Source organism: Streptomyces sp. 2-1, assembly GCF_048564895.1.
Classification (GTDB): domain Bacteria; phylum Actinomycetota; class Actinomycetes; order Streptomycetales; family Streptomycetaceae; genus Streptomyces; species Streptomyces phaeochromogenes.
Genome location: NZ_CP183383.1, coordinates 737714 through 968399 on the forward strand (window position 1 = coordinate 737714; position 230686 = coordinate 968399).

Genomic DNA, 230686 nt, shown 5'->3' on the forward strand with positions numbered 1-230686 from the left:
CCCCGACTGGGCCAATCTCAACGGCATCTGGGACTTCGCCGTCACGTCTCGCGACGCCGGTCAGCCGTCGTCGTTCGGCGAGCAGATCCGGGTGCCGTTCGCACCGGAGTCCGCGCTCTCGGGCATCCAGCGGAAGATCACCGAGAACGACAAGCTCTGGTACAAGCGCACCTTCACCGTCCCGTCCGGCTGGAGCGGCCGACGCGTCCAGCTCAACTTCGGTGCCTCCGACTGGGAGACCACGGTCTGGGTCAACGGGCAGCAGGCCGGGGCCGTCCACCGAGGGGGCTACGACTCCTTCTCGTACGACATCACACCGCTGCTGAACAGCGGTGCCACCAACACGATCGTCGTGTCCGCGTACGACGCCACGCAGACCGGCGGCCAGGCCGTCGGCAAGCAGCGCATCCAGGACGTCACCCCGCACGCCGGGCGCAGCATCTTCTACACCGCCACGTCCGGGATCTGGCAGACGGTCTGGCTGGAGCCGACCGCCGCCGCGCGCATCACCCGGCTCGACATGGTCCCGAACCTCCAGGACAACACCCTGCGGGTGACGGTGCGTGCGGCTGGGGCCGACGGCGCGAGTGCCAAGGTCACCGTCACTACCGGCGGCACGCAGGTCGGCAGTGTCACCGGCACGGTCGGCCAGCAGTTCTCCGTACCGGTGCCGAACGCCCGCCTGTGGACGCCGGAGGACCCGTTCCTCTACGACGTCACGGCCGAGCTCTCCGGCAGTGCGGGCGCCGACCGGGTCGGCTCGTACGCGGGCATGCGGTCGATCGCGGTGCGGAACGTGGACGGTGTCCAACGCCCCGTGCTGAACGGGTCGTTCGTCTTCCAGAGCGGCACCCTGGACCAGGGCTTCTGGCCGGACGGCCTCCACACCGCTCCCACCGACGCGGCGCTCAGGTACGACCTGCAGAAGCACAAGGACCTGGGCTTCAACATGGTCCGCAAGCACATCAAGGTCGAGCCGCAACGGTGGTTCTACTGGGCGGACCGTCTGGGGCTGTTGGTGTGGCAGGACATGCCGGCCATGGACAGCGGGAAGACCCCGTCCGCCGCGGCCCGCACCCAGTGGGAGAACGAGTACCGCGCCGTCATCGACGAGCACCGCAGCTCGCCCTCGCTGATCCTGTGGGTCAACCAGAACGAGGGCTGGGGCCAGTACGACCAGGCCCGCATCGCGGACATGGTCAAGTCGTACGACCCATCGCGCCCCGTCGACAACATGAGCGGCGTCAACTGCTGCGGCGCCCAGGACGGCGGCAACGGTGACGTGGTCGACAACCACAACTACGTCGGTCCCGGCAACACACCGACGGAGCCGGTCCGCGCCTCCGTGCTGGGCGAGTACGGCGGCCTCGGCATCCGGGTCACCGGCCACGAGTGGTATCCGGGCGGCGGGTTCAGCTACGAGGACCAGCCGAGCCTGTCCGCCCTCAACGACCGCCTGGTGGGGCTGCTCGACGGCATCCGGGAGAACTCGATGCCCGCGGGCGGCCTGTCGGCGGCCGTCTACACCCAGATCACGGACGTCGAGAACGAGGCCAACGGCCTGCTGACCTACGACCGTCAGATCGTCAAGGTCGACGAGGCCCGCGTCCGGGCGGCCAACCAGGCGCTCATCACGGCGTCCCGCACGGCCGGACCGACGGTCAAGCTGCCGGTGGAGCAGTACGTGTCGATCCGGGTCACCACGCCGGGCTACACCGACCGCTACGTCCGCCACCAGGACGGGCTCGGCTTCACCGAGGTGGTGAACTCGGGCAGCACGGCCCTGTTGAAGGAGGACGCCACCTGGAGGGTGAAGCCGGGTCTCGCCAACCGGCTCTGCTACTCCTTCGAGTCCCGCAACTACCCGGGCGAGTACCTGCGCCACCGCGAGTTCCGCGTCCGGCGCGACGCCAACGACAACTCCACGCTCTACAAGGAGGACGCGACCTGGTGCCCGGTGCAGGGCAGCGGCGGCGTCCGGATGACGGCTTCCGGCTTCCCCCGCCAGTACCTGCGGCACATCAACGCCGAGCTCTGGCTGGCCCAGCAGGGCGGCACGCACACCTGGGACAACCCGGCGAGCTTCGTCCCGGACACCACCTGGTCGATCTCGGCACCCTGGGCTCCCTGAGCACGACCGCTCACGAACAGCAGGCGTTTCAAGGTGGCCGCCCTCCACGGGCGGCCACCCCTCCCTTCCGCGCACAGCCCCCCACACGGATTGGCGGTACGTCATGTCGGCGCGGCCCCACCCGGTCCTCGGCGGACCCCTGACCCTGTTCCTGGCGCTGCTCCTGGCCCTGACCGGCCTCGTCGCCCTCCCCGCTCCAGCCGCCCATGCGGCGACGCCGGTGTGTGCCCTGGCGTGCGACACCCTGGACCCCTCGAAGGCCCAGCAGGACACCTTCCCGGTGCCGAGCAAGACCATCAACGGCCGGATCGTCCGGCTGCATGTCTCCGACCCGGACAACATGGCCTGGGCGAGCATCGACAACGGCACGACGGGCGAGTCGGTCTGGCTGGACCGCTCCTGGGACCGGGGCGCCACCTGGGAAGGCGTGCTCGGCAAGGCGAGCATCCCCGGCACCTGGACCGGTACCCGCACGCTGATGTACAACATCACCGACCCGGTGGGACACCGGCGCGGCTGGATCCGTGCCTGCGGTGACGCGGCCGGTGTCACCTGCACCGACTGGACGTACCCGAAGGTGTGCGACGGCTCGTTCTGCGACGGCGCCGACCCCGCCACCGCGTCCGGCGACGACACGCCCGTACCGTCGACCACCCTCTTCGGGCGCACCATCAGCCTGCATGTCGACCAGCGCAACGGCATGGCCTGGGGCGTCGTCGGAAGCGGCGGGGCGGGCGACGAGATCTGGCTCGACCGCTCCTGGGACGCCGGCGCGAGCTGGCCGGAGGGCGCTTCCCTCGGCCGTACGAGCGTGCCGTCGGGTGCGGCTTCGACCCGGACCGCCATGTTCGCCACCCGGGACCCGCGGGGCCTGCTGTATGGCGGGGCTGTCCGCGCCTGTGGCCGTGAGGCCTCCCACCAGGAGGGCAGTTGCACCGCCTGGGCCAGGCCGGCACCGACCCGGGCACGTGCGGGGGCGGACGCGCTGATGGCTTCGTACCAGACGAACGAGGGCTGGTGGCGCAGCAGTTGGTGGAACTCGGCCGTCGCGATCACCTCGATCGTCGACTTCGCCGAACGCACCGGGCGGCACGACTACGACTGGGCGATCTCCCGTACCTTCGAACAGAACCGGGGTGTCTTCCCCGCGGGCGTGCGCAGTTCGGACCCGATCGAGGGGCACTTCATCAGCCGTGCGATCGACGACGCGGGCTGGTGGGCCATCGCCTGGCTGACGGCGTACGACTACACGGGCGACCGGCGCTATCTGGACGAGGCCGTGACGATCGCCAACTACGTGCACCAGTACTGGGATCCGAACACCTGCGGCGGCGGTGTGTGGTGGGACCGGGAGCGCACGTACAAGAACGCCGTGACCAACGGGCAGTACCTGTGGCTGACCACCTCGCTGCACCAGCGGATCTCCGGTGACACCGTGTGGGGTTCGCGGGCGACCACGGCCGCGAACTGGTACCTGGGCAGCGGGCTGATCAACTCCTCCGGCTTGGTCAACGACGGGCTGAACGGGAGCTGCGGCAACAACGGCCAGACCGTGTGGAGTTACAACCAGGGCCTCGCCATCGGCGCCTTCACTCAGCTGTGGCGGTCAACCGGGACCAGCCGTTACCTGGACACGGCGAAGCGGCTGGCCGACTCCGCGATGTCCTCGTCGGTCCTCACCCGCGGCGGCGTGCTGACCGAGTCCTGCGATGTCGGCACGGGTTCCTGCGACGACAACCAGAAACAGTTCAAGGGCATCTTCATGCGGCACTTCGCCGACCTGGCGGACGCCACCGGGTCCACCACCTACCGGGCCTACGTGACGAAGCAGGCCGACTCGATCTGGAGCACCGACCGGGACCGCCTCAACCGCCTGGGCCAGCGCTGGGCCGGCACAACCCCCAACCCGTCGGACTGGCGCACCCAGGCCAGCGCGCTGGGTGCGCTGACGGCCGCGGAAGGTCTGCCGGCCAGGCGATGAACTCCTTTGCCATAGAAGGGATGTGAAGGGGTGTCAGCCGGTCCAGGTCCAGTCGGCGACCTCGGGCAGGTCCGTGCCGTGTTCGCGGATCCAGGCGTGGTGGCGGGTGCGGGCGTCCGCCATCCGCTGGCGTACGGCGGCGGCACGGACGCCGAGGCCGGGGACCCGGTCGATGACGTCCATGACGAGGCGGTAGCGGTCCATGTCGTTGCGGACGACCATGTCGAACGGGGTAGTGGTGGTGCCCATCTCCTTGTAGCCGCGGACATGGAGGTTGGCGTGGCCGGTGCGGCGGTAGGCGAGGCGGTGGATCAGCCAGGGATAGCCGTGGTACGCGAAGATCACCGGCTTGTCGGTGGTGAACAGGCCGTCGTACTCGAAGTCGCCCATCCCGTGCGGGTGTTCCTCCTGCGGCAGCAGCCGGGCCATGTCGACGACGTTGACGACCCGGACGGCCAGCTCGGGCAGATGGCGCCGGAGCAGATCGGAGGCGGCCAGGATCTCCTGGGTGGGGACGTCCCCCGCGCAGGCGAGGACGACGTCGGGTTCGCGGTCCCCGTTGGCCGAGCCCGCCCACTCCCAGATGCCCGCTCCGCGTGCGCAGTGGACGCGGGCCTGGTCCATGGAGAGCCAGTCGAAGCAGGGCTGCTTGCCCGCGACGATCACGTTCACATAGTCGCGGCTGCGCAGGGCGTGATCGGCCACGGAGAGCAGGGTGTTGGCGTCCGGCGGCAGATAGACCCGTACGACCTCGGGACTCTTGTTCAGGACGTGGTCGACGAAGCCGGGGTCCTGGTGCGAGAAGCCGTTGTGGTCCTGCCGCCACACGTGCGAGGTCAGGAGGTAGTTGAGCGAGGCGATCGGGGCCCGCCACGGCAACTCCCTCGATGTCTTGAGCCACTTGATGTGCTGGTTGACCATCGAGTCGACGATGTGCACGAACGCCTCGTAGCAGGAGAACAGACCGTGCCGTCCGGTGAGGAGATAGCCCTCCAGCCAGCCCTGGCAGAGGTGTTCGGAGAGGATCTCCATGACCCGGCCGTGCCGGTCCAGGTGTTCGTCCACCTGGAGCATCTGTGCCTGCCAGGCCTTGCCGCTGGCGTTGAAGACGGCGTCCAGCCGGTTGGAGGCGGTCTCATCAGGGCCGACCAGCCGGAAGTCACGACGGCCCGATGTGTCCGTCATGATCTGTTCGAGGAGGTCGCCCAGGACCCTGGTCGGCTCGTGCGAGGTGACGCCCGGCTTGTCCACGGGGACCGCGAAACGGTCGAGCGACGGAACGGGCAGGTCGCGTACGAGAAGACCGCCGTTGGCGTGCGGAGTGGCGCCCAGGCGGCGGGCCCCCGCGGGGATGCAGGCCAGGACGTCCGCGGTGGGCCGGCCGTCGATGTCGAACAGTTCCTCGGGCCGGTACGAGCGCAGCCACGACTCCAACTGCCGCAGGTGGTCGGGGTTTTCACGGACGCCCGACAGCGGGACCTGATGCGCACGCCAGGTTCCCTCGACCGGCTCCCCGTCGACCTCGCCGGGGCCTGTCCAGCCCTTCGGGGTGCGCAGCACGATCATGGGCCAGCGGACCCGCTCGGACACGCCGTCCTCACGTGCCGTGCTCTGCATCAGAGCGATGCGGTCGAGGGCGTGGTCGAAGGCGCCGGCCATGGCGCGGTGGATCTCGCGCGGGTCGTCGCTGGTGACGTGGATCGGCTCGTGTCCGTATCCCCGCAGCAGGTCGTCGAGTTCGTGCTCGGGGATCCGGGACAGCACGGTCGGGTTGGCGATCTTGTAGCCGTTGAGGTGCAGGATCGGCAGGACCGCGCCGTCGTGCACCGGGTCCAGGAACTTGTTGGAGTGCCAGGACGCAGCCAGTGGCCCGGTCTCCGCCTCGCCGTCACCGATCACGCAGGCGACCAGCAGATCGGGGTTGTCGAAGGCGGCCCCGTACGCGTGGGCGAGGGAGTAGCCCAGCTCGCCGCCCTCGTGGATCGAGCCCGGTGTCTCGGGGGCCACATGGCTGGGCACGCCGCCGGGGAAGGAGAACTGCCGGAACAGCCGGTCCATGCCGGCCGCGTCGCGCGAGACGTCCGGGTAGGTCTCGCTGTAGCTGCCCTCCAGCCAGGAATTGGCGAGGACGGCCGGACCGCCGTGGCCGGGACCCCAGACGCACAGGGCGTCGATACCGCGAGCCTTGATCACCCGGTTGAGGTGCGTGTGCACGAGGTTGAGGCCGGGCGAGGTACCCCAGTGGCCGAGCAGCCGGGGCTTGATGTGCTCGGGGGTCAGAGGTTCGGTCAGCAGCGGATTGGCCAGCAGGTAGATCTGGCCCACGGCAAGGTAGTTGGCGGCCCGCCAGTGGGCGTCCAGGGTGCGCAGTTCCTCGTCGGTCAGTACGGTGCTGTCCTGGTGTTCGACGTTGGTCATGGTGACTCCGTATGTGTCATCGAAGGACGTCATCGAGCGGAGGAGGCGGCATGGCCGACAAGAAGACGGCGAAGGTGCCGCGCGCGGCGTACGAGCAGGAGCTGCTGCGGCTGCAGACGGAGCTGGTCAAGCTCCAGGAGTGGGTACGGGCCGAGGGCACGCGGCTCGTGGTGGTCTTCGAGGGACGGGACGCGGCGGGCAAGGGCGGCACGATCAAACGGGTCTCGGAGCACCTCAACCCGCGCGTCGCGCGGACCGTGGCGCTGCCGAAGCCGACCGAGCGCGAGCGCACCCAGTGGTACTTCCAGCGGTACGTCGAGCATCTGCCCGCGGCCGGGGAGATCGTGCTGCTCGACCGCAGCTGGTACAACCGCGCCGGTGTCGAGCACGTAATGGGTTTCTGCACCAAGGAGGAGTACCAGCTCTTCCTCCGTCAATGCCCGATCTTCGAGCGGATGCTGGTGGAGGAAGGGATCCTGCTGCGCAAGTACTGGTTCTCGGTGAGCGACACGGAGCAGCAGAAGCGGTTCCGCCAGCGACTGAAGGACCCGACGCGGCGCTGGAAGCTCTCCCCGATGGACCTGGAGTCGATCACCCGCTGGGAGGCGTACTCCCGGGCGAAGGACGAGATGCTGGTGCACACGGACATCTCGGAGGCCCCGTGGTTCGTCGTGGAGAGCGACGACAAGCGCCGGGCCCGGCTGAACATGATCGCCCATCTGCTGAGTTCCGTGCCGTACCACGAGGTGCCGCCGCCGGTGCTGGAGCTGCCGCCCCGGCCGCCCTCGACCGGCTACCAGCGCCCGCCCCGCGATCTGCAGACATACGTTCCCGATCACGCGGCGAGCCTCTGAGCCGGTCATGCCTGTTGGGGGACGACGGCGACGGGGCAGGCGGCGTGGTGCAGGACCGCGTGGGCGACGCGGCCCAGCTGGAGCCCGAAGTGGCCGTGGCGCCGCCGGGCTCCGACGACGAGCAGATCGGCGTCGACCGAGGCGTCGAGCAGCACCTTGCGGGCCGGGCCCTCGATGATGCGCCGGTACAGTTCCACCCCGGCCGGGGCGTCGCGCAGTGCCGCTTCCAGGGTTTCCGTGGCCTGCTGCTCGTACAGGCGGGCCGGTTCGCCGGCCAGCAGCGGGTGGTCGGTGGTCTGGTGCGCGGGGCAGCGCCAGGCGCGTATCACCTCCAGCGGTACCCGGCGTTCCCGCGCCTCCTCGAACGCGAACCGTGCGGCGGCCGAGTTCTCGGGCTCCTCACCGACGCCGAGCACGACGCGCCGACGCATCCTGGACGTCACCTGAGGGTCGTGGCCGCCGCGCAGCACGATCACCGGGCAGTGGGCGCGGGCGGCCACGGCGAGGCTGACGCTGCCGAGCAGGAGCTCGGCGATTCCGCTGCGGCCGCGGGTGCCCAGGACCAGTGCGGAAGCGTTGCGCCCCTCCCGCAGCAGTGCGGGCACCGGCTCCTCGGGCAGTACCTCGGTGGAGATCTTCAGGTCCACCTCGCGGCGGTGCGCACGCTTGGCGGCGGCCTCGACGATGCTGTCGGCCAGCACCTGCTCCGAGGATCTGCCAAGACCCTCGGCCAGCGCGGCGCCCTCGTAGCGCTCCCACAGTGAGGCGTAGACCAGCCGCAGCGGTACGCCGCGCAGGGCGGCCTCGTCCGCCGCCCAGTCCACGGCGCGCATGCCGGGTTCGGAGCCGTCGACACCGACGACCAGGGGAAGCTCCATCGTCCTCACCTTCCTTCGCCGAGGTCGAAGACGATCCTTGCCTTGATCTCGCCGCGCAGCACCTCGTCGATCGACTCGTTGACGCTCGCGAGCGGCCGGGTCTCCTGGATCACCCTGGTCCGGCCCGCCGCGTGCAGTCGGAAGACCTCGGCCAGGTCCTGCCGGGTACCGACGATGGATCCGATCACGGAGGTGCCGCCCAGGACGGTGTCGAAGATCGGGACCTGGATCGTGCCGTGCGCCGGCAGTGCGACCATGACGAGCTTTCCACCGCGCCGGAGCCCTGAATAGGCCGCGGAGAAGGCGGCCTCGTTCACCGCGAGCGCGATGGCGGCGTGCGCGCCTCCGTGCCGCTTGAGCACCTCGCCGGGATCGTGCTCGCGGGCGTCGATCACGATGTCGGCGCCGAGTTCCGCGGCGAGTTCGAGCTTCTCGTCGGTGACGTCGATCGCCGCCACGGTCGCGCCGGCGATCTTCGCGTACTGCACCGCCAGATGGCCCAGTCCTCCGACACCGGAGATGGCGACGAGCTGGGTGGGCCGAACGCCTGCGACCTTGAGGGCCTTGTACGTGGTGACGCCTGCGCAGGTGAGCGGGGCGGCGTCGAGCGCGGAGATCCCCTCGGGCACCGGCTGCGCGAAGTCGGCCCAGGCCAGCATCTTCTCGGCGTACGCGCCATCGCATCCGTATCCGGTGTTGATCTGCTGCTCGCACAGCGTCTCCCAGCCGGACAGGCAGTGCTCGCACCGTCCGCAGGTCCTGCCGAGCCAGGGCACGGCGACCCGCTGCCCGAGGGCCAGATGGGTGACGCCGTCGCCGAGGGCCTCGACGAGACCGACGCCCTCGTGGCCGGGGACGAACGGCGGGTTCGGCTTGACGGGCCAGTCGCCGTGGGCGGCGTGGATGTCGGTGTGGCAGAGCCCGGAGGCCTCGACCCGGACGCGGACCTGGCCGGGGCCGGGCTCGGGATCGGGGCGCTCCTCGATGACCAGGGGCTCGCCGAACGCTCGTACGACCGCTGCCTTCATGGTTCTCGTTCTCCTCGGGAAGCGTCAGCCGTGCGCGACGACGGCGACGGGGGCGGTGGCGTGATGCAGCACGGCGTGGGTGACCGAGCCGATGTGGGCACCGAGCGGGCTGCGGCGGACGCGGCGGCCCACGACGACAAGGGAGGCCTCGTGGGAGGCGTCGACCAGCTGGTTGGCCGGGCTGCCCGAGCGGGACTCCTCGACCACCTCGACATCCGCGTACTTCTGTCGCCACGGGTGCAGGGTCTCGGTGAGCCGGGCGGTCTGCTGCCGGACGATCTCCTCGTGCAGGCCGAGGTCGGCGGACAGTCCGTAGGCGTAGTACGGCGGAAGGTTCCAGCCGTGTACGACCCTCAGGATGGTGGCGCGACGGGCCGCCTCCTCGAAGGCGAAGGCGAGCACCGAGTCGTCCGGGCTGTCGGGGTCCATGCCGAGCACGACGGGCCGGAAGGGCGTCGCGGATGACGGGATGCCGGACGGATCCATCACGTGCTCGTCGGCGGCCTGTTCCCCGGCACGGACCAGCACCACGGGCCGCTCGGCGTGCGCCACGACGGTGAGGCCGACCGAGCCCACCAGGAACCCGCCGATCCCGCTCATGCCGCGCGAGCCCAGGACGAGCAGCGCGGCGTCCTCGGCCAGATGCGTCAGGATCTCGCCCGGCCGGCCGTAGACCTGCTCGGCGGTGATCTCGACACCGGGGTGCCGCAGACGCAGGCCACCTGCGGCCTCGCGGGGAATCCTGCCGCTCCAGTGCTTCTGGGTCTCGGCGCCGTGGACCGGGTCCTGCGCCATGGGCGCCGGATCGGGCTCCCAGACGTTGACGAGCTTCAGCGGCAGGCCGCGCAGCCCGGCCTCCCGGGCCGCCCATTCGGCCGCGGCCTGGCTCTCGGGCGAGCCGTCGAGTCCCACGATGACAGTTCGGGGCATGGTCTCCACCTTCTGGTTCGGGATCGGATCGCACCGGATCGGGATCGCATCGCACAGTCCGGTCCGATCCCAGCGTCGTGTCGATCGAGTTCGTGGGGCAGGGGCCGCAGGTCCCTGGCTGGGGCCGATCGGCCCCAGTCGGGTCGGCGGGCGCGGCGGGCCCGTTTACAAGTCCCGCCGCATTCCTCGTGGTCAGCGCAGCCAGCGGTTGGCGCGGACGAACGGCAGCCTGGCCCAGAGCCGGCCGATGCCCCAGGTGTCACCGGCGGAGGCCAGGGCAAGGGCGATCAGGACGACGGCGTAGATGAGGTGGTAGTCGACGAACGGGTTGCTGGACATGCTCGGCGACCCGTCGGACAGGAGCTTGGCGGGCGGCCACTCGGCGACCCACATCAGCGCCATCATCGCGGTGCCCGCGACGGCCGCCAGCCGTAGCGCGAACCCGCCGACCAGAGCCAGTCCGATGCCGAGCAAACCGGCCATGAACAGCCAGTTCGCCCAGGTGGCACCGGCCCAGGAGTGGAAGGTGGACTCCATCGGCCCGGCGGCCACGCCGCTGAGGAAGCCCATGGTCGGCGAGCCGCCGTCGATCCAGCCCTTGCCGGACGGGGTGGCGTAGCCGAAGCCGAAGGTCTTGTCGAGGAACGCCCACAGGAAGACGAACCCGGTGAGCAGGCGCAGCGACACCAGGGTGTAGGCCCGCGCCGTGTGCGTGTCGGTACGGGCCGACACGGCGGACTCGGAGGTGGCGGCGGTCCGGTTCCTGCGCAACGCCGGCAGGTGGAACCCCGGGCTCCGCTGAGGCTGCTCGTGCACGGCCATGGTGATGGTCCCTTCGAGGATTCAGAGATTCGGGGACGGTCGGGTGGGTCGTTGTCCGTCACCGCTCACTCTGGTCGCGTCGGTCGAGCGTCGCCGGATGCCGAAGGTCCGCGGCGACGGGGCTGAACGGCCCTTTTCGCAGGGCCGGTTGGGCTGCCGGTAAGGGGACCGCGGTGCCTGTAGGTTTCCTTCGGCCGGCTCGGCGTATCGCGGCCGACCGCCCCTCGGTGGATCCTGAGGTCACGCGGCAGAAGGAGACTCATGGCAAGGAGCGCGGGCGGGCACGATCCGGGAGGCCGTCCGGCCCAGGGGCTCGGCCCTCTCCTCGGGCACCTCGCACCCGGAGTCGGCACGCTCCTCGGCTACCGGCGCTCGTGGCTGAAGGGCGACCTGCTGGCCGGGGTGACCGTGGCCGCGTACCTCGTCCCCCAGGTGATGGCCTACGCGGGCGTGGCCGGTCTGCCGCCGGTCGCCGGACTGTGGGCGATCCTGCCCGCACTCGCGCTGTACGCCGTGTTCGGCTCCTCACGCCTGCTGTCGGTCGGCCCCGAGTCGACGACCGCGCTGATGACGGCGACCGTGGTCGCCCCGCTGGCCGCCGGGGACCCGGACCGCTACGCCGCGCTGGCGGCCGCCCTCGCACTCACGGTGGGCCTGTTGTGCGTGGTGGCGTGGGCGGTGCGGCTTGGGTTCCTCGCGGACCTGCTCTCCCGGCCCGTTCTGATCGGCTACCTCGCGGGCGTGGCACTGATCATGATCGTGGACCAGCTGCCCAAGCTCACCGGAGTACGCACTACGGGTTCCGCGTTCTTCGCCCAGCTCTGGTCCTTCGTACGGCACCTGACGCAGGTCCATACGGCGACGCTGCTGTTCGGCGCCGTCACGCTCGTGTTCCTCTTCACGGTGGCGCGGTTCCGGACGGTCCCCGGCCCTCTGCTGGCCGTGGTGCTCGGCACGGCGGCCGTGGCGATGTTCGACCTCGACGACCGGTACGGCATCAAGGTGATCGGCGAGGTCCCGTCGGGGCTGCCCGGCCTCGCCGCACCCGACCTGACCGAACTGGCTCATCTGGTCCTGCCGGCCCTCGGCGTCCTCCTCGTCGGCTACACGGACTTCATCCTCACCGCGCGCGCCTTCACCGTCCCCTCCTCCGACGACGAGGGCCCGGGCCTCGACCCCAACCAGGAGTTCCTGGCCCTCGGCGCGGCCAACCTGGGTGCGAGCGCACTGCACGGTTTCCCGGTGAGCAGCAGCGCCAGCCGGACCGCGCTCGCCTCCTCGGCAGGCGCTCGCAGCCAGGCGTACTCGCTGGTCGCCGGTGCGGTGGTCCTCGCGGTGCTGCTCTTCCTGAGCCCGCTGCTGGCCCGTACGCCCTCGGCCGTCCTGGGCGCGCTCGTCGTGTACGCCGCCGTCCGCATGATCGACCTGGCGGGCTTCCACCGGCTGGCAGGCTTCCGCCGCCGGGAACTGCTGCTGGCCCTCGGCTGCCTGGCCGGGGTACTGGCCCTGGACATCCTGTACGGCGTGATCGTCGCCGTCGCCCTGTCGGTCGCGGAGCTGCTGGTCCGCGTGGCCCGTCCGCACGATGCCATCGAGGGAGTGGTCCCCGGTGTGGCCGGCATGCACGACATCGACGACTACCCGCAGGCCCGCACCATCCCCGGACTGCTGGTCTACCGCTACGACTCGCCCCTGTTCTTCGCCAACGCCGAGAACTTCCGCCGCCGGGCCCTGGCCGCCGTCGACGAACAGGAGGACCCGGTCCGCTGGTTCGTCCTCAACACCGAGGCCAACGTCGAGGTCGACATCACCGCCCTGGACGCCGTCGACGCGCTGCGGCTCGAACTGGCCCGGCGCGGCATCGTGTTCGCCCTCGCCCGCGTCAAACAGGACCTGATGGACGACCTCGACGCATACGGCCTGACCGAGTCGGTCGGCGCCGACCTGGTCTTCCCGACGCTGCCCACCGCCGTCGCGGCGTACCGGGAGTGGACTCGCGCCCGGGGCGACACTCAGTAGGCCGCCGGCCCGTACCCCCGGCGCACGACGCGGCGGACTACTTTCAACGGGCCGAGGGCGGAGCGCTCTCCGGCCCGGCGGGAACGACCAGCACCGGGCAGTGGGCCCGATGCAGCAACGTACGTGTCAGGGAACCGAGTTGGCGGCCGTGCCCGCTCCGCCTGGGGCGGCAGCTGGTCACGACGAGGTCCGCCGTACGTGTGGCCTCCAACAGCGTCTGCGTCGAGGCGGCGTCTTGGCTCCCCGTCCGGACGGGAGGATGCCGCTCGCCGAGCTCCGCCGACGGGTCACCGGCCGGGAGATATGACCCAGTCGACTCGCTCCGTCGGTGCGGCATCGGTACCGCGACCGGAACCGGGTGCCGATCCGCCGAGGACCGGAGGATCCGCAGTGCAGCCCCACGGAGTTCCGCCTCCTGGAAGGCGAACACCGCCGTGTCCGCGTCCTCCTCCTCGTCGAGGACGAGCAGCACCTCGTTGTGCAGGTGCGGCGGAGAGTCGCCGCGTACGACCAGCAGCGGGCCCGGCGCGTGCGCGGCCAGGCGCCGGCTCACCGAGCCGAACATCGTGCCCGCGAGCCCGCCGAGACTCCGGCAGCCGACGACGGTCAGCGCGGCCTCGCGTCCGTGTTCCGCCAGAACGGCAGCCGAGTGCCCCTCGACAGGGACGGTGACGACCGGCAGGCCGGGGTGGCGGTGGCCCACCCGTGAGGCGGCGGACGCCAGCACGGGGCCGGCTTCGTCGAGGTCGGGCACGGCGTACATGACCTCCAGCGTGGTGGCGCGCAGGGCTGCCTCGTCGGCGGCCAGGTCCAGTGCTCGTACGGCGATGACGGAGCCGTCCACCCCGACGACCACGTGACGTGCTGTCATGACTGTTCCCTCCCTGGGGCCGTTGGTGCCCGGAGCACCGTCACGGCGCCGGTTCAGTCGTGCGGGACGACGGCGACGGGGCAGCCGACGTGGTGCAGCACCGCGTGCGTGACGGCTCCGATGTGCGTGCCGAGATGGCTGTCCCGGGTCCGGCGCCCCACGACGACGAGGGAGGCACCGGACGACGCCCGCACCAGCGCGGTGGCGGGCCGCTCCTCGGAGACGGTCTCGACCACGGAGACCTCCGGGAACTTCTCGCACCACGGGCGCAGGGTCGCGACCATGGCGTGTTCCTGTGCCGCGATCAGCTCCGGCCCGGTCACGGGGTCCCACGGTCCGTCGGCCGGCTGGACCCGCGGCGTTCCGAAGGCGTGGATCACGTGCAGCGTGGCGCCGCAGCGGCGTGCGGACTCGAAGGCGAACCCGATCAGCTCGTCACTGGGGCGCCGGGTGTCCAGGCCGAGGACGACATCGCGATACGGGGTCCGGGGTATCTCCTCGGGCGAGACGCCGTCCGGGGCGGTGAAGTGTTCGTCGGCGGCACTCTCGCCCGCACGTACGAGCACCAGGGGACGAGGAGACCTGGCGACGACCCGCTGGGACACCGAGCCGACCATGAACCCCGCGACCCCGCTGAGGCCACGGGACCCGAGCACCAGCAACTCCTCGTCCTCGGCCGCCGCGAGAAGGGCGGCTACCGCGGAGTCGGCCACCAGCCGCTCGACGACCCGCAGCCCGGGGTGCGCGGCACGGACGCTGCCCGCAGCCCGGTCCAGGGTCTGTTCGGCCCAGTCGCGCTCGGTCCTGTCCGCGGGGACGGAGGGGGCGGGGCGTGGGTGCCACGTCCAGGCGTGCACGAGGTTCAGCGGGACACCGCAACGCAGTGCCTCCCTGGCCGCCCAGTGCGCGGCGGCGAGGCTCTCGGCGGATCCGTCGATTCCTGTGGTGATGTGCCGAACCATGGTGGGCACCTCCTGTGTCCTGTCCGGTCCTGCCCGATCTCATACAGAGCCTCGTACAGGAACGCCCGCGTGCGCAGGGGCCGCACAGACCCTCCCTGGGGCCGGATGGCCCATGGTTCGAGCCGATGCACGGGCACACGCTGGAAGTCGTAGGGTCCGAACGTCCGTCCTGGAGGCCGGTCATGAACGCTTCGCCCACGCCCAGCATGCTGCGGGCACTGCCCGCCGAGCACCGGCAGCGACTGATGCACATCGCCCGGGAGGTGTCGTTCCCGCAGGGAACGCGCCTCTTCGAGGAGGGCGGTCGCGCCGACCGGTTCTGGATCATCCGCACCGGCACGATCCAGCTCGACATGCATGTACCCGGCCGCCAGGCAGCGGTCATCGAGACCCTCGGCCACAACGAACTCGTCGGCTGGTCCTGGCTGTTCGCACCGCACTCCTGGCACCTGGGCTCCGAGACGACGAGCCCGGTCCGCGCCTACGAGTTCGACGCCAAAGCCGTACGGGCGATGTGCCAGGACGACCCCGCCCTCGGCCACACGGTCGCCCTGTGGGTGGGCGACATCCTCGCCCACCGCCTGCGCTCGGCCCGCACCCGGCTGCTGGATCTCTACGCCCCGTACGGCAGCGGCAGCCGCCTGTGACCGCACAGGGCGCATTGTGGGTTGGAGTGGGGCCGGTCGGCCCTAGTACATCCGGTCCCGGCGAGTGACGATCGTCGTCACGGACAGCCCGCAGTCCGTACAGTCGCCGGGGAACGAGGGGTCGCCATGGCCAAGACACGCACCTTTACGGAGCAGGACCCGATCCGCGTCTTCCTGCTGGACGACCACGAGGTCGTACGACGCGGACTGTCCGACCTCCTGGACTCCGAACCGGACATCTCGGTGGTCGGCGACGCCGAGAACGTCGAGCACGCGCTCGCCCGCGGCCCTGCCCTCCGCCCGGACGTCGCCGTACTCGACGTACGCCTGCCCGACGGCGACGGGATCACCGTCTGCCGTGAGCTGCGCAGCCAGATGCCGGAGCTGGCCGTTCTGATGCTGACCTCGTTCGACGACGAGGAGGCCCTGCTCGACGCGATCATGGCCGGGGCTTCGGGCTACGTACTCAAGCAGATCAAGGGCTCCGACCTCGTCTCGGCGGTACGCACCGTCGCCTCGGGCCAGTCCATGCTCGACCCCGCGACCACCGCCCGGCTGATGGCCTCGCTGCGGGCGGACCCCGCCGGCACCCCGGCCGTCGCCCCCGAACTGGCGAGCCTGTCCCCCCGCGAACGCGACATCCTCGCCCTCATCGGAGACGGACTCACCAACCGCGAGATCGGCAAGAACCTCTTCCTCTCGGAGAAGACCGTCAAGAACCACATCTCCCGGCTGCTGGCCAAGCTGGGCGTCCAGCGCCGAGTGCAGGCCGCGGTCCTCGCCTCCCACCTCGAACAGCCCGGCTCCGGCCCCGGTGAGCGTCCCGCGAGGTGAAGCGCATCCGGGCCGTCCGGCACAGCACAGGGCCGTACGGCCCCTGCCGCCGCGACACCCGCTGACCCCACGCTGAGAGCGGTCACCGAAGAGCCCGGCCCGCCAACCGGCCCAGGGCGGGGAGGAGTTCGCGATGAGGTCCATGACACTCGACGCTCCGACCCTGGAGAAGCTGATATCCGCGGCCGTGGCCGCCCCCTCTATCCACAACACCCAGCCCTGGCGCTTCCGTCTCGACCCGGACACCGTCACCCTGGAGATCCGCGCCGCCCCGGACCATGGCCTGCGCCACATCGACCCGACCGGGCGTGCCCTGCACCTCTCCGTCGGGTGCGCGCTCCTCAACCTGCGGGTGGCGGTGGCGCACTTCGGCTGGGAACCGGTGCCCCGTCTGCTGCCCCGGCCCGACGAGCCGGATCTGCTCGCCGCCGTCCGCTTCGGCGGCACCGCCGGAGCCTCCTCTTCGCAGCGCCTGTACGACGCGGTGTGGCGTCGGCACAGCAGCCGCTTCCCCTTCTCCGAGCGGCCGTTGCCCGCTGCCGTCCTCACCGAACTCGCCGAGGCCGCGCACAGTGAAGGCGCGCTGCTGAGCCGTCCCGTGCCGCGCGAGACCGACCGCCTGCTGCAGCTGACCGCGGAAGCGGAGCGCCGCAGCACGGCCGACGCCGACCGGGCCGGGGAGAGCCGCCTGTGGGTGCGCGATCCGAACCACTCGGACCTGGGAGTGCCGCCGGAGGCGCTGGGCCCGCACGATTCCCGGGAACAGGTCCCGATGCGGGACTTCGGCGCCCAGCGGCACCCGGCCGTGCCTGCCTCCCGCCCCTTCGAGAAACGGCCGTCGATCGCCGTACTGTCCACCCGGCACGACACCCGGGCCGACTGGCTGCGCGCCGGGCAGGCCCTCGAACGCGTCCTGCTGACGGCCACCGCTCATGGCCTCCGGGCATCGCTGCTGCACCAAGCGCTGGAGTGGCCCGACCTGCGCGAACAACTCGTGCCATGGCCGAGCGACCGGCGCGATCACGCCCAGATGGTGATCCGCCTGGGGTACGGCCCGCAGGGACCTTCCTCGCCCCGACGCGGAGCGTCCCGAACCTTGGCCGAAGGAGCGCGGTCAGTCCCGCGCTGAGCCTGTCGGTACGCGCCACACCAGACGTGTACCGCCGCCCTGCGGCCGTTCGCCGAGCGTGAGTGTTCCGCCGAGCGCGCGGGCCCGGTCCTCCAGGTTCTTGAGTCCGCTGCGCGCCACACCGGCGGGCACTCCGCACCCGTCGTCCGTCACCGTCAACGCCAACTCGCCCCGGGCGCACTGCAGATGGACGTCCACGGAGTGTGCCCCCGAGTGCCGGACCGCGTTGCTGAGCGCCTCGCCGAGGACCGCGAGAGCGTGGTCGGCCACCTCACCGGGGACGTCCGTGTCGACGAGCCCCTCCACCCGCAGCGCGGGAGCGAAGCCGAGGGAGGTGGCGCAGGCCTTCACGGCCTCGGACGCCCGGCCGCGCAGACCGCTGTCCTCCTTCGTCCCACCGCCATGGACACGCAGGCCGAAGATCGTCGACCGAATTATCTTGATGGTGTCGTCGAGATCGTCGACGGTCCGCGACAGCCGCTCCACGGCCTCGGGATGGTCCACGAAGCGCTGCGTGCTCTGCAGGGTCATACCGGCCGCGAAGAGCCGCTGGATCGCCAGGTCATGCAGATCGCGCGCGATCCGGTCCCGGTCCTGCAGCAGCGCGATCTTCTCCGCGTCCCGACGGCGTTCGTCGAGCTCCAGTGCCAGCGCCGCCTGCCCCGCGAAGCCGAGCAGAGGCCCGCTGTCGGATTCGGAGAAGGGCGTACGGCCCGCCAGCCGCCCCAGCAGCAGCACCCCGCGGGCCTTCCCGCCGGCGCCGAGCGGCACCGCGACCACGGGCCCGAGCCCGGCCCACTGCGACTCCCCCTCGCCGGTGCGCGCATCACGCTCGATATCGGCGCTGACCACCGGCTCCGCCGTGGTGAGCGCGGCCGCGACGAATCCGTCCTGCGCGGAGAGGACCAGCCCGCTGCGCCGCTCCGCGTTCGGCCCCACCGCGAGTACCGGCCTCAGTTCCTCCGCCCCGGTCACGTACTCCGCGATCATCCCCACGTCCGCGGAGGCGATCTCCCTGGCCTTTCCGACGATCAGCTCCAGCACCTCGGCGCCGGACGTTCCCGACAGCAGAGTGCTCGTGACCTCCGCACTCGCCCGCAGCCAGCGCTCGCTCAGCCGCGTCTCCTCGTACAACCGCGCGTTCTCGATGGCCACTCCGGCCGCCACGGCGAGGGTGGAGAGCACCGACTCGTCCTCGGCGTCGAACTCCGCCGCGCCCCGCTTCTCGGTGAGGTAGATGTTCCCGAACACCTTCTCCCGCACGCGGATCGGCACGCCCAGGAACGAATGCATCGGCGGGTGGTGGTCCGGGAAGCCGTACGAGGCCGGGTGCTCCGACAGCTCCGGCAGCCTCAGCGGCACCGGGTGCCGTATCAACTCGCCGAGAATGCCGTGACCGCTGGGCAGTTCACCGATCTCCTCGCGCCGTTCCTCGCCGATGCCCACCGTCAGGAACTCCGACAGCCTGCTGTCGTCGCCGATCACGCCCACTGCGCCGTACTCGGCGTTCACCAGCACCACGGCGGCTTCCACGATGCGCCGCAACACGTGCGGCAGATCTAGCTCCCGCCCGACCGACAGAACGGCCTCCAACAGGCTGTGCACCCGGTCCTGCGTCCCCCGGGCCGCGTCGATGCGTGCCTGGAGCTCGTCGAGCAGCTCGTCCAGCCTCAGCTTGGGCAGCTGTTGCCCGGAGCCCCCTTGACCTTCCCCGCTCATCGCTTCCTCCGACACACGCAGCCAGGGTGCCGTTCATCCGGTAGGCCTCATGCCCACCGTACTGGCTGAAGGACCAGGTCGAGGGTCTTACCTCTTTCGGACGCCTAGGCGGCTCCACGGACCGCGGCACGCGACGCGGCCGGGGTGATGCCCGAGAGGTCGCGGCTGGTGACGCTGTTGCGGTCGCAGACCGAGCGGCCGAGGGCGTGCTGGGGCCACAGGCCCGCGGCCACGCGTCGGCTGCGCTCGCTCCACTCCCGGGCCGGTCCGCTGCTGGTCTTGTAGTAGTTGAGGGCGTAGCCGCCCGTGTGGATCCGGAGCAGGCAGAAGCCGCCCGGGTACTCCTTCACGGCGCTGACCTCCTGCAGCGTGACGTGCCGCGCTTGTGGGAGGACGGTGCGCTTGTTGCGGTGGGTGTGACCGGCGTGGTGGAGGAAGACACCGGGAGCGACGGAGTAGGCGTCGAGGATCGCGCGGGCCTGGCGGCGGTTGAGGCGCTGCCCGCTCATCACGGGGAACAGTGAGTTGCGTACGGTCAGCGGGTGGTGTCCGAAGACCATGGTCGGCTGGTCCCTGTTCTCCCTCAACCGGTCCCGGAACCAGGCCAGTTGGTCGGGCGAGAGTCCGCCCGAGTCGCTGCCGTTGCCCCGCTTCTCGTAGGTGTCCAGTCCGACGATCCGTAGCCCGCCGAGATCGCGTGCGAAGTACGCGGGTCCGTCGCCACCGGGGAATTCGTCCAGGAAGCTGTCGCCGGACGAGGCGTGGCCGTTCTTCGGTCTGGGCCGGTCGTGGTTCCCGCGGACGACGAAGTAGTCCTGTCCGTGCGTGCCGAAGCCGTCCAGGATCTGCCTGGCCCCGGCCAGATCGCGTGGCGCGCCGCCGGCCGAGATGTCACCTGCGGCCAGCAGATGGTCGGCTCCACGCCGACGTGCTTCATCGACCAGCGCCCGGCCCATGATTTCCGGATACGGGGCGAGGCCGAGCCGCTGCGAGACGCCCCGCATCAACGGGACTCCGGCCACCAGACCGGCCGTCGTCTCCCCCAGGTGCAGGTCGTTGCAGAGAGCGATCGTCCTCAGATGACGGCCCGGCGGAGGCTGGGGCGTCGTGAAGGAGTACGGGCCGCCGCGCGAGCCGAACCCGTGCGGCGAGGTTCCGACGGCGTTGCCCTTCACGAGGTGCAGCGGTGTGGGTGTGGCCGCCGAACCCCGGGAGCGGGCCTGGTAGTAGTACGTCTGGCCGGGTTCCAGATCGGTCAGTTCCACGTAGTGGTGGGCGGTGCGGCGGCCTTCGGAGGCGGTGCGGTTCAGCCGGGCGGGGTGGGTGCCGTAGACGACTTCACCCTCGGTCACCGCGGGGAGCAGGTGGCCGAATCCGTCGTCGCTGCCGGTCACGCCGGTGTACCAGGTGATGACGGCCAGGTCCTCGGTGAGAGTGACCAGTTCCAGGTTGACGGCGGACACGGCATCCGGGTCGCGGGGGTGGCGTATCTGTGTCGTGCCGCGGCGGGCGGCGGCGTGGAGGGCTCGGAGCAGGGCGGGGGCGAGGAGTGCGGCGGATCGCAGGCCACCGTGGGGAGCGGAGAGGCAGCAATACATGTCTGATTCGTGCCCGCTGGTGGTGAACCGCAACAGTGCGGCGGGCGGCGGCCACTTGAAACGCCGGCGTGCGCGGCTCTCTCGACGACGGCGCGCGGGTCTCACAGCAAACCGAGGTCCCGGGCGCGCAGGGCCGCCTGGGTACGGTCGCGCAGGGCGAGGCGGGTGAGGATGCGGGACACGTGGTTCTTGACCGTGCCCTCGCTGAGGTAGAGCCGCGCGGCGATCTCCCGGTTGGTGTGGCCCTGGGCCACGAGCCGCAGGATGTCCGTCTCGCGCGGGCTCAGAACGGCGGCAGTGGTCTCGGCGGGCTTGGCGACAGGGGCGGGAGCAGGCAGGGAGGCGGTGAGGTGGCGGGCGACGGACGAGTCGAGCTGGGTGACGCCCGCGTGCGCCAGGCGTACCGCGTGGGCGAGTTCCTCGGCCGGCAGATCCTTCAGCAGGTAGCCGTGGGCGCCGGCCCGCAGCGCCTGCACGACGTACTCCTCGTCCTCGAACGTCGTCAGCATGACCACCCTGCACTCCGGGGCCCGGCCGCGCAGCACGGCGACCGCCTCGATCCCGTCCATCTCCGGCATCCGGACGTCCATGAGCACGACGTCCGGGCCCAGTTCGAGTGTCTTCGCCACGGCATCCCGCCCGTCCACGGCCGTACCGACGACCTCGATGCCCGGCCGGATGGCGAGCAGCGAGGCGATGCCGTCGCGGATGAGCCGCTGGTCGTCGACCACCAGCACCCGGACCGGCGGCGCCGGCTCCTGGTCGTCCATGGTCATCTCCGCCCACGTTCGTACATGCTCATCCCCGCGTGGTCTTCCCGCACGGCACGGTCACCGTAAGCCGGGTTCCGGCATCCGGGCCGCTGTCGATGTCCACGTTCCCCGCCACCAGGTGCACCCGTTCCCTCATCCCGAGGAGCCCGAACCCGCTGACGGCCGCGTCCGGTACGAAGCCACGGCCGTCGTCGGTCACCACCAGCCGCGCGGTGTCCTCGGCCAGCAGGACCGCCACCGTCACCCGCGTGGCCCGCGCATGGCGGCGCGCGTTGGTCACCGCCTCCTGTGCGGCCCGGTACAAGGCGGTCAGTTCGGCCGCGCCGAGGCCGTCCTCGTCGCCCGTCACCTCGACGGTGACCACCGGCCGGGCCTCACCGCCGTGGACCAGGCCGGCGAGCGCGGCCGAGAGCGTGGGGTACGCCGCCTCGCCGCGCAGCGCCCGGACCGACTGCCGTACGTCGCCGAGCGCGAGCTTCACCGAGCGCCTCGCCTCGTTCAGCGCCCGCTGGGCCGCGTCGGGGTCCAAAGCCCTGAAGTCGGAGGCCATCTCCAACTGCACGGACATCGCAGTGAGATGGTGACCGAGGCTGTCGTGGATGTCCCGGGCCAGCCGGTTGCGTTCGGTGGCGGCAGACAGTTCGGCAACCTGCGCCGCATAGTCCTCCAGTTCGCGCCGGGCACGCTGTTCGCCGACGGCCACGGCAGCCATCGAGAGCGCCAGCACCAGGCCGACGGTGAGCATCAGCAGGTCGGAGACGTGCTCCAGGTCGCGGTACCAGCCGGGAGCGGTCAGCACGTACAAGGTGAGCAGCCCGGCCAGGCAGAGCGCGCCCAGCGCAAGCGCGGTCGTACGGCCGAAGGCGAAGTAGGCGGTGAACGGCAGCAGCACGAACAACACTTGGGCCAGATCCGAGGCGTCGAGGACCACCGCAGCGACGATCAGGGCGCAGCGCGCGAGCAGCAGCGGCAACCGGGCCGTGGGACGGCGGTGCCCCGCGACTTCCAGGGCGAACAGCGCCCCGATCACGGCGACGAAGCCGACCGTCCGCCACACCGACGGGCCTGGGCCGTCGCCCAGTCCGGCCGCCGCGTAGTACAGACCGCCCACGAGCACGGCGCCGTACAGCAGCGGTGGCACCCACCGCACGGGCCCGTACGCCGCCACCATGAACACTCCCTCGCCGTCCTCACCCGATGCCGTCAGGCTAGGCCGGACTGGGCGGCCCAGCAGCGGCGCCGCGGAAACTCCGAACGGTTCGGGCCGAACGACACGTGCCGAACGGCTGGACGGCGCGCGGGAGATGGTGACTTCCGGCCGTCGATGTCCCCGTTCTGCACCTCCTGCCGCTGATCGGCGGCTCTCTACGGTTGCGGCCTGTCCCACTGTCAGAGCCGTCGGAGCAACTGGAGTTGGCCTCATGTCCTCGCCCCTCACTTCACCCGTCACCCCACCCACAACCTCATCGGCATCTCGCGTCGGCGCCCTGTGCGGAGCGCTGTCGGGTCTGCTGATCGCCCTGCCCGCGCTGGTCGAGGCGTTCACCGGGGAGACCACCGCGACCAGCGTCCCGCTCGCCGTCTCCCCCGCGCTCGCCCTTCCTCTGCTCACCGCACTGCAACTGCGACAGCGCCCGGCCACCGGCCGCTTCGCAGAGGTGGCGCACATCGTGAACCTCATCGGTCTCGGCCTGTTCGGCTCTGCCGCGTTCGCCTCGAACCTGGTGCTGTTCTACTTCGACGACGACGTCATCGACGAGGTCCTGACCGGCCCGACGATCCCCGCCCTCATCGGCAGTGCGGCCGTGTTCGCCGTGGGCTGTGCGCTGTTCGGGGCGGCGATGATCCGCGCCCGGGTGTTTCCGAGGATTCCGGCCTGGGGCTACGCGGTAGTGCTGCCGCTGTTCGCGTTCCTCACGGGCCTGTCCGACAGCCTGCTCACGAGCGGGCTGCACATCCTGGTCGGCGCCATTCTGATGTGGCTCTCGGCGGCGTTGTGGCGCATGACGCGGGACACCGAGCACGCCACGGCCTCGGCCCGGGTGTCGGTCTGAGCCTGTCTTTCAACCTCTGAAGCTGTCGCGCTCAATGACGCTCTCAGGGCGCCGGTCGTCCTTCGTAAGAGTGGTGAGCGGAAGGGCTGCGGCGTCTTTCGCGGGTCGTGAGAGGTGCAGTGCGGTGTGGAAGTAGCCGTCGGTCTCCTTGCCCCGGGGATCCTCGCCGGCGGCGGTCACCTCGGTGATCGCGTACCGCTGCTCGTGCTCGCTCGTGAAGCGGCGTTGCGGATAGGTCGGAATTGCCGCTTTCTCGGTGATGAGGCCGTACGGGGTCAGCCCGTCCTCGATGTGGCGGTAGGAGCCGGTACGCAGAACCAAGGACGCGATCCACACCGGTTCGTGAGCGGCGGCGAGGAGCGGTTGAAAGGTGCGCGGGGACAGGAAGCTCGCTCCGCCCGTGACGGTGACCAGGAGGGTTGGCTGCGCGGCACGCAGGAGAGCGGGGGTGGGCGGAGCCGCTTCGAGGTTCTCGGTGAAGCCTTCGTCCAGCAGACCGGCGGCGAGAGCGTAGGAGATGGCGTTCGCAGCGATGTCGAGTCCAATCACCCGGTGCGCGTCGGGACGTCGGTGGGATGCGTAGTAGGCGCGGTCCCACTCGATCAGCTCCGCCGTGGTCAGCGCAGCGGCCTGCGGGGACGTGTAGTGGGCGTACAGGTCTTCCAGGGTGAGGTTGTGGTTGAGAAGGGCCGCGTTGATGCCGTACGAGCAGCAGATGTCCAGCACGGTGACCGGGGCGGCGGCGCGGGCGGTTCGCGTGCGGGCGGCGGCCAAGCGCCGGAAAAGCCCCTGCGCGTGACGAGGCGTCTGATAGTCCCAGTGGCCCAGGACGCGGAAGAAGTGTCTGGGGTCCGGCTGGTCGTACACCTCGTCGAACGAGGTCATCTCCGCCTGGCCGTCGACGGCCGGATCGCCGGGGGCGGCATTTCTCAGGTCCTCTTGGACGTAGCGCCGCGCATGAGTCATCGCAGTGTCCCTTCCCTGCCTGGGGCCGCCCCGCATCTCGGCAAGGAGTACCGCTTGGCCTAGAGGCGGGGAAGAGGGCATCGGCGAATCCAGCCATAGGCCGGTGTGGCGGAGGGGGCGCGGGTTGGCTGGCCGGGCGGACTTCGTCCCGGCTCGGCTCGGCTCGGGTCAGGTCAGGTCAAGCGGCGCTCAGGACCGCCTTGCCGCGCAGGCGGCCGGCGGACATTTCTCGCAGCACCGGGTCGGCGCTGCTCCAGTCGCCGCGGTGGCCTAACTCGACCCGGAGCCTGCCCTGCGAGGCCAGGCCGAGCAGCGCCCCGATGTCGGCGGCGTCACGGCTTCCGTTGCCGTCGGCGTAGACGAAGTGGCGCAGGGTCAGCGAGGTGCCGTCCTGCAGCAGGCGGAAGAAATCCAGGGTCTGGTTCATCTACCAGACGATCGAGCCGACCTGGCTGACCACCCAACGGCCCGACCTCAAGTACGGCTTCACCGGTTGCAGCCTGGCCACGGCAGCCGGCAGCGTTCCGTGTGCCGGCACCGGACCCACCAACCTCGGTACCAACTACGGTGCCACCATCCCGCCCGGTCAGAGCCGGACCGTAACCCTCACCCTGCAGGTCGCCGCCGACTCCGGCTGCAACGGGAACATCGGCTTCTACTCGTACTTCTACGCGGAGTTCAGCGACAGTGCGAACACCAGCGGCGGTCCGGTCTACACGCCCGAGACCCGCGTCCTCTGCGCCTGATCGCGTAGCCGTCGCCACCTCGGGGGGAGACCACCCGGGGCTGCACCATGACACACCGCCGGCACCACATGACATCAATGGCGGCCGGCCCACATGGGCCGGCCGCCACAGCTGCTGCACGTCTTCCGACGCGGGTCACGGGCGCCGGTGGGAGAGCCGGCGCGCCACCACGGGAATGATCACAGCGGCCGCGACCAGATGGGACACCGCCAGGACGACCTGGGTGGAGGTCGCGGTGTGCGGGGCCACCGCCGGACCGGCCATGGACAACGCGGTGAGCACGACGGTCGTCACCACGAAGGTGCGAGCGGGCCGCTTCGCCCAGCGGGCCAGGGCCACCGCGAGGACGATGCCGACGACCGACCAGAACAGCACACCTCCGAAGAAGCCGCCCACTGGGATCTCCGCCGCTTCCGTGGCGCCGGGACTGGCCGCCTCCATCGGCACTCCGACGCCTCGGGCGATGAGCCCGAACGCCTCGGTCACGACGGCACCGGCGAGCGTGGCGAGTACGCCGACCAGCCACACGGGGCGCGTGTCGAGCAGCCGCGCGGACCGAGCGGACCCGGTGGACCGAGCGGACCGGGCGGAGGACAGGGACGAGGTGGCGGGACGGGTCTGGGGCGTGGTTGCGCTCATGGCACTGACTCCTGCTTCGTTGTTGGGTGTTGATGCCTTTCGCAGGGGTAGACCACGGCCCGCCCGACAACTCATCGGTCGCCAGGCAACTTCTTTCGGGGTGCGTACGAGGGGAGTTCACGAAAGGGCTCGTCGAGATCCACTGAGATGCTTCGGCAGGAACGGATTTCACGGTTGGATGGCTTCATGACTGAGGCTGCCGAGCGCTTCGATCCCGCGGTCCGGGAGATGATGCAGGCCAACCGGGCGAACTGGGACGCGCGCACTCCCGTACACCTGGCCAGCCGTTTCTACGACGTCGAGGAGCAACCCGATCCGTTCCGCTGGTTCGCTCCCTTCGAGTGGGAGGACCTCGGCGAGTTGGCGGGGCGGGAGGTCGCGCATCTGCAGTGCCATCTGGGCACGGAGACCCTCGCGTTCGCGAGGCGCGGAGCGCGCACGGTCGGGCTCGACATCTCCGGGGCGTCGGTGGCGGCGGCCCGGGACCTCGCGGCGAAGGCGAACTGCGCCGTCGACTACGTACGCGCCAATGTGTACGACGCGGTGGACGCGCTCGGCGACCGACGCTTCGACGTGGTCTACACCGGCAAGGGGGCGCTGTGCTACCTGCCGGATCTGGACCGCTGGGCGGAGGTAGTCGCCCGTCTCCTCAAGCCGGGTGGACGGCTGTACCTCGTCGAGTTCCACCCCCTGCTCAACGCCCTCGGTCCCAGGCCCGCCCCCGACGAGGGCCCTGACCTTCTGCTGCGCCACGACTATCTCCAGGGGCGCGGCGCCATCCGCGGCAACTCCACCCACACGTACACCGACGGCCCGGCCGTCGACGGCGCGACGGAGAGCTTCGAGTGGAGGCACGGCCTGGACGAGGTGATCAACGCACTGGCCGCAGCCGGTCTGCGTATCGTCCGGCTCCGCGAGAGCGAGGAACTCCCCTGGCCGCGCTTCCCGCAGATGATCCGCACTCCTTCCGGCTGGTGGCGGCTGCCGGACAGCGCACCGCGCATCCCGCTCCTCTACGGGCTGCTCGCTTCTCTCTAGGTGGGGTCGGCTCTGCGGAAGCGGTCAGTTCCCTGCCGATCTCCGCCGTGAGAGCCGATCTCCGCCGAGAGATACGTCAGGACCTCCCGCCGACGATCGGTCCGGTCCACCTACACTTCCGCCCATGATGCCTTTGGACGACCCGCGCTGGCCCGCCCTCGACCACCGGGGTTGGTCCAAGGGCCAGGGCAGTGCGCCCGACGCCCCTTTCGTTCCGGACGAGTTGCGCCATCTGATGGCCGACCCCATGAACGGCGGGCACTTCAACGACCTTTGGCCGTACCTGTGTTCCGAGGGCACCGCCTGGCCGGCCGCCTACGCGGCCGTGCCGTACATCGTCACGATCGCGCGCGGGCTTCCTCCGGCCAAGCGGGACGACTACCTGTACGTCGTCGGCCTCGTGGCGATGTGCTCCGGTGACCTCGGCGAGACTCCGGCCGACCTGCCCGACGACATCGCGGACGCCTACCGTCAGGCCCTCCCCGAGGCCATGACCCTGCTGGCCGACACGTTGGCCACGGCGGAGCACGACCAGATCACCACTCGCTATCTGCTCGCCGCCGCGGCCGCCCTCAAGGGTCACCCCGAGTACGCCGAGATACTCAACGATCTCGATGTCTTCGCCGAATGCCAGTCCTGCGGTGAACCCATGCTGGAGCTTCCGGAGTAGCCGCGTAGGGCGAGCGAGCCGTCCGGAGTCACTCCGTCAACTTGCCCTTGCGCAGGGTGAGTACGCGATCCGACTGGGATGCCAGGCGCTGGGAGTGGGTGACGACCACCACGCACTTGTCCTGTTCGTGGGCAAGTTCGCGGAAGGTGTCGATGATGCCCTGTGCGGTGTCCTCGTCGAGGTTTCCGGTGGGTTCGTCGGCGAAGAGGATGTCGACGTCGCAGGCCAGGGCGCGGGTGATGGCGACTCGCTGCTGCTGGCCGCCGGAGAGCCGCATGACGTTGCGCGTCGCCATGTGTTTGTCCAGGCCGACCCGCTCCAGGAGTTCCAGTGCGCGCGCCCTGCGGCCACCAATGCCCGGCTTCACACCGGTGATCTCCATGGCTGTGGTGACGTTCTGAAGGGCGGTCATGTAGGTGAGCAGGTTGTAGTGCTGGAAGATCGTGGCAGCGTGCTTGTTGCGGTAGCGGCCGAGGCCCAGCCGTGTCAGATCCTCGCCGTTGAAGCTGATGGTGCCCCGGGTGGGTGCGTCGAGGCCACTCGCGAGGCTGAGCAGGGTGGTCTTGCCGCTGCCCGAGGGGCCCAGGACCGTGTAGAAGGTGCCTCGCCGGAAGCTGTAGTCGATGTTCTTGAGCACGGTGGTCCGGCGGCGCTGGCCGATGTAGGTGTGGCTGACACCGTCGAGCCGGAGGACGGGCGGGGGTTCGGTGGCGGTGGTGGTAGCGATGGTCATGGTGGCTGTCACTTGCCCTTCGTGAGGATGGTCCGCGGGCTGAGCCGCACTACGGAGGCGGCCGGGACGGCGGTGGCGAGCAAGCCGAGGCCCAGGCCGACGGCGCCCACGGTGGCGAGGGCCGCGGGGTCGAGGCGTATGTCGATCCTGTCGATGGGGTCGGCGTTCTCCACCGGCTTGTCGTTCGGGTCGATGCCCTGGTCGATGCCGGTGGTGCCGGGAGCCGGGGGCTGCCAGGATTCGAGCTTGTGCCGGGCTTCGGCGGCCTCTTCGCCGAGCAGCGACCGGCTCGCGCTCTGGGTCAGGCCCTGGGTGAACAGGGAGCTCAGGCCGATGGCGAGGGCCGCGACCGCGACGATCTCCAGGGCCTGCTGCGCGATGAGCTTCCACTTCTTCTCGCCCATGGCCAGCAGTACGCCGTACTCCTTGCGGCGCTGCTTGACCGCTAGGTTGACGAGGAGGACGAGGACGGCGGCGCCCGCGATGCCGATCAGCCACATCGCGAGGGTGGCGCTGGAACCGATGCTGTCCAGAGGGCCCGTCATCTGCCGGATCGCCTTGTCGTTCGCGTCCAGTTTGAAGCCGTCGAGCTCGGACCCCGCTTTCCGCTCGGCCTCCTCCTTGAACCGCTCCAGGTCTCCGGCGTCCTTGAGGAGGAAGGTCGCGTTCCTGACCTGGAGGGACGCGTCCTTGGTGTCGTTGAGTCCGGCGAAACCGCCGATGGACGCGTAGAGCATGTTGGCCGGGTCGACGAAGTACTCGGGCTCGGGTTCGGAGCTGGGACGCGGGTCGCGGAAGATCCCGGCCACCGTGAACTCCGCTGTGGCAGAGCCTTCGTTGGCCCCCAGGGTGATCTTGTCGCCGGTCTTGAGGCCGTTCTTCCGGGCCAGCCTCTCCTCGATCAGCAGCAGGTGCTTGTCCTTGTCGGCGGCGGTGATGTGCGCTCCGGACAGGAGTTGGAATTTGCCGCTGCGGAAGTCGGGCAGGAGTGCGGTGTCGAGGACTCCGATGGTCGGGGTGCCGTCGGGCCCCATGCCGGACGCCTTGGTGTCCACTCCCCCGGTGACCAGCTCGGTGCCGCCCTTGACGACGCCCCGGTCGAACATGGAGTAGTTGTACTTCTGGACCAGCGTGGACGCGCCCAGCTTCTCCACCGTCGCGGCGCCGATCTGAGGGGCCACCAGACCACCGGCGGCGTTCTGGCCGCTCAGGTCCATCCCCAGGTTGACCTCCGCGCCCACGGAGCGCTTGGCCTCGTTCTTGGCCTGGGCCGTCGCGTCCGCGATCAGTACGCCGGCCAGCACCATCACGGAGATGACGAGGAAGGTGCAGAGGGTGAGCAGGGTCCTGCCCCTGCGGGACCACAGGCTCAGCCCCGCGCGTTTGACGAAGTTCATGTCGGTCGGCTCTCCAGGTCTGTGTGGGTGCGGTGCTTATTCGCTGTCGGTGAGGATGGAGCGGGGGTGGAGGCGGAGAATTCCGATGCCGGGGACGACGGTGGAGACCAGGGAGATCCCGAGACCGATACCGGCGACCTTGCCGACATCGGACGGCTGGACGCGCATCTCGGGCGAGTCGTCCGCTGCGTCCGGCGAACGGGGCCGAGGCAGGGAAGCGGACTCCTGGTGGCCCAGCAGTGCGTCGCCCGCCTGCTGGGCGGCGATCTGACCGGCCAGGGCGGCGACGGCCACCGCGGGCAGGGCGACCGCGGCGACTTCCACCGTGTGCTGGCCGATGAGCTTCCACTTCTTCTCGCCCAGCGACAGCAGCATGCCGAGTTCGTCACGGCGCTCCCGGATCTGCAGCATCACGATGAGCCCGAGAACGAGCGCCCCGGCCACGGCGATGAGCTGGACGATCAGCCTGGCGAAGGTACCGACCCGCTGGATCGGACGGACCTGGTCCTTGTACGCCTTGTCGTTGACGCGGAAGTCGAACGACCCCGTGCCGAGGAGCCGCCGGGCCTCGGCATGCAGCTGCTCGGCCTGTTCCGGGGAGCCGATCCTGAAGACCGCCTCGGCCAAGTCCGCGGCTCCGGAGCTCAGTTGCTGAGCTGCGCGGACCGGTACGTACAACGTGTTGCCCGGCAGCAGGTGCGGCGGCGTCCACCTCGTCGGGTCGGGCGTCGAGTCGCGGTAGATCCCGACGACCGTGAGCGGCACGGTGCTCTTGCCGCCGGCGGACAGGGCACGGATGGTGTCGCCCACCTTGAGCCCGTTCTTCGAGGCCAGCCGCTTCTCGACCATGGCGACCCGACGGCCGGCGTCCTCAGGGGTGATCCCACGCCCGGCTGTGATCTTGTTCGAGCCGTAGGAGAAGGGCAGCAGCAGGCCCGAGTCCCGGACGCCGTTCAGTGCCAGGGGACGCGGGATGTTCGTCCCGGCGCGCTTGCCGCGGGGCCTCGGGATGTCGGACTCCAGCGGCTCGATACCGCAGGCCCCGGCCTCGATCGGGAGCCGCGGGTTGTACCGGTGGACCTGCGGGGACGAGCCGAGCCGGTCCGCCAGCGCCGGGGTGAGGGCCTTGCCCTTCAGCGTCACGTCGACGCCGATCGTCCGCTGTGCGTCCGCCTCCTGACGGGCGGTGGCGCCCTGCAGCAGGAAGCCGCCCAGCAGCAGGGTGCAGATGACGACGAAGATCCCCAGCAGGACGGCGGTCCTGACTTTCCTGGCGCGCAGGCTCAGCCCGGCGCGCTTGACGAAGTTCATGGCCACGACAGAAGCAGGGCGCCCTGTACAGCGGGATAAGCGCGTGACAGGGACGTAAGAGCGCTGTACGTGCGATGCGGGGACGAGCCGCCGCGGCCACCGTCCTTACTCCGCTGCAATGCCACGCCGGGTTTCATGGGGCGCATGAGAGTTCTGGTAGCCGAGGACCATCGTGTTCTCGCCCGTACGATCGCCACCGGTCTGCGTCGGCAGGCGATGGCCGTCGATCTCGCCGTCTCCGGCGACGAGGCCGAGCGCATGTGCCTGCTCACCGAGTACGACGTGCTCATCCTCGACCGCGACCTGCCGGTCATGACGGGCGACGAGGTCTGCCGACGGCTGCGCGAACTCACCGACCCGCCAAGAATCCTGATGCTGACCGCGGCCGGCGAGGTCTCGGACAAGGTGTACGGGCTCACGACGCTCGGCGCCGACGACTACCTGGCCAAGCCCTTCGACTTCGCCGAACTGGTCGCCCGGATACGGACGCTCGGCCGCCGTGTGCCCAAGTCGCCACCGGTGGCGCTGCGGCACGAGGGCATCACCCTGGACCGGGCACGGCACGAGGTGTGTGTGGAGGGTCGGCTGCTGGAACTGACACCCAAGGAGTTCGCGGTCCTGCGGCTGCTGATGGAGGCACAGGGGGTGGCGGTGCCGCACGACGAACTCGTACGCACCCTCTGGGACGAGAACCTCGACCCGCGCACCGGCGTGGTACGGGCCGTCGTCAGCCGGCTGCGCCGCAAGCTGGGCGACCCCGGTCTCATCACCGCCGACAAGGGTCAGGGATACCGGCTGTGCGACTGAACCCGCGGGCGCTGCTGCGGGGCATGCCGTTCCGTGCCCGGCTGACCGCGGCCTTCTCCCTGCTCTTCCTGCTCGCGGGCGCGGCGCTGCTGGCCTTCGTGGTGCTGCTCGCACGCTACGGAACGGCCCAGCAGGTCAAGGGAATCGAGATCACGAAGGGCGAGGTGCCGAGCGGCGGCGGCTTCGCCACAGTGGGCGCGCAACCGACTGATCCCCAGGGGACCCTTCCGCCGCTGGTCGGGCCTCGCGACGACTTCGCCATGATCCGGCAGATGGACCAGACCGTACAGGCCGTGCAGGACACCGCCCTGCGGCAGATGGTCCTCTGGTCGGCCGTCGGGCTGCTCGTCATGGCAGTGCTGGCCGGACTGCTCGGCCGGTGGCTGGCCGGGCGGGCGCTCGGGCCGGTCGCCGCGATGACGGCGGCCACCCGTCGGATCAGCGAGCAGAACCTGCACCAGAGGCTGGCGCTCACCGGTCCCGACGACGAACTCCAGCGCCTGGCCGACACGTTCGACACCATGCTCGACCGGCTGGAGAAGTCGTTCGAGAGCCAGCGGCGCTTCGTCGCCAACGCCTCCCACGAGCTGAGGACTCCACTCGCGGTCCAGCGCACCAGCCTGGAGGTCGGCCTCGCCGATCCCCTCCCAGACGGTCTCGCCGACGTACGCGAGGACTTGCTCACCGCCAACCGTGAGGCCGAGCGGCTGATCACCGCGCTGCTGTTGCTCGCCCGCAGCGACCGCGGCCTGGACGAGACCGAGACCGTGGACCTGTCGGCCGCGGCCCGGCTGGTGGCGGCCGAGCTCGCCCCCCAGGCCGAGGGAGAGCAGGTGGACGTGGAGGTGTCGGCAGACCGGCCGTTGACCGTCCTCGGTGATCCTGTGCTGCTGCGCCACCTGCTGACCAACCTCGTCCGCAACGCCATTCAGTACAACCACCCCGGGGGCCGGGTCCGGGTGTTGATCGACGACCGGACGCTGACCGTGGCCAACACCGGGCCTCCGGTGCCCGCCGACCGGGTGCCGGACCTTTTCGAGCCGTTCCGCCGCCTCGGCCAGGACCGCGTCGGCACCACGGGGCACGGACTGGGCCTCGCCATCGTCCGCTCCATCGCCGAGGCCCACGGAACCGGGGCGACGGCGGAGCCCGGCCGGTCGGGCGGCCTCGTCGTGACCGTCCGTTTCCCGTGATTCGTGATTCTGGGTCGCCGCGTCGCCGTGCCAGCCTGCGGGGCAGTGGCGCAATGCCCTGGCTCCGCCCCATGAGCGGTGCGGCAAGCAGCCGCCAGCGCCGGGAGGCAGACGCCAATCCGGTGGGGTCGCGGTCCTTTCGCGATGAAGACGCCAAGGACGTCGCGCGTGCGCAGTGCCGACCGCGCTTGAAGGCGCCTGCGCCTGCGTCGGCGTGCGATGAGTCAGCCCGCGGGGGTGTTGTAGTTGACGATCTCCTCAACCATGAGAGCGACCGCTCCGGCCAACGGGTTGGTCGCTCCTGTGCCCACGACGTCGGGCAGCTTGTGCGCCTCGCTCTCGGTGACGGCCACCATGCCCCAGAACGCGTTGAAGCCCGAGGGATCCGTCGGCTTGTCGGTGGCCGCCCCCACGGTCAGAACGCCTTCCGCCTCAGCGACGGCCAACGCGCCCATCTGGCGGAGCGTGTCGTGATCCCCCTCCTCGGCGGCCACTACGCTCCAGCCCGCCACCTCCAACTGCCGTAAGGCGTCGAGGAGTTTGCCAGGCGTGTCCGCCCCTGAGACAACGATGTCGGGCAGCACGAGGGCCACCGGCCCCTGGGTCATCGGCAGAGCGGCCCGGATCGCCCCGTCGAGACCGGGTCCGAACGACTCGTCCTGGTGGACGAAGACCATCTGGAAGGTGTCGGCATAGCGAAGGAGATAACTCACGGTGTCCATCTTGTGTGTTCCGAACACGACGACCAGGCGCACCTTGAGTCCGCTCTTGGCGAGCTCGACGACGGCTTCCAGGCTTCGGTCCAGCACCGTGACCCCAGGAGCCAGACAGTGCAACTCCTTCGGGTAGGGCGCCCCGAAACGTGTTCCGTATCCGGCGCAGGGCAGGATGACCGAGACATCAGGTACGGGTGTGGACGGACTCTGCATCGCGTAACACTCCGGTTGTGTGGACGATGGGGGACCTTGCACACCTCGCCAAGCACAGACTGCCCAGAGCCGGCCGACGCCGAACCTCCGGCCTCACGCGCACCGTAGCCACCGAGATGGCCGCTCCAGCAACGCCCGAGGGCCGAAGTCTGTTGCGAGACGGCCGAGTTGACCGACGCGACCAAGCGCGATGATGCGCGGCGGCCCTCCCCTTCCCTGAGCGCATGGACGACCCGACGAAAGAGGACGCTGAATGCGGGTGCTGTTGTCTACATACGGGACACGTGGCGACGTCGAACCGCTGGTGGCACTCGCGGTGCGGCTGCGGGCGCTCGGCGCGGAGGTGCGGATGTGCGCCCCGCCGGACGAGGAGTTCGCCGAGCGGCTCGCGGGTATCGGAGTGCGGCTGGTGCCGGTCGGGCCGCCTGTCAGGGAGTTGATGCGCGGCAACACCCTGCCCTCGGCAGAGGACCTGGCCCGCTACAGGAACGAGTTGGTCGAGACACAGTTCGACGCCTTCCCTGCGGCGTTCGACGGATGTGACGTGGTGGTGGCGGCAGGTCTGGGGCAGGTCGCCGCGCGATCCGTGGCCGAGGCCGCGGGTGTCTCCTACGTGTACGTGAGTTATGCGGCGGTCCACCTGCCGTCGCCGCACCACGCGCCACCACCGCGGCCGGGCTGGCCGGAGCCCGAGGTCGCCGACAACCGGACGCTGTGGGAGTCGGACGCCCGGAACGTCAACGCGCAGTTCGGGGAGGCACTCAACAGCCACCGGGCAGTGATCGGTCTGCCACCGGTGGACAACGTGCGCGATCACATCCTCACCGACCGTCCGTGGTTGGCGGCGGACCCTGTCCTGGGACCGTGGCGGGAGACCCCCGGGCTCGACGTCGCACAGTCAGGCGCGTGGACCCTCGCGGACGAACGGCCCCTCCCGGCGGACCTGGCGAGGTTCCTGGACGCGGGCACCCCACCGGTCTACGTCGGCTTCGGCAGCATGTCCCCGGCCGAAGGCGTCGGAGTCATGGCCGTCGAGGCGATCCGCGCACAGGGGCACCGCGTGCTCGTGTCCCGCGGGTGGGCGGACCTGGATCTCGTCGACGACGGGGACGACTGCTTCGCCATCGGCGAGGCCAACCATCAGAACCTGTTCGGCAAGGTGGCCGCTGTGGTCCACCACGGCGGCGCGGGTACGACGCTGACGGCGGCCCGTGCGGGCACGCCCCAAGTGGTGATACCTCTCCAACTGTCGGACAACCCCTACTGGGCAGGCCAGGTGGCGGCCTTGGACCTCGGTGCGGCCCTCGACGCTCCGACCACGACCGTCGAATCCCTGGGCATCGCGCTCAAGACCGCTCTGTCGCCCGAGACCCGGGCGCGCGCGAAGTCCCTGAGTAGCCGACTCCGCACCGACGGAGCGGAGGTGGCCGCACGCCGGTTGGTCGACGAGTCTCAGTGAACGACGTCGGCCCGTAGTGCTCGGGAGCGCTCGGACCGGTCCGAGCGCAGGGGCCCCGGACGGGCTGAACCCGTCCGGGGCTAACCCGTCCGGGGCTTCAGCAAGTGAGGACCGTGAAGTGAGTACCTTGGCCTCGTGGTTGATCGTGCTGCGGCCGACACCGCACCCTCGGTTGCCGGCGTTCGGGCTCATGACCTTCTGCCTCCGGATACGCCGTCCCCGACGGGGAGAGCGCGGCACGACCGAAGTGAACCATTGACCCCGTGTGGTCCGCTATCTTCAGGCAATTTCCTTAATGTCGCACGCCGAGCGCAAACAGTATTCCATCACTCAACGGGTGTGGCATTGGTCACGGTTGACCACTCAATCGAAGCGCATTTAGCATCAGCGGAATTGAGCCACCGTGCGGGTGGTCGAATAGACAGAACCGTTCGCAATCGCCACTCCGTAAGTACTTCACTCAACTCCACAGAACAGCGTTGACCAGGCCGGACAGTCGCTCGCGCTTTACCCGATTTTCGCCGCGTTCTCTTCTCGTGAAGGGTAACCCGTGTTTTTACCCCGAATCGCAGTCAGTAATCATTCCGGCGAAGAGACAAAACCCGCGCCTTTGTCACTGGCACAGGAGCGTCTGTGGGTGATGGCACGCATGGACGGCGACGCCAGCGCCGCCTACAACGAGCCGATGCCCTTCGATATCCGGGGACCGCTGGACCGGGACCTGCTCATCAAGGCGCTGCATCTGCTCGCGGCCCGCCACGAGGCCCTGCGCACCCGGCTGGTCCCCTTCGAGGGTTCGGCTCTGCAAGTCGTCGATCCGCCGGACACGGGGTTCCCGGTGACCTTCGAGGATCTGACGGGACTGCCGGACGGGGCCGAACGATTCGCGCGCATACGGTCGGAGGTGGAGGGCACCCCGTTCCGGCTGGGCGAGGAGCCCATGGTGCGCGGCTGCCTGATAGCGCTCCAACCACACCATCACGTACTGATCCTGACGGCGCATCACATCATCTTCGACGGCTGGTCCCGCTCCCTGCTGCTGAAAGAGCTGGGCGTGATGTACTCCGCGCTTCAGCGGGGGCAGGACGTCCCACTGCCCGAACTCACCTGGCAGTACAGGGACTACACGCGCTGGCAGTGGGAGTGGATGTCGGGAGACGAGCCCGCCTCGCACGCCGACTACTGGACCACCGCACTGGCCGACATCCCGGCCGTGATCTCCCTTCCCACCGATCGACCCCGCCCGCCCGAGCAGGGCTTTCACGGCGACCGGTTGCCCGTGACCGTCGACGAGGAACTGACGCGAGCCCTGCGCGCGCTGGCCGCAGACAACGATGTCTCCCTCTACGCGACCGTACTCACCGGCTGGTCAGTGCTGCTGTCCCTGCTCTCCGGGCAGGACGACATCGTTGTCGGTGCCCCCACGTCGAACCGCCGACGCGGCGACGTCGAGGGCCTGATCGGCTTCTTCGTCAACACCCTCGCCCTACGCGCGGACCTCTCCGGCTCACCCAGCGTCAAGGACGCCCTGAAGCGGGTGAACCAGCGGATCCGTGACGCCCTCAAGCACGTCGATCTGCCCTTCGAGCGGGTCGTCGAACTGGTCAACCCACCGCGGAGCCCCTCCTACACAGCCCTGTTCCAGACCATGTTCGCCTGGGTTCCCTCCATGCGGCAGGAGCTCGAACTGCCGGGTCTGCAGGTCGAGTTACGGGAGGACGCCGCCCACGTACCCGCGAAGTTCGACATGGTCCTGGCCCTGGCCGACGAGGAGCGGCACCTCACCGGGGAGATCGACTACTCGGTGGCGCTCTTCGACCGGGCGACGATCGAACGGCTCATACGTCAATTCCTGCGCGTGCTGCGGCTGATGACCGAGCGGCCCGACGCCGAGATCGCCGACCTGACCCTGCTCGACGAGGATGAGCAGCGGGCGCTCCTCGCCGACTTCAGCACAGGGCCCGCCGTCTCCGACCCGGCGTCGGCGGACGTACTGGAGCGCTTCGCCGCGCAGGTCCGCGAACGACCCGGGCAGTGTGCGGTGGTGGCCGATGGCGTGGAGCTGGACTACGCGACACTCGACCGCCGGGCCAACCGTCTCGCCCATGCTCTGATCGCCCGTGGCGCCGGTCCCGACCGGGTGGTGGGCCTGCACGCCGGACGTACGGCCGAACTCGTCATCGGCGTGCTCGGGATCCTCAAGTCCGGTGCCGCCTACCTGCCCCTGGACCCCGGCCAGCCCTCGGAGCGGCTCGGCGCCATGGTGAGCGACGCCGCGCCGGTCCTCGTGCTGACCGACGAGAAGGACACCGCGGACGACCGCGGACGGCTGTGGGAGCACCTGGCGGAGGTGGAGGCAGAGGGGTCGCACGACGAGGCACCGGTCATCGACATGGACCGGACCCGGCTCGCCTACGTCATCTACACCTCGGGGTCGACCGGCCGCCCCAAGGGCGTGGCGGTGACGCACGCCAGCGTCGTCAATCTCTTCGACCACTGGCGCGAACTCATGGGGGATGCCCCCGGCGAGGCGTCCTCCGCCTGGTCGAGCATCGGCTTCGACGCGTCGGTGCATGAACTCCTCGTCCCGTTGGCCACCGGCGCCGTGCTCCACCTGGTTCCCGACGAACTCCGTGGAGACCCACGGGCGTTGCTGGACTGGATGCGCGAACGCAAGGTCACCCAGGCGTTCCTGCCTCCGTCCTACGTCCTGTGGATCGGCGAGGATCCGGCCGCACGCCTGGCCGGATCGAGCCTGCGCCAGCTCCTCACCGGAGTGGAATCCCTGCCTGAGAACACCCTGCACCGCATGCGTGAGCTGCTGCCCGGCCTGCGCATCTGCTTCGGCTACGGCCCGACCGAGGCCACGCTCTACTCCACCGCCTACACCGACCCACAGCCCTACGAGCGATCGTGTCCCATCGGGCGGCCACTGCGCGGCACCCGCCTGTACCTGCTCGACGACCGCATGCGTCCGGTGCCCGTGGGAGTCCCCGGAGAGGTCTACCTCGGCGGAGCGAGTCTGGCCCGTGGATATCTGAACCGCCCCGACCTCACCGACGAACTCTTCGTGCCGGACCCCTTCGTCCCCGGTGAACGCCTTTACCGCACAGGCGACTTGGCACGCTGGCTGCCGGACGGCAACGCCGAGTACGTCGGCCGCCGCGACGACCAGCTCAAGCTGCGCGGATTCCGTATCGAACCCGGCGAGGTCGAGGCGGCTCTGCTGGCGGTACCCGGAGTGCGGGAGGCCGTCGTCCTGGCCGACCGCGACGCCCCCGGCGGCTCCCGCCTGGTCGCCGGCGTGGGATGTGACACCGGGGCCACGCGGCTGCCGTACGAGTGGCGTGCGGCCCTCAAGGACCGACTGCCGGACTACATGATCCCCGCCGTGGTGGCCGAGTTCCCGCGACTGCCGTTGAACCGCAGCGGCAAGGTGGACCGGACCGAGGTGCTGCGGGCCACGGCGGGAACCCGCGCCGGGCAGGTCAACACGGCCGCGCCCCGCGACCATGTGGAGATGGCGCTGTACCGGGTCTGGCGCGGGGTGCTGCTGCACCCGGACATCGGTATCGGCGACAACTTCTTCGAGCTGGGCGGCACTTCGATATCGGCGATCAAGATGGCGTCCGCCGTCCAGGAGGAACTCGGCGTCGCCCTGCCCGTCCGGGACGTCATGCTGCACCCCACCATCGAGGCGCTCGCCGAGCGGGTGCGCGGCAACGGGAGCGATGCCGCGCGGTCCACGGAACCAGGCAACCTGGTCGAATTCCGTGCGGGCGGCGGGCGACAGCGCGTGGTGTGTGTGCACCCCGCCGGCGGCACCGCGTTCTGCTACCTGCCGCTGTCCGCCGAACTGGCCGACGACATCGGCGTGGTGGGACTTCAGGCACCCGGCATCAATCCCGGCGAGTCCACCCTGCCCGGTGTCGAGGCGATGGCCGAGGAGTACCTGCGGCTCGTCGCTCCCCGCAGCGACGAGGCACTGGTGCTGTGCGGGCTCTCCTACGGCGGCCTCATCGCGTACGAGATGGGCCGCCTCCTGGTGGCGTCCGGGCACGAGAAGGTGAGCGTGGTCCTCCTCGACACCCACGGCGCCCAGGACGACGAGCAGCGCGCCGCGATCACACCGGTCGGCATGGCGGAGTTCCGGGAGAAGCTGGTGCGCTTCAACGGCATGTACCCGGGTATCGACGACGACCAGGTGGCCCGGTACCTGAACGTCTACAACCACCACCGCGAGACGGGGCGCGACTACGCCGTACCCCGATCGCCCGCCCGTGTCGTGCTGATGCAGGCCACGGCCGTGGAGGACGAGGAAGCGGACGCCGAGAACGCCGCCGCTCGTCTACGCGCGTTCTGGCGGCATCGCGCCGACGGCGAGTTCGTGGTCGAGCCGGTTGCCTGCGGCCACTGGGACATGCTGGAGAGCGACGAACTGCCCCGCGTCGCCGCCGTCCTCACCGCCGAACTGCACCGGCTGACCTCCGACCCCGGCCAGGGCGAGACGGAGTGCACCACACCTTCAGGCACGTCGGAGGCGCGATGAAACCGCACGTCGAAACGTCCCCCACCGACGTGGCGCAAGAGTTGAGCGCCTCGGCCGGGATAGCCCTTGAGATTCACCACCGGGCTCTTCGCACACCACACGCCGAGGCAGTCGTCGACGGCGAAGTCGGCCTCGACTACACGACGTTGAACGCGGCAGCCGCCGACGTCGCCCAGGAACTGGAGCACCTGGGCGTCACCGCGGGGCAGGCCGTGGCGGTGGCGCTGCCGCGGTCATGGCGGCTGGTCTGCGTGATGCTGGGCATTCTGCGACTGGGGGCGCAGGTCGTGCCCCTGGACACGCAAAGCCCCGCGGAACGCCGTCACTTCATCCTCCGGGACTCCGCCGCGGTCGCCCTGGTGCACGACCTGGTGCACGAGACGGCCGAGAGTGTCACCGGGCTCCCCCAGCACGTGAAGGCGCTCGCCGCGGACACCCTTCTGCCCGAACTCCCGGACGCCGCAACTGCCGTGGCCGCCATGGCCACCGTCGAAGCACCGTCCGCCCAGGGCGAGGTGTCCTTCCTGTTCTACACCTCCGGAACGACAGGGCAACCCAAAGGAGTTGAGGTCCGTGACGCCGGGGTCCGGCGACTTGCACAGCCCGGCTACATCCGCGCCGAGCGCGGTCTGCGCTATGCCTGCATGGCCAACCCGGCCTTCGACGCGCTGAGTTTCGAAGTCTGGGTGCCCCTGCTGACCGGTGGCTGCTGCGTCATCCTGAACGACGGGGACGTACGAACTCCCGAACGGCTCGCCGCGACACTGCGGCACGAGAGGGTGGACACCCTCTTCGTCACCGCCGCGCTGTTCAACGCGGTGGTCACGGCCGTACCGGACTGCTTCGCCGCGGCCGGCGAGGTTCTGGTGGGCGGTGAGCAGCTCGACGCCCGGACGATACGCCGCTGGTACCGCGACAACCCCGACAGCGGCACCCGGCTGCTCAACGGCTACGGACCCACGGAGGCCAGCACCTTCGCCCTGTGCCATCCGATCCCCCGCGACTTCGACAGGGCCGTGGTGCCGATCGGCCGGCCCCTGCCGCAGACCGGTGCCGTCCTGGTCGTGCCGGGCCAGGAACGGGTCGCCGCACCCGGTGAGGTCGCCGAACTCCTGCTGAGTGGACCCGGACTCGCCGCCGGATACCGCAACCTCCCCGAGGAGACCGAGCGGCGCTTCGTGCGGCTGGCCTGGCTGGACGGCGGCACAGAACGGCACTACCGCACCGGTGACCTCGTACGGGTCGACGACGAGGGCCTGGTGGAGTACGTCGGCCGAACCGACCGCCAGGTCAAGGTCCGTGGCTTCAGGATCGAGCCCGGCGAGGTGGAACGGCGCGTTCTCACCCACCCGGCGGTCCAACGGGCTCATGTGTGCACGCGCCGCGCGGGCCAGGAGGGGCCCAACGAACTGCTGGCCTTCGTCGTCCTCCGTCAGGAACTGTCCTACGAGGAGTTCGACAGCCACCTGGCGGCCCACCTGCCCACCTACATGCGCCCCCACCACATTCATCTCGTGCCCGAGCTGCCGCTCAACGCCAACGGCAAGATCGACGAGGCCGCCCTGCTGCGGCAGTCCGACCGGCCCTGGCGGCCTGCCTCCCCCGGTCCCGAGGGGCCGGCCATGACGGAGACGGAGCACCAGGTCGTCGAACTGGCCGAGGAGATACTCGGCACCACCGGACTCGGGCTCGGCGACCGGTGGATCGCCAGCGGCGGTGACTCGTTGAAGGCGCTGCGGTTCTGCTTCGCCGTACGACAGCGATGGGGCTACGCGCTGTCCCAGGCGGCCGTCCTGCACGGCGACTTGGCCGCCGTCGCCCGGTCGGTCGCCACGGTCCGTCCCGGCGAGGAGCCTGCCTTGCCGACACCGGTGGTCTCGGGTGCCCGCTCGGCGCCCGCCACCAGCGAACAACAGCGGCTGTGGCTGCTGCAGCGCCGTACCCCGGAGTCCCGGGCCTACTCCGTCAACCAGGTCTTCCGCGTGGACGGACCCGTCGACACCGCAGGCCTTCGGCGAGCGCTGCGCGGCCTGGTGACACGCCACGAGGCGCTGCGGACGAGCTTCGGCCTCGGGCTCGACGGACTGGAACAGACCGTCGGAGAGCCGTACGACCCCTGGCACGAACCGGGTCCCCAGCCCGCCTGGGACGAGGAAGAAGCGCACGCCTTCGCCGACGAATTCTTCGCCGAGCCCTTCGACCTCGCCGTCCCCCGCATGCTCCGAGCCTGCTGGCTGCCGCGTGACGACGGCGGCACGCTCTTGCTCCATCTGCACCACATCGCCGTGGACGGCTGGTCGTTGAGCGTCCTGCTGGACGACCTGTCGGCTGCGTACTCCGAGAGCGGCCGGCCCGAGGCGCCCGCTCCGACGCCGCTGGACTTCGCCGTCTGGCAGAGCGACCGGTTCGCCGGCCCTGCCTACCACGCTCAACGCGATGAACTCCTCGCGTTCTACCGGGGTTTGGAGGAGCCCCTGGATCCACTGGATCCACTGCCTGCCCAGGACTCGGGTCCGGCACCGCGGGCACACCTGCTGCACACGTCGCTCGACGTCGTTCGGCGGGCCCAAGTGGACCAGCTGTGCGCCGAGTTCGGACTGACCCGGTTCCAGGTCCTGCTGAGCGTGTTCTCCTGGTGCCTGTACGGCGTGACCGGTCTGGTCCGCCCGCGCGTCGCCGCCCCGGTCGCGGGCCGCCCGGTGCGCGAGTTCGAGAACAGCACGGGCATGATGGCGAACACCGTGCTGCTGCCTCTGACGGTCGCGCCCGGTGAGGACCTGCGCTCGCATCTCGCCCGTACCGGGACCGACACGGGGCGGGTACTGGGATGCCAGGACGTGGCGCTCACGGATGTCCTGACCGGCTGGGAGGGCGTCGGCGACAGCACGCCGTTCGACTTTCTGTTCGTCCTGGAGAACACCGACTTCGGTGCGCTGCGGCTGCCCGGATGCGTCCAGCGCCCCCTGTGGTGGGCGGCGCCGGAGGCCAAGTGCCCGATGACAGTCTCCGTGGTCGAGCACGCGGACGGACTCGACGTGCTGTGGGAGTACGCCGAGGACCGGTTCACCGGCGAGGACGTCGAGGCGATGGCGGAACTGTTCCGGCGAGGCGTGGACGCGCTCGCGGCCGGTGGTCGCTCCACCGCCCGGGAGCTGGTCCTGCCGTACCGGCGGTCCCTTCCGAAGCACGGGCGAGGACCCGCCCCGGAACCCGGCTTCACCACGATCGCCGAGGGCTTCGGTCGGCAGGTCGCCCGCACTCCGGACGCCCCCGCCGTCGTCACGGCCGACGGCGTCACCCTGAGCTACGCGGCCCTCGACACCCGGGCCGCGGCACTCGCCACGGAACTGGCCGACCGCTACCCGATCCCGGCCGACGGCAGCCCCTGCCGGGCGGCCCTGTACCTGGATCCCTCTGTCGAGCACGTGGTGGCACTGCTGGCGCTGGCACGGCTGAACGTCACCGCCGTGCCCCTGGACCCCTCCTACCCGGCCGACGTGCTGCGCCGCGTCCTGGAACAGATCGACCCGCTGTGCGTCCTGACCACGCGGGACAGCTCGACGACGCTGGACACGCTGCTCCCGGACGGGGTGGTGCGCCACCTCGTCGTACCACCCGTCGAGAGCGACGGCACGAGCCCCTCGTACGACGGCGGGCACACGTACGACCGACACCCGGACCACGTGCCGACACACGACGGCGCCCGCCCCCTGTACACCCTGTTCACCTCCGGCTCCACCGGTGTCCCCAAGGGCGTGCAGATCCACGACCGCACGCTGTGCGACCTGATCAGGTGGCAGTCGGGGCCCGGCGGCCTGACCGTCCCCGCGGCCACCCAGCAGTTCTCGATGCTGGCATTCGACGTGTCCTTCCAGGAGATCTTCGGGACGCTGTGCACGGGTGGCAGCCTCCAGCTCGTTCGTCCCGAGTGGCGTCAGGACGTGCCCGCGCTCCTGGACCGGCTGGACTCCGCGGGCACCGAGCGGATCTTCATGCCCTATGTGGCCCTGCATCTGCTCGCCGAGTACGCCATCCGCCTCAACAGGTATCCCTCCCGGCTGCGCGAAGTGGTCACCGCGGGCGAGCAGTTGGTGTGTACGGACAGCATCCGGCGCTGGTTCTCCGGACTCCCCGGCGCGCGTCTGTTCAACCACTACGGACCGACCGAGACCCATGTGGTGAGCGCCCTGTATTTGGAGGGCGATCCCGGACAGTGGCCCGAGCGGCCCGCCATCGGACGCCCGGTGTCGGGCGCCGATCTGCGGGTGGTGGACGCCCAGGGCGACCCGGTCCCGGCCGGGCGCACCGGCGAGCTGCTCATCGGCGGCACCATGACCACCCGCTGCTACCTCGACGAACCCGCACCGGACGACACCCGCTTCGTCGAACTCCCCGGCGCGGGCCTGTTCTACCGCAGCGGCGACCGGGCGTTCTTCGACCGCGAGGGCCTGCTGCACTACGCCGGCCGCGACGACCAGCAGATCAAACTGAGCGGGCACCGGCTCGAACTCGGCTCCGTCGAGGCGGCCCTGCTGCGCCATCCGGCGGTGGTCAACGCCGTCGTCACACGTGACGGAGAGCAGCTGACGGCCGGTCTGGAGATCCGTGGCGAAACGCCGTCCGCCGACGAGCTGACCGCGCACCTGTCCGCCCTGCTGCCCTCCTACGTACGTGTGGACCGCTTCCGCAGGCTGGAGAAGCTCCCCCGCACACCCAGCGGCAAGCTGGACCGGCAGTCGGTCGTCCGGGCACCGGGAGAAGAGATACGTCGTTCCGCGATCACCCGCACGGGCCTGTCGGCCGAGGAGGAGCGTCTCACCGCTGCCTTCGAGGAGGTGACCGGGTCGGTGATCGCGCCGGACCAGACCTTCTTCGAGGCGGGAGCCTCCAGCCTCGCCCTGATGCGCTTCCACCTGCGCTGCACCACGACACTCGGTCTGCGCTTCAGCGTCGCGGACCTGTTCGAGCACGTCACCGTCCGCGCCCTGGCCCGCCACCTCACCGCCCCGCCGCCGCTCACCCCCTCGCTCACCGCTCCGCGAGCACTCACCCCCTCCGCCGTGGAGCACGACGGGCCCCCCGAACCCGGCGAGCCGATCGCGGTCGTCGGCATGGCGGTACGGGTGCCCGGCGCCCCGGACCTGGCCGCCTTCTGGGAGCTGGTGGTCTCCGGCGGCACCGGAATCCGCCGTATCGACGCGCCGGAAGGAGTCATCGGCGCGCACAGCACGCTCGACGGCATGCTCGAATTCGACCCGGGCCACTTCGGCATCAGCCCCCAAGAAGCACGTCTGATGGACCCCCAGCAGCGACAACTGCTGATGGCCGGCGTGCAGGCCCTGGCGCACGCCGGAGTGGCGGACACCTCGGCCACCCGGGTGGGCATGGTGGCCGGAGCGGGCGAGAACACCTACTTCCAGTCCCTGCTGCGCGAGGCCGACCCCGACCGGCTGCCCGACGGCTTCCAACTCGCCCTCCACCACGAGAAGGACTTCCTGGCCACCAAGGTGGCGTACCACCTCGGGCTGACCGGCCCCGTCTTCAGCGCCCAGACGGCCTGCTCCAGCTCCCTGGTCGCCGTGCACCTCGCCGCCGGTCTGCTCCGGCAGGGCGAGGCCGACGTGATGCTCGCCGGAGGAGTACTCATCGACCCCGGGCTGACCGGCGGCTACCGCTACCGCCCGCAGCACATCTTCTCCGCGGACGGCGACTGCCGGCCCTTCAGCGACGACGCCACCGGCACGGTCGGCGCGAGCGGCGTCGGCGTCGTGGTCCTCAAGACGCTGCGGCGGGCACGGCGCGACGGCGACACCGTCTACGCACTCGTCACCGGCTCCGCGATCAACAACGACGGTGCGGCGAAGATGAGTTACACCGCGCCGTCCCTCGCCGGACAGCGGGAGGTGATCCGGACCGCCCTGTCCCGCGCCGGACGCACGGGCGCCGACCTCGGCTATGTGGAGGCACACGGCACCGGCACCCGGCTGGGCGACCCGATCGAAGTGGGAGCGCTCCGGCAGGCGTTCGACGTGAGTGAGTCCGGCCGCTGCGCTCTCAGCTCCGTCAAGAGCCAGCTCGGCCACATGGGCGCCGCCGCCGGTGTGGTGGGCCTCGTACGCGCGGTCCTCGCCGTGCACCACGGGACGCTCCCGCCCAACCTCAACTTCCGTGCCTTCAACCCCGAGATCGGCCCCGACCCTGCTCCCTTCTATGTCCCGGCCGAGGCCACGCCCTGGCCCGAGGGACGCGAACGGGTGGCCGCGGTCAGCAGCTTCGGGATCGGCGGCACCAACGCCCACGTCATCGTGGAGCAGGACACCGCGCCCGGGCCGGTGGCGACCGGCGAGGTACCCGCGTGCCTGGTGCTGTCGGCCTCCATCGCGGACGCCCTCGCCGCCGACGCCGCGCGGATCGCCGACTACCTCCAACTCCAGCCGGAGCGTTACGAGTTCGTGCTGCGCCATCTCCAGGCCGGGCGGGTCGCCCGCCGCTTACGGGCCGCGGCACCCGTGGCGGACGCCGCCGCGGCCGGGCGCTGGCTGCGCGCGGTGGCCGCGGGAGCGGTGCCGCCCGGTACGGCGGACCCGGACGCCGTACCGGTCTCCGCGGCCGGTCGCACGGCCCACGACCTCGCCGAGGACTGGGCCGCCGGACGCCCGGTCGACTGGGAGGCGGGCCCCGCTCCGGCGCCCTGGGACTTCCCTCCCCCGTCCTTCTCCCTCACGGAACACGACTTCGACCGGCTGCCCGAGAAGCCGCGCGAGGCCCCAGCCACCACACCCCTGCGGCTTCCCCGGGAGAACTGGCTGCACCAGCCGCACTGGGTCCGGCTGCGCCGCGCCGCCGTCGCCGACACCGGCGTGCCGGCCGGCCGCGCGTCCACTGTGTTCGTCGTGGCCTCCGAGCACACTCCGCGGACAGCGCTCACGCCCTTCGAGGCGCTGGCATCGCAGGTGATACGGGTGCACCCGGCCGGCGCCTTCGCCCGCAGAGGACCGAATGCCTACACCGTGGACCCCGCCGACCCGGCGTCTGTGCGTCAGCTCCTCGACGCGTTGTCCGAGGACGGCGTCCCCGCCTCCGCCGACACCGAGTGGGTGCACGCCCTGCCCCTCGACGTGACGGGGCCGGTCGGTCCCGTCACCCTGGAACACGCCCGTCACACCTGCCTGGACAGCACGGCCGCCCTGGCCCAGGCCCTTGCCGGGCGAAACGGCTCCCCCCGTGTGTGGTGGCTCTCGTACGGCGCCCGGCCCGTGACCGGAACGGTGGACAGACCCGAACTGGCCCTCCTCGCCGGGCCCGTCGAGGTCGCCCCTCAGGAATCCGCCCTGAACGGACACTGGCTCGACCTCCCCGACGGCGACCTCACCCGCTGGGCCGGACACGTGGCCTCGGTCATCGCCGGTACACGTGAAAGCGGTCATCCCGACGGACCGGATCTGCCTCGCCAGCTCGCGCTGCGGCAGGGTTACTGGTGGCGGCCGGGCACCACACCCGTACCGGAACCGGAGGGGACGCGGTCCCTCGTACCGGCCGGAGCGGACACCGTCCACCTGGTGCTCGGCGGCACTGGCGGCATCGGCCGCGCCATCGCGGCCTGGCTGCTCGAACACACCCGCGGTCGCGTCCTGCTGCTGTCGAAAAACCCGCGGCTGCCCGAGGAGTTGAACGGATGGGCCCACCGCATCGGCCTCGTCCCGGCGGATCTCGCGACCATGACCGTCCACGAAGTGGCGGCGGCCGTCGCCGGCCACACGGCACGGCTGGACGGCGTCATCCACGCGGCCGGTCTCGGACACGGCGCACTGCTCGTACGACGTGACGCCACCGCCATGCGTGACGCCGCCGCGGTCCGCGAGCGGGGCGCACTCGTCGTCGAGCACCTGATCGGAGCCTTCCGCCCGGAGATCGCGGTCTACTGCTCCTCGATGTCCGCCCTGCTCGGCGGTGTCGGCCAGAGCGACTACGCGGCCGGCGCAAGCCTCCTCGACGGCTTCGCCCACCACCGGGCCACCGAGACGGAGACGACCGTCCGGATCGGCATCGACTGGGACATCTGGAGCGAGACCGGAATGGCGACCCGGGTCCTGAACCCGGACAGCCGCCATCAGGCCCACCTCACGGTCGGCCTGACCACCGAGGAGGGCAAGGCTGTCTTCGCACATGCCCTGGCCCTGCAACTGCCTCAACTCCTCGTGTCCACCACCGACATCGATGTCTCCCGGGCCTTCTACGCTCCGACCGGGATCGCGGCCCCGCCGTCGCGTTCCGGACCGGTGCACCCGACGGACGGAGAAGAGGAAGCCCTCGTCGTAGGCTCCGACGTCGGCGGTTCCGGAGAGCGGGCGGACACCATGGCTCGGGTGATCCGGGATCTGCTGGGCGTGGACGAACTGGACCCCGAGGACTCCCTCTACGACCTGGGTGCCGACTCGCTGACCCTGATCAGCCTGATCGCCCGGATCGAGGACGACTACGGCATCGAGTTCGACCTGGCCTCCTTCAGCCACCGCGTCAGCCTCACGGAGATCCTCAAACACATCGAGGCAGCCCTCACCTCCGCCGAGCCCACCACCGAAGCCACCACCGGGGCCACCGCCGAGGCGGCCGGGGGCACCTCCCGGGTCGTCCTCGACATCTGGCAGGAGGGAACCGGTCCGGCCGTCCTGTGCCTGGTGCACCCCGTGGGCGGAGACATCCAGGCCTACCGCTCCCTGGTGGCAGCGCTCGGCCCCGCGCCGACGGTGTGCCTCATCGCCGACCCGGCACTCCGCGACACCGGAATGCCCGCGTGGTCACTGACCGAGCAGGCCCGTCACTACGACGCGGAGCTACGTGAGCGCTTCGGCGGACCGGACCACCGGCTTCACCTGGCCGGATGGTCCTACGGCGCCCGTGTGGCGATGGAGATGGCGGGCCTCGCCGAGTCGGCCGGCCGACCACTGGAGTCGCTCCACCTGCTGGATCCGCCACCGCCCGAGGCGGAAGTACTGGTCGCCGCCTACGACGAGGCTCACCTGGACAGGGTGTTCGCCGCCGAACTCGGCGCCGGCGCCTCCTCGTTGCCGTCCGAGCACGCACAGGCGTACGCCGAGAGGCTGGCCCGCTGCTGCCGCGCGAACCTGCACAGCCTCGGGGAACACCGCGTACGGTCACTCGTCTCCGTCCCCACGTATCTGTGGCTGGCCAAACACCCCGCGCCGGACATGCCCACCCCCGCGGACCCTCAGGAGTCGGACCGGCAGTGGAACACCTGCCTGCCGCCGTCCGCCGTCCGCAGGTATCTGCCCACGGACCACTACGGCATCGTCGCGGCGCCCCACGTGGACACGGTGGCCGAGACCATCAGGACGACGCTGGCGTCCCCGGGTGCCGGTGACCGCGGCACCGCCGACCTGTAAACCCCGCCCCGCCTCTGGAGGTTGACATGGAGTCGTACGAACTCGAAGCGCTGGAAGCGGTGACCACTCGTCCCGCGTACCCCTACCGCACGCTCACCGTCGAGCGGATCACTCCCGTTCTGGGAGCGGAAGTCTCAGGCCTCGACCTGTCGCAGGAGATCCCGGCGGAGCAACTGGAAGAGATCCGGGCCGCCTTCCGCGACCACCACGTCCTCGTCTTCCGCGATCAGACGATCACCGCCGAGCATCACAGGCGCTTCGCCGCCGCCTTCGGTGAACTGCGCCTCGTCAACCCGCCGCCGCCCGAGGGCGATCCCTACATCCTGGAGATCCGCACGACGTCGGCCGCGGCGAACGTGGCGGGCAACGGCTGGCACGCGGACGGCACCGCCGACGCCGAACCGTCCCTGGGGTCGATGCTCTACATCACCGAGACCCCCGAGCCGGGATGCGGCGGGGACACCCTCTTCGCCAACATGCACCTCGCCTACGACATGCTCTCACCGGTGATGCGCGCCCTGCTGGACCCGCTGACCGCGATACACGACGGCGCACAGGCCCTGGCGGGATACGCGCTGCCCGCGGACTACGTCATCCCCAAGAGCGAACACCCCCTCGTCGCCCGGCATCCCGAGACCGACCGCAAACTGCTGTACGTCAACAAGGCCTACACCAGCCGCATCCCGCAGCTCTCCCCCGACGAGAGCCGGGCGGTGCTCGACGTGCTCTTCGACATCATCGCCCGCAGGCCGGTCCTGCACTGCCGCGTCCGCTGGACCCCGGGCACGCTCGTCTTCTGGGACAACCGGTGCGTCCAGCACCACGCGACGTACGACTACTACCCCTACGCCCGCTACGGCCAGCGCATAGCCATCAACGGCGGCCCCATCAAAGGCTGATGCCCTGAAGGAGTGCGGCGTGAGATCAGGAGCTGTTCCTTGACCCGCGGTGTGGGGCCGGAGCCGCCCGGCGAACGGACGTGAGCCGTTCGCCGGGTGGTCCGGTCAGGCGCAGCCGGCGGGAGTCGGCCGCGACACGTCGTTGATCAGTGCCTCGTGGGCCGCCTTGACCCGTGGCACATCGGGCTTGACGACCTTGCGGTCGTATGTGATCAGCCCGTTGAGCTCGCCCTCGACGTCCGCGATCTGGGTGTAGACCGCGCCGTTGCCGCCCTTGCAGGCCAGGGCGTGCACCTCGGCGAGCTTGGTGAGGTAGTCGTCGGTGTACGTGGCCGGGTCGACGTCGACGTAGGACTGCTGCACCGACCAGGCGTGTCCGGGTACGGCGAGGCCGAGGCCGCCGTACTCGCCCATGACCGTGGCCCGTTTACCGTCCGGGCGTGGTGGCAGCGCGGGGCTCGGGTAGCCGTGCTCGTCCATGATGTCGCCGGTGCCGCCGTCGGCGCCGAGGTTGAGGCCGGACTGGTTGTTGACCAGGCGGGTCGGGTCCCAGGCCTTGGCCTGTGTGGCGATGCGGCCCACGTCGTACTGGCCCCACCCTTCGTTGAAGGTGACCCACATGACGATGGACGGGCTGCTGATGTGCTCGTCGATCATCTGCTTCATCTCTAGTTCGTACTCGGCGCGGGCGGCGGTGGACGGGTTGACGCCCGCCGTCATGGCCGGCATGTCCTGCCACACCAGCAGGCCGAGCCGGTCGGCCCAGTAGAACCAGCGGTCGGGTTCGACCTTGATGTGCTTGCGGACCGAGTTGAAGCCCATCGCCTTGTGCATCTTCAGGTCGTAGGCCAGGGCCTTGTCGCTGGGGGCGGTGTGCAGACCGTCCGGCCAGAAGCCCTGATCGAGCGTGGCCATCATGAAGACGGGCTTGCCGTTGAGGACGGTTCGGGGGGTTCCGTTGACGTTCTCCACGGTGATGGACCGCAGACCGAAGTAGCTGTCGACGCGGTCGGCGCCGACGCTGACCTTCAGGTCGTACAGGAACGGGTCGTCGGGCGACCACAGCCGGGGGTTCTTGATCTTCAGGGTGAGCGGGCTTCCGGTGCGTCCGGTGACGGTCGCGACCTTCCGCTTGCCGTCGTACGCGGTCGCGGTGACGGCGAGTCCGGGGCGTACGCCCTGCGCCTCGACGGTGAGGGTGCCCGTACCGGCGTCCGGGGTGAGCTTCAGGGAGTCGACGTGGTCGGTGGCTACGGGCTCCATCCACACGGTCTGCCAGATACCGGAGGACGGGGTGTACCAGATGCCGCTGGGGTCGAGGCGCTGCTTGCCGATGGGCGGGTTCTCGCCGCTCGCGGCGTCGGTCGGGTCGTAGACGCCGACGATCAGCTCCTGGGTGCGGCCTGGCTTGAGGGCGTCGGTGACATCGGCGCTGAACTTGTCGTAGCCGCCCTTGTGTTCGGCGACCTTGGTGCCGTTGACGTAGACCTCGGAGCGCCAGTCGACCGCGCCGAAGTTGAGCTGCAGGCGCTTGGCGGAGCCGATCTTCCAGTCGGACGGGACGGTGAAGGTCCGCCGGTACCACATCCGGTCCTCGTGTCGCTCGATGCCCGACAGCTGGGACTCGACGGGGTACGGGACGAGGATCTTCTCGGCGAGTTTCCGGCCCACCGGGGGCTGTTCGCCCGCCTTCGCCGCGGCGAACTGCCAACTCCCGTTGAGGTTCTTCCAGTCGCTGCGGGTGAGCTGCGGCCTGGGGTACTCGCGGTGGGCGTTGGCCGGGGTGACTTTCTCGCCCCACGGGGTGGTCAGCTGGTAGGTGGACTTGTTGGCGCCGCTGCTCCAGAAGGCCTTGACAACGTTGCCGTCCTTGCCGGAGAGGCCGCCCGATCCGTCGTAGCGCACATCGGCGGCGCCGCGCGCGGTGCCGGTCTTGTTGCCGACCACGGGTTCCTTGAGCGTGACCAGCAGCGATCTCGGGTTGGCCGGATCCAGTCGCGTCCGGCCAAGCGGCCAGGTGGCTCCGCCGATCACGGCGTCCAGGTGGTCGGTGAGACCGGCCGGGGCTGCCGCGAGCGCCTGGACGAAGTCGAGCCGCAGGGTGCGGCCGTCCTTGAGGACCGTGGCGGCGATGGCCCCGTTGTAGTCGTAGTCCGCGGGCAGCAGGAACGCCGACTGCGGGACGGCGGTCTTGGTGCCGCCGGGCGGTGTCCACCGCACGTGGAGGTTGGAGCCTCCGTAGTGCTCGAAGTACTCGATCTTGATGTCGTAGGCCTTGCCGGCTGTCAACTCCACCGGCTGGCCGGTCTGTTCGCGGTCCCAGTCGTCGACCCAGTGGTCGATGACGGGTTTCCCGTCCACCCAGAGGCGGAAGCCGTTGTCGCCGATGATCGAGAAGGTGGTGGGGCCGGTCTTCTCCGGCACGATCCGGCCGGTCCAGCGGACGGAGACGTCGTCCGACCGTCCGGTCGCCGAACGGAGACGGGGTTCCAGGTTGTCGAAGTCGAGTTGCGGGTCGAATCCGGTGGCTTTGAGTTCGTGGAAGTCGAAGGCGCCGGGGGCGGACTGGGTGTAGTACTCACCCTTGAGGCCGTGGATCTCGGGATCCTCCGCGGCCGTCGCGGCAGGTGCTGCGGCCAGTCCCGCGGCACCCAGCACTGCTGCGACGAGCAGGGCGAGGCTGTGTGTGAATGGTCTGATGCGCACGAATCCTCCTTGGTTGAGGAAGGGTGGCGGCTCGGTGCTTCAGTCTGTACAACGTTGGAAGCAGAGGCAGTTGGCATGAGAGCACGGGCTCTCGGCCGCTGTCCAGGTCCATGACAAAGCTCCGGTCGCGGAGCCCCTGTCGATGCCGAGGAGATTCCTTGCGGGTCAGCCTGAAGGACGTGGCCGAGCGGGCCGGCGTCTCGATCAAGACCGTTTCCAACGTCGTGAACAACTATCCGCACGTCACACCGGCGATGCGCGCCAAGGTGCAGGAGGCGATCGACGAGCTCGGCTACCGCCCGAACCTCACCGCGCGCCATCTCCGCAAGGGTCGTACGGGGATCATCGCGCTCGCCGTTCCCGAGCTCGGAAATCCCTACTTCGCCGAACTCGCCGGCGCGGTGATCGACGCGGCGGCCCAGCACGAGTTCACGGTCCTGCTCGACCACACGCGCGGCGACCGTGAGCAGGAGCTGCTGGTCAGCCAGGGTTTCCGGGCCCGGGTGATCGACGGGCTGATCCTGAGCCCGCTGGAACTGGAGGCCGAGGACCTGCACGGCCGGGCCGACGACGTGCCACTGGTGCTGCTCGGCGAGCGCGAGTACGACCTGCCCTTCGACCACATCGCGATCGACAACGTGGCCGCCTCGCGCGAGGCGGTGCGTCATCTGATCGGCCGCGGCCGGACCCGGATCGCCTACCTCGGCGCCCGCACCGACTCCGCGAACCGTCCCGCCCATCTGCGACTCGACGGCTGGCGGGCGGAGTTGACGGCGGCGGGCCTGCCGACCACGGACGACATGGTCGTGCCCGTCGACGGCTGGGACCGGGACGACGGGGCCAGGGCCATGGCCCGGCTGCTGGACTCGGGCATCCGGCCCGACGCCGTCTTCGCGTACAACGACCTCATCGCGATCGGCGCCATGCGGGTGCTGCACGAGCGTGGGCTCAGGGTGCCGTGGGACGTCGCCGTGGTGGGTTTCGACGACATCGCCGAGAGCCGTTTCGGAGCCGTCTCGCTGACCACGATCGCGCCGGACAAGCAGGCCATCGCCCGCCTCGCGATGGGCTCACTGCTGCGCAGTCTGTCGGGCCGTCAGGATCCCGGAGGACGTGAACTGACCGCGGAATACCGGCTGGTGGAGCGGGAGAGCACCCTCGGGCGACGCTGACCACGGTCCGGACCAACTGGCCGAGATTTCGGACGGAAGGCTTTACAGCCTCCTTCCAACGATGTAAAAAACTCCCCTGAACGACGTGCACGCCATGTTGACCGCAAGTGCCGAACTCCCCGGGAGCGCTCTCAGCGCCGGGGCCGCGCCGTTTGGGGAACTCCCATGAAGCCCACCGCACTTCTCCGTCGTACCTCCGCTCGAACCCTCCTCGCCACCGGCCTCCTGACAAGCCTGGTCCTGACCACCGGATGCACCAAGTCCGAGGACTCCGACAGCGACAAGGCCGCACCCCAGCAGGGTGACTCCGGCCAGCAGGTCGCCTCGCCCAGCGCCGGATCCGGGCCCGCCTGCACCATCGACGCGTACGGGGGCGAGAAGCTCGACCTCAAGAGCGCCACCGTCGGTTTCTCCCAGTCCGAGAAGGAGGCCAATCCCTTCCGGATCGCGGAGACCGCCTCCATCGAGGCGGAAGCCAAGAAGCGGGGCGTCAAGCTCCTCACCGCCAACGCCCAGTCGCAGTTCTCCAAGCAGATCAGCGACGTCCAGGACCTCATCGCCAAGGGCGCCGACCTGCTCGTCATCGCGCCGCTCAACTCGGACGGCTGGGAACCCGTGCTGCGTACGGCGGCGGCCAAGCACATCCCGATCGTCACGGTGGACCGCAAGATCAACGCCACCGCCTGCAAGGACTATGTGAGCTTCATCGGCTCCGACTTCGTGGAGCAGGGCAAGCGGGCCGCCGACGAGATGATCGAAGCCACCGGGGGCAAGGGCGACATCGCCATCCTGCTCGGTTCGGCGGGCAACAACGTCACGACGGAACGCACCAAGGGCTTCGTCGACCAGATCAAGGCCAAGGCGCCCGGTCTCAAGGTGGTGTTCCAGCAGACCGGCGAATTCGCCCGCGAGAAGGGCCAGTCGGTCACCGAGAACCTCATCCAGTCCAAGCCCGGGATCAAGGGCATCTACGCCGAGAACGACGAGATGGGCCTCGGTGCCGTGAACGCCCTCAAGGGCGCGGGCAAGAAGGCGGGCGCGGTGAAGATCGTGACCATCGACGGCACGCGCAACGCCGTACAGGGCATCGTGGACGGCTGGATCCACGGCGTCATCGAGTCCAACCCGCGCTTCGGGCCGCTCGCCTTCCAGACCCTGGACACCTTCACCAAGGGCTCCGAGGTGGCTCAGGACATCGTTATCAAGGACAGCGCGTACACCGAGGCCAACGCCCAGTCGGACCTCGACAAGGCGTACTGAGATGCTCGCTGTCACCGGCGTGTCAAAGGTCTTCCCCGGCGTGAAGGCGTTGTCCGACGTGGACTTCACCGCCCGCGCCGGGGAGGTCCACGCCCTCGTCGGCGAGAACGGCGCGGGCAAGTCGACCCTGATCAAAGTACTCACCGGCGTCTACCGGCCGGACGCGGGCGAGGTCGTCCACGACGGCACGCCGGTCCGCTTCACCACACCCCTGCAGGCCCAGCAGGCCGGCATCTCGACCATCTACCAGGAGGTCAACCTCGTCCCGCTGATGAGCGTGGCCCGCAATCTCCTCCTCGGCCGCGAACCCCGCGGCCGGCTCGGCCTGATCGACTTCCGGCGCATGCACCGGGAGGCGGACGAGGCACTGCGCGGCCTGGGCATCCGCGTCGACGTGCGCCGCCCGCTGCGCGAACTCGGCGTCGGCGCCCAGCAGATGGTCGCCCTCGCCCGTGCCGTCGCCATCGACGCCCGTGTCGTCATCATGGACGAGCCCACCTCCTCGCTCGAACCGCGTGAGGTGCGCACCCTGTTCGACGTCATCCGCATGCTGCGCGAGCGCGGTATCGCCGTGGTCTACGTCAGCCACCGCATGGACGAGCTGTACGAGATCTGCGACACGGTCACCGTGCTGCGCGACGGCCGCGTGGTGCACACCGGCCGCCTCGCCGACCTCGACCGGCTGCGTCTGGTCTCGCTCATGCTGGGCCGGGAGATCGGTGAGGTCCGCAGCGAGGGTCTCACCAAGTTCACCGGATCCCACCACGCCTCGGCCGAACCCATGCTGCACGCCGAGGGATTGACGGTCCGTCACCAATTGCGGGACGTATCGCTGTCCATCCGCCCGGGCGAGGTCGTGGGCCTGGGCGGGCTGCTCGGCTCGGGCCGCAGCGAGACGGCCAGGGCCGTCGCCGGGGCGCTGCCGACGGACTCGGGCCGGGTCTCGGTGGGCGGCGCCGCCGTGCGCACCGGCTCGACACCGGCCGCGATCCGCGCCGGCATCAGCCTGCTGCCGGAGGACCGCAAGGCCGAGGGCATCGTCCCCGGTCTTTCGGTACGGGAGAACATCGCACTCGCCGCCCTGCCCTCGCTCTCACGGTTCGGCCTGGTGGACGACGCCCGCATCGACCGGATCGTCGACACCTTCGTGAAGCGGCTGCGCATCAAGTCGTCCGGCCCGCACCAGAAGGTGGGCGAACTCTCCGGCGGCAACCAGCAGAAGGTGCTGCTGGCCCGCTGGCTCGCCCTGCACCCGAAGGTGCTGCTGCTGGACGAGCCGACCCGCGGGATCGACGTCGGCGCCAAGGCGGAGGTACAGGCACTCATCGACGAACTCGCCGAAGACGGACTGGCCGTGCTCCTGATCTCCTCCGACACCGAGGAGTTGATCGAGGGCAGCGACCGGATCCTCGTACTCAAGGACGGGGCGGTGGTGGACGAGTTGACCGGCGACGCCGTCACCGAGGACGCGCTGATGCGGGCCATCGCGGCCGAACCCGCCGGGAGCCTCCATGACTGAACTCACCCTCGCGCAGGGCCGGGTGGACCGCGACCGGCTGCTGCGCCTGCTCCAGGAGTACGGCGTCTACGCGGGCGTCGCCGCACTCCTGGTCTTCAACTTCGCCTTCACCGATCACTTCGTCTCCGCGGAGAACTTCCGCACCCAGGCCGTCCAGGTCGCACCCGTGCTCATCGTCGCGCTGGGCATGGCGCTGGCGATCGGCACCGAGGGCGTCGACCTGTCGGTGGGGTCCGTGATGGCCCTGTCCACCTCCCTGCTGTCCCTCTACCTCGGCTACGGGGTGTGGGCCGCCGTTCTCGTGGCGGTGGCGGGCGGCATCCTGATCGGGCTCGCGAACGGAACACTGGTCGCCCACCTGGGAGTTCAGCCGATCGTCGCCACGCTCGCCCTGATGGTCGCCGCTCGCGGCCTCGCCCTGGTCCTGCTCCCCCAGCTCAAGGACGTACGCGATCCGGGCATGACGGCGCTGGGCTCCGGCGACGTGCTGGGCGTGCCGTATCTCGTCCTCATCGCCGTCGGCCTGGCCCTGTTGGTGGCCTTCGTGGTGCGCCGCACGACCTTCGGGCGGCAGCTGCTCGCCATCGGCGACAGCCGGCCCGCCGCCCGGCTCGCCGGCCTGCCCGTCCGCCGGGTCCTCATCGTGGTGTACGCCTGCTCCGGCGCGCTGGCCGCGGTGGCGGGCGTCCTCGCCACCGCCCGGCTGACGGCCAGCGACCCGACCTCGCTGGGCACTCTGATGGAGCTGTCGGCGATCACCGCCGTGGTCGTCGGCGGCACTCCCCTGTCCGGCGGCCGGGTCCGGATCGGCGGCACGGTCGCCGGTGCCGTCCTCATCCAGCTGCTGACCACCACGCTCGTCAAGCACGACCTGCCGCCGTCGTGGACGCAGATGGCCCAGGCCGTGGTGATCGTCGGTGCCGTCTACGCGGCCCGCGAACGGGGGAAGCGATGACCACCGAGACCACGGAAGCCGACATGCAGCCCGACGCCGTCCGGCAGATCACCGACGAGGACCGCGGACCGGGCCGCGCCGACCGCTTCAGCGCCCTCGCCCAGCAGCACGGGGCCCTGGTCACCCTCCTGGTGGCCATGGTCGTGGCGTCGCTGAGCTTCGACACCTTCCTGACCGGCGACAACCTGGAGAACATGGCGCTGTCCTCGGCCTTCCTCGCCGTGGTCGCGCTCGGCATGACGTTCGTCATCGTCACGGGCGGGATCGACCTGTCGGTCGGCTCGCTCTTCGCCCTCGGCGGAGTGGTGGCGGCCTGGGGCTCGCAGTACGGCTCGGCGGTGGCCCTGCTGCTCCCGCTCGCGGTGTGCGGGCTGATCGGCCTGGTCAACGGCCTCCTCATCGCCCGGTCGGGACTGGCCCCGTTCATCGTCACCCTCGCCGCCATGCTCGGCGCGCGCGGCATCCTGCTGGCGATCACCGACGAGGGCTCACGGACCTACCTCGTGGACAAGGACTCGTTCCTCGCGACACTCGGCCAGGGCTCACTGCTCGGCATCGGCGTGCCCGTGTGGATCACGGTGGCCCTGTTCGTACTGGGAGCCGTCGTACTGCGGCGCACCAGATTCGGCCAGTACGTGTACGCGGTCGGTGGCAACGAGGACGCGGCGGCCCTGATGGGTGCCCCCGTGGCACGGACGAAGATCGCGGTGTACGCCGTTTCGGGGCTGTGCGCCGGGCTCGCGGGCGCGCTCAACGCCGCCTGGCTGCTGTCCGGCGTGACGATCCTCGGCTCGGGCATGGAACTGGAGGCCATCGCGGCGGTCGTCATCGGCGGCACGCTGCTGTCCGGCGGTTTCGGCTTCGTCAGCGGTTCGCTGGTCGGTGTGCTCCTGCTGAAGGTGATCCAGAACGTCATCAACCAGATCGGCTCCCTCGACTCCGCCTACCAGCAGGTCGTCAGCGGCGCCTTCCTCGCCGTCGTGGTGGTGGCCCAGACCTGGCTCGGCCGTAGACGCCGCGTCCTGTGACCGCGAAGCCGCGGTCCTCTGCATGAGTTCCTGACCGACGACCTCGACGTGCGGCGCGGGCTGCCACCGGGCAGCCCGCGCCGACGTGTTCAGCTGTCCCGCGCAGCCGCGCCATCCGTGGTGAACCGGTGACTGCCGGAGCCTGCCCGGTACACCACGCAGCCCTCCTCCTCGCGCAGGAACGTCGCGCGGGTGTGGGTGACCGAGTCCGGACCGTCCGCGGGGATCCATACCTCGGCGGTCGTGTTGGCGGGCACGGTGCACGTCAGGACGAAGCCGCCGGACCGCAGTTGCCACCGCGTCGAGATCGGACCGTGGACCGAGGTGAACGTGGCGCGGGCGGAGGTGACTTCCCCGCCCGGACGGGGACGGATGACGATCTCCCGGTAGCCCGGCCGGCCCGCCGAGATGCCGGCGATGTTCGTGTACATCCACTCCCCCACCGAGCCGTACGCGTAGTGGTTGAAGGAGTTCATGTCCGGTGTCTGGAAGTCGCCGTCGGGCTCGATGGAGTCCCAGCGTTCCCACATCGTGGTGGCGCCCTTGTCGATCTGGTAGCCCCAGCTGGGGAAGGAGCGCTGCTGGAGCAGCCGGTAGGCGACATCGGTGTGCCCGGACTCGGTGAGCACGGGCAGCAGCCGGGGCGTACCGAGGAACCCGGTCGACAGATGCCAGTCCTTGGCCTCGATCAGCGCGACGAGCCGGTCGGCCGCCGCCTTCCGCAGGGCGTCAGGCAGCAGGTTCATCGACAGGGCGAGGACGTACGCCGTCTGCGTGTCGCCCTTCACCCTGCCGTCGGCGGTGACGTAGGCGTCCTGGAACGCCTTGCGGACGCGCTCGAAGAGGTCGCGGTAAGGGGCGGGGTCCTTGCCGATTTCCTCGGCCGTCCGGGCCGCGAGGTCGGCGCTGTGTGCGAAGTACGCGGTGGCGATGACGTCCTTCGGTGTCTCGTCGGAGATGTTGAGCCAGTCGCCGTACCCGCTCGCGGGCCGCAGCAGGCCGGTGCTGTTCTTCTCCAGGTACTTCAACCAGGCCTGGATGGACGTCCATGCGTCCTCCAGCACCTGCCGGTCGCCGTACGCCTGGTACAGGGACCAGGGGACCGTGACGCCCGCGTCGCCCCATCCGGCGACGCCGTTGCCGACCGTCCCGACCATGGGCGCCACATCCGTGAAGGAACCCTCGGCGGTCTGTGCGTCGCGCAGGTCCACGAGCCACTTGGTGAGGAAGCGGGCCGATTCCATGGTGTACGCGGCCGTGGGCGCGAAGACGTTGATGTCGCCCGTCCATCCCAGGCGTTCGTCGCGCGCGGGCGTGTCCGTCGGGATGGAGAGGAAGTTGCCGCGCTGCCCCCAAGTGATGTTGCTGTGCAGCTTGTTGAGCATCGGGACGTTCGTCTCGAACTCGAACGTGAAAGGCGCGGCCGTGTGCATGACGCGGCCGGTCATGGCCTTCGCCGAGGGAGTCCCCGGGAACCCCGTCACCTCCACATAGCGGAACCCGTGGAAGGTGAAGCGCGGCTCGTACGTCTCCTCGCCACGGCCTTTCAGGATGTACGTGTCCGTCGCCGCGGCGGTGCGCAGGTTCGCCGTGTAGAGGGTGCCGTCCGGGTTCAGGACCTCGGCGTGTCTCAGACGCACGGCCGTTCCCGCGGGGCCCGCGACCCGCAGCCGGACCGAGCCGACCATGTTCTGGCCCAGGTCGAAGACGAAGACCCCCGGCTTGGGCTCCGTCACCTTCTTGACCGGGAGTTCCCTGGCCACGCGGACCGCGCCGTCCACCTGGGCGACGATCAGATCGGGAGCGGCCTCGCCCGCGGCGCGCACGGCAAGCCACGTCCGGTCGTCGAAGCCGGGCGAGGTCCAGCCGGCGGTCTCCTTGCGGGCGTCGTACGTCTCGCCGCCCAGCAGGTCGGCGGAGACGATGGGTCCGGAGGCGGCCCGCCATTGGGTACCAGAGGTGATGCGCTCACTCGTGCCGTCGACATACTCGACCTCCAACTGCGCCAGCAGCGCCGGGCGTTCACCGTACTGGTGGGGTCCGAACATGCCGACGTTGCCCGCGTACCAGCCCGGTGCCACGTAGGCGCCGATGGCGTTTGCGCCCTGCCTCACGAGCTTGGTGACGTCGTACGTCTGGTACTGGACGCGTTCGCGGTAGTCGGTCCAGCCTGGGGCGAGCTCGTCGCGGCCCACGCGGCGGCCGTTGAGGTGCGCCTCGTACAGGCCGAGGGCCGTGGCGTACAGGCGTGCGCGTGACACCTTCTTGCGCGGCAGCCGGAACTCGTGCCGCAGTTGGTTGGCGGCGTACACGACCGGAACGACCCTGCCCCACGGGCCGGCGCCCCACGCGGCTGCCTTCTTCGCCGTCGGCCAGCCGCTGTCGTCGAAGTCTGCGTCGCGCCAGTCGTCGGCGGGTTCCTTGTCCGTCGACTTCCAGGCGGTGTCGGTGACGATCCTCTGCTCACCGGCGGGCGTCCGGACGGTCAGGACGGCGACCAGGCCGGCGGGCCCGACGGTCGCGTTGGTCACCGAGACCGCGAGGGTGTTGGTCCCGGAACGCACCTGGGCGAGTACGTCGACGACGGCCGGGCGGCGCCAGCCGTCGTGATCCGTCTCCAGGTCGGTGCGGGCCACCTCGGTGCCGTTCAAGGAGACGGTGTACACGTTGTCGGCGGTGATGGTCAGGGTCGCCGCCGTGACTCCGGCCGGGAGGTCGAGGGTGCGACGGAACCAACGGGTCGCCGCGGGCGCGCTGTTGGCCGGTTCGCCCTCGGGGAACCAGATCCAGTCAGCGCCTTCGAGGGACGGCGCGTCCGTGAGGGCCGCGGGAGCGGAGATCCAGTCCGCGGACCACTGCGCGGCGCCCATGAGTCCCGTTTCCCACCAGGAGGGCGCGCTCCAGCCGGACGCCTCGCCGTCGCCGTCCCACACCCGCACTGACCAGAAGTAGCGTGTCCGCGGCTTGAGTTGAGGGCCCGCGTACGGGACGAGTGACGAATCGCCGGAGACGACCTTCCCGCTGTCCCACACATCCGGGCGGGACAGGCGCGACTCACTGGAGGCGACGCGCACCTGATAGGCGCTCTGGCGCGAACCCGGCTTCTCCGAGGCCATCGGCCAACTCAGGCGCGGGCGTTGCGCGTCGAGGCCCAAGGGGTGCTGAACGTACTCGACGGTCGGCGCGGTGACGCGCAGGGCGCCGCGTTGCGCGGACGCCTGAGCGGATGCGGACACCGGCGCGGCGACGGCCGGCCCCGCTCCGGCGGCCACACCGGCAACCGTGGCCGCCGCGCTCGCCAGGATGTTCCTCCTACTGATCACTACAGGCCCCTAACGCAGAATGATGAATCGATTCACGGCGTTGGACTTAGGTGAACGTAGGGGCGCCCGAGACGAGGGTCAATGAGTGTGCAGGGATTTCTTGACGGACAGTCGGGTGAGGGGGTGTCTTCAGCCGGGTCTGCCGCAGCCACGACCGGAGTCGATTGAACGGTTTCAATCCCCAGCGAGTAGGCGCCACACCAGGCCTGGGACGATGATCCCGACACGTACGCGACGGAACGATCAGGGTCGGGGACGGCCCGCCGAAGGAGTTCAGCTTGAGCGACACGACGACGGGCACCGCAGGCAGGCGGGTCTTCATCGACAAGCAGAGCCCCAAGGCCTATCACGCGCTGGTCCAGGCCTCCGAAGCCGTCCGTGCGACCGCCGCCGACGCGGGTCTTGACCGCATCCTCGTGGAGCTGATCAACCTCCGCGTGTCCCAGATCAACGGCTGCGCCTTCTGCCTCGATGTGCACACCAAGGCCGCACTGCGCGCCGGCGAGACCACACAACGCCTGGGCGTACTGCCCGCCTGGCGTGACACCGAACTGTTCGCGCCACGAGAGCGGGCCGCACTCGCCCTGGCGGAAGCGACCACCGACATCGCGAACGCGACCGCCCAGGAGGACGCCTACGAGGACGCCCGTCAGGTCCTGACCGAGGACGAGATATCCGCCGTGATCTGGGTGGCCCTCACCATCAACGCCTTCAACCGGGTCTCGATCATGAGCAAGCATCCGGTGCGCCGACTCCCTCGGCAGTGACGGGTACGCGCTGGTCGGGGCCGCTGTCGTACCCGACCGAACCGGGCACAGGATGTCGGGTCCGGCAGGGTGGGTTCTTCCTAACGTTGGTGATCGAAAGGGAAGGAGACCGGGGTGCTGGAGCGGCTCAACCAGGCCATGGAGCACATCGAGTGCCACCTCGATCAGCGCATCGAGGTGTCCGAACTGGCGCGGATCGCGGTGACGTCGGAGTACCACTTCCGGCGGCTGTTCTCGGCGCTGGCGGGGATTCCGCTGTCGGAGTACATCCGGCGCAGACGCCTGACCATCGCGGGTGCCGAGGTGCTGGCCGGTGAACGGACGCTGCTGGAGATCGCGGTGCGCTACGGCTACACCTCGGGGGAGGCGTTCGCGCGTGCGTTCCGCACGATGCACGGCGTCGGTCCCGGCGAGGCCAGGCGGGTCGGTGCGAGTCTGCAGTCACAGCCCCGGATGTCCTTCCGACTCGTCGTCGAAGGGAGCAGCAGCATGCGATACAAGGTCGTGGAGAAGGAGGAATTCCGAGTGGTGGGCAGGAAGGCGCGTGTCCCCCTCGTGCATGAGGGGATGAACCCGGCGATCGCCGACTTCATCCGGGGCATCGGCAAGGAGACGATCCAGCGCATCGAGCAGCTGTCCGATCAGCAGCCGGAGGGCATCATCTCGGTGAGCGACAACCTGGACGAGAGCCGCGCCGAGGGAACCGAACTCGACTACTACCACGGCGTGGTGACCCACGCCGCCGTGCCCGAGGACATGGACGCGCTCACCGTCCAGGCCGGGACATGGGCCGTGTTCGAGAACTCCGGGCCGTTCCCGCAGGCGCTCCAGTACCTGTGGCGGGACGTGTTCACCCAGTGGTTCCCGTCCAATCCGTACCAGAGCCGGCCCGGGCCCGAGATCCTGCGGACCCGGCTGTCGGAGGATGCCACGCACGCCGACGCGGAGCTGTGGATCCCCGTGGAGCGGACCGCGGTCTGAGAGCCGGCGTGCGGCCCGGGCCGGGGGGTCGGGCCGCGCGTCGGCACGTCGGCTGTTTCCGCAGGCGACGCGTCCGACGCCGTCCGCACGTTCCGGCGGATGCCGGAACGGCGGCTTCAAGGGTCTATCGTGTCCGCATGTCCGTCCCTGAACTGATCCGTATCGTCTCGCGCGACTCGCCCATGGCGCTGGCCCAGGTGGCGCGCGTCCAAGGTGAACTCGCCGCGCTGTACCCGCACTTGCGCACCGAAGTGGTGCCCGTGAAGACGACCGGCGACAAGTGGATGGGCGATCTCGCCCAGGTCGAGGGCAAGGGGGCGTTCACCAAGGAGGTCGACGCCGCACTCCTGGCCGGCGAGGCGGACCTGGCGGTGCACTGCGTCAAGGACGTGCCCGCCGACCGGCCGCTCCCGGCGGGCACGATGTTCGCCGCGTTCCTCAAGCGGGACGACATCCGCGACGCCCTCATCCACCCCGACGGACTCACCCTCGACGAGCTGCCGGACGGAACCCGCATCGGCACCTCCTCGGTGCGCCGCATCGCCCAGTTGGCCGCATCCCACCCGCATCTTCAGTGCGTGCCCTTCCGCGGCAACGCCAACCGGCGCCTGGCCAAGCTCGCGGCCGGCGAGGCGGACGCGCTGCTGCTCGCGGTCTCCGGCCTGGAGCGCATCGACCGCACCGATGTGATCAGCGAGATCCTCTCCCCCGAGACGATGATGCCGCCGATCGGCGCGGGCATCCTCGCCCTGCAGTGCCGCGAGGGCGACACGACGGTCATCGACACCGTCAGCGCGCTCGGCGACCCGGACACCCACCGCGAGGCCACCGCGGAGCGCATGTTCCTCCACGTCCTCCAGGGCCACTGCAACTCCCCCATCGCCGGCTACGCCACTGCCGCACGGAACGGCGAACTCTCCCTGCGCGCCTGCGTGTTCACCCCGGACGGCAAGACCCAGCTCAACGCCCACGAGTGGGCCGGGCCCCTCGACCCCGCCACCCTCGGCACCTCCGTCGCGGTCGCCCTGCTGCGCCAGGGCGCCCGGGACCTGATCGACGGCATCGCCCACTGACGGCTCGGGCTCAGAGCGACTCGCCGGGCGCCAGATAGCGGTAGCCGCTGTCGGTCGACTCGGCGATCCAGACATTGACGCTGTTGAGGCCGCGATCGTTGATCTGGGCGTCGTGTATCGGGAACGCCCTCTGCGGCTTGATCGCGTTGGCGAAGTCGATCACCTCCGCCATCTTCAACCACGATCCCTGGGCCGGGACCAGGAGCGTCTCGACCGGCTGCTCGGGGACGTGGAGCGAGTCACCGGGATGGTAGACCGACTCGTCGACGATGTAGCCAAGGTTCGCGCAGTCCGGCTCGCCGTCGTAGATGAACGCGTGACGCCCGCCGACGGCCCGTACGCGGAAGCTGGCGGCGGTGAACTCGGTGCCGGAGGACACCCCGATCGTCTCCAGCCGTGGAATGTCCGCGTCGGCCGGGGCGTACACCGGCACGCCGAGCCCTGCTAGGCGAAGGACGTCGATGTGATCGGCGTGCTCGTGCGTCACCAGCACGGCGTCCGCGCCGTCCAGAGCCGCTGGCTCGCTCCACGTCCCGGGATCGATGACCAGCACCCGGCCTTCGTGTTCGAGCCGCACACATGCATGGGTGTACTTCGTGATCCGCATGGAGTCCCAACGTACGCCGTACGCCTGCTGGTTCCACGATCGCTACGCGGGCGGGTGCGCGGGGGTCGAGGGTGTGCGAACGGGAGTCGTAAGGCGGGGTGAGCCGTCACGGGGTGGCGTCCGTGCCGCCCGGGTCGTTGGGGTGGGACTGGAGTGCGGTGACCGTGAAGGTCATCCACGGCCGAAGCGGCAGCGTGCCGAGCACCTTCGCGTGGAGTTCCTCCTCGTCGGAGGCCCGCCAGATGCCGAGGCTGCGCAGTTCGCCGACCGGGCGCCACAGCCGCGCCAGATTGCCGGTGGCGGCCAGTTCCCGGGCGCGGACGGCTTCGGCCGCGCGTCGCCGGTCGACCTCGTCCTGGCTGGTTCCCTCGGGGACAGTGGTCGTGATCTCGACCAGGAACTCTCGCATGGTCCTGCTCCGCTCGATGGGATGTCCGGCGGCTACCGGATCGCCGCGCTGGTGATCGCATCCTGTGGTCGTCATCGTCCGCCTGCCACCAGGCCCGACGCCACGATCGGCTTCCTCGCTGCTGGTAGGTACAGCCTCCTACCGGACGTACGATGGCGAACGTGGAGTTGCGCCAACTGCGGTACTTCGTGGCGGTGGCCGAGGAGCTGAACTTCGGCCGGGCCGCCGAGCGGCTGCTCATCGCCGGCCCGTCCTTGTCCCAGCAGATCAAGGCGCTCGAACGCGATCTCGGGGTGCGTCTCTTCGACCGTGACCGCCGTTCGGTGTCGCTCACCCCGGCCGGTTCGGCCCTGCTCCCCCACACCCGCGTCCTGCTGGAACGGGCCGACGACCTCCAGCACCGCGCCCGCCGCCTGTCCGGATCGGATCCCGTGCGGCTCGGTTACGTCAACTGGCTGCCGGCGGACCTGACCGCCCGCACCTCGGCCGTGGCCCAGCTGCACATCGACGCGTGGATCGCGCCCTCCCACACCCAGGCCGCCCGGGTGGCCGACGGCAGCCTGGATCTCGCCGTGTGCTGGGTGCGGTCCGAGGATCTGGAGCGGCACGGCCTGGAGGCCCGGCTCATCGGCGCCGACCGGCTCTACGCCGTCGCGGTGGGCGACGACACCGGCGAGGTGGCCGCCGAGGACACGGTCGTCCTCCTCGACGACGACACCACCTCGTGGTCCTCCTGGAACACCTACGCCGAGCAGCTGGCGCACGACACCGGGGCCCACGCGGCACGTATCTTCGACGGCGGCATCACCGGCCCCGCCTTCTTCGACCACGTACGCCGCAGCGACCGCCCGGTCATCAACTCCCCCAAGGGCCAGACCACCCCACTGCCGCCCGACCTCGTCCAACGCCCGGTCGTCACGCCGGAGATCTACTGGACCTGGTCCCTCGTCCGGCGAGCCGGTGAGGTCCGCACCGCGGTTCTCGCCGTCACCGACGCGCTCTGCGACGAAGTCGGAGACCTCGGCATCCACGGCCCGGCCGCTTGGCTGCCCGAGGGCGACCCGCACAAGCTCTAGCCGATTCCGACGCCAGCCCCGGCCCCGACGCCGATGGCGGCTCCGACTCCAGGCGTCTTCCCGAACGGTGTCCCGCCGACCTGCGCTGGGAGCCCAGCCCTACCAGCTGGGAGGAAGCCGGTCCTGGCCGTCACCCCTCTGACCTTTGACTTCTCCTCCTGAGGGCGCCTAGTTTTCAAATAGTCGACCGGTTGACTAGTAGGAAATCGGTCGAGGAATTCGCACCCAGAACACCCACAACCGGAGAAGGTCATCATGAGCACCCAGCACCAGAAGGTCGCCGTCATCACCGGGGCATCGCAGGGCATCGGCGCCGGACTGGTCGAGGCCTACCGCAAGCTCGGCTACGCCGTCGTCGCCACCTCACGCACCATCGCCCCCTCCGACGACGCGGACATCCTGACCGTCCAGGGCGACATCGCCGACCCCGCGACCGCCGAGCGCGTCATCGCCGCCGGCGTGGAGAGGTTCGGCCGCATCGACACCCTGGTCAACAACGCGGGCGTCTTCGTCGCCAAGCCCTTCACGGACTACACCCTGGACGACTACGCCACCGCGACGGGCGTGAACGTCACCGGCTTCTTCCGCATCACCCAGCTGGCCGTGGAGCACATGCTCGCCCAGGGCGGCGGCCACATCGTCAACATCACCACCAGCCTGGTCGACAACGCCGACGCCAACGTGCCCTCCGTGCTGGCCTCGCTGACCAAGGGCGGCCTGCAGTCCGCCACCAAGTCCCTCGCCATCGAGTACGCCACCCGCGGCATCCGCACCAACGCCGTCGCCCCGGGCACCATCAAGACCCCCATGCACCCCGAGGAGACCCATGCGACCCTCGCCGGCCTGCACCCGGTCGGCCGGATGGGCGAGCAGAGCGACATCGTCGACGCTGTGATCTACCTGGAGAACGCGCCGTTCGTCACCGGCGAGATCCTTCACGTCGACGGCGGCATGAGCGCCGGTCACTGACGGACCCATCGCTCCTCTCGATCCCGTGAACCCCATCGGCAAGGAGAACCCGATGAACAGCACCACAGACACCACGTCGGTCCTGCGCGGCGTCCTCGACCGGTGGAAGGCAGCCGTCGACGGCCACGAGCCGCAGAAGGTCGCCTCCCTGTTCACCGAGGACGCGATCTTCCAGGGACTGCACCCCTACAGCGTCGGGCGCCAAGGCATCGCGGACTACTACGAATCCCAGCCCCTCGGTCTGACGGCCACGTACCGGATCGTCGAGACCAGACGCCTCGCCGACGACCTCGTACTGGGCTATCTGAGCGTGGACTTCTCGTTCTCCGACCGGCCCACACTCACCGTCAGCCTCGGCGTGGTGGTGAAGCGGGCGGAGGACGACTGGTACATCAGCCACTACCAGGTCTCTCACCTCGACTAGTTGCCGTTCGCCGAGGCGGTCGTGGGTGTTCCGGACGGCTGGGAACCGCCCGGAACACCCACGACGCCGGAGCCGGAGCCGGACCCGGAGCAGTGGCAGTGGCAGTGGCAGTGGCAGTGGCAGGCCTACCTGGAGAGTTCGGACCGCACATCCAGCCGTGTCAGCTTCTGCGGGTTTCTCACCAGGTAGATCCGGGTGACCCGCCCGCCGTCCACTACGAGGCTCACCGCGGCCGGCTCGCCGTCGACCTCGACCCGGCCCGCGGGGGCGCCGTTGAGCCACACGGTCGTCGTCTCGAACGTGGTCACCGCCCGATCCGCGCGTGCGAGCAGCTTCGCCACCAGTTCGACGCCGTGGATCGGCGCCTGAACGGCTGCCACTATCCCGCCGCCATCGGCGATCAGGACCACGTCCGGCGACATGACGGCCATCAGCTCCTGCAACTGACCGGTGCGCAACGCGAGCAGGAAGCGCTCCACCACGGCCTGCTGCTCCGACCGGCTTACCCGTACCCGCGGCTGTCGAGCCGCCACATGTTCGCGGGCCCGCCGACCGATCTGCCGTACCGTGGCCGCGGACTTCCCGACGACCTCGGCTATCTCGCCGTACGGCATCTCGAAGACCTCGCGGAGTACAAACACCGCCCGCTCCGTCGGCCCGAGCGTTTCGAGGACGGTCAGCATCGCGATCGAGACGCTCTCCGCGAGTTCGACGTCCTCGGCGACATCGGGGCTGGTCAGCAGCGGCTCGGGGAGCCACTCGCCGACGTATTCCTCGCGGCTGCGCGACAACGTCCGCAGCCGGTTGAGCGCTTGGCGTGTGACGATCCGGACGAGATACGCCCGTGGGTCACGCACCTGTGAAGGGTCCACGTCGGCCCACCGCAGCCAGGACTCCTGCAGTACGTCCTCCGCGTCGGCCGCCGAGCCGAGCATCTCGTAGGCGACCGTGAACAACAGGCTGCGATGGGCGAGGTAGGGATCCTCGGTCATATCGCCGTCGACACCACGCCGGGATTCTCCGAACGCGCTGCGAGCGGAATCCCGCATGCGTCGGAGAAGCCCTGCGAGGTGATCCCGTGCGCCGTGTTGTTCCTGGTCGACATGTTGGCGAAGCCGACGACCGCGGTGAGTTCCACCATCGCCGCCGGGCCGAGCCGGTCGAGCAGGCTCGCGTAGAGCTCGTCGGTGACGGTCGTCGGCGTGCTCGTCATCGCCTCGGCGTACTCCAGTACGTCCCGCTCCAGCGGCGTGAACACCTCCGACTCCCGCCAGCGCGGCACCTGGCTCGCCTTGGTCAGGTCCAGGTTCTTGTTGAGCGCCTGGAAGTAGTTGATGTCGAGGCACCAGCTGCAGCCGACCTTTGCCGCGACCGCCATGTGCGCGAACGTCTTGAGAGACTCGTCGGCCATGTCCCACTGGCTTATTTTGCCACCCATCTCCGTGGCGTCCTGGGCGACTTTGGGATTGTGCGCCGTCACTTCGAACGGTTCGGGCACGGCACCGAACTGCTCGATCGTGGTCTCCCTGAGCTCGGTGGGGAGCTCGGCCTTCGGGATGCGCAGTGTCACGATGTTCTCCTTGTCCGTCGGCCTGTTCGGCCTCGTTGGCCTGTCGGCCTGTTCGGCATGAAGACACCGGCGGGCGCGCGAATGTGACACCTTCATCGCTGCCGCGCTCAGTGGCCGTGACGGTTCAGGCGGGCGTGGAGCAGGTTGGGGTCGGTGGCGGTGAGGTAGGCGGCGCTCGGCACGTAGACGTCCTTGCCCCGGATCGCCACGGAGGTGGGGTTCTGCAGTCCGTCGGATGAGTCCAGGACAGTGGTGTGCGTGCCGTCGTCCGCGATGCGCACGACCGTGCCGGGCCCGTTGAGCGCGGCGAGGATCTCGTTGCCCCGGCCGGTGAAGGCGAAGTCGTCGATGCCCTCAAGTCCGGTCGCCCTGACGGTCGGTGTGCTCGCTCGGTGGCCGCCGCGAAGGGGAAGGCTCAGCACGGTGCCCTGGTCGAGGTTGGTCACCCACAGCGCGCCCTCGTGCACGCGGGCGCCATTGGCTCCGAGGAATCCCTGTGCGGCGAGCTCCGGTGCGGTCGACCATGCCGTCGCTCGTCCGCCGTTCGCGGGGACTCGCCATACGGTGCCGAGGACCGAGTCCGTGATGTAGAAGGCGCGCGAGCGGGGGTCGAAGGCAAGTCCGTTGGGCAGGCCGTCGGCGGGGAGGGCGGCGATCCGTTCCGGCGCCCTGTGCCCCGGCTTCAGCCGCCACAGCCCTGTCAGGTCCGCGGTGCCGGTGGCGTAGAGGACGTACAGGGTTCCGTCGTCGGTACGGACGAGCCCGGTCGTCAGGGGGAAGCCGAGCACCGGGGTCTGGACGCCGCCGTCGGAGGGAGCCGGCAGGGTGGCCAGGATCTGCGTCGCGCCGCCCCGGTCCATTCGCGCCACTTGGCGAGCGGCGGCGAAGGTGACGTCCACGGAGCCGTTCGGCTCGATGACGGCGTTCTCCGGCATCTGCCCCTGGGCCAGGTCGAAGTGGGTGACGATCCGGGCCTGGGACAGCGGCGCCGTGGCGGCGACCGCCTGCGTCGCCGTGGCGACCGTCATGAGGGAAAGACCGGCCGCGGCGGCGGCGAGAACAGCGCTCTTGAGGTTCTTCTTCATGATTCCTTCAGGTTTTCGGGCATGGCAAGGAAACGCAGCGACGCAAATGCTTCTGCGCGTAGGGCGATTGATGCGGGATCAGAACCGGATCAGACCCGGATCAGAAAAGGGTTCTCCGGCGTGAAGTCACCGTGGAGCCGGACCCGTTGCGGGAATCGGAGTGTGGGGTGCGGGCAAGGAATGTGCGGCGCGGGAGAGCAGGGCGAGTGCGTGGGCGGAGGCCGAGCCGGGTGCCGCGGTGACCATGACGATCCGCTGGTCCGATTCGGCCTGGAGGGTCTGCTGGGTCACCTCGATCGAACCCACCAACGGATGGCGCATGGTGTAGACCGCGACAGGGCAGGCACGGACCCGGTGGTCGGCCCACAGCGACTCGAACTCATGGCTTTTCAGCAGGAGATGCCCGACGAGTGAGGCCATTTTCGGGTCGTCCGGATGGCGGCCCGCCACGAGGCGCAGCGTTCCGACCACGTCGCGGGCCTTCTGCTGCCAGTCGGCGTACAGATCACGCGTATGGCCGTCGCAGAACACCAGCTCCGCCATGTTCGGCCGCTCCGCGGGCCGGTCCGGGCTTTCCGGGTCGAGGTGCCCCGCGAACAGCAGGTGCCCCGTCCGGTTCCAGGCCAGGACGTCGCAGCGCCGGCCGAGGACGACCACGGGCACATCGGTCAGGGCCGACACCAACTGGCGGACCGACGCCCCCACGTGCTCGGGCGGCACCCTGCGTGGTTTCGCCGGGCGGCGCTGCGCCACGGCGAGATCGTGCAGGTGGACGCGGTCGGCGTCGTCCAGGTCCAGGGCCCGGGCGATGGCGTCGAGGACCTCTGGTGAGGCGTTCGACGAGTGCCCCTGTTCGAGCCTGGTGTAGTACGAGGAGCTCACCCCGGCCAGGAGCGCCAGCTCCTCGCGGCGCAGACCGGGTACCCGCCGTCGTTCCCCGTACGTGGGGAGCCCCACATCGTCCGGCCGCACCTGGGACCGGCGTTTCTGCAGGAACTCCCCGAGGGGCCGCTTTCCGTTCATGGCTCATAGTCTGGGGCGCCGCTTCAGGACCAACCATCCCCTGCGGTGGATAGGCAGGGGATGGTGAGGCAGAGATGGTGAGGCGTGGAGGGTGAGGCGGGAGACGGTGGGCAGGGAACGGTGAAGCAGCCGCCTCGGCCGACGGACTCGCCTCCGCATGTCAGCCACCGAGGCGAAGCGCCACATTTCCTGAAATCCGGTGGCGGCCCCGTCCCGCTGCGGTGACCATCACGGCATGGGCATCTTCCTGGAGACCGACCGGCTCGTGCTGCGGCCGTTCACCGTCGCCGACGTCGACCATCTGCTCGCGCTGGACGGCGATCCCGACGTCATGCGCTTCATCAACGGTGGCCGTCCGGTGAGCCGCGAGGAGATCCGGGCGAAGACCCTGCCACGGCTCCTGCACGATCATCCGGGGCTCGGGACCCGCGGCTACTGGGCCGCAGAGGAGAAGGCCACCGGGCTGTTCCTGGGCTGGTTCGAGTTCCGGCCGCTGGACGACGACAGCCCGGCCGTCGTCGAACTCGGCTATCGGCTCAACAAGGCCGCCTGGGGCCATGGTTACGCCACCGAGGGGTCACGGGCCCTCATCGACAAGGGCTTCACCGACCTCGGAGTAGAGCGGGTCACCGCGAACACCATGACGGTCAACACGGGATCCCGGCGGGTGATGGCGAAGGCGGGCCTGTCCTTCGTCCGGACCTTCACCCAGGACTGGCCGGACGCGCTCGCGGGCTCCGAGCACGGCGAGGTCGAGTACGAACTCACCCGGACCGAGTGGCAGCGTCAGCAGTAGGCGCGTCGATGGGCCGTGGCGGCCCACCGGGCTCATCCCTCACTCCAGGCCGACACGGGCGGGCATCACCGCGGCGCCGGCCGCCCGACCGGCGTCCCACCACCCCGCTACGGCTTCACGCCCACCCCGGTCCACAGGCTGACCTCGGCGTCCGTCGGCTGCTGCTCCGTGGCAGCGTTGTCATCCTGTGCGTCGGGGCGCCAGCGGTGGCCGACGGTGATGCCGGGGTCGAGGAGGTCGAGGCCGTCGAAGAAGCGGGCGACGTCCTTCTGGGAGCGGAACTGCACGGGGGTGCCGGCGCCCGTGTAGATCGCGGTGACCTTCTCCCAGGTGGGCGGGTCGAAGTCGGGCGTGCAGTGGCTCAGGGCCAGGGCGCTGCCCGAGGGCAGGGCGTCCAGCAGGCGGCCGACGATCCCGTACGGGTCCTGGGCGTCGGTGACGAAGTGCATGAGGGCGTTCAGGGACAGCGCGACGGGTCGGCCCACGTCGAGCACCTCGGCCAACTCGGGTGCGTTCAGGAGCGATTCGGGGTCGTTGGCATCCGCCTCGATGTACGTGGTGCGGCCCTGGGGGGTGCTGCGCATCAGGCGCTCGGCGTACTTGAGGACGAGGGGGTCGTTGTCCGCGTAGACCACCCTGGCCTCGGGGACCACACTCTGGGCGACCTGGTGAAGGTTCGGCTCGGTGGGGATGCCGGTGCCGATGTCGAGCCACTGGCGGATGCCGTGCTCCCGTGCGAGGACCCGGGTGGCGCGGTGCATGAAGGCCCGGTTCTCGCGGGCGCACACGAAGATGCCGGGATAGGCCGCCGCGACCGACTCCGCCGCCTGCTTGTCGATGTCGAAGTGGTCCTTGCCGCCCAGGTAGTAGTCGTACATACGGGCGGAGTGCGGCCTGCTGGTGTCGATGTCCCGCGCGGCCTGGGAGTTGCTCATTCTTTCCCCTTCAGTGGTGTACGTCGGCATGCCGGGCAGGTCTCGGCCGGGGCCGGCCCGAGGTCTTCCCGTTCGTGGTGTGGTTCAGCCGGCCGCCAGATGATCGGCGAGGCCCTTCTTGACGCCGGCGACGAACGCGGCGATCTCCTGCGGTGTGTAGATCAGCGCGGGACCGGCGGGATCGTTCGACTGCCGCAACGCCACGCGACCGTCGGCGAGTTGCTTCGTCTCCACGCACTGCCCCCCGTTGGGGCCGCTCCACGGACGCTCCCAGCCCTGCTCGCCGAGTTCCGACGCGGGCATTCCGTTGTACACACTTCCGTCGGTGGTGGTCATGAGTACTCCTTGCGCATGCGGTTCAACAGGGCCTTGCTGTCCGCGGACGAGGTGAGCAAGGACATCCGGTTGTGCGCCTCCAGATGACCGGCGACGTCGGAGCGCTGGTCCAGGTACACGGAGGCGGAGAGGATCTCGCTGTAGACGATGTCCGGCAGTTCCCGCTCCTCGAACCGGAAGTAGGTGAAGGGGGCGCAGGCCCCGATGTGGGCCCCGGCGGTGAACGGCACGACGTCGACGCTCACATGGTCCAGCTCCGAGACCTCCAGGAGCCGCTCGATCTGCTCCCGCATCACCTCGGCACCGCCCACCATCCGGTGCAGTACGGTCTCCTCCATCACGACCCATAACGTGGGCGCGTCGGGTCTCTCCAGCAGTCCCTGCCGGCGCAGCCGCAGATCGACCCGCCGCCCCAGGTCCTCGTCGCTCTCGTTGGGGAAGCCCCCGCGCAGCACGGCACGCGCGTAGTTGTACGTCTGCAGCAGCCCGGTGACGTAGTGCGGTTCATAGGTGCGCAGTGTCTTGGCGCCGGTCTCCAGGCTCACGTACGCGCTGAACCAGTCGGGCACCACATCGCGGTACGCGTGCCACCAGCCGGGCTCGTTGGCCCGCTCGGCCAGGGTGACGAACTCGTCGACCTCCTGCTGCGCGGCCCCGTAGGTCTGCAGCAGCTTCTCCACGTAGAGCGTCTTGAGCGCGACCTCCGCCTTCTCCAGTCTGCGGATGGTCAGCGGCTTCACATGCAGGGCCTTCGCCGCGTCGTCCAGCGACACCCCCGCGCCCTGCCGCAGCTCCTGCAGCCGCTTGCCCAGGATCATGCGGAGAACGGTGGGTGCACTGGTGCCGACGCCCGAACGAGCTTCGCTCACGCCCTACCTCCTGAGGAACTGTCACCGGTACGAGTCTGACAGCGACTTGCTGATGGCACCAGGCAGATACCGCCTTGCTGAAATTATCAGGGAGACGGTTGCAGCGTGAACTGGGCTACGAGCATAGTTAGTTCTGTGAGCGATCCCACCGAACGCGCGCGCATCGCCGTCAACACCCGCCACGCCCCGTGGAGTTGGCGCACCTCAGCGTTCGGCCCGCAGGCCGCCGGAACACCCCGCCGGACGGAGCCGAAGGTCGTGATCCCCAACTCCCCCAGCGCTCCTCCTTGTTGGAAGGCAATCACCGTGTCCCCCCACACGACTCCCTCCCTTCGGCTCTTAGGCTCCACGAACACGGACACCGCACACTGGCTCGAGCTCCCGGCGCACCGGACCAGCGTCAAGGTCGCCCGCAACACGCTGGGCGAGCGGCTCACCGCGTGGCGCCTGCCCTGCGAGTTGCGCGACGACGCCGTACTGCTCGTGTCCGAGCTGGCCACGAACGCCGTACTGCACACGGCCAGTACGCGGATTCTGTGCGGCGCCGGGCTCACGGCGGACGGAAGCCTGCGCCTGGAGGTGCACGACGAGGACCGCACGGGCCGCCTCCTGCCGCGATGCGATCCGGGCCCCGACGACGAGAACGGTCGCGGGCTCCTCCTCGTACAGCACATAGCCGACACCTGGGGAGTCGACCGCTCCCCGCTCACCGGGGGTCACGCGGTCTGGGCGACCCTGACCGACGGCGTCTGAACCCACCAGGTTCGAGGTCCCCTCCCGGATGCCGGCGGGCAAGGCGCCCGTCGGCATCCGCCGCGCCCCCGCGGAAGCCGCCCCACCGGAAGCGGACCCATCCGAAGTGCCCCGAGGTCCGCACAGCCCGCGACCTCTCGGATGCGTTCAGTAACCACTGTGACACCTGAGGCCCCTGATCACGCTGTCGGAGTGGTGGCCCGCGCCGAGGCGCGATGCCCCGCGCCCGGATCTCCCCGCCAATTCCGTGACGTCTTCGCCGGACAACCACTGCTGTGTTGGGAGATGGTGAAGGCAGACGAGAACGGCACCGGAGGAAACGGTGGGCACGGTAGAACAGGGGACAGTCGGCACAGGGAACGGCGTGCCGCGTAAACGGGCGAAAGCGGTGCCTGCAATGAGCGCAGCCGGAATTCCCGTGTCCGACGACGACGAACGGGTCCGCGGGCCGTTACGGCCGAGCGCGCTGCTGGACGTGCTGGGCGTGGCCTCGGTGGTGCTGGACACCGAGGGCCGCGTCGTGCTGTGGAGCCCGCAGGCCGAGGAGCTGTTCGGCTACACGGCACGAGAGGCGCTGGGTGAGTACGCGGCCCGGCTGATGGTGCACGAGCAGCACGTCGACCTGGCCGTGAAGCTGTTCACCGACGTCATGGACACCGGTCGCGGCTGGGCCGGCGGCTTTCCGGTCCGGCACAAGGACGGCACCACGCGGCTCGTGGAGTTCCGGAACATGCGGCTCCTGGACGACCGCGGTGGCGTCTACGCCCTGGGTCTCGCGGCCGATCAGTCGACCGTGCACCGCCTCGAACGGGATGTCGCGCTCTCCGTGCAGATGGTCTCGCAGTCCCCGATCGGGCTGGCGGTCCTGGACAGGGACCTGCGGTACGTGTCGGTCAACCCGGCCCTGGAACGGATCAACGGCATCTCCGCCGCGGAACACGTCGGCCGGACGATCCGCGAGGCCCTGCCGTTCCTGGACGTCGAGGCCATAGAGTCCGCGGCGCGCCAGGTCCTGGATACTGGTGTCCCGCTTGTCGAACAGCCCACGATCGGCCGGACCCCGGCCGATCCGAACGAGGATCACGCCTGGTCGGCCTCGTACTACCGGCTGGAGGACTCCCTGCAGACCGTGCTGGGGGTCGCCGTCTCGGTCGTCGACGTGACCGAACGGCACCGCTCGGCGATCGAGGCGGAGACCGCGCGACGACGCCTCACGGTCATCGCCGACGCCTCCGCCCGTATCGGCACCACCCTGGAGCTGGACCGCACCGCCTGTGAACTCGCCGACGTCGCCGTGCCGGAGCTCGCCGACATCGCGTCCGTGGACCTGCTGGAGGCGGTGGTGGAAGGCCGCCGCAGCGACCTCGGTCCGACCGAGCACACGCTGATCCGCACGCTGGCCGTCCGGACCGATTCCGCCGCCACCGAGACCCCCGACGAGGCCGCCCCTCACGGACAGGTGGCCCGGTACGGCTCCGACCGTCTCGTCACCCAGTGCATACGTACAGGCAGCCCGGTCATGGTGTCGCAGGTGAAGGACGAGGACCTGCTGCGTATCGCCCAGGACCCGCAGGCGGCCGTGCTGCTGGGCCGGGCGGGTGTCCACTCGTACCTGGCGGTGCCGTTGGTCGCGCGCGGCGAGGTGCTCGGCGCCCTGGATCTCAAGCGGACCCGCAACCCGCGGCCCTTCAGCAACGACGACCTCGTACTGGCCCGGGAGCTGGCGGCCCGGGCGGCCGTGCAGATCGACAACGCCCGCTGGTACCAGAACGCCCGCAACACCGCCGTCGCCCTGCAGCGCAGTCTGCTGCCCAGCCACCCGCGCATGACCACCGGTCTGGAGGTCGCCTCCCGCTACCAGCCCGCGGGGGCGGCCGGTGAGGTGGGCGGCGACTGGTTCGACGTTCTCCCGCTGGACGGCGACAAGACCGCGCTCGTCGTGGGTGACGTGATGGGCAGCGGCATCAACGCGGCGGCGACCATGGGCCGGCTGCGCACCGCAACGAGCACCCTGGCCTCGCTCGACCTCGATCCCGCGCGGCTCCTCGAACACCTCGACAAGGCCACCGGGGGCCTGGACGAGTCCATCGCCACCTGCGTGTACGCCGTCTACGACCCCCACCGGCACCAGTGCAGGATCGCCAACGCCGGACACCTGCCGCCGGCCCGTATCCGCCCCGGCCACCCTCCCGAACTGCTCGACCTGCCCACCGGGGCACCGCTCGGCGTGGGCGGCGTCGCCTTCTCCACCACCACCGTGGACCTCGAACCCGGCGACCAGCTCGTGTTCTACACCGACGGGCTCGTCGAAACGCGCCAGCACGACCTCGACGACCGCCTCAACACGATGCTGGGCCTCCTCGACGACCCCACGCGCCCCCTGGAAGACGTCTGCGACCTCCTCCTGAGCACCCTGCACCACCCCGACAACCACGACGACGTGGCCCTGCTCATCGCCCGCGCCCGACCACAGGCGTAAGGATCCCTCGCTCATGACCAGCCTCGCCCAGCTGCGCAGGACGGCGCTCTCGCTCCCCGGGACGGCGGAACGAAGCACCGGCTCCGGCACGAAGTCGTTCACCGTGCGCGACAAGCGGTTCGCCTCGCTGGGCAAGGACGACTACGTGCAGCTGCACCTCCCCACCGCGGACGCGGACGAGGTCCTCGCCGCGCACCCGACCGCCGAGCCGCTGACCCGCGGCACGACACACATCGGCGTACGCCTCCCGATCGGGGACATCAACGGTCAGCAGCTCAACCACTGGGTACGTCGCGCCTGGCTCGCGCACGCGCCCGGGCGACTGGCGGCGCAGGCACAAACCGCGGACACGGCGGCTGCCGGTGAGGTCGGTGACCTGCCCAGGGCCATCGGAAATCCCGCCACTCGGGCGCTCGCCAACGTCGGCATCACCACGCTCGCCCAGGTCGCCGAGATGAGCGAGGCCGAGCTGCTGGCCATGCACGGAGTCGGCCCGAAGGCGGTTCGCCTGCTCGGCGAGGCGCTCGGCGCGGCGGGACACCGTCCCAAGGGCTGACGCGGCGGTTGCCTCCCGGCAGGGTCCGGCGCGCGGCGGGTCCGCGGTCTCAGGGTTCGATGACGAGGCGTTCGACGAGGCCGGCGCGGAGCGTGAACCGGTAGTGGAGATCGACGGTGCCGCCGGGGAAGTCGCCTTCGAGGTGCTGGGTGGCGATGTAGTGGTCCGCGTCGGTCTCGCGGGCGTCGGTGAGCTGGACGGTGTAGGTGAACTCGGTGGCGGCCCGGTCCAGCCATCCCTCGATCGCCGCGGTGCCCGCGTAGGTGTGGCCGTCGTCGACCACCGTGGCGTCGCCGGTGAACGCCGTGATCGCGATGGCGGTGTCGTGGTTGCGGTGGGCCGTCAGATAGCGGGTGATCACCTCGGGCAGGGCATCCAGGGCGATGGTCCGGGGCTGGTTGTCGTGCATGACGCTCCTCGTGGAGGGGGTGATGGGTGGTCGCGGGATCAGACGGTGGGGGTGGTGCCGCCGTCGATGACGTGCTCTGCGCCGACGATGGCCGAGGCACGGTCGGAGACGAGGAAGGCGACGAGTTCGGCGACTTCCTCGGGTCGGTTGGGGCGGCCGAGCGGGATGCCGCCGAGGGAGTCCATGAGCCGGCCCAGTGCCGCCTCCTCGGTGATGCCCGCCTCGTGGGCGATCCGGGCGACAAGGTCGTCGGCGGCCGACGTCTGGACGAAGCCGGGCGAGACGGCGTTGACACGGACGCCCTGCGGGGCGACCTCATTGGCCAGGCCCTTGCTGTACGTGGTCAGGGCGGCCTTGGCGGCGGCGTAGGCCAGGGTTCCGTTCCACAGCGGCATGCGGCGCTGGATCGAGGTGACGTGCACGATCGCGCCCTTGCCGCCGGCGATCATGTGCGGCAGGAGAGCTCGGTCCAGGCGGACGGCGGCCAGCAGGTTCGTGTTCAGTTCTCTGGTCCAGTCGTCCTCGCCGAGCGCCGCGAAGCCGCCGGCCGGTGCCTCGGATCCGCCGAGGGTGTTGACGAGGATGTCGACGCCTCCCAGGCGGGCGTCCACCTCCGCGACGACGTGGGCGGCGCCCTCGGCCGTGGACAGGTCGGCTCCGACGAAGGTCTTCTCCTCGACGTCGTCGGGGCGGCTGCGGGCGGTGACGAGCACGGTCGCACCGGCTTCGGCCAGGCGTCGGGCGATGGCGGCGCCGGTGCCTTTGGTGCCGCCGGTGACCAGGGCGCGCCGGTCTTCGAGGGATTCGCTGAGGGGTGTGGTCACGGTGTCCCTTTTCCGAGTGAGGGCATTCAGGGTCGGGGTGCGGGCATGGTGCGCCACCGCTCCCGACTAAACTGCTAAAATAGAAGCTACTAACTTCGACTTTAGCAGTAACTGAAGGGACGGTCGCCGTGGCAAGCCGGATCAGGCTGGAGGACCGGGAGTGCCCGCTGTCCACGACGGTGCAGCACGTCGGCGAGTGGTGGACTCTGCTGATCCTCCACGACGCCTTCGACGGCTACACCCGCTTCGACCAGTTCCAGGAGAGCCTCGGCATCTCCTCCAGCATGCTCACCACCCGGCTCAAGACCCTGGTCGAGGACGGGCTGCTGGAGCGCCGGCCGTACCAGACCAACCCCGTCCGCCACGAGTACGTACTGACCGAGCTCGGGCACTCCCTGCGACCGGTGATCGTCACCCTGGCCGCGTGGGGCAACTCCCGCCTCCCGGCGGCGGAGCGCAGCATGATCCTCGTCGACGCGCACAGCGGCCAGGAGGTCGAGCCCGTCGTCGTCGACGCCAGGACCGGCCGCCGGCTCGACGACAGCGACGACTACGTCTTCGCGGCAGGGCCCGCGGCGAGCGATGCCATGCGCGGCCGCTACGCCACGCGGCCGGGCAGCCCGGCACAGGAGGCATAGGGCGAGGGCGCCCAGCGGTGTTGCCGGGCGCGTCCTCACATGTCGACGCCTCAGCTCGTGAACATCGCGGTCCCGTTCACCCACGTTCCGGTGACCGCTCCGGCCCGCTCCGAGGCGAGGAACGCGGCCAGTTCCGCGACCTCCCGCAGCCGCGGCGACGCCGGGAGCATGCGCAGGCCGTCCAGCATGTCGAGGATGCCCCGCAGTGCCTCGGGGCTGGCCATCGCGGGGTTCACGGCTCCGAGCTTCTCCGGTGTCAGGGTCTCCGGCACTCCGGCCACCCACAGCCCCAGCGCCCGTACGCCCTTCGGGCCGAGCTCCTGTGCCAGGGCACGGATCAGCGTGTCGATCGCCGCGTCCGCGGGGCACGTACCGCCCATCATCGGACTGGCGTGCGCGGAGCCGCTGTTGAGGGCGAGGATCACTCCGGAGCCCTGCTCCGCCATGCGGCGGCCCGCCGCGCGGGCGGTGATGAAGTTGGTGGTGATGCCGGTGGTCACCGGGGCGATGTAGTCGGCCACCGACATGTCCACCACGGGTGTGCCCTGCACGTCGTTGCGGGTGATGAGGTTGAACGAGATGTCGACCGAGCCCGCCTCCGCCAGCACGGTGTCGGCGTGCTCCTCCACCGACCGCTCGTCGAGCGCGTCGACCACGGCCACGTGCGCCCGGCCGCCTGCCGCCTCGATCTTTTTGGCCACCGCCTCCAGCTTGGCGGCCGTCCGTCCGGCGAGGAAGACGCGGGCGCCCTCGCGGGCGAAGGTGCGGGCGACGGCACCGCCGATGCTCCCGCCGGCGCCGTAGATGATCGCGTTCTTGTCCTGCAGCAGCATGATGGCTCCTGGTCCGCTGTCGTGATCCGAAGATGTCGGCCATACAGACGCACGGCGAGCGCGTCAGTCATCGCTCCTGTTCGGAAATTTTCAGCGGCAGCCCGAAAGCCGGCAGCAGGTGCGGCTCGAAGGTGGTGATCTCCGCGATGCGGCCGTCCTCGATACGCAGAACGTCCAGGTTCTGGGCGCGGTAGACGGTCGTCCCCGGCCGTTGGACGTAACCGCCCACCGCCGGGAGCCCGTTCGCCCAGGTCGGCAGGTGCCGCCACCGGCCGAAGTACATCGGGGAGGCCGGGTCGAGACTCTGGCCGACGAAGGCGAGAATCGCCTCGCGTCCGACGAACCAGAGCGGGTTCGGCGGCATGGTGAGCTTGGCGTCGGCGGTCAGCAGTTCAGCCATCGCGGACAGATCGAGCCGCTCGGCAGCGTCCCGGTAGCGCTCGACCACCTCACGCTCCTCGCGGGTCGGTGCGGCTGACGGAGCCCATTCCGTACGGCGGCCCGCCGGGAGATGCTCGCGCAGTGCGGGCCGGGCGCGCTGCAGGGCGCTGTTGACGGAGGCGGTGGACAGCTCCAGCAGCCCGGCGGTCTCCGTGGCCGGCAGACCCACCACGTCCCGCAGGATCAGCACCGCCCGCTGCCTCGGCGGCAGATGCTGCAGCGCGGCGAGGAAGACCAGCTCGACCGTCTCCCGCGACAGCGCCTGCGACTCGGGGCCCGCCTCCTCGGCGGGGATGTCGGCGAGCAGCTCGTCGGGGTACGGCTGCAGCCACTCGATCCGTGTCGGCGGCTCGCCCTTGCCGTGTTCCATACCGGGCAGCCGCTCGTACGGGTGCGGAGTGCGCTGGTGGCGGCGCAGATGGTCCAGGCAGGTGTTGGTGGCGATGCGGTACAGCCAGGTGCGCATGCTCGCCCGGCCCTCGTACGCCTCCCGGCTCCGCCAGGCCTTCAGGAACGTCTCCTGGACCAGGTCCTCGGCCTCGTCGTACGAGCCGGTCATGCGGTAGCAGTGCACCTGCAGTTCGCGGCGGTACGGCTCCAGGAGCTCGGCGAAGCCTGCGTCGGTGTCGGTCTGCTGCGGCACGACGGAGCCTTTCGGGCGGCGACTCGGGTCTGATGCGCCGTCATTGTGCCAGCCCCGTGCCAGCCGGGAGGTTCCGCGAGGCGGGTCGGGCCGTGGTGCCGTGCGCCCGCCGCGAACCGCGGGCTCACCGAGGCGGCTCAATGCATGGACGGGTACGCCGCCACCGGGGCGTTGTCAGTGGTGGCAGGCATGATGACGGGCATGACGACACCAGTTGCAGTGATCGTGGATGCCGCCGCCTACGCGCAGGCGGTCGAGGACGCGGTGAAGGCTTCGGCCGCCTATTACGCGGGCGGCACCTCGGTGCTGGACGACGACTCCTACGACCGGTTGGTGCGCGGTATCGCGGCCTGGGAGGCCGACCACCCGGACGAGGTGCTGCCCGATTCCCCGACGGGGAAGGTCGCCGGCGGCGCGGTGGAGGGGGATGTGCCGCACACGGTGGCGATGCTGAGCCTGGACAACGTGTTCTCGGCCGAGGACTTCACCGCCTGGACGGCGTCGCTGGCCCGGCGCATCGGGCACGAGGCCGAGCGGTTCAGTGTCGAGCCGAAGCTGGACGGTCTGGCGATCGCGGCCCGCTACACGCGCGGGCGGCTGGACCGGTTGATCACTCGGGGCGACGGGACGGCCGGGGAGGACGTCTCGCACGCGATCGGCACCATCGAGGGCCTGCCCCAGGAGCTGGCCGAGCCGGTGACGGTGGAGGTGCGCGGTGAAGTCCTGATGACCACCGCCCAGTTCGAGCACGCCAACGAGGTGCGCACCGCGCACGGCGGGCAGCCGTTCGCGAACCCGCGCGGCGCTTCGGCGGGCACGCTGCGCGCCAAGGAGCGTGCCTACACGGTGCCGATGACGTTCTTCGGCTACGGATTGCTGCCTCTCGCCGACACCGAGGCGGAGCTGGCGGAGCGGCTGGGCGAGAGCGCGCACAGCGACCTCATGGTGCGGGCCGCCGGGCTCGGGGTGAACACCACCGCTACCACTGCCGTGCCCGGCATCGTCGCGGAGACGGCCGAGCAGGTACTGGACCGGGTGCGGGAGATCGCCGCGCTGCGCGCCGAGTTGCCGTTCGGGATCGACGGCATCGTCATCAAGGCGGACCTGGCCGCCGACCAGCAGGCCGCCGGTTCCGGTTCACGTGCTCCGCGCTGGGCGATCGCCTACAAGCTGCCCGCCGTGGAGAAGATCACCCGGCTGCTGGAGGTGGAGTGGAACGTCGGCCGCACCGGCATCATCGCCCCGCGCGCGGTGCTGGAGCCGGTGGAGATCGACGGCGCCACCATCACGTACGCCACCCTGCACAACCCGGCCGACATCACCCGCCGCGATCTGCGTCTGGGCGACCATGTCATGGTTCACCGGGCCGGTGACGTCATCCCGCGTATCGAGGCCCCCGTCGCCCATCTGCGCACCGGTGCCGAACAGCCCATCGTCTTCCCCGAGGTGTGTCCGCGCTGCGGGGCCGGCATCGACACCAGCGAGCAGCGCTGGCGCTGTGAGAACGGCCGCAACTGCCACCTGGTCGCCGCCCTCTCGTACGCCGCCGGCCGCGACCAGCTCGACATCGAAGGCCTGGGCCACACGCGGGTCGTCCAGCTCGTCGAGGCGGAACTGGTCAAGGACCTCGCCGACCTCTTCTCCCTCACCCGCGACCAGTTGCTGGGTCTGGAGCGGATGGGCGAGACCAGCACCGACAACCTCCTCGCCGCGCTCGACACGGCTAAGGGGAGACCGCTGTCCCGGGTGCTGTGCGCGCTCGGGGTCCGTGGCACCGGCCGGTCCATGTCTCGCCGTATCGCCCGGTACTTCGCCACGATGGACCTCATCCGCGCGGCCAACGCCGAAACGATGCAGCAGGTCGAGGGCATCGGCACCGAGAAGGCCCCGTCGATCGTCGCCGAGCTGGCCGAACTGGCCCCGCTGATCGACAAACTCGCCGCGGCCGGGGTGAACATGACCGAGCCCGGCGCCACACCGCCCCAGCCGGCCGCGGAGAGCGGCGAGGACAACGGCGAGGGAAGCGTCGAGGAGAAGGGCGAGGAGAGCGGTGCGGGCGAGGCGGCCGGTCCGCTCGCGGGGATGACGGTGGTGGTCACCGGTGCGATGACCGGGCCGCTGGAGAAGCTCAGCCGCAACCAGATGAACGAACTCATCGAACGCGCCGGGGGCCGTTCCTCCTCCAGCGTCTCCAAGAAGACCACTATGGTCGTCGCCGGTGAGGGCGCCGGATCCAAGCGTGCCAAGGCCGAGTCGCTCGGCGTCCGGCTGGCCACGCCCGACGAGTTCGCCGCCCTCGTCACCGACTTCGTCGACTGATCCCGCCCCGGGCGGTGGGACCGATGAGTTTCTGCCGCCGAGGTCGTCCTACATCCGATGGGCGTCGACGATCGACGGGCGATCGACGAGGAGGAGATGTTCACCATGGACGGATCGGCACGGCAGGAAGCCTTGGAGAGGCTGGACGTTCTGGCGGGCGAGTGGGTGGTGGAGGCCGACTTCCCCGGCCTGGACACGCCTGCCGCGCGCTGCGTGTTCGAGTGGACCCTGGACCGACGGTTCCTGGTCCAGCGCACCGAGATCTCGCTGGCCGAGGCGCCGGACAGCATGGCGATCATCGCGACCGACCTGGAGACGGACGCGTACACACAGCACTACTTCGACTCGCGGGGCGTCGCCCGGTTGTACGCGATGAGCTTTGCCGGCGGGGTGTGGCGACTGCTGCGCGAGACGCCGGACTTCTCGCCGCTGGACTTCCGGCAGCGGTTCACCGGACAGGTCAGCGAGGACGGCACCACCATTCGTGGCAGCTGGGAGACCTCGCACGACGACTCGACGACCTGGGAGCACGACTTCACGCTCACCTACCGCAGGAGCGGTTGAGATGACAGTCAGCGGATCATCGGGCGAGGTCGCACGGGACATCGTCGACGCGAACAGGTACATGGTGCTCGCCACCGCCGACCAAGCGGGGATGCCGTGGAGTTCCCCGGTGTACTTCGCCCATCGGGGGTACCGCGAGTTCTTCTGGGTCTCCTCGCCGCGGGCCACCCACTCGCGCAACATCGCGGTACGCACTCAGGTGGGAATCGTGGTCTTCGACTCCTCGGTAGCGATCGGTACCGGACAGGGGGTGTACATGTCCGCCGTCGCAGCGGCGGTGGACGCTGCGGATACGGAGGAGGCGCTGGCAGTCTTCTCCCGCCGGTCGGTCACGCACGGCGGCCGGGTGTGGACGGCCGACGACATCCAAGACGCTCAAGGCGTCTCAGGTCTGGCCCTGTACCGCGCGGTCGCCGATGAGCATTCGATGCTCGCCAAGGACGGACAGCCGGATCATCGCGTGCCCGTCCAGCTCGCTGACTGATCGTTTGCGCACATCAGATTCAGGGCTCGAACCTGATGCCGGCGGCGATCGGGAGGTGGTCGCTGCCGGTGGCGGGCAGGGTGCGGATGGCGGTGACCACCATCGAGCGGGTCATGACGTGGTCGATCCGGGAGACGGGGAAGGTCGCGGGCCAGCTGAAGGCGAAGTTGCGCCCTGCCGAGTCCATCCGCTCGGTGACCGGGTCCAGTCCGCGGTCGTCCACCGTGCTGTTCAGGTCGCCGAGCAGGATCACCTTGGCCAGCTTCTCGGCCGCGAGGGCCTCACCCAGCAGGCCGGCGCTCTCGTCCCGCCAACCGGAACTGAGTCCGTTCCATCGGATGCGAACCGAGGGCAAGTGGGCGACGTACACCGCGATATCGCCCTGCGGCGTGCGTGCCGTGGTCCGCAGGCCGCGGTTCCAGCCCTCCGGGATCCCCTCCGGTTTGATGTCCACCGGCCGGACGTCCGACAGCGGATACTTCGACCAGAGTCCGACGGTTCCTTCGACCGCGTGGTGGGGGTAGTCCGCCGCCAGGGCCGACTCGTAGGCGGGCAGCGCGGAGGGCGTCAGCTCTTCCAGAGCGATGACGTCCGGTGCGGCTTCAATCAGGTCGCTCGCGGTGCCGCCGGGGTCGCGGTTCTCGTCACTGACGTTGTGCTGGACCGCCACGATGTCGTGCGGGCCACTGTCCTCGTCGGCCAGCACCAGCCCGCCGAAGAGGTTCCCCCAGACGGCCACGGGCAACAGCAGGGCCACCAGCGCGAGGGCCGAGCGCCGCAGCAACGCCAGGACCAGCAACAACGGAACGGCCAGCCCGAGCCAGGGCAGAAACGTCTCCAGCAGGCTGCCGAGTCGCCCCACCGCATTGGGCACAACGGAGTGGAACGCCATCAGCCCAGCGGTCACCACGGCGAGCGAAGCGAGAACACGCCCACGAGCCCAGGCCGACCGGCTTCCCGTGCCCTTCCCCCACCGCCACCGTTCAACGGCCCTCAGCCACCGGCGGGCCACCACGGCCTTCTCCCCCGCCACCACCCGACCGCCCGCCTGCTCCCCCACGCCCCACCCATCTGCCCCGGCCCCGTCCCCGCGCCATATCCATGAGCACGAGGTGCCTTGTACGACGCACGGTCCGAAGATCAGGTTCCAGTTGGCGAAGGTGAGCACCTCGCAGCAGACGGCACCTTCCGCGCGGTGAGAATGTGGACGCCCTCCGCCGAACAGATCGCCGTGCACGAGACTGTCCTTCGTGAGCGCGCCTCGCTGCTCGTCGACGGTGTGTCGGCGGGCGTTGACCCGGGAGGAAACGACAGCATGATCATCTTTGGGACCAAGGGATATCTGTACCAGCTCGCGATACTGACGCTGGTGTGTGGGCATTGCGGCAATCCCTCCGCGCACACGCTCAGGAAGCGGGTCACGAAGTTCACGTTGTTCTTCGTGCCGCTGTTCCCGTTCTCGACGAAGTACCAGACGCAGTGCACCTTCTGTGGTGCGGAGCAGAAGGTGACGAAAGAGCAGGCGGAGCAGTTGCAGGCTCAGGGTGCGGGCGGCCAGGGTGGTCAGCCGTACGGGCAGCCGCAGCAGCAGCCGTACCAGTCCTGAACCGGGCCGGGAGCGAGGGCGGAGGCAGGTCGTCGGCCTGGGCGAATGGCGCCCAGGCCGGGTGTGGGTCTGGAGCTACGGCCCGATCGGGCGGTCGGACAGTTGGGCGAGCCTGGTGAAGTAGGCACGGTAGAGGGGCTCGTCGGTGGTCGGGATCTCGATGGTGACGAGTAGGCGTCCCGGGTCGGTCCTGGGTGCGTAGATCGGCTCGTCGAGCTGGGCGATGTTGCCGAAGTGGAGCCGGGTCACGCCACCCCTGCGGGCATCGGCGCGCACCTTGATCCAGTTCAGCGGGGCCCGGTACGAGCCGATGACGACATTGCGCCGGAACAGCTCGAAGATTCCGTGGTCGACCCGCATGTGCACATCTCCGTGTTCGAAGACCGCGGGTTCCATGTCGGACCACCCGCCGGCCCTCACAGCAGCACCGCTCCGACGACGACCGCCGCCACTCCGAGGAGCAGCGCCACGATGCTGCAGGTCATGTCGAGTGAGCGGGAGCGGGGTTCAGCCGCGAGGTCCGGGGTGAAGACGGCGGGGTCGTCGGGCCTGTAGTGGATCGTGACGTCCCGACCGTACGAGTTCGTCGGGTCCGGCAGTCCGTCGGGGCAGTAGGCGATGACGGACGTGCCTTCGTGGGTGGTGAACCTGATGACCGGCGTGTGGCTGGTCATCGTGTCCCCGTCGGCATCGGTGTCGGTGTCCGTGAGCACGGCGATGACACGGCCCTGAACAGGGGGTTGGGAAGTCAGCGCGTCCATACGGCGGTTCGCCACGCGTGCGTTCTGGGGCATGTAGAACACGCCGGAGAGGGTCCAGGGTCCGCCGAAGCCGACCAGGGCCCACGGCCAGCCCCAGTCGATCGCGGCATAGACCACCAGACCGGCGTAGATCAGGAAGACCGCGAAGTTCGGCCACCCGAGCCCGCGTCGGCCTGCCCAGAGGTCACCGACGAACCGGTAGGCGTGCGGTCTCCCGCGCGGAAAGCGGACGCCGACCTCCCTGCCCGTCCAGGCAGCCGCGATCCTCTCCCCGAGGTCGGCGTCGTTCGTCACGGTGAACTCCTGCCCGGTGGACGGGTCCTGGAAGGAGACGACCACGGGTATCCCGTCGCGCTGCGAGCTTCCGTGCCTGGGCTCGCGCACCCGCTCGATCCGTCCCATGACCCGGACCGCCCGCTGGGCCGGGGTCAGCCCGGCCAGCGACAGGCCGTACCCGACCAGCGCCACGGTCCCGAACGCCCCGCACCACAGCGCCAGATATCCCTGAAGGTCCATGTGTCTTCCTCTGCTTCTACGTCAGCGAGATGCGGCCGACGCGGCGTACGTCAGTGTGCGGGGGTGCGCCGCACCACCTTGCCCTGCCCGTTCGCCTCCAACGACGCCGTACCCTCGGCACCCGTCACCACGACCCTGATGGTGAGCGAGCCCGTGAGGCGTTCGACGGTGAGCTGCCAGGTCTTCGGGGAACTGACACCCAGGCCACTCCTCGCCTCCTCGACCAGGGCGGGGAAGCGGTCGTACGGCAGGGAATCCCGGTCGAACGTCGGGGCCTGCGAGCCGGTGGGCGCGTACACGATCGAGAGCAGCCGGTCCTGTACGACGACGGTGAGCGCCGTGCGCGCCTCCGTGCCCTTGGTGAGCAGGCCGACGGCCTTGCGCAGCTGCCCCCTGTCGAGGAACGACTGGTTCGGGCCGAGGGTGACCGTGCCGTAGGCCGACGACACCACCATGCTCGACGAAGACGAAGGGGCAGAGGTAGCGGTAGACGAGGAGGAGACCTGCGGCTTGTCGGAGGCGTCCCCGTCGAACAGGTCGGCGCGGAACAGCAGGACCACAGCAGCCGCGGCCAGCAGCAGGCCGAACAGCCTGACGAAACCGACGCCACACCCCTCGGAGGACTCACTCACCAGGACCGGCCCCGGCGCCGAGTCGAGGCGGGCGTCGGCCGCCCGTTCCTCCCATTCCGGGGTCGGCCGTTTCACGATCCTCACCCGCCACGGCCGGTCCGGCGGGTACTGGACCACCACGACGACGCCCTGCCGGTAGTCGGGCAGGTCCGCGAGGTGGATGTCCTGCGAGAACGCGACGCGGTACGCAGGTACGTCGTCCGGCGCGACCGTCAGGTCGAACCGCACCGTCACATCGCTCGTCGCGGCGCCCCCGACGGCCTCCCGACTCTCGACCACCGCGAGCGCGGTGCGCGGCACGACCGCCGCCTCCCGGGCACGCCTCGGCGCACCGGCGAGCAGAAAGAGCAGACCGTAGACCGCCGGCAGTCCCACACCCGCGACACACAACGGCACGCTCCCGATGACACAGCCGACGACGAAGGCGGCCGGCGACGCCCCGATCACACCACCCGTGAGGAAGCCCAGGGCGATGGCGACGGGGGTGCTGCGCGCGGGCGGCGCGCTCGTGGTGATCGTCATGCGGGCCTCACTTGAGGCCCGAGTGGGCGAGGCCCTCGACGAAGTGGCGCTGGGCGACGACGAAGACGATCAGGACCGGCAGGACGGTCATGGTGGCGGCCGCCAGTTGGGTGTTCCACATGTCGGCCCCGTAGGAGTCGGTGAACCGGGTGAGTGCCTGCGGCAGCGTGAACAGCTCCGGCGAGGTGAGGTAGACCGTGGGTTCCAGGTAGAGGTTCCACGAGGTGAGGAACGTAAGGATCGCGACCGCGGACAACGCCGGCTTGGCCAGCGGCAGGAAGATCCGCCACCAGAGCGCGGGGCGGCCCAGGCCGTCCAGCCGGCCCGCCTCCTCCAGTTCGGCCGGCAGGGCGATGAAGAACTGCCGCATGATGAAGGTGGCCAGGACACAGGGTCCGGCCAGCGCGGTGACCAGGATCAGCGGCCAGTGCGTGTTGATCATCCCGGCCCGCTTGAACATCTGGAACAAGGGCACGATCGTCACCTCGCTGGGCACCAGGAGGCCGGCCAGCACCACCAGGAAGAGGGCGTTCGCTCCGGGGAAGCGGATCCGGGCGAAGGCGTACCCGGCGAGGCTGGAGACCAGCAGGGTGATCAGGGTGACCAGGACGGCGATGTACACGCTGTTCACGTACTGCCGGGCGAAGGGCTGGAAGCTGAACGCCTCGGTGTACGCGGAGAGCGTGGGGTCCGGGGTCCACAGTGACGGCGGGGACTTGAAGATCTCGGGCAGCGGCTTCACCGAGGCCGCCACCATCCAGATGGTCGGCACCACGAACGGGATGGCCAGTACGCCGAGCGCCGTCACCAGGAGCACTCGCCGGAGGACGGATTTCGACTTACTGCTCATGGAACACCCATTTCCGGCGCAGCTGCCATTGCAGCAGGGTCAGCAGCATGACGAAGGACAGCAGCATCAGGGCCAGCGTCGAGCCGTAGCCGATGTCGTTGAACTCGAAGGCCTGCTGGAAGACGTAGTACACGAGCACCGTGGTGCTCAACTCCGGGCCGCCACTGGTCAGTACGGCGATCTGCGCGAACGACTGCAGTGCCCCGACGATGGTGATGATCGAGGTCAGCAGGACCGTGGGTGAGATGAGCGGCAGGGTGATCCGGGTGAAGATCACCCTGCTCCCCGCGCCGTCGATCCGGGCGGCCTCGTACAGGTTCGACGGCACGCCCTGCAGGGCGGCCAGGAAGAGCACCATGTTGACGCCGACGCTGCGGATCACCTGCGTGACGATCACCGACACCATCGCGGTGTCGCCGCGCTGCAGCCAGTTCGGCCCGGTGATGCCAATCGTGTCGAGAAGGCCGTTGACACCGCCGTTGTCCTGGAGCAGGAAGCCCCAGACCAGGGTCCACGCCACCACGGAGACGACGACCGGGGAGAAGAACAGGGTGCGGAAGAACGTCGCTCCGCGGAACCGCCGGTTCAGGAGTACGGCGAGAAGCAGGCCCAGGCCGATGTTCAGGATCACGACGCCGACGCAGAAGACGGCGGTGGCCCCCAGCACCGAGGGCAGTTGCGGATCGTTGGCCAGGGCTGCGTAGTTGTCGGTTCCGACGAAGGTCTGCTTGCCGGTGAAGACGTTCCAGTCGCTCAGGCTGTACCAGATCGCCAGTCCGACCGGGATCAGCACGAACAGCACGACCCCGACGAGCTGCGGAGCGATGAACAGGTAGCCGGCGAGCACGTCCCTGCGCCGACTCGTCCAGAACGGTGGTCCGGAGGTGCTCCGGGCTCCTGTCGGTGCCCGGGAGGCATCCGGTGTCGTCGTGGGGGTCTTCGTGAGGGCGGCCATGGTTACTTGGCCAGGATCGGTTCGATCGCGGAGCAGACCGATTTCAGTACGGCGGGGATGTTGGCGTCGGCCTTCCACATGGCGTCCAGTGCGGTCTTGCCCTTCTGGGCGATCTCGGCGGGACTGGTGTGGTTGGGCAGGGTGACGGCGTTCGGCAGCTGGTCCACCACGGCTTCCTGCAACTGCGCCGCGGTCAGCACCTTGTTGTCGGCGGCGAGCTTGGCGCCGGTGAGCAGCGACTTGCGCGGCGGCGGGAAGAACTGCGCCAGCTTCTCCGAGTTCGCCGGATTCGTCAGGTAGGCGAGGAAGTCCGTCGCCTGGTCCCGGTGCTTGCTGGTGGTCAGGACGCCCACCCCGGCCTGGCCGATGACGGCGTGCCGGCCGGCCGGGCCCGCGGGCAGGGGGTACAGCGCGTACTTGAACTTGTCGGTGAGCAGCGAGGAGCGGGAGACCTGGGCCACGGTGAAGGCGGCGTCACCTGCGAAGAAGTCGGCCGTCGTACCGGGCCCGGGCATGGCCTTGGTCTTGAACGCGGCGTCGTGCAGGAAGGTGAAGGCCTGCTCCATCTCGGGGCTGGTGAAGGTGCACTTCTTGCCGTCCGGGCTCCAGGCGGCGGCGCCGAAGCCGGTCCATACGGTGGCCAGCGTGTTCCACGACTTGTAGTCGAAGTCCCGGACGACGAAGCCGGCCTTTCCGGTGGCCGAGTGGACTGCCGCGCCGGCGGCGGCGACCTGGTCCCAGGTCAGGGACTTCGGGTCGATCTTCTGCTTGGCCTTCGCGAGGAGGTCGGTGTTCACGTACAGCGCGAAAGGCGAGGTCGAGAACGGGTAGGCGTACAGCGTGCCGTCCCGGCTGAACTCCTTGGTCGCGCTGCCCTCCAGGTCGTCGTACTGCCAGCCGTCGGTCGCCTTCAGCTTGTCGGTGAGGCCGACCAGCGCGTCGGAGGCGATCAGATCCCTCGACAGGTCACCCATCCACGCCATGTCGGGAGCGTTGCCGCCGGCGATCTGGGTGGTCAGGGTCGAGTTGTAGTCCTCGAAGGGCAGGCTCTCGAACGTGATCGAGGAGACCTCGGGGTGCTTGGCGCGGTACGCGGCGGCGATCGTGTCGAACAGCTTGAGCTGGTCCTGGTTCGAGGTCCAGACGGTCATCCGCAGCTTGACGTTCTTGGCGTTCGTCGCCCCGGACCCGTCGTCGGACGCACCGCAGGCGGCCGTCAACGCCAGTGCCGTCGTCAGCGCGACGGCGCCGAACAGCTTTCTTGCTCTGTTCATGGGAGTGGTTCCTTCGTGCTCTCGGCGCGCGCTGCGCCTCGGGTTGGCTAGTAGCCGGCTATGTGCGGCCAGTGGAGTTCGATCCCGGCCGCGGTCAACCTGCCCTGGAGTCGGTCGACGAGGTGCTCGTCGATGGCGACCTGCCGCGGGCTCAGGCCCAGATCGAGGCAGTACGCGACGAGCTCGCCGGCCGATTCACCGACGTTCCACTCGACCGGATGCAGCCGGTAGGCGCCGTTGGTGATGTGCGTGGTGCCGATGTTCTTGGCGGCCGGCACCAGGTTCTGGGTGGCCACCGGGATCAGCGCCCCGAGTGGTATCTCGAACGGCGCGCACTCGACGTCGATGTAGTTGTCGCCGCCGGTGGAGGGATGCAGATCGATGCGGTACATCCCCACCCCGACCGAGCCGTCGAACCGGGCCGGTCCGGCGTCCCCTCGGGCTTTGACGGAGATGTCCTGCTCACGCACGGTGGTGAGTGCCTTGATCCGCCGGGATTCACGGATGTACGGGGCCTGCGCGAACCCGTCGGCCGTGCCGACCAGGTCGCCTCGCAGGCGCAGCCCTGGCCAGCCGCGGCCACCGTCCGGGCGGGGCGCCTCGGTCTGCAGCCAGTACACGTAGGCGCGAGACTGTGCCTTCGCGGCGTTCAGGTGGTGCTGCCGGTCGTCGGTGTCGATGATCGAGCCGTTGACGTAGTCCAGTTGCGGCCAGTTGGCCAGCACGATGTCGCTTTCGTAGAAGCCGTCGGCGAAGTTCTGCCGGGCGGCGATCCGCCGGAACTGCCACAGGTCCTGGTCGCCGGCGTCGAACCGGGGGTCCCCGGTGGCGTCGCCGCCCGGGTTGACGTTCATCGTTCGTTCCTCCGGCACGAGGGTCCGGGGGTTCGGCGCGACGAAGGACAGCATCGGCGCGCCCCAGTAGGGCAGTTCGAACGAGCGCCAGTAGTCGTAGTCGTCCGGTCGGGCGATGGTGTGGTCGCCTGCGACATGGTCGAAGACGAAGCACCACGCGATCGACTGCACGTTGCCCGGATCGGCGACCTCGGGAGCGCTCGGCTCACCCGTGTCGGATTGCCCCTCGGCCCCGACGACGTACTCGGTTCCGGTCAGTGGCAGCAGGTCGCCGGTCTCGGTGCCGTCGAGGACGTACTCGGCGGTGATCACGGTCTCGGCTCCGGTCCGCGGGTCCGTGACGGTGACGGTACGGACGGTCGCGTCGCTCACCTCGGCTGTGATGGGCACCGCGGGCTGCAGGACGGTGAGCCGCCCGGTCGACCGGTACGGCGCGAGCAGGGCGGTGATCACCGCGTTCGCGACCCTCGGTTCGTGGCACAGCCTGCTCACCCGGCCGCGGCCCGGGTTGAGTTCCCGGTCGGCGCGAGCGGCCGCCGTCAGCGGGTAGTGGTCGCGGTAGTAGCGACGGATGTCCTCCCGCAACGCGCGGTAGCGCGCGGTGACGCCGAACTGTTCGACCCAGATGTGCTCGTCGGGCGGCACGGCCTGCGAGGTGAGCTGCCCGCCGAGCCAGGCGTACTCCTCGGTCATCACCACGCGGCGACCGCGTTGCAGCAACGCCAGGGCCGCGGCGACGGAGCCGAGTCCACCGCCGATGATCGCCACCTCGGCCGTGATCCGGTCGGTCATGACGACGCGTCCGTCCGCGCGACGATCGTGTCGCCCGGTTCGACCTCGGCGACCAGTAGCCGCTCCGTGTCCAGGCCGGCCCACTCCTGCGGGTCCGTGGTGATCAGGAGTTGCAGGAGATCGAGTGCCTCGGCCGCCAACTGCTGCCTGGGGATGTGGAATCCGGCCAGTCCCCGGCCCTCCACGCGATGGCCGCGCACCTCACCGAGGGCGGCGAGCGAGGTCTCGTCCGGTACGGCGACTCCGGCGCCGGACAGCGCGTGCGCGACGTCCTCGGCCAAAAACGCGTCCTCCGCGATGATCAAGGTGGCTCCGGTCGCCCGGGTCAACCGGGGCAGGTCGGCGATTCTCTCCTCACCGACCAGCAGGAATGCCAGCCTGCCTTCCGCCGAGGCGGCTTCGACGGCGCCGCGCCTGTCCCGCGCGGTCGGCGTGTCGCGGCCTCGGTGGACGTACAGCGCCTGCTGGTGCCCGTCGGCCGCGGCCTGGTCGATCAGTGCGGTGGTCGGGGTGACGTAGTCGATGGCCACGTACGGCACCGCGGCGGCGGTCTCGTCCCGGCGGCCGATCGCGACGAACGGGAACTGCTCGGCCACCAGCCGTTCCAGCTCGGACGCGACCATCTGCTGGCCGAGCAGGACGCAGCCGTCGGTCAGCCGCAGCCGCGTCTTGCGGTGGAAGAGGCTCCGCGTGCCGTTCTCGACCGGTGAGGAGGTGAAGAACAGCAGGTCCCAGCCGATGTGTTCGGCGGCCCGCTCGATCCCGTTCAGCAGTGGACCGTAGAAGTCCATGCTCTCGGGGGACAACGCCGCCTCGTAGGTGAAGACGCCGATGATCTGGTTGTCCAGACCGGCGAGGCGACGGGCCGCGGGGTCGGCGACATAGGTGAGTTGCTCGATGGCCGCCTTGACCCGCGCTCTGGTGGCCTCGGGCACCCGCACGTTCGAGCCGTCGCGGTCGTTCAGCACCACCGACACGGTGGTCTGACTGACGCCCGCCAGCTCGGCGATCTCGCGTTGGGTGACGCGGCGAGGTCTCGGCGACATCGATCCTCCATCTGATAATGCCTATCTTCACTTGCCGGAGATGACCGTATTACAGGGAGGCTCACCCCGGCAAGAACCTGTTGACACCAAAGTATCGGCCTGGAAACGTGTCGTTCACGGAGTTGAAGATACGCATTATCAGCCCGGTGCGCTTCCGAGCGCTGGACAGGAGCAGACGATGACCTCCGAAGCCTTCTCCAGACCCACCCTCAATCGCCGGGGCTTCCTCGGCGCGGTCCTCGCGGCCGGTGTCGTGCTCGTCGCCGAGTCGGCCCCGACCTCGGCGCACGCCGCGGCCGGCGACGTCACCCTGACCGCCGGTGGCATCAGCCTGCTGGCCAGTCCGGGCGGCAGGCTCGCCATCCGGGACGCCGGTGGCGTCACCCGGTCGGCCGGGTCGAAGTTCCAGGTCAAGGACAGCGTCACCGGCATCCACGTGTCCACCGGCGGCACCCCGGTCCTGAGCACGCTCCCGGACGGGACGCCGGCGATCCGGATGGACTACACGTTCGACGCCGCCGCCGGCCCGACCGGCGTCACCGGCTGGTTCAGCGTCGGCACCTCCCATGCCGTACTGGAGTGGCGAATCACCGGAGCGTCCACACTGGTCCCGGACGGCTTCCTGTTCAGCCGGGCGATCCAGGCACCGACCGCGCCCGACGACTACATCGCGATCACCGAATGGGTCCGCGACACGGGCGGCGGCATCCCGTACGAGGACACCCTCGGCGTCGCACACACCTCCACCTGGGGAAGCAGTCTGCACGGCCTGTTCCTCCTTGACCGCTCCCGCCAGGCCTGGACGAACGCGACCTGGGTGCACGCGCCGGGCGTGCCCGACCCGGCCGGCGGCTGGACCAGCCGGGCCGACTTCTTCTTCTCCGAGACCCGCCCGTCGGCCACCGCCACCATCGGCCGGGGCCGTGAACTCGGCCTCGAACTCACCACCGACCGCGACTTCAACCTGTACGAGTCGGCCGGTGAGCCGATGGAACTCACCGCCCTGGTGGCCAACGGCGACGCGGCCCGATCGGTCGACCTCGAACTGTGGGTGCGCGGCTTCGACGGCGCACTGCTGGCCTCCACGACCGCGACCGGCAGCGTCGCCGCGGCCGGCACCTGGCAGCACACCTTCACCCTGACCGCACCCGCCGGTGGGATCGCACTGGCCGAAGTGGTGGTCAGATCGGGCGACGACGAGGCGTTCGCCCGGACCAACCTCGCCGTCCTGCCGCCGTACGACTACCAGGCCGGCGCGGACAGCATGTTCGGCATCGCCAACTACCCCTGGCTGCAACGGCCGAGCGCCGACGCCCTGTTGGACCTGTGGCAGAAGGTCGGCATCGGCCTGGTCCGGATCGCCTACGACGGTGGCCCCGGGCTGCCGCCCGCCGCCTTCGACGCGCGCGGCATGCGGCACAACATCGAACTCCAGCCGTCGCTGGATGTCACCGACGCCGAGGCGGCCACCTGGGCCACGGACAAACTGGCGGTGGCGGTCGGTGCCGGTGCCGGCTACTTCGAGGTCGGCAACGAGCTGAACAGACCGTTCAACACCGGCGACGCCGCGCAGACGTACCTGGACAAGGCGCTAAGGCCGGTCTTCGACCGACGAGCGGCCACCGGCGACACCGTCAAGCTGATGAACAACGGGCTGGCAGGCATGGACAAGCCGTGGGTGGAGAACTTCATCGCGGCAGGCGGATGGGACCTGATCGACGCCTTCGCCTACCACCCGGGACGCGGCAACTTCACCCCGGACTACATACCGCCGGGCGACGACTGGAGCACCGGCGCCGACGGCACCTACTGGAACTTCCACGGCGGCCTGCGCCAGCTGAAGGCGCTGATGGCGGAGCACGGCGAGAAGGAGATCTGGCTGACCGAGGCCTACGCGCCGACCAAGCCCAACAGTTGGTGGCACGACACCTACCGGCATGCCGCGGAGAACGTGCTGCTCACCCTGGCGCTGGCCAAGGCCGAGGGGGTCCGGTGCGTGTGCTGGTACCAGTTCCACGACAGCGTGCTCGGCATGCCGCAGGTCGCCGACCCGGACAACGTCGAGTACCACTACGGCCTGACGAACCGCGACCTCAGCCCGAAGCCGTCGCTTCTGGCGTACGCGACAGCGGCCCGCACTCTCGACCAGGCCACCTTCCGGGGCCGGCTGACCTTCGCCGACCCGCAGACGTTCGGCCTGTGGTTCGACACACCCGCAGGACCCGCGGTCGTGCTGTGGAACCGGGCCGACGGCTACCTGCTCAACACCGCCGGTCAGCGCACCGACTGGCACTTCCCCGCCCCCGAGGTGTGGGTCGACCCCTGGCCGACCAAGACCTCGATCGTGGCAGCCGCCACGACCGCCGTACGGCAGGTGGACGCGGTCGGGCAGGTCCGGCAGATCCCGGCCGCGGGCGGCAAGGTGACGCTGAAGCTCGACGGGGCGCCACGGATCCACTACGGCCTCAAGCCGCGCACGGACAGCCAGGGCCGGCACACCCTGGCGCGTGCGCGACGCAGGAAGTGAGGCGGGCGAAGTGCCCCGCCCGCAGTGCCGTCATCTACCAGGTCTGTTGGATCCGGCCTCGGAGCAAGGAGGTGCCGCCCTGCCAAGCCATCCGTCCGGGGCAGACGGACCGCGCGTACCCCGATCGCCCGCTCGGGCAGGCGCTGTCCGGCGTAGGACGGGGCCTGCCCGAGCTGGTCGGCAGTTCGCTGACGGGGTGCGGGTGCCCACTGGCGGTCCATTTCTGCGGTGCCAGGGTCCGTAGGACGTCGAACTCGTTGCCCTCGAGGTCTGGCACGACCACCCATTTTCGGTCCGCGGCCCGGCTCACGCCGAACGGATCACCGACAACGTCAAGGCCATCCTCGCCCTCCACCTCAGCGTGAGGCTGAAAGGGCTGCCGGTGGCCATTCCACCTCTCATTGGCTACGGATTGCAGCTGACGCGGACCTCGCCGTCGCAGGAGTCGATGCCCGTACCGCCGTCCAGCCGATCGAAGCCCAGATCGCCGTTCAGCGAGTCCCGCCCAGTTCCCCCGAACAGCTGGTCGTTGCCGGAGCCTCCGCGCAGCGTGTCGTTCCCCGAGACCCCGTTGAGCCGGTCGTTGCCGGAGCCGCCGCTCAGCGTGTCGTCGCCCGCGCCCCCGTTGAGCGTGTCCTTGCCGGAGCCGCCATTGAGCTGGTCGATGCCCGCGTCGCCGTTCATCGTGTCGTCGCCGGAGCCGTCGCTCAGTGTGTCCCTGCCCGCGCCTCCGGACAGCCGGTCGTTGCCGGAGCCGCCGTTGAGCCGGTCGATGCCGTCGTGCGCCGCGAGTTCGTCGTTCCCCGCGCCTCCACGAAGCAGGTCGCGGCCCGAACCGCCGGTCAGGGTGTCGTTTCCGATGCCCCCGCTGAGGGTTGTCGGGATGTGGACGTTCGTGCTGACGACGACAAAGTCGTTCAGGTTCAGGGTGTTGACCTCAATCCGCTGGACACCCGCGCAGCGCACCTTCGTCACATCCGCGCCGACGCGCCGACAACCGGCCCCCGGCGTGATCCGACGACGGTCGTCGACCTCGTAGGACGCCACCCCGATACGGCTGACGGTGACCCGGTTGACCTGATTGACGCGTGCGTCGTACGTGAGTATCCCGTTGGAGACCGAGGCGGTGCCGGGCGCGGCGGGCAACGCCATGGCCGGCATCACCTGGGAGGCGGTGACCGCCCCCGCCGCGATCGCGGTGGCCAGCGCCATCTTGCATGTGTTGCGCATATCCGATTCCCCCTGTGGGTGGGTCCGCGGCGGCACCCCCCGTGGACGCCGCCGTCGGACCCCCACAGCCTCGCCTCCTCCCGTCGGCAACACATCGGGAGAATCCTTGGTTCCGCCCGTCCCTCTACCTCATATGTCCATTGACGGGCAGGGCCCCGAGTCCTAGCTTCGGCCTCGATGCCGAACCCCTTGTACTCCTCGCCGGTGATGGTGGGACGGTCGGTGGAACTGGCCGTTCTGGACGCCGCGCTGCACCGGGCCGACGGCGGCGAGGGTCGGCTGGTGGTGGTCGAGGGTGACGCCGGCATCGGCAAGACGAGGCTCGTGGACAGCTTCGCGCGGTCCGCCGCCGAACGTGGCGTACGGGTGCCGGTGGGGTACTGTCCGCCGCTGGTGGACGACGTACCGTACGCGCCGATCCTGGACATCCTGCGCGGCCTTGACGCCTCGCCGACATCCGCCCGGATCCGGGACCGCGGGCGCTTCTTCCGCAAGGTCGCGGATCTGCTCTCCGGACAGGGCACGACCACCGTGGCGGTCGTCGAGGACCTGCACTGGGCCGACGGGTCCACCCGCGACCTGCTGGCGTTCCTCTCCCGCGTACTGCGCAAGGACTCCGTCCTGCTGGTCGTCACCGTGCGAGGCGACGAGCTGGTCCCCGGCCATCCGGTCGGCGCGCTGCTCGCCGAACTGACCCGCGACCGGCAGGTGGACAGGCTGCGGCTGTTGCCGCTGACACGTGCCGAGGTGGAACGACAGGTGTGCGAACTCCTCAGGGAGCGCGTCTCCGCGTCTCTCGTGGACGATCTCTTCGGCAGGGCTGAGGGGAACCCCTTCTTCACGGAGGAACTGCTCGCCGCCGATGGCGGGACCGGCCGCCTTCCGGCGACCGTGAGCGATGCGCTGCACGCCCGCTTCGCCCGGCTGGGACCGGCCGCGGGACAGGTGCTGCGTGCGGCCTCGGTGATCGGCCGCTCCAGCGACCACCTGCTGCTCGCCGCCGTCGCCCATCTGCCGGACGACGTTCTGGAGGAGGCGCTGCGCGAGGCGGTGGACCACTTTCTGCTGGTGTCGACGTCCGACGGCTACCGTTTCCGCCACCAGCTGGCGCAGGAAGCGGTCCTCCGCACGGTACTGGCCGGCGAGCGCGCCCGGTTGCACGGCCGTGCCGCCCGGGCTCTCCAGGACCGAGGTCCCTCACCGGCGGACGTCGCGCCGGCGCATGCCACGGAGCTGGCCCGGCACTGGGAGGGCGCGGGTGAGTCCGCGCAGGCTCTGGCGGCCGCCCGCCGGGCGGCGGACCTCGCGGTCGGGGCCAGTTCCCCGGCGGCGGCCCACGTCCAGTTCGAACGGATGCTGCGGATGTGGCCGCACGTTCCCGGCGCGCCGGTGCCCGCCGGTATGACGCGTCATCAACTCCTGCTGAAAACAGCCGAGTCGGCCGCCGGAGCCGGTAACAACCCGCGAGCCCTCGCGTTGGTATCGGAGGCCCTGCTGGAGGTCGACAGAACCGCCGAGCCGGCACGTGCGGCAGTACTGCTGGAGCGCCAGGGGTGCTATGCGCTGACCTCCGCGGACCAGAAGACCTCCCGTACCGCGTACGAGGAAGCGGCCCGCCTGGTGGCGGGCGCGCCCGCCTCACCCGAACGCGCCCGGGTACTGGAGTCGATGGCCCAGGGCCTGATGCTGCGCTCCTACGACGAGGCGGCGATCGGCTACGCCAAGCAGGCCATATCGGACGCCCGGGAGACCGGTGCCACCCCGATCCTGTCGCTCGCACTGTGTTCCCTGGGATCGTCCCTGTTCAAGCTCGGACGGCTGGAGGAAAGCCTGGACCGGCTTGGCGAAGCCGTCACACTCGCCCTGGAGGCCAACGAGCCGTCGGCGGTCGCGCGGAGCTACTGGTCGCTGTGCGAGAACCTGGTGTCAGTCGGGCAGCCACAGCTGGCGCTGCGGCGGGCCGGCGAGGGCGCGCGGCTGACCAGGGACCTCGGCCTGACCGGAACGTTGGCGCCCGCCATCGAAGGCTGCGCGGTGCGTGCTCTGGTCCGGCTCGGGCGGCTGCGCGAGGCGTCGGACGTCGCGGAGCGGGCGCTGGGGGAGGTCGTGGAGCGCTTCTTCTGCCAGCAGATCGAAATCCAGCTGGCCGGGCTGGAGATCAGGCGCGGGCGACTGGTCGCGGCCAAGGAGTTGCTCGGCGGACTCGACGCCATCTTCACCACAGAGGAAATGCTGTGGAGCGTCGGCGTGCTGGGACACCGAGCCGAACTCGCCGTTGCCGGCGGAGACTGGGCGGACGCACTCGCACTGGCCGAACGTGGACTCGGTTCGCGTCATACGAGCGGACACGAGTCGCTCGGCCCGCGGCTGTGCGCCATCGCCGTACGCGCTGTCGCCGAGATGGTCGAGGAGGACCGCTGTCACGGCCGCCGCCCCGACCCGGCTGCGACGTCGGCCAAGGCCCGCCGGTTCGCCGACCTCGCGGATTCGCTGGTCGCGCAGGTCCGGGCCCGCGGTGGCCGGCCCTCGCCCGACCACCTCGGCTACGCGCTGCTGGCCCGCGCCGAGTGTTCCCGGCTGGACGTGTCCGGGCCGGATCCCGACCTCTGGGAGCGGTTTTCCGCGGACCGGGACCGGGAGTTGGACCCCTACCTCGCCGCATACGCACGTCGGCGCCTCGCCGAGGCGCTTCTCATGTCCCGCACCCCACGTGCCACCGCCGCGCCCCTGCTGTACGAGGCCCACCGCAGCGCCCGGGAGATCGGTGCCGAGCCGCTGGCCCGGGACATCGGCGACTTCGCCGGGCGCGCGGGTATCGCTCTCGACCGGCCGGTCCCCGCGGACCCTGGCCGGGCGTCGGTCGGCGCCGGGTTCGGCCTGACCGACCGCCAAAGCGAAGTCCTCCGACTGCTGGCACGCGGCCTGACCAACGGTGAGATCGCCCGCGAACTGTTCATCTCCGTCAAGACCGCGAGCGTGCATGTCTCGGCGATCCTGCGAAAACTGGGCGTCACCAGCCGCATCCAGGCGTCCACGATGGCCAACGGCATCCTTGGCGACGACCGGGACTGACACCAGCGCGGCGTCTCTGTACTGAAACCAGGGCGCCTCCTCGTGGCATGCGAGAGAACCGCCCCGGCACGCGGACACCGAGCTGCACCAGGGCTCCGAGCGCCCCGAACGGCGTCCTTTAGCCGTTGTCGGTCGTTCCTATCCCCCGAATCCCCAGGGCCTGTCCGGTCCCACTCCCCGCCGACCGGACAGGCCCTGGCAGTGCCACACGAGATGCGAACCTGGACCGGGACCGGCGGTTCTCGGTAGAACCCGTAAGGCTTCGGGGCGTGGTGGACATTGCTGGGCATGAACGCGGATGAGCGGAGTGAACGGCTGGAGCAGTTGTTCCGGCAGACCTTCCGCCGGGTGATGGCGTACTGCCTGCGCCGGGTGAGTGAGGCGGCGGCGCACGACGCGGTGGCCGAGGTGTACGCGGTGGCCTGGCGCAAGAGGCGGCAACTGCCCGCCGATGACGAGGAAGCGGTGCTGTGGCTGCTCGGCATCGCACGCCGGGTGCTGGCCAACCAGGCCCGCAGTCAGCGGCGTTGGGCACGGCTGTTGATGCGGGTGGCCGAACGGGCGGAGCCTGATCCGCCGCCCGCCGCCGACCCGTACGGCGCGGAGGACGCGGGGGACGCGGGCGATGGCCTCGCGGCGGCTCTCGCACAGGCCTCCGACGCCGACCGGGAGCTGTTGCGCCTCGCGTACTGGGACGACCTGTCCCGCGGCGACATCGCGACCGTGCTGGGCATCTCCGTCGGCGCCGTCGACACGCGCCTGTACCGGGCCAGACAGCGCCTGCGTCAACGCCTCGCCTCGGCCAACCCGCACCAGGATCCGGCAAAGGAGAAGGACCATGCTGAGCGATGACGTGCTCGATCGAATGCTCCGTAACAGCGATCCGGCTCCCGGCGACTCGGCCACGGACCCCAACTCGCCTGCTGCGGAACGGATTCTGGCCCAAGTGCGCCGACGCACCCGGCAGCGGCGCAGGCGCACCCTGATCCTGGCTCCGGTGGTGGCGCTGGTCGTGGCGGGCGCGACCGCGGGGACGTATGCCTGGGTGGCCGGCGACGGCAAGGGACACACCCTCGATTCGACGGGACTGGTCTGCGTAGGACCCGACCAGGGAGATGCCATCGTCGGCTTCGACCCCGGGGCGGACGATCCGGTCGCCGTATGCCGACGGCAGTGGCCTGAGATGTTCGGCCAACCGGTGCCCGACGCGCTCACCGCATGCGTGGACAGCTCACAGCAGGGTTCCATCAAGGTCTACCCCGGCGGCAAGGACCAGTGCGCTCGCCACCGTGCCGACCCCTACCTCGGGCCGACGCGGGAACAGCTCGGCCTCTCCCGCCTCCGTGCCGACCTCAGGGAACACTTCGCCGATCGCACCTGCATCCCTCACCCCGAGCTCCGGAAGGTGATCGGCGGGCTCTTCGCCCGGCACGGCCTCGACGGCTGGAAGGCAGCCCACTTCCAGACGGCCGACAAGGAACCGGAAGGCCCCTGCGCGGACATCGGCTTCATCGACGAACCGGAACGCGTCATCTGGCTCGGGGACCACCAGGACGGCGCCCCCATCAACTGGCCGTAGCCCGGCCCATGCCTGTCCGTCACGGCGTCCGGCCCGGAGGTCCCGGGCCGGACGCCGTGCGCCATGCAGACCACGCCCCGGTCCGGACCCACTCGATCGGCGGTTCAGCCCTGCACCGGCAGGAAGTAGCGGAACTTCTCCTTGGCGCGTGCGCCCAGGCGGTCGTAGAAGCGGATCGCGCCCTCGTTCCACGCGGGGGTCTGCCACTGGACCTCGGTCAGACCGAGGTCCCGCGCCTCGGCCACCACGGCGTCCATCAGCGCCGCGCCGAGGCCCAGGCCCCGGTTGCCGTCGCGTAGGAAGAGACAGTCCATGGTGAGGTACTCGCGGCCCTCCCAGGTGGAGAGTTCGGGCGCGCAGGTGGCGTAGCCGACGACCTCGCCGTCGGGCAGCTCCGCCACGAGGCACCTCAACCGCGGTGCCGGCGTGTCGAAGAGGAGGACCCCGAGCCGTTCGGCGAGGTCGGGGACGGGCGGTGCGGACTTCTCGTACGAGGCGTGCTCCGCGGCCAGTTCGGCGACACGTGGCAGGTCGTCGGGGCGTGCGTGCCGTACGCCCGGAGCGCCCGTCATCGGACGTCTCCCGCCGTCGTGTCCGCACCCCACGCGGTCAGCCGGTCGGCGACCGGGCCGTTGCCGTCGAGAACATGCCGTGCGAACGCGTCGCGCTCATGGGCCAGGACGGCGGCTTCCCAGACGCAGGGTGCGAGCCCCACCCGCCCGGGCCGCAGCAGTTCGGGCTGCCCGGCCGGGCCGGAGAAGACCGCCAGGTCGGACATGTATCCCTCGATCCAGTTGCAGACGAGGACATAGTCCCCGTCGCCTCCCGCGTGCACGAGCAGTACGGCGAGCCCCAGCGACCCCCGGGCGCGTCCGAGCGCCAGGTGTGCTCCGGCGATCCGCAGTGCCGCCGCCTCGTCCCGCTCCGTCACGACGCGCCCGGGCGCCTCGATCGCGTACACCTTCACCAGATGCCCACTGGCCTCGCGGGTGCCCAACGCCCGTGTCCCGCGCGCGTGGTACCCCTCGGCCAGCGCGAGCAGCGCCTCCGCGTCGACCGCCGTCGGCAGTTCCTCACGATCACTCATCCGGCCATGATGCAGGGGGCAGGCCTCGTCCGTCTCCATCACCCGGACACCAGGTCCGCCAACGCCCTCAGTGTCCGCTCCCCCGCCGGGTCGCCCGCCGTGGCGGGGACCACGGCGATCTCGTCGAGGCCCGCCTCGGCGTAGGCGTCGATGCGGGCGCGGACGGTGTGGGCGTCTCCCAGCAGGGCGAGCGTGTCGGCGGCCTCGGGTGGGAGTGCTGCGAGGAGGGTTTCCGGGGTGGCATCGGAGCGGGCGAGGTCGACCGCCTCGCCGAAGCCGGCCGCGGTGAACACGTCGCTGTATCCCGGGACGGTCAGGTAGCCGACGAGGCTCCGCAGGATCTGCCGGACGGACCCGGGCTCGGGGTCGACGGCTGCGGGAAGCCAGGCGGCCAGCCGCGGCGGTGTCCGGCCCGCGAGCTCGGCGGCGGCGGTCAACTTGGCGCGCAGGGCGCGGACTTGTTCCGGGGAGACGACGTCGAGGAGCATGCGGTCGGCGTGTGCGGCGGCGACAGCGATCGCGCGGTCTCCGAACGCCGCCACGGTGAGAGGGCCGCCGGGCGGCTTCTGACGTCGGCGGAAGGTGCTTCCGGGCACGATCGCCTCGCCGGTTTCGCCGTGCATGAGACCGCGTACCGCCTCGGCGGACTCCGCCAGTGCGGCGGCGGGCCTGCTGCGGGGCCGGCCGTGGACACCCTCGACCACCCGCTTGCTGGATGTCCCCAGCGCCACCCCGACCGGGCGGCCGATCACCGCGGCGGCCGACGCCGCGCCTCTGACGATCGTCAGCGGATCTCGTACGGAGACCGGGACGGGTCCGGCCGTGAGCGTGACGCGCTCGGTGGCGAGCCCGATCGCCGTGGCGAGTACGAACGCGTCCCAGGTGGGTCCCTCACCGGCCCACACCTCGCGGTACCCGAGCCGGTCGGCCACCGCGGCCACCCGCAACGGCTCGTCGACCGGGCTGTCGTCCTCTCGTGCCGCGGCAACCACGCTGATGTCCATAGGCATCACGGTAGTTGGTGCCCGCCCTCCCCCGACGGCCCCACTTGGATCACCGGACGAGGGCGTTGTTACCGTGCACCGATGTCACACTCTTCACGCGACACCGCCGAGGGCGCCGGCTGGGGCACCGCGGAACGCGGCGACTACAAGCAACTGATGCCGCACCGGGTCGAGAAGCTCTCCTGGCTCAACCCGAAGACGCTCTGGCCCGCCCGCAACGGCGTACTGGCCTCCTGGTTCGGCGACCCCACCGGCCGGACCCGCAGCCGCTGGGTGGAGCAGCGGACAGTCGCCGGGGCACCCACCGACAAAGTGGTCCGGCGCGACGACCCGGACCACTTCTCCTTCATGGTCATCGGGGACACGGGAGAGGGCGACGACCCCCAATACGCCGTTGTCCCGGGCTTTCTGAAGGTCAGTCAGGACACCCGGTTCGCGGTGCTCGCCAGTGATGTGGTCTATCCGGTCGGCACCGCCGACGACTACGGCACGAAGTTCCATCGCCCGTACAAGGACTACCAGGCACCCATCTACGCGATACCCGGCAACCACGACTGGTACGAGGACCTCCAGGGCTTCATGCGGGTCTTCTGCGAGGCCCCGCCTCTCGCGCCGGAAGCCGCGCACCGCCCCATGACGCCCGCCTGGCTGCGGTCACTGCTGTGGCACAAGCCGCGTACCACCGACGAGCAACGCCTCGCCGAGGCACGGAAGTTGCGCTCGGCACCCGCCCAACAGGCCGTCCAGCCCGGCCCGTACTGGGCCGTCGACGCCGGGCCGGTGCGCATCATAGGGATCGACACCGGTCTACTGGGGACCGTCGACGCCGAGCAGGGCCGCTGGCTCCGGGAGGTGTCCAAGGGTGACACCCCGAAGATCCTCATCACCGGCTCACCCTTGTACGTGGACGCCGAGCACCACCCCTGCCAGATCGACGGCGGCGGAACCGTCGACGACATCGTGCGCGACCCGGACCATCACTACGTGGCCGCGATAGGCGGTGACATCCACAACTACCAGCGCTATCCGGTAACGGTGGACGGCCGCACCATCCAGTACGTGGTCGCCGGTGGCGGCGGAGCCTTCATGCACGCCACGCACACCGTCCCGCGCGTCTCCGTCGCCGGTGTCTCCGAGGACGCCTTCCGCTGCTACCCGCTGCGCGGCGACTCGCTCGCCTTCTACAGCAGGCTCTACGGACGCCGGCTGCGCATGCGGCGCTTCTTCACGCTCACCGAGGCCGAGGCCACCGCCGTCATCGCGAAGCGGCTCGGTATCCGCCCGACCCGCGCTCAGGTCTCGCCCGCTCGCGTCACTCTGCGTACCCGCCTGGTCGCGAGCCTGCTGGGCGCCGGCGGTCGCCCGGACCGCACCTCCCGGTTCAGGCTCCCCGTGCGCAAGGCGTACACGCAGCTGCTGTCCCCGGGCTCGGCGACGTACAGCCCGCCGTTCTTCAAGTGTTTCCTGCGGCTGGACGTCACTCCTGACTCGGTCCGGTTGCGCTGCTTCTCGGCCACGGGCAATCGGCAGCAGGAACTCGACCCGCCGGTCGAGGACGAGGTGACCATCTCCCTGTAGGGGCGCCCGCGTCTCCCCGCTGCTGCCTCCCGCCGGGCTTCCGTCCCCCGAATGGCGGAGCGGGGCGGACGGGCAGACGATGGAGTGGAGGGGTTCGGCCGGGTCGTCGCGAGGCGGTGACCGACCGCCCGCCAATGCTGGGCAAGGCCAGATGGGAAGGAGCCGTCATGATCGAGGTCAAGGCGGTCGAAAAGCCGGACGAGCGGCGCGATTTCCCTCGTGGCCACCTCGAAGCGGTCCACCTCACCGGGCTCGACTTCGCCGTGGCGACGTTCGAACCGGGCTGGCGATGGTCCGAGTCCGTGGCTCCGATCGCGGGCACCGAGAGCTGCCAGGTCCACCACAACGGTTACGTCGTCGAGGGCCGGATGCGGATCCGGATGGACGACGGCGCGGAGTCCGAAGTCGGGCCCGGCGACGTCTTCGTCTGCCCTCCCGGTCACGACGCCTGGGTCGTGGGGGACGTACCCGCCGTGGTGTACGACTTCGCCGGAGGCATGGCGACGGACTATGCGAAGGCCAAGGAGGGCTGATCCGGCAGGCTGTGGGACGCCTCCTCGGGTCACTTCCGCACATCATCTTCGCCTCGGTCCGGGGCCATTCAGGGCCCCCGCGTCTATTCTGAGGACGCATGGACGGGGCTGCGGACAGAGGTGCGACCGGTGAACTCCCGGAATCCAGCGAGCCGTTCTTCATCGCGCCACAGCAACCGGTGATCCTGCGGGCCGCGCGCGTCGAGCTGCCCGAGGAGAGTCCAGATCCCGTCCTGCTGCCCTCGATCACGCTGCTGGAGCGCGCCGCCTCCCGTGGAAGCGACCCGGCGGGCCTGCCACTGCCACCGCCGCACATGCTCGCGGGGCAGTACCGGATGATCCGCCCCCTCGGCTACGGCGGTATGGGCGAGGTGTACCTCGCGCTCGACACCAAGGTCGACAACCGCGAGGTGGCGATCAAGGTGCTGCGCGGCGAGCAGGCGGCAGCCGCGGCGGAGGCCCTGGCACAGGAACGGCGGGCGCTGGTCGACCTCAGCCACGACGACATCATCCGTGTCTTCAACTATGGCCACCATCCCGAGATCGGGGACTTCCTCGTCCTCCAGTACGTGGACGGGCTCACCCTGGAGGAAGTGCGGGCGCGGGCTCAGGTGAACCCGGGGGAATTCGGCGGCGGCCGTTTCCACGAGTTCGTACTCGCCTACGGGATACGGCTGTTGGCCGCGCTCGGGTATCTGCACGGTGACTGGCCCGGCAAGGTCTACGGCGACCTCAAACCGGACAATGTCATGCACGACGGCACCACCACGAAGATCATCGATGTGGGAAGCGTCCGCATGGCCGGTCTGCCCGGCCACACCACAGAGGGGTACCGCGCGCCGAACGTCGGGCGCAGCGGTGAATCCACCGGCCAGGACGACCTGTTCAGCCTGGGCGAGACGCTGCGGCGGCTGAGCGGGCTCGGCGGATCGCCGGACGATCTGGCGGAACTCGGCCATCTGGACGTGATCGGCGGGCTCGGCGCACCGGGCGGCGAGACCGAGACCGCGCAGACGTATCCGATGACGGCACCCCCTCCCGTGGGGCTCGGGCTGGTGTCGCTCGCCCGGGTGCTGCACCGCGCGACCCGGAGCGAGCGGGCCGAGCGGTTCGCCACCGCACGGGAGATGGAGGAGCAACTGCGGGGAGTATTCCGGGAGTTACGGTCCCTGCGGACCGGCCTCGAGACCTTCGAACCGTCGCCGCTCTTCCTCCAGTCGTCGTACGCGCTGGACGCGGCCCTCGGATCCGCGCCTCCCCTCGCCCGGTGGGCCACGCCGAACGCCCCCGCCCCGTACGCGCCGCCGTCGCCCTCCGAGGCCGCGCAGCGGCTGCCCGTACCTCGGCCCGACCGGCACGACTACCACCACGCGCAGTTGAGCAGGCTGGCCGACGCCGCGCCGGAGGCGCTACTGCAGCACACCGGGGACTGGCGCGACTCGCCGGAAGTGCATCTGCTGCGCTGCCGACTGCGGTTGCGGGGCGCCGGGGGCGGGACGGCTGCCGCCGAGAGTGAACTGCGGTCCGCCGAGACGCTGATCGGCGCCGAGCGCGCACCTCATGACTGGCGGCTCGGCTGGCACCGTGGGCTGCTCGCACTCGGCCGGGACCAAGTGGCCGCGGCCCGGGGGCACTTCGACGAGGTGTTCGCGGCGATCCCTGGCGAGTACGCGCCGAAACTCGCGCTCGGCTACTGCGCCGAACGGCTCGGCCGGTGGCAGGAGGCGCTGACGTTCTACGAGGCCGTCCGACTGCGCAATCCGTCGCTGGGCAGTGCGGCGTTCGGCGCGGTACGGGCGCGCCTGGCACTGGGCGGCGAGCGGGCCTGGGACGACGCCGTGCGGGCCCTGGACGTGGTTCCGCAGCACTCACGGCACCGAACTGCCGCACGCACGGCCGCCGTTCGCGTCTGCGTCGAGCACGTGCGGACCGCCGAGCGCCCCGACGAGGTGACCGAGCGGCTCCGCGAGGTGCTGGAGCGGCTGGCCCGGCTCTTCCACGCACACGGGCTGACGGACGAGCAGGCCCGGGTCCGTATGACGGCGGAGGTGTGGGAGGCCGTGCAGGGCGCGCTCGCCCGGGGTGCCGTCGACGCGGCGGGCCTGGCCGCACTGGCCGCAGGCGCCGACGAACGGCTCGGCCTCCCGTCCGACGGGCCCGGTCTGCGCAAGGCCCTCTCCCGCCTCTATCTCACCCTCGCCCACCAGGCCGCCCGTTCCGCCTCGCCCGAGGACGCGGCCGTCGCCGAGACTCTGCTGGACCGCGCCTACGAGGTCCGTCCGCTCGCCTTCCGACACCACAGGGACAGCCCATGGCTCGGAAAGAGAGTCACGACCTGGCTCAGGACGATCGCCCGTACGCCGACACCACCACCGGAACCGCCCTCGACGCCGGCACCCGGGAAGAGCGCCCGGACGGACCGCGAGTGACTGAAGCCGCGCGCCCGCAGACCGCGGGGGACGATGCCGCACCGCCCGCACGCGTCCTGCGTGCCGCGCGGGCGGCACGTCTCGTCGCGGCCGAACTCGCCCGCCGGGTCTGGCTCTACATATGGCCGTCGGCGGCCGGCCGTCGCAACCGCGCCTATCTGCGGGAGCGGCTCGTCGCGCTGCCGCTGCTCGCCGTGGTGGCGTTCGGATCGCTCGGATGGGCGTACTCGGGTGTGCGGGACGACTCCGCGTACGTACGGGACCGGCTGGCGCCCGCGCTGGTCGGACTCGCGAACGCCAAGGCGTCACTGTTCATCGCGCAGGGCGAGGCCGAGGAGAACCTCGCCGAAGAACAGGCCGCCGAGCTGGGCGGGCTCAGCGAGCGGTACCGGACGCGGGTGGCGCGGGCCACGCAGAGCCTGAACCAGGTCACGCGCAGCGGAGCCCTGACCGTGGCCGAGGAACAGGAACTGCGCGTGGTGTCCGCGCTGGTGGTGGACTACACGGGCTGGATCGGCCGGGCCCAGAACCACGTGGCCGACCCCGTGCTGCGGGACGCGGAGCTGACGTACGCGCGCAGCATGCTCTGCTCGACGCCGGTCGCCGCAGCTGACCGGCAGGACCGCTATCCGCCGTGCAGCCCCACGGTCGGTTCCGCCGCGACCTCCATCGTGGACCGGGTCGCGGGGCTCGAACGGCAGTTGCGGGAGCGGCTCGTGGACCGGGCCGCCTGGAGCGCGCCCGTGCTCGTCGCCGCCGTGGTCTGCGGACTCGCCCTGGTGCTGCTCGCCGCCGGGCTCTGGCGCACGGTGTTGTTCCTGCGGCGTCGTTTCCGGATCCGGCTCAGTGTTCCGCTGGCGGTCGCCGCGCTGCCGTTGCTCGCCGTACCGCTCCTGACGACCGACGCGCTGCTCGCGCGGCACGCGCAGAAGGAGGCCGTCCCCGTGGCGGACGCGCTCGCGACTCGGACCTCGCCCCGGACGGAGACGATCGCGGAGGAGCGCCCGTTCGACGGCCCTGATCCGCAGGCCATCGAGGTGCTGCAGGCACGCATCGACGACGGGCTGTCCAGCGGGCGGCTCGCCTTCCTGGACGGCGTCGCGCCCTTCGTGTTCCCCGCGGGCCTGGTCGGCGCGGTCGTCTCCGGCGCCGCGCTGCACGCCTACCGGCGCGAGTATCTGGTCGTCGCCCGCCCGGGAGCCGTGTCGTGAACCGACCTGTGAACCGACCCGTGAACCGTGCCGTCGGCCGTGGCCTCCGCATCCTCCTCGCGGTCTGTCTGCTCACCCTCGTCCCCGGCTGTACGTCGGACACCCCCGACCCGCTCGTCGTGCTGGGCCCGTGGACCGGCAAGGAGGGCAACGCCTTCGAAGCGGCCCTGAACCGGCTCGACGACGGGACCGGCAGGACGTACACGTACGAGGGCACCCGCTCGCTGCGCGAGACGCTCGTCTCGCAGCTGGAGGCGGACGCCCCACCGGACGTGGCGATCCTCAACAGCATCGGCGAACTCACGGAGTACGCGCGCCGCGACAAGCTGAAGCCCCTCGTCGAGGAGGCCGCCGAGCGCGCGTACGCGCCCTGGGCACCGACACTCCTCGTGGACAACAAGCGCCGCACGTACTGGGTGCCGCTGAAGGTCGATCTGAAGAGCCTGGTGTGGAGCAAGGAGGGTACGTCCAGCGACGATCCGACCTGGTGCATCGGGCTCGCCTCGCAGGCCACCTCCGGCTGGCCCGGCACCGACTGGATCGAGGACATCCTGCTCCACCAGGCGGGCCCCGACGTCTACGAGAAGTGGGCCACCAGCCGGCTCAGCTGGCGCGATCCGGCCGTGCGACGCGCCTGGACGACCTGGGCGGGGCTGCTCGGTGACCGCTCCCCGAAGTCGATCGAGCGATCCCTGACCACGTCGTACGAGGGCACGCCCGGGCCCGACGAACCCCTCGGGCTGCTCGCCTCCCCCGGCTTCGACTGCACGCACGAGCACCAGAGTGCCTTCATCCGGTACGTGTACGCGGGCGACGACGTCCGGGTGGAACCGTCGGCCCGGTTCCTGGGCGGGTCGGCCGAGTACCGCGACGCGTACGAGGTCGCGGGCGACATGGCCGCCGTCTTCAGCGACGACCCGGCGGCCCAGGAACTGGTGGAACGGCTGTCGAGCCCGGCAGGCCGGGAGCGCTGGCAGGCGGAGGCGGACCCGGCGGTGCGCCCGCTGTTCCCGAACACCACCGGCCTGCCGGCCACGGAGTCCGCGAACCCGATCGAGCAGGAGATCGACGGCCTGCTCAACTCACGCGCCCGTACCCTCTGCTTCGACGCCTCGGACGTGATGCCGCCCGAGCTCCGGGACGCCTTCCACCGCGCGGTCCTGGAGTTCTTCCGGGACCCCGCGGAGAAGCATCTCGCCTCGCTGCTAAGGCAGTTGGAGACCGTGCGTGCCCAGGTGGACGAGGAGTCGGCGGACGACCGCTCGTTCCGGCCGCCCGAGGACATCTGCGCGTGACGCGGCGGACCCGAACCTCGCGCTTTCAGGCCCGGGCCGCTGCCGCGATGTCCAGTGCCGCGATGTAGCCGAAGGTCATCGCCGGTCCGATCGTCGAGCCCGCGCCGGCGTAACTGTGGCCCATGACCGCCGCACTGGCGTTCCCGGCGGCGTACAGGCCGGGGATGACGGATCCGTCCGGGCGCAGCACGCGGGCCCGGGCGTCGGTGCGCATACCGCCCTTGGTGCCCAGGTCACCCGGGACGATCTTGAAGGCGTAGTAGGGGGCCAACCACAGTGGTGCGAGGCAGGAGTTGGGGAGGATCGCGGGGTCGGTGTAGTAGTGGTCGTAGGCGCTGTCGCCGCGGTGGAAGTCGGTGTCCGTGCCGTTGCGGGCCAGGCCGTTGAAGCGGTTGACCGTGGCCCGCAGGGCGGCCGCGGGCACACCGATTCCCGCGGCGAGGGCGTCGAGGGTCCACGCCTTGTGGGCGGCACCTGACGTGTACCAGGCGTCGGGGAACGTGAACGTCGGTGCGATGTCCCTGAACAGGTAGCGGTTGCGGTAGTTCTGGTCGACGATCAGCCAGGCCGGGATGTCGGGGTCGGTCTCGTTGCGCTCGTACATGGTGTGTACGACATCGCTGTAGGGGGCCGCCTCGTTGACGAAGCGGGCTCCGGCGGCGTTGACGAGGAGCCCGCCGGGCAGGGTGCGTTCGGCCAGGCAGAAGTAGGGCTCGTCGGGCAGCGGGATCGCCGGGCCCCACCAGGCGTCGTCCATCAGGTCGAGCGCGGCACCGGCCCGGCGGCCCGCCTGGATTCCGTCGCCGGTGTTCTCCTTGGCTCCCACGGTCCACTCGGTGCCGATGGGCTGTTGCTGGTACTGGGCGCGCATGGCCGCGTTGTGCTCGAAGCCGCCGGAGCCGACGATCACTCCGTGCCGGGCCCTGATCAGGCCCGGGGTGCCGTTCTTCGTGACGACCGCTCCCGCGGTGGTTCCGTTCTCGGTGTACAGGTCGGTGAGCGGGGTGTTCAGCCAGACCGGCACCTGGGCGGCGAGCAGTCCCGCGCGCAGGCCGGCCGCCAGTGACTGGCCCATGGTGAGGGGCTTCTGGCCGAGGAGGGCCGCCCTGGTGCCGCGGGCGAGGCATTCGGTGGCGACGGCGGCGCCCTTCACGCTGACCGCGGAGAGCGCGAGCCACTTGTAGTCGGCGCTGAAGACGACCATGCCGCTGGGAACCGTCAGGTACGGCGGGTTCAGCCGGGCGAGTTCGGCGCCGAGGATGTTCCCGTCGAGCTGGGCGGGTTCGATGGAACGGCCGCCCGGCAGCCCGCCGGGCAGCTCCGGGTAGTAGTCGCTGTACCCCTCCATCCAACGGAAGCGCAGCGGGCTGTTCGCCAGTACGAAGGAGATCATGGCCGGGCCCTGGCCGAGGAAGGCCTGCCGTCGCGCCGCGGAGACGTCCGGGCCGACCACCGCGGCCAGGTAGGTGGCGGCCTTCGCCGGGGTGTCGGGAACGCCTGCGGCGAGGATCACCGGGTTGTTCGGGATCCAGATTCCCGCGCCGGAGCGGGCGGCCGAACCGCCGAAGGTGGCCGCCTTCTCCACGACGACGCAGCTCAGTCCTTGTTTCGCGGCCGTGAGCGCGGCGGTCATCCCCGCCGCTCCTGATCCGATCACGACGACGTCGTACGTGCCGAGCAGGGGCAGTGCGGCCGCGTCGGCGGCGCTCGGGAGGCCGGCCGCGAGGGCGAGCCCGCCCGCCGTCGCGGCGCCGAGCACCCGGCGCCGCGACGGGCCGGGAAGTGAAGGACCGGGCTGTGAAGGGCCGGGTCGTGAGGTGGCTTCGGTACGTCTCGCAGGATCCGCGGTTGTCGACATGGCAGCACTCCAACAGGGCGATGGAAGACGAGGACGTGCTGTGCCCCGGGAGGCAACTGGCCTGTGGGGTCCCGGTTCTGATGCGGAGTCAGGAATCTGGCGCGAGGGTCTTGTGAAGTCAAGAGGCACGCCGGTCCCGCGGCCGGGAGCGGGCGCGCGGGCGGGTCGCATCCTGACAGATGACAGGGACCGGCAGGCGGGTGGAGTCCGTACGTTCGCGGGAGGCCACCGAGACCAGGGGGAGTGCGTGCCGTGATCTACAGAGTTCGCGGAATCCGAAGAACCGGAAGAGCAGGATCCGGAAGAACAGGGGCCGGAAGAGCAGGGTCCGGAAGGACCGGCTCCGGGAGAACGGGATTTGGGGGAACGGGATTCGGCGTACCGGGGTGGGGCGCGCGCTCATGGGGTCGCCGGGTACGGCTCCTCGTGGCCGCGCTCGTGACGGTGGTGAGCCTCGGTCTGCCGGCCGTCTCGGCCACGCCGGCGACCGCCGCCGCGGGGTGCGCGCCGCTCCAGTCCGGTGCGAGCGCGGCGGCAGAGGCGGCCGTCGAGGTGGCGTGCCGGTACGTCGGTAAGCAGTACGCCTGGGGTGGCGGTCACGCACAGGGCCTGCCCGGTCCGAGCCAGGGCCAGATCGACCGCACGGACCCCGCGTCGTACGCGGACCCGGAGCTGTGGAGCTTCGACTGCATCGGTCTGGTGCGCTGGGCCTGGTACAAGGCCACCGGCCGGGACCTCATCACCGAGCGCACGACGCAGGCGACCTTCGCAGCACCCGGGTACGCGCACACGAAGTTCCTGAAGTCGCAGGGGTCGGGTGTCCTGCTGCCCGGCGACATCATGTACTTCGGCCCTACTGGCCTCGGCCCGACGCACGTCGCTATCTATCTCGGCAACGGCAAGATGGTCGAGGCGCCGCAGTCGGGCGCGCAGATCCAGGTCAACAACATCAGCGCGCGCTGGGAGCGCTACCAGGGCGCGTTCCGCCCGCACGCCGACGTCACTCCGATGGTCTGGTCCTGGGACGGCCGCGGCTCGTACCACAAGACCTGGGGTCAGCCCAACCTGCGGCAGGACTCGAACACGAGCAGCCGCATCAACTTCACCAACGGCAACGGCATCTCCGTACAGACTCGGGTGCTGTGCCAGCGGGTGGGCGAGCGGGCCACGGTCGACGGCATGGTGAACAACGTCTGGTCGTTCCTGCCGGACTACCACAGTTGGATCAGCAACCTGTTCGTCCAGGGTCCGGCCGTGCTCAAGGATGTGCCGTCGTGCGGTGACTTCCCGGAGATCGGCGGGACACTGGCCGGCGCGGAGGACAACACGTCCTGCGGCGACGGTACGGAGCCCAACTCCACGGGCGCCTGGACGGCCAAGTCGACCACCGTCTTCGGCCGCACGGTGGAGCTGCGCTACAACGGCACCACCGAGTGCGCCTGGGGTCGTATCACCGGCGGCGCGCCCGGTGACGAGATCTGGGTCGACCGCAGCGCCGACGGGGGCGCGACCTGGTCCCCGATGCTCGGCTTCACCACCATCACCTCGGGCAACGACGCGTACACCACCCAGTGGAACGACGCCGGCCTCGTCATGCGGGCCTGCGGCACCAACGGCCCGGGCGGCGCCATCGCGTGCACCGGTTGGTTCTGACCGACCCGCCGACAGCCAGGCCGGCCGGGTCCGGGAGTGGCCCCTTCCACCCCCGGATCCGGTCGGCCGCTCCGCGCGGGCTGCCGGCGATACGACGCGTACCACTCCCCGGGTGCTTCGGGTCGGCCATGCGCGATCATGATCCGAATGGACACTCGTTTCCTCGGCATCGCCGATCTGGTCGACACTCCGTCAGTGGCGGTCGTGGTCGACGTCATGCGGGCTTTCACCGTGGCCGCCTGGGCCTTTGCCCAGGGGGCGGAGAAGATCGTTCTCGCCGAGTCGCTGGACGAAGCCCTGGCGCTCAAGACCCGCCACCCGGAGTGGGTGGCGCTCAAGGACGGACCGCCCGCGCCCGGGTTCGACGCCGTCAACTCCCCCGGCCTGCTGCGGTCGATCGACCTCGGCGGACGGACCGTCGTGCAGAAGACCACGGCCGGAACGGTCGGCGCCCTGGCGGTCAAGGAGGCGCCGCTGGTGCTGTGCGCGAGCTTCGTGGTGGCGGAGGCGACGGCTCAGCTCTTGCGTGCCCGCGGGAGTGACAGTGTCACGTTCGTGGTTACCGGCGAGGACGGGCAGGCCGACGAAGATCTGGCGTGCGCTCAGTACATCGCCCGCAGGGTCACCGAGCCTGGGACGGATGCCGCTGAATTCCTCCGCCGCGGCGCCCAGTCACGCGCCGCCTCCGAACTGGCCAAGGGGGTGCGCCAAGGAGTCCATCCCGATGACGTCGAGCTCTGTCTTGAGCTCGACCGGTTCCCCTTCGCCATGGTGGCGACCTTGGAGGGCTCACTCATGGTCCTGCGTAGGCGGACGGTCCCGGCCGTCGGGTCGCACATCCGTCAGCCGTCGTAGTCATCCGCATCGACGGGACCCAGGAACTCCCCGGCGCCGTAGTTCAAGCTGCGCGCGGTTTTCACCAGCGGCGCCAACGGGTCTCTACGAGGAAGCCCGGAGCGAGAAGGCCCGAAACGGGGAAATCGGAAGCGTCGAAGGAGACTTCGACGGCAGGTTCGCGCCACCAGGGCCGGCGAGGCGAACGCGGCCATCGCGACGACGCTCCCACGCACACATAAGGATCGTACTCGCGTCCGAAGTTCGGGTGTTCTACGGACAAACGCCACGGCGCGCCACCCCTTCCACTGGATAGATATATCTACGAATATGACTCTGGGCATCGCCTCGGGAATTGCACACGGAGCCGCGCCCGCGGAGGGGGTATCACTGTCCGCTCACCACGGACCAGCGGTCGAAGAGGAGAGACATGAGAAGCGCTCCCCACCAGCAAGCCGTGGAGTGGCTGGCAGCAGCCGCGGTGGACCCCCGGGCCTGCAAGCGCGAATGGGAACACGGGGCGAGCGGCGCCGCTTTGCTGCCGGCCGGCCGGTTCTGGGACGTCCTCAGCGTTCCGGAGGAGATCGGCCTGTTCGCCCTGGACGCCCTGCTGCGCCTCCCGCTGCCGATGCCCGGCCCCACGCTGGCTGATTTCGGCTCCCACCGGGTCGGGTTCTTCCTTCCTCCGGACCCGGAGAGCTACTGGGTGGGGCAGGACATCCGCTACTCCGGGAAGGGATCCTGGATCGCCGTGCCGTCGCCCCGCCGGACAAGCGGCACGCTGCGCTGGCTGGTTCCGCCCGACGGCCAGGGCGCCCTGCATCTCCCGACCGCCCTGGAAGTGGCACTCCATCAGGCCGCCGAGATGCTCTCCGCCCTGGTGAACGGGGAACGGGCACGCCCTGTCGGCAACGCGGTGCCTCCCGGGGCGGGTCGCGACCGCCTCGGCTGAGCCGGCTTGACCGGACGACCGGCCGAGCCGGGTCCCGGGCCGAGCCTCTCAGGACCCGCTCGACCCCTGACCGTCGTCTCGACGGCGGCCGGGACCGGGGAGGCGAACGTCGGTGACGCGCAGGGAGGCGAAGCCGGGCCGACGCGCCTCGTGCCGCCGGGGGACCACGCGTCCGCGGGCCTGCCAGTCGGCGACCAGCGCCGCGTAGATGGGCGGGTCCGTCCAATGGGCACCGGCAAGTTCGACGGACGGCCGGTCCTGACCCTCGCGGCCCAGGAAGGGCCCCGTTGTGGCGAATGTGCTGTCCATGTCCGTGCAACGGGGCGCGTGCGCCGGTGGTACGCCCTCACCCACCAGGGGCACCGGATCGAGCGAGCAATCACCCCTCGTTCGGGGCCATGTTCTCATCGGACCAGACGATGTTTCCGCCGGACCGGGCGACGTATCCCTCGGCCGGACGACATATCCGGTCGGCGGCCACGAACGCCGATCGGGGCGTAGGCGCGCTGATGCCGCGCCTTGGCCGACTCCGGTGCGGTGGAGCCGGCCAAGGCGGTCAGGTCAGGAGCTGGGGCACTCCTTCCAGGCCAGGTGATAGATCGTGCTGATGTCACCGTCGGTCGAGTCCATGGTCATGAAGCTGGTGCTGCCGGGAGCGGATGTGCCCGCGTTCACACGGAGTTCGGTGTTGATGTTGAAGTTCCGCTGCACACCGCAGGGCGCCCAGACGAGCTGCGCCCACTCCGTCGTGTCCGTGGCCTGCCAGTTGTCGTCGTAGGGGCCTCTGAAGGGGTGCGTGATGGAGGCCGTGTTCGGCGAACCCTGGAAGTAGTACGAGGCCTTCTCGGTGCTGGTCGCCCCCGCCTTGAGCGAGGCGAAGCCGCGGTAGTCCGCGCTGGCGATGGCGTACGTGAAGCCCCCCGGCACGGCGACCGTCAGGTTGAGCTGGCAGTTCTTGCGGAACGCGGTGGGGTCCGAGTTGCCTCCCACCTGGGCGAGGTAGTCGCTGTAGGTCACCGTGAACGCGGTGTTGTCCGGGGACACGGCGATGGCGGCGGTGCCCTGGGGGCAGCCGGAGCCGTTCACCGTGGCGACCTTGATGACGATCTTGTCCGGGGGCGGGTCGACGATCCCGGTTGACGGGTCGTGCGCGGGGAGTGCGGTGGCGAAGAGAGCGGCAATGGCACCGCTCAGAAGCATCGCACCAGCCATGGTGCTCCAATCCGTTGCGTCGGTGTTCCGGCGGCGGGCGAACGTGTCCCGCCGCGAATTGGGGGGTGCGGCCTTCGCATGCGCGAAGAGCCGTCGCGGACCAGGTGCGTTGGATCAGACGTCGAGCACAGCCGTGTAGCAGTCATGCACATGCCAAACGCATGACCGTATGAACCCCGGCCCTGTGAAGGAGCTGTGAAGACCGGAGCGGTCGCATCGTATGTACGTCCGGTGGAAGCAGCCAGGGCGAACTCCGGCCATTCCTCGCTGTCTTCCAAGCCACAGTGGCCTCTTTCTCCAAGCCACGGGGCTTCTCGTCCAAGCCACGAGTCCCCGACATCGCGCCCTTCCGGCCGCGCGCCCCGGGCGTACCGGGTCGGCGTTCCGCGCGCCGCACCGGGCCGGTGGGCCCTCGGCGAGCCTCGGCCGTTACGCCGCCCGCGCTTCGCGAGGCCGCGCCTGCCGGGTTCATGATCTTTATCTGATTAGCATTCACAAGCCCCGCAGCGTCCGTTGCCGGGGCTGCCCTGCGCCATCACCGTGAGGGGATAGAGCCATGCCCCCGGGCCGCCAGAGTCCGTCGTCGCAGCACGCCCCCGAACTGCGTGCGGCAGCGCGCCATCTCGCTCGCCGCCGCTTCCTGACCGTCACCGCGGCAGCCGCCGCGCTCGCCTTCGGCACACAGCTGCCCGCCACAGGCGCCGCGAGCGCCGCCGAGCTCGACGCGGCGAGGATCGCCGACGACCCCTTCACGCTCGGTGTCGCCTCCGGCGACCCGTGGCCCGGCTCCGTCCTGCTGTGGACACGGCTCGCGCCCGAGCCGTACGAGGCCGACGGCGGCCTGGCCCAGCAGCGTGTCGTCGTCGAATGGGAGGTGGCCGACGACGAGCGGTTCGGCACGATCGTCCGGCGCGGCGCCGCCATCGCCCACCCCGAGGTGCACCACACCCTGCACGTCGAGGTGGACGGTCTCGCCTCCGGTCGCGTGTACTACTACCGCTTCCGGACGGGCACCTGGATCAGCCCGACGGGCCGTACTCGCACCGCTCCCGCCGCCCTCGGCCCCGCCTCCGCGCTCACCTTCGCCGCCGTGTCCTGTCAGGCGTACCACGAGGGGTACTTCACCGTTCACCGCCATCTCGCGGGCGACGACGTCGACGTGGTCTTCCACCTCGGCGACTACCTCTACGAGTACGCGGTCGACGCCGCCGGCGGCGCCCGTAAGTACACCGACCGTGTCCTGCCCGACCTCTTCAACCGGGAGACGGTGACGCTGGAGGACTACCGACTGCGCTACGCCCTCTACCACCGGGACCCTGACCTGCAGGCCGTGCACGCCATGCACCCGTTCGTCGTCACCTGGGACGACCACGAGACGGAGAACAACTACGCGGCCGACAGCGACGAGAACGGCACCCCGCCGGCCGCGTTCCTGCTGCGGCGCGCCGCAGCCTACCGGGCCCACTGGGAGAACCAGCCGCTGCGCGCCTCCCAGCTGCCCAACGGGCCCGACGCCCAGCTCTACCGCCGTCTGCACTGGGGCACGCTGGCGCAGTTCGACGTCCTCGACACCCGCCAGTACCGCTCCAACCAGGCCTACGACGACCGGCCGCACATCCCCGGCCCGGAGTCGGACGACCCGGCACGCACGATCACCGGTGCCGCCCAGGAACGCTGGCTGCTCGACGGATGGCGCACCTCCGACGCCGTGTGGAACGTGCTGCCGCAACAGGTCTGCTTCTCCCAGCGGAAGCTGGACCTCAGCCCTGTCGCCAAGGTGTCCATGGACGCCTGGGACGGCTACCGGGCCTCGCGCGACCGGGTCCTGGCCGGGGCGAGGGCGACGGGCATCGACAACCTGATGGTGCTCAGCGGGGACGTGCACGTCGGGTACGCCTTCGACATCAAGGACGACTTCGACAACCCCTCGTCCAGGACCCTCGGCACGGAGATCGTCACGCCCTCCATCGCCAGCGGCATGGACGGCATCGTTAAACCCACGAACTGGGCCACCTATCTGTCCGCCAACCCCCACCTGAAGTTCTACAACGGTCAACGCGGTTACGTGAGAGTGCAGTTGACACCCCAGGCGGCCCGGGCGGACTTCAAGACCGTGTCCGCCGTCACCACGCCCGGGGCTCCGATCACGACCGCCGCGTCCTTCGTCACCGAAGCGGGCGATCAGGGGCTCAAGCCCGCCTGAGCCCGTGCACGTGCCCAAGCTTGTGCGCGTGCTTGTGTGCGTGCCTGTGCCTGTGCCCGTGCTTGTGCCTGCGACCGGCGGCCCTCATGACTCGGCCCGGCGGCGGACCGCCGCGAGCAGGCGCCGCACACCCACCGCGTGCCCTCCTGTCCCGAGGACGAGCAACCGGTAGAGGCCGCCTGCCGGGCCGGGAAAGGTGGCCCGGGTCTCGGCGGTCAACCGTGACCGGCCCGGGCCCGCGGGCTCCAGGCGAAAGATCAGCGCGTACGACGAGAAGCGGTGGCGCCCGCCGAGGACCAGCTCCCGCCCCGGGACCGCGGCGGCCACCCGGAACCCGGGAAACGTCGAGCCCTCGGCGAGCGGCCTCGGACCCGACGCCGTGCGGTCGGCGCATCCGACCAGCCGTGCGTAGCGGTTCGCGCCGGGGCGGGAGAAGGACCGGTCCAGGGTTTCGCCCAGACTGCGCCACACGTCATCGACTCCCGCCTCGACGACGGTGGTGTGCTCATCGCGGTACGGGAGCGAAGGGATCTGCATCGTGGCCTCCATGGCGGTCCGGTGACGGTCGGCCGCCCGGTCGTTCGGTGCCCCGCCGAGGGGCTGGTCAGCCCTCGAACTCCGTCAGGTCGATCCCGTACATCCGCACGTCGTGCCCGTAGGCCGGGTCCACTGTCGCGCCTTCCGCCTGCATGCCGAGCTTGTCGAGCACGTTCGACGATGCGGTGTCGGCCGTTCGGCACACGGCGACGACCCGGTCGATGCCGCGGTCCTGCAGAGCGAATTCGAGTGTGGCGTGAGCCGCCTCCGAGGCGTAGCCCTGGCCCCAGAAGACCCGGGCCATTCGCCAGGTGATGGCCACCTGGCCCGCGACCTCGGGCGGGGAATCAGGAACGTACAGCCCGACCGCCCCGGCCAGCTCCCCCGATCCGAGAAGTTCGACGGCGAAGACCCCGAAGCCCTCCTCGTCCCACTCCTCCTCCCAGGCCTCGATGTCCTCGGCGGTCTGTTCCAGGGAGCGGGGCGTGCCGTCGCCGATCCAGCGCATCACCGTCGAGTCGGCGTGGATCTCGGAGAGGGGTACGAGGTCGTCGTCCTGCCAGCGGCGCAGCAGAAGACGGGGGGTATGGATGTCGGTCATGCCCCCATCATCGCGTGAGCCAGACGACAAGAACGACCACGACCACGGCGAGGACGATCGCCGCCGGAAGAGCGCGTTTGAGTACGGCACCGCGTGCGACGCTCATCAGGTCCAGGGGCTCCGGTGCGGGCGCGGCCTGCGTACGGGAAACGGCGGGCGCTTCCGCGGGGCGGACGCCGTTCGAGGCGGGGGTGGTCGGGGCGGTTGGAGAGCTTGGAGCGGTCTTCCTCGGGGCTTCGGCGGCGGGGGATTTGTCTGCTGCGGGCCCTCCGGCGGAAGCGGATTCCGGCGTGGCGCCCGATGCGATCCCGGCGCTGACCTCGGGCTCGGACTCAGCCCCAGCCACCGATTCCTGCGCCTGCCCCTGCCCGTGCCCCTGCTCCTTCTCCGTCGCGAGTTGCCCCTCCAGGTTGTCGACGAACTGGGCCAGCAGCTTGCCGCTGACCTCCTCGATCACCCCTCGGCCGAACTGCGCGATCCTGCCGGTGATGGTGAGGTGGGTGTCCACCGTCACCCGCGTCCCGTCGCCGTCGGGGACGAGCCGGGCGGTGACGCGGGCATCGGCGTTTCCCTGGCCGCGGGTGTCTCGGCCGCGCGCGTGGAGTACCGCCGTACGCGCTTCGTCGTCCTTCTCCTCGAAGGAGACGACTCCCTTGTACTGGACGGTCATGGGGCCGAGCTTCACCTTGACGACGCCGTTGTAGGTGTCGCCGTCCACGCCGGTGAGCTGGGCCCCGGGCATGCAGGGAGCGATCCGCTCCACGTCGGTCAGCAGGGACCAGGCCTGGTCGGGCGGCAGGTTCACTCGGAACTCGTTCGTGAAGTCCATGACGGACACACGATGGGCGCGGGCGGCCGGGCCGTCAATGAGCTCTTCAGAGTTTGCTTAAGACGCCGGGCCCGTGACGCCGGAACCCCTGATCCGCCATGCTCCCCCAGTCCCGTCCAGTTCCATCCGGTCCCCTCCACTCCCCTCCAGTCCCGTCAGCTCCAGATCGTGACGTGGACCGGTGGTCGGAACTCGTTCATCGGAACGCCCTTGGACCGGGTGAGCACCGCCTGTGTCGCGGCGGGTGTCGTGGCGAAACGGCACAGCGCGGCGGCGGTCGTCGAGCGCCGTTCGCCGGAGAGCGCGCTCGCGTACAGCATGCCGCCGAGCCGGGCGCCGGAGACGTCGAGGACGGCCAGTGACCCGCGGCGCAGTTCGTCGCGTACGACGTGGAGGAAGGCGATGGACAGCCCGGCCCCGCCTGCCACCGCGTTGAGAGAGGCCGTGACGCTGGGGAACGCCTTGGCCTTGGCGGCTTCGACTCCGACGTGGGCGAGAAAGGCGCCGGAGAGGGTGTCCGGGTCGAGTCCGGCCGGGCCCAACATCCATGGTTCGTGGGCGAGTTGGGCAGGTGCCAGCCGCTTCCGGTGTCCGAGCGGGTGGTCCGGCGCCGCGACGACGACCAGTTGGAAGCGCAGGAAAGGGATCGACTCGATGCCCGGTTCCGGGCGCGGCGCCGGGCCGATCGTCACATCGGCACGGCGGTCGCGCAGCAGGTCGCCGAAGACCGCCACCGGCACGGCGAGGGTGTCGACGTCCAAGTCGGGCTGTCGCCGCCCGAAGGCCGCGAGCAGGGCGGGGAGGACCTGTTCGGCGCCGGCCTCGGTGGACGCCACCCGCAGCTGGGCGGTGCCCGAGCCGGCCTGGCGGACCCGGTGGCGGGTCTCCTCGGCGAGGCCGACGATCTCGGCGGCTCCCGCGGCGAGGCGTCTGCCGCCCGGGGTGAGGCTGATCCCGCCGGCGGCCCGGATGAAGAGCAGGTCACCGAGTTCGCGGCGGAGCGCGGCGACCGCGCCGGAGACCGCGGCCTCGGTGACGCCGAGCGCCCCCGCGGCGGCCTTGACCGAGCCCAGACGGGCCACCGTGACGAATGCGCGGAGCTGAGTCAGCGTCATGTCCGCCATTACAACGGCTGTTCGACCGGTAGGACCCCTTCCGTGCCCAGGTCTCTTAAGCATTCGCTTGAGTCGCCGTTGACCGCCTCATCCCTTCGCGCAATTGTTCCCCCCGGACCGCCGGAAACCGGCCAGGTCCTCAATCGACGGACGGTTCCCCCGCGCGCTGCCTCGCCCGGGCGTGCCGGGAGGGCCCGTTCCGGGAGGGAGCGTGCCGTGCAGGTACCCGCTTCGTTCGACTACCAGCGCGCCGAGAGCGTGGACGAGGCGCTGGAACTGCTGCGGCGCTACGGCGAGGAGGCCCGGGTCGTGGCCGGAGGACACAGTCTGCTGCCGATGATGAAGCTGCGCCTGGCCGCCCCCGAGGTCCTCGTCGACATCAACGACCTGCACGAGCTCGACCACATCGTCCTGGTCGGCGACGAACTGCGCGTCGGCGCCCTCACCCGTCACCGCACACTCCTGGAGTCGGAGCTGGTCGGCCGGTACTTTCCCATCGTCCACGACGCGGAGAAGGTGATCGCCGACCCGCCGGTCCGCAACCGGGGCACGATCGGCGGCTCCCTGTGCCAGGCCGACCCTTCGGAGGACCTCTCCGCGGTGTGCGGCGCGCTTCACGCCCTTGCCGTCATCCGCGGGACGGACGGCGAACGGATCGTCTCCATGGCCGACTTCCACCAGGGCCCGTACGAAACGGCCGTGGGCGTCGGCGAGATGCTGACCGAGGTGCGGCTGCCGGTCCTGCCGGGTGCGGGCAGCGCGTACGAGAAGGTCGAGCGCAAGGCCGGGGACTGGGCCGTCGCCGCGGCCGGGGTCGCCCTGACTCTGCGCGAGGGGCGGATCGCCGAGGCGGGCGTCGGTCTGGCGGCGGTCGGCGCCGGTGCGCTGAACCTCCACGCGGTCCAGACGCTGCTGAACGGCAGCGAACCCTCCGAGGCACTGTACGAGGAGGCGGGCCGGGTGGCGTCCGACAGCTGTTCGCCGGTCACCGACGGCCGGGGCAGCGCCGAGTACAAGCGGCATCTGGCCGGCGAACTCACCCGGCGGGCGCTGCGACGGGCGGTCGCCCGGGCCGGGCGGCCCATCGGGTCCACGGCAAGGGAGGCGTGAGGCGCATGCGGATCACCGTCAACGTCAACGGCGACGACCACACCCGGGAGGTCGAACCGCGGCATCTGCTCGTGCGCTTCCTCCGCGACGACCTGGAACTGACAGGCACCCACTGGGGCTGCGACACCAGCAACTGCGGAACGTGCGTGGTGCTGATGGACGGTGAGCCCGTCAAGAGCTGCACTGTCCTGGCGGTCATGGCTGCCGGTCATGAGATCCGTACGGTCGAGGACCTGGCGGACGGAGACCAACTGGACCCCGTTCAGCAGGGGTTCATCGAGCAGCACGGTCTGCAGTGCGGGTTCTGCACCCCGGGGATGATGCTCACCGGCCGGGCGCTCCTGGACCGCAACCCGGATCCGTCCGAGCAGGAGATCCGCGAGGCCATCTCCGGCCAGCTGTGCCGGTGCACCGGCTATCTGAACATCGTCCGCTCCATCCAGTGGGCGGCGCGGCAACGGGCCGAGGCCGATGGAGTCGCGGAGACAGCAGGGGGCCGGACATGACCGCCGTCGACGAACCCCCGGTCGCCCCCGTCGCCCCCGCGCCGGACGAACGGCCCATCGGCTTCGGCCGGATGAAGCGCAAGGAGGACCCCCGCTTCGTACGCGGCAAGGGCCGCTACGTCGACGACATCCACCTGCCCGGCATGCTGCACGGAGCCGTGCTGCGCAGCCCGTTCGCGCACGCCCGCATCGTCTCCATCGACACCTCGGCCGCCGAGGCCCACCCCAAGGTCAAGGCGGTGATCACCGGCGAGACGCTCGCGGGGCTGGGCCTGGCCTGGATGCCGACGCTGTCGATGGACACGCAGGCCGTACTCGCCACCGACAAGGTGCGCTTCCAGGGGCAGGAGGTCGCGTTCGTGGTCGCCGAGGACCACTACGCGGCGCGCGACGCCATCGAGTTGATCGACGTCGAGTACGAACCGCTGGATCCGGTGGTCAACGCCCGGCATGCCCTCGACCCCGGCGCGCCCGTCATCCGGGACGATCTGGAAGGCCGTACGGACAACCACATCTTCGACTGGGAGGCGGGCGACAGCGCGGCCACCGACGAGGTGTTCGCGCGGGCCGACGTCGTGGTCGAGCAGACCATGCTCTACCCGCGCGTCCACCCGGCCCCGCTGGAGACGTGCGGCGCGGTCGCCTCAATGGACCCGGTCGACGGCAAGCTCACCCTCTACTCCACCACCCAGGCCCCGCACGCCCACCGCACCCTCTACGCGATGGTGGCCGGGATTCCCGAGCACAAGATCCGGGTCGTCTCCCCCGACATCGGCGGCGGTTTCGGCAACAAGGTCGGCATCTACCCGGGTTACGTCTGCGCGGTCGTCGGCTCGATCGTCACCGGGCGGCCGGTCAAGTGGATGGAGGACCGCTCCGAGAACCTGATGAGCACCTCCTTCGCCCGCGACTACCACATGACCGGCGAGATAGCCGCGACCCGGGACGGCAAGATCCTGGCCGTACGGGTCAAGGTCCTCGCCGACCACGGCGCGTTCAACTCCACGGCGCAGCCCACCAAATACCCGGCCGGCTTCTTCCACATCTTCACCGGCTCGTACGACATCGAGGCCGCGCACTGCTCGGTCACCGGCGTCTACACCAACAAGGCACCGGGCGGGGTCGCGTACGCCTGCTCGTTCCGGGTCACCGAGGCGGTCTATCTGATCGAGCGGATGGTGGACTGTCTGGCAGCCGAACTCGGCACCGATCCGGCCGAGTTGAGGATGCGCAACCTGCTGCGACCGGAACAGTTCCCCTACGAGAACAAGACGGGCTGGACGTACGACTCCGGCGACTACCCCGCTTGTCTGCGCAAGGCGCTGGACCTGGCCGGGTACGAGGAGCTGCGCAAGGAGCAGAGCGAGAAGCGGGCCCGGGGCGAACTCATGGGCATCGGGCTGTCGTTCTTCACCGAGACGGTCGGCGCCGGGCCGCGCAAGCACATGGACATCCTCGGCCTCGGCATGGCCGACGGCTGCGAGCTGCGCGTCCATCCGACCGGCAAGGCAGTGGTCCGGCTGAGCGTGCAGACGCAGGGACAGGGCCACGAGACGACGTTCGCGCAGATCGTCGCCGAGGAACTGGGCATCCCGCCCGAGGACATCGACGTCGTGCACGGCGACACCGACCAGACGCCGTTCGGGCTCGGTACGTACGGAAGTCGGTCAACTCCCGTGTCGGGAGCGGCTGCTGCCGTGGTCGCCCGCAAGGTGCGGGACAAGGCGCGGATCATCGCCGGGGCCATGCTGGAGGTCTCCCCCGACGACCTCGAATGGACCAAGGGCCGCTGGTCGGTCGCCGGCGACCCGGCGATGACGAAGACGATCCAGGAGATCGCGCTCGCCGCGCACGGCTCGCTGGAGCTGCCGGAGGGGGTGGAGGGTCATCTGGAGGCGACGACCGTTTACAACCCGCCCAATCTCACCTACCCGTTCGGTGCGTACGTCTGCGTGGTCGACGTCGATTCCGGCACGGGCACGGTGAAGGTGCGGCGGTTCATCGCGGTGGACGACTGCGGGACCCGTATCAACCCGATGATCATCGAGGGGCAGGTGCACGGCGGGCTGGCCGACGGGGTCGGTATGGCGCTGATGGAGTTGATCAGCTTCGACGAGGAAGGCAACTGTCTGTCCGGGTCCTTCATGGACTATCTGCTGCCGACCGCGCTGGAGGTCCCGTCCTGGGAGCTGGACCACACCGTCACGCCCTCCCCGCACCATCCGATCGGCGCGAAGGGCATCGGCGAGTCGGCGACGGTCGGTTCGCCGCCGGCCGTCGTCAACGCGGTCCTCGACGCGATCGGCGTCCGCCACGCCGACATGCCGCTGACGCCGAGCCGGGTGTGGCAGGCGCTGCACCGGGGCGAGGTGGAGGCACCGCAATGAGCCCCACCGCACCGCCACTTGAGGCACGCATGGCCGAACTGACGGGCCGCCACGTGCCGTTCGTCAAGGCCACCGTCGTTCGTGCCCGCCGTCCGGCGAGCGCGCGGCCGGGCGACACCGCGCTGGTCCTCGCGGACGGCCGGGTCGAGGGCTTCGTCGGGGGCGCCTGCGCGGAGGCCACCGTACGGGTGCAGGCGCTGCGGACGCTGCGCAGCGGGGAGTCGCTGCTGCTGCGGATCTCGCCGGAGGAGACGGCGGACGGCACCGGGGAACCCGTCGTCGAGGAGGGCGCGGTGAGCGTCGCCAATCCGTGCCTGTCCGGCGGCGAGTTGGAGATCTTCCTGGAGCCGTTGCGGCCCGTGCCACGCGTGGTGGTCCTGGGCGAGTCCCCCATCGCCCGCGCGTTGGCGGCCTTCGGGCCGGTGCTCGGTTACGAGATCACGGAGGCGGCAGGCGCCGACGGGATCACGCCGGAGGAGCTGGCCGGGAGTCAGGCGCTGGTGATCGCCTCCCACGGCCGGGGCGAGGAGCCGGTGCTCGTCTCGGCCGTGCGCGCCGGGGTGCCGTACATCGGGCTGGTGGCCAGCCCCAGGCGCGGGGCGGCGGTACTGGACGCACTGCCACTCGGTGCAGAGGACCGCGCGCGGATCCATACGCCCGCGGGGCTGTGGATCGGTGCCCGCACGCCGGGCGAGATCGCGGTGTCGATCCTCGCGGAGGTGATCCAGGCGGTGAGGGGGCGCTCCGTGGAAGTGGAGGTGGAGGTGGAGGCGCCTCCGGAGACTCCGGGGACCGGCTCGGTGACCGCCGTCGACCCCGTGTGCGGGATGACGGTCTCCGTCGTGGACAGCACCCCGTACTCCGACGAGGGCGGCGACGAGCGCCGCTGGTTCTGCTGTGCCGGTTGTCGTGCCGCGTACGAGAAGGACCCCGCCCGCTATGCGAAGGCCGACGCCTCGTGAGCGAGTACGTCGAGCGCTGTCTGCCGGGCGTGGAGAGTCTGCGCGCGGCGCTGGACTCGCTGGGCTATCTCGCCGACGACGGTCTGGCCACTGCGCTCTTCCTCGCCCTTCGCCTCCCCCAGCCGCTGCTCCTGGAGGGCGAGGCGGGCGTCGGCAAGACCGAGGCGGCCAAGGCGGTGGCCGCGATCCTGGGCAGCCCGCTGATCCGGCTGCAGTGCTACGACGGCCTGGACGCGGCCGAGGCGCTGTACGAGTGGAACTATCCGCGCCAGCTGCTCGGGATCCGCCTGGCCGAGTCGCGGTACGAGCAGCTCAGTGAGGCCGATCTGTTCAGCGAGGAGTACCTGCTGCGGCGGCCCGTGCTCGCGGCGCTCACCCACCCCGGCCCGGCCCCCGCCGTGCTGCTCATCGACGAGATCGACCGCGCCGACGACGACTTCGAGGCGTTCCTGCTCGAAGTGCTGGCCGAGGCGGCGGTGACCATCCCGGAGATCGGCACCATCCGGGCCGCCGTGCCGCCCGTCGTGCTGCTCACCTCCAACCGCACCCGTGATCTTCATGACGCGCTCAAGCGCCGGTGCCTCTACCACTGGATCGACTATCCGGACACGGAACGGATCGTCGAGATCGTGCGCCGCCGGGTACCCGGGACGTCCAGGGAACTGGCGGTCGCGGTGTCGGCGGCCGTACGGCGACTGCGTGCCCTGGACGTGCAGAAGGCACCGGGCGTCGCCGAGACCATCGACTGGATCTCCGCGCTGAACCTGCTCGGCGTGCCCCGTCTCGACGCCGAGATCGCCGGGCGCACGCTCGGCTCCCTGCTCAAGTACCGCGAGGACCAGGAGCTGGTGCGCGAGCGGGGTCTGGACTGGCTGGTCGCGGGCCGACAGCCGTGACCACGACGCCGGTTCCGCTCTTCGACCGGGCCGAGTTCGCGGGCCGGCTCGGCGCGGAGCTGCGGCGAGCCGGGGTGGCGGTGACTCCGGAGCGGTCGGTGCGGTTCCTTCAGACGCTGGTGCTGCTGCCGCCGGTGGACCGTACGGCTCTGTACTGGGCGGCGCGGCTGGCGTTCGTGACGGATCGCGAGCAGATCGAACCGTTCGAGAGGGTCTTCGACGCGGTCTTCGCGGGCGGGACGCGCTCGGTGGCAGTCCGCGGAGCCGGTGCCGAATCCGAGCCTGCGCCAGGCACCGCCACCGAACCCGGTCGGCCCCCACCGCTCTCCGGCCTCGGCCCGGATCCCACCCGCGCTCCCCTGTCGGGCGGCGCCTTCGGCGAGGCATCGGACCGCGACCGTGCACAGCCCCCGAACGAGGACCGGCGGACCGAGGAACTGCCGACGGCGGGCAGTACGGCCGAAGTCCTCGCCCACAAGGACTTCGCCGCCCTCGACGCTGCCGAGCTGGCCGAACTCAACCGGCTCCTCGCCCTGTTGACGCTGAAGGCACCGCTGCGCCGTGGCCGCCGCCAGGAGACCGACCGCCGGGGCCGCCGCATCGACCTGCGCCGAACCCTGCGCACCGGACAGCGCACCGGCGGCGAGGCGGTACTGCTCGCCCGCACCCGCCACCGCCAACGACGGCGACGACTGGTGCTGCTGTGCGACATCTCCCGCTCCATGGAGCCGTACACACGCGCCTACCTCCGCCTCTTCCCACGCGCGGCGGCCGGCGCGGCGGCCGAGGCGTTCGTCTTCGCCACCCGCCTCACCCGGCTGACCCCCGTCCTGCGACACACCGGTCCCTCCGGCGTGGACGCGGCGCTGCGCCGAGCGGGCGCCGCCGCGTCCGACTGGTCCGGCGGCACCCGCATCGGCCACGCACTGGCCGAGTTCAACAACCGCTTCGGCCGCCGGGGCATGGCACGCGGCGCCGTCGTGGTCATCTTCTCCGACGGCTGGGAGGGCGAGGACCCCGCCGCCGTCGGCCGCGAAATGACCCGCCTCGCCCGCCTCACCCACCGCATCATCTGGGTCAACCCCCGCAAGGCGGCCCCCGGCTACACCCCCCGCACCGCCGGAATGACCGCCGCACTCCCCCACTGCGACGCGTTCATCAGCGGCCACAGCCTGGCGGCTCTCATGGAGGTGGTGGAGGCGATCGCGGGCAACGAGAAGGCTCTCGGTGTGTAGGGCGAGCCGACTTCGGAGGCGGGATCTACGCTGGCGTTTCGTGGTGTCAGGTGTCCGGACCAAGTCCCGCGTTCGACCAGGAGGTACTCATGGAGTCATCCGGCGACAACCCGCAAGCCGTTCCGGTTCTCCGCCGTCCGACCCGTCGAGCCGACAGCCTCCTCTGGGAACCCAGCGAGCGCTGGGTTCGCGGCACGAAGGGTGATGTCACCGTCGTCGACAGTCGGCGGCCGGTCCTGGTGTGGGAGCCCGGTCGGCCGGTGCCGTTGTACGCGTTTCCGCGTGAGGACGTGCGTACGGATCTGTTGCGGGAGACGGAGAAGTCCGCGGGGCGGCCGCACGCCGGGACGACGCTCTTCTACGACCTCGACATCGGCGGCGAGACCATTGCCGGGGCGGCCTGGACGTATCCGGGCGAGGAGTTGGGCTCGTACATCTCCTTCGAGTGGTTCGGGCGGGAGGTGCTCGACCACTGGTACGAGGAGGACGAGGAGATCTTCGTCCATCCGCGTGACCCGCACAAACGCGTGGATGCGCTGCCCAGTTCGCGGCATGTCCAGGTCGAGATCGACGGCACGGTCGTCGCGGACACGCGCGCGGCGGTCCTCCTCTTCGAGACCGGGCTGCCCGTGCGGTACTACCTCCCGCGCGAGGACGTACGCCTCGATCTGTTCACGACCAGCGACCTCACGACCCGCTGCCCCTACAAGGGCGTGGCGACCGAATACTGGTCCTGGCCAGGCGAGGACGTACCGCCGAACATCGCGTGGAGCTATCCCGACCCTCTCTCGGCCGTGGGTGTCGTCAAGGACCGGGTGGCCTTCTTCAACGAGGCCGTCGACATCACGGTCGACGGGGAGCGGCTGGAGCGGCCTGTCACCGAATTCATCAAGCCTCGGAAGTGATCAAGCCCCGGCAGTGATGAGGGTGGTCGTCGCGGGCTGCGTCGTCCTCAGCCCGTGTCGGGTGTTGGGTCTCCTGGAGCGATCAGGCCGGTCTCGTAGGCGAGTACGACCGCCTGGACGCGGTCTCGGAGGTCCAGCTTCGACAGGATGCGGCCGATGTGGGTCTTGACGGTGGTGGGGCTGAGGAAGAGGCGGTCCGCGAGTTCGGCGTTGCTGAGGCCGGTCGCCAGCAGCCGAAGCACCTCCAGTTCGCGTGGAGTGAGGCCGGACAGGTCTCGGTGGAGGGTCGGCGGCCGGGGCTCCTCCCTGTGGGCGAAGCGTTCGATCAGCCGGCGGGTGATGGTGGGCGCGAGGAGCGCGTCGCCGGACCGCACCAGGCGGACGGCGGCCACCAGGTGCTCGGGGGTGACGTCCTTGAGCAGGAAGCCGCTGGCGCCGGCGGTGAGTGCCGCGTAGACGTAGTGGTCGAGGTCGTACGTGGTGAGGATGATGACCCGGGTGTCGCCCCGGCCCTCGTCTCCGAGGATGCGCCGGGTCGCCTCGATGCCGTCCATCCGCGGCATCCGGATGTCCATGAGGACGACGTCGGGGCGGGTCCGCCGGACGGCGGCGACCGCCTCGGCGCCGTCTGCCGCCTCCGCCGTCACCTCGATGCCGTCGGCGGCGAGGATCATCCCGAAGCCCGTACGGACCAGGGCCTGGTCGTCGGCGATGACGGCGCGCAGGGGCGGCCCGTTCACGCGGTCCGCCACGGGACTCGGGCTCTGATGCGGTAGCCACCGGCGAGGGTCGGTCCGGCCGTCAGTTCGCCGCCGTAGACCGTCAGCCGCTCGCGCAGTCCGATGAGTCCGCGGCCGTTGCCACCGCCGGTACCTGGGCCTGTGCCGTTGGTGCCCGTCCACGGGGCGTCGTAGGCGGCTCCGGTGTCCGTGACTTCGATCTCCAGGCAGTCGTCGGTGTGGCCGATCGTGACGGAGGCTTCGGCGCCGGGTGCGTGTTTGATCGTGTTGGTCAGTGCCTCCTGCACCACCCGGTACGCCGCGAGGTCCACCCCGGGCGGCAGCGGCTCAGGTGGCAGGGACACCGCGATGGCGACCGGTGTCCCGGCGGCGCGTACGCGTTCGATCAGGGCGTCGAGGTGTCCGAGACCGGGCTGCGGTTCGAGCCCGTCTGCGGGGCTGTCGGGGCGGCCGGTGTCCGGGGCGGCGAGCAGCCCCATCACATGCCGGAGTTCGGACATGGCGGCCCGGCCCCCGGCCTCGACCGCCAGCAGTGCCTCTTTGGACCGCTCGGGCGCCGTGTCCATCACTTTGCGGGCCGCACCCGCCTGGATCACCATCACGCTCACATTGTGGGTCACGACGTCGTGCAACTCAGCGGCTATACGGGCGCGTTCCTCCTCGACGGCCCGCCGCATGGCCTCCTCCTGGTCCCGCTGCAGCCGGGTGAACCGGTCCCGGCTGGCCGTCAGCCGCCGGCCGCCGACGCGGACGAGCCCGGCCAGCACCCCGGCGACCAGCAGGACGACCGCGGGGCTCGACCAGCCCGGGAGTACGGGATCCGTCTCCCGGAAGGCGAATCCGGCCAGCACGGCGGCCACCACCATTCCGGCCAGCGCCCGCACTTGGTAGCGGCTGTACATGACGGCGCTGTAGGCACCGATGACGCAGGTCAGCACGTTGATCCAGGAGGTGTCGTCGCCGATGGGGAGCGCCGCGCCCATCACGATCCCGAACGTGACCAGCGGATACCGCCGCCTGGCCGCGAGAGGCAGCGCCGACAGGACGACCAGCGGCCACGGCACGGTGCGGGGCTCCGGCATCACAACTCCCCCGCCGGGTACGGGCGGTCGTGGCGGGACCGGCGGGACGGGCGGGACGGGCGGCACCTCGGTCCGGCGGTCGGTCCGTTGCTCGGTCCGCTGCTCGCTCTTGGCCGAGACGCGGGCCGGCCCGTCGCCGGGAAACTGCGCCGCCACGATCAGCGCGACGACGGTCAGCACGATCGCCAGCACCACGTCGGCGCGTACCGCCCACCGCGACAGCGGGGCGGGCTTCTCCTCCGGCCGTAGCGCGTCACGCAGTTGCCGAAGCCTGTCGCGGCGGTCCTCCGTCTCCATCGGCTCATTGTGTGGCTCCCCGCCCCCGGTCCGCGTCCGTCTGCGCGACCAGAGTCCCGTCCCGCAGGTGTACGTCGCAGGGATGACCCCGCGGCCGGGTCCTTCGCGGGGAGGTCCTGATGTCGGTGCCGCGGCCGACGCGCCCCAACACCCCGCACTCCTAGGTTCGCTGGACCCGGCAAGGCGCCTCACGAACCGGCCCCGACCCGACCGGGCCAACCCGGCCCCACCAACTCGATCAGCCCAACCGACCAACCCACCCACCCACCCGATGCGAACCGATGCCATCCGAAGGACGGTCGACTCCCATGACTCAGGTGATCCAACTGGAGGGCGTGGCCAAGCGCTACGACAGCGTCGGCACGCCCGCGCTGGGCCCTCTCACGCTCTCCGTCGAGAAGGGCGAGGCCCTTGCCGTGACGGGCCCGTCCGGCAGCGGCAAGTCCACGCTGCTGAACCTCGTCGCGGGCCTGGACAAGCCGACCGAGGGCACCGTGTCCGTGGGCGGCCGGCGGCTGAACGATCTCAGCGAGCACGCACTGGCCCGGTTCCGCCGCGAGCAGATCGGCATGGTGTTCCAGTTCTTCAACCTGCTCGACGACCTCACCGTCGCCGACAACATCCAGCTGCCTGCCCAACTGACCGGCACCGCACGGCGCAAGACGGCGGCCCGTGCCGATGAGCTCATGGAGGTGCTCGGCATCCAGAAGCACGCCCGCGCCTACCCGGGCCGGCTCTCCGGCGGCGAACGCCAACGCGTCGCGGTCGCCCGGGCATTGGTCAACCGGCCCGCGCTGCTGCTCGCCGACGAGCCGACCGGCGCCCTCGACACCGCTTCGGGCCAGGACGTACGCGAGCTGCTGGTGGAGCTGCACCGCGGCGGGCAGACCATCGTGCTGGTGACGCACGACCTGGCGCTCGCCGAGGCGTGTGCAAGCCGGACGATTCACCTGGTCGACGGTCATCTCGCCCTCGACACACGGGCGGAGGCCGTCCGATGACCCGCTTCGGCGGCGGTGCGCTCGGCCGGGTCATACGTTCCGGTGTGGGGCGGCGCCGGGTGCAGACCGTGGTGATCGCCGTGGCCACGATGATGGCCGTTGCCTCGGCGGTGGTCGCCGGGTCGCTCATCGTCGCCGCGAACGCGCCCTTCGACCACGCCTTCGCGAAGCAGCAAGGCGCCCATCTGACGGCCCAGTTCGATCCGGCCAAGGTGACTGCGGCGCAGCTCGAGGCCACCCGAGAACAGACGGGCGTCACCGCGACCGCGGGGCCGTATCCCTCCACGACGATCCAGCCGGAGGACTCGGTGGGCCTGCGCATGCCGAAGCTGACGCTCGTCGGACGGTCCGGTCCGAAGGCCGACGTGGACGATCTGGATCTCAGGTCCGGCCGGTGGGCGACGAAGACGGGCGAGATCGTGCTCAGCGAGTCGTTCGCCGGCCCGGCCTTCAAACTCGGCTCCACTCTCAAGACCTCCGACGCGGAGGGCAGTTCGACCCTGACCGTCGTCGGTCTCGCCCTGTCGGTCAGCAAGACCGCCGACGCCTGGGCGACCCCCGCGCAGACCAGGGCTCTCGCGTCGGCGGACAACCCGCTCACCAGCCAGATGCTGTACCGCTTCGACTCGGCCGGAACGGACAAGCAGATCACCGACGGCCGGAAGAAGCTCGCCGCGGCCGTGTCGTCCGGCGCGCTGCTGGGCAGCCAGTCCTATCTGGAGACCAAGCGCGCCGCCGACCAGGGCGCCGCCCCGACCATCCCCTTCCTCATCGCCTTCGGCGTCCTCGGCATCGTGATGTCGGTGATCATCGTCGGCAGTGTGACCAGCGGCGCGGTCGGCTCCAGTCTGCGCAGGATCGGCATCCTCAAGGCCATCGGCTTCACCCCGCGTGAGGTCGTACGGGCCTATGTGGCCCAGGCGTTGATCCCGGCCGCAGTCGGTATCGCGCTGGGCGTCGTGCTGGGGAACCTGCTGGCCGTGCCGCTCCTCGACGACACGGAGCAGGCGTACGGCAGCGCCTCATTGACGGTGGCCTGGTGGGTGGACGTCGTGGTGCCGCTCGCCGCGCTGGTGGTCGTGGGGGTCGCCGCGCTGGTTCCCGCGCTGCGGGCCGGGCGGCTGCGCACGGTCGAGGCGATCGCGGTGGGCCGGGCCCCGCGCACGGGTCGCGGCCAGTGGGCGCACCGGGTGGCGGGGCGGCTGCCGTTGCCGAGGGCGGTGACGTACGGTCTCGCGAGCCCCTTCGCGCACCCGGTCCGCACGGTCGCGATGCTGCTCGCGGTGGCCTTCGGTACGGTCGCGGCGACTTTCGCGGTGGGGCTCACCTCGTCCCTCACCGCGGTCGGCGAGGCGCAGGATCCCGAGGACCGCGCCGCGGTCACCGTGTTCGCCGGCGGCCCCGGACCCCAGCCGGTCGAGGTCAAGCCCGAAGCCCCGGCCGAGGGCAACTCCGAGGCCCCGCCCGCCGATCCGACACGGATACGCGCCGCGGTCGAGGCTCAGGAAGGCACCGCCTCGTACTACGCCACGACCCAGGAGGACGCCACCGTGGCCGGGGTCACCGGCTCGGTCTCGCTCAGCCTCTACGAGGGGGATTCCCGGCCCGGCAGCTACGAGATGATCACCGGCCACTGGATCGACGGTGCGGGGCAGGTCGTGGTGGCCTCGGGCTTCCTGGAACGGACCGGCACCCAGCTCGGTGACAGCGTCCGGGTGACCCTCCAGGGAGACACCCGGACCCTGCGGATCGTCGGCGAGGCCTTCGACACGGAGGACGACGGCATGCAACTCCACGCGGGCATGGCCGACTTCCCCAAGGCCGAACCCCGGACGTTCCTCGTCGAGGTGAAGTCGGGCGTCTCTCCCGCCGCCTACGCCGAGAAGCTCGCCGAGGTGGTGCGGCCGCTGGGCGGCGACGCCATGGCCAACTCCCCTTCGCAGCAGGACAACTTCGTCCTCATCCTGCAGTCGATGGCGGCACTGCTCACCCTCATGCTGGTCTCCGTGGCCGGCCTCGGCGTGCTCAACTCCGTTGTCATCGACACCCGGGAGCGCGTCCACGATCTCGGCGTCTGCAAGGCGCTCGGCATGTCGCCGCGGCAGACCGTGGGCCTCGTACTCGCCTCGGTGGCCGGGATCGGTGTGCTCGGCGGTCTGATCGGCGTGCCCGCCGGCTTCGCGCTGCACGGCATCGTGCTGCCGGTGATGGGGCACGCCGCGGGCACCGATCTGCCGCCCTCGGTCCTCGATGTGTACGTGCCTTGGCAGTTGGTGCTGCTCGGACTGGCCGGAATCGCGATCGCCATGCTGGGCGCGCTGCTCCCGGCGGGCTGGGCGGCCAAGGCCCGTACGGCTGTGGCTCTGCGGACGGAGTAGCGGTCCTCGGCGGCCCGGGAGTGCAACCGGCAGCCGGAGGGGCGGCCCGGCGTCCTTGGCACGCCGGGCCGCCCCGGCCCTCCGGTGGTGAACTCCGAGTCAGCAGCAGCGGCTCTGCGGATGGTCCTCCCGGTGCCGGGCGCGCAGTGCCTCGTATTCGCGTGGTGTCGGTACCGGGGCGAGTGGGTGGTGGCGGAGATGGCGCTCGCAGTAGCGGTCGTACTCCGCCTCCCCCGTCAGCTCGCGCAGGTACCAGCGCACGGCCCGTGCCCATCGCCGGACGCTCATGTCCGGGCTCCCGCCAGGGGTTCGGCGGACTGCTCCGGGAGGTCGATGCGGGACTCGACGTACGGCGTTTCGGTCGTCGGCAGCGGGACGGGCGACCGTACGGCGCGTACGCACACCACGGCCGCGTTGACGATCACCACAGCGACCAGGAGCAGGAACAGGGCGATCAGGACGCCGTCGACCGTGGAGTTGGTGACCACGGTGTGCATGTCGTCGAGGGTCTTGGCGGGCGGCAGGACCTGACCGGCGTCGATGCCGTCGGCGTACCGCTCGCGCTGGGCGAAGAAGCCGACGCGCGGGTCGGCGGAGAAGATCTTCTGCCAGCCGGCAGTGAAGGTGATCGCGACCACCCAGGCCAGCGGGACCCCGGTGACCCAGGCATAGCGCAGCCGCCCGGACTTGACGAGGACGGTTGTACATACGGTGAGGGCGATGGCGGCGAGGAGCTGGTTGGCGATGCCGAAGAGCGGGAAGAGCTGGTTGATTCCGCCGAGGGGGTCGGTGGCGCCGGAGTGGAGGAAGTAGCCCCAGGCCGCCACGACGAGGGCGCTGCACAGCCAGATGCCCGGCTTCCAGTTGACCCGGCCGATCGGCTTCCAGACGTTGCCGAGCATGTCCTGGAGCATGAAGCGTCCGACGCGGGTGCCTGCGTCGACCGTCGTCAGGATGAACAGCGCCTCGAACATGATCGCGAAGTGGTACCAGAAGGCCTTCATCGCGCTGCCGCCGAAGACTCCGGAGAAGATCTCCGACATGCCGACCGCGAGGGTCGGTGCTCCGCCCGAGCGGGCGATGAGGGTCTGTTCCTCCACCGCCTTGGCCGCCTGCGTCAGTTGGTCGGGGGTGATGGTGAAGCCGAGGCCCGCCACCGCCTGGGAGGCGGACTCGGCCGTCGTGCCGAGCAGCCCGGCGGGCGCGTTCATCGCGTAGTACAGGCCGGGTTCCAAGGTGGCCGCGGCGATCAGCGCCATGATCGCGACGAACGACTCCATCAGCATGGCGCCGTAGCCGATCATGCGGACCTGGGATTCCTTCTGGATCAGTTTCGGGGTCGTCCCGGAGGCGACCAGCGCGTGGAAGCCGGAGAGCGCGCCGCAGGCGATGGTGATGAAGAGGAACGGGAAGAGGGATCCGGCGAAGACCGGGCCCGTGCCCGAGGAGGCGAAGTCGCTGACCGCGTCGGTCCGCAGCACGGGCGCTGCCACGATCACACCGACCGCGAGCAGTGCGATGGTGCCGATCTTCATGAAGGTGGAGAGGTAGTCGCGCGGCGCGAGAAGCATCCACACGGGCAGCACGGAGGCGACGAAGCCGTAGCCGACGAGACAGAAGACGAGGGTCGTCGGACTGAGCGTGAAGGTGTCGGCCAGCGAGGACTCCTGGACCCAGCTGCCGCCGACGATGGCGAGAAGCAGCAGCGCCACACCGATCAGGCTGGTCTCGACGACCCGGCCCGGCCGGATGCGGTGCAGCCAGAAGCCCATGAACAGGGCGATGGGGACGGTCATGGCGACCGAGAAGGTGCCCCACGGGGAGTGGGCGAGCGCGTTGACCACGACCAGGGCCAGCACCCCGAGCAGGATGATCATGATGGCGAAGACGGCGATCAGGGCGGCGGCTCCACCCGCCCTGCCGATCTCCTCCCGGGCCATCTGCCCGAGCGACTTGCCGTCCCGCCGCATGGACAGGAACAGCACGACCATGTCCTGTACCGCCCCGGCGAAGATGACTCCGGCGACGATCCACAGGGTGCCCGGCAGATACCCCATCTGGGCCGCGAGCACCGGCCCCACCAGCGGCCCGGCGCCGGCGATCGCCGCGAAGTGATGCCCGAGCAGTACCCGGCGGTCGGTCGGCTGGAAGTCGACTCCGTCCTCCAGGCGTTCGGCGGGGGTGGCCCGCCGGTCGTCGGGCTTCAGTACGCGCCGCGCGACGAAGCGGGAGTAGAAGCGGTAGGCGATGGCGTACGAGCCGAGGGCAGCCACCACCAGCCAGACCGCGGAGATCTCCTCGCCGCGGGCCAGCGCGAGGACGCCCCAGCCGATCGCGCCGATCAGGGCGACCGCGGCCCACAGGAGCATCGACCGCGGTGTCATCCGGGAGCGTGCGGGCGGCGGCTCTTCCGGCGCCGGGCGACCGGATTCGGGCATGACTGACGTGGGCATGGCGGCTCCTCACCTCTACGGTGATGTGTGGTGGTACGGATGCGTACGGGTCGGCGGTGCGGGTTGCGGAACGCGTACGAGCCAGGGGTCGTGGCGGTCGTACGTAGGCCTAGGGGTCGTGGCGGTCGTGCCTGGTCAGCGCGTACGCGGCGAGGAGGCACAGGCCGCAGCCCGGCACCCAGGCGAGCTGGTACCAGTAGAAGAACGGCGTCCCGGCGAGCCGTGGACTCTCACCGGCGTACCAGGGGACCCACAGCAGACCGGCGGCGGGCGCGAGGAGCAGTACGGCGATCGCGACGCGCCGTAGCCGGTGATGATCCGTGGGTGCCATGACCTGCGCTCCTCTCCCCCTGCTTTTCGGTCTGTGCAAGAGTTGCCCACCGGCCGGAACTGGTTGACAGCGAATTTCCAGAAGATTTCCCGCCGGTTCTCTGTCCTCCGAGTGGGGTGCCCGCGCAACTCTCCGGCAAGGGCACAGGCACACCAAGGACGGTGACCCATGGCGGATGTCGCCATGACCGCGACGTTTCTCGCCGTGATCGGCGGAGCGTCGCTGCTCGCCGTCACGGCACGCCGGCTGCGCCCCACCGACCGGCTGCCGTCCCTGGAGGGCTGGGCGCTGGCCGACCGGAGCCTGGGTCCGGTGTGGACCTGGCTGCTGCTGGGCGGCACGATCTTCACCGCGTACACCTTCACTGCCGTCCCCGGCCTGGCGTACGGCAACGGGGCGCCCGCCTTCTTCGCGGTCCCGTACACGGTGATCGTCTGTCCGCTGGCCTTCGTCCTGTTGACCCGCTTGTGGGCGGTGGCCCGCCGCCACGGCTATGTGACGGTCGGCGACTTCGTCCGGGGACGGTACGGTTCACCGCCGCTGGCCCTGGTCGTCGCGCTCACCGGGATCCTGGCGACGATGCCGTATCTGGCGCTCCAGTTGCTGGGGATACGAGCGGTGCTCACCGCCGGGGGCGTCTATCCGCGCGGCGCGGCGGGCGACCTGGTGATGGTGGCGCTCTTCGCGGGTCTCGCGGTGGCGACGTACCGGCACGGGCTGCGGGCACCCGCCGTCATCTCCGCGCTCAAGGCGGTGGCCGTCTTCGTCTCGCTCACCGCGGTCTGCTGGCTGGTCCTCGACCGGCTCGGCGGCCCCGGCCCGCTCTTCGACCGGGCCGCGCAACGGCTCGGCGGTACGGACACCGCGCACTCCCCTCTGCTCCTCTCCCCCGAGCAGCAGCCCGCCTACGCCACCCTCGCCCTCGGCTCGGCGCTGGCCCTGCTCATGTACCCGCACGTGCTCACCGCCGGATTCGCCGCCGACAGCCCGCGCACCCTGCGCAAGGTCGCCGTGGCCCTGCCCGCCTGGACGGGCCTGCTCGCGCTCTTCGGCTTCCTCGGCGTCGCGGCCCTCGCGGCGGGCGTTCAAGCGCCGGAGGGAGGCGCCGAGGCGGCCGTGCCGATGCTGGTCGACCGGTTGATGCCCGGGCCGCTGGCCGGGCTCGTCTTCGGCGCGATCGTCGTGGGGGCACTCGTCCCGGCCGCCGTGATGTCGATCGCCGCCGCGACCTGCTTCGTACGCAATGTGTACGTCGAGTACGTGCAGCCGACGGCCACGCCGAAACGCCAGGTGCGTATCGCCAAGGCGGTCTCGCTCACCGCGAAGGTGGGGGCGGTGGCCTTCGTGTTCGGGCTGCGCGACCAGGACGCGATCAACCTCCAACTGCTCGGCGGCGTATGGATTCTGCAGATCTTTCCCGCCGTGGCCGTCGGCCTGTTCACGGGCCGGTTGCATCCGCGGGCGCTGATCGCCGGGTGGGCCGTGGGCATGACGGCCGGCACGTTCCTGGTGGTCCGCGAGGGGTTCTCGTCGATCGTGGCCTTCGGTTCCGCCGACCGGCCGCTGGAGATCTACGCCGGACTCGCGGCCCTGGTCCTCAATCTGGCCGTCGCCCTGCTCGGCACCGCGGCCCTCGAACGGCTCGGCGTCCCGCGCGGCGCCGATGTCACCGACCTACCGTCGCGCCTGACCGTCAGGCGCCGCCCCGAGACGGGAGCCACCAACCCGTGAGACGCAGACAGCACACCCGCTCGACGGTGGCGCAGGCTGTTCCGGCCGCCGTCCCCGAGCCACGCGTTCCGCGCGCGGCGACGGCCCGGCCGCCGGGCGCGGACCGTCCCGGACTCGAAGAAGAGTCCCGCCCCGACGGCGTGCGCGAAGGGGCGCCCGAGGAGACGACGCCCCTGTCCCCCGCGGTCGGGGATCCCGTCGACCTGGAACGGGAAGCCGCCCTGGCCCGGCTCTTCGAGGTGCACTACTCCTCGATGCTGCGCCTGGCCGTGCTGCTCGGCGCCGACGATCCGGAGAACGTCGTGGCCGAGGCGTACTACCAGATCTACCGGAAGTGGCGCCGGCTGCGGGACTCCGAGGCGGCGGAGGCCTATCTGCGGTCCACGGTGTGCAATCTGACCCGGATGCGGATACGCCACCTCCAGGTCGCGCGCAAGCACGTCGAGAACCCTCCGAGCGATGTCGTGGCCTCCGCCGAGAGCACCGCGCTGCTCCACGACGACCAGCGCGTACTGATCGACGCGCTGCAGCAACTGCCCGCACGGCAGCGCGAAGCGCTCGTGCTGCGCCACTGGCTCGGCCTGAAGGAGAGCGAGATAGCCGCCGCGATGGGAATCTCCTGCGGATCGGTCAAGACACACACCGCACGCGGCATCGCCGCCCTGACCCAGGCGATGGAGGCCCGGCGATGAACGACACCTCTCCGGACCGTACGGAACACGAGCCGGACCGTACGGAACAAGAGCTGCGCGAGGCCCTGGAGGCGCTGGCCGGCGGGGTGCACCCGGCCCCCGACGCCTACCGCACGGCCCGCGGCGCCTGGCTGCGCCGTGAGCGGCGTCGCCGGCTCGTGCTCGCGGTCCTGATCGCGGTCGTCTTCACGCTCGCCACCCTGATCGGTCTGTGGGTCCTGAACCAGGCACCCTCCGAGCCCGGGGTCATCTTCTCCGGCGCGGGGAGCCAGGTCACTTCCAGCGGTGTGGCCGCCGTCCCGGGGTGATGGACGGCCGCGGGGTCGTGCCCTCCCGGCCGTCCCGCCGTCGAGAACTCGTACGGCACCTCTCGTAGCGGCCGATCGGGGGGATACTGGCCGTATGCGGTTTCGGAGCATGGCCTGTGGTGCCGCGGGGCTGGTACTGGTGGCCGCTGTCGGCTGCACCGGGGACGGCGACCCCGAGCCCACGAGCCCGCCGACCTCGGCCCGGGCCTCCGCCAAGACCCCCAGCGCGACGCCCACCCCCACGCCCACCCCGACTCCGGCCAACCCCGTGTCGATCCCGGGGCTGATCCAGCGCGAGCACCGGGGCTCCGACCTCAAGCTCGGGAACGTACGCGTGCGGACCGACGCCTACACCCAGTACGCGGTCACGTACGAGGCCAACGGGCTGACGATCTCGGGGATCATGAACATTCCCAGGGGCAAGGGGCCCTTCCCGGCTCTGGTACTGGCGCACGGGTACATCGACCCGGCCGTCTACACCAGCGGACGCGGACTGGCCCGGGAGCAGGAGCTGCTGGCCCGCAACGGCTATGTCGTCCTGCACACCGACTACCGCAACCACGCGGGCTCCGACGACGACCCGGACAATGACGTCAACCTGCGCCTCGGCTACACCGAGGACACCATCGGTGCCGTCAAGGCTCTGCGCTCGTCGGGGCGTCCGGAGATCGACGGCGAGCGGATCGGTCTGCTGGGGCGGTCGATGGGCGGCGGTGTCGTGTACAACACGCTGGTGGTCGCGCCCGGTCTGGTCGACGCCGCCGTGGTGTTCGCCCCGGTGAGCTCTCGTCCGGACGAGAACATCGACCACTTCCAGCGCGGCGACGGCGACGCGGTCGTCGCGGAGATCGACAAGACACACGGCACCCCGGAGGAGAACCCGAAGTTCTGGAGGGAAGCCTCCCCGATCACCTACGTCGACCGGGTGACCGAACCGCTGCTCATCCACCACGGCACGGCCGACGAGAGCTGCCCCATCGTCTGGTCGGAGCGGACCACCGCCGCGTTCGAGAAGGCGGGCAAGGACGTCGAGCTGGTGAAGTACAAGGGCGAGCACCACACGTTCGCCCCGCAGTGGCCGGCCTCGATGGACACAACGATGGACTTCTTCGAGAAGCATCTGCGCTGATCCGCCCCGGTCGGCTGTCGGCACTCACCGGATGCCGAGCGGCTACTGGAACCTTCCTCTACCGTTTGTACGGTCCCTCCCGAATCGGGAGCGATTGGCATGTCGAGCGACAGACCCAGACGGAAAGGCCGTGTCATGAAGTTCGCAGTGATCGGCGGTACCGGACTGATCGGTTCGCAGGTCGTCACGAAGCTCAACGAGGCCGGGCACGACGCGGTGCCCCACTCCCAGTCCACCGGAGTCGACGTCATCACGGGCAAGGGCCTGGAACAGGCCGTGGAGGGCGCCGACACCGTCATCAATCTGACGAACTCCCCGACCTTCGACGAGGCCTCTCCGGCGTTCTTCCAGACCTCGATGGACAACCTCCTCGGGGCCGCCCAGAAGAGCGGCGTCCAACACTTCGTCATCCTCTCGATCGTCGGCGTGGACCAGGTGCCCGAGCTGGACTACTACCGGGCCAAGGCCCTCCAGGAGGACGTCCTCAGGTCCGGGCCTGTCCCTTACTCGATCGTCCGGGCCACCCAGTTCATGGAGTTCGTCGACGCGGTCCTGTCCTGGACCTCCGACGGCGACACCGTCCGCCTGCCCAGCACACCGATCCAGCCGATCGCGGCCAAGGACGTCGCCGCCGCGGTCGCCGAGGTCGCCGCGGGCGCCCCGTTGCGGGGCATCCGCAATGTCGCGGGCCCCGACGTCTACCGGCTCGACGAGCTCGGCAGGATCACGCTGGACGCCCGTCCGGACGGCCGCACGGTCATGACCGACGAGAGCGCGGGCATGTTCGCGGCCGTGCGCGGTGCCGTCCTCATCGCCCCGAAGGACGCGCACATCGCGCCCACCCGCTACACCGACTGGCTCTCCTGAACCCATCGGCGGTCCCGACCGCAGGAATACCCACGGCGGGAATACCCACGGCTGCCCGGCAAGCCTGCGGTCACCGCCGGATGAACACCTGCGGTCACCGCCGAATGAACACTATGAACGCAAATGATCAAGCCATGGGTTTTCAGCCTGCCTCTCCTTAGCATCGGCCCCGCTGCGCAACGGTGCGCCGATGAGGAGAAGGAGTACGCCCATGGACCGGCCGAGACTCGGAACGTCGGGTATCCCTGACATCCACAACGGGGCCAAAGGACTTCGACGCCGCCGTGCCGCGTTGGCCGCGGGCCTCGCGGGAATTCTCGTCGGCGCACTCGCCGGACCGACGTCGGCCGTCTCCTCCGCCTCCGAGACCGCGGGCGGTCCGGCTTCCGTGGAGTGCCCAACCACCCTGACCGGAAAGGCCACTTGTTACACGGGGCAGGATTCCAACGGCGCCTATTACGCGATCGCCGTCCCGAAGGACTGGAACGGCTCGCTCGTGATGCACGCGCACGGAGGCCCCGATCTCGGCGCGGATTCCGACCCGGAGCGCAGCATCGGCGATCTGGAACGCTGGTCGGTGATGGTGGACGAAGGCTATGCGTGGGCCGGCTCGTCGTATCGCCGCGGTGGTTACGGGACGCGGATGGCCGCCGCCGACACGGAGAATCTGCGCCGCCTGTTCGTCGAGGAGTTCGACAAGCCGAAGCGGACCTTTGTGCACGGTCAGTCCTGGGGCGGCAACGTCGCCGCGAAGGTCGTGGAGACGTACGGCGCGAAGAAGCACGGCCCCTACGACGGCGCCCTGCTCACCAACGGCGTGCTCGGCGGCGGCTCCCGCGGCTACGACTACCGCGTGGACCTGCGGGTGGTCTATCAGTACTACTGCCAGAACCACCCTCGCCCCACCGAGCCCCAGTACCCGCTGTGGGAGGGGCTGCGTGCGACCTCGACCATGACGAGCGCGGGGCTGCGCGCCCGACTGGAGGAATGCACGGGATTCTCCTCCCCCGCCGAGGAGCGGACCGCTCTGCAGCAGCAGAACCTGGACGACATCCTCGCGGTCACGGGCATTCCGGAGCGCACCCTGGAATCGCATCTGCGGTTCGCGACGTTCACGTTCCGCGACATCGTGCACACCCGGCTCGGCGGGCGAAATCCGTTCAGCAACAAGGGTGTTCGCTATTCCGGGTCACATGACGACAAGGCGCTGAACGCGGGCGTCGAGCGGTTCTCCGCGGATCCGACCGCCGTTCGCGATCTGTCGTACGACAGTGATCTCACGGGCAAGGTCTCGATTCCCGTCCTCACGCTCCACGCCATCGACGATCCGACGGCGTTCATCGAGCACGAGGCGGCCTACCGCGACAGCCTTCGGGGTGCGCACCGGGACAAGAAGCTCGTGCAGTCCTTCACCCGGGAAAGCGAACACAGCGGGCTGAGCAATTCCGAGTACGCCAACTCGATCTCGGCTCTGAGCACTTGGGTGCGCACAGGAAAGAAGCCGACGCCGAAGTCGCTCGCGGCGTCCTGCGGCGCGTTCGACAAGAAGTACGGGACCGGCTGTTTCTACGACGCGGGTTTCTACCCCCGTTCGTACGCCACGCGGGTCAACCCCCGCCCGGGCGGGCTGCATTGGCCCGCGATGAGCGCCGCCCAGGAGAAGTCCTGGAGCCGGATCAACGGCGTGGGCATCGCCCCCTGACCTCCTGAGCGTGACGGGGCCCTCGGGCAACTGCTCCGCCTCCCGGCCGACACCGATGGTGCCGACCGGGAGGCGGAGCCTCAGGTGTGCGCTACGGCACGAGGACGATCCCGTGCGCGTCCGTCACGAGCGACGCGAGCGGGCCGCGAACACCGCACCGGCGCCCAGGGCGATCACCACGGCAGCGCCACCGGCGATCAGACCGACCGGCGCGCCGGCGCCGGTCTCCGCCAGCGGCGGCGTGCTGTCGCTGGACGACGGCTCCGGGGTGACGGGCGGCTTCGACGACAGCGGCGGCACGTCCGGCGTCGTGGGAGGCGTCGCGGAGGGCTTGGGGGTGGGCGGCGGAGTCGTCTCCTCCGCGGGCGGCGTGCTGCCCGCGGGAGTCGACGGGGTCGGCTCCGAAGGGGTCGGAGTCGGGCTGGGCGAGTCCGACGGCTTGTCGGCGCACTCCTTCTCGCCTCCGTTCCACGCCGCTATGAGGTGGTACGGAGTGTTGACGCCGTCGGGCTGGTAGGGAGCGGGGCCGTGCCCCTCGCCCGTCTTGCCGTCGTACGCGACGTCGTCGCCGTACAGGTCGATCTGGCCGTAGCAGTCGGGCAGCTTCACGGCCAGCTTCTGCCAGGTCCGCTTCGCGTCGTCGTCACCGGCCACGTCCGCGGCGGTGAGGTAGACGGTTGCCTTGTCCACCATGGTCTGGCGACCGGAAGTGGCCCAGTTCGGCCCCTCGGTGGTGTATTCGGCAAGGGAGACGGGGTACTTGCAGCCGTCCGCGACCTTCTGGCCGGGGGCCAGCCGGACCTCGACGGGGCCGGGGATGGTGTCCCAGGAGCGGAATCCGCCCTGCGAGGTCCAGTCCTCGCCCACGACACCTCCGTCGGCGCCGACGAGGCGGTACTGGACGGTGGCCGACTCGCAGGTCCCGCCGGGCGTGGCGTGTGCGACGCCGGCCCCGAACACGGGCACGGCGGCGACTGCGAGGAAAGCGGACGCTGCGAGGGCAGCCGGAATCCTGGGTTGTTGCGAACGCGACAAAATGGGCCTCTGTGGATCGAAATGTGTGGGAGGTGGCTGAGCGCATGTGACCGACGCGGGAGGACGCAACGAAGGCGTGCGCGACCGAGTCACTCGCGCCACTTCACTCGCTTGAGACACAGCGGAGTGGAGTGATCCGAATTCTTGTCACCTTTCACAACTCTCGTCAATCCTTCACGAGTTCACCATGTTTCGACTTGATCACGACCCGCCTTCCCCGGCCCGGAAGGGCGTGATCCGGAGGTGGACCGCGAGGCGGGAGCGGGCTCCGGGGCCTCGCGAGGCGGCACCGAAAGATGCGACGTGCGAACCGAATGATGCGAGGGGTATTGACGGTCCTGGTGAGGCTCCTATCATCCCAGGCGTCCAACTGGCCGGTCCATGTTCGACTGCACGAACAAAGACATGGCAGTAACGGTTCGTGCGGCGAGCCCCGACCTCCCCTGGGAGCCCCCATGCCCGCACTCGCACACGGTTTACGCCCGCACCATCACCACATCCGGCACATGCACCACGCCCATGGCGTCCATCGCGCCCGTCGCGCGGCCATGGTCTTCCTGCTGGGCCTGGCGATGTCGCTGCTCGCCGTTCCCACACGGTCGTACTCCGCTCCGCCTCCGAAGGAATCGGCGGTCGCGGCGCAACTTCCGAGCAGCTTCACGTGGTCGTCCAGCGGCCAGTTGATCTCGCCCAAGCCCGACGCGAGCCACCCCGTCGTCTCCGTCAAGGACCCGACGGTGGTCCAGGCGAACGGCAAGTGGCACGTCTTCATGACGACCGCGAACACGGCCGGGTCCTGGAGCCTGGCCTACACGAGCTTCACCGACTGGTCGGGGGCTTCGGCGGCCCCGCTCACCTACCTGGACACCAATCCCAACATCGGCACCGGTTACCGGGCCGCCCCGCAGGTCTTCTACTTCGCGCCGAAGAACCTGTGGTACCTCGTCTACCAGACCGGTCCGCCCTCGTACTCCACGAGCACGAACCCCGGCAACCCGCAGAGCTGGTCGGCGCCCAGGACGTTCCAGAACGCCGCCCCGTCGGGCACGCTCGACTACTGGAACATCTGCGACAGCGCCATGTGCTACCTGTTCTCCGCGGACGACAACGGCCATGTGTACCGCTCCGAGACCAGCGTCGGTGAGTTCCCCGGCGGCTTCCGCAACACCCAACTCGTGCTCCAGGACTCCAAGTTCGCCCTGTTCGAGGGCGGCGCCGTCTACCGCGTACAGGGCACCAACACCTATCTGCTGCTGTGGGAGGCCTTCGCCGGCGACGGCAGGCGGTACTACCGCTCCTTCACGGCCCAGGGACTCACCGGTCAGTGGCAGCCGCTGGCGGCCACCGAGGCCAACCCGTTCGCCCGCGCCACCAAGGTGACGTTCCCCTCCGGCGCGTGGACGAAGGACATCAGCCACGGCGAACTCATCCGCGCGGGCAACGACCAGACCATGACGATCAACCCCTGCCGTCTGCAGTTCCTCTACCAGGGCCTCAACCCGTCGGCCACCGGCGACTACTCCCAACACCCCTATCGCCTCGGCCTGTTGACCCAGACCAACTCGGCCTGCTGACCGACCGCGGGCCCCTGCGGAGGCGGGGGCCCGCACCTCCCGTACGGATCGCGACGACGCCCCGCCCGTTCAGCCGTGGTCGCCGTTCAGTCGTGGTCCCCCTCCGGATCCACGTGCGGCATGATCCGGTCCAGCCAGCGCGGCGTCCACCAGGCGTGGCGGCCGAGCAGGGTCATGACGGCCGGAACGAGGAGCAGGCGTACGACAGTTGCGTCGATCAGCACGCTCACGGCGAGGCCGAGCCCGAGCATCTTGACGACGATGTTGTCGCTCACGATGAACGCGGCGAAGACGCTCACCATGATCAGGGCGGCGCAGGTGATGACGCGGGCGGTGATCTCAAGGGCGTGCGCCACGCTGGCCTTCGCGTCCCCGGTGCGCAGCCAGGCCTCGTGGACACGCGACAGCAGGAAGATCTCGTAGTCCATGCTGAGGCCGAAGATGATGGCGAACATCATCATGGGTACGTAGCTCTCGATCGGCACCTTGCCCGACACGCCCAACGCCGGTCCGCCCCAGCCCCATTGGAAGACGGCGACGACCACGCCGTACGAGGCGGCGATGGACAGGACGTTGAGGACGGCCGCCTTGAGAGCGACGAGCAGGCCCCGGAAGACCATCAGGATGATGAGGAAGGCCAGGGCGACCACCACCGCGATGATCAGCGGGAGGCGCTCCGCGACGATGTCACGGAAGTCGACCTGGGCGGCCGTGGTGCCCGTGACATAGCCCTTGGCGTCGGTGCCGGAGACGGCCTGGGGCAGGGTCTCGTCGACCAGGCGGTTCGCCAGGTCGGTGGTGTCCGCGTTCTGCGGGGCCTCCTTGGAGTAGACCGTGCCCACCAGCACGTCACCGTCCTGGGTGGGCGTGAGCTGTGTGCTCGTGGCCGCGCCCTGCACATCGGTGAGGGACTTCTGCGCCTGGGTCGCCAGTGACGAACGCTGGTCGGACGGTACGGAGGTCTGGTCGATGACGACGGTCAACGGGCCGTTGGAACCGGGTCCGAAGGCGTCCGACATCAGGTCGTAGGCCCGTCGGTCGGTGAACGACTTGGGGTCCGCGCCGTCGCCGATGTGGCCGAGCTGGATCGAGAGCACCGGGATCGCCAGGACGAGGACCGTGACGACTCCGCCGACCAGGAACCACCAGGGGCGGCGCTGCACGCGCTGGGCGTAGCGGTGCCAGGTGCCCTCGACGGGCTCGCCCGGGGCGGCGTTCGTCTCCGCGACGGGGCGGCGTACGCGGTAGCGGTCGATACGGTGGCCGATGAGCCCGAGCAGGGCGGGGACGAGGGTCAGCGCGCCGATGACGGCCGAGACGACCGTCACGGCCGCGGCCACGCCCAGCAGGCCGATGAAGCTGACTCCGGAGACCGAGAGACCGGCCAGCGCGATGATCACCGTGCAGCCGGAGACGAGCACGGCCCGGCCGCTGGTGGCGGTGGCCCGGCCCGCCGCGCGGACCGGGTCGTCGCCGTTCATGAGGTTCTGCCGGTGGCGGGTGATGAGGAACAGCGCGTAGTCGATGCCGACGCCGAGGCCGATCATGGTGGCCAAGGTCGGGGACACCGTGGCGAAGGTGAAGGCCGAGGCGAGCAGCCCAAGGCAGGCCAGCCCTCCCACGGCGCTGATCAGGGCGGTCAGCAGCGGGATGCCGGCCGCGAGCACGCTGCCGAAACCGACGAGGAGCACGACGATCGCCACCGCGAATCCGATCAGCTCGCTGATCCGGTCGTCGGGGGCGGGCCTGGCGAGTTCACCGAGGGGGCCGCCGTACTCGACCTCCACGCCCGCCGACCTCAGGGGCTGGACCGAGCTGTCCACTCCGTCGAGGTACGAGTCGCCGAGCGTCGACGGCTGTACGTCGAAGCGGATGGTGATGTAGCCGGTCTTCCCGTCGCTGGACAGCGGGCCCACGTTCGGCTGCTGGGACTGGTCCGAGGACTGCGACGACTGCTGGGACGGGGCCGTCAACGGGTTCTGCGCCGAAAGCACATGGGGAAGTTTCTGCAGGTCGGTGATCGTCTGGCCCATCTGCGAGCTCACCGACGTCAGCGACTGCTTGTCGTCGCGCAGCACGATCTGGCTGCTGTAGCCGCCCGCCGCCGGGTCGTGCTCCTTCAGTACGTCCAGGCCCTTCTCCGACTGGACACCGGGGAGCTGGAAGTCGTCCGAGTAGTCTCCGCCGAACGAGCGGTCCAGCACCTGCAGGGCGGCCAGCACGACCAGCCAGGCCACGATGACGATCACGAAGTGCCGGGCACACCACTCCCCCAGCCTGCGCAGCCGCCCGGGTGCGTCCTGCCCGTCCCCTGTACTGGACCGCGTTGGCGACATGGGCTGCTCCCGCAGTGAATGATCACGATTTTCCCCATTAAACGACGCTTTGATCACACCGTCATACGGAGCGTCGCTTGGAGGCGGGAGGCCCGTCGAGTGCTCCAGGAGTCAGGAACCGTCGGCGGCTTCGGTGGCCAGCCACTCGCCGAGGGCGTCGAAGTCCGCGTCGGTGAGGCCGTGGCGCGGGTCGACCCGGTGCAGCAGGGCATGCCTGCGGTGGTGTGAGGCGACCCAGGCCCGATCGGTGTCGGTGATCTCGTCGTCGACCCAGACGAACGCCCGGCCGGCCGCCCGGTCGACCAGGGCGCGGGTCTTCCAGTGCAGTCCGCGCCGCGCGTCCCGCTCGGCCTCTTCGTCGTCCGGCTCCGGCCAGGTCACGACGGCCAGTTCGGGGAGACCGAGCAGTGGGGCGACGGTCTCGTTCGCCTCGGCCATCCAGGTGGTGGCCCAGACCAGCTCGCACGGCAGAGCCATCAAGCGGGGTCCGTGCGCGGGGTTGATCCTGGTCAGGAGCGGATTCTCGTCGGGCCCCACCGGGTCCGTCCCGTAGGCCGGATACCCGCCCGGGTACTGCCCCGAGGGCGCCCCGAAGGGAATGAGCGGACCGTCGACATCGAGGAAGAGCAACGGACGCTCGGCGGATCGGGTCATGGCCGCACAATAGCCGTCCTGCCAGGAAATCGTCGCACGACTATTCGCACAGTTTCCGTTTCATGGAGTCCACAAGGCGGATAGAGTCGACCCATGCCCAAGATTGAATCCACACCCCGCGTGGCCCTGAAGAAAATAACCCCCGACGTATCCGGAGCAATGGGCGCGCTGCACGGCGCGGCCGTTCTGGCGGCACAGGACGCCAAGGTCGAGCCGGAGATTCTTGAACTCATCCGGATTCGCGCCTCGCAGATCAACGGCTGCGCGTTCTGCATCGACATGCACACGAAGGACGCCCGCGCGCAGGGCGAGAGCGAGCAGCGTGTGTACGCGCTGAACGCCTGGCGGGAGACACCCTTCTTCAGCGAACGGGAGCGCGCCGCACTGGCGTTGACCGAGGCGGTGACGCTGGTGCACGACGGACACGTCCCGGACGAGGTCTACGCGGAGGCGGCCGAGGTCTTCGACGAGGCACAACTCGCGGCACTGATCTGGGCGGCCACCGTCATCAACGCGTACAACCGCATCGCTATCGCGACTCGGATGGTTCCGGGCGCCTATCAGCCGGCCCAGAAGAGGGCCTGAGCGATCCCAGTGACCCCATCGATCACATTGATTCCAGTGATTCAGTGATTCCAGTGATCTCTGAGAAGCGATCTCCGGAATTTACCGAATCCGGATATGGATAATCGCGCCGGGCCGAATACAGTCGGTCCGGCGCGAATCCTTCCCCGATTTATGGGATGAGTTATCCGATCAGGCGGCCGGCAGGGGCTCCATCAGGCCATCCAGCCAATCCCGCCATTCCTTGGCGTAGAGGTCCTGACCCGCTTCCATGGGGCGGCCTTCCCAGCCGATCACCGGCCGGATTCCGTGCAGGGCGTTCACCAGCCACACCTCCCGCCCGGCGAGCTGCTCCAGGGTCCGCTCGCGGTGGGCCATCCGGATCCCGGTGTGCACGGCCCGCTCCTGGATGAGGCCGGTGGTGACGCCGGCCAGGATCGGCAGTTGCTGAGGGGGCAGGCACAGGGTGTCGTCCTCCCACCACAGCACGCTGGAGGTCGCCCCCTCCAGCACCAGGCCCGAAGGGGCGATCAGTACCGCCTCCTCCGCGCCCTGTCCCCTCGCCCGCTGCCGGACCCGGGCCAGCACGTCCAGGTCGGGTCCCTTGCGTCGTGGCACGGTTCTCGGGTCCGGCTGGCCGGCCGCCCACACGCGTACCTCCGGGGAGATCGGCGGAGCGTACCGCAGGAGCAGCCGCAACTGCAGGGAGCCTGCGACGAGTTCGACGCGGGGAAACCACGATCCCGTACGGGGCAGCGCGGCCGTCATGTCCCGCCAGAACTCGTCGAGTTGATCCGGTGACGGACCTCCGCAGTCGCCGCAGGCTCGCAGGAACCGCTCACGGTGCCGGTCGAGTCCGCGCACCTGCCCGTCCCGGACGAGCCAGGAGTCCGCGACCAGCAGCTGTGTGTCGGCCGCCAGGCCGGCGATCAGACCACGGCCGGGCATCCACGCCAACAGCCCCTCTGCGGTTGCTGGTTGTGTCATCAAGATACTTTCCCCTCTCAGTACGTCCATCAGTACGTGCCGGTGCGTCAGGTGCTTCAGGTGCTCCGGTCAGTACTTCCGGCCGGCGCTCGCCGGTGATCCGTGCCTGGGACCGTACGGTGCGTGTTCCAACCAGGCTCCGCACCAGGGCAGTACGGGTGCCAGGGCCGCCGCGGCCCACTGTTTCGCCCGTACGCTCCGGCGGCTGGGCCGCAGATGGTCAAGGGCAGTACCGGCCGCCGCGCTGTTGAACAGGGCCGCCGTCCGCCGGGCCGCCGCGAACTCCGCGACCGCCTCCGTGGTGCCGGCGGCCACGGCCGTCGCTGCCGCCGCCGCGTCCGCGATGCCGCTGTTCATGCCGCGGGCGCCGAAGGGCGGGAAGAGATGGGCCGCCTCGCCGACGAGCAGCACGCGATGCTCCTCGTCGGTGAAGGAAGCCGCGACCTTGCGGAGGAAGTGGTACGTCGACACCCACAGGATCCGGTCGGTGTACCCCTCCCCCACGACCGCGGGCAGCCACTGCCGTACCGCCTCCTCGGTGCCGTAGGACTCCTGCGAGTCGTCGCCACGGCACTGCAGGTCGACCTGGAAGCCACCGGTGAACGGGACGCGCATGACGCTGCGTCCGCCGACGCCGGGGTGCTCGTAGTGGAAGACGCGCTCCAGCGGCAGGTCGGCGCCGGGGATGTCGGACACGTCCACCACTACGTGGAAGCCCTCCGAACGGGTGCCCTCCATGGGGATGTCGAGCTCCCGCCGGACCGCCGAGCGGGCGCCGTCGGCGGCGATGACGTGGGTGCCCGTCCAGCCGCGTCCGTCGTCGCTGCTCACCTCGACTCCGGAGTCGGTGACCTTGACGCCTGTCACGCGCGCGCCCCAGGCGATGTCCACCCCGGCCGCCTCGCAGGCCGCGAGCAGGAACCGCTCGGTGTCCACCTGGCGCAGGCTGGTGAACGGAGGCGGGAAGGAGGGCGGCGGGAACGTCCTGGCGTACACCTCGCGGCCCCGGTACAGGGTGCGGCTGGTCTGCCAGGTCCGTCCGTACGACGCGATGCGGGCGGCAAGACCCGGGCGCATCCCCTCAAGTAGTTGCAGGGTCTCCTTGTGGACGAACAGGGCGCGGCTGCCCGGCCGTTCGCGTCCCTGCGGGTCCGCTTCCACGAGGGTGACGGGGAGTCCGTGGGCGCGCAGGCCGAGTGCGGCCGACATGCCCACGGGCCCGGCGCCCACCACGATGACAGGGCTCACGTCAGGCGCCACCGGGATGCTCGGTGGTCGCGGTGGCGGTGGTAGTCGCGCTCTCGGTGAGCATGCGGGTGATCTCCACCCGCTTGACCTTCCAGGTGGAGGTCATCGGCAGCTCGTCGAACCGCCACTGCCGCGGGTAGGTCATCTTGGGGAGGTCGGCGGTCGCCTCGTGCCAGCGTTGCAGGTCGAGGGGCTGTTCGCCCCGCACGCACACCACCGGTACCGGCTCGCGGTCGACGCCGGGCACGATGACGACCTCGCGCAGTTCGTCGAGGCGGGACATCAGCGTGTCCTCGATCTCCAGGTTGCTGTGCACGGAGTCGATCTGGTCGATCTCACGGTCGATCAGATAGAGCGCGCCCCACCGGTTCCGGTAGCCCATGTCGCCCATCTGCCACCAGCCGCCGCCCAGTTGACGGTCGTACTGGTCCTGGGCGCCGAGGTAGGTGAGGATCCGGCCCCTGGTGCGGGCCTCGATACGGCCCGCTGTACCCGGCTGGGTCCGTCGTCCCTCGCTGTCGGCGATCCGGGTCCGGGTGAAGCCGGGGATGGCGATGCCGACGCGGCGGCCGTCCGCCCTGGCCGCGCTGCGTCGCGTGTACCACTGGAAGGCGACCGGGCCCGTCTCACTCTGCCCGTACAGCTGCATCAGCCAGGGCGAGCGCCGGTTCGACGCGCCGAGCAGCCGCTGCACGGTACGCGGGTGGATCGCGTCGAAGGTGCTGCCGTACGAGCGGACGCGGGCCAGCGGTGCGCCGGGCGCGTCGGCCAACTCCTCCCACAGCACGAAGGTGTTGGGGTGGGTCTCGACGATTCCGGGGCGGTGCCGGGCGAGCAGCGGGCCCGCCGCGGCGGGCTCGGGGTCGGTGATGAACAGCAGCGGGCTGCCGAAGTGCAGCAGTACGCCGAGCAGGTGGTAGAAGCGCGAGTGCACGAAGGACATGTGCAGCGCCGCCGTCTCGCCGCGGGTGGGCCAGCCCATCGCCTTCTGGGGTACGAGCCGGTTCCACATGGTGTTCGGGCAGTGCACGGCGAGCTTGGGGGTGCCCGTCGTGCCCGAGCTGTGGGTGATCAGCGCGGGTTCGCGCGGGTGCAGCCGGACGGGCCCGTGGGGCGGGGCGCCCGCGTACTTGTCCAGCGGGACCGCTCCGGGCGCGTCGTCCACGCTGAGGGTCCCCCGGACGAGCCGGCCGACGCCGATGTCCTTGAGCAGCCCGGTGAGCTTCGCCCGGTCGGTGACCAGCCACGGCTCGTGGAGCCGCTTCAGGAGCTGGCCGACGACGGGACCCTGCAGACCCGGCGAGAGCAGCACGGGGACGGCACCGATCCGAGAGACGGCACAGGTCAGCAGCACGATGTCGACGTTGTCCGTCTTGTGGACGACGACCTGCTCGGAGGGCCGGACGCCGGCCTCCCACAGCCGCCCGGACAGGTCCTCGACCAGGGCGGCCAGCACCGGGTAGCTGAGGTCGAGACCGAGGTCGGGGTTGACGTCCAGCGGCCGGTCCAGGGTGACCGGGACGGCGCCGTGGCGGGCGGTGGCCTGCTGGAACATCGGGCCGAGATAGAACCCACGATCGGAGAGCAGGGACTGCGGCTGTGGCATGTGCCCTTTCCTTTCTGGGGTGTTCGCGGTTGTGCCCACGGTCACCACGCGCCCTGGCGTACGAGGTGGCGGCGGAGCTTGCCGGTCGGGGTGCGGGGCAGCGACGGCACGACGTGGACGGTTCTGGGGGCCTTGAAGGGAGCGAGGTGTGTGCGGGCCAGGGCGATGAGCTCGGACTCCAGGCCCGACCTGGTCGCCGCGAAGGTGGGGGCGGTCGAGGGCGACACACCGATGACGACGTAGGCCCGCAGAGCGGTCGCGCCACGGTCGTCGGTGACGGCCGCGACGGCTACCTCGCGTACCGCCGGGTGCTTGCGCAGCACGGCCTCCACCTCCAGCGGGGAGACGTTGATGCCGCCGACCAGCTCCATGTCGTCGGCGCGGCCCAAGTGCCGGTAGGTGCCGTCCGGTTCGCGCCGCGCGCGGTCCCGGGTGTTGAGCCAGCCGTCGACGAGGACGCGGTCCGTCTCCCCGGGCAGGTTCAGGTATCCGGGCGTCAACGTCGGCCCCTTGACCCAGAGTTCGCCCTCCGAGCCGTCCGCCACGGGGTGTCCGGCGCGGTCGCGCAGCTCCACGTCGAAGCCGGGAACCGGGCGGCCGACGGTGCCGGGGGTGTTGGCGTCGAGGCTGTTGGCGCAGAAGGCGTGCCCGGCCTCCGTCGAGCCGATCTGTTCCAGGACGGGTGCGCCGAGCAGTTCGGTGACGCGTTCGCCGAGTCCGGCGGGCATGCCCTCTCCGGCCGACACCGCCGCACGTACGGAGGCGAAGCAGGCGGCGTGTCCGTCGGCCCGGTCGGCGACCAGGGCGGCGTACGCGGAGGGCACGGAGTAGAGCAGGGTCACCCGGTGGCGGGCGACGAGTTCGTCGACGGCGGCGGGTGAGGGGCGCCGGTCGACCAGTACGGCGGAGGACCCCGAGAAGAGCGGGAAGACGAAGGCGTTGCCGAAGCCGTACGCGAAGAACAGCTTCGACACCGAGAGGGTGACGTCGTCCGGGGTGATCCGAAGGAGCGGGTCGCCGATGAGCTCGTGGTACGTCCCGGGGTCGCCGTGGCAGTGCACAACTCCCTTGGGGGTGCCGGTCGTTCCGGAGGTGTACTGGATGTAGAGCGGGGTGCGCGGTCCGGCCGGGTGGGCACCGGTGGTCGGCGGTGTGCTGCGGGTGAGCGCGACGAGCTGGTCGGCGCCCAGCCGGGTCCGGCCGACGAACCGCTCCTCCAGGCCCGGCCCGGTCACGCACAGGGTGACTCCGGCGTCCTCGGCCATGAACTCGTGGTCGGCCGGGGGCAGTTCGGGATTGACGAGGACCGCGACCGCGCCGAGCCGGGCGGCGGCCAGGAACGCCGTGACCCAGGCGAGGGAGTCGGGCAGCGCGAGCAGCACCCGGTCGCCGGGGCAGACACCGTGGTCGGCCAGCACACTGGCCGCGCGGGCGGCGAGGTCGTGGATCTCGCCGTGGGTCCAGGCCCGGTGGCCCTGGTGGAAGGCGGGCCGGTCGGTCCAGCCCTGGCCCTCGGCAAGCGCGGCCAGCCCGGAGGCCAGGTTCCCGGCCTCGGTCTCGGTGCCATCGGCCGTGTCGGTGGGGCTCGGGGCGGAGGTCGTGGGCGTCATCGGATCTGCTCCTGCAGGGAGACCGGCTCGGCGGTCGTGGACTCGCGGAGGGCGCGTAACTGCGCGGCGGTCTTCAGCAGCATCTCGTCGTACTCCGCTTCGGGATCGGAGCCGAGGACGATCGCGCCGCCGGCTCCCAGGTGCATCCGGCCGCCGGTGAAGACGGCGGTGCGGATGACGATGTTGAGGTCGGCTCCACCGCTGCAGCCGAGATAGCCGATGGCTCCGGAGTAGATGCCGCGGGCGGCGGTCTCCAGTGAGTCGATGATCTCCATCGTGCGCAGCTTCGGCGCTCCGGTCATGGAGCCGCCGGGGAAGCAGGCACGTACGCAGTCCACGGCTTCCGTGTCTGCGCGGAGGCGGCCCTCGACGGTGGAGACCAGTTGGTGCACGGTGGCGTAGGTCTCGGTGGCCATGAGGCGCGGCACCCGGACCGTGCCGGTCTCGCAGACCCGGCCCAGGTCGTTGCGGAGCAGGTCGACGATCATCAGGTTCTCGGCGCGGGTCTTGGCGTCCGCGGCGAGCGAGTCCCTCAGCCTGGCGTCCTCCTCCGGCCGGTCGCCGCGGGGCGCGGTGCCCTTGATGGGCTTGGCCTCGGCGAGGCCGTCCCGGGTGATCCGCAGGAAGCGTTCGGGGGACGCGCCCGCCACGGTCAGGTCGTCGAACTGCAGGAAGGCCGCGTAGGGCGCCGGGTTGATGCGCCGGAGCGCCCGGTAGTAGGCCAACGGGTCGGGCGGCGCCGGTAATTCGGCGGCGTTGGTCAGACAGATCTCGTAGCTCGTGCCGGCGTGCAGCTCGCGCTTGCACGCCTCGATGTCGGCGAGATAGGTCTCACGGTCGCGCACCAGCCAGGGTTCGGCGGCGTGCAGATCCGGCTCGGAGGCGGCCGGCGGGGTCACGGCGGGCCCGGCCGCCGCCACGAAGCTCAGCTGCGCCACCGCGCTGTCGAGCCAGTCACCGGCGTCCCGCGCGCCCTGCGGGGTGTTCTCCGCCAGACAGACGGCATAGGTGAAGCCGTCCTGGTGGTCGACCGCGATCAGCCGGTCGGCGAAGAGCCAGGAGGCGTCCGGAGTTTCGGCCCGGTGACGGTTCGGCGAGCCGCAGTCGGCCTTGAGCTCGTATCCGAAGTAGCCGACGTATCCGCCGGTGAAGTCGAAGGGCAGCTCGTCGGCGTCCACCCGGCGGGTCGCCAACTGCCGCTTCAGATAGTCGAAGACGCTGGCCCGCACCTTCCGCGGGGGCCTCCCGGGCCGCTCGACCTCACAGACACCGGACTCGACGTCGTACCGTACGAACTCGGCCAGCGGGCCGGTGCCGTCGCCGAAGAACGAGAACCGGGACTGCCCCTCCTCGACCCGCGAGCTGTCCAGCCAGAACGCTCTGGGCGCGTCGGCGCACATCCGGGTGAAGGCCGCCTCGGTGTCCACGGCGGTCGCGATCCGGCGGGTGTGCAGCCGGTACCCGACGGGCGCGGAGCGCCGGGGTCGGGGTACGAACGCCGTGGCAGTGCCGCCTTCGGTACGGGACTCGCGTGTACGGGCGTCGCGCGTACGGGACTTGGTCAGGCGGACCCCGCGACTGCGCGCCGCTGTGAGGCCCCGGAAGTTCAGGAGCAGCCGGTGGCCGTACTCGGTGAGGATCGACTCGGGGTGGAACTGCACACCCCACAGCGGCCGGGTGCGGTGCCGCAGCCCCATCAGGACGCCGTCCTCGGCCCAGGCGGTGCCCTTGAGGGCGGCCGGCAGCGGTTCCCGTACGGACAGCGAGTGGTAGCGGACCGCGGTGAAGTCCTGCGGGAGTCCGCTGAACAGGCCCTCGCCCGTGTGCCGGATTCTGGAGAGATGGCCGTGCCGGGCCTCCGGTGCGGCCGTCACCCGGGCGCTCTCGCCCGCCGCGATGCCCTGGTGTCCGAGGCACACACCGAGGACGGGGATCGTGGCCTCGCCGATCACCGTGGCGCTGATGCCGATGTCGCGGGGGTGAGCGGGGTGTCCCGGTCCCGGGGACACCACCACGTTGTCGAATCCCCGCAGGTCCGGAAGACCGTCGGCCGGGGCGTCATTGAGGATCACCACCGGCTCCTCGCCGTTGACCTCGGCAATCAGCTGGAACAGGTTGTATGTGTACGAGTCATAATTGTCGATGAGCAGGGTCTTCACCCGCCCACCCCCCTTTGGTCGTTCTCAGCCTTGTGCGGCCCGCCGTTTGTGCCGTCCGCGGATCGCCTGCAGCGGCGGGTACAGCCATTTCTTGAAGAAACGCTGCAGCCGCGGCATGAGAATCCACGTGACAATGGCCGTCACGGCCAGGCAGAGGAACAAGGTGCGGATGAGAGGGTTGAAGTCACCGAGGTAAGGAAGTACCAACAAATTGAATATGAGTACAGGCGGGAAGACCGCGCTCATATTCACGAACCATAACTTCCACTTCGGTGGCGGACGTGGTGCCGCCGCGGTCGCGGAAGGAGTTTCGGTCAGGGACTCGAACCACGCCTTCGAGCCCCGCACGGTCCGTCGGCCCGTCTCACGGGCCAGCGTCTCCGCACGGGCCTGCCAATCCGCCCTCTCGGCCGAGTTGTCCCAGGCCAGGGCGGAACCTTCACTGGTGAAGCGGTAGACCACATGCCACTCCGCCTCTCCGTCGACAAGTACACCACCGCCGAGGAAGCCCGGTTCCTGCGCGGTCGCACGCAGCACGCCCCACCCCCAGGAGTGGAACTCGGCCTCGCGGCCCGGTACCACTCGATACGCGACGGTGACGGTAACGGGATTCCTGGTCACGCCTCTGAATACGGAAAGGCAAGAGTTGATGTTCAACTCTCAACGGAGTTTTTGTGTGCAGCCGGGAAAGCGGCCCTTTGTCACCCTTCTGCCCGCCTTGGCAGCTTTTGTCACACGGTACTTCGGGTAACCTTTGCGAATTCCTGAAATCGCTTGCCGGGTTCTTGAAAAAGGCGGCACCATCGGTCTCGGGGGCAGCGTTCGCCGGCGACGTGAAGAGCCGAAAGTCGAGCCGAATGAGCCGGATCCGAAAGAGCAAGAAGGAGACCCATGTCCAGGTATGACTGGAGCATGACCCACGAGGGAATCGACCGGGTACGCGCCGAGATCGAACCGGCCCGAAAAGAAGTGACCGCCCATCCGATTTACCAGCGGATAAGCACCCGGGAGGACATGGCGACCTTCATGGAGCACCACGTCTTCGCGGTGTGGGACTTCATGTCGCTCCTGAAGTCCCTCCAGCGGGAGCTGACGTGTGTGGACGTCCCCTGGCTGCCGCGCGGCTCGCAGGTGAGCCGGCGGCTCATCAACGACATCGTGCTGGTGGAGGAGAGCGACGAACTGGACGGCGGCTTCACCAGCCACTTCGAGCTCTACCGGGGCGGCATGGTCGAGGCGGGGGCGGACACCGCACGCCTCGACACGTTCCTCGCCCTGCTCGGGGAGGGCCACGACGTGCAGGCGGCGCTGCGGGCCGCCCAAGTACCGGGCCCCGCGGCCGAGTTCGTCACCACGACGTTCGGGATCATCCTCGACAGGCCGCTGCACTGCCAGGCGGCCGCCTTCGCCTTCTCCCGGGAGGACCTCATCCCGGACATGTTCGACCAGGTGATCAAGAAGGAGGGTGCCGACCGGTTCCCGATCTTCTGCGACTACCTGGCCCGGCACATCGAGGTGGACGGCGAGGAGCACACCCCCATGGCCATGGCCATGGTCGCCGACCTCTGCCAGGACGACGACACCCGCTGGAAGGAAGCCGCGGAGACGGCAACCCTCGCCCTGGAGGCCAGGTCCCGTCTCTGGGACGCGATCGTGGGGGCCATGGAGAAGTCGGCCACCTGATCCGGCCGACGGCTCCCCTGGCCGCCCCTTCAGGGGCGCGGGGAACCGCGCACCCAGCCACGACTCAGCCGTACACGACAACGCACACCACGCCCCGTGCCACGCACGACGGACCCGCGGCCGACGACGCACACCCCGCGGCGCGACACGCTCACCGCACCCGCGGCGCCGCCGTACTGTCCCGCACCACGAGCCGCGTAGGCACCAGCGTCGTCCCGTGCTCCGCCGCATCGTGGCGCATCTGCCGCAGCACGCCCTCGACGCAGCGGCGACCCACCTCGGCGAAGTCCTGGTGGACGGTGGTCAGGGGAGGCAGGAAGGACCCCGCCTCGGGGATGTCGTCGAAGCCGATGACACTGACGTCCTCGGGCACGTACCGGCCCTGCTCGTGCAGGGCCCGCAGCAGGCCCAGCGCCATCTGGTCGTTGGCCGCGAACACCGCCGTGCAGTCCTGCTGCGCGGCGAGTTCGAGGCCGGCCCGGTAGCCGGACTCGGCCGACCAGTCGCCGCGTACCAGCGGTGGCGCCGTGCAGCCCGCCTCGGTGAGTTCGGCACGCCAGGCGTCGGCGCGGCGCTGGGCCGCGAAGGACTCCTCGGGACCGGCCAGGTGCCAGACCGTGCTGTGGCCGAGGTCGAGCAGATAGCGCACCGCGGCACGGGTCCCGCCGGCCTGGTCCGTGTCGACCACGGTGTAGCGGTCACCGGCGTCCGAGTCGGCCACGACGACCTGGATGTGCGGCGGCAGGGTGAGGGCCACCGCGTCGAGCAGGTGCACCTCGAGGATCACGATGACGGCGTCGACGGCCAGTTCGCCCAGCCGGGAGAACGCTCCGCGCACCTCGTCCTGCGTGGGAACGGCAACGGGCAGCAGGGTGACCGCGTACCCCTCGTGCGCCGCCGAGGTGGCGATCGCCTCCAGCGTGCGCACGTTGCCCGTGGTGGAGAGGCCGAAGGTGATGACGCCGATGGTGCGGAACTCGCCGCGCTTGAGCGCCCGGGCGGCACTGTTGGGCCGGTAGCCCAGTTCCCGCATGGCCGCCAGGACCTGCTGCCGGGTCTCCTCGTTCACACCCGCGTAACCGTTCGAAACGCGCGAGACGGTCTGCGAGGAGACGCCCGCCAGTCGGGCGACATCCGCCATGGACGCGCTCTGCGTCCGGCGGGAGGCTCGTTTTCCGGCACGTGCCGACGCCTTCGGCCTGCTCACCGAGGCGTTGTCCGCTGTGTCCACCCGTCTCCCTCGTTGTCCGAGCCGTAGTTTCCTCAAATGACCCTTGACCACCGTCAACGGGGCAGTGTAGACATGCCGCCATCAGATGTTTACGTAAACATAACAGGCCACGACCTGCTTCGGGACTGGATGTTTACGCAAACATCAGCGGCGCACGACGCCGGGTTCGCGAGAGGGACGAGCGAGGAACGACATGACGACGCTACAACCGCCGGCGGCAGCCAAGCGGCGCCCGGACCGGCCTCCGGCGAAACGGGACCGCCGCTCCTGGACGGGGTGGGGTTTCATCGGTCCCTTCGTGGCCGTGTTCGCCCTCGTCTTCCTGGCCCCGATCGTGTACTCGATCTACCTCAGTCTGTTCCGGGACCAGTTGATCGGTGGCACCACCTTCGTCGGCCTGGACAACTACACCCAGGCCCTCAAGGACGAGCAGTTCTGGGACTCGCTCGCACGGGTCTCGCTCTTCCTGGCCGTACAGGTTCCGATCATGCTCGGCATCGCCCTGCTGATCGCCCTCGCGCTGGACAGCGGACGCCTGTACGGCAAGGACTTCTTCCGCATCGTGATCTTCCTGCCGTACGCCGTGCCCGCCGTGGTCGCCACCCTGATGTGGGGCTTCATGTACGGCACGAAGTACGGCCTGGTGGGCGACATCAACTCGGCCTTCGACATCACGCTGCCCGACCCGCTCTCGTCCGACCTGGTCCTGGCGTCGATCGGCAACATCGTGACCTGGGAGTTCATCGGCTACAACATGCTGATCTTCTACTCCGCGCTACGGGTCATCCCCAACTCGCTCTACGAGGCCGCGGAGATCGACGGCGCCGGGCAGTTCCGGATCATCTCCGCCATCAAGCTCCCCGCCATCCGCGGCGCGCTCGTCATCGCGACGATCTTCTCGATCATCGGCAGCTTCCAGCTCTTCAACGAGCCGGCCATCCTGCGGCCGCTGGCGCGCAACGCGATCACGACGGACTTCACCCCGAACTTCTACACGTACTCGCTGTCCTTCAACGGCCAGCAGCACAACTACTCCGCGGCGGTCGCCATCATCATGGGCCTGATCACCATGGTCATCGCCTACGTCGTGCAGCTCCGCGGCATGCGCAAGGGAGCGTGAACATGAGCAGCTCCGTCACCACCTCCCAGCCCGCACCCGCCCAGAACTCCGGCGGCTCCAAGGGCGTGCCCCGCCTGCGCTCGCGCAAGGAGCACGTTCCCGGACGCCCCAAGCGCAGCGTTCTGCTGACCGTGCTGACCGGCCTGATCCTCCTCTACACCGTGGTGCCCCTGGTGTGGCTGGTCATCAGCGCCACCAAGACCCAGGAAGGACTCGCCGACTCGTCCGGGCTGTGGTTCAGCAACGACTTCGCCCTCTGGGACAACATCAGCGAGACGTTCTCGTACCACGACGGCATCTTCGTCCGCTGGCTCCTGAACACCCTGTTGTACGTGGTGCTCGGTGCCGGTGGCGCCACCCTCCTGGCGATCCTGGGCGGCTACGCGCTGGCGAAGTTCAAGTTCCCCGGGAAGCGCGGCGTGTTCGCCGTGGTCATCGGTGCCGTCGCCGTCCCGGGTACCGCGCTGGCGGTGCCCACCTTCCTGATGTTCAGCAAGATGGGGCTCACCGACACCCCGTGGGCGGTGATCATCCCCTCGCTCGTCTCGCCGTTCGGCCTGTACCTGATGTGGGTCTTCGCCACCGAGGCGATCCCCAACGAACTGATGGAGGCCGCCCGGATCGACGGAGCGGGCGAGATCCGCACCTTCTTCCAGGTGGCACTGCCGCTGCTCGCCCCCGGCACCGTGACCGTTCTGCTGTTCACCACGGTCGCCACCTGGAACAACTACTTCCTGCCGCTGATCATGCTCAAGGACCCGGACTGGTATCCGCTGACCCTGGGTCTGGACGCCTGGAACAACCAGGCGCAGACGATCGGCGGTGACGTGATCTTCAACCTGGTGATCACGGGTTCGCTGCTCACCATCATTCCCTTGATCGCCGCGTTCCTGCTGCTGCAGAGGTTCTGGCAGTCCGGGCTCGCCGCCGGAAGCGTCAAGGAGTGACCCCGCCCGCAAGGCCCCCTCGGTCCCGTCTCTTTCACCTTCATCCCTTCACCCTCACCCTGTCCCACCCACGAAGAAGTGGAAGCACCTCCATGCGCAGAACCACACGCCGCCTGATGCGCGGCCTCGCCGTCCTCTCCATCCTCGCCCTGGGCGCGACCGCCTGCGGTGGCTCCGACGACGACAGCTCCGGCCAGAAGCCGGTCTCCGCCGACGACATCCAGGCGGCCCTCAAGAAGGGTGGCTCGATCACGGTCTGGGCCTGGGAGCCCACGCTGAAGTCGGTCGCCGCCGACTTCCAGAAGAAGTACCCCAAGGTCAAGATCAACCTCGTCGGCGAGCGCTCCGGCGACAAGCACTACACGGCCCTGTCGAACGCCATCTCGGCCAAGAAGGGCGTCCCCGACGTCGCGCAGGTCGAGTACTTCGCGCTGAGCCAGTACGCCCTCACCAAGGGCCTCAGCGACCTGGCCCCCTTCGGCGCCGACAAGCTCAAGTCCAAGTACACCCCCGGCCCGTGGAACGCCGTGAGCGAGGGTGACAAGGTCTACGGCCTGCCGATGGACTCCGGCCCGATGGCGATGTTCTACAACAAGAAGGTCTTCGACAAGCACAAGATCGCCGTCCCCACCACCTGGGACGAGTACGTCGAGGCGGCCCGCAAGCTGCACAAGGCCGACCCCAAGGTCTACATCGCCAACGACGCCGGCGACGCGGGCTTCACCACCAGCATGCTGTGGCAGGCCGGTTCGCGTCCCTACAAGGTCGACGGCACCAAGGTGTCGGTCAACTTCGACGACGCGGGCGCCAAGAAGTACACGGACACCTGGCAGAAGCTGATCGACGAGAAGCTCGTCTCGCCCATCAACGGCTGGACCGACGACTGGTACAAGGGCCTGGGCGACGGCACCATCGCCACCCTGACCACCGGTGCCTGGATGCCCGCCAACTTCGTGACCGGTGTGCCGAACGCCGCCGGTGACTGGCGCGCGGCGCCGATGCCGGCCTGGACCAAGGGCGACAAGGCGACCGCGGAGAACGGCGGCAGCTCGCTCACCCTGCCCGAGCTGGGCAAGAACAAGGAACTCTCCTACGCCTTCGTCGAGTACGCGAACTCCGGTGACGGCGTCGCGACCCGCATCAAGGAGGGCGCCTTCCCGGCGACCACCGCGGAGCTCCAGGACAGCACGTTCCAGAACAAGGAGTTCGAGTACTTCGGCGGCCAGAAGGCCAACGAGATCTTCGCCGAGTCGGCGGCCAACGTCGGCGCCGACTGGTCGTACCTGCCCTTCCAGCAGTACGCCAACTCGATCTTCAACGACACCGTCGGCAAGGCCTACGTCAGCAGCACCAAGCTCTCCGCCGGCCTGAAGTCCTGGCAGGACGCCTCCATCAAGTACGGCAAGGAACAGGGCTTCACCGTCGACTAGTCCGACACACGACCCCATGCCGCCCCCTTGTGTCACACCGGAAGGACCACGATGATCTCCACCCTCCTGTCCCAGCTGAACGGGCCGGACGGTGACTCCACCCCACGTCTCGCGTACGGCGCCGACTACAACCCCGAGCAGTGGCCTCGCGAGGTGTGGGAGGAGGACGTACGGCTGATGCGTGAGGCCGGCGTCAACCTGGTCTCCGTGGGGATCTTCTCCTGGGCCCGCATCCAGCCGGCCCGGGACCAGTGGGACTTCGGCTGGCTCGACGAGATCATGGGCCTGCTGCACGAGGGCGGCATAGGGGTCGACCTCGCCACCGCCACCGCGTCCCCGCCGCCCTGGCTCACCACGGCGCACCCGGAGATCCTTCCGGTGACCGCCTCCGGTGAGACGGTGTGGCCGGGGGCGCGGCAGCACTGGCGGCCCACCTCGCCCGTCTTCCGCGAGCACGCGCTGCGCCTGGTGCGGACGATGGCCGAGCGGTACGCGGACCATCCCGCGCTGGTGGCCTGGCACATATCCAACGAGCTGGGCTGCCACAACATCTACGACTACTCGGACGACGCGGCCCGTGCCTTCCGCGACTGGCTGCGCGACCGGTACACCACCCTCGACGCCCTCAACCACGCCTGGGGCACGGCCTTCTGGTCGCAGCGCTACAGCGACTGGGAGCAGATCCTGCCGCCCCGGCTGGCCGCCTCCCACCCGAACCCCACGCAGCAGCTGGACTTCAAGCGCTTCTCCTCCGACGCGCTGAAGGAGTACCTGCGCGCCGAGCGGGACGTGCTGCGGGAGATCACGCCGGACGTGCCGGTCACCACCAACTTCATGGTGATGGGCAACACCAAGGGCATGAACTACCCGGACTGGGCGGGCGAGATCGACTTCGTCTCCAACGACCACTACGTCCACCCGGGCCCGCAGGACCGCGACGAGCTGTCCTTCTCCGCGAACCTCACCAGCGGTATCGCGAGCGGCCGTCCGTGGTTCCTGATGGAGCACTCCACCAGCGCCGTCAACTGGCAGCCCGTCAACGTGGCCAAGCGGCCGGGCGACCTGGCCCGCGACTCGCTGCTGCACGTCGCGCACGGCGCCGACGCCGTGTGCTACTTCCAGTGGCGCCAGTCCGCGGCCGGCGCCGAGAAGTACCACTCCGCGATGGTGCCGCACGCCGGCGCCGACAGCGAGGTCTTCCGCGCGGTCACCGCCCTCGGCCGAACCCTCAAGACGCTTGCCCCGATCGCGGGCACCGAGCGTGAACCGGCCCGGGTCGGGATCGTCTACGACTGGGAGTCGTGGTGGGCGAGCGAGCAGGACTCCCACCCGACCGCCCTGCTCGACTACCGCCAGGAGGCGCTGGACTGGTACTCCGCCCTCCTCGCCCTCGGCGTCCGGGCGGACGTCGTCACCACCACGGCCGACCTCGACCGCTACGACGTGCTGATCGCACCCGTGCTGCACGTGATCCCGGCGCCGCTGGCCAAGGAGCTCACGCGGTACGCCGAGACCGGCGGCCACCTGGTCACCACGTACTTCTCCGGTGTCGTCGACGAGAACGACCATATCTGGCTCGGCGGCCACCCGGGAGCGCTGCGCGACCTCCTCGGCATCCGTATCGAGGAGTTCGGGCCGCTGCTCGACGGTGACAGCGTCGACCTGGACGGCGCCGGCCCGGGCACCCTGTGGACCGACCGGATCACCGTCACCGACCCGACGGTGGAGGTGCTGGCCCACTACCGCACCGGTACGTACGCGGGCATGCCCGCCGTCACCCGCCGTGCGGCGGGGCAGGGCTCGGCCTCGTACGTCTCCACCCGCCTCGGTGTCGACGGGCTGGCCGGTCTGCTGCCGGAGCTGCTCGGCCCGGCGGGCGTCCGGAGTGAACTGCCCGCCGACGCACGGGGATCGGTCGAGCAGACCGTGCGCCGCGGGCCCGACGGCCGCTTCCTGTTCCTGGTCAACCGGACCGACGAGAGCGTGCCGCTGACCGGCCTCCCGGGTGAGGTCCTGGTCGGCGACACCGACGCCGAGGGCGGTCTCGTCCTCGGGCCGAGGGACGTCGCCGTGGTGCGACAGCCCGCCGGCTGACCCACTCCCCCGCACACCGCCGACTCCTCGAACGGCACCGCACTCGTTCGAGGGCCATCCCTCCTGCCCGACGGGCGGGAGGTCAACCGCAGCTACCACCACCGCAGTTGGGAGCACAGATGGCACGCCGCACCCGCAACAGACGGCTCCTCGGAGCCGCCGGCCTCACCGCACTGGCCACCGGGGCCGCCCTGGTCTCCGCCCCGTCGTCCACCGCACAGGTCACGGCCGCGGACACCGCCGCCGTCACCGTGCGGCCCGACCCCTCGTACGAGCAGGAGAAGTTCGAGGGCTGGGGCACCAGCCTGGTCTGGTTCGCCAACGCCACCGGGGACTATCCCAAGGAGATACGCGAGAAGCTCGCCAAGCTCCTGTTCGGTGACGACGGCCTGGCGCTGAACATCGCCCGCTACAACATCGGCGGTGGCAACGCCCCGGACGTCGAGGACTATCTGCGCGCCGGAGGTGCCGTCGAGGGCTGGTGGAAGGCCCCGGCCGGCACCACCCGCGAGGACACCGACTGGTGGAGCGCCGACGACCCGGCGGACTGGAACAAGGACGCCGACGCGACCCAGCGCTGGTGGGTCGACCGCATCAAGAAGGACATCGACCACTGGGAGACGTTCAGCAACTCCCCGCCGTGGTTCATGACGAAGAGCGGTTACGTGTCGGGCGGGTTCAACGCCACCGAGGACCAGCTCAAGACCGAGTCGGTCGACGACTTCGCCGCCTACATGGCCGGCGCGACCAAGCGTCTCGAGAAGGCCGAGGGCATCAAGGTCGACACGATCGACCCGTTCAACGAGCCCAACACCAACTACTGGAGCACCCGTCTGGGCGCCGACGGCAAGCCGGTCGGCGGCCGTCAGGAAGGGGCGCACATCGGCCCCGAGCTCCAGCAGAAGGTCATCAAGGCCCTGGCTCCGGCGCTGAAGAAGGCGAAGACCAAGGCGGAGATCTCCGCGATGGACGAGACCAACCCGTCCATCTTCTCGACGAACTGGAACACCTACCCGCAGGAAGTGCGGGACCTCGTCGGCCAGATGAACGTCCACACCTACGGCACCGGCCAGCGCACCACCGTACGCGACCTGGCGAAGGCGGCCGACAAGCCGCTGTGGCAGAGCGAGGTCGAGGGCGACTGGGGCGACGGCCAGAGCTTCACGGACATGCGGCCGGGCCTCGGTCTCGCCCAGCGCATCGTCGACGACCTGCGTGAACTGGAGCCCAAGGCCTGGGTGTTCTGGCAGCCGGTCGAGGACTACGACAACATGAAGCCGGGCGGCGAGTCGGCCAAGGGCGGCAACTGGGGCAGCATCCAGCTCCCGTTCAGCTGCACCTCGAAGGACACCCTCGAGTCCTGCCCGATCTACACGAACACGAAGTTCGACACGGCCCGCAACTTCACGCACTACATCAAGCCCGGTGACCGGCTGATCAAGACCGACGACACCTCCAGTGCCGCCGCCGTCTCCAGGAAGGGCAACGGCGCGACGGTCGTCCACGTCAACAGCACCACCGAGACCCGCGCGGTCACCGTCGACCTGTCGAAGTTCGGCAAGGTCAGCCGTAGCGCCACCGTCACCCCGGTCGTGACCAGCGCCGACGGCAAGCTCGAACGCCACAGGGCCGTCGAGGTCAGTGACCGCAAGGCCACCTTCACGGTGCCCGCGCAGTCCGTGACCTCCTTCGTCGTCAAGGGCGTCTCGGGTGTCGCGAAGGACGCGGCCGAGCTGCGCAAGGGCCACTCCTACGAGCTGACCGGCGTCCAGAGCGGCAAGGCGCTCACCGTCGCCGACAACGGCACGAGCCTCGTCATCAGGACCTCGGCGGGAGACGCGGCCGGCCAGGAGTGGAAGCTGCGGCAGATCTCCGGCGACACCGGCAACCGGCAGCGGTACGTCTTCACCAACCCGGTGGAGGGCAAGCGCCTGGCGGTCCGTGACGGCGCCCCGGTGCTGGAGGCCGACTCCGGCCCGCGCGACAAGGCCACCCAGTGGATCATGTCGACGACCGGCGACGGCACCTGGACCCTCGTCAACGCCGCCACTGGACGGCTTCTGGAGGTCGGCGGCCAGGCCACCAACGACGGAGCCGCCGTCACGCTGTGGACGCCCAACTCCGGCGCCAACCAGCGCTGGAGGGTCACGGACGTGACCGACTAGGACCGGCCGCCGCACGGGCAGACGCCCGGACGGACGCACCCTCTGTCGCACAGCTCTGTGCCCGCCGTCGCGCACGGCGGGCACAGAGGTGCGTTCAGGGACGTTCCTCCTGTGACCACTCCGTCGAGGGCGACCTCATGGTGTGATGCCCGATGAAGAGGCCCATCTCTGATCAAGATGGCTGAAGAAGCCGAACCACGCCCCGGGAGAGCCAGTGGATCTGCGGCAGATGGAGGTCGTCATCGCGGTGGCCGAGGAGGGCGGCTTCACCGCGGCGGCGCAGCGGCTGCACGTCGTCCAGTCCGCCGTGTCGAGCACGGTCCGCGCGCTGGAACGCGAGCTGGGGACACCGCTGTTCGACCGCACCACGCACCGCGTCTCCCTGACCCCGGCCGGTGAGGCCTTCGTACCAGCCGCCCGGGCGGCGTTACGGGCCGCGGACCAGGCACGGGCCGCCGTCGACGTCGTACAGGGGCAGCTGCGGGGGCGGATCACGGTGGGCACGATGCAGGGGGTCTGGGCCGAACTGCACCGCCCGCTGGCCGCCTTGCGGGCCGAACATCCGGGCGTGGTGGTGCGGCTGCGGCAGGCGGCCGTGGTCGACATCCGCCAGGCGCTGCGCGAGGGCACGGTGGATCTGGCCGTGGTCGCCCTCGACCGTCAGCAACAGCGGGGACTGGTCACCCGGCTGCTGTCCCGCGAGGAGATGGTGCTGGTGAGCGCTCCGGGGCGGACGTTCCCCGTGACGGACGGGAAGGTCGCCCTCGCCGACGCCGCCCGGCTGCCGCTGGTGGACTTCACGCCCGGCTGGGCGATCCGGCTCGCCGTGGACAAGGCCTTCCGGGCTGCCTCCGTCGACCGCGAGCCGACCTTCGAGGTCAACGACATCGTCGCGGCGTCCGAACTCGTCCGCAACGACCTGGGTGTGTGCGTCATGCCCGTCTCGATCGCCGACCGGTTCCCCGATCTGACGACCCACCGTTTCGACCGTCACGCGCCGAACTGGAAGGTCATGGTCGTCCGGCCCCGGGGCGAGGCACCCCCGGCGGTCGCCGCGCTCCTGCGGCACATGGCCTGACGGACGCCGCGGATCGTGCCATGGCTTGACCGGCCCCGGGTCGCTCACCGCTCCGGACTCCATCTCCTTCGGAGATGACTGACATCTCGAACCATCGCCGCGACGAGGGAAGCACAGAGGTGCCCCCGAACGCTGACGGAACCATGAACGTCCTCCAGAGCTCGCGCGACGACCACACCTCGGGCCGGTCCACCGGCACGGCCGCACTCGGTGTGCCGGGATGGCTGGTCGTGCTCCTGGCCACCGCCTCGGGCATGACGGTCGCCAACCTGTACTACGCCCAGCCCCTGTTGTCCTCGCTGCGCGACGTCTTCCACGTCGGCGAGACGGCCGCCGGCGGGCTGATCACCCTCACCCAGGTCGGCTACGTCCTCGGCATGCTCCTGCTCGTCCCGCTCGGCGACCGGCTGGAGAAGCGCCGCCTGATCACCGTGCTGCTGGCGGTCACCACGCTCGCCCTCCTCGCCGCCGGTCTCGCGACGAGCTTCCCCATGCTGCTGATCGCGTCCCTGATCAGCGGCGGCACGTCCGTCGTCGCCCAGATCCTCGTGCCCTTCGCCGCGAGTCTCGCCCCGGACCACACCCGCGGCCGGATCGTGGGCCGGGTGATGAGCGGTCTGCTCACCGGCATCCTGCTGTCCCGCACCCTCAGCAGCCTGGTCTCCGACGTGGCCGGCTGGCGCGTCGTCTATCTGGGCTCCGCCGTCCTGATGGCCCTGCTGGCTGTCGCCCTGCACGCCGCCCTGCCCCGCCAGGCCGCCACCACGGCGATCCCGTACGCCCAGGTGCTGCGCTCCACCCTCCGACTGGTGCGCGTCCACCCGGCGTTGCTGCGCCGCGGGCTCTACCAGGCGGCGATGTTCGGTGCGTTCAGCGCGTTCTGGACCACCGTCTCGTACGTCCTGACGGGTCCGCGTTTCCACTACTCCCCCGTCGGCGTCGGTGTGTTCGCCCTCGTCGGGGCGGCCGGGGCGGCCGTGGCTCCCTTCGCGGGCCGTTGGGCCGATCGCAAGCTGGTGCGCCCGATGACCGGGGCAGGGCTCGTCGCCGCGGCTGTCGCCTTCGCGGTCGCCGGGTTCGGCCAGGGTCACATCCTCCTGCTGGCGCTGGCCGCCGTGCTGCTCGACATGGCCGTGCAGACCACGCTGATCCTCGGTCAGCACACCGTCTACCAGCTCGACGCGAACGCGCGGGCTCGGCTGAACAGTGCCTTCATCGCCCTCTTCTTCGTCGGCGGCGCCCTCGGTTCGCAGTTCGGCTCGCTCGCCTTCCACGCCGGCGGCTGGACGGCGGTGTCCCTCCTCGGCACCGCACTCCCCGTACTGGCTCTCCTCTACTGGGCCACGGAGTTCCGCGACCGGACAGGGGTGGCCGAAAACGCATGAGCTGAACATCCGTTCCCTACGATGACCCGGTGACCAGTGACATCGCGGTGCAGGTGGGCGCCGACACCGACGCCCACCCGAAGACGGATCCTCCTCCCTGGGCGAGGCGGCTGCGCCGGTTCGGCTACGAGGCGCGCCCACGGACCGACACCCGCGACCTTCTGGTCCCGCCCTTCCCGGAGCCCGGCACGCGCGTCGGCGAGGCTCTGGGGCTCAGCACGGCATTGACCCACCGCGTCATGAAGGCGATGGGCTGGGTCGGTCCGGTCCTCGTCGCGGTCCTCGCCGGAGCGATCCGCTTCTGGAACCTGGGCCGGCCGCGGTCCGTCGCCTTCGACGAGACGTACTACGCCAAGGACGCCTGGGCGTTGCTGAAGCTCGGCTACGAGGGGACGTGGCCGGACCGCAAGATCGCGGACCCGCAGATCCTGGCGGACCCCCAGGTGATCCCGCTGTCCGACACCGGGACCTTCGTGGCGCACCCGCCGATGGGCAAGTGGGTGATCGCCCTCGGTGAGTGGATGTTCGGCCTGAACCCCTTCGGCTGGCGTTTCATGACGGCGGTGCTCGGCACGCTGTCGGTGCTGATGCTGTGCCGAATAGGCCGCCGGCTGTTCCGTTCGACGGCGCTGGGCTGTCTGGCCGGGCTGCTGTTGGCGGTGGACGGCCTGCACTTCGTGATGAGCCGGATCGCTCTGCTCGACCTCGTCGTCATGTTCTTCGTGCTGGCCGCGTTCGGGTGCCTGCTGGTCGACCGGGACCGGGCGCGGGCCCATCTCGCGGAAGCCCTGCCGGTGGACGCGGACGGCTTCGCGGGTCCGCATCAACACACCGGCGAGCACGCGGGGATGGGCGTTCGGCCCTGGCGGATCGCGGCCGGCGCGATGCTCGGCCTGGCAGCCGCGAGCAAATGGAACGGCCTCTACGTCCTGGCGTTCTTCATGGTCATGACCGTGCTGTGGGACGTCGCCTCCCGCCGTGTCGCCGGCGCGCGTCGCCCGTATCTGTCGGTGCTGCGCAAGGATCTCGGCTGGTCCGTGCTGTCCCTCGCGCCGGTCGCCCTGGTCACGTATCTGATGACCTGGACCGGCTGGTTCCTGTCCGACAAGGGCTACGGACGGCACTGGGCGGACGGCCGGGGCGGCCCGTGGTCGTGGATCCCCGCCCCGCTGCGCAGCCTGTGGCACTACGAGCACGGGGTCTACGAGTTCAACGTGGGGCTGGACTCCTGGCACCGCTACGAGTCCAACCCGTGGAGCTGGCTGGTCCTCGGACGGCCGGTGGCGTACTCGTACGAGACGGACTTCGCACAGGACGGCTGCCGTACCGCGTCGGGCTGCTCCCAGGCGGTGCTCGCGCTGGGCACCCCGCTGCTGTGGTGGTCGGCGTGCTTCGCGCTGCTCTATCTGCTCTACCGGTGGGCGCTGCGCCGCGACTGGCGCGCGGGCGCCGTCCTGTGCGCGGTGGGCGCCGGCTATCTGCCCTGGTTCCTGTACCAGGACCGTACGGTCTTCTCCTTCTACGCGGTCGTCTTCGTGCCGTATCTGTGCCTGGCCGTCGCGATGTCGGTAGGCGCAATGCTGGGGCCGCCGGGGTCGAGTGAGAGACGCCGGGCCATGGGAGCAATGAGCGCGGGTGTCCTCGTACTGCTCATCGTCTGGAACTTCATCTACTTCTTCCCGATCTACACGGGTGCGACGATCCCGTATCCCGACTGGCATTCGAGGATGTGGCTCGACACCTGGATCTGAGGGATACGGGATCGCGCTCCGTATGTCACCTTCGGCGGCCCCTGGTCGCCAGGCCGCTGCCGACGCCGGCGAGGTGCAGGGCCAGCACGATCAGCCCTATCAGCATCACGTTGGTCGAGGTGAAGACGTCGTTGGTCGAGATCTCCGCGGCGTTGATCAGGAACGCGATGAGGAACAGGACGGCCGCTGCCATGCCGAGCATGGATTCCCCTCTCTGGGTTTCCGGAATGGGTTCAGTTCCCACTCCCACTCGACGAGTGCCCCGGCCGGGCCGGATCAGACACCCATGACCCGGCCTGATCGTGGTACTCGCCGACCACAGCGGAATCCCCGCAGACCGCCGCATTCCGGAGTCCCTGCCATCGTCTCCGGAACCGGACGAGTAAGCCCTTTGCCGTCGGGAAGCAGCAACGGTGGAAGCAAAGCAAGCACCACAGCCCCACAGGGAGTGGGCTGGGGGAAGCCGTGATGGCGATCGAGCCGCGTTGGGACGACAAACTGCCTTCCGAGGAGACTTACACCCAGACCACCGAATTCGCCGGCGAACCGTCCGATGTGACGGGCTCACGACTCGCCGCGGAGGCGTTCCTCCTTGCGCTCACACGCGCGTCGCCGCCGGCGGAACCCGAGCGCTGGGACGACATCCTGCTGGTCGTCACGGAGTTGGCCGCCAACGCGGTGCAGTACGCGCCGGGCCCGTTCACGCTGTATCTGCGGCGCACGTTCGACGGTGTGCACGTGACGATGCACGACACCAGCACCACACCACCGGCACCTCGCCCCTTCCGCCCCGGCCGGAACGACGGGGGCGTGGGGTGGCATCTGATCCGTACGCTGTGCGACCAGGTGAGTGTGGTGCCGGCCGAGAAGGGCAAGGACATCCACGTGTTCATGCCCTGGTGAGGTCTGTTCATGCCGTGGTGAGGTCTCCCGGCGTTCCCCTGGATCGCTCTACGGCTCCCGCGGCCCCTACGGCATGGTCTGGAGCGGCACCAGGACGCTGATCGTCTTGCCGCCTCCCGGACGCCTTTCGATGGCGATGTCGCGCGCCAGCCGGATGATCAGCGGCCAGCCGTAGCCGTTGCCCAGATGCACCGGGGGAAGGCCGCCCGAGCCGAAGGCGGCGGCGGGGACGACGTCACTGTTGTCGTGCACGGCCAGCCGCACGCCCTCGCTCGTGGGCGTCGCCTCGACCCCGACCAGCCCGCCCCCGTGCCGGACGGCGTTCGCGGCCAGCTCCGAGACGACCAGCAGGAGATCGATGACAGCGGTCTCCGTCGCTCTGCGGGACGGGGTGTTCCACTGTTCCAGCACCACGGCGCGGACGTGGGCACGGGCCATCGCCGCGGTGGTGATCGGAATCGCCGTCATCGATGTCCTACCGGACGTGCGGTCGGACGACGCGAAGGCAGTCGTGTCGATTCGGTCCATATCCGTCGTGCCCCTGAGATCTGCTCGATCGATGCCGGGTCCCGGAAGGGGTCCGTCGACATCCGTCTTCCCACTGAGCGCACGACCATGGGTGCGAATCCCCCGACCGTCGTGCCGGGTCAGGGCGCGGTCGCCTGTCGTGGCGGCAGACTCCGGTAGTAGTCGCCGACACCGGCGAGGTACTCGGGGTCCAGCGTCTCGCGATCGGTCTTGAACCGCGGCGCGGCCTTTATCTCCTCCTCGGTGCACGCCACCCTGACCTCCTTGGCCTGGGCGTCGACGGCGGTGACGACGCCCACGGGTATCAGCACGCTGCTGCCGAACAGCCAGACTCCGGTGTCCACGATCAGATGGCGCAGGCCCGAGTCGTCGGCCTGCCGGCCCACATGCCCGATCGTGCCGTCGGACGCCACCACCGTGAACCCCGTGAGCTGCTGCCCCTCCGTGTGCCCGCTGTCCCCTGCGTACGACCAGATTCTGTCGGTGACCACGCCGCTCCTTCCGTCCCGTGTGCATTCCGTCTCGTCTGAGCCCGGGTGGAGCACCGCGGCCGGACATCCGCCGCCCGTCATGCTCCACGGGCAGCAAATACCCTGCCGACGGACTGGCATTCGCAACGATTTCGCCGAAAGGGCCTTCCGGCGTGCTTCAGGCTTCAGGCGCGCGCCAAGTAGCTGCGGATCGTCGTGCCGCACTCATCGGTGTGCGTGCGGACCAGATCCGACAGGTGGTGGACGAGGAGGAGGCCTCGGCCGCCGAGTTGGTCGGGGGGTGCCGGGCGGCGGCCCACGAGGAGGTCGGTCAGCCGTCCGGTGTCCTGGACCTCGCAGACGATCTGCTCGCTCTCCGCCCACAGGCGCAGCGTTCCTCTGCCGCCTGCGTGCACCACGCTGTTCGTGGTCAACTCCGCCACGACCAGCGCCAGATCCTGGAGGCGGACGGCTCCCATCCCCCGCTCCCGCGCCTCGTGGAGCGCGAAGTCCCGGGTGACCGGCAGGGCTTCGGCGTCGAACCGGAACGTCGCCGCCCCGGGCGGACTCGGCAGCGGCTCGTTGCAGCGGTCGAGGACCTTCACCGGGTCGTAGGCGCCGCTGACCGACTGATGGCCCGCGGTGATGAGCAGAGGGTGCGTGGCGTGGGCATCGGCGAGGACGTCGTCCGGGAGCGACCGGGCGTCGTACGGACAGAGGATGGTCACGTCCCGCCCGCGGAACGCCGTGTTGATCAGGGCCTCGTGCTGGACGCAGGCGGGATACTCCGTGGCGGTGCGGCCGGACCAGATCGGTTCGCCGATGATGCGCACAGGGCCGCCGCGCCTGGCGTCGGCGAAGGCCCGGAGGACCGACGGGATGATGCGGCCGGGGTTGCGGCCGGCTCTGGTCATGTCGACGAAGTGCACGGACTCGGCCGCCGTTCCCAGCGCGGCCGAGATCACTTCCAGCCGCGGGACGGGGGCGGCCACCGCGACGGGCTCCGACGCCGCCAGTCCCTCCAGGAGGAAGGGCACGGTCCCGGCCACGTACTCCTCGTCACCGCGGTAGAAGAGCGCGGGATGCACGAAGGGGGCGTCCTCCGTGGCCGTCGTCGTCATGCCGCCCCACCAGTCTTCGGGGGTAGGGGCCGAGAGGTCTGGGACATCCGCCACCGCCCGGCCCGGGTCTCGTGGGCACCGGGCACGAAGCCGACCGTCGGCCGACTCGGCCGGGGCGGCCCACCGCCGCGGGACCTCGACACGGACAACGATCTGTCCGTGCTGCCCATCAGGTCCACCGGTGCCGCCCCGGGGGCCACAATACGCCGTCGCACTGGCGTTCCATAAACATGTCCGCATCGGTGTCGCGCACCCCGCGGGCCGGTCGCACGTCTGCGCGCCCGGCCCGCGGGGTTCACCTGGTGACTGCCTCTCCGCCGTCACGCGCCTCGGGACCGCCCGCACCGGGAGGCCGCGAAGCCATCGGCGCCACCGGCTCCACGGGTGCCATGGGCCGCGTCGGCGCCACGGGCTGCCGTACGGCCGCGAGATGGCGGCGCGCCCTCTCCAGGGCACGCCTCACGTCTCGCGTGCCGGTCGACACGCAGAGCGTGTACGCGAGGTCCTGCGCCCGCTGGTCCGGTTTCACCACGGCGCCGCTCTCGCCCTCAGGGACGATCAGCGCCTCGTACTCGTCCACGAGCCTGCGCAGGGTCGTGGGATGGGGCATCAGCATCGGGCTCACTCCTCGTGTCTCCTCGACCTCCTCGGCTTTCCGCGTCACGCGGCCCTGCGCCCGTCGGTGTCGGTCCGCCCGTCGGCATCGGGGTGACCGGCTCCGGACTGCTGCCCGCCCATCGCCTCGTCCCTGACACGCGCGCAGCTGCGGCTGATGAGACGTGAGACGTGCATCTGGGAGATGCCGAGCACATCGGCTATGCGCGTCTGCGTCATGTCCTCGAAGAAGCGCATGTACAGGATGGCCCGCTCGCGTTCGGGCAGCCGGCGCAGTCCCTCCCTGGCCGCTTCCCGGTCGACGACCAGCTCGTACGAGGAATCGACGTCTCCCAGCGTGTCCGCGAGGCTGTAGTTGTCTTCCGCGGAGGCGAGTTCGGCGTCGAGGGACAGCGTGCTGAAGCTCTCCATCGCCTCCATCCCCGCGCCGACCTCGTCCTCCGTCAGCCCGGTGTGCGCCGCGATCGCGGCCACCGTCGGCTCCGGGGATCCGGGATTCAGCGTGAGATCCCGACGGGCCAGCCGCACCTTGTTCCGTAGTTCCTGGACCCGGCGGGGCACTCTGAGCGCCCACATCCGGTCCCGGAAGTGGCGCTTCACCTCACCGGTGATGGTGGGCACGGCGTAACTCTCGAACGCCCCGCGCGAGGGGTCGTACCGGTCGACGGCCTTCACCAGCCCCATGGCCGCGACCTGGCGCAGGTCCTCGACCGACTCGCCCCGGTCGCGGAACCGGCCGGCGATCCGGTGGGCCATGGGCAGCCATACGGTCACCAGTTCGTCGCGTACGGCGTCCCGTTCGGGGCCGTCCTCCAGTTCGGCGAGCCGGGCGAACGCGGCCGCGGCGTCAGGAGCATCGTCGTGCGAGTGCTTCGCGTGGGTGGACGGGTGCTTCGCATGGGCGGACGGCCGGGTGGATGAGTCCGGCCGGACAGCCGTCTCCGTGCTCATGGGCTCGCCAGGTCGATTAATCGACAAATCGCTAGACATATGGATTCGCTCCTGAGCATTGGCTTGCGGGGGAATGCCGCAGGAGGAGTGGTGTCGCCCGAGACGCCCGGAGGCCCCCGGAGCTCACACCTACTCGCTCCTACGGACGTGCCTCCGGTCCGAAGCACGAAATTCCGCTTGCCCGTGCTTCCCGAGGGAAAACACCGCTTCTCGAAATCGACCACGCGGTGCGGCGGCGGGATTCACGTCCCGTCACGGCTCCGGCCTGGCCTCGTCTCCCGTCGGCGCCCGCCCGAAACCCCCTCAAGAAAGGGAACAAAGGGGCGACTTCCGGCCAGATCCTCCCGGCGACTTATTTCTCTTACCTCTTTGAGGGAGTGGGCGGCCCGAAGCAGGGCATGCGGGCTTTGACACATCAGCGCCGACGAGTGGGGTGGACGGCATGACAGCCGTGACGGCAGGCGAAACAACGGCCACGGCACAGCGCACGCAGACGATCGACGAGACGGCACTGCCTCTCATCGACGAACCGTCGCTGATCAAGCCGAAGGACGCTCGCGAGCTGTCCCGACAGTTCTTCGACCGCCTGGCCGTGCTGGAGGAAGGCACGCGCGAGTACCAGTACGCGCGCAACACCCTGATCGAGATGAACCTGTCCCTCGTCCGGTACGCGGCCTCCCGGTTCCGCGGCCGGGGCGACTCGATGGAGGACATCGTCCAGGTCGGCACCATCGGGCTCATCAAGGCCATCGACCGGTTCGAGCTGACCCGCGAGGTGGAGTTCACCTCCTTCGCCGTCCCCTACATCGTCGGCGAGATCAAGCGGTTCTTCCGCGACACGAGCTGGGCCGTCCATGTGCCCCGCCGTCTGCAGGAGGCCCGGGTCGAGCTGGCGAAGGCCACCGAGGAACTGCGGACGCGTCTGGGGCGTACGCCCACGACCGCCGAGCTGTCGCAGCTCATGTCGCTGCCCGAGGAAGAGGTCATCGAGGCCCGCAAGGCGGCGAACTGCTACAACTCCTCATCGCTCGACGCGGCCCTCACCTCCGACGGCGACTCGCAGGGCGAGACCGTCCTGGCCGACTTCATCGGCGAGGACGACCACGCGCTGGAGCTCGTGGACGACCTCCACTCCCTGTCCCCCCTCATCGCCGACCTCGACGAGCGCGAGCGCCTCATCATCCATCTGCGGTTCGTCGAGGAGCGGACCCAGGCGGAGATCGGTGAGGTCCTCGGCATCTCGCAGATGCATGTGTCGCGACTGATCAGCCGCATCATCAAGCGGCTGCGCGCCGGTCTGCTCGATCCCTCGGTGGCGTGAAGCACCGTCCCGTCGGCAGCCTGACGCCGCACTGAATCGTCGAGCCCGCCGTCCCGCTCTCGCGAACGTTCCCACCTCGCGACAGCAGGGCGGCGGGCTCCGTCGTGCGCGGCTCCGGTGGCGTTTTCCAGGCAAGATCACCCTCCCCGGCACCAATCTGGCTCGAGCTTTGTTCACGGCATGACCTTCGGGTTAGCCTGCGGCGTACTTCTTCGACGGGCGGCCCCCGATTCACGGGTCCGCGCCGACGAGGAGGGGTCCGGCAGTGGGCCTGAAGTTCCCAGTCCCCCCTTTCACGGGACTCTTGTCTTGAACGGAACGAGGGTGCGCATGACCAGCCAGACGACCGACCCTGTCGGCCGCACACCGGGCGAACCGGAGCTGCGCCGGCTCCTGGCCGGACTGACCGCGGTACGGGACGGAGACTTCGGCACACGGCTGCCGGACGACGGCGGGGGTCTCCTGGGCGACATCGCCACCGTCTTCAACGGCATGGTCGACCAGTTGTCCGTGTTCACCTCGGAAGTCACCCGCGTCGCGCGTGAGGTGGGTACCGAGGGCACGCTCGGCGGACAGGCGGAGGTGCCGGGCGTCTCCGGCACCTGGGCCGATCTCACCGACTCGGTCAACGCCATGGCGGGGAACCTCACCACCCAGGTCCGTGACATCGCGCAGGTGGCGACGGCGGTCGCCAAGGGTGACCTCTCCCAGAAGATCGACGTGCCGGCCCGCGGCGAGATCCTGGAGCTCAAGAACACCATCAACACGATGGTCGACCAGCTCTCCGCGTTCGCCGACGAAGTGACCCGGGTGGCCCGCGAGGTCGGCACGGAGGGGCGGCTCGGCGGACAGGCGGACGTCAAGGGCGTCAAGGGCACCTGGCGCGACCTGACCGACTCCGTGAACTTCATGGCGAGCAACCTCACCGCCCAGGTCCGCAACGTGGCCCAGGTGGCGACCGCGGTGGCCAGGGGCGACCTCTCGCAGAAGATCACCGTCGACGCCCGGGGCGAGATCCTCGCGCTCAAGGAGACCATCAACACGATGGTCGACCAGCTCTCCGCGTTCGCCGACGAGGTGACGCGCGTGGCCCGCGAGGTCGGCACGGCCGGCAATCTCGGCGGGCAGGCCACCGTCCGCGGTGTCTCGGGCACCTGGAAGGACCTCACCGACAACGTCAACGTGATGGCGTCCAACCTGACGGGCCAGGTCCGCTCGATCGCCCAGGTCGCCACCGCCGTGGCCCGCGGCGACCTGTCGCAGAAGATCACGGTCGAGGCCAAGGGTGAGGTCGCGGCCCTGGCGGACGTCATCAACACGATGGTCGACACGCTGTCCGCCTTCGCGGACGAGGTCACCCGGGTGGCCCGCGAGGTCGGCACCGAGGGCCGCCTGGGCGGGCAGGCCCAGGTGCCGAACGTGGCGGGCACGTGGAAGGACCTCACCGAGAACGTCAACTCGATGGCGAACAACCTCACCGGCCAGGTGCGCAACATCGCGCTGGTGACGACGGCGGTGGCCAAGGGCGATCTGTCCAAGAAGATCGACGTGGACGCCCGGGGCGAGATCCTGGAACTCAAGACGACGATCAACACGATGGTCGACCAGCTCTCGGCGTTCGCCGCCGAAGTGACCCGCGTGGCCCGCGAGGTCGGCAGCGAGGGACGGCTCGGCGGACAGGCCGAGGTCGAGGGTGTCTCCGGCACCTGGAAGCGTCTGACGGAGAACGTCAACGAGCTCGCGGGCAACCTGACCCGGCAGGTCCGCGCGATCGCCGAGGTCACCAGCGCCGTCGCCGAGGGCGACCTGACCCGCTCGATCACCGTCGAGGCGTCCGGCGAGGTCGCCGAGCTCAAGGACAACATCAACTCGATGGTCGAGTCCCTGCGCGAGACCACCCGGGCCAACCAGGAGCAGGACTGGCTCAAGACCAACCTCGCGCGGATCTCCGGCCTGATGCAGGGCCACCGGGACCTGTCCGTGGTCGCCGAGCTGATCATGGACGAGCTCGCGCCCCTGGCGTCGGCGCAGTACGGCGCGTTCTACCTCGCGGAGGAGGCCGGGCGCGGCCACGAGCTGCGGCTCGTCGGCTCCTACGGCTGGCCCGACGACGACGGGCGTCCCGTCCGCATCCCCTTCGGCCGCTCGCTGGTCGGTCAGGCCGCGCGCAGCCGCCGCACCATCTCCGTGGACGAGCTGCCGCCGGGATACGTGACCATCTCCTCGGGGCTCGGCCAGACCGTGCCGACCGCCCTGGTGGTGCTGCCCATCACGGTCGAGGACCAGGTGCTCGGAGTCATCGAGCTGGCCTCGGTCACCCGCTTCACACAGATCCACCAGGACTTCCTGGGCCAGGTGATGGAGACCATCGGCGTCAACGTCAACACCATCGTGGCCAACGCGCGGACCGACGAGCTGCTGGACGAGTCCCAGCGCCTGACCACCGAACTGCAGGCCCGCTCGGAGGAGTTGCAGGTCCAGCAGGACGAACTGCAGCGCTCGAACGAGGAACTGGAGGAGAAGGCCTCACTGCTGGTCGCGCAGAACCGTGACATCGAAGCGAAGAACCTGCAGATCGAACAGGCGCGACAGGAACTGGAGACCCGCGCCCAGCAGTTGTCGCTGGCCTCCAAGTACAAGTCGGAGTTCCTGGCGAACATGAGCCACGAACTGCGGACCCCGCTGAACAGCCTGCTCATCCTCGCCCAGTTGCTGGCGCAGAACCCCTCACGCAACCTCACCCCGAAGCAGGTCGAGTACGCGGGCATCATCCACTCCGCGGGATCCGACCTGCTGCAGTTGATCAACGACATCCTCGACCTGTCGAAGGTCGAGGCCGGGAAGATGGAACTCGCTCCCGAGCGCGTCCCGCTGCGGCAGCTTCTCGAGTACGTCGAGGCGACCTTCCGGCCGATGACGACGCAGAAGAGCCTCAACTTCACCGTGCGCACCGCGCCCGGGGCGCCCGGCGACCTCCTCACCGACGACTCCAGGCTGCGTCAGGTGCTGCGCAACCTGCTGTCGAACGCGGTCAAGTTCACCGAGCAGGGCGGTGTCGAGCTGCGTATCGAACCGGCGGCCGACGACGAAGTGCCCGACGGTGTGCTCCGGGGCGGCACCATCGTGGCGTTCCGCGTGCGGGACACGGGGGTCGGGATCCCGGAACAGCATCTGGAGACGATCTTCGGAGCCTTCCAGCAGGCGGACGGGACGACGAGCCGCAAGTACGGCGGCACCGGCCTCGGTCTGTCCATCACACGGGAGATCGCGCAGCTGCTCGGCGGTGCCGTCACCGTCGCCAGCACGCTCGGCCAGGGCAGTACGTTCACGCTGTTCCTGCCCGTGGCGCGCGCCGACTTCGAGGACCTCCTGAGCGGCGACCGGTCGTCCGAGAAGGCCCTCACCGCGGCTCCGTCCGAGGAGTCGGCGACGCATGTTCCGCCCTCGGGACCGGGAGCCCTGCCCCGGAGCCGCAGGCGTCGGCTGCTGGTCGTCGAGGAACGGCAGCGCGGCCTGTTGACCCTGGTCGCCGAGAGCACGGTCGCGGACGTCGCCCATGGTCCGGACACCGGTGATCCACGCGGCACGGTCGACGTCATCACCGCCGTCGGGGCACAGGAGGCGGCGAGCGCGCTGGCCGCGGGACCCTGCCACTGCGTCGTTCTGGAACTCGGCATGCCGGACGGCGAGGCGACCCGGTTCCTGGACGCCATGCACGGCGACTCCGCGCTCGCGAACGTTCCGGTCCTCGTCCACAGCGGTCACCGCGCGGATCTGGCGCAGGAACAGGCGCTGCAGGCGCGTGCGGGCACGCGTGCCCTGGAGTTCCTGTCGAGCCTCGACGAACTGCGCGAGCGCATCGCCCTGCACCTCTCCGCGGAGGAACTGGGAGATGTTCCCTCCCTGGCCCGCGCCGAGGGACCGCAGCCCGAGACACCGCACCCCGTCGAGGACGCCTTCCTCGGCCGCACGGTCCTGGTGGTCGACGACGACGCCCGCAACCTCTTCGCGCTCAGCGGGATCCTGGAACTCCAGGGGTTCCACGTCCTGCACGCGGACAACGGCCGCAAGGGCATCGAGACGCTGCTGCACCACCCGGACATCTCGCTCGTCCTGATGGACGTGATGATGCCGGAGATGGACGGCTACACGGCCACGGCGGAGATCCGGAAGATGCCCCAGTACGCGGGGCTTCCCATCATCGCCGTCACCGCGAAGGCGATGCCCGGCGACCGGGAGAAGAGTCTCGCCTCCGGGGCGAGCGACTACGTCACCAAGCCGGTCGACACCAACGACCTCATCGCCTGCGTCCGCCAGTGGCTGCCCGCGTGAGCCGCACCGAGCAGTGCCCTGATCCGGCCGGGGAACGGTCGCCGGACGAGTCCGCGGAGGAGCCGGCAGACGAGACGGAGGACGAGACGAGGGACGAGACGAGGGACGAGACGGGGGGCGGGTCGGGGGACGAGTCGTCCGAGGATTCGGCCGCCCTTCTCGCGACCTACCCGGTGGGCAGGCTCGCCGCCACGGTGGAACGCCTGCGCCGCGAGGTGCGGGCGGCCCAGGTCGAGGCCGACGGACGTGCCCTGATCGAACTGGCCAAGGGCATCCTGGTGGAGCGGCTGGGGTGCGGGCCCGCACAGGCCGCCCGCCAGCTCGCCGAACTCACCGAGCAGGCCGGTGTGAGCACCCTCGAACTCGCCGTCGAGGTCATCAACCAGGCTGCCCGCGACCGGCTTTCGGAGGTGGCCGACGCCTTCCTGACCGCCGCGAAGTCCACCGCCGCCGCCACGGGCGACGGGTCGTCGAACGCGCACTCCCCCGCCGTACGGATGCGGGAGGCCGAGAGCGGCGCCCTGGCCGCCCCCGACACCCAGGCGGTCGCCGACTCCCTGCTGCAGCACGCCCTGACCCCGCTCGGTGCGGTGGCCGTGGCCATCTGGACCGTGCGCTCCGACGGCTCCCTGACATTGGCCGGCAGTGCCGGGTTCTCCCCGGCGGAAGCCGGGCGCTGGCACCACGTGCCCCCGGGCGTGGTGACGGTGGCACGCACCAGCCTCTCCGAGCGCGCCGGGCAGTGGATCGGATCACTGGCCGAGACCGGTCTTCCCTCCATCGGCCAGCACCAGTACCCCGACGGCGGAAGGGCCGCCGTTCCCGCCGGCACCGGAGGCCGCATCCACGGGGCCCTGGAGATCGTCTGGCCCTCCCGCCTGGAACCGCAACCGCCTCAAGTGGTCCGGCAGGTCGAGGCGCTGGCGGAACTGTGCGCCCGCACGCTGGAGACGTACGCCTTCGTGCACGGCGACGAAGCCCTGCGCGAGCCGCGTGTCGTCCCCGACGCCACCGAGCTGGTGGACCTGGCCGACGGGCTGCACGACCCGGCCCTGGTCCTCGTCCCCTATCTCGACGGCGGGCAGCTCGTCGACTTCCACATCCATCACGTCAACAGCCGTTTCCTCGATCCGGCCGGCCGGCCGCGCGGGCTCGTCAACGGCGCGATGCTGCTGGAGGCGTACCCGATGGCCGCCGGGGAGAGCGACCTCTTCCAGCGGATCGAGCGGGTCTACGCCACGGGCGAGCCGTTCCGCGCGCAGCGCATGAACCTCACGGCTCTCGTCGACCAGGTGCCGCTGTCCGCCGTGGCGGAGATCAGCATCAGCCGGCACGCCAACAGCGTGCTGCTCATCTGGCGCATCGAGGACGAGACGGCACGGCTCGCGAGCATCCTGCAGCACGCACAGCGCCTGGGCCGCATCGGCGGCTTCGAGGAGAATCTGCTCACGGGCGAGATCACCTGGAACACCCAGCTCTTCACCCTGTACGGCAGGTCCCCGTCGAGCGCGCCCGTGCCGTTGGAGGAGCTGCCCGTCCACGCGCATCCGGACGACGCCGTCGCCATCGGCCGCTTCCTGCGCACCGTGCTCCATCACCGGCGACCCGCGTCCGCGTCGTTCAGGCTCCGGCGTCCCGACGAGGTGACGCGCCACATCCGGGTGGTGGCCGAGCCGGTGCTCGACACCGATGGCCGGCTGTTCGTCGTACGCGGGGCATACCAGGACATCTCCGCCCAGCACTGGACGGAGGTCGCGCTCGCCGCCACCCGTGTCCAGCTCGCCCACACCGAGCAGCAGGCGACCGAACGCAGCCGCCTCACGCTGCAGCTTCAGCACGCGATCATGCCCCCGACCCAGGACCCGTTGCGGGCCCCCGGAATCGACGTGGCGGTCCGCTACCGGCCGGCCGAGACGGAGCATCTGGTGGGGGGCGACTGGTACGACGCGGTCGTCCTGCCGTCCGGTCTCGTGCTCCTGTGCGTGGGTGACGTGGCCGGTCACGGCATGGAGGCGGCGACCAGCATGGTCGTCCTGCGGAACGCGCTGCGGGGACTGGCCGTGACGGGCGCGGGCCCGGGTCAGCTGCTGACCTGGCTCAACAGCGTGGCGCACCATCTGACGGGCACCGTCACCGCCACCGCGGTCTGCGGTCTCTACGACCCGCAGAACCGTACGTTGCGGTGGGCCAGGGCCGGTCATCTGCCGCCCGTGCTGGTACGCGAGACGGGGGCGACGTCCCTGCCCCTGGTCAAGGGGTTGCTGCTGGGCGCGGCGCCCCAGGTGACGTACGAGGAGGACGAGGTCCAACTGGCCGTCGACGACACGCTGTTGATGTACACGGACGGCCTGATCGAGCGCCGGGACCGCTCGATGGAGGAGTCCATGACCCAGCTGCTGACGATGGTCCGTACGGCCCCGTCCACGCTCGACCAGCAACTGGACCGGCTGCTCACGTACAGCCGGTCGGACACCGACGACGACACCTGCATCATCGGCATCCGCGTGTCGTAGCCGCGACGCCGACGAGAGTCTGATCACGTCGCGCCGGCGGCCGGCGGGGGCATCGAATGCGCACAGGGGGGTAACCGGCCCAAGCCGTCAATTCTTCGGGAGGTACCTGTGTCCATTGCCCAGAACCCGCTGTCCGTCGAGGTCGCACTGCCTCGCGAGGGCATCGCCCTGCTCACGGTCGAGGGCCATCTGGACATCGACACCGCAACAGGGCTGCAGCATCACCTGGCGAACCAGTTCCAGCACGGCCGTCGGCACTTCCTGCTCGATCTCTCGGCGGTGCCCTTCATGGACTCGTCCGGGATGAACATCATCATCAGGGCCTACCAGCAGACCCGGGAGTCCTCGGGGAGCGTGCACATCATCGGGCCACCACCTGCCGTGCTGCGGATCCTGGACCTCACCGGGGTCAGCATCACCGTGCCGGTGTCGGACACCGTCGACGAAGCACTCGCCCTCGTGGACAAGCCGCGGGACGAGCCCGAGTTCTGAACAACGGGAGCGCGAACGGTACGGCGGCGTGGAGAGGAGGTCAGGGATGGGGCGATGGATGACGACGAACAATCACACGGAGCGAGTTCCGCGAGGCGGTCAGGCCGTCCTGGCGTCGGCGACGTCGTCCTCGTGGATCTCCTGCGCCGCGGCGGCACAGAACGCGACCAGGCCCTCCAGCAGTGCGGTCCGTTGCTCGGCCGGCATGTGCTCCAGTACGGACTGCAGAGCCCGCTCGCGGCGGGACCGCAGATCGACCAGGAAGGCACGTCCACGGCGGCTGAGGTACAGCCGCAGTTCGCGACGACTGGTGGCACCGGGTCTGCGTTCGACGAACCCCACGGCCTGGAGGCGGTCGCAGAGCCGGCTGGTCGAGGGTGGCGTGGACCCCAGGTCGTCGGCGAGCGTGCGCAGGTTGATGCCCTCGTGGTGTTCCAGGATGAACAGCACACGCAGCTGGGACGCCGAGACCGGAGCCGTCGAGGCACGCCCCCACAGGACTTCCAGCAGTTCCGCCGCCTCCGAGGTGACGCGCGCCACTTCCTGGGGCCGCGGGCGCGCGTAGGAGGAAGTCACGGTGACACTCTCCCAGGCTTCCCGGACGCTGTCAGCCCGCCGCCTCGGGCGGCCGGCCCCAATGACCGACTCACACAACAGACGTCGGCGTCGTGTACCCGACGAAACGGACCCGACACCGACGCGGAGAGAATGGCATATCCACCATCGTGAACAGATTCGTGGCAGCCGAGCGCGCACTGCGCTCCGCGGCACCGCACCAGTTGCTGGACGCGGTCCGCGAGGTGCTGTGCAACCAGTACGAGGCGCAGGATGCCGAACTATTCCTCGCCGACTACGGACTGACCCTGCTGCAGCCCGTGTCCGCGGTGCGGCGCACCCTGGCCGACCCGCTGCCGGTGCACGACAGCCCGGCCGGCCGGGCCTTCGGGGCGCAGGAGCCTTACACGGAGGACCACGGCGGCGGCAGCGTGCGTCTTCATCTGCCGGTCACCGTGCGCGGCGACCGGCTCGGAGTGCTGACCGTCACCCTGCCCTCGGCCGAGGCGGCCGGGGAGTGCCGGACCGAACTGGCCGAGGTGGCCGAGGTCCTGGGCCACGAGGTGGTCGTCGCCGACCGCGACACAGACCTGTATCTGCTGGCGCGGCGCAGGGACCGGCTCACCCTGGCGGCGGAGATGCAGTGGCAGCTGCTGCCCGCCCGCTCCTGCGCCCGGCCCGAGTTCACACTCGGCGCCCAACTGGAGCCCGCCTACGCCGTGTTCGGCGACAACTTCGACTGGTGCGTCACCGCCGACCGGCTGACGCTCTATGTCACCAACGGCATGGGCGAGGGCATCGACGCCTCGCTGCTGACCAGCCTCGGCATCAACGCGCTGCGCAACGCCCGGCGGGCGGGCATCCCCATCGCGGACCAGGCGGCCCTCGCCGACCAGGCGGTGTACGCCCACTACCGAGGCGCCGCGCACCTGTCCGTACTGCTGATGGACCTCGAACTGTCCACCGGACGCCTGCGGATCGTCGACGCCGGCTCGCCCCGGATGCTGCGTCTTCGCGACCGGTCCGTCACGACCGTGGACATGGAGGCACAGCTGCCACTGGGCATGTTCGAGGAAACCGACTATGTGGCACAGGAGTTCACCGTCGAGCCCGGCGACCGGCTCGTCGTCGTCAGCGACGGGGTCCACGCGGTCGTGGCCCCGGGCGGCGAGCGGTACGGCGACCGGGCGCTGGCCCGCGCCGTCACCTCCACGAGCCTGGTGCCGGCCCCCGAGGTGCCCGGAGCGGTGCTGCGGGAGCTGACGGGGCATCGCGGCGGACCCGAGCCGGACGACGACGCGTTGGTGGTCTGTCTCGACTGGCACGGAAAGCAGTCGGCGCCCTAGGCGGGCACCCGCACCGTAGGTGTCCCGCCGGACGGCGCCACGGCTACAGTTGTCATCCGGCAAGCTTTACATCGCTTTCTCGTTGCCCTCGGCAAGTTCGGAGCGATACGACGCACGTGACGCACGTAAGGAGTGGAACAGGTGCCGGAGCACGAAACGGCAGGACAGCACGGATCGCCCGCACGGGAGGTCGGGGACTTCCTGCGGCGCCGCCGCGAGCAGGTCGCCCAGCGGTGGGCCGACACCCCCTTGTTCCGGACGGTCTTCACCGTGTCCAGGGACGAAGCGGTGGAAGCGGGCAAGGCCGTGATCGAGGCACTGGCCGCGGTGGCCTCGGCCGGACGCGTCGAGGACACCGAGGCGGACGGATTCACCGTGGTGCGCGAGCAGTTGACGCGCACGGCGGCGGCCCGGTCACGCGCCGGCGCCGGCTCGGCACAGGTGTCGAACGAGGTGGACGCCCTGCGACCGCCCGTCGTGGACCTCCTGGTCGCCGACCTGTCGCAGTCGTCCGCCGAGCACGTACGGGAGTGCGCCACCGCGGCGACCGTACTGATGGGCACGCTGCGGCTGGTCGTCATGGAGTCGGCGCTGAACGAGGGCCGGGCCCTCATCGACCGGCAGCGGATGGAACTGCTGGAGACGGCCACTCCGGTGATCAGGCTCTGGGACGGCATCGTCGCCGTACCGCTGATCGGCACGCTCGACAGCGCCCGCAGCCAGGTGGTGATGGAGACGCTCCTGGAGTCCGTCGTCGACCAGCACGCGCGCTTCGCGATCCTGGACATCACCGGTGTGCCGACCGTCGACTCCCTGGTGGCGCAGCACCTGATGAAGACGGTCGCGGCGGCGCGACTGATGGGAGCGGAGTGCATCGTCTCCGGCATCCGGCCGGCCATCGCGCAGACCATCGTCCACCTCGGTCTGGACCTGGGCACGGTGGTCACCCGCGCCAGCCTCGCCGACGCTCTGGCGTACGCGCTCGACCAGCAGGGCTCCGGCATCGTGGACCCGGTGTCCCGCGGGGCGGTCGCGCGGTGACCCACGCGCACACGGGACCTCCGTGGGGGTCCGTCCCGGTGCTGCGGCTCGGCGACGTCCTCCTCGTGACCCTCCAGGGCGATCTGCACGACAGTACGGCGGAACAGCTCCAGCAGGACATCAGCGAGACCATCGCGAGCAGTTCGACCACCGGTGTGGTCATCGACCTCTCGGGCGTCGAGATGGTCGACTCGTTCCTGGGGCGAGTGCTGGCCGAGATCGCTGCCAAGGCGAGTCTCCTCGCCGCGCAGACCGTGGTGGCCGGCATGCGGCCCGCGGTCGCGATCACGTTGGTGGAACTGGGGCTGACACTGCCGGGTCTGCGCACCGCGCTCACCACGGAGGACGCCCTCGGCCTCCTGGCCGGGGAGGCCTCGCCCTACCGTTCCCACGGCACACGGCGGGAGCATCCGTGATGCAGACAGCCGGCTGTGTCGACGCCCGCCTGCCGATCCACTCGGACATGGATCTGGTGTGGGTACGGCAGCATGTGCGGCAGACGGCCGCGCAGCTGGGCTTCGGCCTGGTGGAGCAGACCAAACTGGTCACCGCGGCGAGCGAACTGGCCCGCAACACGCTGGTGCACGGCGGGGGCGGCGAAGTGGAGGCCACTGTCCTGAAGAACGGTCACGCACCGGGGCTGCGGCTGGCGTTCATCGACGAGGGACCGGGCATCGCGGACCTGGAGCGCGCTCTGAGCGACGGCTACACCTCGGGTGACGGCCTCGGTATGGGTCTGGGCGGCGCCCGGCGGCTGGTCCACGAGTTCGCGGTCGACAGCAGCCCCGGAAACGGCACCACGGTCACGGTGACCTCGTGGACCGTCCGTCCGCCGCGGTACCGGGAGGAGACCTGATGCCCCGCGTCTGGGACGTCCCGGTCCACGACTCGACACGCGTACGCGACGCCAGGGTCGCGGCGGAGGGCGCTGCCGCCCTGGCCGGGCTGGACAGGAACCGCACCGCCGCCGCCGCGCTCGTGGCCACCGAACTCGCCACCAACCTGCTCAAGCACGCCAAGGGAGGCCAGTTGCTCATAGAGACCGTGCCCCCTCCCGTGCTGCCGGCCGGGCAGGAGGCGACCTCCGTGGTGCAGATCGCCGCGATCGACCACGGCCCCGGCATGGCCGACGTGCCGGCCGCCCTGCGCGACGGTTTCTCCACGGCGTCCACCCTGGGCGCCGGCCTCGGCGCCTGCCGCCGCATCACCGACGACTTCGACCTGCACAGCGTGCCGGGCCGGGGCACGGTCGCGCTGGCACGGATCGGCGCCACCCGCGGTCGCGGCCACGCGGCCCTTCCCACCCCGGTTGCCGCCGCGGCCCGGGCCGGAGGGGTCAACATCCCCTTCGCCGGCGCGGAGTTCTCGGGCGACGCCTGGGCGTGGGTCCGGTCGGGCCACCGTACGACCCTGATGCTGGCCGACGGACTGGGCCACGGCCCCGAGGCCGCCCGGGCCTCGTCCGCCGCGGTGGAGGCACTGCGCCGCTCGGGCCATCTGCCGCCGGCCGAAGTGCTCCGGTACCTGGACGCGGAACTCCGCCCCACCCGGGGCGCCGCGGTCGCCGTCGCCCAGCTCGACACCGAAACCGGGCGGCTTACCTTCTCCGGGATCGGGAACATCGGTGCCCGGCTGCGCACGGGTGAGGGCTGGCGGCCCCTGCTGTCCCGTCCCGGCATAGTCGGAGCCCACCGGCCCACGACCATCCCGGAACACCGAGCGACGTGGGGAGCGGACTGTCTGCTCGTCCTGCACAGCGACGGGCTGCCCAGCCGCTGGACCCCGCCCGCGGACGCCTGCCTCGCGTCCTTCGACCCGGCTGTGATCGCCTCCGTAACGGTGCGCGACGCGAGCAGCTCCGCCCGGCCGGTACGGGACGACACCGCAGTCGCCGTACTGAGCCCCGTTCCGCCGGACGGCACACCATGATGCGTACCTGGCACATCACCACGGTCACCGACGCCGCACGGGCCCGTATCGACACGGCACGTCTGACGGCCGCGTTCGGGGTGCCCGGTCTGGAGCGGACCCGGCTGACCACCGCGCTCAGCGCGCATCTGCGGCAGTGCCTCACGAAGGGCGGCACATGGCGGCTCCGTCTGGAGGCGACGCCCGCGGTGCCGCCCGGGGACGGTCTCCTGCAGGCCGTCGTGACCTCCTTCGACGACGCCGGCGCCGACGGGCAGCCGCCATGGCACATGACGGTCACCTGCCCGGAGGGCGCGGACCTGTCGGACGTCGGCCCCGTGGCGGACGATCCCGCGATCCTGGCCGAGGCGCTGCTGGGCGCCGACGAGGACACGGCCCTGGTCCTGGAGAAACTCGGCGAGCAGGAAGGGCTGGTGGACTTCCACCGGGAGGAGCTCCACCAGACCAACCAGGGTGTGCTGGCGCTGCACGCGGAACTGGACGCGGCGGGACGGGCCCAGCGCGAGCTCTTCGCCGCCGAGCGGATGGCCCGTACGGAGGCGGAGAGCGCCCGCCGCAGGCTGACGTTCCTGGCCGACGCCAGCGCCGTACTCACGGCCTCGCTCAACCACGACGAGATCGTGCGGCGGCTGCCCAGTCTTCTGGTGCCGGAGTACGCCGGCAGCGTCGACGTGTGGCTGTTCGACGGCGAGGGCAACGAGCCGCGGCAGAGTCCGCGTCCGGCCGCCGCCGTGGTCGCGGCCCGCAGCGGGCGCCCCCAGTACGCCGCCGACCATCCGGGCGGCCTGCCCGGCGTCGACGACCAGCCCCCCTCGGCGCTGCATCCCACGCAGCCCCTGCTCTGCGTTCCGCTGCCGACGCGGCGGGCGCCGCTGGGGGTGCTGATCCTCACGCCGCCCGGCGAACGCTGGGACGCCGACGACGCGGTCATGCTGATCGAGCTCACGCGCCGCGCCAGCATCGCCATCGACAACGCCCGGCGCTTCGAGCACAACCGGGACATCGCCGAGACACTGCAGCGGGCCCTGCTCACGGACCTGCCCACCACTCCGGAACTGGGCCTGGCGGCCCGCTATCTGCCGGCCACCCACGGTCTGAACATCGGCGGGGACTGGTACGACGCGTTCCGCCAGCCCGACGGCAGCCTGATCACCGTCATCGGCGACGTGACGGGACACGGGCTGCACGCCGCCGTCATGATGAGCCAGTTGCGCACGGCGCTGCGCGCGTACGCCGTCGACGGAGGCACCCCCGGCCAGCTCCTCACCCGGCTGCACATCCTCCTGCACCACCTGCAGCCCGATCTGTACGCGACGGCCGTCATCGCGCGCTTCCACCCCGACGATCCGACGCTCACCTGGGCCGCCGCGGGCCACCCGCCGCCGGTGCTGCGTACCCCCGACGGGCAGGTGCACACACTCGACGCCAAGCCCGGTGCCATGCTCGGCATCCCACTGCGGCAGGAGATCGGCGACCACACCGTGCGCCTCGCCCCCGGTTCGACGCTGGCCCTCTACACGGACGGGCTGGTCGAGCGCCGCGCCCACGGCATAGACCCCGGTATCGAGCGTCTGGCCGCGTCGCTCGGGGCCTTCCGGTCCGAGGACCTCGAGGCGGACCTGGACGGCTCGGCCGACCGTCTCCTGCAGCCGTTGCTGAGCGACTCCGAGCGGGACGACGACGTATGTCTGCTCCTGTGCCACCTCCCGAGCCAGCGGGCGAAGTCCGCACGGCGCTCCCCCACCGGACTGCCCGTCTGACGGGCCTCAGCCACCGGCCGCCGTTCCTCCCCCGCCGCCTTGCCCGTCACCTCGCGGTTGCGGACGTGTGCGGGCACGGGCCTGCTGGAAGGCTCCCAGTCCCCGTTGCAGAGAGGCGCGTTCGCCGGGTGTCATCGCCTCGAACACGGTCGCGAGACACAGGGATCGCCGCTCGGTGATGTCCGCCAGGAACCGCCGCCCGTCGGCGGTGACCACCAGCCGCACCTCACGGCGGTTGTGGGGCTGGACGGTCCGCTGGAGCAGCCCGGCGGAGACGAGCCGGCCGCACAACCTGCTGGCGGTGGGCAGCCCTATCTCCAAGTGCTCGGCCAGAGCGGTGAGATTGAGCTCGGGCCGACGGCGGACCGTCTGCAGGGCGAACAGCTGACGCGCTGAGAGCTGCGGGACGACGTCCTCGGCCGCCGCGAACCAGAGCGTCACCAGACTCTCCACCGTGTCGACGACGTGGCGGGCAAGCGTCTCCGGCTCGTTGACGGGGTTCTGGTCGCGGCCCGTGGGCCGGTCGGTCTCCACAAGCGCTCTCTCAGTGAACTCCGGACAGGGCAGCTGTCATGTAGGTCGGCCCTACCCGAAGAACCGGGCGGTACACGGCCCGACTCCCGCTCGTTGTACGCGTGCCCGTGCCGCTCGGGGCCGAACGCCGTCCGGCCTCCCGACCCTCCGCGCGGTGCGCGGGGTCGGGAGGCCGGGTCGATGGCCGGATGCCTGGTCAGCCGGTGGCGAGAGCGCTCCTCAGCACGGTCACGGCCTGACTGATGGCGGCACGGGCCGCGTGGGTGTCAGAGAGGGCGTTGAGCATCACGAAGTCATGGATGATGCCCTGGTAGCGGACCGCCGTGACCGGGACGCCCGCCTCGCGCAGCTTGTTGGCGTAGGCCTCGCCCTCGTCGCGCAGGACGTCGGCCTCGCCGGTGATGACCAGGGCCGGCGGCAGGCCGGTGAGCTGCTCGGTGGTGGCGCGCAACGGGGACGCGGTGATCTCGGCGCGCTGCTTCTCGTCGGTCGTGTACTGGTCCCAGAACCACTGCATGGCGTCCCGGCGCAGGAAGTAGCCCTCGGCGAACTGGTGGTACGAGCCGGTGTCGAAGGCGGCGTCGGTGACCGGGTAGAAGAGGACCTGCTGGACGAGCGGCACGTCACCGCGTTCCTTGGCCATCAGGGTCAGGGCCGCGCTCATGTTGCCGCCGACGGAGTCGCCCGCGACCGCGATACGGGAGGCGTCCAGGTCGTGGCCGGCGCCGTCGGTGACGACCCACCGGGCGACGGTGTAGTTCTGCTCGATGGCGACGGGGTAGCGGGCCTCGGGCGAGAGCTCGTACTCGGGGAAGACCACGGCCGCGTTCGCGCCGACGGCGAGTTCACGGACCAGGCGGTCATGGGTGTGGGCGTTGCCGAAGACCCAGCCGGCGCCGTGGATGTAGACGATCACCGGGAGGACGCCGGAGGCACCCGCCGGGCGGACGATGCGCGCCCGGACCTGTCCCGTGGGGCCGCCGGGGACGGTGACCCACTCCTCGTCGACGTCGGGCTTGGCGATGTCGCCCGACTGCACCTCGTCGACGGTCTTGCGGCCCTCTGCCGGGCCGAGGTCGAACAGGTAGGGCGGGTTCGCGGTCGCCTCGGCGAAGGCCGCGGCGGCGGGTTCGAGGACCGGGCGGGGGCCGGTGGTGTCGGTCATGGCGATCTCCTCGGATCAGGTGCCGTGGGCAGGCTCCGTCGGCTGTCTTCGCCGGAGCGGCGGCACACCAAGAAAGTAGCGCGCTATTCAGTCGTGCGCAACTCATTTGGGCCCGATAGAATCGAGGAGACTCGAACGGTAGAGTGGAGGTCTCCGTGCGACGCACCGGAGCAGGCACAGGAACAGGGAGCGACACCGTGAGCGCACCAGGGGCCGAACCGACCCAGGAGGGTTCCCTGCTCCTGGACGACCAGCTCTGCTTCGCCCTCTACGCGGCCTCACGCGCGGTCACCGCCCGCTACCGGCCCCTGCTCGACGAACTCGGACTGACCTATCCGCAGTACCTGGTCATGCTCGTGCTGTGGGAGCAGGACCAGATCTCCGTACGGGACCTGGGCAACGCCCTCCAGTTGGAGTCCAGCACCCTCTCCCCGCTGCTCAAGCGCCTTGAGGCGAACGGCCTGCTGCGGCGCGAGCGCAGGGCGGACGACGAGCGCTCCGTCGCCCTGCGCCTCACCGACGCGGGAGCCCTGCTCAGGGAACGGGCGGACACCGTCCCCCTGGCCATCGGCGACGCCATGGGCCTGACCCCCGAACAGGACGCCACGGCAAAGCAGTTGCTCCGCCTACTGACGACGAACGTCACCCGCTGAGAACAGCCCCGCGCCCCCTAAGGGGCGCGGGGAACTGCGCGCTCAGCCCTCACCGGGCCGCAGACTCGTCACCGCGCCCCGGCGAAGGACTCACCCGACTACTGCCGAGTCCACTTCTGATTCGCGCCCCCACCACACGTCCAAAGGACGATCTTCGTGCCGTTGGCGGTCGCAGCGTTGTAGGCATCCAGGCAGAGCCCGGCATTGACATTGGTCACGGTCCCGTCGGCGTTCACGTTCCACTTCTGGTTGTTGCCGCCGTTGCAGTCCCAGATGACGACCTTCGTGCCGTTGGTGGTCCCCGCCTGGTAGGCGTCGAGGCACTTGTTTCCGTAGACCACGAGTTCCTTGCGCGCGGTGTACGTCCAGGACTGGTTGACGCCGCCCGCGCAGTCCCACAGCTGCGCCTGGGTCCCGTTGGTGATGGTGTTGTTGTCGACGTCCAGGCAGCGGCTGGACTGCTGTCCCGTGAACTGCGTGCCGTTGGTGCCCGGCAGCGGCCGTACCTCGATCGCGTCCAGATCGGGCGTCCAGGCGGAGGAGTTGGAGAACGTCAGAGTGTTCGCCGAGCCCTTGGTCAGGGACACCTCGACCGAGACGGTGCCGGGCGTGGTCCAGGAGCCGGTCGGCGGGAAGGAGACCTTGGTGGCCGTCTGCCCGTTGACCTGGAGGACCGCCGTTCGGGCCGCGCTGTCGCCGTTGACGTAGGCGATGTCGACGACCTTGGTGCCCGTGTCGGCCGCCGAAACGGCGTTGAACCGCAGGGTGTTGGCCGCGCCGTTGCCGACGCCGCCCACCTTGGTGCCACCGGAGCAGTTGACACAGGCGGCGTCGGCCGCGAAACCGCTCTTGGTGTTGGCGGAGGCCTCGGCCTCGTACGTGGTGCTCGCGGCCTCGGTGGCGCCGGTGACCGTGAGCATCACGGAGTCCTTGGCGGGGACGTTGACCGTGTAACTCGTCCCGAAACTGCCCACGTTGGCCCGCGTCCAGAGGTTGCGGACCGTCGCCGACGCGTTGGTCAGGCCCAGGTCCGACCAGCGGACGGTCATGTTCTGCGCGCTGGAGGTGCGGTTGAGCAGGACGACGGCCCGCTTGCCGGTGCCGGACAGGACCTTGCCGTACACCTGCAGCCCGGAGGTGTCCTCGGCGACCTTGACGCCCTGGAGGCCGCGCGAGTCCTGGTCGACCGCGATAACCTCGGGGTTCTTCAGGATGTTCGCCGATTCGGTGCTCATGGTCGCCAGGTTGTTGCCGGCGAGGAGCGGTGCCCCGGACACGGCCCAGAGGTTCATGTGGCTGCGGTTCTGGGCGGCGGTGAAGCCGTCCATGCCGACCATCAGCATGTCGGGGTCGTTGTAGTAGCCGGTGTGCTGGGCGGTGGGGTGCACGTTGGTGTCGAAGTTGGTCAGCATGCTGTCCCACGAAGGCGAGTTGCCGTGGAAGATGATGTCGGTATTGGTCCGCCACAGGGCGGCCATTCCGGCACCCCAGTTCCACGGGTTCTGCTTGCCCCAGTTGCAGATCGACAGGGTCAGCGGCCGTCCGGTGGTGGCCGTCGCCTGCGCGGCAGCATCACTGATGGCCTGGTACGTGGTCCTGGCGTCGAGCCCCTCCACATCGCCGCCGCACCAGTCGACCTTGACGTAGTCGAAGCCCCACTGCGAGAACTGGAGCATGTCCTGCTCGTAGTGACCCTCGCTGCCGCTGCCCGGGGCCGCTGGACGGCCGGTCGGGAAGTAGTAGCCGCAGCCGTCCCTGCCCGCGTCGGTGTAGATGCCCGCCTTGAGGCCCTTGCTGTGGATGTAGTCGGCGATGGCGCTCATCCCGCCGGGCCACTCGGACTCGTCGATGGTGATGTTGCCCGCGCTGTCGCGGGTGCCCTGCCACCAGCCCTCGTCGAGGTTGATGTACTTGTAGCCGGCCGCAGGCAGGCCCGCCGCGACGAACGCGTCGACCTGCGCCTTGATGACGTTGTAGTCGATCTTTGCGGCGAAGGTGTTCCAGGATGCCCAGCCCATCGGCGCCGTGGGCACCGGAATCTGATTCGACGTCACCGCGACCGGCTGCGCCCGGTCGAGTTCGACAGCCCCCTGCTGCTCCTGGAGACCGACCAGGGCACCGGCGGCCAGGGCGAGTACGGCGGCGCGGACAACGACGGCTCTGCACAGACGTCTTGCACGGGGGACGAACTGCTGAAAAGGCATGGGGTTCCTTCCGGGGGCGCGGCAACCCAGCACACAAGGATGGTCGATATACCGAACGCTGCACGAGTTGTCGAACCAATGGGACGCCGAAGCTAGGCCCGCACCACATGGAAGTCAACGGATCGTCACCACTGGATTTCCATCAGCCGCACAGGCCCCGGGAGGCCGACGCCCACGACAGACACCCGTGGTGCGAAATTAACCGGAGCCGAACGCGCCGGAAGCGTTGACGTGTCCCCACCCCAAATCTATGTTTTGGTCGAACTTCCGCACGCCGTACGGTATTTCGAACGCCTTCGACGCCCGTTCCTCCGTTCACCAGTTCATCCGTACGCCCGTGAACCCGTCGCCCGGTCCCGCCCCCTCCGCGCAGAGACGAGGAACGAATGGCCCCCGCCCTTCCCAGACGGAGACTCCTCCAGGCCGCACTGTTCGCCACGGCGACACCGGCGTTCTCGTACGCGGCGGGAGGCGGCTCGGCCGCTGCGGCAACGCTGCCCGCGCCCTCCGCGTGGACGCTCCGGCCGTTCGAGCTCAAGGACGTGAAGGTCGGTCAGGGCGTCTTCGCCGCCAAGCGTCAGCTGATGCTCGACCACGGCCGCGGCTACGACGTGAACCGGCTGCTCCAGGTGTTCCGCGCCAACGCCGGGCTCTCCACCGGCGGGGCGGTCGCCCCCGGTGGCTGGGAGGGCCTGGACGGTGAGGCCAACGGCAATCTCCGCGGCCACTACACCGGCCACTTCCTGACCATGCTGTCCCAGGCGTACGCGAGCACCGGCGACCAGGCCTACGCCGACAGGATCCGCACCATGATCGGCGCCCTGACCGACGTGCGCGCGGCCCTGCGCAAGGATCCGGCGGTGCTCAGCGCCACCGGAAAGTTCGGCACCGCCGCGGAGAACGTGCGCGGCTCCTACCAGTACGTCAGCCTGCCGGCCGCCGTCCTCAACAGCTCCGCGACGATCACCCTGTCGGCCTGGGTGAAGCCCACCCACAACGCCAACTGGACCCGGATCTTCGACTTCGGCAACAACAACACCCGGTACATGTACCTGGCCGCCCGCAACGCGAGCGGCGTACCGCGCTTCGCCATCTCGACCAACGGGCCCGGCGGGGAACAGGGACTCAACGGCACCGCCGCGCTGCCGCTGAACCAGTGGAGCCACCTGGCGGTCACCATCTCGGGCAGCACCGGCACCCTCTACGTCAACGGCACCTCCGTCGCCCAGAACACGTCGATGACCCTCAACCCGTCGTCCCTGGGCGCCCTGACGAACAACTGGCTCGGCCGCTCGAACTTCGACGACCCGATATTCGCGGGCGTCTACGACGAGTTCAACGTCTGGTCGCGGGCGCTGACCGCGGCCGAGATCACGTCGCTGCAGAGCAATCGCGCCGCCGCCTCCTCGGCGGGCCGCGGCACCCTGGCCTCGTACACCTTCGACGAGACCACGGGCGGCACCTTCGCCGACGCCTCGGGCCGTGGGCTGACCGCGACGCTGCGGCGCACCTGGGGCGGGCCGAGCCACGCCGGCTTCCTCGCCGCCTATCCGGAAACGCAGTTCATCGACCTGGAGTCGCGGACCAGCCCGGACTACACCAAGGTGTGGGCGCCCTACTACACCGCGCACAAGATCCTCAAGGGCCTGCTGGACGCCTACCTGGCCACGGACGACGCGCGGGCACTCGACCTCGCGTCCGGCATGTGCGACTGGATGTACTCCCGGCTGTCCAAGCTGCCCGAAGCCACCCTGCAGCGCATGTGGGGCATCTTCTCCAGCGGCGAGTTCGGCGGCATCGTCGAGACGATCGTCGACCTGTACACGATCACCGGCAAGGCCGAACACCTCGCGCTGGCCAAGCTGTTCGACCTCGACAAGCTCATCGACGCCTGCGCCGCGAACACCGACACGCTCGACGGACTGCACGCCAACCAGCACATCCCGATCTTCACCGGCCTGATCCGGCTGTACGACGCGACGGGCGAGGCCCGTTACCTCACCGCCGCGAAGAACTTCTGGGGCATGGTCGTGCCCCACCGCATGTACGGCATCGGCGGGACCAGCACGGCCGAGTTCTGGAAGGCGCGCGGGGTCATCGCGGGCACGATCAGCGACACCACCGCCGAATCGTGCTGCGCGTACAACCTGCTCAAGCTCAGCCGGATGCTGTTCTTCCACGAGCAGGACCCGAAGTACATGGACTACTACGAGCGGGCCCTCTACAACCAGGTCCTCGGCTCCAAGCAGGACAAGGCCGACGCGGAGAAGCCGCTCGTCACCTACTTCATAGGCCTGACGCCCGGTCATGTCCGGGACTACACCCCCAAGCAGGGCACCACCTGCTGCGAGGGCACAGGTATGGAGAGCGCCACCAAGTACCAGGACTCGGTGTACTTCAAGAAGGCCGACGGGAGCGCGCTGTACGTCAACCTCTACAGCCCGACCACCCTGACCTGGGCCGAGAAGGGCGTCACGGTCACGCAGACCACGGACTACCCGAGGGAGCAGGGCTCCACCCTCACCTTCGGCGGCAGCAGCGCGGCCTTCGAGCTGCGGCTGCGCGTGCCGTCCTGGGCGACGAGCGGCTTCCGGGTGACGGTCAACGGCAGTGCGGTGAGCGGGACTCCGGTCGCCGGGAGCTACTTCGCCGTCTCACGGACCTGGCAGAGCGGTGACGTCGTGAAGGTCGCCATCCCCTTCCGGGCCCGGGTCGAGAAGGCCCTGGACGACTCGGGACTGCAGACCCTGTTCTACGGTCCGGTCAACCTGGTCGCCCGCAACTCCGGTACCAGCTATGTGCAGTTCGGGCTCTACCGCAACGCCGCCCTCTCCGGCGACCTGCTGCCGAGCCTCTCCCCCGTGTCCGGCAAGCCGCTCCACTACACCCTGAACGGCACGGAGTTCGCCCCGTTCTTCGAGGGCACCGAGGACCCCACCCACGCCTACTTCCGGCGCTCCGAGCCCAAGGTGGTCTTCGGCACCACCGATTCCGGCGTGAACAACCCAGCCAGGTCCGACGGCACCACACTCCTGGACGAGATCTGGGCAGGAGCCCCCTTCAGCACCAAGGCCGCCCTGGTCTCGCGCGCGCAGAGCACGGTGAACTCCTGGGTGTCGGCGGGCCTTCTCGCCCAGGCCGACGGCCAGAAGGTGGTGACCACGGCACAGAACGCCTCGTACGTGTCCTGACGCCCTGGCCATGCACGTGATCCTGACGCCCTGGCCGTTCATGGCCCGACGTCCAGGGCTCCGCGGAACCGAGCACCTACCGCGGTCGTGGGACGATCAGGCCATGCTGCTGGAGACTCCCAGGCTCGTACTGCGCCGCTTCCGTGCCGAGGACGCGGCGCCGCTGGCCGCGTACCGGTCCGATCCGCTGGTGGCCCGCTACCAGAGCTGGACCGCGCCGGTGTCGCTCGACTCGGCGGCGCGGATGGTGCGGGGCCTGGCCACGGGGTCCCCCGAGGAACCGGGATGGTTCCAGTACGCGATCGAGCTCAAGGCCGACCACTGTCTGGTGGGAGACGTCGGGGTCTGCCTGCACGAGAACCGCATGCAGGCAGAGCTCGGCTTCACCCTGGCCGGCGACCGGCAGGGGCACGGCTACGCCTCGGAGGCCGTACGGGCTGTCCTCGGCGATCTCTTCGAGCGCCGGGGACTGCACCGAGTCTCCGCCGAGTGCGACGCGCGCAACGACCGCTCGGCCCGGCTGTTGCGACGGGTCGGCTTTGTCCAGGAGGGCCTTCTCCGGCAGGCCAGTTGGCTCAAGGACGAGTGGACGGACGACCTGCTGTTCGGCCTGCTGGCCTCGGACTGGCAGTCCTCCGAAGGGCTCTAGTCCGGTCTGTCACGCGTCGGCTGCCGCGTACACCCGGCGGCCGTCGACGAACGTCTGGAGCACCCGCGTGGCGGCGATCTCCTCCGGCGGCCCGGCGAACGGGTCGCGGTCCAGGACGACGAGGTCGGCGAGCCTGCCGACGGTGATGCTGCCGGTGGTGTCGTCGAGGTGGTTGGCGTGGGCGCTGCCCGCCGTGTACGCGGCGACGGCGGCGCCGAGGTCGATCTTCTGGTCCGGCAGGAAGGCAGGGGTGCCCTCGGGTGCGTCGGGGGCGACGCGGTTGACGGCGACGTGGAGGGCCGCCAGGGGGTCGGGGCTGCTGACCGGCCAGTCGCTGCCCCCGGCGAGGGTGGCTCCGGCGCGCAGCAGGTCGCCGAACGGGTACTGCCAGGCGGCCCGTTCGGGGCCGAGGAACGGGATGGTGAGTTCGTCCATCTGCGGTTCGTGGGCTGCCCACAACGCCTGGAGGTTGGCGGTCGCGCCCAGTGCGCGAAAGCGCGGTACGTCCTCGGGGTGGACGACCTGGAGGTGGGCGAGGTGGTGGCGGGTGTCACGCCACCCGTTGACCGCGCGGGCCGCCTCCACGGCGTCCAGCGCCTCACGCACCGCCCGGTCGCCGAGCGCGTGGAAGTGCACCTGGAAGCCAAGCGCGTCGAGTTCGGTGACGTACTTCTTCAGCTCGTCCGGCTCGACGAAGCTGAGGCCTGAGTTGTCGGAGGCGCAGCCGCAGCGGGTGAGATACGGGCCCAGCAGGGCGGCGGTGTGGTTCTCGGCGATGCCGTCCTGCATGACCTTCACGCTGGTGGCCCGGAACCGGCCCCTGCTCAACTCCTCCCTGCGCGCGGCGAGTTCGGGGATCTGTTCGCCGCCCCGGCTCCGGTCCCACCACAGCGCGCCGACGACCCGGGCGGTGAGCAGACCGCGGTCGACGGCCTCGTGGTAGGCGGGCGTCGGATCGGTCATGTTGGCGTACTCGCCGACGATGGCGTCCTGCCAGGCGGTGACCCCGTACGAGTGCAGCACCGACTGGGCCCGCAGCAGCGCGGCGAGTTGTTCCTCGGGGGTGGGGTCGGGCATCAGCCGGGACACCAGGTGGGCCGCGCCCTCCTGGAGCATGCCGGTGGGGTTGCCGTCGGCGTCCCGTTCGATGCGGCCGTCGGACGGGTCGGGGGTGCGGGCGTCGATGCCGGCCCGTTCCAGGGCACGGGAGTTGACCCAGGCGCCGTGGTGGTCGCGGTTGGGCAGGAACACGGGCCGGTCGGGGACGACCGTGTCGAGCAGGGCGGCGGTGGGCGTGCCGCCGGGGAAGGCCTCCATGGACCAGCCGCCCCCGGTGATCCACTCGGCGTCCGGGTGCTCGTCGGCGTACGCCCTGACGCGCCGCAGGTACTCCTGCGGGTCGACGGTGTCGTTCAGGTGGCACAGGCCCAGTTCGGTGCCCGCGCCCTGGGGGTGGACGTGGGCGTCCTGGAAGCCGGGCAGCAGCAGCCGTCCGGCGAGGTCGACGACCTCGGTGCCGGTGCCGATCAGCTCGTGGACCTCGTCGTGGCCGACGGCCACGATCCGCCCGCCGCGCACGGCCACGGCGGTGGCCCGGCTGCGCGCGGCGTCGACGGTGTGGACGGGTCCGCCGGTGAGGACGAGGTCGGCGGCCTGGGGGTGGGACATGGGTTCAACGCTCCAGAGGGGAGGGGATCGGACGGTCCATCGGGAGGAGATCAGACGGCGGTGCGGTCCATCGGCAGGGCGAGGGCGTCGGCATCCGTGCCGCGCCCGGTGGTGAAGTAGGGCGAGCGGCGGGCGTACTTGGCGACGGCCGCCATGACGAGTCCGCTCAGCACGATGGTGACGGGCAGGGAGAGCATGAACCAGCCGTTGTCGGGGCTGAGTTCGATGTGGTCGGTCATGGTCAGGTACGAGTATCCGAGGTAGCCGCCGAGGCCGAGCAGGACCAGTCCGGAGGCGGCCGGCACGCCGACGGCCAGCAGTGCCTCGCGGGGCCCGTCGTGGCGGGCGGCGCGGAAGCGGACGGCGCAGGCGAGCGCGGTGAGGCCGTAGTAGAGGGCGACGACGAGGCCGATGGCGTTGACGGCGGCCAGCAGCATGTCGCTCAGCTTGGGGATGGCCATGGCGAGGAGGGCGATGGCGGCGGCGATCGACATGACGAGGACGGTTCCGATGGCGGGCGTGCCGTACTTGGGGTGGATTCGGGTCCACACCGGGCCCATCGTGCGGTCGCGGCCCATGGCGAGCAGTCCGCGGGCGGTGGGGATGACGGAGGACTGGACGGAGGCGACGGCCGAGAACATCAGGGCGAGCAGCGGGAGGCTCGCCCAGGGTTCGGCGGCGAGCTTGGCGCCGAGGTACGGGAGGGCCTGTGGGCCGTTCTCGATGAGTTCGGGCAGGCTCATCTCCCGCTGGAAGGCGACCGAGGCGAAGATGAAGAGCCCGAGCATGGCGAACAGGGCGATGAATCCGCCGCGGGCCGAGTCGCCGGGGCTCCTGGTCTCCTCGGTGACGCTGAACGCCGCGTCCCAGCCCCAGAAGAAGAACACCGCGAGGACCATGCCCTGCGCGAAGGCCGTGCCGCTGGAGATCTCGAAGGGGTTGAACCACGCCCAGGAGAAGTCCTGATGGCCGGTCGCCAGGGCCCACGTACAGAAGACCAGCAGGACGGCGTACTCGAAGACCAGCAGGCCGAACTGGAGCCGGGTGGCACTGCGCACCCCGGTGATCGCGAGGACGGTGACGGCGGCGAGGACCACCAGGCCGACGACCGTGCTCACTGCGGTGGACGTCGGGTCGAGGGCGATCCCGGCGAGGGAGTCCAGGCCGGCCTTGTTGGCGAAGATCAGCACGACCGAGCCGGTCACCGCGCTCGTGTAGGCGAGAAAGATGATCGAGCCGACGAGGGTGACCCAGCCGGCCAGGAAGCCGGGCCAGGGGCCGAGGGACTTGCCGACCCAGGTGTAGCCGTTGCCGCAGTTGGGTTCCGAGCGGTTGAGGCGGGCGAAGGCCGTGGCGATGCCGAGGACGGGCAGGAACGCCAGGAGCAGCAGGGCCGGGGCCTGGAGACCAACGATCGTGCCGATGGCGCCCATGCCGATGGCGATGCTGGTGGTGGCCGCCGTACTGGAGGCGGCGATGGCGACGCCGTCGACGACGCCGAGCGAGCGGCGCAGTTCGGCGGGCGGACGGTCCGGGGCGGACTGGCCTGGAGCGAGGGAGGACATCAGGGCTCCTCACGAGGAGGGAGAGGGACGGGAGGAAGAGCCTTGTGGGGGATGCGAAGGATGGAACAACGGCCGAACACCTTGCGTCAATGCTGTTGACATAAGGCTGGGGTGAGCCGTTCACTGAGCGTGCACAGGCCCGTCGACCGTGCGAAGGGATCCGCCCTCATGCCCACCCGCGCCCCGCAGGAACGCCGACGCCGCCGCCCGACCGCCTCGGGCGTCGTGCTGTCCAAGGAGCTCATCACCGAGACCGCGCTGCGGCTGATCGGCGAGCACGGTCCGGAGGCGCTGAGCGTGCGCCGCCTCGGCGCGGCCCTCGGCTGTGACCCGAGCGCGCTGTACCGCTACTTCCGCAACACCGACGATCTGCTGCTGGCCATCGCCGACCGGATCATCGGGGACACCATGGTCGGATTCGTCGCGGGTCCCGACTGGGTCGCCTCGCTGCGCGACATGGCGATGCGGGTACGTGCCGGATACCTCGCCCATCCGCGGGCTGCCGCCATGGCCTCGTTCCGGGTCACGCGCCGTGAGAACGAGTTCCGTGCCGTGGAGACCGGGGTCGGTCTGCTGCTGTCCGCCGGTTTCCCGCCGGCCGACGCCGTCCGCCTCTACCTGGCCTTCATCGACACGGTTCTCAGCCACGCGGCCCTCGACGCGGCGTGCCATGCGCTTCCCCGGGAACAGCGCGAGGCCGACGAGCGGGCGTGGACGGAGGCCTACCAGTCGGTCGACCCGGCGGCCTACCCGGCGCTGAGCGAGGTGCGGGGCGAGCTGCACGCCATGGCCGAGAGCTCCTTCGAGCTGGCCGTGGACCTGCTGCTCGACGCACTCGCCGCCCAGGCCTCCGCCCTTCGCACGCGGACGTGAACCGCTCTCCCGAGGCGCACTGTCGCACTCCGGACGGAGCGGTCATGCTTGCCCCGACCAGTCGGAACGAGCGATCGACGGAGCCCGTATGACGACGGACAGGGACACACAGGTCGAGGTGAAGCCGGTCGCGGGACACATCGGCGCGGAGATCACGGGCGTCGACCTGGCCGGGGACCTGGACGACGCGGTGGTCGCTCAGATCAGGGCGGCAGTGCTGCGCTGGAAGGTGGTGTTCTTCCGGGGGCAGCGCCTGGACCACTCCTCGCATGTCGCGTTCGCCCGGCGGTTCGGCGAACCGGTCCGCCTCGGCAAACGCGGCAGCGCGTCACCCCCGGACTTCCCGGAGGTCGAGACGACGGCCGACCGGCTGGAGCTCGGCGGGCGCTACGGCATGGACCACGACGAGTGGCTGCGCAGGCGCCGGCATTCGCTGCTGCGCGGCTGGCACTGCGACCACGGCGCCCGCGTCGATCCGCCGGCCGCGACCATCCTGCGCGCGGAGGACGTGCCCCCGTACGGCGGCGACACGACCTGGTCCAACCTGGCGGCGGCGTACGCCGGGCTCTCTGCGCCCCTGCGGGACTTCGTCGACGGGCTGCGCGCGGAGCACCGGCTGGGGGTCGGTTATCAGCCACGGCCCGGCGACGACGCGTACGTACGGCATCTGCTGGACCGGCAGATCGCCACCGACCATCCGCTGGTGCGGGTGCACCCGGAGACGGGTGAGCGGGTGCTGTTCGTCAACGGCTACTACGTCGAGCAGATCCTGGGACTGTCCCGCATGGAGAGCGCGCCGCTGCTGGAGATGCTCCTCGGGCAGGCGACCCGGCCCGAGTACACCGTGCGGTTCCGCTGGGAGCCGGGGAGTGTGGCCTTCTGGGACAACAGGGCCACCATCCACCTGGCCCCCAGCGACACTGCCCATCTCGATCATCCCCGGGTCATGCACCGGGTGATGCTCGCGGGCGACGTCCCGGTCGGCGTCGACGGCAAACCGTCGGCACCGATCGTGGGGAGCGAACCACAGCGCTGGTGAGAACGACGGGGCGGGCCGGGCAGTCCGCGGGGCTCAGCCGGCCTTGGCCTGGGCCGAGATGCCGCCGTCCACCGGCATCGCCACACCGGTGACGAACGACGAGCGCCGGCTGCACAGCCAGGCCGCCGCCTCGGCGATCTCCCGGGGCGAGGCCATGCGCTTCTGGATCTGCGGGGCGATGAACGCCTGCTCCAGGTCCGGGTACTGCCGCACGGCCTCCTCGATCATCTCGCTGCGCGTCGTACCGACGACGAGCGCGTTGACGCGGATGCCCTGGTCCCCGTACTCGGCCGCCGCCGCGCGGGTGATCCCCAGGATGGCGTGCTTGGACGCGACGTACGGGACGGAGGCCCCGGTCGCGTAACGGCCCGCCGTACTGCTGGTGTTGACGATGGAACCGCCCCTGCCCGACGCGAGCATCACGGGCAGCTGGTGCTTCATGCAGTTCCACACACCCCGGACGTTGACGTCCATCGTACGGTCGTACACCTCGTCGTCGGTCTCGTGCAGAAGAGTGCCGACAGTGGCGTAACCCGCGTTGTTGAAGGCGGAGTCGAGCCCGCCGAAGTGTTCCACGGCCGCCTCGACCGCGCGGCCGACATCCGCCGCGACGGCGACGTCGCCCGGAACCGCGAGCGCCCGCCCACCGGCCGCACCGATCTCCTCCGCGAGCGTGTTCAACCGCTCCGCGCGGCGCGCCGTCAGAACGACCGCCGCGCCCTCCTCCGCGAACAGACGTGCCGCAGCCGCGCCGATGCCGCTGGACGCACCCGTGATCATGACCACCTGGCCTGCGAGCAGGCCCTGGTGGCTCCCCTGTGTGATCTCTTGTCCGGTCATCGGGCGAGCATACGCATCACGACATCGGCCGTAGCAGGGGCGAATCGGCCCCTCCGGTCAGCCCCTCCGGTCAGCCCTTCCGGCTGCTGAGCCGACGCCAGACGAGGTCGATGAGCCACGCGTTGGCCATGGCGGACGCGGCGAGTACGGCGTACAGCCAGGCCACCGATCCGTCCGGTACCGCCAGGAACAGCAGGCTGGTCGGGGCCGTGAAGAGGATCGGGATCACCGCGGCGAAGGAGGCGTCGCCCGTGGGCTGCGACGACACGACGGCCAGCCAGACGATCAGTGCGGCGGACACCGCGAGATACAGACGAGCGGGCCAGGTGCCGAAAGGAGCGCCCAACGTCTGGCCCCCGGTGACTGAACTCATCGTGCTTGCTCCCTCGTACGAGAGGTTCCGGCCACTCCGGCTCCCCGCTGCGCTCCAGTCTCTTCGGGTGGGTCCGGTGAGGCATGAGTTCACATACTCAGGTCGGCGGGGTGGGTACTCACCCGCGCGCGGCCTCAGCTGCGCAGCGGGATGTCCAACGACCGTACGAGCTGGGTCACTTCCTCCCGGAAGAGCTTGTCCGGGCTGGTCGTCTGGGTGCGCAGATGGCCGTAGACCTCCAGTGACACCAGGCCGTGCAGGCGCCCCCAGATGCGCAGGGCGAGCGCGACGGCGGCCGGCGGCAGGCCGGGGAAGTCCGCGCGGACCTTGTCGACGAGCCCGGCGTCGAAGTCGGACCACGCGAACTCGCTGCTCTCATGGAGGTGTTCGGCGTACGGCCAGGCGGCTGCCGCGAGCGCGGTGAGCCCGGCGCAGACTCGGTGGGCGGCCTCCGGGGCGGCGCCTCCGTGGGGGGTGTCGTAGCCGGGAACGGGGTCGCCGTAGACGAGCCGGAAGCCCTCGGGGTTGGCCAGGGCCCAGTTCCGGAAGGCGCCGGCCCAGCCCTGGATCCGGGTGGCCGGGCCCTCGGCGGAGGCGCTCTCCCACGCGGTGTCCACGGCGTCGGCCAGCTCGGTGTACACGTCGCCGATGAGCACGGTGACCAGGTCGTCGCGGGTGGCGAAGTAGCCGTAGATGGCGTTGGCCGTCATACCCATCTCGCGGGCGATGGCCCGCAGGGTGATGGCTTCGGGCCCGCCCGAGGCCATCAACTCCAGTGCCACGTCCTTGATTTCGGCCGTCGTCTCGGCCCGGAGCCGCTCGCGCCGCCCCGTGCTTCCCGCCCTGCTCGCCGTACCTGCCACCCGGGCACTCTACAGCGTCACCGGAATTGATGGCCGTATAGAAACTTCACACCGTATAGTCACCGCACGGGCGCAACCGATCCGGTTGACCGCGCCCTCGTGCCGCACGCGAGTAGGGGGAGAACCATGCACATCGGAGTCGTCGGAGCCACGGGGACCATCGGCAGCCGGGTCGTTGCCGAGGCTCTGGAACGGGGGCATCACGTCAGGGCGTTGAGCCGCGACGCGACACGGCCACGGGCCGACGAGAAGAGGGAGAACATCACCTGGGCGAGCGTCGACGTCCTGGACGCGGCGAGTATCACGGCCGTACTGCCCGGCCTCGACGTGCTCATCAGCGCCTACCAGCCCGGCAACGCCGCCAAGGACTTCGAGGACACCGTCCGGCGCTCGATCGACGACCCCACGACCCACTCCACCGTGGCGCACGCCCTGACGAAGGCGCTGGAGAGCCACCCGCGGACCCGGCTGATCGTGATCGGCGGCGCGGGCAGCCTGGAGGTCGAGCCCGGACTGGCGCTCGCCGACTCGGACGAGCGCATGCACGAGATCCTCGACCGGCTCGGACTGCCCCGCGCCTACGCGGCGGCGGCGCGCGGCGCCCGTGACGGCTTCGACGTCCTGCGCACCTCGAACCGGCTGTGGACCTACTTCAGCCCCGCCCTGGAGATCGCCCCCGGCGAGCGCACCGGCCGCTTCCGCATCGGCGGTGACCAGGCGGTCCGCGACGCGGAGGGGCGCAGCCGCATCTCGGCGGAGGACGCGGCGGTCGCCCTGATCGACGAGGCGGAGCTGCCGCGGTTCGTGCAGCGGCGCTTCACGATCGGCTACTGAAGAGACGTGTTGCTCCAGGCCCCGGCCCGCGTCATCGAGTGAGACCGCCGGCGAATTGGCCCAGTTCACTTGCGACGGGGGCCAGTTCCTCGGAGACGGGACACCGGGACACTCGGGTGTCGCTGTTGCGACATGTCCCACCTGTGCCACCGGAATCGAGTGACATGGCATTCCGTACCACCGGATTCTGTCCAGCGCATGAACTTCTCCGCGCGTACGACGGAAGGCACGGGACTGATGAGACGGATCCGCCTGGTGGCGGCGATATCGACAGGACTCGCTCTGGCTGCCGGTGCCGTGGCGCCGGTGGCCGCCGGTACCGGCACGGGGCCCACGGCGACAGCGGCGGCCGACGCTCCCGCGTCGAAGAGCCTCGGGACCGTGCGCCTGATCACGGGTGACCGGGTGACCGTGGGCACCGACGCCGAAGGGCGGCGGACCGCCTCGGTCACGCCCGGTGCCGGGCGGCGGCACATCCTCTTCAGGACCTACGAACAGGACGGGCGTCTGACGGTCCTGCCGTCCGACGCCGGGGACCTGGTCTCGGCGGGGCGCCTGGACCGGAAGCTGTTCGACGTGAGCGCGCTGCTCGCCCAGCGGTACGACGAGGCGCACAGCGACGCGCTGCCGCTGATCGTGGCGGGAGGCGAAGGCGCGGCGGAGTCCGCCGTGCGCAGGCTGACCGGCCTCGCCGAGGACGGTTCGCCGGTCCGCCGGCTGGACAGCATCGGCGCGAGGTCGGTGCGGGTCGCCGAGGCGGATCTCGGCCGGTTCTGGAAGCAACTAGCCCCGGAGGACAGCCCGTTGAGTGCCGCACGGGCCGCCGCCGGCACCCCGCGGGTGTGGCTCGACGGCCGGGTGGACGCCGCGCTGGACCGCAGTGTCCCGCAGATCGGCGCGCCCCCCGTGTGGAAGGCCGGCTACCGGGGCGAGTCCGTCAAGGTCGCCGTCCTGGACACCGGCGCGGACCAGTCCCATCCGGATCTGGCCGGACGGATCGCCGAGGCCAAGGACTTCTCGGGCAGCTCCGGCACCGGGGACGCCTTCGGGCACGGCACCCATGTCGCGTCGATCGTCGGAGGCAGCGGAGCCGCGTCCGGTGGCGGACGCAAGGGGGTGGCGCCCGGCGCCGACCTGCTCGTCGGCAAGGTTCTCGGGGACGACGGCTTCGGAACCGAGTCCCAGGTGATCGCCGGCATGGAGTGGGCGGCGGACGCGGGCGCCAAGGTCGTCAACATGAGTCTGGGCTCGGACAGTCCGAGCGACGGCACGGACCCGATGAGCCTCGCCCTGAACGAACTCACCGAGCGCACGGGCGCGTTGTTCGTCGTGGCGGCGGGCAACAACGGCGAGCAGGGCACGGGCACCATCGGCTCCCCCGGCGCCGCGGACGCCGCCCTCACCGTCGGCGCGGTCGACCGGAACGGCGGCCTCGCCCCCTTCTCCAGCCGCGGTCCACGGGCCGGTGACGACGCGGTCAAGCCCGATCTGACGGCGCCCGGCGTCGGCATCGTCGCGGCCCGCGCGACCGGGACGACGATGGGCGACCCGGTCGACGCACACCATGTGGCGGCCTCCGGTACGTCGATGGCCGCCCCGCACGTGGCGGGCGCCGCCGCGCTGCTCGCCCAGCGGCATCCCGACTGGAGCGCGGCCCGGTTGAAGGACGCGCTCGTCAGCACGGCCCGTACGGCCGACGGTCAGGAGGTCACCGAGCAGGGCGGCGGCCTCGTCGATGTGGAAGCCGCCGCCCTGGGGCCGGTCACCGCCACGGGCACCGTCGCACTGGGCCCGTTCGAGACCGGCGGCGGCAACACCCGTACGACGCAGCTGCGTTACACGAACACCTCCGACACCGACGTCACGCTCGCACTCACCACCCGGCTGGCCACGGCGGGAGGCCGCGAGCCGGCGGAGGGAGCGGTACAGCTCGGCTCCGCCTCCGTCCGCGTACCGGCCGGCGCCACGGCCGAGGTTCCGCTGACGGTCGATCCGGCCCGTGCCCAGCAGGGCGACTACTACGGGTACGTGACGGCGGCCTCCGCGGACGGGAAGGTCACCGTGCACACCACGGTGAGCCTCGTCGTGCAGGGGCCGGTACACCGGCTCACCGTCAAGACCGTCGACCACAAGGGCAATCCGGTCGAGGCCCTGCCGACGATCTGGGGAGCCGACGGCTTCGTGGGCTACACCGGCACCGACCCGGCCGTCGCCGAAGTCGAGGAAGGCACCTACCAGTTGGACTACTCGTCCCTGGACCCGGCCGCCGACGGGCAGGAGTTGCGCCATGTGGTCGTGCCGGAGGTGAAGGTCACCAAGGACATGTCCGTCACGCTGGACGCGCGCAGGACCACCCTGGTCGACATCCGCACACCCCGGCCGGCCGAGCAGCGCGGCATCCTCAGCTACCAGACGTACCGGAAGATCGACGGGCACAGCCTGCTCCAGGGGACGATGTACTTCGACGTCGGCAGGCGTCTGTACGTGAGTCCGACCTCCGCCGTCACCGACGGCACCTTCGAGTTCGCCTCGCGCTGGCAGTTCGTCGCGCCGCTCCTCGACATGACGGTGTCGGGCGGCAAGGACCCGCTGGACGCCTACTACATGCCCTCCTCGCCCCTCTTCGACGACAAGGGAACGCGCCTGACCGCGGTCGACGCGGGCGATGCCACCGCGCCCGACTTCGGCCGGGCCCGCGGAAAGCTCGCGGTCATCACCAACGAACAGGGCCTCAACGAACGGGAGTTGGCCGAGCGGGCGGCAGCCGCCGGGGTACGGGGCATCGTGCTGGTCCACTTCAGCGACATCGCGTGGACCCGCTGGCATCCTGAGGGCGACCGCTGGGGCGTGCCCACCGTCCGGATCGGCGCGAGCGCGGGAGCCGCTCTGCTGAAGCGGATCGGCAAGGGGCACACCACGGTGAAGTTCACCGGCACCGCGCGCAGCCCGTATCTGTACGACGTCATGCAGGTGTCCTCGCAGCGGATTCCGGAGAAGGTCGTGCACACGGTCTCCGAACGCAACAGCGCGGTCGTACGGGCCAGGTACGCCGACAACGGCGGCACCCCGTGGGCCAGTGAGCAGCGCTTCGCCCGGCGGCCGTACCAGGACACCGCCTGGCTGCAGTACACCCGTTACGTGCCGACCGGCTTCGAGCGGACCGAGTACGTGAGCTCCGGCGACACCGCCTGGCAGCATTTCGTGCACCACGAGACGACGTTCGACGTGGACACTCCGCTGCGCGTCGGCATGGCGGACGCGCAGCGCACGTACCGGGCGGGCGAGCGGACGAGCGACACCTGGCAGGGAGCCGTCGTCCGGCCGTCGATCCCGCGCGGCACCGCGACTCCGTCCGTGCGCAGGGGTGACGTACTGAGCCTGCGGATCCCGGAGTTCACCGACTCGCAGGCAGGTCACCGCTCGCGGCTGCTCGTGGGCGGCGGCGGGATCGGTACCTCGGGCGGGGCGAAGGCGGCGCAGGGCGACTCGGCCGCCGCCGTGCTCTACCGCAACGGCCGGAAGACCGCGGAGGCCGACAGCGCCTGGACGGACTTCGAGGTCCCGTCCGGTGCGGCCGACTACCGGCTCGATCTCACCACCTCGCGCGTGTCACAGGAGTGGGCGTACGGGACCGGCACCGAGACGTCCTGGTCGTTCCGCTCGGGCGGCACGGGCGGAACGGACGCGGCGACAACGCTGCCGCTGCTCCAACTCGACTACGACGTACCGGTCGACGCGTACAACGCCGTACGTTCCGGCCGCACGCACACCGTCGGACTGTCGGTCCGCGCCCAGGACGCGCTGGCCGCACCGCGCGGGGTGAGCGTCCACGCCGAGGCCTCGTACGACGGCGGCGGGAGCTGGAGCCGGGCCGAGGTGAAGGACCGCGGGCACAACGTGTTCGAGGCCGTCGTCAAGAAGCCGTCGCGGGTACGCGGTGACGCGTACGTGACACTGAGAGTGACGGCGCGCGACGGCGCGGGCAACTCGGTGCGGCAGACCGTGCAACGGGCCTACCTGCACCGCGGATAGGTACTGCGTGCACATCCGGGGGTGAGCGGGCGCAGGACGGCCCGCTCACCCTCACCGCCTGTAACACCCGTGCAGTACGGTGTTCGAACATTGAAGCCGGTCGGTCTCGGGGAGGGGCGCTTTGGCGCTGGAGGCGGCAGGGGTGTCGGAGGCCGAGGAGTCCGTCTACCGACATCTGGTGACGACGGGTCAGGCCTCGGCCGGTGATGTCGCCGCGCGCACAGGACTGAGCCCGGCCGAGGCCGAGCGGGTGCTCGACGCGCTGGCCGTCAAGGGCATGGCGAGCCACACCGACGTGCTGCCCCGGCACTTCCGGGCCACTCCCCCGGACGTGGCGCTGATGCCCCGGCTGAAGCGGAACGCCGACGCGCTCGACCTCGCCCGGGCCGAGGCCACCAGCCTGCTGCAGGTGTACCGCGACACGATGCGCCGCCGGGACGCCAGCGAGCTGATCGAGGTCATCACGGGCGCCGAGGCGCTGCGTCAGCATCTGCGCCAGATCCAGGCGAGCGCCCAGGACGAGATGCTCTGGTTCTGCAAGGCCCAGTACGTGGCGATGCCGTCGGGCAGCAACAGTTCGGAGTTCGAGGCGTTGGCGCGCGGCGTGCGCTACCGGGTGCTGTACGAGAAGGCCTTCTTCGACGACGAGGGAGCCGTTGACAACGTTGTTGCGGGCGTCCGCGCAGGTGAGGTGGCCCGTGCGGTTCCGCATCTGCCGCTGCGCCTCGCGGTCGCGGACCGTGCCATCGCGGTCTGCCCGCTCGTCCCCGGCGGTCCCCACGGCAGCCCTGACGAACCCACCGCCGCACTCGTACGGGACAGCAATCTGCTCGCCGCTCTCATCGCCCTGTTCGAGCGCTACTGGGAGGACGCCGTCCCGCTGGACGTCGACGACTCGGGCGCGGTCGCCGGGACGGACGGAGTCGGCGGGCCCGACCCGCTGTCCGCGATCGACCGGCGGCTGCTCGCCCTCCTGGTGGCGGGCGTCGCCGACAAGGCGGTGGCGACCCAACTGGGCCTGAGCCGCCGCACGGTGCAGCGTCACATCCAGCGCATGATGGAGCTGGCCGGCGCGGCCACCCGTATGCAGCTGGCGTGGCAGGCCGCGCGCCGGGGGTGGCTGTGACAGGCCACTTGGGCGGTAGGGCGGGAAGTGGCCAAAGTGGCTGACGGAAGCCGTGTTGCCGCCAGGTAAAGGCCCATGTGATCCGCCACGTGCGGCGACGGACACAACAGATGCCCACTGACCGTATTTCGGACAACGATCTCCGCAGTGGTGACAGTCGTCCCGCACGCTGAAACGATCCAGTGACCGCACGGTCGCCACTCGCACCTCTCCCGCCGGAGGCGTCCCGCCCTCCGGCTCCGCACTCTGACGGGCTGTCACCAGACAGCCGGACACTAGGAGTTGCAGCAGTGACGGACACCTTCCGTACGATCGGGGCGGCGCCGTCGCCCCAGAATCCTCCGCCATCCCGACGTCGCACCTCCGCTCGCTCGCGCATGGCGACGATCGCGGTCGGCACGATGGTCGCGCTTCTCGGTTCGACGCTCCCCGCCTGGAGCGCCGAGCCCGTGACCGGGACCGCCCGCTCGGATCGGGCTCCCAGGCAGATCGAGGCGGAGCCAAGACCCGGCGCCAGAACCGTCGGACTCTCTCCCGCGCAGCGGAGGAAGATGCTCTCGGTGGCGGCCGACTCCCGTACGGCCACGGCCCGTTCCCTGAAGCTGGGCGAGCGGGAGAAGCTGATACCGAAGGACGTCATCAAGGATGCCGACGGAACCGTGCATACCCGCTACGAGCGCACGTTCGCCGGGCTGCCCGTACTCGGCGGCGACCTGGTGATTCACGAACGCGGCGGCACCCGTACAGTCTCCAAGTCCTCGCCCACGACGATCTCGGTACCCACCACGAAGGCCTCCGTCCCGGCCGCGAAGGCGGAGAAGTCGGCGCTGGACGCGGCCGAGTCAAAGAAGACGGACGAGGCCTCGCCGGAAGGCGCACCGCGGCTCGTCGTCTGGGCGGGAAGCGGGGCCGCCGAACCGGCGCTCGCCTGGGAAACCGTCGTCACCGGCGTGCAGGAGGACGGGACTCCGAGCAGTCTGCGGATCGTGACCGACGCCAGGAGCGGCGCGCTGCTGGGGAGTTTCGAGCAGGTCCACTCCGGTACGGGCGTGAGCCAGTACAGCGGCACCGTGCAGGTCGGCTCCGTACGCGGCGGCGACCTCTATCAGCTGACCGACCCCCAGCGCGGCGGCCACACGACGTACGACGTGAGCGCGGGCGGGCTCGGCACCCTCCTGACGGATGACAACGATGTCTGGGGCGACGGAACGCCCGCCGACCGCCAGACGGCCGCCGTGGACGCCGCCTACGGCGCGCAGAAGACCTGGGACTTCTACCACGACCGGTTCGGCCGCAACGGCATAGCCGACGACGGTGTCGGCGCCCGCTCCCGGGTGCACTTCGGCGACGGATACGCCAACGCCTTCTGGGACGACCTCTGCTTCTGCATGACCTACGGGGACGGCCTGGACGACGCCCGTCCGCTCACCGAACTCGACATCGCCGCCCACGAGATGACCCACGGCGTCACCTCCGCCACGGCGGACCTCACGTACTCCGGTGAATCCGGCGGTCTGAACGAGGCCACCAGCGACATCATGGGCACCGCCGTGGAGTTCTTCGCCAACAGCGCCAAGGACGTGCCCGACTACCTGGTCGGCGAACTGGCCGATGTGCGCGGCACCGGGAAACCCCTGCGGTACATGGACGAGCCCTCCAAGGACGCCTCGGTGAAGGGCACTTCGCAGGACCACTGGACCGAACAGACCCGCAAGCTGGACCCGCACTTCAGCTCCGGCGTGGCCAACCACTTCTTCTACCTGCTCGCCGAGGGCAGCGGGAAGAGGACCGTCAACGGCATCGCCTACGACAGCCCCACCTACGACGGCCTGCCGGTCGCGGGTCTGGGCCTGCACAACGCCACCAACGTCTGGTACCGGGCGCTGACCCGCTACATGACCAGCAGCACCGACTACGCGGGGGCCCGCACCGCCACGCTCCAGGCAGCCGCCGATCTGTTCGGCGTGTCCAGCGACGCGTACGAGGCGGTCGGCAACGCCTGGGCGGCCGTCAACGTCGGCCCCCGCTACGTCAACCACATCGCCGCGAAGGCGCCCTCCGCCCGGGACTCCGCCGTCGGTCAGCCGACCAGCCGTCCGATCGAGGCGACGAGCACACGACCGGGCGCCCTGACGTACTCCGCCAGAGGCCTGCCTGATGGCCTGTCCATCGACTCCGCGACCGGGCTCATCTCCGGCACCCCGACATCGGCCGGTGCCTTCACGACCGCCGTGACGATCAGGAACTCCGCCGCGGAGACGCGCACGCTGCCCTTCACCTGGAAGGTCCTGGCCTCCGGCGGCGACCACTTCGTCAACCCCGCCCGATTCGACATCCCCAACTGGCGCACCATCGAGTCGCCTATCACCGTCACTGGCCGCGAGGGCAACGCCTCCAGCGATCTCAAGGTCACCGTCGACCTGATCCACGACTTCATCGGCGGCCAGGTCATCCATCTGGTCGGCGAGGACGGCACGGCGCTGCTCGTGAAGGACTTCGTCTGGGACACCGGTTCCGAACTGCACACGACCTTCACGGTCGACGCGTCGGCGATACCCGCCAACGGCACATGGAAGCTGCGTGTCACGGACAACACGCCCGGCATCTTCACCGTCGACCCGGGCTACCTCGACAGCTGGAGTCTCACCTTCTGAGTCACCGCCTCAGAGACACCGCCGCGCTCGGAAGCCGACCGGGCGCGGCGGCGACCCCCGACGACAGAGCATGGACGGGACAGCCCCTCCAGCCGCTGAGCCGCCCTGACGGGACCTAGGCGCCCGAGTCGAAGGTCCCGTACTGGGGCAGGCCCGTCGTCTCGTAGATCTGGGACGTCACGCCGCTCGGTGTCGTCTCGCTGTGCAACAGCCGCAGCCCGGACGGCGCACCGTTCTCCGGGAACAGCCGGCGTCCGCCGCCCACGACCACCGGCGCGATCATCAGGCGCACCTCGTCGACCAGCCCGGCGGCCAGCAGGGACGCGCCCAGGCGGGCGCTGCCGTGGATCTGCAGCTCGCGGCCGGGCTGCCGCTTCAACTCGGCGACCTGGGCCGGTACGTCTCCGGAGAGGATGGTGGTCGGGTCCCAGTCGGCCGTGGTCAGGCTGTGCGAGGCCACGTACTTCGGCAGGCCGTTGAGCTTGGTGCCGATCGGGTCGTCCGGGTCGTTCATCTTCGGCCAGTCCCTGGCGAAGCTGACGTAGGTGCGGCGGCCGAACAGGAACGCGTCCGCCTCGTCGAGCCAGCCCGTGACGATCCGCATGTACGCGTCGTCCAGGTGCGGCACGAGCCAGCCTCCCCGCGTGAACCCGTCGCTGGTGTCCTCCTCAGGGGAGCCGGGGCCCTGGGCCACGCCGTCCAGCGACAGGAACTCCTGCAGAATCAGCCTCACGGTGCACTGCCCTTCCTCGGTTCGAGGCGCTCGCCGCCTCCGCGCCAGTACCGACTGTGCGCCGCGCCGAAACTCATCGGCCGGTGACACGCTCATCGATGTAACTCCCGCGCCGGCGATATCCACCGCTGCCACGGGTCGCCGTCACCGTTCGGCCGACACGCGGGGAACGCCCGGTGACACGGACCGCCCGCGCACCCAGCCGTACATCACCACCGAGCACAACGCCGCGAACGCACACCACGTCGAGACGAACTCCAGCTCCCACAGCGCCCAGCAGACCACCGCGCCGACGGCGACCAGGCCGCCCAGCAGCACAAGCACCCGGTCGCCGGAGAGCAGCAGGGAGCCGACCGTGGCCAGCAGGTAGCCCGCCACGAGGAGTTCGGCCCGAGGCAGATCGATGACGTATCCGACGGTGTGGCCGCGGATGTCGGCGGTCACCGAGTGCGTGGCGAGGTTGTACGAGAGGGTCGCCGCGGTGGCGAGACCGGCGGCGAGCGGGATGATCAGCCGGTGGCGGGCACCCGGCGGCGTCGCGCACAGAACGGCCACCGGTACCCACAGCGCGAGCAGCGGAAGCGCCATCGCCGCCCAGGCCACGGTGGCGGGCCCGGTGCCTCCCCCCGACCGCCAGACCAGGGACTCGACCACCTGATGAGCCCCGAGCAGCAACGGCAGCCCGGCCAGCGGAAGGTCACCGACCCGGCGGGTCCGCGCCACACAGGCGACTCCGACGGCGGCGATGCCGCAGCCCGCCACGAGATCGGCCGTCGCGCTCCAGCACATCACGCCACCAGGTGTTTCGACTCACGGGTCCGGCCTTGCGGTGGCCACCGTACGGCCCGGCCCGCCGACGCCCGCGCTGACACGACCGCCATGCCCCTGACCGGCGGCAGGACCGGCGACAGGGCCAGCGGTAGAGGCGGTGGGCAGGGGCTGAGGCAGAGGGATTGCCGGGAGCAGTAAGCGCTCTCTAGACTCGACTGCGATGAACTCGGAAGGCTCGATGGACGACTCCTACTTCGACTACTGCCCCTGGGACTTCGTCCGTCGTGCGTCCGACGAACAGCGCGCCGCGCAGGCAGCCCTCCAGAAGCGGCTGACGGCCGGCGGCGCGACTCTCGGCCCGCGCACCTACGTCTCCCCCGCCGCCGGGGTGTTCACCGACGTCCTGCGTCTGGGCGAGAACTCCTGCATCGCCGGGCACGCGTACGTCACCGGCGAAGTGACGGCCGGCGCCGACTGCACGGTCAATCCGTACGCCACCGTGCGGGGCCGCGTCGCCCTCGGGGACGGTGTGCGGATCGGTGCCCACAGCTCCCTGCTCGGGTTCAACCACGGATTCGCGCCCGACCGGCCCGTGCACCGGCAGCCCCTCACCAGCAAGGGCATCACCGTCGGCGACGACGTGTGGATCGGCTCGAACGTCGTCGTCCTCGACGGGGTGACGATCGGGGACCACTGTGTGGTGGGCGCGGGCGCCGTCGTGACCAAGGATCTGCCGCCGTGGACGGTCGCCGCGGGGAACCCGGCCCGCCCGCTCCGGGACCGCCGTGGTCAAGGGTCCCCGTCCTCCGCAGGCCCGGTTACGGCCGACGCCCTGGGGGACGCCGTCGCCCGTTTCGCGGACCGGGCCCGGAGCCAGGCCGCCGACCTCCTCGCCCGTGGCTGGAACGCGGACACCGGCCGCTACAGCGACCGGCCCGGAGCGCCCGAGACCGTCCGCGCGCACTGCGACGCCGTCGAGATCGCCGATCTCCTCCTGCACTCCCATCCGCCGCAACTGTCCGCCACCGAACACGCCGAGCGGCTGCGCGCGCTGCAGGACCCGACCAGCGGACTCGTGCCCGAACTCGCCTCGGACGGCGATCCCGGTGTGCTGCCCGCCCCGGCGTCGGACGGCTGGATCGACGACGGCACCGCGGAGTACCACGTGCTGTCCGTCGGCTACGCGCTCGACCTGCTGGGCTCCCATTTCGCCCACCCGGTCCACGTCGTACGGCGCATGACGGCCGATCGGCTCGTCGCGCGCCTGGACTCGCTGCCGTGGCGGACCCGGGCGTGGTCGGCCGGTGCGTGGGTCGACTGCTGGGCGACCGGCGCGCACCGGAACCTGGAGCTGGGTGCCGAGGCGGCAGCGCCCGGCGCATTGGAGGCACTGTTCGGCTGGCTCGGCACCCGGGTGGATCCCTGGACGGGGATGTGGGGCGAGGCGGCCTCACCCGCAGCGGGCCGACTGCAACTGGTCAACGGCTACTACCGGCTGACGCGGGGCTCGTTCGCGCAGTTCGGGCTGCAAGTGCCGTATCCGGAACGGGTGGTGGACACCGTGCTGGACCATGGCGGTGATCCGCGCTGGTTCGCGGCTGGCCGTCAGAACGCGTGCAATGTGCTGGACGTGGCGCATCCGTTGTGGCTGGCCGGGCAGCAGACCCGCCACCGTGCGGCCGAGTCGCGGGCCTGGGCCGGGGAACAACTGGCCCAGGCGCTGGAGCGCTGGCGGGACGGGGCCGGTTTCGGGTTCGGCCCGCCGGGCGAGGGCGGTGCGGGTCCCGGTCGGGACCCGGGTCTCCAGGGCACCGAGATGTGGCTGGCGATCATCTGGCTGCTGGCCGATCTGGTGGGTGTGGCGGACCGGCTGGACTACCGGCCGCGCGGCGTCCACCGCCCGGAGGCCGCCCGCTCACCCGTTTCTCGGATCCCTGCTCAGCCGATCCCCATCGACAACTCGCTGTAGTAGAAGTCGTGGTCCGAGTGGACGGTCGGGCGGGTGCCTGTGTCGGCCCAGCGTGCGGCGCCCCGCTCTCCCCACACGAACAGGTAGTCGAGCTTGCGGCCGTCCTCGTAGGTCGGAAAGGCGAACGGCGGCCCGGACTCACGAGGGCCGCTCGCCTCGATGCCGTCGTACATGACGTCCAACTCCGGTGCGTCGGGCGGAGCGTTCAGGTCACCGGCGATGACGAGCGGGCCGTCCGCACCCAGCGTGTGTGTGCCGTCCGGTTTCCAGCCGTGGCGGATGAACGCGGCCTGGGCCTCCCGTTCACCGTCCTTCGTGACACCGACGATCAAGTGCGTGCTGCACGCGGTGACTTGGGGTCCCGAGGGACCCTGGTTCCCGGCGGCTCGTACGACGGCACAGATGATTCCCCGCTCCCCGCCCCTGTTGTCCAGGTTCGGCAGCAGGGCCGGTGGCAGGATCTTCGTGGCCGAGTGGAACAGGATGGCGTTGCCGTACGGCTGGCCGTCGGCGCAGTCCGTACCGGTGTCGATGAAGGCGCTGCGCAGGCCCAACTCCCGCGCGAATCGCTCGCCTTGGGCCTTGCAGACCTCCTGGAGGCCGATGAACAGCCAGCGGCCCATGCCGCCGCGCCTGAGGTTTCTGATGGCGTCGGCTTCTTCTTTGATCCAGTCGCCGGCGTCGCCTCGATGGCCGATGTTTCCGTAGATGTTGAAGGTGCCGACGTAGTGGCCCTGGGTGACTTTCGGTCGGGCGGCAACGTCCGGTGCGGCTTCCGCGTCGGGGGTGGCACCGCTTCCCGAGGGGATTGCCACCAGAACGCACAACAGGGCCAGCACAATTGCTCTGGCCCGGCCGCGTCTCCTCGTACGACGCGTTGTCATGACATCGAAGATACCGTCGCAACCTGTGACCCGGCCGGACCACAGTGCCAGATGTGAATGGCCCAGTCTCCCGTGGCAGTTGGGCGCTCAGCGTCGCCGGTAGAGCGTGATCGAGTGGCCGACGTCGTCGAGGGGTGTGCTGGTGTCGAGCAGCGCGGCCAGCCGCCCGTCGGCCTTGGCCGCCGAGGAGTTGGACACGACGAGCAGCCCGTGCACCTCGCCCAGCGGGGCTTTGAGCGGGTTGGCCGAGTTGATTCCGTAGTACGCGGGCACACCCGCGCCCTTGTAGACGAGCCACGCCCGCTCGCCCGGGTGGTCCCGGTGGAGGCGAGCGGCGAGGCGGCCGAGGTCCTGCCCCCAGTCGACGTTCGAGTCGTGCAGCCGCAGATGGGTCTTCGAGGGCCCGCCGAACGCCTCGTTGGAGTACGGCAGGTAGTACGGAAACGTCCGCAGCGAACTGACGGCCACGAAGCACACCAGCGCGGCCGTCACGCCGTACACCCACCGGCGGCGCAGGAGCGTGACTCCGGCGGCGGCGACCGCCGCGAACATCGGTACGAAGATGGCGTACCGGACGCCCAGGTCGCGGGCGCCGTTCATGGACACGGCCAGCAGCAGGCCCGCGGGGACGAGCACGTACGGCGCCGCGGGCCGCAGTCGACGCATGGCCAGGACCGCGACGGCGCCGGCGAGCCACAGGGCGAGCATGCCGAGCGGAGTCTTCACCAGGAGCGCGGCCGGCAGGTAGTACCAGAGCGAGCCCTCGTACAGCCGGCCGAACAGGAAGCCCTGCCAGATGTCGTACTCGAAGCCGAACTGGATGCGCATGCCGTCCCGGTACGCCTCCGGGAAGGGCAGCCATGCGGCGACACGGCCGCGCATGCCGCGGATGTCCGGCACGTTCTCGGGCTGGGTCCAGCGCAGCCGGGGGTCGACGACGAGGTAGGTGGCCCACACGACGGCGACCGCCACGAGCGCCATGCCGACGGCGACCGCGGCGCCCTGCGCGAGGATCCGCAGCCGTTCGCGTGTGTCGAGCCCGGGTGTCCGGCGGGCGTACCAGAACGACAGGACGGCCAGCAGCATCAGGACCGGAACCACCGCGAGCATGCTCATCTTCGTGGCCACGGCCGCGCCCAGCGCCACCCCGGCGAGCGGGAGGCAGAGGTGGGGCCGTTGCCGCGCCCGCCACAGCAGCCAGACGGAGGTGAGCAGGAAGCCGGCCGCGGGGACGTCGAGTGTGGCCAGCGATCCGTTCGCGATGACGTCCGGCGAGAACGCGTACAGGGCGAGGGCCACCAACCCGCCCGCCGGACCCGTGAGATCGCGGGCGAACGCGAGGACCACGAGCCCGAACAGCAGCGTCAGCACGATCACCGGGAGCCGTGCCCACAGCATGAGCCGCTCCGGATCGTTGCCCGACTCGTACAGCACGCTGCGTCCCAGGGCCATCTGGCTGCCGACGAAATCGGAGTCGAGGTGCGCGTCGGTGAACACCAGCCCGGAGGCGATGATCAGCTTGCCCAGGGGCGGGTGTTCGGGGTTGTAACGGAGGCTGTGCTCCTTGAGGTAGACCTCGGCCGTGGCCACGTACACGGGCTCGTCGATGGTCGGGGTCTGTTCGACGGCCGTGGTGACCATCGCGACCGTCATCTGGGCCAGGAGCGCGACGACGGCCAGCACGTAAAGCGAACGCCGGTGCCGCAGAAAGCGCTTGAGTCCATCGAATCGGCCTGGCCACCCGCCCGTTGCCTTCGGTGCGGGCAGGTCGGGGGCGGTGTGCTCGTCACCGTCGAGCCCGGCGGTCCGCGGCGCGCTCATGGGGCCCACCTTCCCATCAACCCCACCCTGCGTGGCGCACTTTTCCGACGCGAGGCCCAAGTGTTGGGCCGTCCTTAACCAATGTGACGCCTGCGGCCTCTTGGCACGCGAGTGAAAACCCGGGACTCTGAACTGCACATGTCACAAAGGGCGTTGGCCTGCGCAGGGCCGATCAGGAGGACACTTTGAACGGCAGTCCCGCATCGAAGCTTTCCGGATCCCGGCGTCTGCGCCGGAGGTCACTCGGCGTCCTCGCGGGCGCCGCCGCTCTGGTCTTCGTCTTCCCGTCCACGGCCCTGGCGGCCCCGCCCGGCGCACTGCCCGCCAACGCCGACGGGCTGGACCAGACGTTCCAGCCCGCCTACGACTACGACACGGACGGCTGCTACTCGACGCCCGCGATCGGCCCCGGCGGCGTCGTCAACGGCGGCCTCAACCCGAGCGGCGCCCTCAACGGCCAGTGCCGTGACGCCTCGGACCTCGACAACACCAACGGCTACTCGCGCTCCAAGTGCAACAACGGCTGGTGCGCGATCGTGTACGCCCTCTACTTCGAGAAGGACCAGGCGCTGGCCGGCAGCAGCCTCGGCGGACACCGGCACGACTGGGAGCACGTCGTGGTCTGGGTGCAGAACAACGTGGCCGAGTACGTCTCGACCTCCAATCACGGCTCGTTCACGGTCCACAACCGCTCGGCGATCCGCTGGGACGGGACGCACCCGAAGATCGTCTACCACAAGGACGGAATCAGCACGCACTGCTTCCGCGCCGCGACCTCCGGCGACGAGCCGCCGGAGAACCACAAGGGGACCTGGCAGTACCCGCCGCTGGTCGGCTGGAACGGCTATCCCGCGGGCGTGCGCGACACGCTGACCTCGTACAACTTCGGCAGTGCCACGCTCGGCATCAAGGACAGCACGTTCAACTCGCACCTGTCCTCGGCCAAGCCGTCCGGGATCGCGTTCGACCCCAACGCCTGACCTGACGTCACGCGGAAGGCCCGCCCCCGTCGCCCTGTGACGGCGACCTCCCGGCCCTGCCGGGAGCGTCGCCGTCGGGGCGGGCCGGCAGGACCCGGGCGGCGAAGGCGACGACGTCCTGGACGACCCGTTCCGGCTCCTCCCAGTACAGAAGGTGCCCGGCGCCCTCGTACACGACGAGGGCCGAGCCGTGGATCGCGTCGAGGATCCGCTGCTGGTCGGCGCGCGGCAGCACGCTGTCCGCGTCGCCCCAGATCACGAGCGTGGGTACGAGGATTCCCCGCAGTGTCGCGGCGAGGTCCGCCTCCAGCAGGCCGCGCATGGTCTCCTGCCACACAAGTGCGGGCACCTTGAGGTTCTCCTCGGCCATCGTCGCCAGGAGTCCGCGGCCCAGCGGCCGGTTCGCGAGGTCGCCGAGCAGGTCCTCCGCGAAGGCGCGCGGCACGGGGTCTTCGAGTGCCTGGACCTTCTCCCACAGAGCTGTGATGCCGGGCTTGTCGGCGAGTGTCGCGGGGACGCCCACCAGGACGAGGCCCGCCACCCGGTCGGGATGGCTGCCCGCCACCATCCGTGCGGCCACCCCGCCGCTCGACGCCCCGACCAGGACGGCCCGGCCGATTCCGGCCGCGTCGAGGAATTCCACCAGGTCGCCCGCGAAGTCCTCCGGCCGGTAGCCGTCCGGGGGCCGTTCGGCGTCGCCGTGGCCCCGCTGCGTGGGGGCGTATCCGTGCACCGCGGCGGGGAGCTGCCGGAGCAGCGGTTCGAACGTCCACCAGGAGTCCGCGAGGCCGTGCACGAAGACCACGGGAAGGCCGTCCGGATAGCCCGCCTCGGCATAGGGGAGCACCAGCCCGTTCCTCAGCTGGGCGGACTTCACCGCGATCGTGCTCACGGCGGCCCTCCTGACGTCGGTCGGCCCCCTCGCACGCGGACCCGCGGGGCGGCGCCACGATCTCTCTCATCGTAATGACGGGCACGGCGGACCGCCTGTCCGCGACGGGAAAGTCCGCCGCTCTCCCGGCCGCGCTCCCAGCCGCCTTCCCGGCCGCCCTCCCGGCTGTTCGCCGGCGACTTCTCAGCGAGCTTCCGGTGGCTCCTCCGGGTGCGCCGCCTTCAACTCCTTTCGGGCGAGGGGCGATTTCTTGCTGTCCTTGCTTCAGATCTTGACGAGCTTGGTTCAGACCTTTAGGTTCACCGATCGCTGAGGTCCCACGCATGCGCTCATCGTTCATATTCATGAACAGCGATTCTTCAACCCCCCACTCGCTCAGGAGAATCCGTGCTCAGATCGAAGAGATCACCCGGCCGTCGGATACCCACGCTCCTCGCCACCCTCGCCCTGGTGGCGTCGGCCGCGACCGCCGTGGCCGCCGCCCCGCCCACGGAAGCCGCTCAGGCCGCCGCCCTCCCCACCGGCTGGGCCACGGTCGTGAACGCGGGCAGCGGCAAGTGCGTGGACGCCCGCGCCGCCGGAACCGCCAACGGCACCGCCGTCCAGCAGTACGCGTGCAACAGCAGCCAGGCCCAGCAGTGGCAGCTCCGTGACACCTCCGACGGGCGGGTCCGCGTCGACAGCCGCGGCGACGCCACGAAGACCTGGGACGTCGCCGACGTGTCGGCCGCGGACGGCGCGGCCGTGCACCTGTGGACGTACGGCGGCGGCGCGAACCAGCAGTGGCAGGCCGTCGCGGAGAGCGCCGGGACCTATCACTTCGTGAACCGGCACAGCGGCAAGTGCCTCGACGTGCCGAGCGCCTCGACCGCCGACGGCACCCAGCTCCAGCAGTGGACCTGCAACGGCTCGGCCGCCCAGTCCTTCCACGTCAACCCGGTCGACGTCCAACAGCCGCCCGGGACACCGGACTTCGGCCCGAACGTGACCGTCTTCGACCCGTCCACCCCGGCCGCCACCGTCCAGAGCAGCCTCAACGCGGCCTTCGCGCAGCAGGAGACCAACCAGTTCGGCACGGCCCGCAAAGCCTTCCTCTTCAAGCCCGGAACGTACAACGCGGACGCCAACGTCGGCTTCTACACCCAGGTCGCAGGCCTCGGTCTCTCCCCCGACGACGTCACGATCCGCGGCGCGGTGCACGCCGAGGCCGACTGGTTCCAGGGCAACGCCACCCAGAACTTCTGGCGCTCCGCGGAGAACCTGTCCGTGACGCCGACCTCCGGCACCGACCGCTGGGCCGTCTCGCAGGCGGCCCCGTACCGGCGGATGCATCTTCGCGGCAACCTCCAGCTCGACGACGGCGGCTGGTCGAGCGGCGGCTACATGGCCGACACGAAGATCGACGGACAGGTCAGGTCGGGCTCGCAGCAGCAGTGGCTGTCACGCAACACCGAGTGGGCCGGCTGGACGGGCTCGAACTGGAACATGGTCTTCGTCGGCGCGCAGAACGCCCCGGCGACCACCTTCCCCAACCCCCCGTACACGACGGTCGACCAGACGCCCGTCTCCCGTGAGAAGCCCTTCCTGTACGTCGACACGGCCGGCGCCTACAAGGTGTTCGTGCCCTCCGTACGCACCAACTCGCGCGGCACCACCTGGGCGTCCGGCGCACCCGCGGGCGCCTCGCTGCCCCTGTCGGACTTCTTCGTCGTCAAGCCGGGCGCGACGGCGGCCCAGCTGAACGAGGCGCTCGCCCAGGGCAAGAA

General features: G+C 70.3%; 186 protein-coding genes and 1 pseudogene (2 of these 187 cut by a window edge). 99 read left to right on the plus strand and 88 right to left on the minus strand.

What is annotated here, in order from left to right:
* On the plus strand, positions 1-2131 hold the 3' portion of the coding sequence (locus ACN20J_RS03510; protein WP_419665181.1) for an AbfB domain-containing protein. It extends 212 nt beyond the left edge of the window; only the last 2131 of its 2343 coding nucleotides appear in the window; its start codon lies beyond the left edge, outside the window; the stop codon is at positions 2129-2131.
* A 103-nt stretch (positions 2132-2234) separates the two neighbouring features.
* On the plus strand, positions 2235-4112 hold the full coding sequence (locus tag ACN20J_RS03515; protein WP_419665182.1) for a glycoside hydrolase family 76 protein: 1878 nt from the start codon (positions 2235-2237) through the stop codon (positions 4110-4112).
* Positions 4113-4145: 33 nt separating this feature from the next.
* Here ACN20J_RS03515 and ACN20J_RS03520 read toward each other — a convergent pair whose 3' ends face one another.
* Positions 4146-6530, minus strand: coding sequence for a phosphoketolase (locus tag ACN20J_RS03520; RefSeq protein WP_419665183.1), 2385 nt, complete (start codon positions 6528-6530; stop codon positions 4146-4148).
* Positions 6531-6580: 50 nt separating this feature from the next.
* Here ACN20J_RS03520 and ppk2 point away from each other — a divergent pair, with 50 nt between their 5' ends.
* The gene (ppk2, locus tag ACN20J_RS03525) at positions 6581-7384 is read left to right on the plus strand and encodes a polyphosphate kinase 2 (protein ID WP_419665184.1); all 804 of its coding nucleotides are present in this window, start codon (positions 6581-6583) and stop codon (positions 7382-7384) included.
* Between the two features lie 5 nt (positions 7385-7389).
* On the opposite strand, the gene ACN20J_RS03530 is transcribed toward ppk2, so the two are convergent.
* The 4 genes from ACN20J_RS03530 to ACN20J_RS03545 all read right to left on the minus strand — a co-directional run bounded on the left by ACN20J_RS03530 (position 7390) and on the right by ACN20J_RS03545 (position 11042).
* Positions 7390-8262 carry a universal stress protein gene (locus ACN20J_RS03530; RefSeq protein ID WP_419665185.1) on the minus strand — a complete coding sequence of 291 codons (873 nt, stop codon included), beginning with the start codon at positions 8260-8262 and terminating at the stop codon, positions 7390-7392.
* Positions 8263-8267: 5 nt separating this feature from the next.
* Positions 8268-9290, minus strand: a complete 1023-nt coding sequence (locus tag ACN20J_RS03535) for a zinc-dependent alcohol dehydrogenase (protein ID WP_419665186.1) — start codon at positions 9288-9290, stop codon at positions 8268-8270.
* A 24-nt stretch (positions 9291-9314) separates the two neighbouring features.
* Positions 9315-10220: a universal stress protein gene (locus tag ACN20J_RS03540; RefSeq protein WP_419665187.1), complete on the minus strand. Its 906-nt coding sequence runs from the start codon at positions 10218-10220 to the stop codon at positions 9315-9317.
* A 192-nt stretch (positions 10221-10412) separates the two neighbouring features.
* Positions 10413-11042: a hypothetical protein gene (locus ACN20J_RS03545; protein WP_419665188.1), complete on the minus strand. Its 630-nt coding sequence runs from the start codon at positions 11040-11042 to the stop codon at positions 10413-10415.
* A gap of 261 nt (positions 11043-11303) precedes the next feature.
* On the opposite strand from ACN20J_RS03545, the gene ACN20J_RS03550 reads away from it, so the two are divergent.
* On the plus strand, positions 11304-13061 hold the full coding sequence (locus tag ACN20J_RS03550) for a SulP family inorganic anion transporter (protein WP_419665189.1): 1758 nt from the start codon (positions 11304-11306) through the stop codon (positions 13059-13061).
* Positions 13062-13104: 43 nt separating this feature from the next.
* On the opposite strand, the gene ACN20J_RS03555 is transcribed toward ACN20J_RS03550, so the two are convergent.
* Both ACN20J_RS03555 and ACN20J_RS03560 read right to left on the minus strand, forming a co-directional pair.
* Entirely contained in the window at positions 13105-13932 is an 828-nt protein-coding gene (locus ACN20J_RS03555) for a universal stress protein (RefSeq protein ID WP_419665190.1), read from the minus strand.
* A gap of 53 nt (positions 13933-13985) precedes the next feature.
* Positions 13986-14894 carry a universal stress protein gene (locus tag ACN20J_RS03560; RefSeq protein WP_419665191.1) on the minus strand — a complete coding sequence of 303 codons (909 nt, stop codon included), beginning with the start codon at positions 14892-14894 and terminating at the stop codon, positions 13986-13988.
* 182 nt (positions 14895-15076) lie between these two features.
* On the opposite strand from ACN20J_RS03560, the gene ACN20J_RS03565 reads away from it, so the two are divergent.
* The 3 genes from ACN20J_RS03565 to ACN20J_RS03575 all read left to right on the plus strand — a co-directional run bounded on the left by ACN20J_RS03565 (position 15077) and on the right by ACN20J_RS03575 (position 17504).
* Positions 15077-15541 (plus strand): Crp/Fnr family transcriptional regulator, encoded by a 465-nt coding sequence (locus tag ACN20J_RS03565; RefSeq protein ID WP_189841864.1) that lies wholly within the window; start codon positions 15077-15079, stop codon positions 15539-15541.
* A gap of 126 nt (positions 15542-15667) precedes the next feature.
* Positions 15668-16375 (plus strand): response regulator, encoded by a 708-nt coding sequence (locus ACN20J_RS03570; protein WP_189841863.1) that lies wholly within the window; start codon positions 15668-15670, stop codon positions 16373-16375.
* A gap of 133 nt (positions 16376-16508) precedes the next feature.
* On the plus strand, positions 16509-17504 hold the full coding sequence (locus ACN20J_RS03575; protein WP_190231222.1) for an Acg family FMN-binding oxidoreductase: 996 nt from the start codon (positions 16509-16511) through the stop codon (positions 17502-17504).
* Here ACN20J_RS03575 and ACN20J_RS03580 read toward each other — a convergent pair.
* The 4 genes from ACN20J_RS03580 to ACN20J_RS03595 all read right to left on the minus strand — a co-directional run bounded on the left by ACN20J_RS03580 (position 17490) and on the right by ACN20J_RS03595 (position 22765).
* A complete protein-coding gene (locus tag ACN20J_RS03580; protein ID WP_189841861.1) occupies positions 17490-19223 on the minus strand; it encodes a GAF domain-containing protein in 1734 nt (577 codons plus the stop codon). The genes ACN20J_RS03575 and ACN20J_RS03580 overlap by 15 nt on opposite strands.
* A gap of 104 nt (positions 19224-19327) precedes the next feature.
* A complete protein-coding gene (locus tag ACN20J_RS03585; RefSeq protein WP_419665192.1) occupies positions 19328-20821 on the minus strand; it encodes a metallophosphoesterase in 1494 nt (497 codons plus the stop codon).
* A 101-nt stretch (positions 20822-20922) separates the two neighbouring features.
* The gene (locus ACN20J_RS03590; protein ID WP_190231224.1) at positions 20923-21591 is read right to left on the minus strand and encodes a response regulator; all 669 of its coding nucleotides are present in this window, start codon (positions 21589-21591) and stop codon (positions 20923-20925) included.
* Between the two features lie 28 nt (positions 21592-21619).
* A complete protein-coding gene (locus ACN20J_RS03595) occupies positions 21620-22765 on the minus strand; it encodes a sensor histidine kinase (RefSeq protein WP_190231225.1) in 1146 nt (381 codons plus the stop codon).
* A 250-nt stretch (positions 22766-23015) separates the two neighbouring features.
* Between ACN20J_RS03595 and ACN20J_RS03600 the strand changes: the two genes are divergently transcribed.
* Positions 23016-23648: a hypothetical protein gene (locus ACN20J_RS03600; protein WP_189841857.1), complete on the plus strand. Its 633-nt coding sequence runs from the start codon at positions 23016-23018 to the stop codon at positions 23646-23648.
* 9 nt (positions 23649-23657) lie between these two features.
* Here ACN20J_RS03600 and ACN20J_RS03605 read toward each other — a convergent pair whose 3' ends face one another.
* The gene (locus ACN20J_RS03605) at positions 23658-24614 is read right to left on the minus strand and encodes a hypothetical protein (RefSeq protein ID WP_419665193.1); all 957 of its coding nucleotides are present in this window, start codon (positions 24612-24614) and stop codon (positions 23658-23660) included.
* A gap of 178 nt (positions 24615-24792) precedes the next feature.
* Positions 24793-25041 (minus strand): hypothetical protein, encoded by a 249-nt coding sequence (locus ACN20J_RS03610; RefSeq protein ID WP_419665194.1) that lies wholly within the window; start codon positions 25039-25041, stop codon positions 24793-24795.
* On the opposite strand from ACN20J_RS03610, the pseudogene ACN20J_RS03615 reads away from it, so the two are divergent.
* A pseudogene (locus ACN20J_RS03615) lies at positions 25031-25360 on the plus strand (hypothetical protein); the annotation flags it as partial. The gene ACN20J_RS03610 and the pseudogene ACN20J_RS03615 sit on opposite strands and share 11 nt — an antisense overlap.
* 135 nt (positions 25361-25495) lie before the next feature.
* On the opposite strand, the gene ACN20J_RS03620 reads toward ACN20J_RS03615, so the two are convergent.
* Positions 25496-25999: a DUF6069 family protein gene (locus ACN20J_RS03620; RefSeq protein ID WP_419665195.1), complete on the minus strand. Its 504-nt coding sequence runs from the start codon at positions 25997-25999 to the stop codon at positions 25496-25498.
* A gap of 186 nt (positions 26000-26185) precedes the next feature.
* On the opposite strand from ACN20J_RS03620, the gene ACN20J_RS03625 reads away from it, so the two are divergent.
* Together ACN20J_RS03625 and ACN20J_RS03630 are read left to right on the plus strand one after the other, a co-directional pair.
* Positions 26186-27037 (plus strand): class I SAM-dependent methyltransferase, encoded by an 852-nt coding sequence (locus ACN20J_RS03625; protein WP_419665196.1) that lies wholly within the window; start codon positions 26186-26188, stop codon positions 27035-27037.
* Positions 27038-27161: 124 nt separating this feature from the next.
* Entirely contained in the window at positions 27162-27707 is a 546-nt protein-coding gene (locus tag ACN20J_RS03630) for a hypothetical protein (RefSeq protein ID WP_361901506.1), read from the plus strand.
* A gap of 28 nt (positions 27708-27735) precedes the next feature.
* Here the strand turns inward: ACN20J_RS03630 and ACN20J_RS03635 are convergent, their stop codons facing one another.
* The 3 genes from ACN20J_RS03635 to ACN20J_RS03645 are packed head-to-tail and all read right to left on the minus strand — an operon-like array spanning position 27736 to position 31148.
* Positions 27736-28440: an ABC transporter ATP-binding protein gene (locus ACN20J_RS03635; protein ID WP_419665197.1), complete on the minus strand. Its 705-nt coding sequence runs from the start codon at positions 28438-28440 to the stop codon at positions 27736-27738.
* A gap of 8 nt (positions 28441-28448) precedes the next feature.
* Positions 28449-29837 (minus strand): ABC transporter permease, encoded by a 1389-nt coding sequence (locus tag ACN20J_RS03640; protein WP_190231231.1) that lies wholly within the window; start codon positions 29835-29837, stop codon positions 28449-28451.
* Positions 29838-29873: 36 nt separating this feature from the next.
* Positions 29874-31148, minus strand: a complete 1275-nt coding sequence (locus ACN20J_RS03645) for an ABC transporter permease (protein ID WP_190231232.1) — start codon at positions 31146-31148, stop codon at positions 29874-29876.
* 144 nt (positions 31149-31292) lie between these two features.
* On the opposite strand from ACN20J_RS03645, the gene ACN20J_RS03650 reads away from it, so the two are divergent.
* Positions 31293-31955: a response regulator transcription factor gene (locus ACN20J_RS03650; RefSeq protein ID WP_190231233.1), complete on the plus strand. Its 663-nt coding sequence runs from the start codon at positions 31293-31295 to the stop codon at positions 31953-31955.
* Positions 31946-33148, plus strand: coding sequence for a sensor histidine kinase (locus ACN20J_RS03655; RefSeq protein ID WP_419665198.1), 1203 nt, complete (start codon positions 31946-31948; stop codon positions 33146-33148). The genes ACN20J_RS03650 and ACN20J_RS03655 overlap by 10 nt, the downstream gene beginning before the upstream one ends.
* A gap of 224 nt (positions 33149-33372) precedes the next feature.
* On the opposite strand, the gene ACN20J_RS03660 is transcribed toward ACN20J_RS03655, so the two are convergent.
* Complete coding sequence (locus ACN20J_RS03660) at positions 33373-34077, minus strand: NTP transferase domain-containing protein (RefSeq protein WP_190231235.1); 705 nt, start codon at positions 34075-34077, stop codon at positions 33373-33375.
* Positions 34078-34330: 253 nt separating this feature from the next.
* Here ACN20J_RS03660 and ACN20J_RS03665 point away from each other — a divergent pair, with 253 nt between their 5' ends.
* The 4 genes from ACN20J_RS03665 (at position 34331) to ACN20J_RS03680 (ending at position 50388) form a co-directional block, all read left to right on the plus strand.
* The gene (locus ACN20J_RS03665) at positions 34331-35536 is read left to right on the plus strand and encodes a glycosyltransferase (RefSeq protein WP_190231236.1); all 1206 of its coding nucleotides are present in this window, start codon (positions 34331-34333) and stop codon (positions 35534-35536) included.
* A gap of 550 nt (positions 35537-36086) precedes the next feature.
* Complete coding sequence (locus ACN20J_RS03670; protein ID WP_419665199.1) at positions 36087-40085, plus strand: non-ribosomal peptide synthetase; 3999 nt, start codon at positions 36087-36089, stop codon at positions 40083-40085.
* Entirely contained in the window at positions 40082-49489 is a 9408-nt protein-coding gene (locus ACN20J_RS03675; RefSeq protein WP_419665200.1) for an amino acid adenylation domain-containing protein, read from the plus strand. Before ACN20J_RS03670 ends, ACN20J_RS03675 begins: the two co-directional genes overlap by 4 nt.
* 26 nt (positions 49490-49515) lie before the next feature.
* Positions 49516-50388: a TauD/TfdA dioxygenase family protein gene (locus ACN20J_RS03680; protein WP_419665201.1), complete on the plus strand. Its 873-nt coding sequence runs from the start codon at positions 49516-49518 to the stop codon at positions 50386-50388.
* Positions 50389-50493: 105 nt separating this feature from the next.
* Here ACN20J_RS03680 and ACN20J_RS03685 read toward each other — a convergent pair whose 3' ends face one another.
* Positions 50494-53094: a PA14 domain-containing protein gene (locus ACN20J_RS03685; RefSeq protein WP_419665202.1), complete on the minus strand. Its 2601-nt coding sequence runs from the start codon at positions 53092-53094 to the stop codon at positions 50494-50496.
* A gap of 158 nt (positions 53095-53252) precedes the next feature.
* Here ACN20J_RS03685 and ACN20J_RS03690 point away from each other — a divergent pair, with 158 nt between their 5' ends.
* The 5 genes from ACN20J_RS03690 (at position 53253) to ACN20J_RS03710 (ending at position 59028) form a co-directional block, all read left to right on the plus strand.
* Positions 53253-54266 (plus strand): LacI family DNA-binding transcriptional regulator, encoded by a 1014-nt coding sequence (locus ACN20J_RS03690; RefSeq protein WP_190231241.1) that lies wholly within the window; start codon positions 53253-53255, stop codon positions 54264-54266.
* A 165-nt stretch (positions 54267-54431) separates the two neighbouring features.
* A complete protein-coding gene (locus ACN20J_RS03695; protein ID WP_189841841.1) occupies positions 54432-55526 on the plus strand; it encodes an ABC transporter substrate-binding protein in 1095 nt (364 codons plus the stop codon).
* A gap of 1 nt (position 55527) precedes the next feature.
* On the plus strand, positions 55528-57045 hold the full coding sequence (locus ACN20J_RS03700; protein WP_419665203.1) for a sugar ABC transporter ATP-binding protein: 1518 nt from the start codon (positions 55528-55530) through the stop codon (positions 57043-57045).
* Complete coding sequence (locus ACN20J_RS03705; protein WP_419665204.1) at positions 57038-58000, plus strand: ABC transporter permease; 963 nt, start codon at positions 57038-57040, stop codon at positions 57998-58000. Before ACN20J_RS03700 ends, ACN20J_RS03705 begins: the two co-directional genes overlap by 8 nt.
* Entirely contained in the window at positions 57997-59028 is a 1032-nt protein-coding gene (locus ACN20J_RS03710) for an ABC transporter permease (RefSeq protein ID WP_419665205.1), read from the plus strand. The genes ACN20J_RS03705 and ACN20J_RS03710 overlap by 4 nt, the downstream gene beginning before the upstream one ends.
* Positions 59029-59117: 89 nt before the next feature.
* On the opposite strand, the gene ACN20J_RS03715 is transcribed toward ACN20J_RS03710, so the two are convergent.
* The gene (locus ACN20J_RS03715; protein ID WP_419665206.1) at positions 59118-62351 is read right to left on the minus strand and encodes an alpha-L-rhamnosidase; all 3234 of its coding nucleotides are present in this window, start codon (positions 62349-62351) and stop codon (positions 59118-59120) included.
* A gap of 278 nt (positions 62352-62629) precedes the next feature.
* Between ACN20J_RS03715 and ACN20J_RS03720 the strand changes: the two genes are divergently transcribed.
* The 3 genes from ACN20J_RS03720 (at position 62630) to hemC (ending at position 65172) form a co-directional block, all read left to right on the plus strand.
* Positions 62630-63118 (plus strand): carboxymuconolactone decarboxylase family protein, encoded by a 489-nt coding sequence (locus ACN20J_RS03720; RefSeq protein ID WP_419665207.1) that lies wholly within the window; start codon positions 62630-62632, stop codon positions 63116-63118.
* Between the two features lie 114 nt (positions 63119-63232).
* Positions 63233-64099 (plus strand): AraC family transcriptional regulator, encoded by an 867-nt coding sequence (locus ACN20J_RS03725; protein WP_419665208.1) that lies wholly within the window; start codon positions 63233-63235, stop codon positions 64097-64099.
* A 137-nt stretch (positions 64100-64236) separates the two neighbouring features.
* Positions 64237-65172 carry a hydroxymethylbilane synthase gene (gene hemC, locus ACN20J_RS03730; protein WP_266751441.1) on the plus strand — a complete coding sequence of 312 codons (936 nt, stop codon included), beginning with the start codon at positions 64237-64239 and terminating at the stop codon, positions 65170-65172.
* A gap of 10 nt (positions 65173-65182) precedes the next feature.
* Here the strand turns inward: hemC and ACN20J_RS03735 are convergent, their stop codons facing one another.
* Positions 65183-65779 carry an MBL fold metallo-hydrolase gene (locus ACN20J_RS03735; RefSeq protein ID WP_419665209.1) on the minus strand — a complete coding sequence of 199 codons (597 nt, stop codon included), beginning with the start codon at positions 65777-65779 and terminating at the stop codon, positions 65183-65185.
* 106 nt (positions 65780-65885) lie between these two features.
* Positions 65886-66188: a muconolactone Delta-isomerase family protein gene (locus ACN20J_RS03740; RefSeq protein WP_189841833.1), complete on the minus strand. Its 303-nt coding sequence runs from the start codon at positions 66186-66188 to the stop codon at positions 65886-65888.
* 152 nt (positions 66189-66340) lie between these two features.
* Here ACN20J_RS03740 and ACN20J_RS03745 point away from each other — a divergent pair, with 152 nt between their 5' ends.
* The 3 genes from ACN20J_RS03745 (at position 66341) to ACN20J_RS03755 (ending at position 68657) form a co-directional block, all read left to right on the plus strand.
* Positions 66341-67264, plus strand: coding sequence for a LysR family transcriptional regulator (locus tag ACN20J_RS03745; protein ID WP_419665210.1), 924 nt, complete (start codon positions 66341-66343; stop codon positions 67262-67264).
* A 255-nt stretch (positions 67265-67519) separates the two neighbouring features.
* On the plus strand, positions 67520-68233 hold the full coding sequence (locus ACN20J_RS03750) for an SDR family NAD(P)-dependent oxidoreductase (RefSeq protein ID WP_362000151.1): 714 nt from the start codon (positions 67520-67522) through the stop codon (positions 68231-68233).
* A gap of 52 nt (positions 68234-68285) precedes the next feature.
* Positions 68286-68657, plus strand: a complete 372-nt coding sequence (locus tag ACN20J_RS03755) for an SgcJ/EcaC family oxidoreductase (protein WP_419665211.1) — start codon at positions 68286-68288, stop codon at positions 68655-68657.
* A 125-nt stretch (positions 68658-68782) separates the two neighbouring features.
* Here ACN20J_RS03755 and ACN20J_RS03760 read toward each other — a convergent pair whose 3' ends face one another.
* From ACN20J_RS03760 to ACN20J_RS03775, 4 genes are all read right to left on the minus strand, one after another.
* Entirely contained in the window at positions 68783-69649 is an 867-nt protein-coding gene (locus ACN20J_RS03760) for an RNA polymerase sigma-70 factor (protein ID WP_419665212.1), read from the minus strand.
* Positions 69646-70227 carry a carboxymuconolactone decarboxylase family protein gene (locus tag ACN20J_RS03765; protein WP_419665213.1) on the minus strand — a complete coding sequence of 194 codons (582 nt, stop codon included), beginning with the start codon at positions 70225-70227 and terminating at the stop codon, positions 69646-69648. Before ACN20J_RS03765 ends, ACN20J_RS03760 begins: the two co-directional genes overlap by 4 nt.
* A 107-nt stretch (positions 70228-70334) precedes the next feature.
* Positions 70335-71312 carry an SMP-30/gluconolactonase/LRE family protein gene (locus ACN20J_RS03770; RefSeq protein ID WP_419665214.1) on the minus strand — a complete coding sequence of 326 codons (978 nt, stop codon included), beginning with the start codon at positions 71310-71312 and terminating at the stop codon, positions 70335-70337.
* A gap of 126 nt (positions 71313-71438) precedes the next feature.
* Entirely contained in the window at positions 71439-72335 is an 897-nt protein-coding gene (locus ACN20J_RS03775; protein ID WP_362000163.1) for a helix-turn-helix domain-containing protein, read from the minus strand.
* A gap of 235 nt (positions 72336-72570) precedes the next feature.
* Here ACN20J_RS03775 and ACN20J_RS03780 point away from each other — a divergent pair, with 235 nt between their 5' ends.
* Positions 72571-73131, plus strand: a complete 561-nt coding sequence (locus tag ACN20J_RS03780; protein ID WP_419665215.1) for a GNAT family N-acetyltransferase — start codon at positions 72571-72573, stop codon at positions 73129-73131.
* 107 nt (positions 73132-73238) lie between these two features.
* Here ACN20J_RS03780 and ACN20J_RS03785 read toward each other — a convergent pair whose 3' ends face one another.
* From ACN20J_RS03785 to ACN20J_RS03795, 3 genes are all read right to left on the minus strand, one after another.
* A complete protein-coding gene (locus ACN20J_RS03785) occupies positions 73239-74066 on the minus strand; it encodes an SAM-dependent methyltransferase (RefSeq protein WP_189841824.1) in 828 nt (275 codons plus the stop codon).
* A gap of 84 nt (positions 74067-74150) precedes the next feature.
* Complete coding sequence (locus ACN20J_RS03790; RefSeq protein ID WP_055614220.1) at positions 74151-74402, minus strand: DUF397 domain-containing protein; 252 nt, start codon at positions 74400-74402, stop codon at positions 74151-74153.
* Positions 74399-75271 carry a helix-turn-helix domain-containing protein gene (locus ACN20J_RS03795; protein WP_189841823.1) on the minus strand — a complete coding sequence of 291 codons (873 nt, stop codon included), beginning with the start codon at positions 75269-75271 and terminating at the stop codon, positions 74399-74401. The genes ACN20J_RS03790 and ACN20J_RS03795 overlap by 4 nt, the downstream gene beginning before the upstream one ends.
* 135 nt (positions 75272-75406) lie before the next feature.
* Here ACN20J_RS03795 and ACN20J_RS03800 point away from each other — a divergent pair, with 135 nt between their 5' ends.
* From ACN20J_RS03800 to ACN20J_RS03810, 3 genes are all read left to right on the plus strand, one after another.
* Positions 75407-76024 carry an ATP-binding protein gene (locus ACN20J_RS03800; RefSeq protein WP_308405923.1) on the plus strand — a complete coding sequence of 206 codons (618 nt, stop codon included), beginning with the start codon at positions 75407-75409 and terminating at the stop codon, positions 76022-76024.
* Between the two features lie 397 nt (positions 76025-76421).
* Positions 76422-78503, plus strand: a complete 2082-nt coding sequence (locus tag ACN20J_RS03805) for a SpoIIE family protein phosphatase (RefSeq protein WP_419665216.1) — start codon at positions 76422-76424, stop codon at positions 78501-78503.
* A 13-nt stretch (positions 78504-78516) separates the two neighbouring features.
* Positions 78517-79059, plus strand: a complete 543-nt coding sequence (locus tag ACN20J_RS03810; RefSeq protein WP_419665217.1) for a hypothetical protein — start codon at positions 78517-78519, stop codon at positions 79057-79059.
* A 49-nt stretch (positions 79060-79108) separates the two neighbouring features.
* Here the strand turns inward: ACN20J_RS03810 and ACN20J_RS03815 are convergent, their stop codons facing one another.
* Together ACN20J_RS03815 and ACN20J_RS03820 are read right to left on the minus strand one after the other, a co-directional pair.
* Positions 79109-79468 carry a nuclear transport factor 2 family protein gene (locus tag ACN20J_RS03815; protein ID WP_419665218.1) on the minus strand — a complete coding sequence of 120 codons (360 nt, stop codon included), beginning with the start codon at positions 79466-79468 and terminating at the stop codon, positions 79109-79111.
* Between the two features lie 38 nt (positions 79469-79506).
* Positions 79507-80292, minus strand: a complete 786-nt coding sequence (locus ACN20J_RS03820; protein WP_419665219.1) for an SDR family oxidoreductase — start codon at positions 80290-80292, stop codon at positions 79507-79509.
* A gap of 128 nt (positions 80293-80420) precedes the next feature.
* Here ACN20J_RS03820 and ACN20J_RS03825 point away from each other — a divergent pair, with 128 nt between their 5' ends.
* Positions 80421-80930, plus strand: a complete 510-nt coding sequence (locus ACN20J_RS03825; RefSeq protein ID WP_419665220.1) for a winged helix-turn-helix transcriptional regulator — start codon at positions 80421-80423, stop codon at positions 80928-80930.
* A 50-nt stretch (positions 80931-80980) separates the two neighbouring features.
* On the opposite strand, the gene ACN20J_RS03830 is transcribed toward ACN20J_RS03825, so the two are convergent.
* A complete protein-coding gene (locus ACN20J_RS03830; RefSeq protein WP_419665221.1) occupies positions 80981-81763 on the minus strand; it encodes an SDR family NAD(P)-dependent oxidoreductase in 783 nt (260 codons plus the stop codon).
* Positions 81764-81830: 67 nt separating this feature from the next.
* The gene (locus ACN20J_RS03835; RefSeq protein ID WP_419668828.1) at positions 81831-82910 is read right to left on the minus strand and encodes a sigma-70 family RNA polymerase sigma factor; all 1080 of its coding nucleotides are present in this window, start codon (positions 82908-82910) and stop codon (positions 81831-81833) included.
* A gap of 138 nt (positions 82911-83048) precedes the next feature.
* Between ACN20J_RS03835 and ligA the strand changes: the two genes are divergently transcribed.
* From ligA to ACN20J_RS03850, 3 genes are read left to right on the plus strand one after another with little or no spacing between them, the layout of a single operon-like run.
* The gene (gene ligA / locus ACN20J_RS03840; RefSeq protein ID WP_419665222.1) at positions 83049-85166 is read left to right on the plus strand and encodes an NAD-dependent DNA ligase LigA; all 2118 of its coding nucleotides are present in this window, start codon (positions 83049-83051) and stop codon (positions 85164-85166) included.
* Between the two features lie 57 nt (positions 85167-85223).
* Positions 85224-85730 (plus strand): hypothetical protein, encoded by a 507-nt coding sequence (locus tag ACN20J_RS03845; protein ID WP_419665223.1) that lies wholly within the window; start codon positions 85224-85226, stop codon positions 85728-85730.
* Between the two features lies 1 nt (position 85731).
* The gene (locus ACN20J_RS03850; RefSeq protein ID WP_419665224.1) at positions 85732-86214 is read left to right on the plus strand and encodes a pyridoxamine 5'-phosphate oxidase family protein; all 483 of its coding nucleotides are present in this window, start codon (positions 85732-85734) and stop codon (positions 86212-86214) included.
* A gap of 19 nt (positions 86215-86233) precedes the next feature.
* Here ACN20J_RS03850 and ACN20J_RS03855 read toward each other — a convergent pair whose 3' ends face one another.
* Complete coding sequence (locus tag ACN20J_RS03855; protein WP_419668829.1) at positions 86234-87106, minus strand: endonuclease/exonuclease/phosphatase family protein; 873 nt, start codon at positions 87104-87106, stop codon at positions 86234-86236.
* A gap of 423 nt (positions 87107-87529) precedes the next feature.
* On the opposite strand from ACN20J_RS03855, the gene ACN20J_RS03860 reads away from it, so the two are divergent.
* A complete protein-coding gene (locus ACN20J_RS03860; protein ID WP_189841982.1) occupies positions 87530-87820 on the plus strand; it encodes a zinc-ribbon domain-containing protein in 291 nt (96 codons plus the stop codon).
* Positions 87821-87895: 75 nt separating this feature from the next.
* Here ACN20J_RS03860 and ACN20J_RS03865 read toward each other — a convergent pair whose 3' ends face one another.
* Genes ACN20J_RS03865 through ACN20J_RS03900 form a run of 8 tightly spaced genes read right to left on the minus strand, consistent with a single transcriptional unit; the run spans position 87896 to position 96022 of the window.
* Positions 87896-88180, minus strand: coding sequence for a hypothetical protein (locus tag ACN20J_RS03865; protein ID WP_419665225.1), 285 nt, complete (start codon positions 88178-88180; stop codon positions 87896-87898).
* Between the two features lie 56 nt (positions 88181-88236).
* On the minus strand, positions 88237-89097 hold the full coding sequence (locus tag ACN20J_RS03870; protein ID WP_419665226.1) for a DUF3592 domain-containing protein: 861 nt from the start codon (positions 89095-89097) through the stop codon (positions 88237-88239).
* Between the two features lie 50 nt (positions 89098-89147).
* The gene (locus ACN20J_RS03875) at positions 89148-90251 is read right to left on the minus strand and encodes a hypothetical protein (protein WP_419665227.1); all 1104 of its coding nucleotides are present in this window, start codon (positions 90249-90251) and stop codon (positions 89148-89150) included.
* Between the two features lie 7 nt (positions 90252-90258).
* Complete coding sequence (locus tag ACN20J_RS03880; protein ID WP_190231270.1) at positions 90259-91101, minus strand: carbohydrate ABC transporter permease; 843 nt, start codon at positions 91099-91101, stop codon at positions 90259-90261.
* Positions 91091-92056, minus strand: coding sequence for a carbohydrate ABC transporter permease (locus ACN20J_RS03885; RefSeq protein ID WP_419665228.1), 966 nt, complete (start codon positions 92054-92056; stop codon positions 91091-91093). Before ACN20J_RS03885 ends, ACN20J_RS03880 begins: the two co-directional genes overlap by 11 nt.
* Positions 92057-92058: 2 nt before the next feature.
* Positions 92059-93330, minus strand: a complete 1272-nt coding sequence (locus tag ACN20J_RS03890; protein WP_419665229.1) for an ABC transporter substrate-binding protein — start codon at positions 93328-93330, stop codon at positions 92059-92061.
* Between the two features lie 47 nt (positions 93331-93377).
* Complete coding sequence (locus tag ACN20J_RS03895) at positions 93378-94976, minus strand: FAD-dependent oxidoreductase (RefSeq protein ID WP_419665230.1); 1599 nt, start codon at positions 94974-94976, stop codon at positions 93378-93380.
* Complete coding sequence (locus tag ACN20J_RS03900) at positions 94973-96022, minus strand: LacI family DNA-binding transcriptional regulator (RefSeq protein WP_190231274.1); 1050 nt, start codon at positions 96020-96022, stop codon at positions 94973-94975. The genes ACN20J_RS03895 and ACN20J_RS03900 overlap by 4 nt, the downstream gene beginning before the upstream one ends.
* Before the next feature lie 178 nt (positions 96023-96200).
* Between ACN20J_RS03900 and ACN20J_RS03905 the strand changes: the two genes are divergently transcribed.
* The gene (locus tag ACN20J_RS03905; protein ID WP_419665231.1) at positions 96201-98549 is read left to right on the plus strand and encodes a hypothetical protein; all 2349 of its coding nucleotides are present in this window, start codon (positions 96201-96203) and stop codon (positions 98547-98549) included.
* A 405-nt stretch (positions 98550-98954) separates the two neighbouring features.
* On the opposite strand, the gene ACN20J_RS03910 is transcribed toward ACN20J_RS03905, so the two are convergent.
* Positions 98955-99779 (minus strand): calcium-binding protein, encoded by an 825-nt coding sequence (locus ACN20J_RS03910; protein ID WP_190231276.1) that lies wholly within the window; start codon positions 99777-99779, stop codon positions 98955-98957.
* A 177-nt stretch (positions 99780-99956) separates the two neighbouring features.
* Here ACN20J_RS03910 and ACN20J_RS03915 point away from each other — a divergent pair, with 177 nt between their 5' ends.
* From ACN20J_RS03915 to ACN20J_RS03925, 3 genes are all read left to right on the plus strand, one after another.
* Positions 99957-102851, plus strand: a complete 2895-nt coding sequence (locus ACN20J_RS03915; RefSeq protein WP_190231277.1) for a helix-turn-helix transcriptional regulator — start codon at positions 99957-99959, stop codon at positions 102849-102851.
* 288 nt (positions 102852-103139) lie between these two features.
* A complete protein-coding gene (locus tag ACN20J_RS03920) occupies positions 103140-103703 on the plus strand; it encodes an RNA polymerase sigma factor (RefSeq protein WP_419665232.1) in 564 nt (187 codons plus the stop codon).
* Entirely contained in the window at positions 103690-104430 is a 741-nt protein-coding gene (locus ACN20J_RS03925; protein WP_419665233.1) for a hypothetical protein, read from the plus strand. Before ACN20J_RS03920 ends, ACN20J_RS03925 begins: the two co-directional genes overlap by 14 nt.
* A 104-nt stretch (positions 104431-104534) precedes the next feature.
* Here ACN20J_RS03925 and ACN20J_RS03930 read toward each other — a convergent pair whose 3' ends face one another.
* From ACN20J_RS03930 to ACN20J_RS03940, 3 genes are read right to left on the minus strand one after another with little or no spacing between them, the layout of a single operon-like run.
* Positions 104535-105002 (minus strand): N-acetyltransferase family protein, encoded by a 468-nt coding sequence (locus ACN20J_RS03930; protein ID WP_419665234.1) that lies wholly within the window; start codon positions 105000-105002, stop codon positions 104535-104537.
* Entirely contained in the window at positions 104999-105517 is a 519-nt protein-coding gene (locus tag ACN20J_RS03935) for a hypothetical protein (RefSeq protein WP_362000188.1), read from the minus strand. The genes ACN20J_RS03930 and ACN20J_RS03935 overlap by 4 nt, the downstream gene beginning before the upstream one ends.
* 38 nt (positions 105518-105555) lie before the next feature.
* Positions 105556-106521 carry an LLM class F420-dependent oxidoreductase gene (locus ACN20J_RS03940; protein WP_419665235.1) on the minus strand — a complete coding sequence of 322 codons (966 nt, stop codon included), beginning with the start codon at positions 106519-106521 and terminating at the stop codon, positions 105556-105558.
* 81 nt (positions 106522-106602) lie between these two features.
* Here ACN20J_RS03940 and ACN20J_RS03945 point away from each other — a divergent pair, with 81 nt between their 5' ends.
* From ACN20J_RS03945 to ACN20J_RS03965, 5 genes are all read left to right on the plus strand, one after another.
* Positions 106603-108099, plus strand: a complete 1497-nt coding sequence (locus ACN20J_RS03945) for a metallophosphoesterase family protein (RefSeq protein ID WP_419665236.1) — start codon at positions 106603-106605, stop codon at positions 108097-108099.
* A gap of 167 nt (positions 108100-108266) precedes the next feature.
* Positions 108267-108632 carry a cupin domain-containing protein gene (locus tag ACN20J_RS03950; protein WP_189841807.1) on the plus strand — a complete coding sequence of 122 codons (366 nt, stop codon included), beginning with the start codon at positions 108267-108269 and terminating at the stop codon, positions 108630-108632.
* Between the two features lie 98 nt (positions 108633-108730).
* Positions 108731-111061 carry a tetratricopeptide repeat protein gene (locus tag ACN20J_RS03955; RefSeq protein ID WP_419665237.1) on the plus strand — a complete coding sequence of 777 codons (2331 nt, stop codon included), beginning with the start codon at positions 108731-108733 and terminating at the stop codon, positions 111059-111061.
* Positions 111058-112272, plus strand: coding sequence for a hypothetical protein (locus ACN20J_RS03960; RefSeq protein ID WP_419665238.1), 1215 nt, complete (start codon positions 111058-111060; stop codon positions 112270-112272). Before ACN20J_RS03955 ends, ACN20J_RS03960 begins: the two co-directional genes overlap by 4 nt.
* The gene (locus ACN20J_RS03965) at positions 112269-113567 is read left to right on the plus strand and encodes an alpha-glucoside ABC transporter substrate-binding protein (RefSeq protein WP_362000204.1); all 1299 of its coding nucleotides are present in this window, start codon (positions 112269-112271) and stop codon (positions 113565-113567) included. The genes ACN20J_RS03960 and ACN20J_RS03965 overlap by 4 nt, the downstream gene beginning before the upstream one ends.
* A 25-nt stretch (positions 113568-113592) precedes the next feature.
* Here ACN20J_RS03965 and kstD read toward each other — a convergent pair whose 3' ends face one another.
* Positions 113593-115425 (minus strand): 3-oxosteroid 1-dehydrogenase, encoded by a 1833-nt coding sequence (kstD, locus tag ACN20J_RS03970; protein WP_361914733.1) that lies wholly within the window; start codon positions 115423-115425, stop codon positions 113593-113595.
* A gap of 426 nt (positions 115426-115851) precedes the next feature.
* On the opposite strand from kstD, the gene ACN20J_RS03975 reads away from it, so the two are divergent.
* The 3 genes from ACN20J_RS03975 to ACN20J_RS03985 all read left to right on the plus strand — a co-directional run bounded on the left by ACN20J_RS03975 (position 115852) and on the right by ACN20J_RS03985 (position 118864).
* A complete protein-coding gene (locus ACN20J_RS03975) occupies positions 115852-117078 on the plus strand; it encodes an NlpC/P60 family protein (protein WP_419665239.1) in 1227 nt (408 codons plus the stop codon).
* A 147-nt stretch (positions 117079-117225) separates the two neighbouring features.
* Positions 117226-117933, plus strand: coding sequence for a 2-phosphosulfolactate phosphatase (locus ACN20J_RS03980; RefSeq protein ID WP_190231287.1), 708 nt, complete (start codon positions 117226-117228; stop codon positions 117931-117933).
* A 409-nt stretch (positions 117934-118342) separates the two neighbouring features.
* A complete protein-coding gene (locus ACN20J_RS03985) occupies positions 118343-118864 on the plus strand; it encodes a hypothetical protein (RefSeq protein WP_189841802.1) in 522 nt (173 codons plus the stop codon).
* Between the two features lie 48 nt (positions 118865-118912).
* Here the strand turns inward: ACN20J_RS03985 and ACN20J_RS03990 are convergent, their stop codons facing one another.
* Both ACN20J_RS03990 and ACN20J_RS03995 read right to left on the minus strand, forming a co-directional pair.
* Positions 118913-119173, minus strand: a complete 261-nt coding sequence (locus tag ACN20J_RS03990; RefSeq protein ID WP_419665240.1) for a hypothetical protein — start codon at positions 119171-119173, stop codon at positions 118913-118915.
* A gap of 252 nt (positions 119174-119425) precedes the next feature.
* Positions 119426-120076 (minus strand): DUF4360 domain-containing protein, encoded by a 651-nt coding sequence (locus ACN20J_RS03995; protein WP_189841800.1) that lies wholly within the window; start codon positions 120074-120076, stop codon positions 119426-119428.
* A 556-nt stretch (positions 120077-120632) separates the two neighbouring features.
* Between ACN20J_RS03995 and ACN20J_RS04000 the strand changes: the two genes are divergently transcribed.
* Entirely contained in the window at positions 120633-122279 is a 1647-nt protein-coding gene (locus ACN20J_RS04000) for an alkaline phosphatase D family protein (RefSeq protein WP_419665241.1), read from the plus strand.
* Between the two features lie 84 nt (positions 122280-122363).
* Here ACN20J_RS04000 and ACN20J_RS04005 read toward each other — a convergent pair whose 3' ends face one another.
* The 4 genes from ACN20J_RS04005 to ACN20J_RS04020 form a co-directional block, all read right to left on the minus strand.
* Entirely contained in the window at positions 122364-122816 is a 453-nt protein-coding gene (locus ACN20J_RS04005) for a hypothetical protein (protein WP_189841798.1), read from the minus strand.
* 67 nt (positions 122817-122883) lie between these two features.
* Positions 122884-123417 carry a GNAT family N-acetyltransferase gene (locus tag ACN20J_RS04010; protein ID WP_189841797.1) on the minus strand — a complete coding sequence of 178 codons (534 nt, stop codon included), beginning with the start codon at positions 123415-123417 and terminating at the stop codon, positions 122884-122886.
* A gap of 7 nt (positions 123418-123424) precedes the next feature.
* The gene (locus ACN20J_RS04015; RefSeq protein ID WP_419665242.1) at positions 123425-124246 is read right to left on the minus strand and encodes an SRPBCC domain-containing protein; all 822 of its coding nucleotides are present in this window, start codon (positions 124244-124246) and stop codon (positions 123425-123427) included.
* Positions 124247-124401: 155 nt separating this feature from the next.
* On the minus strand, positions 124402-125361 hold the full coding sequence (locus ACN20J_RS04020) for a LysR family transcriptional regulator (RefSeq protein ID WP_419665243.1): 960 nt from the start codon (positions 125359-125361) through the stop codon (positions 124402-124404).
* Positions 125362-125577: 216 nt separating this feature from the next.
* On the opposite strand from ACN20J_RS04020, the gene ACN20J_RS04025 reads away from it, so the two are divergent.
* From ACN20J_RS04025 to ACN20J_RS04055, 7 genes are all read left to right on the plus strand, one after another.
* Complete coding sequence (locus ACN20J_RS04025; protein ID WP_419665244.1) at positions 125578-126471, plus strand: FAD binding domain-containing protein; 894 nt, start codon at positions 125578-125580, stop codon at positions 126469-126471.
* Between the two features lie 5 nt (positions 126472-126476).
* Positions 126477-126977 (plus strand): (2Fe-2S)-binding protein, encoded by a 501-nt coding sequence (locus tag ACN20J_RS04030; protein ID WP_189841793.1) that lies wholly within the window; start codon positions 126477-126479, stop codon positions 126975-126977.
* The gene (locus tag ACN20J_RS04035; protein WP_419665245.1) at positions 126974-129364 is read left to right on the plus strand and encodes an aerobic carbon-monoxide dehydrogenase large subunit; all 2391 of its coding nucleotides are present in this window, start codon (positions 126974-126976) and stop codon (positions 129362-129364) included. Before ACN20J_RS04030 ends, ACN20J_RS04035 begins: the two co-directional genes overlap by 4 nt.
* Positions 129361-130326, plus strand: coding sequence for an XdhC family protein (locus ACN20J_RS04040; RefSeq protein ID WP_419665246.1), 966 nt, complete (start codon positions 129361-129363; stop codon positions 130324-130326). Before ACN20J_RS04035 ends, ACN20J_RS04040 begins: the two co-directional genes overlap by 4 nt.
* Positions 130323-131222 (plus strand): AAA family ATPase, encoded by a 900-nt coding sequence (locus ACN20J_RS04045; protein WP_055610327.1) that lies wholly within the window; start codon positions 130323-130325, stop codon positions 131220-131222. The genes ACN20J_RS04040 and ACN20J_RS04045 overlap by 4 nt, the downstream gene beginning before the upstream one ends.
* Positions 131219-132457 (plus strand): vWA domain-containing protein, encoded by a 1239-nt coding sequence (locus tag ACN20J_RS04050; RefSeq protein ID WP_419665247.1) that lies wholly within the window; start codon positions 131219-131221, stop codon positions 132455-132457. Before ACN20J_RS04045 ends, ACN20J_RS04050 begins: the two co-directional genes overlap by 4 nt.
* Positions 132458-132546: 89 nt before the next feature.
* A complete protein-coding gene (locus ACN20J_RS04055) occupies positions 132547-133362 on the plus strand; it encodes a DUF427 domain-containing protein (protein WP_419665248.1) in 816 nt (271 codons plus the stop codon).
* 47 nt (positions 133363-133409) lie between these two features.
* Here the strand turns inward: ACN20J_RS04055 and ACN20J_RS04060 are convergent, their stop codons facing one another.
* On the minus strand, positions 133410-134114 hold the full coding sequence (locus tag ACN20J_RS04060) for a response regulator transcription factor (RefSeq protein WP_364193322.1): 705 nt from the start codon (positions 134112-134114) through the stop codon (positions 133410-133412).
* On the minus strand, positions 134099-135481 hold the full coding sequence (locus ACN20J_RS04065) for a sensor histidine kinase (RefSeq protein WP_419665249.1): 1383 nt from the start codon (positions 135479-135481) through the stop codon (positions 134099-134101). Before ACN20J_RS04065 ends, ACN20J_RS04060 begins: the two co-directional genes overlap by 16 nt.
* A 308-nt stretch (positions 135482-135789) precedes the next feature.
* On the opposite strand from ACN20J_RS04065, the gene ACN20J_RS04070 reads away from it, so the two are divergent.
* Positions 135790-136482, plus strand: coding sequence for an ABC transporter ATP-binding protein (locus ACN20J_RS04070; protein ID WP_190231296.1), 693 nt, complete (start codon positions 135790-135792; stop codon positions 136480-136482).
* Entirely contained in the window at positions 136479-138860 is a 2382-nt protein-coding gene (locus ACN20J_RS04075; RefSeq protein ID WP_419665250.1) for an FtsX-like permease family protein, read from the plus strand. The genes ACN20J_RS04070 and ACN20J_RS04075 overlap by 4 nt, the downstream gene beginning before the upstream one ends.
* 99 nt (positions 138861-138959) lie before the next feature.
* Here the strand turns inward: ACN20J_RS04075 and ACN20J_RS04080 are convergent, their stop codons facing one another.
* The 3 genes from ACN20J_RS04080 to ACN20J_RS04090 form a co-directional block, all read right to left on the minus strand.
* Positions 138960-139148: a YbdD/YjiX family protein gene (locus tag ACN20J_RS04080; protein ID WP_189841784.1), complete on the minus strand. Its 189-nt coding sequence runs from the start codon at positions 139146-139148 to the stop codon at positions 138960-138962.
* A complete protein-coding gene (locus tag ACN20J_RS04085) occupies positions 139145-141313 on the minus strand; it encodes a carbon starvation CstA family protein (RefSeq protein ID WP_360064185.1) in 2169 nt (722 codons plus the stop codon). The genes ACN20J_RS04080 and ACN20J_RS04085 overlap by 4 nt, the downstream gene beginning before the upstream one ends.
* A 109-nt stretch (positions 141314-141422) precedes the next feature.
* Entirely contained in the window at positions 141423-141644 is a 222-nt protein-coding gene (locus ACN20J_RS04090; protein WP_189841783.1) for a DUF3311 domain-containing protein, read from the minus strand.
* A 168-nt stretch (positions 141645-141812) separates the two neighbouring features.
* Here ACN20J_RS04090 and ACN20J_RS04095 point away from each other — a divergent pair, with 168 nt between their 5' ends.
* The 6 genes from ACN20J_RS04095 (at position 141813) to ACN20J_RS04120 (ending at position 148073) form a co-directional block, all read left to right on the plus strand.
* Positions 141813-143375, plus strand: a complete 1563-nt coding sequence (locus ACN20J_RS04095; protein WP_419665251.1) for a sodium:solute symporter family protein — start codon at positions 141813-141815, stop codon at positions 143373-143375.
* The gene (locus ACN20J_RS04100) at positions 143372-144067 is read left to right on the plus strand and encodes a sigma-70 family RNA polymerase sigma factor (RefSeq protein ID WP_190231299.1); all 696 of its coding nucleotides are present in this window, start codon (positions 143372-143374) and stop codon (positions 144065-144067) included. The genes ACN20J_RS04095 and ACN20J_RS04100 overlap by 4 nt, the downstream gene beginning before the upstream one ends.
* On the plus strand, positions 144064-144375 hold the full coding sequence (locus ACN20J_RS04105; protein WP_419665252.1) for a hypothetical protein: 312 nt from the start codon (positions 144064-144066) through the stop codon (positions 144373-144375). The genes ACN20J_RS04100 and ACN20J_RS04105 overlap by 4 nt, the downstream gene beginning before the upstream one ends.
* Before the next feature lie 94 nt (positions 144376-144469).
* On the plus strand, positions 144470-145504 hold the full coding sequence (locus tag ACN20J_RS04110; RefSeq protein WP_189841779.1) for an alpha/beta hydrolase family protein: 1035 nt from the start codon (positions 144470-144472) through the stop codon (positions 145502-145504).
* 135 nt (positions 145505-145639) lie between these two features.
* Positions 145640-146371, plus strand: coding sequence for an SDR family oxidoreductase (locus ACN20J_RS04115; protein ID WP_419665253.1), 732 nt, complete (start codon positions 145640-145642; stop codon positions 146369-146371).
* A gap of 211 nt (positions 146372-146582) precedes the next feature.
* Positions 146583-148073 (plus strand): hypothetical protein, encoded by a 1491-nt coding sequence (locus ACN20J_RS04120; RefSeq protein ID WP_419665254.1) that lies wholly within the window; start codon positions 146583-146585, stop codon positions 148071-148073.
* Between the two features lie 123 nt (positions 148074-148196).
* Here ACN20J_RS04120 and ACN20J_RS04125 read toward each other — a convergent pair whose 3' ends face one another.
* Positions 148197-149039, minus strand: coding sequence for a hypothetical protein (locus tag ACN20J_RS04125; protein ID WP_246575525.1), 843 nt, complete (start codon positions 149037-149039; stop codon positions 148197-148199).
* A 524-nt stretch (positions 149040-149563) separates the two neighbouring features.
* On the opposite strand from ACN20J_RS04125, the gene ACN20J_RS04130 reads away from it, so the two are divergent.
* Positions 149564-150682 carry a non-reducing end alpha-L-arabinofuranosidase family hydrolase gene (locus tag ACN20J_RS04130; RefSeq protein ID WP_259333729.1) on the plus strand — a complete coding sequence of 373 codons (1119 nt, stop codon included), beginning with the start codon at positions 149564-149566 and terminating at the stop codon, positions 150680-150682.
* Positions 150683-150768: 86 nt separating this feature from the next.
* Here ACN20J_RS04130 and ACN20J_RS04135 read toward each other — a convergent pair whose 3' ends face one another.
* Positions 150769-153018: an MMPL family transporter gene (locus ACN20J_RS04135; RefSeq protein WP_419665255.1), complete on the minus strand. Its 2250-nt coding sequence runs from the start codon at positions 153016-153018 to the stop codon at positions 150769-150771.
* A gap of 111 nt (positions 153019-153129) precedes the next feature.
* Complete coding sequence (locus ACN20J_RS04140; protein ID WP_419665256.1) at positions 153130-153672, minus strand: HAD domain-containing protein; 543 nt, start codon at positions 153670-153672, stop codon at positions 153130-153132.
* A gap of 93 nt (positions 153673-153765) precedes the next feature.
* Here ACN20J_RS04140 and ACN20J_RS04145 point away from each other — a divergent pair, with 93 nt between their 5' ends.
* Positions 153766-154257: a carboxymuconolactone decarboxylase family protein gene (locus ACN20J_RS04145; protein WP_361897653.1), complete on the plus strand. Its 492-nt coding sequence runs from the start codon at positions 153766-153768 to the stop codon at positions 154255-154257.
* A gap of 171 nt (positions 154258-154428) precedes the next feature.
* Here ACN20J_RS04145 and ACN20J_RS04150 read toward each other — a convergent pair whose 3' ends face one another.
* The 6 genes from ACN20J_RS04150 to ACN20J_RS04175 all read right to left on the minus strand — a co-directional run bounded on the left by ACN20J_RS04150 (position 154429) and on the right by ACN20J_RS04175 (position 162467).
* Positions 154429-155223: an aminotransferase class IV gene (locus ACN20J_RS04150; protein ID WP_419665257.1), complete on the minus strand. Its 795-nt coding sequence runs from the start codon at positions 155221-155223 to the stop codon at positions 154429-154431.
* Between the two features lie 69 nt (positions 155224-155292).
* Positions 155293-156471 (minus strand): FAD-dependent monooxygenase, encoded by a 1179-nt coding sequence (locus ACN20J_RS04155; RefSeq protein ID WP_419665258.1) that lies wholly within the window; start codon positions 156469-156471, stop codon positions 155293-155295.
* 1 nt (position 156472) lies between these two features.
* Complete coding sequence (locus ACN20J_RS04160; protein ID WP_419665259.1) at positions 156473-158077, minus strand: class I adenylate-forming enzyme family protein; 1605 nt, start codon at positions 158075-158077, stop codon at positions 156473-156475.
* A gap of 41 nt (positions 158078-158118) precedes the next feature.
* Complete coding sequence (locus ACN20J_RS04165; RefSeq protein WP_419665260.1) at positions 158119-159687, minus strand: AMP-binding protein; 1569 nt, start codon at positions 159685-159687, stop codon at positions 158119-158121.
* A complete protein-coding gene (pabB, locus tag ACN20J_RS04170; protein WP_419665261.1) occupies positions 159684-161846 on the minus strand; it encodes an aminodeoxychorismate synthase component I in 2163 nt (720 codons plus the stop codon). The genes ACN20J_RS04165 and pabB overlap by 4 nt, the downstream gene beginning before the upstream one ends.
* A gap of 24 nt (positions 161847-161870) precedes the next feature.
* A complete protein-coding gene (locus tag ACN20J_RS04175) occupies positions 161871-162467 on the minus strand; it encodes an antibiotic biosynthesis monooxygenase (protein ID WP_189841768.1) in 597 nt (198 codons plus the stop codon).
* 270 nt (positions 162468-162737) lie between these two features.
* Here ACN20J_RS04175 and ACN20J_RS04180 point away from each other — a divergent pair, with 270 nt between their 5' ends.
* Positions 162738-163529, plus strand: a complete 792-nt coding sequence (locus ACN20J_RS04180; RefSeq protein ID WP_419665262.1) for a DUF3050 domain-containing protein — start codon at positions 162738-162740, stop codon at positions 163527-163529.
* Positions 163530-163680: 151 nt separating this feature from the next.
* Here ACN20J_RS04180 and ACN20J_RS04185 read toward each other — a convergent pair whose 3' ends face one another.
* Positions 163681-164760: a LacI family DNA-binding transcriptional regulator gene (locus ACN20J_RS04185; RefSeq protein WP_361997304.1), complete on the minus strand. Its 1080-nt coding sequence runs from the start codon at positions 164758-164760 to the stop codon at positions 163681-163683.
* A 193-nt stretch (positions 164761-164953) separates the two neighbouring features.
* Here ACN20J_RS04185 and ACN20J_RS04190 point away from each other — a divergent pair, with 193 nt between their 5' ends.
* From ACN20J_RS04190 to ACN20J_RS04225, 8 genes are all read left to right on the plus strand, one after another.
* The gene (locus ACN20J_RS04190) at positions 164954-165880 is read left to right on the plus strand and encodes a carbohydrate ABC transporter permease (protein WP_189841765.1); all 927 of its coding nucleotides are present in this window, start codon (positions 164954-164956) and stop codon (positions 165878-165880) included.
* A 2-nt stretch (positions 165881-165882) separates the two neighbouring features.
* A complete protein-coding gene (locus ACN20J_RS04195; RefSeq protein ID WP_190231305.1) occupies positions 165883-166827 on the plus strand; it encodes a carbohydrate ABC transporter permease in 945 nt (314 codons plus the stop codon).
* A 92-nt stretch (positions 166828-166919) separates the two neighbouring features.
* Positions 166920-168257, plus strand: coding sequence for an ABC transporter substrate-binding protein (locus ACN20J_RS04200; protein WP_419665263.1), 1338 nt, complete (start codon positions 166920-166922; stop codon positions 168255-168257).
* Between the two features lie 51 nt (positions 168258-168308).
* On the plus strand, positions 168309-170351 hold the full coding sequence (locus tag ACN20J_RS04205) for a beta-galactosidase (protein ID WP_419665264.1): 2043 nt from the start codon (positions 168309-168311) through the stop codon (positions 170349-170351).
* Positions 170352-170470: 119 nt separating this feature from the next.
* Positions 170471-172516: a glycoside hydrolase gene (locus ACN20J_RS04210; RefSeq protein ID WP_419665265.1), complete on the plus strand. Its 2046-nt coding sequence runs from the start codon at positions 170471-170473 to the stop codon at positions 172514-172516.
* Positions 172517-172730: 214 nt separating this feature from the next.
* Positions 172731-173594: a LysR family transcriptional regulator gene (locus ACN20J_RS04215; RefSeq protein WP_419665266.1), complete on the plus strand. Its 864-nt coding sequence runs from the start codon at positions 172731-172733 to the stop codon at positions 173592-173594.
* 74 nt (positions 173595-173668) lie between these two features.
* Positions 173669-174979: an MFS transporter gene (locus tag ACN20J_RS04220; RefSeq protein WP_419665267.1), complete on the plus strand. Its 1311-nt coding sequence runs from the start codon at positions 173669-173671 to the stop codon at positions 174977-174979.
* Positions 174980-175008: 29 nt separating this feature from the next.
* A complete protein-coding gene (locus ACN20J_RS04225) occupies positions 175009-176730 on the plus strand; it encodes a dolichyl-phosphate-mannose--protein mannosyltransferase (protein ID WP_419665268.1) in 1722 nt (573 codons plus the stop codon).
* A gap of 25 nt (positions 176731-176755) precedes the next feature.
* On the opposite strand, the gene ACN20J_RS04230 is transcribed toward ACN20J_RS04225, so the two are convergent.
* Positions 176756-176932, minus strand: coding sequence for a hypothetical protein (locus tag ACN20J_RS04230; protein ID WP_107102281.1), 177 nt, complete (start codon positions 176930-176932; stop codon positions 176756-176758).
* Between the two features lie 266 nt (positions 176933-177198).
* On the opposite strand from ACN20J_RS04230, the gene ACN20J_RS04235 reads away from it, so the two are divergent.
* Positions 177199-177633, plus strand: a complete 435-nt coding sequence (locus tag ACN20J_RS04235; RefSeq protein ID WP_189841759.1) for an ATP-binding protein — start codon at positions 177199-177201, stop codon at positions 177631-177633.
* Between the two features lie 66 nt (positions 177634-177699).
* Here ACN20J_RS04235 and ACN20J_RS04240 read toward each other — a convergent pair whose 3' ends face one another.
* The 5 genes from ACN20J_RS04240 to ACN20J_RS04260 form a co-directional block, all read right to left on the minus strand.
* Positions 177700-178101, minus strand: a complete 402-nt coding sequence (locus ACN20J_RS04240) for an ATP-binding protein (protein WP_189841973.1) — start codon at positions 178099-178101, stop codon at positions 177700-177702.
* Positions 178102-178280: 179 nt separating this feature from the next.
* The gene (locus tag ACN20J_RS04245) at positions 178281-178652 is read right to left on the minus strand and encodes a PRC-barrel domain containing protein (protein ID WP_419665269.1); all 372 of its coding nucleotides are present in this window, start codon (positions 178650-178652) and stop codon (positions 178281-178283) included.
* A 164-nt stretch (positions 178653-178816) separates the two neighbouring features.
* Positions 178817-179752 (minus strand): anti-sigma factor RsbA family regulatory protein, encoded by a 936-nt coding sequence (locus ACN20J_RS04250; RefSeq protein ID WP_419665270.1) that lies wholly within the window; start codon positions 179750-179752, stop codon positions 178817-178819.
* A 295-nt stretch (positions 179753-180047) separates the two neighbouring features.
* Entirely contained in the window at positions 180048-180368 is a 321-nt protein-coding gene (locus ACN20J_RS04255; RefSeq protein WP_361997315.1) for a DUF5133 domain-containing protein, read from the minus strand.
* Between the two features lie 44 nt (positions 180369-180412).
* Entirely contained in the window at positions 180413-181318 is a 906-nt protein-coding gene (locus ACN20J_RS04260; RefSeq protein WP_190231312.1) for a SigB/SigF/SigG family RNA polymerase sigma factor, read from the minus strand.
* Between the two features lie 442 nt (positions 181319-181760).
* On the opposite strand from ACN20J_RS04260, the gene ACN20J_RS04265 reads away from it, so the two are divergent.
* From ACN20J_RS04265 to ACN20J_RS04280, 4 genes are all read left to right on the plus strand, one after another.
* Positions 181761-182639 carry an RNA polymerase sigma factor SigF gene (locus ACN20J_RS04265; protein ID WP_419665271.1) on the plus strand — a complete coding sequence of 293 codons (879 nt, stop codon included), beginning with the start codon at positions 181761-181763 and terminating at the stop codon, positions 182637-182639.
* Between the two features lie 330 nt (positions 182640-182969).
* The gene (locus ACN20J_RS04270; protein ID WP_189841753.1) at positions 182970-186971 is read left to right on the plus strand and encodes a HAMP domain-containing protein; all 4002 of its coding nucleotides are present in this window, start codon (positions 182970-182972) and stop codon (positions 186969-186971) included.
* The gene (locus tag ACN20J_RS04275) at positions 186968-189484 is read left to right on the plus strand and encodes a SpoIIE family protein phosphatase (RefSeq protein WP_189841752.1); all 2517 of its coding nucleotides are present in this window, start codon (positions 186968-186970) and stop codon (positions 189482-189484) included. Before ACN20J_RS04270 ends, ACN20J_RS04275 begins: the two co-directional genes overlap by 4 nt.
* Positions 189485-189592: 108 nt before the next feature.
* A complete protein-coding gene (locus tag ACN20J_RS04280) occupies positions 189593-189976 on the plus strand; it encodes an STAS domain-containing protein (RefSeq protein ID WP_419665272.1) in 384 nt (127 codons plus the stop codon).
* A gap of 99 nt (positions 189977-190075) precedes the next feature.
* Here the strand turns inward: ACN20J_RS04280 and ACN20J_RS04285 are convergent, their stop codons facing one another.
* Positions 190076-190552 (minus strand): MarR family winged helix-turn-helix transcriptional regulator, encoded by a 477-nt coding sequence (locus ACN20J_RS04285; RefSeq protein ID WP_189841750.1) that lies wholly within the window; start codon positions 190550-190552, stop codon positions 190076-190078.
* Positions 190553-190701: 149 nt separating this feature from the next.
* Here ACN20J_RS04285 and ACN20J_RS04290 point away from each other — a divergent pair, with 149 nt between their 5' ends.
* The 6 genes from ACN20J_RS04290 to ACN20J_RS04315 all read left to right on the plus strand — a co-directional run bounded on the left by ACN20J_RS04290 (position 190702) and on the right by ACN20J_RS04315 (position 196607).
* Positions 190702-191877, plus strand: coding sequence for a PP2C family protein-serine/threonine phosphatase (locus ACN20J_RS04290; RefSeq protein ID WP_361997321.1), 1176 nt, complete (start codon positions 190702-190704; stop codon positions 191875-191877).
* Positions 191878-192018: 141 nt separating this feature from the next.
* Entirely contained in the window at positions 192019-192918 is a 900-nt protein-coding gene (locus ACN20J_RS04295) for an STAS domain-containing protein (protein ID WP_189841748.1), read from the plus strand.
* Positions 192915-193334: an STAS domain-containing protein gene (locus ACN20J_RS04300; RefSeq protein WP_189841747.1), complete on the plus strand. Its 420-nt coding sequence runs from the start codon at positions 192915-192917 to the stop codon at positions 193332-193334. The genes ACN20J_RS04295 and ACN20J_RS04300 overlap by 4 nt, the downstream gene beginning before the upstream one ends.
* A complete protein-coding gene (locus ACN20J_RS04305; protein ID WP_189841972.1) occupies positions 193334-193774 on the plus strand; it encodes an anti-sigma regulatory factor in 441 nt (146 codons plus the stop codon). Before ACN20J_RS04300 ends, ACN20J_RS04305 begins: the two co-directional genes overlap by 1 nt.
* On the plus strand, positions 193774-194847 hold the full coding sequence (locus tag ACN20J_RS04310; protein ID WP_361997323.1) for an ATP-binding SpoIIE family protein phosphatase: 1074 nt from the start codon (positions 193774-193776) through the stop codon (positions 194845-194847). Before ACN20J_RS04305 ends, ACN20J_RS04310 begins: the two co-directional genes overlap by 1 nt.
* Positions 194844-196607 (plus strand): PP2C family protein-serine/threonine phosphatase, encoded by a 1764-nt coding sequence (locus tag ACN20J_RS04315; protein WP_419665273.1) that lies wholly within the window; start codon positions 194844-194846, stop codon positions 196605-196607. Before ACN20J_RS04310 ends, ACN20J_RS04315 begins: the two co-directional genes overlap by 4 nt.
* A 6-nt stretch (positions 196608-196613) precedes the next feature.
* Here ACN20J_RS04315 and ACN20J_RS04320 read toward each other — a convergent pair whose 3' ends face one another.
* Together ACN20J_RS04320 and ACN20J_RS04325 are read right to left on the minus strand one after the other, a co-directional pair.
* Positions 196614-197141: a MarR family winged helix-turn-helix transcriptional regulator gene (locus ACN20J_RS04320; protein WP_419665274.1), complete on the minus strand. Its 528-nt coding sequence runs from the start codon at positions 197139-197141 to the stop codon at positions 196614-196616.
* Positions 197142-197337: 196 nt separating this feature from the next.
* Entirely contained in the window at positions 197338-198306 is a 969-nt protein-coding gene (locus ACN20J_RS04325; RefSeq protein WP_419665275.1) for an alpha/beta hydrolase, read from the minus strand.
* A gap of 197 nt (positions 198307-198503) precedes the next feature.
* On the opposite strand from ACN20J_RS04325, the gene ACN20J_RS04330 reads away from it, so the two are divergent.
* Positions 198504-198959 carry a MarR family winged helix-turn-helix transcriptional regulator gene (locus ACN20J_RS04330; protein WP_419665276.1) on the plus strand — a complete coding sequence of 152 codons (456 nt, stop codon included), beginning with the start codon at positions 198504-198506 and terminating at the stop codon, positions 198957-198959.
* A 98-nt stretch (positions 198960-199057) separates the two neighbouring features.
* Here the strand turns inward: ACN20J_RS04330 and ACN20J_RS04335 are convergent, their stop codons facing one another.
* Positions 199058-201163 (minus strand): RICIN domain-containing protein, encoded by a 2106-nt coding sequence (locus tag ACN20J_RS04335; protein WP_419665277.1) that lies wholly within the window; start codon positions 201161-201163, stop codon positions 199058-199060.
* Positions 201164-201549: 386 nt separating this feature from the next.
* Here ACN20J_RS04335 and ACN20J_RS04340 point away from each other — a divergent pair, with 386 nt between their 5' ends.
* Together ACN20J_RS04340 and ACN20J_RS04345 are read left to right on the plus strand one after the other, a co-directional pair.
* On the plus strand, positions 201550-204354 hold the full coding sequence (locus ACN20J_RS04340; RefSeq protein WP_190231321.1) for a beta-L-arabinofuranosidase domain-containing protein: 2805 nt from the start codon (positions 201550-201552) through the stop codon (positions 204352-204354).
* 103 nt (positions 204355-204457) lie between these two features.
* Entirely contained in the window at positions 204458-205003 is a 546-nt protein-coding gene (locus tag ACN20J_RS04345) for a GNAT family N-acetyltransferase (protein WP_189841739.1), read from the plus strand.
* 9 nt (positions 205004-205012) lie between these two features.
* Here ACN20J_RS04345 and ACN20J_RS04350 read toward each other — a convergent pair whose 3' ends face one another.
* Complete coding sequence (locus tag ACN20J_RS04350) at positions 205013-206671, minus strand: amidohydrolase (protein ID WP_190231322.1); 1659 nt, start codon at positions 206669-206671, stop codon at positions 205013-205015.
* 50 nt (positions 206672-206721) lie between these two features.
* The gene (locus ACN20J_RS04355; protein ID WP_190231323.1) at positions 206722-208236 is read right to left on the minus strand and encodes an APC family permease; all 1515 of its coding nucleotides are present in this window, start codon (positions 208234-208236) and stop codon (positions 206722-206724) included.
* A 168-nt stretch (positions 208237-208404) separates the two neighbouring features.
* On the opposite strand from ACN20J_RS04355, the gene ACN20J_RS04360 reads away from it, so the two are divergent.
* A complete protein-coding gene (locus ACN20J_RS04360; RefSeq protein ID WP_189841736.1) occupies positions 208405-209109 on the plus strand; it encodes a TetR/AcrR family transcriptional regulator in 705 nt (234 codons plus the stop codon).
* Between the two features lie 88 nt (positions 209110-209197).
* A complete protein-coding gene (locus tag ACN20J_RS04365; RefSeq protein ID WP_189841735.1) occupies positions 209198-210148 on the plus strand; it encodes a TauD/TfdA dioxygenase family protein in 951 nt (316 codons plus the stop codon).
* Between the two features lie 33 nt (positions 210149-210181).
* Here ACN20J_RS04365 and ACN20J_RS04370 read toward each other — a convergent pair whose 3' ends face one another.
* From ACN20J_RS04370 to ACN20J_RS04380, 3 genes are all read right to left on the minus strand, one after another.
* The gene (locus tag ACN20J_RS04370) at positions 210182-210988 is read right to left on the minus strand and encodes an SDR family NAD(P)-dependent oxidoreductase (protein WP_190231324.1); all 807 of its coding nucleotides are present in this window, start codon (positions 210986-210988) and stop codon (positions 210182-210184) included.
* A gap of 70 nt (positions 210989-211058) precedes the next feature.
* On the minus strand, positions 211059-211361 hold the full coding sequence (locus tag ACN20J_RS04375) for an SCO4225 family membrane protein (RefSeq protein WP_189841733.1): 303 nt from the start codon (positions 211359-211361) through the stop codon (positions 211059-211061).
* Between the two features lie 134 nt (positions 211362-211495).
* Positions 211496-212224 carry a TetR/AcrR family transcriptional regulator gene (locus ACN20J_RS04380; RefSeq protein WP_246575527.1) on the minus strand — a complete coding sequence of 243 codons (729 nt, stop codon included), beginning with the start codon at positions 212222-212224 and terminating at the stop codon, positions 211496-211498.
* A 126-nt stretch (positions 212225-212350) separates the two neighbouring features.
* Between ACN20J_RS04380 and ACN20J_RS04385 the strand changes: the two genes are divergently transcribed.
* The 4 genes from ACN20J_RS04385 (at position 212351) to ACN20J_RS04400 (ending at position 220870) form a co-directional block, all read left to right on the plus strand.
* Positions 212351-213058 (plus strand): NAD(P)-dependent oxidoreductase, encoded by a 708-nt coding sequence (locus tag ACN20J_RS04385; protein WP_419665278.1) that lies wholly within the window; start codon positions 212351-212353, stop codon positions 213056-213058.
* A 237-nt stretch (positions 213059-213295) separates the two neighbouring features.
* Positions 213296-217090: a S8 family serine peptidase gene (locus ACN20J_RS04390; RefSeq protein ID WP_419668830.1), complete on the plus strand. Its 3795-nt coding sequence runs from the start codon at positions 213296-213298 to the stop codon at positions 217088-217090.
* Between the two features lie 121 nt (positions 217091-217211).
* Positions 217212-218216, plus strand: coding sequence for a helix-turn-helix transcriptional regulator (locus tag ACN20J_RS04395; RefSeq protein WP_190231326.1), 1005 nt, complete (start codon positions 217212-217214; stop codon positions 218214-218216).
* 377 nt (positions 218217-218593) lie between these two features.
* Positions 218594-220870, plus strand: coding sequence for a M4 family metallopeptidase (locus ACN20J_RS04400; RefSeq protein ID WP_419665279.1), 2277 nt, complete (start codon positions 218594-218596; stop codon positions 220868-220870).
* Positions 220871-220985: 115 nt separating this feature from the next.
* On the opposite strand, the gene ACN20J_RS04405 is transcribed toward ACN20J_RS04400, so the two are convergent.
* On the minus strand, positions 220986-221603 hold the full coding sequence (locus ACN20J_RS04405) for a dihydrofolate reductase family protein (protein WP_419665280.1): 618 nt from the start codon (positions 221601-221603) through the stop codon (positions 220986-220988).
* Positions 221604-221747: 144 nt separating this feature from the next.
* Positions 221748-222392: a DUF6629 family protein gene (locus ACN20J_RS04410; RefSeq protein WP_419668831.1), complete on the minus strand. Its 645-nt coding sequence runs from the start codon at positions 222390-222392 to the stop codon at positions 221748-221750.
* Positions 222393-222594: 202 nt separating this feature from the next.
* On the opposite strand from ACN20J_RS04410, the gene ACN20J_RS04415 reads away from it, so the two are divergent.
* Complete coding sequence (locus ACN20J_RS04415) at positions 222595-224343, plus strand: acyltransferase (RefSeq protein ID WP_419665281.1); 1749 nt, start codon at positions 222595-222597, stop codon at positions 224341-224343.
* On the opposite strand, the gene ACN20J_RS04420 is transcribed toward ACN20J_RS04415, so the two are convergent.
* On the minus strand, positions 224313-225227 hold the full coding sequence (locus tag ACN20J_RS04420) for an endonuclease/exonuclease/phosphatase family protein (protein WP_419665282.1): 915 nt from the start codon (positions 225225-225227) through the stop codon (positions 224313-224315). The two genes, ACN20J_RS04415 and ACN20J_RS04420, sit on opposite strands and share 31 nt — an antisense overlap.
* Before the next feature lie 87 nt (positions 225228-225314).
* Positions 225315-227048 (minus strand): phospholipid carrier-dependent glycosyltransferase, encoded by a 1734-nt coding sequence (locus ACN20J_RS04425; RefSeq protein WP_419665283.1) that lies wholly within the window; start codon positions 227046-227048, stop codon positions 225315-225317.
* Between the two features lie 185 nt (positions 227049-227233).
* Here ACN20J_RS04425 and ACN20J_RS04430 point away from each other — a divergent pair, with 185 nt between their 5' ends.
* The gene (locus ACN20J_RS04430) at positions 227234-228028 is read left to right on the plus strand and encodes an NPP1 family protein (RefSeq protein ID WP_189841724.1); all 795 of its coding nucleotides are present in this window, start codon (positions 227234-227236) and stop codon (positions 228026-228028) included.
* A gap of 7 nt (positions 228029-228035) precedes the next feature.
* Here ACN20J_RS04430 and ACN20J_RS04435 read toward each other — a convergent pair whose 3' ends face one another.
* Positions 228036-228920: an alpha/beta fold hydrolase gene (locus ACN20J_RS04435; RefSeq protein ID WP_419665284.1), complete on the minus strand. Its 885-nt coding sequence runs from the start codon at positions 228918-228920 to the stop codon at positions 228036-228038.
* A 387-nt stretch (positions 228921-229307) separates the two neighbouring features.
* Here ACN20J_RS04435 and ACN20J_RS04440 point away from each other — a divergent pair, with 387 nt between their 5' ends.
* A protein-coding gene (locus ACN20J_RS04440) for an RICIN domain-containing protein (protein WP_419665285.1) crosses the window boundary here: on the plus strand, positions 229308-230686 show its 5' portion. 832 nt of this gene lie beyond the right edge of the window; 1379 of the gene's 2211 nt are visible here — the first part of the coding sequence; its start codon is at positions 229308-229310; the stop codon falls past the right edge of the window.

Excerpts from the sequence above, each read along its gene's own strand:
- ACN20J_RS04230 (WP_107102281.1), bottom strand. The coding sequence starts at position 176,932 with ATGCTCGGCATGGCAGCGGCCGTCCTGTTCCTCATCGCGTTCCTGATC.
- ACN20J_RS03860 (WP_189841982.1), top strand. The coding sequence starts at position 87,530 with ATGATCATCTTTGGGACCAAGGGATATCTGTACCAGCTCGCGATACTG.
- ACN20J_RS04390 (WP_419668830.1), top strand. The coding sequence starts at position 213,296 with ATGAGACGGATCCGCCTGGTGGCGGCGATATCGACAGGACTCGCTCTG.
- ACN20J_RS04420 (WP_419665282.1), bottom strand. The coding sequence starts at position 225,227 with ATGACAACGCGTCGTACGAGGAGACGCGGCCGGGCCAGAGCAATTGTG.
- ACN20J_RS03890 (WP_419665229.1), bottom strand. The coding sequence starts at position 93,330 with ATGAACAGAGCAAGAAAGCTGTTCGGCGCCGTCGCGCTGACGACGGCA.
- ACN20J_RS04425 (WP_419665283.1), bottom strand. The coding sequence starts at position 227,048 with ATGAGCGCGCCGCGGACCGCCGGGCTCGACGGTGACGAGCACACCGCC.
- ACN20J_RS04210 (WP_419665265.1), top strand. The coding sequence starts at position 170,471 with ATGGCACGCCGCACCCGCAACAGACGGCTCCTCGGAGCCGCCGGCCTC.
- ACN20J_RS03735 (WP_419665209.1), bottom strand. The coding sequence starts at position 65,779 with ATGCGGATCACGAAGTACACCCATGCATGTGTGCGGCTCGAACACGAA.
- ACN20J_RS03650 (WP_190231233.1), top strand. The coding sequence starts at position 31,293 with ATGAGAGTTCTGGTAGCCGAGGACCATCGTGTTCTCGCCCGTACGATC.
- ACN20J_RS03855 (WP_419668829.1), bottom strand. The coding sequence starts at position 87,106 with ATGGCGTTCCACTCCGTTGTGCCCAATGCGGTGGGGCGACTCGGCAGC.
- ACN20J_RS04345 (WP_189841739.1), top strand. The coding sequence starts at position 204,458 with ATGCTGCTGGAGACTCCCAGGCTCGTACTGCGCCGCTTCCGTGCCGAG.
- ACN20J_RS04410 (WP_419668831.1), bottom strand. The coding sequence starts at position 222,392 with ATGTGCTGGAGCGCGACGGCCGATCTCGTGGCGGGCTGCGGCATCGCC.
- ACN20J_RS04360 (WP_189841736.1), top strand. The coding sequence starts at position 208,405 with ATGCCCACCCGCGCCCCGCAGGAACGCCGACGCCGCCGCCCGACCGCC.
- ACN20J_RS04065 (WP_419665249.1), bottom strand. The coding sequence starts at position 135,481 with ATGGAGACGGAGGACCGCCGCGACAGGCTTCGGCAACTGCGTGACGCG.
- ppk2 (WP_419665184.1), top strand. The coding sequence starts at position 6,581 with ATGGCCGACAAGAAGACGGCGAAGGTGCCGCGCGCGGCGTACGAGCAG.
- ACN20J_RS03780 (WP_419665215.1), top strand. The coding sequence starts at position 72,571 with ATGGGCATCTTCCTGGAGACCGACCGGCTCGTGCTGCGGCCGTTCACC.
- ACN20J_RS03770 (WP_419665214.1), bottom strand. The coding sequence starts at position 71,312 with ATGAAGAAGAACCTCAAGAGCGCTGTTCTCGCCGCCGCCGCGGCCGGT.
- ACN20J_RS04150 (WP_419665257.1), bottom strand. The coding sequence starts at position 155,223 with ATGACACAACCAGCAACCGCAGAGGGGCTGTTGGCGTGGATGCCCGGC.
- ACN20J_RS03660 (WP_190231235.1), bottom strand. The coding sequence starts at position 34,077 with ATGCAGAGTCCGTCCACACCCGTACCTGATGTCTCGGTCATCCTGCCC.
- ACN20J_RS03700 (WP_419665203.1), top strand. The coding sequence starts at position 55,528 with ATGCTCGCTGTCACCGGCGTGTCAAAGGTCTTCCCCGGCGTGAAGGCG.
- ACN20J_RS04340 (WP_190231321.1), top strand. The coding sequence starts at position 201,550 with ATGGCCCCCGCCCTTCCCAGACGGAGACTCCTCCAGGCCGCACTGTTC.
- ACN20J_RS03995 (WP_189841800.1), bottom strand. The coding sequence starts at position 120,076 with ATGGCTGGTGCGATGCTTCTGAGCGGTGCCATTGCCGCTCTCTTCGCC.
- ACN20J_RS03745 (WP_419665210.1), top strand. The coding sequence starts at position 66,341 with ATGGCGAACGTGGAGTTGCGCCAACTGCGGTACTTCGTGGCGGTGGCC.
- ACN20J_RS03740 (WP_189841833.1), bottom strand. The coding sequence starts at position 66,188 with ATGCGAGAGTTCCTGGTCGAGATCACGACCACTGTCCCCGAGGGAACC.
- ACN20J_RS03755 (WP_419665211.1), top strand. The coding sequence starts at position 68,286 with ATGAACAGCACCACAGACACCACGTCGGTCCTGCGCGGCGTCCTCGAC.
- ACN20J_RS04165 (WP_419665260.1), bottom strand. The coding sequence starts at position 159,687 with ATGACGCCCACGACCTCCGCCCCGAGCCCCACCGACACGGCCGATGGC.
- ACN20J_RS04090 (WP_189841783.1), bottom strand. The coding sequence starts at position 141,644 with ATGGCACCCACGGATCATCACCGGCTACGGCGCGTCGCGATCGCCGTA.
- ACN20J_RS04190 (WP_189841765.1), top strand. The coding sequence starts at position 164,954 with ATGACGACGCTACAACCGCCGGCGGCAGCCAAGCGGCGCCCGGACCGG.
- ACN20J_RS04085 (WP_360064185.1), bottom strand. The coding sequence starts at position 141,313 with ATGCCCACGTCAGTCATGCCCGAATCCGGTCGCCCGGCGCCGGAAGAG.
- ACN20J_RS03540 (WP_419665187.1), bottom strand. The coding sequence starts at position 10,220 with ATGCCCCGAACTGTCATCGTGGGACTCGACGGCTCGCCCGAGAGCCAG.
- ACN20J_RS03580 (WP_189841861.1), bottom strand. The coding sequence starts at position 19,223 with ATGAGCGGGGAAGGTCAAGGGGGCTCCGGGCAACAGCTGCCCAAGCTG.
- ACN20J_RS03810 (WP_419665217.1), top strand. The coding sequence starts at position 78,517 with ATGACCAGCCTCGCCCAGCTGCGCAGGACGGCGCTCTCGCTCCCCGGG.
- ACN20J_RS04350 (WP_190231322.1), bottom strand. The coding sequence starts at position 206,671 with ATGTCCCACCCCCAGGCCGCCGACCTCGTCCTCACCGGCGGACCCGTC.
- ACN20J_RS04040 (WP_419665246.1), top strand. The coding sequence starts at position 129,361 with ATGAGCCCCACCGCACCGCCACTTGAGGCACGCATGGCCGAACTGACG.
- ACN20J_RS04370 (WP_190231324.1), bottom strand. The coding sequence starts at position 210,988 with ATGACCGGACAAGAGATCACACAGGGGAGCCACCAGGGCCTGCTCGCA.
- ACN20J_RS03570 (WP_189841863.1), top strand. The coding sequence starts at position 15,668 with ATGGCCAAGACACGCACCTTTACGGAGCAGGACCCGATCCGCGTCTTC.
- ACN20J_RS04005 (WP_189841798.1), bottom strand. The coding sequence starts at position 122,816 with ATGCAGATCCCTTCGCTCCCGTACCGCGATGAGCACACCACCGTCGTC.
- ACN20J_RS03545 (WP_419665188.1), bottom strand. The coding sequence starts at position 11,042 with ATGGCCGTGCACGAGCAGCCTCAGCGGAGCCCGGGGTTCCACCTGCCG.
- ACN20J_RS04145 (WP_361897653.1), top strand. The coding sequence starts at position 153,766 with ATGCCCAAGATTGAATCCACACCCCGCGTGGCCCTGAAGAAAATAACC.
- ACN20J_RS04095 (WP_419665251.1), top strand. The coding sequence starts at position 141,813 with ATGGCGGATGTCGCCATGACCGCGACGTTTCTCGCCGTGATCGGCGGA.
- ACN20J_RS03645 (WP_190231232.1), bottom strand. The coding sequence starts at position 31,148 with ATGAACTTCGTCAAGCGCGCCGGGCTGAGCCTGCGCGCCAGGAAAGTC.
- ACN20J_RS04000 (WP_419665241.1), top strand. The coding sequence starts at position 120,633 with ATGCCCCCGGGCCGCCAGAGTCCGTCGTCGCAGCACGCCCCCGAACTG.
- ACN20J_RS03920 (WP_419665232.1), top strand. The coding sequence starts at position 103,140 with ATGAACGCGGATGAGCGGAGTGAACGGCTGGAGCAGTTGTTCCGGCAG.
- kstD (WP_361914733.1), bottom strand. The coding sequence starts at position 115,425 with ATGTCGACAACCGCGGATCCTGCGAGACGTACCGAAGCCACCTCACGA.
- ACN20J_RS04415 (WP_419665281.1), top strand. The coding sequence starts at position 222,595 with ATGAACTCGGAAGGCTCGATGGACGACTCCTACTTCGACTACTGCCCC.
- ACN20J_RS04075 (WP_419665250.1), top strand. The coding sequence starts at position 136,479 with ATGACCCGCTTCGGCGGCGGTGCGCTCGGCCGGGTCATACGTTCCGGT.
- ACN20J_RS03550 (WP_419665189.1), top strand. The coding sequence starts at position 11,304 with ATGGCAAGGAGCGCGGGCGGGCACGATCCGGGAGGCCGTCCGGCCCAG.
- ACN20J_RS04265 (WP_419665271.1), top strand. The coding sequence starts at position 181,761 with ATGACAGCCGTGACGGCAGGCGAAACAACGGCCACGGCACAGCGCACG.
- ACN20J_RS03950 (WP_189841807.1), top strand. The coding sequence starts at position 108,267 with ATGATCGAGGTCAAGGCGGTCGAAAAGCCGGACGAGCGGCGCGATTTC.
- ACN20J_RS03875 (WP_419665227.1), bottom strand. The coding sequence starts at position 90,251 with ATGACGATCACCACGAGCGCGCCGCCCGCGCGCAGCACCCCCGTCGCC.
- ACN20J_RS04240 (WP_189841973.1), bottom strand. The coding sequence starts at position 178,101 with ATGACGGCGATTCCGATCACCACCGCGGCGATGGCCCGTGCCCACGTC.
- ACN20J_RS04010 (WP_189841797.1), bottom strand. The coding sequence starts at position 123,417 with ATGACCGACATCCATACCCCCCGTCTTCTGCTGCGCCGCTGGCAGGAC.
- ACN20J_RS03880 (WP_190231270.1), bottom strand. The coding sequence starts at position 91,101 with ATGAGCAGTAAGTCGAAATCCGTCCTCCGGCGAGTGCTCCTGGTGACG.
- ACN20J_RS04015 (WP_419665242.1), bottom strand. The coding sequence starts at position 124,246 with ATGGACTTCACGAACGAGTTCCGAGTGAACCTGCCGCCCGACCAGGCC.
- ACN20J_RS03600 (WP_189841857.1), top strand. The coding sequence starts at position 23,016 with ATGTCCTCGCCCCTCACTTCACCCGTCACCCCACCCACAACCTCATCG.
- ACN20J_RS04315 (WP_419665273.1), top strand. The coding sequence starts at position 194,844 with ATGATGCGTACCTGGCACATCACCACGGTCACCGACGCCGCACGGGCC.
- ACN20J_RS03900 (WP_190231274.1), bottom strand. The coding sequence starts at position 96,022 with ATGTCGCCGAGACCTCGCCGCGTCACCCAACGCGAGATCGCCGAGCTG.
- ACN20J_RS03870 (WP_419665226.1), bottom strand. The coding sequence starts at position 89,097 with ATGGACCTTCAGGGATATCTGGCGCTGTGGTGCGGGGCGTTCGGGACC.
- ACN20J_RS04035 (WP_419665245.1), top strand. The coding sequence starts at position 126,974 with ATGACCGCCGTCGACGAACCCCCGGTCGCCCCCGTCGCCCCCGCGCCG.
- ACN20J_RS04070 (WP_190231296.1), top strand. The coding sequence starts at position 135,790 with ATGACTCAGGTGATCCAACTGGAGGGCGTGGCCAAGCGCTACGACAGC.
- ACN20J_RS03990 (WP_419665240.1), bottom strand. The coding sequence starts at position 119,173 with ATGGACAGCACATTCGCCACAACGGGGCCCTTCCTGGGCCGCGAGGGT.
- ACN20J_RS03530 (WP_419665185.1), bottom strand. The coding sequence starts at position 8,262 with ATGGAGCTTCCCCTGGTCGTCGGTGTCGACGGCTCCGAACCCGGCATG.
- ACN20J_RS03910 (WP_190231276.1), bottom strand. The coding sequence starts at position 99,779 with ATGCGCAACACATGCAAGATGGCGCTGGCCACCGCGATCGCGGCGGGG.
- ACN20J_RS03925 (WP_419665233.1), top strand. The coding sequence starts at position 103,690 with ATGCTGAGCGATGACGTGCTCGATCGAATGCTCCGTAACAGCGATCCG.
- ACN20J_RS04255 (WP_361997315.1), bottom strand. The coding sequence starts at position 180,368 with ATGCTGATGCCCCATCCCACGACCCTGCGCAGGCTCGTGGACGAGTAC.
- ACN20J_RS04355 (WP_190231323.1), bottom strand. The coding sequence starts at position 208,236 with ATGTCCTCCCTCGCTCCAGGCCAGTCCGCCCCGGACCGTCCGCCCGCC.
- ligA (WP_419665222.1), top strand. The coding sequence starts at position 83,049 with ATGACGACACCAGTTGCAGTGATCGTGGATGCCGCCGCCTACGCGCAG.
- ACN20J_RS04160 (WP_419665259.1), bottom strand. The coding sequence starts at position 158,077 with ATGCCACAGCCGCAGTCCCTGCTCTCCGATCGTGGGTTCTATCTCGGC.
- hemC (WP_266751441.1), top strand. The coding sequence starts at position 64,237 with ATGTCCGTCCCTGAACTGATCCGTATCGTCTCGCGCGACTCGCCCATG.
- ACN20J_RS03520 (WP_419665183.1), bottom strand. The coding sequence starts at position 6,530 with ATGACCAACGTCGAACACCAGGACAGCACCGTACTGACCGACGAGGAA.
- ACN20J_RS03790 (WP_055614220.1), bottom strand. The coding sequence starts at position 74,402 with ATGACCACCACCGACGGAAGTGTGTACAACGGAATGCCCGCGTCGGAA.
- ACN20J_RS03940 (WP_419665235.1), bottom strand. The coding sequence starts at position 106,521 with ATGGACATCAGCGTGGTTGCCGCGGCACGAGAGGACGACAGCCCGGTC.
- ACN20J_RS04030 (WP_189841793.1), top strand. The coding sequence starts at position 126,477 with ATGCGGATCACCGTCAACGTCAACGGCGACGACCACACCCGGGAGGTC.
- ACN20J_RS03560 (WP_419665191.1), bottom strand. The coding sequence starts at position 14,894 with ATGGTTCGGCACATCACCACAGGAATCGACGGATCCGCCGAGAGCCTC.
- ACN20J_RS03590 (WP_190231224.1), bottom strand. The coding sequence starts at position 21,591 with ATGGACGACCAGGAGCCGGCGCCGCCGGTCCGGGTGCTGGTGGTCGAC.
- ACN20J_RS03640 (WP_190231231.1), bottom strand. The coding sequence starts at position 29,837 with ATGAACTTCGTCAAACGCGCGGGGCTGAGCCTGTGGTCCCGCAGGGGC.
- ACN20J_RS03630 (WP_361901506.1), top strand. The coding sequence starts at position 27,162 with ATGATGCCTTTGGACGACCCGCGCTGGCCCGCCCTCGACCACCGGGGT.
- ACN20J_RS03695 (WP_189841841.1), top strand. The coding sequence starts at position 54,432 with ATGAAGCCCACCGCACTTCTCCGTCGTACCTCCGCTCGAACCCTCCTC.
- ACN20J_RS04195 (WP_190231305.1), top strand. The coding sequence starts at position 165,883 with ATGAGCAGCTCCGTCACCACCTCCCAGCCCGCACCCGCCCAGAACTCC.
- ACN20J_RS03945 (WP_419665236.1), top strand. The coding sequence starts at position 106,603 with ATGTCACACTCTTCACGCGACACCGCCGAGGGCGCCGGCTGGGGCACC.
- ACN20J_RS03775 (WP_362000163.1), bottom strand. The coding sequence starts at position 72,335 with ATGAACGGAAAGCGGCCCCTCGGGGAGTTCCTGCAGAAACGCCGGTCC.
- ACN20J_RS03595 (WP_190231225.1), bottom strand. The coding sequence starts at position 22,765 with ATGGTGGCGGCGTACGGGCCCGTGCGGTGGGTGCCACCGCTGCTGTAC.
- ACN20J_RS03565 (WP_189841864.1), top strand. The coding sequence starts at position 15,077 with ATGAACGCTTCGCCCACGCCCAGCATGCTGCGGGCACTGCCCGCCGAG.
- ACN20J_RS04135 (WP_419665255.1), bottom strand. The coding sequence starts at position 153,018 with ATGTCGCCAACGCGGTCCAGTACAGGGGACGGGCAGGACGCACCCGGG.
- ACN20J_RS04120 (WP_419665254.1), top strand. The coding sequence starts at position 146,583 with ATGGACCGGCCGAGACTCGGAACGTCGGGTATCCCTGACATCCACAAC.
- ACN20J_RS03635 (WP_419665197.1), bottom strand. The coding sequence starts at position 28,440 with ATGACCATCGCTACCACCACCGCCACCGAACCCCCGCCCGTCCTCCGG.
- ACN20J_RS04110 (WP_189841779.1), top strand. The coding sequence starts at position 144,470 with ATGCGGTTTCGGAGCATGGCCTGTGGTGCCGCGGGGCTGGTACTGGTG.
- ACN20J_RS03955 (WP_419665237.1), top strand. The coding sequence starts at position 108,731 with ATGGACGGGGCTGCGGACAGAGGTGCGACCGGTGAACTCCCGGAATCC.
- ACN20J_RS04310 (WP_361997323.1), top strand. The coding sequence starts at position 193,774 with ATGCCCCGCGTCTGGGACGTCCCGGTCCACGACTCGACACGCGTACGC.
- ACN20J_RS03585 (WP_419665192.1), bottom strand. The coding sequence starts at position 20,821 with ATGTATTGCTGCCTCTCCGCTCCCCACGGTGGCCTGCGATCCGCCGCA.
- ACN20J_RS03980 (WP_190231287.1), top strand. The coding sequence starts at position 117,226 with ATGGACACTCGTTTCCTCGGCATCGCCGATCTGGTCGACACTCCGTCA.
- ACN20J_RS03665 (WP_190231236.1), top strand. The coding sequence starts at position 34,331 with ATGCGGGTGCTGTTGTCTACATACGGGACACGTGGCGACGTCGAACCG.
- ACN20J_RS03555 (WP_419665190.1), bottom strand. The coding sequence starts at position 13,932 with ATGACAGCACGTCACGTGGTCGTCGGGGTGGACGGCTCCGTCATCGCC.
- ACN20J_RS04140 (WP_419665256.1), bottom strand. The coding sequence starts at position 153,672 with ATGACCCGATCCGCCGAGCGTCCGTTGCTCTTCCTCGATGTCGACGGT.
- ACN20J_RS03760 (WP_419665212.1), bottom strand. The coding sequence starts at position 69,649 with ATGACCGAGGATCCCTACCTCGCCCATCGCAGCCTGTTGTTCACGGTC.
- ACN20J_RS03620 (WP_419665195.1), bottom strand. The coding sequence starts at position 25,999 with ATGAGCGCAACCACGCCCCAGACCCGTCCCGCCACCTCGTCCCTGTCC.
- ACN20J_RS04200 (WP_419665263.1), top strand. The coding sequence starts at position 166,920 with ATGCGCAGAACCACACGCCGCCTGATGCGCGGCCTCGCCGTCCTCTCC.
- ACN20J_RS04220 (WP_419665267.1), top strand. The coding sequence starts at position 173,669 with ATGACTGACATCTCGAACCATCGCCGCGACGAGGGAAGCACAGAGGTG.
- ACN20J_RS03865 (WP_419665225.1), bottom strand. The coding sequence starts at position 88,180 with ATGCGGGTCGACCACGGAATCTTCGAGCTGTTCCGGCGCAATGTCGTC.
- ACN20J_RS04385 (WP_419665278.1), top strand. The coding sequence starts at position 212,351 with ATGCACATCGGAGTCGTCGGAGCCACGGGGACCATCGGCAGCCGGGTC.
- ACN20J_RS04305 (WP_189841972.1), top strand. The coding sequence starts at position 193,334 with ATGCAGACAGCCGGCTGTGTCGACGCCCGCCTGCCGATCCACTCGGAC.
- ACN20J_RS04115 (WP_419665253.1), top strand. The coding sequence starts at position 145,640 with ATGAAGTTCGCAGTGATCGGCGGTACCGGACTGATCGGTTCGCAGGTC.
- ACN20J_RS03785 (WP_189841824.1), bottom strand. The coding sequence starts at position 74,066 with ATGAGCAACTCCCAGGCCGCGCGGGACATCGACACCAGCAGGCCGCAC.
- ACN20J_RS03845 (WP_419665223.1), top strand. The coding sequence starts at position 85,224 with ATGGGCGTCGACGATCGACGGGCGATCGACGAGGAGGAGATGTTCACC.
- ACN20J_RS04400 (WP_419665279.1), top strand. The coding sequence starts at position 218,594 with ATGGCGACGATCGCGGTCGGCACGATGGTCGCGCTTCTCGGTTCGACG.
- ACN20J_RS04130 (WP_259333729.1), top strand. The coding sequence starts at position 149,564 with ATGCCCGCACTCGCACACGGTTTACGCCCGCACCATCACCACATCCGG.
- ACN20J_RS03675 (WP_419665200.1), top strand. The coding sequence starts at position 40,082 with ATGAAACCGCACGTCGAAACGTCCCCCACCGACGTGGCGCAAGAGTTG.
- ACN20J_RS03750 (WP_362000151.1), top strand. The coding sequence starts at position 67,520 with ATGAGCACCCAGCACCAGAAGGTCGCCGTCATCACCGGGGCATCGCAG.
- ACN20J_RS04205 (WP_419665264.1), top strand. The coding sequence starts at position 168,309 with ATGATCTCCACCCTCCTGTCCCAGCTGAACGGGCCGGACGGTGACTCC.
- ACN20J_RS03930 (WP_419665234.1), bottom strand. The coding sequence starts at position 105,002 with ATGACGGGCGCTCCGGGCGTACGGCACGCACGCCCCGACGACCTGCCA.
- ACN20J_RS03535 (WP_419665186.1), bottom strand. The coding sequence starts at position 9,290 with ATGAAGGCAGCGGTCGTACGAGCGTTCGGCGAGCCCCTGGTCATCGAG.
- ACN20J_RS04260 (WP_190231312.1), bottom strand. The coding sequence starts at position 181,318 with ATGAGCACGGAGACGGCTGTCCGGCCGGACTCATCCACCCGGCCGTCC.
- ACN20J_RS03985 (WP_189841802.1), top strand. The coding sequence starts at position 118,343 with ATGAGAAGCGCTCCCCACCAGCAAGCCGTGGAGTGGCTGGCAGCAGCC.
- ACN20J_RS04270 (WP_189841753.1), top strand. The coding sequence starts at position 182,970 with ATGACCAGCCAGACGACCGACCCTGTCGGCCGCACACCGGGCGAACCG.
- ACN20J_RS03895 (WP_419665230.1), bottom strand. The coding sequence starts at position 94,976 with ATGACCGACCGGATCACGGCCGAGGTGGCGATCATCGGCGGTGGACTC.
- ACN20J_RS03610 (WP_419665194.1), bottom strand. The coding sequence starts at position 25,041 with ATGAACCAGACCCTGGATTTCTTCCGCCTGCTGCAGGACGGCACCTCG.
- ACN20J_RS03850 (WP_419665224.1), top strand. The coding sequence starts at position 85,732 with ATGACAGTCAGCGGATCATCGGGCGAGGTCGCACGGGACATCGTCGAC.
- ACN20J_RS03905 (WP_419665231.1), top strand. The coding sequence starts at position 96,201 with ATGACCTCCGAAGCCTTCTCCAGACCCACCCTCAATCGCCGGGGCTTC.
- ACN20J_RS04080 (WP_189841784.1), bottom strand. The coding sequence starts at position 139,148 with ATGAGCGTCCGGCGATGGGCACGGGCCGTGCGCTGGTACCTGCGCGAG.
- ACN20J_RS03710 (WP_419665205.1), top strand. The coding sequence starts at position 57,997 with ATGACCACCGAGACCACGGAAGCCGACATGCAGCCCGACGCCGTCCGG.
- ACN20J_RS03605 (WP_419665193.1), bottom strand. The coding sequence starts at position 24,614 with ATGACTCATGCGCGGCGCTACGTCCAAGAGGACCTGAGAAATGCCGCC.
- ACN20J_RS04055 (WP_419665248.1), top strand. The coding sequence starts at position 132,547 with ATGGAGTCATCCGGCGACAACCCGCAAGCCGTTCCGGTTCTCCGCCGT.
- ACN20J_RS03680 (WP_419665201.1), top strand. The coding sequence starts at position 49,516 with ATGGAGTCGTACGAACTCGAAGCGCTGGAAGCGGTGACCACTCGTCCC.
- ACN20J_RS04365 (WP_189841735.1), top strand. The coding sequence starts at position 209,198 with ATGACGACGGACAGGGACACACAGGTCGAGGTGAAGCCGGTCGCGGGA.
- ACN20J_RS03625 (WP_419665196.1), top strand. The coding sequence starts at position 26,186 with ATGACTGAGGCTGCCGAGCGCTTCGATCCCGCGGTCCGGGAGATGATG.
- ACN20J_RS03885 (WP_419665228.1), bottom strand. The coding sequence starts at position 92,056 with ATGGCCGCCCTCACGAAGACCCCCACGACGACACCGGATGCCTCCCGG.
- ACN20J_RS03830 (WP_419665221.1), bottom strand. The coding sequence starts at position 81,763 with ATGCTGCTGCAGGACAAGAACGCGATCATCTACGGCGCCGGCGGGAGC.
- ACN20J_RS04105 (WP_419665252.1), top strand. The coding sequence starts at position 144,064 with ATGAACGACACCTCTCCGGACCGTACGGAACACGAGCCGGACCGTACG.
- ACN20J_RS03805 (WP_419665216.1), top strand. The coding sequence starts at position 76,422 with ATGAGCGCAGCCGGAATTCCCGTGTCCGACGACGACGAACGGGTCCGC.
- ACN20J_RS04020 (WP_419665243.1), bottom strand. The coding sequence starts at position 125,361 with ATGACGCTGACTCAGCTCCGCGCATTCGTCACGGTGGCCCGTCTGGGC.
- ACN20J_RS03515 (WP_419665182.1), top strand. The coding sequence starts at position 2,235 with ATGTCGGCGCGGCCCCACCCGGTCCTCGGCGGACCCCTGACCCTGTTC.
- ACN20J_RS03705 (WP_419665204.1), top strand. The coding sequence starts at position 57,038 with ATGACTGAACTCACCCTCGCGCAGGGCCGGGTGGACCGCGACCGGCTG.
- ACN20J_RS03575 (WP_190231222.1), top strand. The coding sequence starts at position 16,509 with ATGAGGTCCATGACACTCGACGCTCCGACCCTGGAGAAGCTGATATCC.
- ACN20J_RS03935 (WP_362000188.1), bottom strand. The coding sequence starts at position 105,517 with ATGAGTGATCGTGAGGAACTGCCGACGGCGGTCGACGCGGAGGCGCTG.
- ACN20J_RS04180 (WP_419665262.1), top strand. The coding sequence starts at position 162,738 with ATGTCCAGGTATGACTGGAGCATGACCCACGAGGGAATCGACCGGGTA.
- ACN20J_RS04325 (WP_419665275.1), bottom strand. The coding sequence starts at position 198,306 with ATGACCGACACCACCGGCCCCCGCCCGGTCCTCGAACCCGCCGCCGCG.
- ACN20J_RS04250 (WP_419665270.1), bottom strand. The coding sequence starts at position 179,752 with ATGACGACGACGGCCACGGAGGACGCCCCCTTCGTGCATCCCGCGCTC.
- ACN20J_RS03915 (WP_190231277.1), top strand. The coding sequence starts at position 99,957 with ATGCCGAACCCCTTGTACTCCTCGCCGGTGATGGTGGGACGGTCGGTG.
- ACN20J_RS03815 (WP_419665218.1), bottom strand. The coding sequence starts at position 79,468 with ATGCACGACAACCAGCCCCGGACCATCGCCCTGGATGCCCTGCCCGAG.
- ACN20J_RS04335 (WP_419665277.1), bottom strand. The coding sequence starts at position 201,163 with ATGCCTTTTCAGCAGTTCGTCCCCCGTGCAAGACGTCTGTGCAGAGCC.
- ACN20J_RS04235 (WP_189841759.1), top strand. The coding sequence starts at position 177,199 with ATGGCGATCGAGCCGCGTTGGGACGACAAACTGCCTTCCGAGGAGACT.
- ACN20J_RS04375 (WP_189841733.1), bottom strand. The coding sequence starts at position 211,361 with ATGAGTTCAGTCACCGGGGGCCAGACGTTGGGCGCTCCTTTCGGCACC.